Below are 230,686 nucleotides of genomic sequence, written 5' to 3' on the forward strand. Positions count from 1 at the left end.
GGGTCGGTTCGGGCTTGCTGTGGTGCATTGCGAGGTGTGGGCGGGTTTTATTTTCGTGAATTTGGCTGCTGAGCCGTCGCAGACGTTGCGGGAGTTCTTGGGTCCGATGGTGACGGCTTTGGAGGGCTACCCCTTCGACCGCATGACCGACCGGTACTACTACCGGGCCGAGGTCGGTGCCAACTGGAAGCTGTACATGGACGCCTTCCAGGAGTTCTATCACGCGCCCGTGCTGCACGCGAAGCAGACGCCGGACAATTACTCGACCGCCGCGCAGCAGGCCGGATTCGAAGCGCCGCACTATCAGTTGGACGGCCCGCACCGCTTGGTCAGCACCTCCGGCGTGGTCGCCTGGGAACTCGACCCCACCATGCGCAAGCCGATGGAGGACATCACCCGCAGCGGGTTGTTCGGGCCGTGGGAGAAGCCGGAACTGGGCCCGATGCCGCCTGGGCTGAACCCGGCGAAATGTGATCCGTGGGGGCTGGATTCCTTCCAGCTGTGGCCCAATTTCGTGATCCTCATCTGGTCCGGAGGCTGGTACCTGACCTATCACTACTGGCCGACCAGCCACAATCGCCACATCTTCGAGGGCAATCTGTATTTCGTGCCCGCCCGCACCCCGCGTGAACGAGTCGCCCACGAGATGGCGGCGGTCACCTTCAAGGAGTACGCCCTGCAGGACGGCAACACCCTCGAAGCCACGCAGACGATGCTCGAATCGCGCGCCGTCACCACATTCCCGCTCAACGACCAGGAGATCCTGCTGCGCCACCTGCACAAGGTGGCAGGCGAGTGGGTGCAGTCCTACCGGAACGAGCGCACCGAGGCGGGCACCCGATGAACGCCCTGCTGCCGTCGGAGTTCGCCGACCTCGAACCCTTCGCCGAAACCTGGTGCCTGGAAACCGAACCGGAGCGCTACGCCCGGCGCCTGGCCAGCTCGATGGACGACATGCAGCGCTTCTACGACGCGATCACCCCCCGCGCCGAAGCGGCGATGAAGTACCTGGACGAGTTCGCGCTCGACGAGCTGCCCGACGACACCCGGCGCCTGCTGTGGCTGCTGTACTCGATGGTCATGGTCTCCTTCCCGGTGGAGGTGTGGAGCCAGCCCCGCGTCCCCGACTCCGGTGCGGCGATGCTCGACTGCCTGATCGAGCCGCGGCCATGAGCACCGAGACCGTCGTGCTGCGGGCCGCCCGCCGGGTCGACGTGGTGACCGGCGAGGTGCACAGCCCCGCCGTGATCGTGGTGCGCGGCGAATACATCGAGGCGGTGGACCCCACCTTGGCACCCGCCGACGCCACGGTGCTCGATCTGGGCGACACCACCTTGCTGCCCGGGCTGATGGACATGGAGATCAACCTGCTCATCGGCGGCCCGGAGAATCCATCCGGGTTGCCCAGCCCGATGCACGGAGTGCAGGACGACCCGGTCTATCGCACGCTGCGCGCCACGATCAATGCCCGCACGACGCTGCTGGCCGGTTTCACCACCGTCCGCAACCTCGGGCTGATGGTGAAGACCGGCGGATACCTGCTCGACGTCGACCTGCACCGCGCCATCGAACAGGGCTGGTTCCCCGGTCCGCGGATCGTGTCGGCGGGCCACGCCATCACACCGACCGGGGGCCACCTGGATCCGACCATGTTCCAGCGTCTTGCCCCGCACATCATGCCGCTGTCGGTGGAGGAGGGCCTGGCCAACGGCGTCGACCAGGTGCGGCACGCGGTGCGGTATCAGATCAAGTACGGTGCGGGAGTCATCAAGATCTCGGCATCGGGCGGGGTCATGTCGCACAGCACCGCTCCGGGCACCCAGCAGTACTCCGATGAGGAACTGCGCGCCATCGTCGACGAAGCCCATCGCGCCGGGCTGAAGGTGGCCGCGCACGCGCACGGCGACGCCGGAATTCGCGCGTGCATCCGGGCCGGTGTCGATTGCATCGAACACGGGTCACTGGCCGGTGACGACACCATCGCCATGATGGTGGAGCACGGCACGTTCCTGGTTCCGACCAGCTACCTGTCCGAGGGTCTCGACGTGTCCAAAGCGCCGCCAGCCCTACAGGAGAAGGCCGCGGCCGTGTTCCCGCAGGCGCGGCGCATGCTCGGCAAGGCCATCGAGGCCGGCGTCAAGATCGCCTGCGGCACCGACGCTCCGGCCGTTCCGCACGGCGACAACGCCAAGGAGCTGTGGGCGATGGTCGACCGGGGAATGACCCCCGCCCAAGCGCTGCGCGCCGCCACCGTCACCAGCGCCGAACTCGTCGGCGCCGAGGATCGCGGCAGGCTCGCCCCCGGCCTGCTCGCCGACATCATCGCCGTTCCCGGCGATCCCACCCGCGACATCACCGTCACCGAACAGGTGCGGTTCGTGATGAAAGGCGGTGTCGTGCACAAGAATACGACCGCCGACCGCGCCGCCGCGGTGCCCGTCCGATAAACCCCGTCACGCCAGGAGAAGGCACATGCCCACCGGAATTCTCTTCGTCGAATCGCGCCCGAACTCGGCCGAGGAGGCCGCCGCCTACCACGACTGGTACGAGAACACCCACCTCGCCGAGATGTGCGAGCTCGACGGCGTCGTCTCCGCCCGCCGCCTCGCCACCGTCGACGGCGACCCCAGTTACATCGCGCTCTACGAGATCGAGGCGAGCGACCTCGAGGCCGTGCGCGCGGCGCTCGGACAGAAGTCCCGCTCCGGGGAGATGTCGGCGCCGGTGGGCTTGCAACTCGATCCGCCGCCGGTCGTGCGGCTGCTCCGCGACATCGCCGCCTACCGGCCCTGACCGGACTGTCCGATGCGTGAACACACCAGCCTGTTCATCGGCGGCGAATGGCGTGCCCCCAGCACCGACCGCACCCTCGAGGTGGTCGCACCGCACACCGAGACGGTGATCGCGCGGCTCGCGGCGCCCGACGCCCGCGATGTCGACCTTGCCGTGGCCGCGGCCAGGGAAGCCTTCGACCACGGCCCGTGGCGGGGCTTCGGTGCCGAGGAACGCATCGGCATCGTTCGCGACCTCGCCGACCGCTACACCGAGCGCGAGGACGAACTCGCCCGCCTGATCACCGCGGAAATGGGCGCACCCCTGCGGTTCTCGCGCTCCGCGCACGCTCGGCTGCCCGGGGTGATGATGCGCTCGCTCACCGACATCGCCGCGAACTTCCCGTGGGAGGAGACCCGGCCCGGCTACTTCGGCGCGGGCGTCCTGGTCTGTCACGAGCCCGTCGGTGTCGTCGCGGCGATCGTGCCGTGGAACATGCCGATGTTCCTCACCGTCGCCAAGCTGATCCCCGCGCTCCTGGCAGGATGCACCGTGGTGCTGAAACCCTCCCCGGAGACGCCGCTGGACGCCTACCTGATGGCCGATCTTCTGCGGCACAGCGGTATTCCGCCCGGAGTGGTCAGCATCCTGCCGGGGGACCGTGCCATCGGCGCCCATCTCGTCGCCCACCCCGGCGTGGACAAGGTGTCGTTCACCGGCTCCACCGCCGCGGGACGGCAGGTCGCCGCCGCCTGCGCGCCTGCGCTGCGCCGGGTGAGCCTCGAACTGGGCGGCAAATCGGCGGCGGTGGTGCTGGACGACGCCGATCCCGGGCAGGTCGCCGACGGGATCAGAGTGGCCGCGCTCATGAACGGCGGTCAGGCCTGCGTTGTGCAAGCGCGAATCCTGCTGCCCCGCAATCGGTATCGGGAGTACGTGGAAGCGCTCAGCGAGATGGTGTGGTCGCTGCGCGTGGGCGACCCCTTCGACGAGGCGACCGACATCGGCCCGATGGTGTCCGAACGCCAGCAGGCCCGGGTGCGCGGCTACATCGACACCGGAATCCGCGAGGGCGCGCGACCGGCCGTCGGCGGCACGGACATGCCGGTCGGCTGTGACCGGGGGTGGTACGTCCGCCCCACTCTCTTCACCGAGGTCGACCCACGGATGCGGATCGCCCGCGAGGAGATCTTCGGCCCCGTCCTGACCGTCATCCCCTACACCGGCGACGACGAGGCGATCGCGATCGCCGACGACACCGACTACGGATTGTCGGGCTCGGTCTGGTCGAGTGATCCGGACCGGGCGCTCGCGGTCGCGCGCCGTATCCGCAGCGGAAGCTTCGGCATCAACCAGGCCTACAGCATGGATCCCGTCGCGCCCTTCGGCGGAGTCAAGGCCAGCGGCATCGGCCGCGAGTTCGGCCGCGAGGGTCTGGCCGGATACCTGACGACGAAATCCGTGTCCGGTGTCGGATGAGAATTTCCACCGCCCGGGCCGGAAGCCGCTACCGCGTAACAGATCGTCGATGCCGAGGTGTTGTCTTTCTGCCTGAAGCAGATCGAGCGGGTATCGCGGCTTGTCGCGGGTAGCTTCGCCGTGTGGAAATCGTGCCTGTGTCGCCCCAGCTTTCGGCGCTGCGGTTCGCCGAAGTGAACGACCTCAACGTCTATGTGTGGAACGACGGCGCGGAGGTGACGCTGATCGACTGCGCGCTGCCCGGCGCGGCCGAAGAGATCGGAAGAGGACTCGATGCGCTGGGCATCACCGCTGACCGAGTACGGCGCGTGATTCTCACCCACGCCCACGACGATCACATCGGGTCGGCGGCCGAGCTCGCCGAGTGGGGAGCGGAGATCTGGGTCCATCACGCCGATGCCGATATCGTGCGGGGCGAACGTCCGCAACCGGCGCCCGTGCTGCGCGACTGGGAACGTCCGATCGCCGACGCCCTGGAACTGGGCCCGCCTCCGCGCCCGGCCCCCGTGCACCGCGAATTGCGCGATGGTGAGGTACTCGACTTCGGCGGCGGCGCGGAAGTATTGGCCGTCCCCGGCCACACGGAGGGCAGTGTGGCGTTGCATCTGCCGCGTCACCGTGTGCTGTTCACCGGCGACACACTCGCCAATGTCCGCGGTGTCACAATGCCGGGTGTGTTCAACCTGGACAGCGCCGCCGTCGAGGCGGCCGCCCACCGGCTGACCCAGTTGGACGTCGACGTCGTCTGTGTGGGCCACGGCGACGTGTTGACGGCAGCGGCCCTACAGGCCTGGCGGAGTCGGCGGTAGGCCTGTTGACGCGGTCCACGCGGCTCCTCGGTCGGCATATCGAACGGTGGGGGGCGGTTCTCGCTCCTCGGGTGACGCGGCCGCGTCTCAGCCGCGCCAGGTTTCGAGCACTTGGTCGACGGTGGGGCGGATGCAGGCCCTGGCCTCTCTGCGGGGGATGCCGGTCATGAGGAGGTGGTCGTAGTCGGTGTCGCGGTGGCGGATGGAGGCTATGACGGCGAGGGTGAGCGCTTCGGGGGAGAGGAGTTTGGCTGCGGCGGTGCGGCCTACCCGGCCGCTGCCGCGGGCGGCGGCGTGTTCGGCGATCTCGGCGGCACGATCGGTGGGACAGCCGGGGAACAGCCGTTGGATTTCGTCGGACATGCGGGCGCGGTATTCGACGTCCTGGGCTGCGCGGCGGACGCGGTCGCGCTCGCGGCGGCGGGCGCGGGCATCGTCGTCGGCCAGGCATTGCTGTTCGGCGCGGGTCAGGGCGGCCTCCTCGACGAGGATGCCGAGCCGTTCGTAGCGCTTACGCCGCTGGTTCAAGCGCACCACGACGGCCGCGAGTGGGCTCTCCTTCTTAGCGCGCCGGCTCAGCGCCGCGTTCCCGGCGGGCAGGAACTCCAGATGGTCGAGGTCCGAACACGTCAGGCACAGCGGTCCGGCGGCGGAGGTGATCAGATACGGGCCTGTCTCGGCGCACTCGGTGCAGGTCCACGGCTCAGCGGCCTCGACCACCGTCAGATCCGGGGCACGGTTCTGGCGTTGGACGACCTGTTCGCGCTGCGCCGGGGTGAGCTTTCCCGACAGCCAGTGCACCCGGAACACCTCGTCTTCGCCGGTGTCGACGAACCGCAGCGCTTCGCGATCGCGCCCGCCCGACAGATACGCCGCTGTACTCGCGGTGAGGTCGCGCTCACGGGCCCATTCGCCCAGCAGTTGCGCCGCATCGTGCATCCGCCGCCCGTCCACCGCCGTGACCTGCTCCAACGACGGCACCTGCCCCTGCCGCCAGCGATCGACATGGCTGGATCGCACCCACCCCAGAACGGCGAACACATCGACCGCCGACACGTATTTGCGCTGGGCCAGAGCCGCTTCCGCAGCCTCGGCCACGCGCCGCCGCAGCTTGGACACGGGTTCGAACCCTAGCGCACGCCGCGGGTGAGCTCGGCGCTCGCCCGGTGTGGAATCGCGATGGTGCGCGAGGGACAGGTTCCCCACCGCGTGGTCGGCGTTGCGCCACCGCGCTCCGACCGAACGACCTCGGATCTCGATGACCGAGTCACCGGAGGCGACGGGGGTCGGGTGTTTCAGAAGTGCTGCTTCGGGCACCACTCGTTCAGCGCGGAAGTGCTTGGACCTTCACGCGCGTGACCGAGAGATGCGTTCGAGCGAGGCGAACCGACATGGCTACAGATCGCGGCAGACTGAACCGGCACGAGGACGAGGCTGTCGACTCGTCGAGTACGCGCAACCGCGTCGAGGCACGAGGCCGCGCGACCGATACCGGAGCCAGGCCGGATCTGGACCCGAACGAGCCGAGCAGCCCGGTCGAACTGTCGAAACCATCGTTGCTCGCGGTGGTCAAACGCGCGGGCAGGGAGTTCCAGCGCGACAACTTGACCGACCTGGCGGCCGCGCTCACCTACTACGCGGTGTTGTCGATCGTGCCGGGCCTCATCGTCCTGGTTTCGCTGCTCGGGCTGCTGGGGCCGAATGCCGCCGAGGAACTCATGAACCAGACGCAGCAGATCGCGCCGGGATCGAGCGCCGAATTCGTACATACGCTCATCACCCAAGCCCAGGCCAACAAGCAAGGCGCGGGCCTCGGGGCCATATTCGGTCTCGCCATCGCGCTGTGGTCGGCGTCGGGCTACGTCGCGGCGTTCATGCGTGCCTCGAACGTCGTCTACGGCATCGGGGAGGGGCGCCCGATCTGGAAGACCGCGCCTATCCGGCTCGGCGTCACCCTCGTCGCGGTGATCCTCCTGGTGATCAGCACCGCCATCGTGGTGGCGAGCGGGCCGGTCGCCCATCAGATCGGCGATTTTCTCGGTCTCGGGAACACCGCGGTGACGCTCTGGAACATCGCCAAATGGCCGGTGCTGTTCGTGCTCCTGTCGGTGCTGCTCGCCATCCTGTTCTGGGCCAGCCCGAACGCCAGGCAAGGCGGGGTGAAATGGATCAGCCCCGGCGGTGTCATCGCGGTCCTCATCTGGCTGATCGTCTCGGTGTTGTTCGCGGTCTACATCGCCAACTTCTCCTCCTACGACAAGACCTACGGGTCGATGGCGGGTGTCGTGATCTTCCTCGTGTGGTTGTGGCTGACCAACATCGCGCTGTTGCTGGGAGCGGAGATCAACGCCGAACTCGATCACGGCAAAGCCATCGCCCAGGGATTGCCGGAGGACATCCAGCCCTTCGCCGAACCGCGCGACACCCGCAAACTCGACGAGGCGGAAAAGGACGCGGCGCAGGCCGCGAGGTCCGCTCGGGGCGAGTGATACGCGGTCGTCTCAGGTGACGCGGGCGGCCCGGCCTACTGTGGCAGAAAGGGTGCTCGACGTCAGGGCCGGCGCGCCGGGGTGGTGATCAGCGGGGCGATGACGCGGCGGGCGAGATCACGGGCCGCGAGGACGGCTGCCCGACGCCCCCTCGTCCCACGGGTGAGAAGTCCGGTGGGGCTCGTGCGCATGTCAGCCCGGAGCCGTTCTCGCCGAGGGGGTTCGGCAATCGCATCGCCGGAAGGGCTTTTCGAGAGGATGGGTTACTGTCCTGCGGGCCCGTGCGCCAGGCATCCAGTCGCCCGGGCGGTCGAGTCGTATTCCGGAATCGAGGCAAGCGAATGAACCACAAGCTCTGGCTGCTCGGACGGTCTGTCACGGTCGGTGCTCACATCATGGGCGAGAGGATTTTCCGGCCGAAGGCGCGGGACATCGACGACGTCCCGGTGTCCGGCGAAACGGTGACAGCGCAGTGGCTGACGGCAGTCCTGTGCCGCGATGTCCCCGGGGCCGAGGTGCTCTCGTTCGAAACCTCCGACGGCAGCCGCGGAACGTCGACTCGCGTAGCGATCCGCGTGGAGTACAACGACGCGGGCAAGCAGGCGAATTTGCCGACCGATCTCTTCGCGAAGACGACAACAGCCTTCTCGCAGCGGATTCTGCTCGGCGGCGGGAAGATGATCGACGGTGAAACCCGTTTCTTCAGGGACTTCCGGCCGCGGGTCGATATCGAGGCCCCGTTCGGCTACTGGGGCGCCGCCGACGCCGGGTCGTGGCGTTCGATCGCTCTGATGGAAGACATCGCCTCGACCCGCGGTGCGCGGTTCATCGAGCCGAACGCCCCCATCGCCCGCGACCAGATCGAAGATCTGGTGCGCAATCTCGCTCGGCTGCACCGCGCCTTCTGGATCCACCCATCGATCACGGACCTCAAAACCACGACCGAAGCCCTCCAGGCATATCTCGCCGCCATCGACATGAAGAAGCGTTGCGAGGTCGGACTGCGGCGGGCCGAGGAAGTGGTGCCCGAGGCGCTGCACGGGCAAGCGGATCGGCTGTGGGCCGGTGTCGAGCGAGCGATCGACAAGGCGACGAACGAGCTGCCCCCGACCCTGCTGCACGGTGACCCGCACATCGGCCAGACCTACCGAACCGATTCCGGGCGAATGGGATTCGTCGACTGGCAGGTGGTGATGCGGGGCGGTTGGGCGCACGACTTCGCCTACACCGTCAACTCGGGATGCGAGCCCGAAGATCGCCGGGCCTGGGACCGTGAACTGCTGGCGGCCTACCTCGACGAACTCGGCCCCCTCGACGGCCGTGCCCCGGCCTTCGACGACGCGTGGCTGGCCTACCGGCAACAATCCATGTTCGCCTACGCGGCGTGGGCGTTCACGATCGGCAGGGCGGTGTACCAGCCCGAGATGCAACCGGTGGAGACGTGCTTGACGCTGCTGAAGCGAATCACCACGGCCATCTACGATCACGATTCGCTGGATGCGCTCGGAGTCTGATAGAACTCTGTTCCGCTGCCCATCGCTGTGTAGTGGCCGGACGGAACTCCGGCTGCACGGGACCGAAAAACATTCTGGTCAGCACGTTCTCGTGCTCTGACGAGGCCGATGCGTGCGCGCTATACCATCGACCGGTTCCGGCGTAGCCCCCGGCGATCCGCTTCTCGCTCGAGCGGTGAGCCGGTATATCAGCAATCGTGCAGTGCATACCGACAGTTTGGGAGTTTGCTTCTTGAGTACGCCGCAGTCCGAGGTTCCAGCGCCGACCTGCCCGGTTGTGCACGGCTCGCCGATCGATTCGGACGACACACGGGTGCCCCTGTATTCGCCCGAGTTCGCGGCCGAGCCGCACCGTGCCTACCGCGAAATGCGCCGACAGTACGGGTCTTTGGCGCCGGTGGAGTTGGCGCCCGGCGTTCCCGCCACCTTGGTGATCGGCTACGGCACCGCGGTGCGAATCCTCAACGATCCCGAGCATTTCCCCGCCGACCCACGCGCTTGGCAGAAGAACATCCCGGCCGACTGCCCCATCCTCCCGCTCCTGGAGTGGCGGCCCATGGCCAGTCGCAGCACCGGGTCCGACTTCACCCGCTACCGGGGGGCGATCACCGCGAGCATCGATGAGGTGGATCTGTACGCCCTCCACGCCGTCGTCGAGGGACTGGCCGTTCCGCTGATCAACTCCTTCTGCCAGGACGGCAATGCCGACCTGATCCGCCAATATGTGTTCCCCCTCGTATTCGAGGTCGTGAACTATCTGCTGGGCTGCCCGCCTGAGATCGGAGGGCAGGTCGCCGCCGGTACCGCTGCCCTGCTCGAGGGTGTCGACGCCGAGAAGGGCAATCAGATGCTCGGGGAGGCGCTGATGAAACTGGTGGCGCTCAAGCGCGCCGAACCGCAACGCGACATCACCTCGGTCCTGCTCCAGCATTCCGCCCGGCTGGACGACGTGGAGGCGTCTCACCATGTGTCCCAGGTCTACGGAACCGGGATCGAATTCGAGCTGAATCTGATCACCAACACCCTGCTGCTGATCCTCACCGACGAGCGCTTCGGCGACAGCTTCCTCGGCGGCAACCTGTCGTCTCGCGATGCCCTCGACGAGGTCTTGTTCAACGACCCGCCCCTGGCGAACCTGCTGATCACCTATCCCCGCCACCCGATCCTCATCGACGGCGTCTGGCTGCCCGCACACCAGCCCGTCGTCATCAGCATGGCGGCGTGCAACAACGATCCCGCGATCCGTACCGGCGACCTGACCGGCAATCGCTCCCACCTGGCGTGGGGCCTCGGCCCGCACGCCTGCCCGGCGCGATCCTTGGCCTATCTGATCGCGCAAGAGGCGATCGACCAGCTCCTCGACGCGCTGCCGGAGATCGAACTGAATCTGCCGGACCGGACACCGAACTGGCGGCCGGGTCCCTTCCACCGGGCACTGACCGAATTGCCGGTCACCTTCCCGCCCACCGCTCCGCTGAACATCTGACAGCGCGACCACTACGGTTGTGCCGATCGAGTTCTCCCGGGGGCGGGGGGCGGTCGGTCGTCGGGTGTCGGTGACAGTCTGGCGCTGCACAGGCTGAGAGGCCTGTTCAAGCCGATCGCGGCACCCCGGAGCACTTACTCATGTATATACGTAGATATGCGCATCTAGCTATATTCACCGAGCGGGCCAACCTAGGCGCGGGGGATCTTCGCAGCGAACTCCCAGCCGGGCGAAGGTGATCATCCTGCGTCCGCCCTCCCGGGCGATGGCGGGGCGCATCGATGACGTCGATAACCGGCCGAACTCGCCGATTGCGACGGAGGTGTGTTCGCCACCCCGATCGACCCATGGCGACTACGTTCGATTCGATGAGCAGCACCGGGCTGCGATGACCGAGAGGGGCGAGTAATGCTTACCGACAGCAGCGCGTTCAGTGGATTCTCGGTGGACGACATCGAGGCGGCGAAGCGGTTCTACGCCGAGACGCTCGGGATACGAGTCACCGAGGAGAACGGGATGCTCCAGCTGCACCTCGGCGGCGGGGGCACGGTCCTGGTGTACCCGAAGCCGGACCATGCGCCCGCGACCTTCACCGTATTGAACTTCCCCGTCCCCGATGTCGAAGCGGCCGTCGATGAACTCACGCGCCGCGACGTGCGCTTCGAGCGGTACGAATTCGCCGAGCAGGACGAGAAAGGCATTCATCGCGGAGGCGGCCCGTTGATCGCCTGGTTCACCGACCCCGCGGGCAACGTCCTGTCAGTCCTCCAGCAGTAGCGTTCCGGACCGCAGGCGCATCCACCTCGCCTGGGACTCGACGCGCTTCGTCGGTACCAGGGCAACCCGGCGGCCCGGAGTCCTGTCCACCATCGGAGGCCTTGGCGAGATCACCCCGGGCGCGGCGGCAAGCCCGGCCGGTCAGGCGCCGCGGCCGGTGCGCTGCTGCAACTCGTCGATGAGCTGCGACGCCTCCGCCTTGGTCAGGCCCTCGGGCACCTCCTCACCCGCTTCCTGGGCCAGAGTGCGCAGGTAGGAGGCTTGCGGGCCGGTCATCGGTTCGTCGCCGGTGGTCCACTGGTCCGGATCCTTTTCCGGTTTCGGCTGTACCATCGTCGCTCCTCACGCTCGACAGAACATGTGTTCGACTCCTGTCTACCCGGGGTGTGGAGGTTCAATCACCGGACGGACCGCCGCCCGGGCGGCGGTCCGTCGGTTCCGCCGGCTGGGTCTCGTCGTGCGCGTGGTGGGGTTCGACCGTTCCGCGCCATCGCCCGATCAGCCGCATCGCGTGGTAGATCGCCAGCGCGGCGAGGGCGCCGAGGGCGATGCCGCCGAAGTCGAGATCGCCTACTTTCCATGTGAAGTCGGCGATGCCGATGACCAGCGGTATGGCCGCGGTGAACTGGTTGATCGGTGTGCCGAAGTCCACCCGGTTGCTCACCCAGATGTGCACGCCGAGGATCCCGACCAGGCCGTAGAGCGCGGTCGTGACACCACCGAGCACACCGGCCGGGATGGCTGCGATCACCGCTCCTACCTTCGGTGAGAGGCTGAGCGCGCTGGCGGCGGCGCCTGCCACCCAGTACGCGGCGGTCGAGTACACCTTCGTCGCCGCCATCACGCCGATGTTCTCCGCGTACGTGGTGGTCGCCGAGCCGCCGCCACTGCCGGCGAGGACTGTCGCCAGGCCGTCGGCCGCCAGCGCGCGGCCCATGCGCCGGTCGTAGTCGATACCGGTCATCGTGGTGATCGACTTGACGTGCCCGATGTTCTCCACCACGAGTACCAGCACCACCGGCAGGAACATCGGAATCACCGAGAGGTGGAAGCTCGGCGCGTGGAAGTCGGGCAGCCCCACCCACGCGGCGCTCCCGATTGGCGCCGTGTCGACCTCGCCGCGCGCGAGTGCCAGGAGATATCCGAGCACGACACTGGTGACGATGGCCAGCCTGCCGAGCAATCCGCGGAAGAGTACGAGACACGAGATCAGCAGGATGAGCACGACCGTGGCCGTGATCGGGTCCTTCTCGAAGTTCGTTTCGGCGGTCGGCGCCAGGTTCAGTCCGATGAGTGCGACGATGGTGCCGGTGACCACCGGCGGCATCAGGGCCTCGATCCAGTGGGTGCCTGCGAAGTGCACCACCACGCCGATGACGATCAGCAGGGCGCCCACCACGACGATCCCGCCGAGGGCCGCACCCATGCCGTCGGAGGCGGTGGCCGCGAGGACCGGCGCGATGATCGCGAAACTCGAACCGAGATAGCTCGGCAGCCGGTTGCGGGTGATCACCAGGAACAGCAGGGTGCCGATCCCGGAGAATAGCAGCGTCGCCGACGGCGGGAACCCGGTGAGTACCGGCACGAGGAAGGTGGCGCCGAACATCGCCACCACATGCTGCAACCCGATCCCGATCGTGCGCGGCCAGGTCAATCGCTCGCCGGGGGCGATCACACCGCCGGTGCCGACCTCGGTCCACCGGAACATCGGTCCTGTTCGCGTCTCGGGCGTCGTCATGGGAGCAGTGTGCGGCATTATCGGTTGTCGCGCCGTGTTCGCTCACTGGACCTGCGGGCGCGGTTCGCCGTCGGCCCGAGTTGGCGGGTGGCGCGGAGGGCCGGTCCGCTACGGTCGTCCCGGGTTCGGCTATGCGGATGGCGCCGGGGTGCTATGACGCAGTAGGTGCCGCAATAGCAGTGACGATGTCGTGGTCGGCGGGTTCGGTGGCCGGGACCGCTCGTGCTGGATGAGTCGGGGACGGCCCAACGCCGATCGTGTGGAGCGTCGTACTCAGGGCGTGGCAGCGCGCGGCAGACCTGGGCAGAGTTCGGTATACGGGATCGCCTTCGACACGAAGTCGCCCCATTCCTCGGGACTCGGATTCACCGTGAGCTTGGCGCATATCCCCGCCGGATCGGCGGAGTGCACCGGCGTGAGCTTGATCGTGCCGTCGACGCCGCTCGTGGCGATGGTCTTGCCGTCGGGCAGGAAGACGACGTCGGTGGTCGCGGCGCTGTGGCCGGTGAGCGGTGCCGCGAGGGGCTGCCCGCTCGGGATGTCCCAGAGCCGGATCGTCCGGTCGAGACCGACCGAGGCGAGGACGCGCCCGTCGGAGCTGAAGGCTACCTTCGACACCGCCTCGGTATGCCCTTGCAATATGGCTGATTGTTTCGCGGAGGCTGCGACCCACAGGATGATTCGACTGTCGGCGGCGGAGGCGATCGTCTTCCCGTCCGGACTGAACGCCGCGCTCTGCACGCTTCCGGCGGTACCCATATCCAGTGAGCTCGACACTTTACCGGTCGCGACATCGAACAGCAGCACCGAAGCGACTTGATCGCTGCCTGCGGCCAAGAGACGGCCGTCAGGACTCACCGTGACGGCGGTACCCAGCGGATGACCCACTGGTGGGGGAGTGTCGAGCGGTTGCCCGCTCTCGACATCCCACCAGCGCCACCTGCGTTCGCCGCTGGTCACGAGGCGCGCGCCGTCCGGGCTGAAGGACACACCCGACAACACCCCACGGTGGCCGACGAGTGGGCCACCGGAAAGCTCTCCCGTGTCGGCGTTCCACAACCGTGCGCTGCCATCGACACTCGCGGAGGCGATCCGCCGTCCGTCGGGGCTGAACGCCACCCGCGTGACCGCGCCGGTGTGCCCGGTCAGCGGCCTGCCGATCGGCTGTCCGGAACGGACATCCCACAACTGGACGACACCGTCTTCACCGCCGGACACGATCCGGCTACCATCCGGACTCACCGCCAGCGCGTCGAACGCCGAACTCTGGTACGCGAGCGCGATGCTCGCCACATCCCAGATCCGCACCGAACCATCGCGGCCGCCGGAGACGACCTCGGTGCCGTCCGCGCTGAACACCACGTCGGCGACCAGATCGGTATGACCGGTCAGCGCCGTTCCGATCGGTCGGCCGGTGGCGGTATCCCACAGCCGCACGGCGTGATTGGAGCCCGCGCTGACGACACGTTTGCCGTCGGGACTGAAGGACACCGCGACCACCGCGCTGTCACCATCGCCGTTCCAGGGCGCACCGATCTGCTCTCCGGTGGTCGTATCCCGCAGCCGTAGCGTGCCGTCCGCGTCGCCGAAGCCGCAACAGGCTTTCCAGCGCGACCTCGACGACGACCCGGCCGTCAGGGTGATCTTTGACGAGCAATCTCTTGTTCACGAAAGTATCGATGAGCGGTTGGCTTTCGGCCGGGAGTTCCGCCCAGCTCGCGATCCGGCGCATCGGCTGATCGTTGTCGGGGTTGATCGTCGCCAGCGCGGGCACGAACGCCGACCGCAGTAGCCGCAGCTGTGCTCGCCTGGCGTCGGGATCGGTGGCCAGCAGAGCGTCGATCTCCGTTTGCACCACGCGGTCGATGCCCCCCGATGGAGCTGTACTGCTCGAGGGTGAGAACTCCGCCGGAGGCATAGTCGTCGTAGAGCCGGGACAAGGTCAACGCCAGCAGGGGCAGGGTGTCCGCGCCATCCCACCTCCACCACGGAGAACCATTGGCCGTCAACATTATCCAGGCTGCGCGGCTACCCTACCGGCTCGGTTTGCGTACAGCAGGCACCGGTCGAGCGCGGGTCGGGCAGTTCCCGGGGGCCGTGGGCGGTCGTGCGATCACACCGCTGCCGTTGTGGCTCGTTCGTCGTTGTTTGGTCTCTTCTGACCAGGGAAAGTAATGGGAGATAACCGGTTCCGTAACCGGGGGTCGAGTCAGGGAGGTCGCTAATGCCCATCAAGTATCGTCAGCGTAGATCCTTCGGGCCGCTGAAACTCAATTTCACCCAATCGGGTCTGTCCTCGTGGGGTATCAAGATCGGCCCGTGGTCGTGGAACTCCCGCAGCAAGAAGAACAGTGTCGACCTGCCGGGTCCGCTGAGCTGGCGCCAGCGCTGAGGGGATCGGCGAAAGCCGTTGACGGCTCACCGGTTCGAACCGGCCGAAGCCGCACCGAGACGAGACGCCTCCACGCGAAAATGTTGGGCCGCCGGTCGCGCGGCCGTGCGCGGTCGGCGGCGTGGAACTCCGGCCTCGGTGCCGGCCCGATCGCCGTTGACGCAATCCGCCAGCGGCGAGGTTGTCTCTGGACGCGAGCCGCGAGCGCGCTGCCGAGCGGCGCGGCCTCGACCCCTGGCGGAGCGTAGTGCCCCTCCCGCGGCCGGGGTTCGCACCGGCTCGACCGGTTCCCGCCGAGCTGCTGATCGCCCCGCGCATCCGCGCTTGACCTTGACACTGTGACATGGCCTTCACTGGGTGCAGGAGGTGGTCCCCATCAACTCGGCACACAGGAATTCACACGACACGCGGCTGCTCGAAGCATTGTCCGCCGGAGATTCGTCGACGCGGCTCCAGGCGGCGCTGGCGGTCGGCACGCACCCCAACGACGGCTTCGTCGACGCGCTCGTGGCACGGTGCGCGATCGAGCCCGACTTCTTCGTGCGCGACATGCTCACCTGGGCGTTGACGCGCTTCCCGTCGGAGGTCACGGTGCCCAGACTCCGCGCGGAGCTGCGGTCCGAACGCTCCCAGGCCCGAAGCCAGGCGCTGCATACGCTGTCGAAGATCGGGGACCGGGATTCGTGGCCCGCGATCACCCGGTCGTTGCTGCACGACGCCGACGACGAGGTCGCGCGAAGTGCGTGGCGTGCCGCCGTCGTCCTCGTGCCCGCCGGGGAGGAGGAAGATCTGGTCGCGGAACTGGCCGCACAACTCGGTCGCGGTGACCGGAATGTGCAACGGAGCCTCAGCCGGGCACTCGTCGCGCTCGGAGACGTGATCGAGCCCGCCCTGCGGACCGCGTGGGCGAGTGCGGACCCGGCGGTGCGTGCGCATGCCCGCGCCACCCGGCAGCTCCTGCACGACCCGGATGCCGGTTTCGACCCGGCCGTCGACGAGGCGAAACGGATTGTCGCGCTCGGCCAGGAACGGGTCGAGGGAACAGCGTGCTGATCGGCGAGGTGGCGCGCCGTTCCGGAGTGAGTACCCGGATGCTCAGGCACTACGACTCCCTGGGGCTGGTGCGGCCGACCGGCCGCACCGTGGGGGGCTACCGCGAGTACTCCGCCGAGGACATCCGCCGGATCTTCCACGTGGAGAGTCTGCGTTCCTTGGGATTGTCGCTGCGGCAGATCGGATCCGCCCTGGAGGATCCCGCCTTCACACCGTCCGCGCTGGTCGGCGACCTCATCCGCCGGACCGAGGAACGATTGCGGCGCGAGCAGGAGTTGCTCGAGCGACTGCGTGCCGTCGATGCCTCGGCGCCCACCGGCTGGCAGGGCGTCCTGCGCATCGTCGAGCTGCTGCACGGCCTCCACTCGCCCAGCGCCGCGCGCCGCCAGCAAACCGTCCTGGCCCCGCCCGAGGACGTGCCGGTTCCCCTCGAGTTGCTGGCCGAGGCGGTGCTCGCCGAATCCGATCCGAACGTCGCCGGGGCTCTGCGGTGGGCCCTGGCGCGGGCGGGCGGTGACGGTGTGGCGAGCGTGGCATCCGGCGTGTACTCCGAGAACGTCGAGATCCGGCGGCGCGCGGTGCAGGCGATCGCCGAGATGCCCGGCGACGAAGCGACCTCGCTGCTCGCGGACGCCCTCGGGGACACCGACGCGACAGTGCGCAGGCACGCGGCTCTGGCATCGGGTAAACGTGGCGTGACCGCAGCCGTGCCCGCGCTGGTCGGCATGGTGGTCGAGGGTGCGAACGACGTCGAGGCGGCCGAGGTGCTCGGCACACTGGCACTGGATCCGGAGTGCGCGGACCGGATCATGAGCGCGCTGGCAGATGAGCTCGCCGCACCCACCGCGGACTCCGCCGTGCGGATACGCCTGACTCAGGCACTCGCCGAGATGCCGGGGACCATCGCGCTGGGCATCCTGCGGCGAACGGCCCGGGACGATGATCGGGCGGTCGCCATGATCGCCTCGGCCCTCGCCGGAGTGCTCGAGAAGCGGGCCACGACCGGACCTGAGGCGTAGCCGATCGCCGGCCGCTCCGTCGCCCGCCGCTTCCTGCCCGCCCTGATCGACCGAATCATGCGTGGTGAGATCGATCCCGGTGACGTCTTCGACCTCACGCTGCCTCTCGACGACGCTGCCGAGGGCTACCGCGCGATGGACCAGCGCCGCGCCACCAAGGTTCTGCTGATGCTGTGACATCCCGGAATCCTGACATCAGGCCAGGGTCAGGGTCGGAACGCTCGGTATATCGATCATCCCCGAGCGGCGGTATGTCCCCGGCGCCACGCCGTAAGCGCGCTTGAACGCCTTGGCGAAGGCGAATTCGGAGCTGTAGCCGACCTGCGCGGCCACATTCCTGAGCGGGGCGTCGGATTCGCGGAGCATGCGGCCTGCGGTGGTCATCCGCCACCAGGTCAGATACGACACCGGAGGTTCGCCCACCAGTGCGGTGAACCGCTGGGCGAACACCGACCGGGACAATCCGTTTCGCGCCGCCAGTTGTTCCACGGTCCAGGGGGCGGCCGGGTGGGTGTGCATATCGCGCAACGCCTGGCCGACCGCCCGGTCGGCGAGCGCCCGCGCCCATCCCGGCGCATCGGTGCGCTGGTCGGCCCAGGTGCGCAGAATGTAGAGCAGCATCGCGTCGACCAGCGGGGGAACGATGCCATCCCGGCCGGGCCGATCCTGGTCGAATTCGGTCGCCAGCAGGCCGACGAGATGACCGAGCTCCGCGTTCCCGGCGGGTAGGTGCAGGAACACGGGCAATTCCTTCATCAGCGGATGCGGCCGCGTTCGATCGAGCTGGTATGCGCCACAGAGCAGGATCGACTGCGCTCCCGTGCCGTCCACGCGGACATGACCGATCGGCGAATCCGGTTCCGAGCGCTCGGGAGCGAAGTCGATCAGCGGCGTGTGCGGGCTGTCCGCGAGAGCGTGCGAGCTGCCTGTGCGGAGGAAAACCACATCGCCCGGGCTCAGCGCTAGGGGCTGGGTTCCGTCGGCCAGCAACCAGCATGTGCCGCTGAGCACGACGTGGAAGGTCGTGCCGGTGACGGCCGAAAAGCGCAGTCCCCACGGCGCTCGTACGTCGGTGCGGGCCGCGCGGGTTCGGCCCGTGCGCATCGCGGCAAGCGCGTCGGAGAGAACGTCCACAGGTTCAGGACTATAGGACATGTATTCCGGATTTTCAGGCATTCATCATCCGGGCGATGATCCGTAGATTTCTTCCGGTACCACCGATCCGAGGAGAAATACGATGACTGTTCTGGTGCTCGGCGCGACCGGCAAGACCGGTAGGCCCGTGGTGGACGCGCTGGTAGCCCGCGGCGTCCACGTGCGCGCGGCAAGCCGCACTCCCGCCGCGGCCACCACCGGGGTCGAACCGGTGCGTTTCGACTGGGCCGACCGTTCCACCTGGGCTGCCGCGCTGCACGGCATCGACGTCGTGTACGTCGTCGGCCCGTACGCCGTGCCCGGCGAACCCCGCCTCGTCGGCGAGCTGCTGGCCGCCGCCGCGCACGTGCGCAAAGTAGTGCTGCTGTCGGTGCTGGGCGTCGGCGAGTTGCCCGACGCTGTTCCGATGGCCGCTTGGGAGGCGGACGTGCGCGCTTCGGGCAAGGAGTGGATCATTCTGCGGCCGAACTGGTTCCAGCAGAACTTCGGCGAGGGCTTCGCGGCGTCCCTGCGCGAGAACGGCGAACTCGCGCTTCCGGCCGCCGATGCCGTCGTCGGCTTCGTCGACACCCGGGACATCGCGGAAGTGGCCGCCGCCGCGCTCACCGAGGACGGACATGGGGGAGAGGTCCACATCCTCACCGGCCCGGAGGTCCTGACCCTCCGGCAGGTCACCGAGACCTTGGGTGAAGCCGCTGGCCGGGAACTGCGCTACCGGGCCATCACCGCCGACCGGTTCGCCGACGGCCTGCGTGAAGCCGGTCTGGACGAACGCTCGATCATCTGGCAGTCGGCCCTGTTCCGGTTGATCCGCGACGGCGGCAATGCCGTGGTGACCGATACGGTCGAACGGATCACCGGCCACCCCGCCCGGGATCTGAAGTCCTACGCCCGCGAGAACGCCGCCACATGGAGGTGATCACGCCCGGTATCGACCGACGGTGACCCTGTGGTCGGTCGCGAAATTCAATCCAGGCCGGCCCGGGTGGCGATCTGTGTCGCCCCCGCACCGGGCTCCCAGCCGGGAGGTCCGAAGGTGTAGCCGAGCCAGTCGCGTACGCGCCGCGTGGAGCGGAGGTCACGCCACAGCGCACCGAATTGGTAGTACTGAAGTGTGAGGATATCGGTGCTTTCGATGTTCTTGGTGGGACAGCCGCGGTGGACGCGATCATGGCTTGGGCCCGGGAACATCCGGAGGAGTCGGCCGAGGGGCTCACCCGCCGGTTCGGCCGGCTCATCGACACGGTGTTCTCTATCGGCTCCAGCCGGGGGTGACCGCAGGCTGACTACACTTCTGCTCGTGGTCATCTCGCCCTGCGGCGCAGATTCTCGGTGACCGCATGGTGTTCCGGTCGAGGATCACGTGTAGGGGTCTTCATCTCGGTCGCTGTGGGGGCCTGGGCCCGCCAGGTTGCCGGACGCCTCGGATCGGCCCTCGAGAATGCTCTTTTCTCGGGCATCCGAGGTTTCGTGCGAGTCTGCCTCGTCGGCGGTGTCGCGGGGTTGATTCATGAGTGGTTCTCCTGAGGGGTTGGATCGTCGCTGTCGCGACCATCGCCTACCCCTTGATATGCAGGGCAAACCGAGGAAGCAATCCAGCGGCGATCTCGGAGTGCCGGCGGCCGATCACTATCGCTCGCGCCGCCGGGCTGGTCCCGAGGCCTTTGGAGGCGGAGGCGGTCGATCACCTGTCCCCGGAGACCTCGCGCGTCAGAAACTCTGCCCGCCAACCCTGTTCATACGCTCGGCCACGCTTCTGAACGGGAGCCGGGTGCGGTTCACTGGGGCCCTGCGACGCACGGACTCGGAAGCGCGGACATCGTGGCCAGGTCGCAGATTCCGCTGGTCAATATCTGCAAAGGGGCGGCGACCATGAGCACGAGAATTCCGATGATGTCGCCGCGCTCGAGGTAGTACAAGCCCGTGCGCGCCGCCGCCGATCCGGAGTCCGCCGCCGACGAGCCGGTTCCGGCCGCGACGGTGGTCACCGGGGCGGCGCTGATCGGTTCGGCCGTCGCACCGGCTGCGGTGACGACGAGAGTCGCCGCGGCGGCCGAGGCGGCGGCGAGCCGAAGGGGGGTACGCATCATCGCGCTCCTATGTTCGTGAATCGGTGTTCACATACTAGCGTGCATCCGTGCCGTATCGTACGCGAAATCGCAAAGCTACCGGCTCCGGAGGCGTAGGGCGCGGGTCATGGCGACAGTAGCATACTGGCTCTAAACAGTGCATACGTCGGGTTCACCGCATGTCGAAGCTGTCATGCGCCAGGAGTGGAGGAACCTGAGGCGCCATCGCATCGTCGACGGTTCGAAGCCTCCTATATTGCGTGAATGGGCAGTCACATAGTGTCGGGTCGTACCAGAAAAATCGGTAGCCCGTCGAGTCGGTGCGGTCTCGGGGCGCCGGTCTGCGTCGGTGGCCCTCGACAAATTACGCCACCTGACTTGATCTCGCGGCGACGAAGAGCGGAGAGCAGGCAAGGTCGCGCTGATCACCGGCGCGGCGCGCGGTCAGGGCCGGGCACACGCGGTGCGGCTGGCCCAGGAGGGCGCCGACATCATCGCGATCGACCTGGCCGGGCCGCTGCCCGGCGTGCCCTACGACTCGCCCACCCCCGACGACCTGGACGAGACCGTGCGGCAGGTCGAGGAGGCCGGCGGACGGATCGTCGCCACCATCGCCGACGTGCGCGATATCGACGCCTTGCGCTCGGCCACCGACGCCGCCGTCGCCGAACTGGGCAGACTCGACATCGTGATCGCCAATGCGGGCAATCTGTATCCCGGCCGCATGGGACGAGATCACCCCCCAGGCGTTCCGGGACACCATCGACACCAACGTGATCGGAGTCTGGAACACGGTCATGGTCGCCGCCCCGCACGTGATCGCGGGCGGCTGCGGCGGCTCGATCGTGCTCACCAGCTCCTACGCCGGGGTGAAGATGCAGCCGTTCATGGTGCACTACACCGCCAGCAAGCACGCGGTGACCGGGATGGCGCGGGCTTTCGCCGCCGAACTCGGCAAGTACGAGATCCGGGTCAACAGCATCCATCCCGGCGGGGTGAACACGCCCATGGGTTCCGGTGACATGCAGTCCGCGCTCGCCGCGGCGGGGGAGACCAACCCGCTGCTCAACGGGATGGGCACCCCGTTCCTGCCGCGCTGGGCCGCGACCGCGGAGGAGATCGCCGACACGGTGCTCTTCCTGGTCGGCGACGAATCGAAGTACATCACCGCGGTGCCGCTGTCCATCGACGGCGGCGCCGCGCACTTCTGAGGCGGGCCCGCCGCGAGCGAGCAGCGCGCGGCGGGGCGGGCGGTCAGATGCCGCGGTTCTCCGACTTGATCATCCACGCCAGCTTCTCCAGCGAGACGATGACCTGATGCAGCAGATCGCTGGTGCTGGGGTCCTCGGCGTCCACGGCGTCGTGCGCGTCGCGGATGGTGTCGATCGCCGCGTAGGTCCGCGTCGTGATCAGATCGACGACGTCGGTGGTGTTCACCTCTTGGGCGGGAAAGGGCGGCAGGCTCGTCGTCGCGGCGACGGTGTCGGAACGCCCGTCGGGGACGGCGTCGAGGGCTCGCATCCGCTCGGCGATGGTGTCGCTGCTCTCGCGGGCCGCGTCGACCAGTTCGTCGAGCTGTAGGTGCAGGTCGCGGAAGTTGGTCCCGACGACGTTCCAGTGCGCCTGCTTGCCTTGCAGATGCAGTTCGATGAGATCGACGAGCACGCGCTGCAGGCCTGCGGCCAGCCGGGGGGAAGCGGTGAAATTCCGGACATCGTCGGCGAGGCGGCGATTGGTCCGCTGCTCGGTCCGAGGTGCGGCAGTCATGGTTGTACTCCTTTCGGAATCCTTCGGTAGGACCAACCGTCGCTTTATTGGAATCATTCCAGAATGTACTGTTGGGTAGGTCACTGCGCTGCGGATCGGCGTGGTGGTTTTCGCTGGTCAACCGCCGTCCAGCGAGCAGCGGCAACGGCCGGCCCGGTCGCGCCGGACTCGAGCAGGTGTAAGCCCGTTGGGAGACGGTGGGTTTCGTCCGAGCGCGGCCGACTTCCGTGGCCGGCTCACGGGCGGAGCGGAGTTGGGTAGGGGGCAGCGGCGTGTCCGGTCCGGCCCTACACTCGACGCACACACACGCTTTCGACGGAGGTGATCGGCGGTTGAATCCCATGGATCCGCGCGACCAGCACACCGCACGTTACGAAGCCGGTTATCAGCCGGGAAATTACCGTGATCCCGGGTACGGCCAAGATCACGGGTACAGCCAAAGCCCTGGGCAGGGCCGGGATCCCGGATACGGCCAGGGGGCCGGATACGGCCGGGAGCCCGACTACAACACGCATCAGCAGTCCGATCATCCGGACCAGCAGCGATCCCGGCCGCAGCAGGGACCGGAGGTCAACATCGGCATGTTCACCGGCGGTGTGATCGCGGCGGCGGTGGTGACCGCGCTGGCGGCCTGGCTGTGCGCCTGGATCATCGAAATCATCGCAACCAGGGTGAGCGAGAGCGGCAATTTCGGGGTGTGGAACCCGATGGCCCAGGACGCGTACTGGTTCGCGGTGGTGGCCTTCATCTGCGCGCTGCTCGGCGGGGTGCTCTGGTATCTGCTTCGCCTGGGCACTCCGTCACCGGAACTGTTCTTCAGCTGGATCGTGGGAATCCTCACCGCCGCGGCGGTGATCATTCCACTGGCCCTGTCCAGTGACCTGTGGGTGGGTATCTCGACGGGCATCGAGCATTTGGTGATCGGGCTGCCCATCTTCAGCCTGGTACGCATGGTGGGCGCGAAGAGCATCGTGTACCCGTGACGAACGAACCGGCAGCGTAGGCACAACCACGACGTTCCGCAGTTCCCAACAGGCATCGATGCGGTTGACAGGCCGATCAGTTCACGGCGCCGGGCAGGCGCACGGTGAATTCGGTGTGGCCGGGTTCGCTGGCCACCGAGATGTCACCGCCGTGCGCCTTGACGACGGCCGCGACGATCGCCAGACCGAGGCCGGTGCTGCCCGCCCGCCGCGAGCGCGAGGAGTCGCCGCGCGCGAAACGGTGAAAAACCGTGGGCTGCAATGCTTCCGGTATGCCCGGACCATCGTCGGTCACCTGTAGCACGGCTCCTCCGTCGCCGTGGAAGTTCAGCGAGGTGAGCACCGTTGTGCCGGGGCCGGTATGGACCCGGGCGTTGGTCAGCAGATTCGCCAGCACCTGATGCAGCCGGGCAGCGTCACCGGTGGTCACCACCGGCTCGTCGGGTAGCTCCAGATCCCATCGATGCTCGGGCCCCGCGATGTGCGCGTCGCTCACCGCGTCCACCGTGAGCTGGGTCAGATCCACCGGCTCGTGTTCGAGTCCGCGGCCGGAATCCAACCGCGCGAGCAGCAGCATGTCCTCGACCAAACCCGTCATCCGCCGGGATTCGGACTCCACCCGGGCCATCGCGTTGGCCACCTCGCCGGGCACCTCCGCGCGTTTGCGTTGCGCCAGTTCGGCATAACCGCGAATGGCGGCCAGCGGGGTACGCAGTTCGTGACTGGCATCGGCGAGGAATTGGCGGACCCGCGTCTCGCTGTCGTGGCGCGCGGACAGCGCGCTGGTGATGTGATCGAGCATCCGGTTGACCGCCGAGCCGAGCTGGCCGACCTCGGTGCGCGGATCGGCGTCGGCGGCGGGAACCCGCACGGGCAGGACCACTTCACCGCGATCGAGTTCGAGGCCGGCCACCCGCGCGGCCGTCGCCGCGACCCGGTCCAGCGGCGCGAGCGCGTGCCGGATGATCCAGATGCCGACCAGGATGGCGACGATCGACACGACCGCCGTGACGATTCCCAGAATCAGCAGGACGCGCAGCAACGTCGCATCGACGGTGGTCAACGGCAAACCGGTGACGACGACGTCGCCCGACCAGGTCTTGTCCGCGACCACTCGATACCGGCCCTGGCCGCCGAGAGCGACATCCACCGGTCTGCCGGTGGCCGCCACCGCGGCGAGTTGCTGTTGCGCGCTCCGTGACAGCGACCCCTGTGTGCCGTCGGCGCCTATGCGGCCCGCTTTGGTGACGCTTCCTTCGTGCACGATGGCGCCGATCATGTCGGGCTGGATGCCCCGCCGGTCGAGGAAGGCCGGTCCCGGACCGGTGCCAGGGGGTGGGAGAGGCGGTGGTGGCGGTGGCGGCTGCCCGCTGGGGGGTGGCCCGAGACTCGGACCGCCGCCGACATCACCGAGCGAGCGCTTCTGCACGTCGATCAGTTCGGTGTCCAGTTGGTGCACCAGGAACTGCCGCAGCGCGAATTCGGTGGCGGCGCCGATCCCGACGACGACGATCACCAGCAACAGCACCTGACCGACCAGCAGGCGGGCCCGCAACGACCAGCGCCGTGGCCGAAGCACCCGGCGCGCCGCCTCAGCCTGCGGGCTTGAGGACATACCCGGCGCCGCGCAGCGTGTGGATCATCGGTGCGCGGCCGTTGTCGATCTTCTTGCGCAGATAGGAGACATACAGCTCGACGATGTTGGACCGGCCGCCGAAGTCGTAACTCCACACTCGGTCCAAGATCTGCGCTTTGCTCAAGACCCGCTTCGGATTGCGCATGAAGTACCGCAGCAATTCGAATTCGGTGGAGGTCAGGACGATCACCTCACCGGCACGGGTGACCTCGTGGCTGTCTTCGTCGAGCACCAGATCACCGACCACCAGCTGCGCGTCGCTGTCCTCGGTGGCCACGCCGGTGCGGCGCAGGAGCGAACGCAGCCGCAGCACCACCTCTTCGATGCTGAAGGGCTTGGTGACGTAGTCGTCGCCACCGGCGGTCAGCCCGGCGATGCGATCCTCCACCGAATCCTTGGCGGTCAGCAGGAGCACCGGCAGGGACGGGAGCTGTGCGCGCAATTTTCCGAGTACCTCGAGGCCGGTCATGTCCGGCAGCATCACATCGAGCACCACCACGTCCGGGCGGCCCTCACGGGCCTTGGCGATGGCGGTCCGGCCGTCACCCGCGGTCGTGACCTCCCACCCCTCGTACCGCAGCGCCATCGACATCATCTCGGCCAGCACGGGCTCGTCGTCGACCACCAGGACGGTGATCGGACTGCCGTCGACGCGGCGCAGCACAACTCGTTCGGCCGGGCCGTTCCCGGTGGTCGTCGCGGACATCGTCCCACCATGGCCACGAACGCTTGGGGTTCGCTGTGCCGTACCTATGTGTCCGCTGTGAGCACGGGCTCAGCGCAACCGGGCCCGCACCGCGGTTCACAGCCGGCACATAGCTTCCGCCAACGAAGGACAAATGTCGACGCTCAACGATTCTCGGGTCGGCCTCGAGCAGGGGCCGACGGCTTCGGACCTGATCCGACAACAGGAGGAACGCAGATGAGTTTCACATCGAAGCTGGCAATGACCGCCGTGACGGGCGCCCTCGCGCTCGGTGCGCTCGGCATCGGGGCCGGTGTGGCCAGCGCCGATGCTCCTCAGGGACCGGTGCCGGGACAGCAGTGCCAGCCTCCTGGCGATCACCCGCAGGGCCCGCCTCCCGGTGACCACCCGCAGGGTCCGCCGCCCGGCGAGCGTCCGGACGGCCCGCCTCCGGGCGATCACCCCGATGGCCCGCCGCCCGGCGATCACCCGGACGGCCCGCCGCCGCAGTGCCCGCCCGGACAGTAATCTGCCCCATCCGTGACATATCCGGAGAACGACTGAGCAGATCGAGCGAGGCGGTGGCCCTGACTGTCCACCGCCTCGCTTCTGCCGGCCATCCGCTTGCCATGCCACCGCGATAATCCCGGCACAGCCGTCTCAGCGGTCGCCGTGCCGAGCAGTAGGCCGCCACGGCACCGCTTCCGAACTACCAGGGTCGATCGGCCAGGCCGAATCAGAGGGGGTCGGGCTCGTGCGATCCGTAGACCGGTGGTTCGAATGCCGTGGTCTGCGGATCGGCCGGGGGCGCGGTGCTGCGACGGCTCTGGCCATGGCCTTACATCTGCCGGATTCGGAGGAACGCGCCGGTGCGGTCGAACTCGGCGACCATGTCCGTCCGCGGGGAGGTGACGTTCGCGACGATCCGGATCTCCCGGCCGAAGCGGCTGACGATGATCACGGTGACCTGGCCATCGGCGAGTTCGCTGCGAACCAGAGCGGTATCGACGATGTCCTCGATCCGCCCGAGTCCCGGCACCTCGCCGATCGCGAAGTTCTCACCGTCGATGTTGTCGAAGGCCGAAACCCGCACGGGTTGCGGCGCACTGAGCGCACCGAGGGTGAACGAGTAGTCGTCGAGTCGGCGGGAACCGTCCGGATCGCGCACCCGCAGTCGAACGGCCGCTTGCCGTGCGGTGAGATCCGGCCGATCGGAAAGGAATCGAGTCACCTGGTTCGGCTGATCGACCGACACCAGGCGGAACCGGGTGGAATTCGGCGCGGTCAGCAGGATGACATTCGCCTGGAAATCAGCGATTCCCAGACGCTCTCGCACCGCGGTGATCGCCGAATCAGCCAGCCCGTTCACCAGTCCGCCGCCCCGCGCCCGCAAATCCTGTTCGAAGTCGCCGCGGTCGACCGCACCGATACATCCACCGGCGCTCAGCACGACCGAACACAGTGCGGCCCTCAGCCACCTCCGACGGTCCATACCGGAATGCTAAACGTCCACTGGTCATACGCGACGTCGATCCGGCCACCCGCTCCTCATCGGCGATCCGAGCGAAGCCGTCCCGCCTCGGCTCACAAGGTGAATCTGCGTCCCTTCGCGGCCCATTCGCCGCGGCCGCGCTGCGTGATGGTCCAGCGACCGCGGTGGCGGCAGTCCATGATCAAACCACGCGACTGCAGCCGCAGCAATGCGCTGCGTACCGACCATGCGGTCAGTCGCGCCTGCTGGGCCAGTTGCTCGACGGTGAGCAATCCGCCTGGCGCCAGCACACCCAGCACCGCGAAATCGGCGGCAGTCCTGGGTCGTCTGATCATGTCGGAGCCCTTTCCCTCGGGGGAGAAAGGCAGCCCGGGATCGACGTCGGCGCCGTGGCCCCGAGTTGCCGAATCGACGGTAGAAGCCAAGCGGTACCGCCGCCACGACTTTGCGCGACTTTGCGAAGTGCGTTGACCCGCAGAGCCTCCGGTAGGGACGATTGCACGACATCGTCCGCCAGCTCTCGCAAAGGATCAGCTATGAACCTGCGACTTCTCGGATCCGGATCCGATCATGGAGCTTGTCCCGCCGTGTACGCGAGCGACACGGGCGTGCTCGTGGTGCAGGGCGATGCCACCGACCGCACCGGGACGGTCCTGGTGCCGCACCAGCTGCTGGACTGGCTGGAGCCGGGGATGCGGCTACGGGTGGAGGCGAGCGGAACCTGTGGGTCGGTGCTGGTGGCCGGGGAACCGGTCACCGATCCCGAGTTACTCGCCCAGTTGACTCTCGAATGTCACGAAACCGCGGTGGTGGTGCGCTGATGCTGCACGTCGTCGGCGACCGCTGTTACGAGCCGCTGTTCCGGGCGGCTCGGTTCCGCGCGTTCCATCTGGAGGTTCGGGATCAGTACCTGATGGACGACGAGCAGGAGGCGTTGCGCCGCTTCGATGCCGGAGTAGCGTACGAGCGAGAGGAACAGCCCGAGTCGTGGAAAGCCTGGGATGCTCTGATGGTCGAGTCAGCCGGTCGCGGGGTCGCGCTCGAACGACTACGCGTCGTGACGGTGCCGCACACGGACTACACCCGGTGGCTGTTGTCGGCGACCGACGACAACATCGCCACCGGCGAGGCGGTGCGCTGGCTGCCGCGACATCTGGTCGATCCCGCCGATCTGCCCTACGACGATTACTGGCTGTTCGACACGAACACGGTCGCCTTCAACACCTTCGCCGAGGACGGGGCGTTCACGGGGTTGTCGATCACTACCGACCCGGCGCTGGTCGCCCGCTACTCACGGGTGCGGGAGCGGCTGTGGCCCAAGGGGATCGACCATCAACGATATTGCGAGAGTGAGCACGTAGGCGAGTGAACGGTGTGTCGGACGCACGCGAGGTGCTGGGCGCGCGCCTGCGTGAACTACGTCGCGCCGCCCACCTCACCGGCTTGGAACTGGCCGCGAGGTGCGGCTGGCATTCGAGCAAGGTCTCGCGGATCGAGGGCGGCAAGCAGACGCCTTCGGAGGCGGACCTCGCCGCGTGGTGCGAGGCGTGCGGCAATACGGCGGTGCTGGACGATCTGGTGGCCAACGCGCGCAATCTGCAGTCGATGTACCTGGAGTGGCAACGCACCGTCGCCTCCGGACACGCGCGCAGGCAACGGCAGTCGATCGACCTGGAGGCGCAGACCACGCAGATCCGCTGGTACGCGCCGGACACGTTGCCGGGGCTGCTGCAAACCGAGGGCTACGCGCGGGCGATCCTGACCGCCTGCATCGCCGTCACCGGCGGACGCGACGATCTGGAGGACGCGGTTGCCGCGCGCATGGCCCGCAAGCAAGTGCTCTTCCGGGCCAAACACCGGTTCCACTTCGTGGTCAACCAGGCCGCGCTGTGGCGCACGGTCGGCGACGCCGCCACCATGACCGAGCAACTCACCCACCTGCTCGCGGTGATGGCCAATCCGAGGGTCCGGCTGGGCATCATCCCGATCTGCGCCGACTACCGCGCCCCCGCGACGAACTTCGTCATCTACGACCGGGCGCAGGTGCTCACCGAGACGGTCTCGGCCGAACTGACCATCACCCGGCCGTCGGAGATCGCCCTGCACGAGAGAACCTTCGCGATCCTCGCCGACCAAGCCGAGTACGGCGATCGCGCCCGGGCCTTGATCGCGAAGGCCTTGGAACGCCGGCGCGGCTCCTGAGCGCACCGAAGCGCGAGAACGGTGATGCCGCCGCTGTCGCCCAGCGACGGCATCGCAGCGGCCGAGGCCCGTCAGCGGACGAATGTCGCCGCCTGATCGGCGAGGTCGAGCAACGGCTGCGGGAACACGCCGAGCGCGAACGTGACCGCCGCGGTGATCGCCACGATCGTCGTCGTCATCGGCGGGGTGACCAGCAGCGGAGCGTCGGCGGGCGGGTCGGTGAAGAACATCAGCACGATGACCCGCAGATAGAAGAACGCCGCGATGGCACTGCAGATCACGCCGATGACGACCAAGGCTGCCGCGCCGCCCGACGCGGCAGCCTCGAACACGGCGAACTTGCTGACGAATCCGCTGGTGAGCGGCAAACCGGCGAAGGAAAGCAGGAACAGCGCGAAAACGGTGGCCAGCCAGGGGGAGCGGCGGCCTAGCCCCGCCCACCTGGGCAGGCCGGTGGCTTCGTCGCCGTCCGGTTCGCGGACCAGGCTGACCACGGCGAACGCGCCGAGCGTGCCGATGCCGTAGGCCGCCAGGTAGAACAGCACCGCCGCGACACCGCGGTCGTTCGCCGCCACCGGGCCGGTGAGCAGGAAACCGGCATGTGCCACCGAGGAATACGCGAGCATCCGTTTGACGTCGGTCTGCGTGATCGCCATGACCGCGCCGACGGCCATGGTGGCTATCGCGACGGCGGCGAGGATCGGCCGCCAGTCATCGCGCAGGCCGGGCACCGCGACCTGCAGGACCCGCACCAGCGCGCCGACCGCCGCGATCTTGGTGGCCGCCGCCATGAAACCGGTGACCGCGGTGGGAGCGCCCTGGTACACGTCCGGCACCCAGGACTGGAACGGCACGGCGCCGATCTTGAACAGCAGACCGACGGAGAGCATCGCGACCCCGAGCACCGCCAGCGTCGCGTTGTCCGGATGCTGGGCGATGGCGTCCGCGATGCCGCCGAGCCGCACGGTGCCCGCCTGGCCGTACAACAGCGCGACACCGTAGAGGAAGAACGCCGAGGAGAACGCGCCGAGCAGGAAGTACTTGAGCGACGCTTCCTGCGACAGCAACCGCTTGCGCCGGGCCAGTCCGCACAGCAGATACAAGGGCAGCGAGAGCACTTCGAGCGCGACGAACATGGTCAGCAGATCGTTGGATGCCGGAAACAGCATCAGCCCGCCGATGGCGAGCAACGTCAAGGGGAACACCTCGGTGGTCGCCACACCCGCGCGCTGCGCCGCCGTTTCGGCCGCGCTGCCGGGCACCGCCGAAGCCTGTGGTGTGAACGCGTCCACACCGCGCTCGCGGGTGGCGGCGGCCCGGCTCCAGGTTCCCGGTCCGGACCGCGCCTGCGGACGAGGCTCGGCTCCGCGCTCGGCGATGAACAGGATGGCGAGGATCGACACGACCAGGATCGTGCCCTGCAGGAACAGCGTCACGCCGTCGATCGCGACCGCACCGGCGACGGCGGTGGATTCGGTGCCCGCCAACGCCACTACGGCGATCAGCGCGGCGGCCAGGCCCACCACGCCCAGCACCAGGTGAACGGTATAGCGGTAGTTGCGGGCGACGAACGCTTCGGCAAGTACGCCGAGCACGGCGGCGCCGAACACGATGAGCATGGGAGACAAGGCGCCGTATTCGATGCTCGGCGCGGGAACGCTCGCGGCGAGTGTCGCAGCGGAGGCGAGGTCGTTCACTTGTGGGCACCTCCGGGATGGTGGGCCGAGCCCGCCTCGGGCAGTGGGGGCGTCGAGGGCGCGGGATCGTTGCGGCCGATGGTGGTGAGGGTCTGGCTCACCGCGGGATTGATGAAGTCGGTGAGGACTTTCGGATAGATGCCGAGGAACAGCAGCGCGGCGATGAGCGGGACCACCACGACGACTTCGCGCGGCGCCAGATCATAGATCCGCTCGTTGCCCTCCTTCACCGGTCCGGTCATCATCCGCTGGTAGAGCCAGAGCACATAGAGGGCCGCGAGTACCAGCGCACTGGCGGCGATCACGGCGGCGAACCCGTAGCGGGTGAATGTCCCGATCAGCACCAGGAATTCGCTGACGAACGGGGCGAGTCCGGGAAGCGACAGCGTCGCCAGACCGGCGATGAAGAACGTCCCCGCCAGCACCGGGGCCACCTTCTGCACCCCGCCGTACTCGGCGATGAGCCGGGTCCCCCGCCGCGAGACCAGGAATCCGGCTACCAGGAACAGCGCGGCGGTGGAGATGCCGTGGTTGACCATGTACAGCGTGGCGCCGGTCTGGCCTTGGCTGGTCATGGCGAAGACACCCAGGATGATGAAGCCGAAGTGGGAAATCGAGGTGTAGGCGATCAGCCGCATCACGTCGGTCTGCCCGATGGCGAGCAGGGCGCCGTACACGATGCCGATCACCGCGAGCGTGATCACCAGCGGCGCATAGGTGTCCGACGCATCGGGGAACAGCAGCAGGCAGTAGCGCAACATCCCGAAGGTGCCGACCTTGTCCACCACCGCCATCATCAGCACCGCGCTGGACGGCGTGGCCGCGACGGCGGCGTCGGGCAGCCAGGTGTGCAGCGGCCACAGCGGCGCCTTGACCGCGAAGGCGAACATGAAGCCGAGGAACAGGGCATTGAGCACCGCGGGTCCGGCGCCGAGTTGCCCGGCGTTGGCGGCGGCGACCACCGTGCGGAAGTCGAACGTGCCCGACGAACCCTCACCCAGGCCTTCCCGGGCGGTGAGCACGTACAGCCCGATGACCGCGGCCAGCATGATCAGCCCGCCGAACAGGTTGTAGAGCAGGAATTTCACCGCCGCGCGGGAGCGCTGCCTGCGCAGCAGCGCGTCCCCGGTGCGCGGCCCGAACCCGCCGATGAGGAAGTACATCGGGATGAGCATCGCCTCGAAGAACACGTAGAACAGCAGGATGTCCAGCGCGACGAAGGAGATCAGCACCATCGCCTCGACGAGCAGGGTGAGCGCGACGTAGGTGTGGGCCACCCGTCTGCCGCTGCCGACTTCGCGATCGTCGTGCCAGCCCGCCAGGATCAGCAATGGCACCAGCGCCGCGGTCAGCAGCACCAATACCAGCGCGATGCCGTCCAGGCCGAGGGTGTACCCCGCGCCGAACGCAGGGATCCACCGATGGGATTCGACGAACTGGTACTGCGCGCCCGCGGTGTCGAAGCGTACGGCGAGCGCGATGCCGATTCCCAGCACCAGCACCGAGAAGCCCAGCGCCACCGCACGAGCGAGGGTGCGCTGCGCGGCGGGCAGCGCGAGCACGATCGCCGCACCGACGACCGGGGCCAGCCACAGCGTCGTCAACCAGGGAAACTCGTTCACCACAACCTCACCGCCAGCAGGGCGGCGGCCACCAGGGCCGCGCCGGTGAACATGGACAGGGCATAGGAGCGCACGAATCCGGACTGCACTCGCCGGGCCCGCGCGGACAACCCGCCGATCAGCGCCGCCGTGCCGTTGACGACGCCGTCGATGCCGCGGTTGTCGAGGAAGACCAGCGCCCGGGTCAGGTGCTGTCCGGGCCGCATGAACCCGGCTTCGTTGACCGTGTCGCCGTACAGATCGCGCCGCGCCGCGACGGTCAGTGCGGAGACGGATTCGGGCGCGGTCTCGGGAATCTCGCGCTGCGCGTACTGCGAGTAGGCGACCGCGACACCGACCGCGACCACGCCGAGCGCGAGAATCGTGACCAGCGCCGCCGGAACGGTTTCGGTGCCGTGGTGGGCGCCGACGACCGGTTCGAGCCAATTCTGCAGCGAGGAGCCGGAGACGAACACCGCACCGGCTCCGACCGAGCCGAGGGCGAGCAGGATCATCGGACCGGTCATCACCGCGGGGGATTCGTGCGGGTGGGTGTCCGGTTTCCAGCGGCGCTCGCCGAAGAACGTCATCAGCATGACCCGCGTCATGTAGAACGCGGTCAGCCCCGCGCCGAGCAGCGCCGCCAGTCCCAGCGCGATCCCGCCCGGACCGCCTTGGTTGAACGCCGCCTCGATGATCCGGTCCTTGGAGAAGAACCCGGCGAACGGCGGCACCCCGATGATGGCGAGGTAGCCGAGGCCGAAGGTGACATAGGTGATCGGCAGCAGAGTGCGCAGTCCGCCGTAGCGGCGCATGTCGGTTTCGTCGTCCATCGCGTGCATCACCGAACCGGCGCCGAGGAACAGCCCGGCTTTGAAGAACCCGTGGGTGAGCAGATGCATGATGGCGAAGGCGTATCCGGCGGGCCCGAGCCCGGCCGCCAGCACCATGTAGCCGATCTGGCTCATCGTGGAGGCGGCGAGCGCCTTCTTGATGTCGTCCTTGGCGCAGCCGATGATCGCGCCGAACAGCAGGGTGACCGCGCCGACCAGCACCACGCCGAGGCGCGCGTTCGGTGCGAGATCGAAGATCGCGTTGGAGCGCGTGATCAGGTAGACGCCCGCGGTGACCATGGTGGCCGCGTGGATGAGCGCCGACACCGGGGTGGGGCCCTCCATCGCGTCGCCGAGCCAGGACTGCAGCGGCACCTGGGCGGACTTGCCGCACGCGGCCAGCAGCAGCAACAGGCCGATCGCGGTGAGCGTGCCCTCGCTCGCTCCGGGCGCGGCGCCGAACACGACGCCGAAGTCGACCGAGCCGAAGGTCGCGAACATCACCATCATCGCGATCGCCAAGCCCATGTCACCGACCCGGTTGACGACGAACGCCTTCTTGGCGGCCGTTGCCGCCGAAGGCTTTTCGTGCCAGAACCCGATGAGCAGGTAGGAGGCCAGGCCGACGCCCTCCCAGCCGAGGTAGAGCACGAGGTAGTTGTTCGCCAGGACCAGCAGCAGCATGGCCGCGAGGAACAGGTTCAGGTAGGCGAAGAACCGCCGCCGCGCCGGATCGTGGCTCATGTAGCCGATCGAGTAGACGTGGATCAGCGAACCGACGCCGGTGATCAGCAGCGCGAAGCACATCGACAGCTGGTCCAGCTGCAGCGCGAAATCGACCTGGAGGCCGGTCACCGGGACCCAGCTGAACAGGTCCTCGCGCACCGCGCGGGCGGCGGTGTCGCGCCCGAGCATGTCGGCGAACGCGAACACCGCGACGCCGAACGAGGCCAGCGCCATGACGGTGCCGAGCAGATGACCCCACTTGTCGGCGTAGCGTCCGGTCAGCAGCAGGACGATCGCGCCCGCCAGGGGGAGGGCGGGCAGCAGCCACAGCGTTGCGGTGTCCACGTCAGAACTTCAGCAGGTTGGCGTCGTCGACCGAGGTCGAGCGGCGGGTGCGGAAGATGGTCATGATGATGGCCAGGCCGACGACGACCTCGGCTGCGGCGACCACCATCGTGAAGAACGCGAACACCTGACCGTCCAGGTCGGCGTGCATCCGGGCGAAGGTGACGAACGCGAGGTTCACCGCGTTGAGCATGAGTTCGATGCACATGAACACGACGATGGCGTTGCGCCGCAGCAGCACTCCGGCCGCGCCGATCGTGAACAGCAGGGCGGACAGGAACAGGTAGTTCTCGGGATTCACCGGTTGCCTTCCTCGTCGCTGGGGTTGTCGGTCCCGTCCGATGCGGGCGTGGTGCCGACCGAGATGACGGCCGCTTCGGTGAGCGCCCTGGTGCGGCGGTGCCGCAGGATGGTGCTGACCGACAGTTCCTCGAACGACCCGTCGGGCAGCCGCGCGGGGACGTCCACCGCGTTGTGCCTGGCGTAGACGCCGGGAGTGGGCAGCGGGGTCGCGCGGTGCCCTTTCTCGCGGAACCGGCGGCGCGACAACTCGCGCTGATCGGTACGGGGCCCGAACTGCTCGCGGTGGGCCAGCACCATGGCGCCGATGGTGGCGGTGATCAGCAGGGCGCCGGTGAGCTCGAAGGCCCACACGTAGCGCAGGAAGATCAGCTCGGCCAGTTCGGCGATCACGTTGCGGCCCGGAAATCCGTTGGCGGGAAAGGTGATTCCGGATTCGCGTACGCCGTGGGCGATTCCACCGCTGAGCAGCAGCCCGAAGCCGACGCCGACCGCGGCGGCGGCGAGCCGCTGCCCGCGGATCGTCTCTCGCAGCGATTCGGCGGAGTCGACGCCGACGAGCATCAGCACGAACAGGAACAGCATCATCACCGCGCCGGTGTAGACCACGATCTGCACGACGCCGAGGAACAGCGCGTCCTGGGCGATGTAGAACGCGGCCAGCGCGATCATCGTGGCGGCCAGGCACAGCGCGGAGTGCACCGCTCTGGGGGCGAACACCATACCGAGCGCGCCGAGCACCGCCACCGGGGCGAGGATCCAGAAGTGGACGGTCTCGCCGGTGGAGGCGCGGGTCAACGGCTCCGCCGCCAGGATCAAGTCGGTCACCGTGTCGCTCCTTCCGCGGCCGCGGCGGCGGGTTGCCGCGGCGCCTCGCCCGGGTGGGGGACCGCCGTGGCACCGTTGGTGGCCGGCGCGTCGCCGGGTACCCGGCCGAGGTAGTAGTCCGCTTCGTCGGCGCCGGGGTGCATGGCGTGCGGCGGCGCGGTCATCCCGGGCTGCAGCGGCGCCAGCAACCGATCCTTCTCGTAGATCAGGTCGGCTCGGTTGTCGTCGGTCATCTCGTAGTCGTTGGTCATCGTGAGCGCCCGGGTGGGGCAGGCCTCGATGCACAATCCGCAGCCGATGCAGCGCAGGTAGTTGATCTGATAGACCCGCCCGTACCGTTCACCGGGCGAGAACCGTTCGGTCTCGGTGTTGTCGGCGCCTTCGACGTAGATCGCGTCGGCGGGGCAGGCCCACGCGCACAGCTCGCAGCCGATGCACTTCTCCAAGCCGTCGGGATGCCGGTTGAGCTGATGCCTGCCGTGGTAGCGCGGCGCGGTCGGCGTCTTCTGCTCCGGATAGAACTCGGTGTTCGGCTTCTTGAACATGGTCGCGGCGGTGACCGCGAACCCGGCCAGCGGCTCGAGCAGGCCGGCCTTGGTGCGGGTGGCGTCGCGCGCGTGCGCGTCGGCGGGCAGCGGCGGCACCGGGAACCCGAGGAATACCGTGGAGTCGGTGGACTCCGCGGCCACGGGTTCCTCGACCTGCGGCGGTGTTCCCATGGCCCGGCCCGCCCGCAGGAACTGCAGCACCAGCAAGCCGGTGACCACCAAGCCGCCGATCACCAGGATCGGAGTCTGCACCGGGTAGCCCTCGGCCTGCAGCACCCGTGCGGTGGCCACCACCATGACCCAGGCCAGCGAGGTCGGGATCAGCAGTTTCCAGCCGAGATTCATGAACTGGTCGTAGCGCAGCCGGGGCAGTGTGCCGCGCAGCCAGATGAATACGAACAGGAATGTCCAGACCTTGGCGGTGAACCACAGCACCGGCCACCAGCCGGAGTTCGCGCCGTCCCACATGTTCAGCGGCCACGGTGCGTGCCACCCGCCCAGGAACAGGGTGGTGGCCAGCGCCGAAACCGTTCCCATGTTGACGTATTCGGCCAGCATGAACATGGCGAACTTGAGCGAGGAGTACTCGGTGTGGAAGCCGCCGACCAGCTCGCCCTCGGCCTCGGGCAGGTCGAACGGGGCCCGGTTGGTCTCGCCGACCATCGAGACGCAGTAGATCAGGAACGACGGCAGCAGCAGGAACACATACCAGGTGCCCTCCTGCGCGGACACGATGCCGGAGGTGGCCATGGTGCCGCCGAGCAGGAACACGGTCGCGAAGCACAGCGCCATCGCGATCTCGTAGGAGATCACCTGCGCGGTCGAGCGCAATCCGCCCAGCAGCGGATAGGTGGAGCCCGACGACCAGCCGGCCAGCACGATGCCGTAGACGCCGATGGAGGTGATCGCGAGGATGTACAGCACCGCCACCGGCAGATCGGTGAGCTGCAGCGGGGTGGTGACGCCGAAGACCGACACCTCGGGTCCGAGCGGGATCACCGCGAACGCCATGAACGCCGGCACCACCGAGATGACCGGCGCCAGGATGTAGATCGGCTTGTCCACGATCGCCGGGACGATGTCCTCCTTGAGGGCCATCTTCACGCCGTCGGCGATGCTCTGCAGCGACCCGAGGGGGCCGGTCCGGTTCGGGCCGATCCGCATCTGCATGCGTGCCACGATCTTGCGTTCCGCGAGCACCGCGATCAGCGGGATCAGCATCAGATAGACGAAGATGGCCACGGCCTTGGCGATCACCAGCCACAGCGGGTCGTGTCCGAAGCCCGCGGGGGTGTACGGATCGGAGGCAGCGGCGTGCGTGACCGCCGACGCGGTGACGAGCGTGGCGAGCTCACTCATGACGGTGCTCCTTCATCCTCTCGTCGGCGTGCCGCAGATGCACGATCGCGCCGGGCTGAACGGCGAGCTGCTCGGCGATGGAGCAGCCGGGCGAGTGCTGCGGCAGCCACACCACGCGGTCGGGCAGGTCGCTGATCATCAGAGGGAGCGTGACCTCCCCGCGGCTGGTGGCGACGGTGACCGGATCGGCGGGCTGCACGCCGAGTTCGGCGGCGGTGGCGGCCGACAGGCGCACCATCGGCGGCCGGGCGATGCCCGCCAGATTCGGTTCGCCGTCCTGCATGCGTCCCGCGTCCAGCAGCATGCGCCAACTGGCGAGCACCGCGGTGCCGGGCTCGGGCCGCGGCAGCGGATGCGGCTGGTGTGTGGGCGCGGTGACGGGCGCGCCGTCCCACGCGCCGAGTTCGTCGAGTTCGGCGCGGGCGGACTCGACGTCGGGCAGGCCCAGGCGCACCGACATCTCCTCGGCGATGGCGTGCAGCACCCGTTGATCCGACAGCGGCGCGGACCGGCGGCGCACCATGTCCTCGCCGAGCGCGGCGGCGAACGGGCGCGGCCTGCCCTCCCAGGTGCGGAAGGTGCCGGATTTCTCCATGGCCGCGGCCACCGGGAACACCACGTCGGCGCGTTCGGTGACCGCGCTGCGGCGCAGTTCCAGGCTCACCACGAACCTGGCCGCGTCGATCGCGGCCAGCGCGGCGGCCGGGTCGGGCAGGTCGGCGACGTCGACCCCGCCGATGACCAGTGCGCCGAGGCCGGAGGCGGCCTCCAGGATGGCCGTCGTGTCGCGGCCCGCGCCGACGGGCAGTTCCGGCACGTTCCAGACGGCTCGAACCTGTTGGCGGGCACGGGGATCGGCGACCGGCCTGCCGCCGGGGAGCAGGCCGGGCAGGGTGCCCGCTTCGACCGCACCGCGTTCGCCTGCCCGGCGCGGCACCCAGGCGAGGGCGGCTCCGGTTTCGTCGGCGAGGCGCACGGCGGCCGACAGCGCGCCCACGACGCCCGCCATCCGCTCACCGACCATGATCACCGCGCCGGGTTCGCGCAGCAGCCGGGCCAGATCGGCGAGCTGGGCGGGATCCGCGCCGGGCGTGGTGATCTCGCCTGCGCGGATGGCGTCGAGCAGATGCGGTTCGGCGCCGGGCACGGCGCGCATCAGCCGTCCGGACATGCGCTCGAGCCCGCGCGAGGAGTACGGCGCCAGCGAGTAGATCGGCAGGCGGCGCTTGCGCGCGGCCTTGCGCAATCGGAGGTAGACGATCGGCGACTCTTCTTCGGGTTCGAATCCGACGAGCAGGACGACCGGTGCGGCCTCCATGCTGTCGTAGGTCACCGCGGCGGACCGGCCCGCGACGCGGGCGGCGAGGAAGTCGGCCTCTTCCGCCGAATGCGCGCGGGAACGGAAGTCGATGTCATTGGTGCCGAGGGCGACTCGCGCGAACTTGCCGTAGGCGTAGGCGTCCTCTTCGGTGACCCGGCCGCCGACGAGCACGCCGGCGTTGCCGAACGACGCGGCCAGTCCCTCGGCGGCCGCGGCCAGCGCCTCCGACCAGGAGGCCGGTGCGAGTTCGCCGTCCCAGCCGCGCACCAGCGGGGTGGTGAGCCGATCGGGTTCGGTGGCGTAGGCGAACGCCCAGCGGCCTTTGTCGCAGTTCCACTCCTCGTTGACCTGCGGGTCGTCCCCGGCCAGTCGGCGCAGCACCTTGCCGCGCCGGTGGTCGGTGCGCTGCGCGCAACCGGAGGCGCAGTGCTCGCAGACGTTCGGGCTGGACACCAGGTCGAACGGACGCGCGCGGAATCGGTAGGCGGTGCCGGTGAGCGCGCCCACCGGGCAGATCTGCACGGTGTTGCCGGAGAAGTAGGAGTCCAGGGGTTCGGCCTGCGCGGTCCCGACTTGTTGCAGCGCACCACGGTCCATCAGCTCGATGAACGGATCCCCGGCGATCTGCTGGGAGAAACGGGTACAGCGGGCGCACAGCACGCAGCGTTCCCGGTCCAGCAGCACGGCTGTCGACAGCGGAATCGGTTTCGGATAGGTGCGTTTGCGTCCGTCGAACCGGGATTCGGCGCGGCCGGTGGACATCGCCTGGTTCTGCAGCGGGCACTCGCCGCCCTTGTCGCATACCGGGCAATCGAGCGGATGGTTGATCAGCAGCAGCTCCATCACGCCCTCCTGCGCCTTGTCGGCCGCGGGAGAGGTGAGCTGGGTGCGCACCACCATGCCGTCGGTGACGGCCATGGTGCAGGAGGCGACCGGTTTGCGCTGTCCCTCGACCTCGACCAGGCATTGACGGCAGGCGCCGACCGGGTCCAGCAGCGGATGGTCGCAGAAGCGGGGGATCTGGATGCCGATCAGTTCGGCGGCCCGGATCAGCAGCGTGCCGGGCGGCACGCTGACAGCGGTGTCGTCGATGGTCACGGTCACCAGATCGGCGGGCGCGGGCCCGCCGCTGTCCACCGTGGCAGGCCCACTCGTCGCCCGACCGCCACCCCTGATCGAATCGCTGCGCGATACCGGTTTCATCGGACCTCTTCTCCTGACTCGGCCCACGCGGTGCAGCGCGCCGGGTCGAATGGGCATCCGCCGAGCCGCAGGTGTTCGGCGTACTCCTCGCGGAAGTACTTCAGCGAGGAGATGATCGGGCTGGCCGCGCCGTCGCCGAGGGCGCAGAACGACTTGCCGTTGATGGTGTCGCTGATGTCGAGCAGCTTGTCCAGGTCGGCGGTGACGCCCGCGCCCGCTTCGATCCGTTGCAGCAGCTGCACCAGCCAGTAGGTGCCCTCCCGGCACGGGGTGCACTTGCCGCAGGATTCGTGGGCGTAGAACTCCGTCCAGCGCAGCACGGCGCGCACCACGCAGGTGGTGTCGTCGAAGATCTGCAGGGCCTTGGTGCCGAGCATGGATCCCGCGCCCGCGACGCCTTCGTAGTCCAGCGGCACGTCGAGGTGTTCCTCGGTGAACAGCGGCGTGGACGAACCGCCCGGGGTCCAGAATTTCACCCGGTGCCCGGAACGCACGCCGCCCGCGTAGCCGAGCAGTTCGCGCAGCGTGACGCCCAGCGGCGCCTCGTACTGCCCCGGCCGGGCCACGTGCCCGGACAGTGAGTAGAGGGTGAATCCGGGCGACCTCTCGCTGCCCATCGAGCGGAACCACGCGATGCCGTTGCGGATGATGGGTGGCACGCTGGCGATGGATTCGACGTTGTTGACCACGGTCGGGCAGGCGTAGAGACCGGCGACGGCGGGAAACGGCGGGCGCAGGCGAGGCTGGCCGCGGCGGCCTTCCAGCGAGTCCAGCAGCGCGGTCTCCTCGCCGCAGATGTAGGCGCCCGCGCCGGCGTGCACGATCAGCTCGAGGTCGTAGCCGGAGCCGAGGATGTCGTGCCCGAGGAAGCCCGCCTCGTAGGCCTGGGCCACCGCGGCCTGCAACCGTCGCAGGACCGGCACCACCTCGCCGCGCACGTAGATGAACGCGTGCGCCGCGCGGATGGCGTAGGCGGCGATGACGACGCCTTCGATCAGCGCGTGCGGCGAGGCGAGCATGAGCGGAATGTCTTTGCAGGTGCCGGGCTCCGACTCGTCGGCGTTCACCACCAGGTAGTGCGGTTTGGTGACGCCGTCGGGCCCGGGACCCTGCGGGATGAAGCTCCACTTCATGCCGGTGGGGAAGCCCGCGCCGCCGCGGCCACGCAGGCCCGCGTCCTTGACGGTCTGGATGATCTGGTCCGGTTCCATCCGCAGGGCGGTGCGCAGCGCCTGGTAGCCGTCGTGGCGCAGGTAGGCGTCCATCGTCCAGGACCGCGGATCGTCCCAGTGGGTGGTCAACACCGGGGTGAGCGTCATCGCGGGCCCTCCGGATCCTCTTGCGGCGCAGGGGCTTGCATGCCCTGTTCGCGGGCGATCCGCAGACCGGCGAGCGTGGCCGAGCCCGCGGCGCCGTCGAGCACGCCGGGGCGCTCGTCCGGGAACCCGGCCAGGATGCGCGCGGTCTGCTTGAACGTGCACAACGGGGCGCCCCTGGTGGGAGTGACCTGCTGTCCGGCGCGCAGCGCGTCCACCAGGGCGCGCGCGGATTCGGGCGTCTGGTTGTCGAAGAACTCCCAGTTGACCATCACCACGGGCGCGAAATCGCAGGCCGCGTTGCACTCGACGTGCTCGAGCGTGATCGATCCGTCCGCCGTGGTCTCGCCGTGCCCGATGCCGAGATGGTGCTCGAGCGTGGCGAGGATGGCATCGCCGCCCATCACCGCGCAGAGCGTGTTGGTGCACACTCCGACGTGGTAGTCGCCGGTGGGTGTGCGCCGGAACATCGAGTAGAAGGTGGCCACCGCGGTGACTTCGGCGCCGGTCAGGCCCAATTGCTCGGCACAGAACTCGATCCCGGTTCCGGTGACGTAGCCCTCCTCGGACTGCACCAGGTGCAGCAGGGGCAGCAGCGCCGAGCGCGGATGCGGATAGCGCGCGATGATCTCCTTGGCGTCGGTCTCGAGTCGCTCCCGCACGAAGGGCTGATAGGGCTCGGGCCGGGTGCCGAGCTTCAGCAGGACTCGCGTCCCGCCCGGCGCGCAGGCACCGCCGTCGGTGGATTCGCTGTGCGATGTCGGGTTCATCGGTCCACTCCGCCCATGACCGGGTCGATACTGGCGACCGAGGCGATGACGTCGGCGACCATGCCGCCCTCGCACATCGCCGCGACCGCTTGCAGATTGGTGAACGAGGGGTCGCGATAGTGCACCCGGTAGGGGCGGGTGCCGCCGTCGCTGACCATGTGCACGCCCAGCTCGCCGCGCGGCGACTCCACCGCCGTGTACACCTGGCCCGCGGGGACGCGGATGCCTTCGGTGACCAGCTTGAAGTGGTGGATCAGCCCCTCCATGGAGGTGCCCATGATCTTGCCGATGTGCCGGGGCGAGTTGCCGAGGCCGTCCGCCCCGACCTGGAGGTCGGCAGGCCAGGCGATCTTCTTGTCGTCGATCATGACCGGGCCTGGCCGCAGCCGGTCCAGGCACTGCTCGACGATCTTCAGCGACTCCTTCATCTCCTCCACCCGGATGACGTAGCGGCCGTAGCAGTCGCACCCGCTGGTGGTGGGGACGTCGAATTCGTAGTTCTCGTAGCCGCAGTAGGGCTGGGCTTTGCGGAGGTCGTGGGGCAGGCCGGTGGCGCGCAGCACCGGGCCGGTGATGCCGAGGGCCATGCACCCCTGCAGATCGAGATAGCCGATGTTCTGGGTGCGCGCCTTCCAGATCGGGTTGGCGGTGAGCAGGTGTTCCATGTCGCGCAGCCGTTTGGGCAGCAGTGCGAGCAGTTCGCGCACCTTGGTGACCCCGTTGTCGGGCAGGTCCTGGGCCAGGCCGCCGGGGCGGATGTACGCGTGGTTCATGCGCAGTCCGGTGATCGTCTCGAACACGTCGAGGATCAGCTCGCGTTCGCGGAAGCCGAACAGCATCGGCGTCAGCGCGCCGAGTTCCATGCCGCCGGTGGCCAGGGCGACCAGATGCGAGGAGATGCGGTTGAGTTCCATCAGCAGCACGCGGACGATCGTGGCGCGCTCCGGGATCTGCTCGGTGATGTCGAGCAGTTGCTCCACACCCAGGCAGTAGGCCGTCTCGTTGTAGAACGGCGACAGGTAGTCCATGCGGGTGACGAAGGTGACGCCCTGGGTCCAGTTGCGGAATTCGAGATTCTTCTCGATCCCGGTGTGCAGGTAGCCGATTCCGCAGCGGGCCTCGGTGACCGTTTCGCCTTCGATCTCCAGGATCAGGCGCAGTACACCGTGCGTGGACGGGTGTTGCGGGCCCATGTTGACGACGATGCGTTCCTCGCCCGCGCCGGCCAGCGTCTCGGCCACCTGGTCCCAGTCCTGCCCCGCCACGGTGACCGTGACGGGCTCGGGTGCGACGCCCTCGGCGACGCCGGGCGCGGTGTCGGTGTCGTTCATCAGCTGTAAGCCCTCCGCTCGTCGGGCGGCGGGATGCGCGCGCCCTTGTATTCGACCGGGATCCCGCCGAGCGGGTAGTCCTTGCGCTGGGGGTGGCCGCGCCAGTCGTCCGGCATGGTGATCCGGGTCAGCGAGGGGTGCCCGTCGAACAAGATGCCGAAGAAGTCGTAGGTCTCGCGCTCGTGCCAGTCGGTGGTCGGGTACACCTCGTAGAGCGAGGGAATGTGTGGGTCCGCGTCCGGTGCGGAGACCTCCACCCGCACGCGGCGGTTGTGCGTGATCGACATGAGGTGATAGACGGCGTGCAGCTCACGGCCGGAATCCTGCGGGTAGTGCACTCCGTTGACGCCGAGGCAGAGTTCGAAACGCAGTGCGGGATCGTCGCGCAGCGCGCGCGCCACCGGCAGCAGCTGCTCCCGGTGCACGTGCAGGGTGAGTTCGCCGCGGAAGACGATCACCTTCTCCAGCGCCGCGTCCGGGCGGGTGCCGGTGGCGGTGAGGGCGGCGCGCAGCGCGTCGACCACTTGGTCGAAGTACCCGCCGTAGGGGGCGGGCGTGCTGCCGGGCAGAGTGACCGGGCGGACCAGGCCGCCGTACCCGGAGGTGTCGCCGGTGCCGGTGACGCCGAACATGCCGCGGCGCACCCCGATCACGTCGGCTCCGCTCTGCGCGGAATCCTCCTCCGGCAAAGTGCCTTCGGGGCCCGCTGTGGCCGCGGCGTCGATCGCGTCGTGCGCGGGCGGGATGTCGGTGTCGTCGGGGGTGTCGAAGGTCATCGCAGCAGACCCTCCATCCGGATGGTCGGCGTCGAGGCGAGCGCGGCCTGTTCGGCGGCGCGGATGGCCTCTTCGCGGTTGACTCCGAGCGGCATCTGCTGAATCTTGGCGTGCAGTGCCAGGATCGCGTTCAGCAGCATCTCCGGCCGGGGCGGGCAGCCGGGCAGGTAGATGTCGACCGGCACCACATGATCGACGCCCTGCACGATGGCGTAGTTGTTGAACATCCCGCCCGACGAGGCGCAGACGCCCATCGCCAGCACCCATTTCGGTTCGGTCATCTGGTCGTAGACCTGGCGCAGGACCGGGGCCATCTTCTGGCTCACCCGGCCCGCGACGATCATCAGATCCGCCTGCCGCGGCGAGGCGCGGAACGCTTCCATGCCGAAGCGGGCGATGTCGAAGCGGCCCCCGCCGGTGGCCATCATTTCGATGGCGCAGCAGGCCAGCCCGAAGGTGGCCGGCCATAGGGAGCCCTTGCGCAGGTATCCGGCGAAATCCTCGACTGTGCTCAGCAGGAAGCCGCTGGGCAGTTTTTCCTCGAGACCCATGTTCTACTGACTCGCTTCCACTCGTCTGCTACGAATTCGGTTGCGCGGCAATCAGTCCCAACTGAGACCGCCGCGCTTCCACTCGTAGGCGTAGGCCACCGAGACGTTGACGATGAACAACGCCATCGCGGCGAGACCGAAGAGACCGAGCGCATCGAAGTGGACTGCCCACGGGTAGAGGAACACGATCTCGATGTCGAAGATGATGAACAACATCGCGGTGAGGTAGTACTTCACCGGAAAGCGTTGTCCCGTAACGTTTCCCGGACCCCCCGCCACGGCGTGCGGGGTGGGTTCGATCCCGCATTCGTACGGTTCCAGCTTCGCCCGATTGCGCCGCTTCGGCCCGACCAGGGCCGATAGGGCGATGGAGAACAGCGCGAACGCCGCCGCGATCGCGCCGAGTACGAGCGTCGGCACCTCGATATTCACGACTGCACTTCCCCTCTTGCGAGCTGCAGCTGATAACAGCGTCCGAGGCGGGCTGACGTCGGTGTCCGCCTCGGACGGACTCGCCCCTCGGCTCCACGCGGAACCGGTCATTCCTGGATCCGGTTCCATGTGAGGTAGGGCACAGCCTACAACCGAACGGTCGCTCCGCAGCGGGTTTGGGGCCGCCGTTTGATCGAATTCAGTACAAGCATTTATGACCGAAACGGTGGTAATCCACGCGGACGCGCGCGACGTTGGGTGAACGGTCAGTTGGCTGGTGGCCGACAGAGGATATCGCGACGTCGAATGTGGTCCCGAGCGGGATCAGAGTCGGCGACAGCGATGGATGTACGGCGCCCGGGGGGTTGGCGAGGGAAGGCTTGGAACGGCGTTTCTCCGCGCCGAAGTGTGGCCCGGAGCTGGCCGCGACTAATTCATGATCGCTATGAATGGCCGAGCGGAGGACCCGGTGATCAAGCCGCGGAACGGCTGCGCAGCAGGGCGACAACAGCCTCGGTGAGCCGGAGCGGATCGATCGGATGCGCCACCGCGGCCTCCGCGCGGGACCAGCTCGCCAGCCATGCGTCGTCCGGCCGGCCGGTCAGCACCAGAAGCGGCGGGCACGCGTCCACTTCGTCCTTCAACTGCTTGGCGATACCGAGTCCACCGGTCGGGCTCGCCTCACCGTCCAGAACGGCCAGGTCTATGCCACCGGCATCCATCTGCGCGATCACCACCGGACCGGTGGCGACCTCGAGGTACTCGAACTCCGGTAACTCCGGGCTGGGACGCTTGCCCAAGGCCTGGATCACCTGGCGCCTGGTATCGGCGTCGTTGCTGTACACGAGAACCCGCAGAGGGGTGGAACGAGGGGAATCGGCCACGAACGGCATGGTACGTCCGCGAGGGCGGACCGCGTGGCAGGTTCGGCGCAGATGGTCTCGCGCGCGTCGTGCACCGCGCGTCGGCAGCGGCATCATCGGCCGAAAGCCGATGGCAAGCAGTTGATAAGAATCTGCCGGTAGAGTCCGGCCAATGCGGGGAGATATCACCCAGGCCCTCGTCGACACCGACGTATGGACCGATGAAATGCTGGGCAGCGCCGGGATTCCGGTGATCGACGTGCCGTTCGTGACCATCGGCAGCGGAATCGGATCGTTCGTCACCTACGACACGCTCCGGATCTTCGGCGTGCCCGCCGAGGCGATGGCGGTGCTCGGCCCGCAGGAGCACCCCTGGGCCTCCTACGAGTACCTGACCCGGGTCTCGCAGATCCCGCGCGGCGAGCGCCTGCGCAGCGACTCGGCCTCGATGCCGGACAATATGTGGGGCTTCCCCTCGTACGCGGTGCGGGAGGCCGTCGCGGACAAGTCGATCAAACCGCTGTGGAACGTCTTCGTCGAGCCCATCTTCGCCAACTACTACACCCCGCGCGCGGGCCAGGCGTTCGCCGCCATGGAGCGGGAGTTCCACCGCATCGGCTATGCCCGGTCCCTGCATCGCGGCCAGGTACGCATGGTGCGCAAGCGCCAGGGCGGCGGATACTTCACCATCCTCACCCCGCCGGCGGGTACGGCGCCGACCAAGCGGGTCGCCTTCCGCAGCACGTATGTCCATGTGGCGGTGGGGTATCCGGGTCTGAAGCTGCTGCCGGACCTGCAGGAGTATCGCGAGACCCACCGTGACCCGACACGGGTGGTCAACGCCTACGAGCCGCACGAGCACGTCTACCAGGCGTTGCAGCGGCGGCCCGGTACCGTGCTGATCCGCGGCAGCGGGATCGTGGCCAGCCGCGTCCTGCAACGGCTCATCGACGACCGCGACAAGTACCGGCTCGACACCCGTATCCTGCATCTGTTCCGCACGTATGTCGCCGGCCCGCACGGCAAGAACATCTTCAGCAGGCGCAAGGGCGGCGACGGATGGGCCTATCAGGGGTTCAACTACCCGAAGTCGGTGTGGGGCGGTCAGTTGAAGCAGAAAGTGCGCAACCTGCAAGGTGAGGAACGGGCGCGGGCGTACAAGGAGATCTCCGGCACCAACACCCCGATCCGGGACAACTGGCAGGAACAGTTGCGCCGGGGCCGCAGGGAGGGGTGGTATCAGGTGATGGCGGGCACGATGCGGGCTCCGCGCCCCGCCGGGGGACGCCAAGGCGTGGTCGCGACGATTCTTCCGGACGCCACTGCGCCGCTGCCGTTTCCGCCGCCGACGCAACCGTTCGACACGACCGTCGACTACATCGTCGACTGCACCGGGCTGGAAGCCGACATCCGCGAGCACCGTCTGCTGGCCGACCTGCTCGACCACGCCGGTGCCGGGCGCAATCCGCTGGGCAGGCTCGACGTGGACACCTCGTTCGAGCTGATCGGCACCCGCAGCGGCACCGGGCGGATGTACGCCTCCGGCAGCGCCACGCTGGGCGGGCCGTTCGCCGGTGTGGACACTTTCCTGGGGCTGCAGATCGCCGCGCAGGAGATCGCCGACGATCTGGCCGCGGTCGGGTTCTGCCGCAGGATGGGTCCGCTGCGCTCGACGCGGCAATGGTGGCTGTGGGTTACGAACGAGAAGATCTGAGCACATGCTTCCTACCTTGAACGGGCGAATCCAGACCCGTCTTCTCGCGCTGAGCGTGATCGGCTTCGTCGTCGCGCTGATCATCACCCCGTTTCTGCCGACCGGCTCGTCGAGCATCGGTCAGGCGTACCGGGTGACGTTGTCGGTCCTGCTGGCTACCGTTCTGGTCGGTGTGCTCTGGGAATTGCTCTACCATTTCCTGCAGCAGTTCCGCTGGGAGAAGGACTGGCCGACTCTGTTCGGTCTGGTCACCCTCGTCAACGAGGGGGCGCTGATGTGGGTCCTCGTGCGCCACACCACGGTGGTGCTGCCCGAACATCTACGTCCCTCGCCCGCGGCGTTCGGCATTCAATTCGTTCTCACGTGGATCGTCTTCTGGCTCATCGTGAACGGGCCGATGCGGGTGGTGTTCCACCGGTGGCGGTTCCAGGGCGGCCGGTTCCTGTGAGCGCGCAGATCGAGGTGCTGCCCGGCGCCCATCTGGTGGCGAGTGCGAGCGGCGTGGTCGTGGTCGTCGCGCACCGGGGCGACAGCGCCGTGACGGCGGAGACGATGGCGGCCCGGACGATGACGGCGCTGCTGGACATCGTGCGTGAAGCTGTCGCGCGCGACCGGCGCCGCAGCGGGCGCGCGGTGGCGCGGCTGGCCACGACGTGGCTGATGAGCCTGTCCAACGGTGAGGAGGACGAGGTCGAATTCGGGGTGATCACGCCGGTGGACGACGGCCTCGCGGTGTTCCTGCACGGTGGGGTCACCGCGGTGCTCGCCGGTCCCGGCCACCCGGAGGTGCTGCGCGGCCGGGACGCCGGATTCACCGTCGACCGCATGGTGACTCCCGCCCCCGTCGGCGGCGCGGGATTGTTCGTGGACGAGGCGGGCTGGGTCGCGGAGGCCCTGCCGGGGCGCGGGATCTTCGCGCTCGGCGAGGGGACCGCCCCGGGGTCGGGTGCGGTGCGGTGGCCGGGTGCGCTGCCCGGCGCGATCGACGGCGAACCGGAGAACCGGGGCGTCACCGAGTCCATGCGGCCATCCCGATCGGCGCACGAGCCGCCAGCGGCTACATCGGCACGGGAGCCCGGCCCCGCACCCGGGCGAACGGCGGCTCCGCAGCAATTCGAAGGACGCGCAGCGGCCGAACCGCCTGTCGTCCCGGAGCCGCCCTCGGTCGCGGCGGCGCCGCGACCCCACCCTGCCACGGGGCCGCAGCTCGCGCAGCAACCGCATCGTCCCGCGACGCAGCCGGGTTCCGAGCAGGTGTCCGGAGCAGCGCCACGGCGGGCGCCGAGCCTGCGCAAAGGCGAGGAATCCAACGACACCGCAACGGAAGTCGATCTCCAGGCGGCGTCGCGGCGGGCCATGCCACGCGAAGGCAGGACACCTCCGGTCGCGCAGCCGGTACCGCCGGGTTCCGAGCAGGGTCCGGCGCGGCCCGCCCATCGCACCGATCGGGAATACGCGATCGCCAACGACGCGAATGTCGCGGAGACGATGGTGCCCTCCTCCGAGGTCGTCGCGGACGCGCTCGGCTCGACCGGCTCGAACCCGCTGGGACACCGGGTGATCGTGCACGGCTTCCAGTGCGCCCGGCATCATCACAACGATCCGCGAGTGTCGTTCTGCGCGGTGTGCGGCATCCGGATGGATCAGCTCACCTGCGTGCTCAGCGAAGGGGTGCGCCCGCCGCTGGGGGTGCTGCTACTCGACGACGGCACGTCGTTCGTGCTGGACAACGACTGCGTTCTCGGTCGCGAGCCGGAGTATTCGGAGGCGGTCGCGCGTGGCGCGCGTCCGATACGGCTGGAGGACAGCTCCGGCGGGATGTCGCGAGCACACGCGGAGATCCGCCTCGTCGACTGGGACGTCACGGTCGTGGACGGCGGTTCCACCAACGGCACCCACATTCGTCATCCCGGACGTCAGGATTGGGTCCGGGCGGCCCCTGGCCTGCCGATAACCCTCGCCCCGGGCGCCCAGATCCAACTGGGCGGACGCGTCCTGACCTTCGACTCCCAGCACGGCCAGCTGTAACCGCGGGCCGCAGCACCGATCGGCGCGGTCCGCGGCGGCGGCTGTGGTCAGGCGTGACGGAAGCGGATGATGCCCGACCAAGGGTTGCGCATGGGTTTGCGGGGGTCGGGCTGGGGGAGGTAGGTGAACGGGCGCAGGTACCAAGGTGCACGGCGGAACTTGCGGGCGTACACCAGCAGGTTCTCCAGCTCGACCGGCTGCCAGCCGAGATCTTCGAAGAAGCGGACGCCGTTGGGCGGCTCGAACTTCATCGGCGCGTTGGCGAAGGTGTCCCCGGAACGCATCTTCTTCATGCCCAGGCTCAGGTCGAGCAGCCACCAGGCGATTTCCGGACGGGTCAGGGCGTCCGCCAGCTCGGTGACCGTAGCCGGATCGAGGTACATCAGCAGCCCCTCGGTGAGCACCAGGGCCTTCGACGCGGGGGCGGTGACCGGGCCGATCGCGCCGAGTGCCTCGTCGAGGAACTTCCCGCGGGCCTCGGGGTCGGCCAGATCGACCGCTCGGCGCAGGAGCACGCAGTGCGGCGTCTCACCGGCGAGCGCGTCGTCTTTCTCGGCGACGATCCCGGGCAGGTCCGCCTCGATCCAGAGCAGCTCGGCCGGGAGCTCGAGCCGATAGGGCCGGGTGTCCAGGCCGGCGGCGAGGTTGAGCACGCGGTCGCAACCCTCGGCGATCGCTTTCGCGACGAGGTCGTCGATCAGCTTGGTCCTGGTGACGATCGGCCACCCGTCCCGCATCATGCGGGGTGCGCTGTCGGCGATGGCATGGCCGCGTTCTCCGGCCAGCCGGTCGGCGAGCGGATCGCGGAACAGCGCGTCCCGGCGCGTCGTCTCGCGCGCACGGTAGGCCGCGACCCAGCGCGCGGTGTCGGACACGTCGGACGGTACGTCCCCTCGGGTCATGACAGCCAGTCTGTCATATCGATCCGGCGATCCTCCGCACCCGGCGTCCCGCCCAGGAGAGCGCTCAACCGGGGTGGAAAGCGTCGGAGCCGACCTCGGCCGGGTCGAGCAGATGGGTGAGGAACAGCCGGGTGGTCGGCGTCGGGGTGCGAGTGGTGATGGCATGCCACGGACGGTCCAGCGGAGTGCCCTCGACCGGCAGCACGCGCAGTACACCGTTCTCCAGATCATGGGAGATGGCATCGCTGTGGATCAGCGTGACGCCCAGGCCTTCTCGCGCGGCGGCCAGGACGGCGCCGTGCGAACCGAGGGTCAGCGTGGCCGGTTCGATCCGGAGCTGGTCGAGCAGGCCGAGGGTGGCCTCGCGGGTGCCGGAGCCGCGCCCGCGCAGCAGCCAGGTGGCGTGCAGCGGATCGAATTCCGGCAGGCCGACCACGACCAGGCTGCTCGGCCGCCGGGCGCGCACCACCAGCCCGGTGTCGCGCGGTGGGCGGCCCGCGATGACGAGATCCGTTTCGTGATGCTGCAATTCGAGGAACAGCGCGTCGCGTGGATGCACCGACAGGCTCAGTTCGATGTCGGGGAACCGGCGTCGGAACGACGCGAGCGGCCGCAGCAGAACGTATTCACCCGCGGTGGCGACCACGCCGATCCGCAGGCGCCCGGTCTCGGCGCGGCGCACCGCGGCCTGCGCCTCCTTCATCAGGCCGAGGATGCCGCGGCAGTATTCGGCGTAGACGCGGCCTGCCTCGGTGAGCGTGATGCCGCGCCCGGACTTCGCGATCAGCTTGGCCCCCAGCTGTTTCTCGATATGCGCGACGGCCGCGGAGACGGCTGCTTCGGTGATGTGCAGTTGCGCGGCGGCGCGGCGAATGCCGCCGTGGCGGGCGACGGCCAGGAAGGTTTCCATCCGTGCCGCGCTCACCATACCCATCGAACGACGGTAACAAACTCGAAGAAAAGGTTGAGTATCGCGAGAAACAATCAAATTGTTTGTCGGTATCCGGCCCGTCATCCTGGAAATCCCAAGGCACGCCCGTTCGCCCGGGTGCGGGTGTCCCGCAGTGGCACAGCAGGAGGAACGATGGCCGAAGAAATCGAACGCGACCGCTGGGATCCGGGTGTCCAAACCTACGCGTCGATGGGGTATTACGCGCCCGACTACCAGCCGACGGAGACCGACGTGCTCGCCGTGTTCCGGGTGACCCCGCAGCCCGGGGTCGATCCGATCGAGGCGGCCGCCGCGGTGGCGGGTGAATCCTCCACGGCCACTTGGACGGTGGTGTGGACCGACCGGCTCACCGCGCACTCGCGCTATCAGGCGAAGTGCTACCGCATCGACGAGGTCCCCGGGCGGCCGGGCGAGTACTTCGCCTACATCGCCTACGATCTCGACCTGTTCGAGGAGGGATCGATCACCAATCTGACCTCGTCGATCATCGGCAACGTGTTCGGTTTCAAGCCGCTGCTGGCGCTGCGGCTGGAAGACATGCGCATTCCGGTGGCATACGTGAAGACGTTCCAGGGGCCGCCGCACGGCACGGTGATGGAACGCGAATATCTCAACAAATACGGTAGGCCCCTGCTCGGTGCGACGGTGAAACCGAAACTCGGGCTATCGGCGCGCAATTACGGCCGGGTGATCTACGAGGCGTGCAAAGGCGGCCTGGATTTCACCAAGGACGACGAGAACATCAACTCCCAGCCGTTCATGCGCTGGCGCGACCGATACCTGTTCGCGATGGAGGGCGTCAACCGCGCGATGGCCGAGACCGGCGAGATCAAAGGCCACTACCTCAATGTGACCGCGGCGTCGATGGAGCAGATGTACGAGCGCGCGGAGTTCGCCAAGGAACTCGGCAGCGTCGTCATCATGATGGACCTCACCGTCGGATTCACCGCGATGCAGTCGATGTCGCACTGGGCGCGCCGCAACGGGGTGCTGCTGCACCTGCATCGCGCCGGGCATTCCACCTACACCCGGCAGAAGACGCACGGTGTCAGCTTCCGGGTGCTGGCCAAGTGGTGCAGGCTGATCGGCGTCGATCATCTGCACGCGGGCACCGTGGTAGGCAAGCTGGAAGGCGATCCCGCGACGACCAAAGGGTTCTACGACACTCTGCGGGAGAACCACATTCGGACCGAACCGGCCAATGGGATCTTCTTCGACCAGTACTGGGCGAGCCTGCCCGGCGTGATGCCGGTGGCCTCCGGCGGTATCCATGCCGGGCAGATGCATCAGTTGCTCGACCTGTTCGGCGACGACGTGGTGTTGCAGTTCGGCGGTGGCACGATCGGGCATCCGCTCGGTATCGCCGCGGGCGCGGAGGCGAACCGGGTCGCGCTGGAGGCGGTCGTCCAAGCCCGCAACGAGGGCCGTGACCTGCTGAAGGAGGGGCCCGAGGTGTTGCGCAAGGCGGCCGAGATCTGCCGCCCGCTCGATGTCGCCCTCGCTACCTGGGGTGATGTCACCTTCGATTACACCTCCACCGACGCGCCGGACGCCGTGCCGACGGCCAGCCGCTGACCATCCCGGAAGGACAAACCGATGTATCTACGGCACGGAACGTTCTGCTACCTGCCGCCGCTGACCGATGAGCAGATCGCCGCCCAGGTGCGCTACGCGCTGCTCAACAGCTGGCCGGTATCCATCGAATACACCGACGATCCGCATCCACGCAACGCCTACTGGGAGATGTGGGGACTGCCGCTGTTCGACCTGGACGAGCCCGACGGTGTCTTGGCCGAGATCAACGCCTGCCGAGCCACTTTCCCGCGGCATTACGTGCGGGTGCTGGCCTACGACGCCCGCTACACCAGGCAGACGACAGCACTGAGTTTCCTGGTGCAGCGGCCGCCCGACGAGCCCGGCTTCGTGCTGACCCGCACCGAGGGACCGGACCGCAGGCAGACCTACGGCCTGCACTCGTATGCCACGACCGTCCGCCCGGGAGACCGGTATGGCGGCTGAGCCCAACGGCTCGGGATTCCGTCTGCACCGGCCGGGGACCGACCTCCCCGGCGCGGTGCGGACGGCGCCCGCCGAAACGGAGGCGCCGGAGATCCTGGGCGAGGACGCGGTGCTGGATCTGGCGGCCGACATCGCAGGCCACGACGTCGAGGAGACGCTGCGCAGACTGGACGCGGAACTGATCGGCCTGGCCCCGGTGAAGCGGCGGGTGCGCGAGATCGCGGCGCTGCTGCTGATCGACCGCGCGCGGCAGCGATTCGGGCTGACTTCGTCGCGGCCGACCATGCACATGAGCTTCACCGGCGGACCGGGCACGGGCAAGACGACGGTGGCATTGCGGATGGCGCAGATGCTGCACGCGCTCGGCTACATCCGCAAACCCAAGGTGCACACCGTCACTCGTGACGACCTGGTGGGCCAGTTCATCGGGCACACGGCCCCCAAGACGAAGGAGGCGCTGGCCAAGGCGGCGGGCGGCGTGCTGTTCATCGATGAGGCCTACTACCTGTTCCGGCCGGAGAACGAACGCGACTACGGGCAGGAGGTGATCGAGATCCTGTTGCAGGAGATGGAGAACGAGCGCGCCAGCCTGGTGGTGATCTTCGCGGGATACCCGGACCGGATGGACCGCTTCTTCTCCGCCAACCCCGGTCTGTCCTCGCGGGTGGCCCACCACTTGGAGTTCGCCGACTACACCCATGCCGAGCTGCTGGACATCGCCGGACTCATGGTGGCCGCCGAGAACTTCCATTTCGACGACGCGGCGCGCAGCGCGTTCGGGGAGTACCTGGAACGCCGGATGGCCCGTCCGCGCTTCTCCAACGCGCGCAGCGTCCGCAACGCGCTGGACCGCTGCCGGTTGCGGCAGGCCAAGCGGCTCGTCGAGCTGCGCAGACCACTGACCAAGACCGATTTGATCACGCTCACCGATCAGGATGTGTACGGCAGCAGCGTGTTCACCGACCCCGGGCCCGCCGCACGAGCCCCCCGGTGACGAGATCGAGGCGCTATGCCAGAAGGACTGAAGACCCTCACCCGCTACACCATCGAGCAGGAGCATCGGCATCCCGGCTCGTCCGGTGAGTTCTCCGCCCTGGTGAACGTGATCGCGACCGCGACGAAGATCGTCGCCAATCAGGTCACCCGCGGCGCGATCGTCGGATCACTCGGCCCCTCGGGGCCGGACAATCCCCCGCTGACGGTGCACCGCGAACCGGACGCGATCGCCAACGACATCATGGTCGCCGAAACCCAGTGGACCGGCCATCTTTCGGCGTTGCTCTCCGAACAGATCAGCGAGATCCATCCGGTGCCCGCCACGCATCGGCGCGGGAAATACCTGCTCGCGTTCGATCCCTTGGACGGTTCGTCGAACATCGACGTGAACCTTCCGGTGGGCACGATCTTCAGCGTGCTGCGCGCGCCCGTGCGGGACACGGGGTCGCAGGACGGTCCGGCCGCGGAGGACTTCCTGCAGTCCGGTGTCGAGCAGGTGTGCGCGGGGTTCACGCTGTACGGGCCCGCGACCATGCTGGTGCTGACCACCGGCAGCGGCGTGGACGGGTTCACCCTGGATCGGGAGATCGGCGCGTTCGTGCTGACCCACCCGCGGATGCGCATTCCCGAGGACACGTCCGGTTTCGCGATCAACGCGGCCAACGAGCGCTTCTGGGAGCGACCCGTGCGCCGCTACGTGCACGAGTGCCTGGACGGTGTGGACGGGCCACGCGAGCGGGATTTCAACATGCGCTGGGTGGCATCGCTGGTCGCCGACACCTTCCACATCCTCACGCGGGGCGGGGTGTACCTGTATCCGCGCGACACCCGCCCGCCCGCGCGTCCGGGGCGGGTGGCATTGCTCTACGGCGCGAACCCGATCGCGTTCATCGTCGAACAGGCCGGCGGCGCGGCGACCACCGGCAGCGAGCGGGTGCTGGAAGTGCTGCCCGGGGATGTCCACCAGCGGGTACCGCTGATCTTCGGCTCCCGCAACGAAGTGGAGCGCATCGAGCGGTATCACCGTGAACCCGACGAGGGGCCCAGCTTCGACAGTTCGCTGTTCGGCAGGCGGTCGCTGTTTCGTCCGGCCCAGCGCTGAAGAGGAGAACCATGTCGGTCAAGCACCCGGTCGTCGCGATCACCGGATCCTCCGGGGCGGGGACCTCCAGCGTGACCCGGACCTTCCAGGAGATCTTCCGCCGCGAGGGGATCACCGCGGCCGTTGTCGAGGGCGACGCGTTCCACCGCTACGACCGCAACGAGATGAAATTGGCCATGGCCGAGGCCGAGCAGACCCGCAATCTGCGGTTCTCGCATTTCGGTGAGGAAGCCAACCTGCTGAAAGAACTGGAGACGCTGTTTCGTGACTACGGCGAGACCGGCGTCGGGACCGTGCGCCGATACCTGCACGACGAGACCGAGGCCAAGCCCTACGGCCAGTCACCGGGAACCTTCACGCCGTGGGAGGAATTGACGCCGGGCAGCGATCTGCTGTTCTACGAGGGCCTGCACGGCGCGGCGGTCACCTCCACGGTCGATGTGGCCCGGTACACCGATCTGCTGGTCGGCGTCGTGCCGATCATCAATCTGGAGTGGATTCAGAAGGTGATCCGGGACAAGACCGAGCGCGGCTACTCCAGCGAGGCCGTGATCGACACGATCCTGCGGCGGATGCCGGACTACGTCACCTACATCTGCCCGCAATTCTCCCGCACCTACGTCAACTTCCAGCGCGTGCCGACGGTGGACACGTCGAATCCGTTCATCGCGCGCACCATTCCGACGGCGGACGAGAGTTTCGTGGTGATCCGGTTCGCCGACCCGAAGGTGATCGACTTCCCTTATCTGCTGTCGATGCTGCACGACTCGTTCATGTCGCGGTCGAACTGCATCGTTGTCCCCGGCGGCAAGATGGAGCTGGCCATGCAGCTGATCTTCACGCCGCTGATCCTGCGGTTGATGGACAAGCGGCCGAAACGGGCGTACTGAGGGATGGTGCGGCCGCGGCCCGCCGTCGGCGTCAGTCGGGGAGGAGCGGGACCGAGAGGCCCTCGCCCCGGTGCAGGAGGGTCGCGCGAGTGACGGCGGCGGAGCCGAAGCGCTTGCGCAAGTCGTCGAGGGTCGCGTCGAGGGTGCCGGTGGCGCGGGCCTCGAAGGGCAGCGAGAGCTGGACGGTGTCGGCGTCGTCGAGATTGGTCAGTGCCAGGCCGATCAGGGTGAGGCCGCGCTCCTGGATGAGCGGCATCGCGCCGGTGAGCAGAGCGCGGGCCGCGCACAGGATCGTCTCGGTGTGGTCGGTGGCCTGGGTGAGGGTGTGGGAGCGGGTGGCCCGGGCGAAATCGTCGAAACGCAGCCGCAGCACCACCGTTCGGCACACCCGGTCGGCGGCGCGCAGCCGCCTGCCCAGCCGGTCGGTGAGCCCGTGCAGGTAGGCCTCGATCTCGTCGGGTGGACGGCGCTTGCGCCCGAGGGCGCGCTGGGCGCCGATCGAACGCCGCCGCCTGCCGGTCTCGACGCGACGCGGATCCCGCGCCCAGGACAGGGCATAGAGGTGGCGGGCGGCGGCGGGACCGAGTATCGCCCGCAGCGGGCGCTCGCCGTGTTCGGCCAGCTGACCCACGCGGGTGATGCCGTGCTCGTGCAACGTGCGCGCGGTGACGTCGCCGACACCCCAGAGTCTCTCCACCGGCAGCGGATGCAGGAACTCCAGTTCGCCGTCCGGTGGGACCAGCCGCAATCCGTCGGGCTTGGCGACGGCGCTGGCCACCTTGGCGAGGAACTTGGTGCGGGCGATGCCCACCGAGATGGGCAAGCCGACCAGGTCGCGGACTTGCGCGCGCAGCCGCGTCGCGATGGCGACCGGCTCGCCCGCGATCCGGCGCAGGCCGCCGACGTCGAGAAAGGCCTCGTCGATGGAGATGCCCTCCACCACGGGCGTGGTGTCGCGAAAGATCTCGAAGACGGCCTTGCTCGCCTCGGCGTAGGCCGACATCCGCGGCGGCACCACGATCGCGTGCGGGCACAACCGGCGCGCCTGCCCGCCGTTCATCGGGGTGCGCACCCCGAACGCCTTCGCCTCATAGCTCGCCGCCAGGACCACGCCGCCGCCGACGATCACCGGCTTGCCGCGCAGCCGCGGGTCGTCCCGCTGCTCGACCGAGGCGTAGAACGAGTCGAGGTCGGCATGCAGGATCGATGCCTCCGGCCGCGCGAGTATCCGGGGTCTGCGGGGGACGGACGCATCGGACACGAACATATGTTCGCATAAGCGTCCGTCTGGCGTGTCGAACTCCCCGGGCTGTTCGGAATAGCCGCCGAGACGCCCGCGAGCCGGCGTCAGAGGTCGGGGCGAAGGCCTACCAGTACTGATGCCGCTTTCCGTCGGTGTCGGCGATGAAGATGACCGCATCGGCGCCGTCCAAGTCCGGCGGGGTCAGCGGAATATGGCCGGGCACGAAAGGTGCGCTCGTGCTGATCGACGGAGCGAGCGCGGCGCGCAGGGCCTGGGCCGGGAACAGGGCACGGCGGGAGGTCGCCTCGGCCAATACGCGCTGGAGGGTGCCCGGCTCACTGTCGGGACTGGCGTCGGTTGCCACGAACACGTAGCGCTCGCCGAGGGTGAGTTCGGCGAGCGCGCCGGCGCTGCCCCAGTTCGCCTCGTCCCGGCCGATCGGCGTGTGGGACTGCACGCGCTGCAAGTGCGCGTTGTGCGCGAATACCAGGCTCGGTCCGCGTCGCTGCTCCTGCGCGACGATCGCGAGCAGGTTCTCGGCCATCATCTCGGCGCGCACGCTGAGCAGGGTCGCGATGCGATCGGGTGCGGAACCGGCCATGGCCGCGTGATAGCGCAGCAGGCCTTGGGCGGTGCGCGCGTGCGCGACGGCGTGGTCGTAGCCGGTCGGGTCGGCGCGACGCAGGCCGGGTGCCGCGCGGTGCAGCGCGCAGGCGAGATCGTCCGCGACGACGCGCAGGGCACGAGCGCGGTCCGAGTCTCCGATGGACGCAGCCGGGTCGTACATGGCCGCCTGGTTCGTCCAGTCCGCGTCCTCGCCGAGCAGTGCGTCGAGGTCGCGGATCGACCCGGGCCGCAGCGCCGCGGGCAGATAGTCGGTGACCGAGAACAGTGCACGTCGCGGACTCGGCGCGCCGGAGTGCTCCACCGGAGCGTCGAAGCCGTGGAAGCGAACCCGGTCCGACGGCGCGCGGGTGGCGTTGTGTGTGCGGAGCCATTCGACGAGTTCGCAGTTGCCCGGCACCGCGCCGAACCCGTGGCTGAACCCGGTCGCGAGCACCGTGTCGATGTCCGCGGTTGCCCCCGCCACGTAGTCGTCGACAACCGACGCGGCGAAGACATCGGTCTCCAGCACGATCGACCGGTACCCCCGTTCGACCAGGTGACAGAGGATCTCGTTGCGTAACAACGGGAACGCCTCGACCCCGTGCGTCGGCTCACCGAGGGCCAGCAGGGCCGTCGGCTCGGTCCGCGCCTCGAGCAGTTCGTCGAGGGCACGGCCCAGGCTTGCCGGGTCGTCGAGTTGGCGGCCGACGGCATGCAGTGCTGCGGCAGTGGACATGAGCACCCCTTTCCAGAAGGAACTGCCCTCGACAGTATCGTTGAACATTCGGATGAAACTTTCGCGACTGATCCCTGGTATTCAGGAATCGAAGCCTCAATCGGAGGTGTGAGCTGCGGCCGATCGACCTCGCCCGGGAACACGGTTTGTCCGCACAGGCGATCCGCAACTACGACGACGCGGGCATCCTTCCGCCAGCGGAGCGCAGTGAGGCCGGGTATCGGCGCTATACGGCCCTGCACGCGCAGGCGCTGCGCGCCTTTCTCGCATTGCGCGCAGGCCACGGGCACCGGCAGGCGACGGACATCATGCGCGCGACCAACCGCGGTGACTTCGAGTCCGCCTACCGGCTCATCGACGCCGCGCACGTCGCGCTGCTCACCGAACGCGACACCCGCAGCGAGGTCGCGACGGCCTTGGGCGGCCTGGCCCGCACGATGCCTACCGCTGTCCACGGCCGACCGCTGACCGTCGGTGAACTCGCGCGCCGGCTCGGCGTGCACGCGGCGACACTGCGCATGTGGGAGTCCCATGGCATTCTGCGCCCCGACCGGGACCGGGCGACGGGTTACCGCCACTACGGACCGGACTGCGTACGCGACGCCGAGATCGCACGACAGCTGCGCCGGGGCGGCTACCGACTGTCCCAGGTCGCGCGGTTCGTCGAGTCGCTGCGCGCGGCGGGCGGGGCGGACGCGTTGAGCGCCTTCCTCGACTCCTGGCAAGACCGGTTGACCACGCGCAGCCGCAACCTTCTCACCGGCGCGGCCCAGCTCGATACGTACCTCGCCATGCTCGATCGGACGCCGCGCGACACGGCGTGAGGGCACGGCCCCAGGCGTGCGAGGCATCCCGCAGCCCTGGTCGGCGCGGAAGGATCTACTGGTTGCCTCCGTAGTAACCGGCCGTAACCGGTACCCTGTTCCCACGACGGGGTACAGCTCGGATGAGGGAGTCGGTACGGTGCGTGGATTCGGGGATCTGGAGGCGGTGATCATGGACCGCATCTGGGATCAGGACGCAGAGGACACAACGGTGCGCGAGATCTTCGACGACCTGTCGGCTCAGCGCGACATCGCCTATACGACGGTGATGTCGACCATGGACAACCTGCATCGCAAGGGCTGGCTGGCACGCGAACGCGCCGGTAAGGCCTACCGATATTGGCCGACGCTCACCCGGGAGGAGCACAGCGCCCGGCTCATGCTCGAAGCGCTGGGGTCCGGCGGACGCTCCGATCTGGTGCTCAGTCATTTCGTCGATCGGATCAGCGCCGAGGAGTCGGCCGGGCTGCGTGCCGCGCTGCGCAGACTCGCGGCGCGCAAGTCACCAGAAGTCCCGTGAACCTGGCCATCGCGCTGACGCTGTACGGCAGCGTCGTGGCGAGTTTCGGTCCGCCCGTGCTGCGCAGTCTGACCCATCGCGGCATCGCGCCGCGGCTGGGCGTGATCGCCTGGGTCGTCGCGATCGTCGGCGCCCTGAGCGCCTGGGGGATCGCCGCGACGGTGGTGACCATCGAGTTCGCCACCTACTGGGGACATCCGAAGGACGCGCTGCGCTCCTGCGTGTCGTTCCTGTGGACGCCCATGCATGTGCACGGCGCCGCGGCCACCCGGGCGGCGACATTCGCCGTGGCGGCGCTGGTGGCCACCGGCACGGTGGCGCTCATCGCGCGCGCGGTGGGTGTCGTGGTGGACATGCGCAGGCGCACCAGCGTCCACGCCAGGGCCGTCCGCCTGGTCGGCAGGCCGGTGCCGGGTATCGGTGCGGTCGTGCTCGATTCGCCGGAGCGGCAGGTGTATTGCGTGCCTGGACGGCCCGACACCATCGTGGTCACCACCGCCGCGCTGGACGTGCTGGACGACGACCAGCTGGCCGCGGTGCTCGCGCACGAGCGCGCGCACCTGTCCGGCAGGCACGCGGCGTTGTCGGCGGTGCTGCGCGCGGTGGCCACCACGCTGCCGGGACTGCGCTTGTTCACCGTCGGTGCGGCGGAGATCGCCCGGCTGCTGGAGATGTGCGCCGACGACAAGGCCGCCGACGAGCACGGTTCGCTGCCGCTGCTGGGGGGGCTGCTGGCGATCGTCGGCGTCGTCGAGCCCGCGCCCCCGGGTGCGCTGGCCGCGGCGGGCACGGCGGTACTGGCCCGCGCCGAGCGGCTGGCCGACCCGGTCGGCGCGATCCGGCGAGCGACCACCCGCACCGCCCTGCTCGGCGTGATCGCGATGACGGTGACCGGGTCGGCGCTGGCGGCCGCGACGGTGGCCGGTGTCGGCGCGCTGCTGACCTGAGTGGGAGAAGGAGCACGCGTGCGGGCCACCTGGGATCAGGTCTTCGCCTGGCGGCTGGATCGTCAGTATGTCCGGTCCCGTGCGGACGAGGGCGCGGTAGCCATCGCCGGGCGTTTGTGCGGTGTGCAGGCCCAGGTCGCCTCCGCGGCGGAACTGGCGGTCGGGCTGCGCAGCACGAAACCGGAACCGAGCGGGCTGGTTCGCGCGCTCGGGGACGGCGCGCTGATGAAGACCTGGGCGATGCGCGGCACCCTGCACGCGCTCACTCCTGATCTGGCCGCCGCCTGCCTTGCGCTCATCGGCTCGGCACGCACCTGGGAGAAGCCCGCCTGGCAGAAGAACTTCGGCGCCTCGCCCGCGGAGGTGGCGGCGCTGGCCGAGGCGGTCGCCGAGGTGCTCGACGGCGCGGTGCTGACCCGCGAGGAACTGGTCGAGGCGCTGGTGTCCGAGCCGGGCTTCCACCGGCTCGGCGAGGAATTGCGCTCCGGCTGGGGCGCGCTGCTCAAACCCCTGGCCTGGCAAGGGGTGCTCTGCCACGGTCCGTCGCGGGGCGCCAAGGTGACCTTCGCCCGTCCCGCCCAGCTGGTGCGCGACTGGCCCGGCCTGCCCGAGCCGGATGCCGCGGCGCCCGCGGCGATCCTGGGTTATCTCGGCGCCTACGGCCCGGCGACGCCGGAGACCTTCGACGCCTGGCTCAGCCGCAACAGTCTGCGCAAATCCACGGTGCGGCGCTGGTTCGCCGAGTTGGGTGACCTGCTCACCGAAGTCGACGTGGAGGGCCGCCGCGGCTTCCTCCCGACCGATCAGGTCGACGCGCTGGCCGCCGCCGCGCCGAGCGCGACGGTGCACCTGCTCGGCGCCTTCGACCAGTACGTGCTGGGACCGGGCACCGGTGACACCGTCGCGCTGCCCGCCGCCCATCGTGCGAAGGTGAGCCGGACCGCGGGCTGGATCTCACCGATCGTCGTGGTGGGCGGACGTATCGCGGGCACTTGGGAACTCACCGAGGACGCCGTCGAGATCACCATGTTCGACGATGCGCCGTTGCCGAAGCGGGGGCTGGACGCCGCTGTCGCGCACGTGGCGCTGACCGCAGGGCGCGAAAGCCTTACGGTGCGGGCCGGGTAGCGATGCAGCGGGGGCCACATAGATCTTCGTCGCGCCCCAGTTGATGCCGGACCGGCTGAGCGACGTGGACCGTGGCGGCGAACGCGTGAGCTGTCCGGTCCGCCGGTCCGCGGCGGGGATTCCTGGCTGGAGCAGCACTCGTCGCCGATGGCCGTGGTGCGGCCGCTGCTCATCACCGCGGAATTCCTGCCGCTCGCGGACCGCCGATTCCAGCGCCTCAGCCGCTGAGCCGTCGCCTCACGTAGACCCGGCGGATCAGGCGACGGCCGACTCGGTGGCCGATTCCGGCTGCACGGCGGCGGGTTTCGGCATGCGGGCGGCTACGCCGACCACACCGGCGAGGACCGCGACCGCGGCCGTCACGTACCACCCGCGCCGGAACGCCTCCAGTGTCGCTTCCGGATCGGCGGGTGAGCCGAGCACCGCGACCAGCACCGCGACCCCGACCGCGAGACCGATCTGGCGCGCCATGCTCAACACGGCCGACCCGGTGGCGAACCGCTGTGGCGGCAGTCCGCTGGTGCCGGCCGCGAAGGCGGTCGGCAGGGTCAGGCCGACACCGACGCCGCTGACCACCATGCCGCCGAGCAAGCCGCCGACGTAGTCCGGCGTCAAGGTGATCGCCCGCGCCCACCACAGCATGCCCGCGCCGAAGATGATCCCGCCCGCCGCGATGACCGGCCCGGCGCCGATCCGCCCGATCAGCCGCCCCGCCAGGATCGCGATCACCGGCACCATCAGCGGGCCGGGCGCGACGGCCAGACCGGTGCGTATCGCCGACCAGCCCCACACGTTCTGCGCCCACAGCACCACCGACAGCAGCATCGCGCCGAAGGCGACGTTGAAGAAGACGGCGTTGCCGGTCATCCAGGCGAAGTTGGGCGCGCGCAGCAGTGCCGGATCCACCACCGGGCTGTGGTGCCGGGCCGAGGAGACCACGAACGCCACCGTCAACAGCGCCGCCACGGCGAACGCGGCCAGCACGCCCGCCGACGACCACCCCCAGTCCGTACCCTTCACCAGTCCGAGCACCAGCCCGGCGATCGCGCCGACCAACAGCGCCGCGCCGAACAGGTCGGGCATCCGCCCGCCGTCGCCTTCGGGATCGGGCAGCATCCGCACGCCGAGGACCACCGCGATCAAGCCGAACGGCACGTTGACCAGAAACACCCAGCGCCAGCCGAATTCGACGAGCAGCCCGCCCAGTACCGGGCCGAGCGCCGCGCCGAGGCCGCCGAAGGCGACCCACAGCCGCACCGCCGCGGCGCGGCGCTGCGGCGGCGCGGCCGCGAGCACCAAGCCGAGCGAGGCGGGCGTCAGCAGCGCCCCGCCGACGGCCTGCAGGACGCGGAACCCCACCAGCGACCCGACGTCCCAGGCGGTCGCGCACAGTGCCGACCCGGCGACGAATATCACCAACCCCAGCAGGAAGGTGGTTCGAATGCTGCGGCGGTCGCCGAGTCGTCCTGCCGGGACCAGCAGTGCGGCGAACACGATCGCATAGGCGTTGAGCACCCAGGACAGCCCGGAGATCCGCGCTCCGCCGAGATCGGCGGACATGTCCGGAAGGGCGACGTTGACGATGAACAGATCCAGGCTCGACAGCAGTACGCCGATCGAGACGACGGCGAGCACGGCCCGGAAGTCGGCGGCGGCCCGGTTCGGCGTCGCGGCAGGGGACGGCATGATCTTCTCCGTTTCAGCCGAGCACGCGGCGGGTCTGGCGGGCAGAGGCGAGCAGCAGGCCGCTCCGGTCCCAGATCGAGGTGTCGTCTACCGACCAACCGCCGCCGGTAGAGGCGTTCACCGTGCGAACCAGCACCGGCAGGCCACCGGTGGGCGCGTCGTGCACGTGCATCGACAGCGCCACCGTGGGGATCGCGACGGGCGCGCGCAGCATGGGAAAAATGGCGGGCGGCAGAGCGTCGGCGAGGATCGCGAGGGCCGCCGCGTCCGCGGGCAGATCGGGGCGGAGTGCGATCCAGGCGCACATCATCGGTTCGTCCGCGCCGGTGAGCGGCAGCGGTCCCGCCGCGGGACGGATATCGAAGTGGGCGCCCGCGGGCACGAGTTCGGGCGGGAGGGCGAACCGCGCGCAGGAATCGACATCGGGCACCCGCGGTGCCGGTGCGCCCGTGTACTTCGCGATGCCCGATTCCACGGTGCGACCGAGCGTGACGGACGCCGCCGCGACCGGGTTGCCATCCTGCTCGGCGTGCACGTCCAGCACTACGGTGCTGCGACCGACCGTGTGCTCGGCCGCGCGAAAGGTCAGTACATCCTCGGTGGGGCGGCCCAGGAACCGCAGGTCCACGGCCCGCACCGGCAAAGGTTCGGCAGCCGCCGCGCGAGCCACCTCGATGAGCAGAGCCGCGATCACGCCGCCGTGCGGTCCGGTCCATCCCCGCCAGGACCGGTCGACCCGCGCCTGCCACCGGCCCGCGCCGGTGTCGGTGAGCGCGAACTCCCCGGCGAGCGTCCGCGTAGTGAGTTGCTTCATGCAACGCACATTAGGATAGTGAGTTCTGTCAAGCAACTGACTATGCTGACGGATATGCGCAGGACGAGCTTCGAGGACATGAACTGCTCGCTGGCCCAGTGCCTCGAGGTGGTGGGGGAATGGTGGACGCTGCTGATCGTGCGCGACGCCCTGTTCGGCGTGACGCGCTTCGACGACTTCCACGCCCGGCTCGGCATCGCCCGCAATGTCCTCACCCAGCGTCTCGAGCATCTGATGGAGCACGGCGTGCTGACCAGAGAGCCCTATCAGGACAATCCGGTTCGCTACGACTACCGGCTCACCACGAAAGGCCGCTCGCTGTGGCTGGTCGTCACCGCGATGCGGCAGTGGGGTGACGAATGGGCCGCGCCGGACGGCCCGCCGGTGCAGACGACGCACGTCCCGTGCGGGAACGTCGCGACTGTCGAGCCGGTGTGCTCGGAGTGCGGTGAGCGCATCGCGCCGCGCGACCTGCGTCCCGTTCTCGGCCCGGGCGCCAAGGACGCTTCTCTCATTCCCGGGTGAGGCGGGCGCTGCCCATTCCGCGTTCGCCGTCGCGCGGCGATAGGCTGCGGCGGTGGCGGACGGGCGAGTGCGGCAGTTGATCGACACGGTGGCATGGGTGCGCATCGAGGACGGACGGATCCTGTGTGCCAGACCGCGCGGCAAGGACGTCTTCTACATCCCGGGCGGCAAGCGCGAAGGCGCCGAGACCGATCTGCAGACGCTGCTGCGCGAGATCGAGGAAGAACTCACCGTCGCGCTGCTGCCGGAGACCGCCGCCCACGTCGGCATCTATGAGGCGCCGCACGGTCCGGCGGACGGGGCGGTGGTGCGGATGAGTTGCTACACCGCGGAGTACCGCGGAACGCTCGCAGCGAGCAGCGAGATCGAAGAGGTCGCGTGGTTCTCCTATGCCGACCGCGCCCTCGTCCCTCCGGTCGACCAGATGCTGTTCGACGATCTGGTGCACGCGGGCCTGCTACGGTGAATCGCGGGCCGAACAGCGCTACCGTCGGCGGTATGTCGTGGTTCCGGGCACTCCTGCGTTACGCCGCCTACGCGCTGTGGGCGCTCCCGCTGGCGGTGCGGCGAATTCCGACCCGGCTGCGCGTGCCGCGGCGACTGCTCGGTGAATCCGTTCTGCCGCACAAATTCTCCGTCACCCGGTCGGTCTCGCATTCCGTGCTCAGTGGCGCGGTCGGCCTGACGGCCTGGTTTCTGGCCTTCCTGGCGATCGTCGCCGCGTTCCGCGGGGTCCTGTTTCCGGTCGTCGCGAGCGACAATCTCGAAGGATCCTGGGGCGGTCCCAGTTCGGCGGGTGCGTGGGCGGTGCACGCGGCGCTCGGTGTCGGGCTGCTGCCGGTCTGGCTGCTGGTCCTCGCCGGGCTGGGGGCGTTCCAATTGCGGCTCACCCGCGGCCTGCTCGGCCGGAACGGGCCGTGGTGGCCTGCTCCGGCCGCGGTAGTGCTGGCCGCGGGTGGCGCGCGGCTTTTCGTGGCCTGGCTGCGGCAGGTGTGAGGGTTCACAGGCGCAGCCGCCGCGCCCTCAGGTGGTGGCGTGTGCGCGTTGTGCCCGCTGGATGAGGTGTTCGACGAGGGTGAGCAGGACGTCCTTGCACGACCCTCGGTCGCGCGCGTCGCAGAGCATGACGGGGGTGGCCGAGTCGAGGTCGAGGGCGTCGCGTACTTCGTCGTTGGTGTAGCGCGGTGCGCCGTCGAAGCAGTTGACGCCCACCATGAACGGCAGACCGCGGCGCTCGAAGAAGTCCACGGACGCGAAGGAGTTGCCGAGCCTGCGGGTATCGGCCAGGACGACGGCGCCGAGCGCGCCGCGCGCCAGTTCGTCCCACAGGAACCAGAACCGGTCCTGGCCCGGTGTGCCGAACAGGTAGAGCACCAGGTCGCGGTCGATGGTGAGCCTGCCGAAGTCCAGCGCGACCGTGGTCGTGGACTTCTGCTCGACGCCCGACAGATCGTCGATTCCGGTGCTCACCTCGGTGATCAGTTCCTCGGTGCGCAGTGGCGCGACTTCGCTGATCGCCGAGACCATGGTGGTCTTGCCGACGCCGAACCCGCCGGCGACGAGGATCTTGACCGACGCGGCCAATTGCGGTGTGCCGCTCGGGTCAAAGTTTTCGGATTCCATCCAGTACCGCTCGCAATATGTTGAGGTCATCGGGTCCGGCCTCCGTCGGAACGGGAGCGCGGAAGATCAGTTGCCCGTCGCCGATCAGATCACCGACGAGGATCTTCGTCACCGCCAGCGGCAAACGCAACTGTGCGGAGACTTCTGCGACGGTCTGCGAAACCCGGCACAGGCGAAGGATATCGGCGTACTCGGGTTCGCTGCGTCGCAGTGTGGCCGCGGAGGAGTCCGCGATCACGGTGGTGAGCATATCCAGTTCGGGCCCCGCGCCGCTGGTGCGCCCGCGAGTGACCGCGTAGGGACGCACCAGAGGGCCGGCCGCCTCGTCGAACCAGGGCTCACGCGGATGGGTCATGGCAGGTCTTACTCGACATGTCCGACGAGATCTTGGCGTGCGGTCGTGGACAGATAGCTGCCGACGCGCTGGACCGTCAGATTCATCTCGTAGGCCACCATGCCGAGATTGGCCGACTCGGCGGCTTGCAGTGCCAGACAGGCGTTGTCGCCCGCGGAGGTCACGAACAGCACCGCGCGGTCGAGTTCGATGACCGCCTGGCGGACGCCGCCGCCGTCGAACCGGTTGCCCGCGCTGCGCGCCAGCCCGTAGAGCGCCGAGGACATCGCGCCGAAGTGTTCGGCGTCCTCGCGGTTCATACCGCTGGAGCGGCCGAGTAGCAGCCCGTCGGTGGACAGCACCACCGCGTGGCGCACGCCGGCCAGCCGGTCGACGAGATCGTCGAGCAGCCAATTGAGATCACCTGCGGGAGAAGCGGACACCCCTAGCCTTCCTGTTCGTCGGGGATGGTGGCGCGGCGGCCCTGCCTGGTTCCGTTCTCGATGGCGGACATCAGATCACGGGCCTGCTCGGCGGAGCGGGGAGCCTGCGCGGAGGCGGCTTGCTGCTCCTGGGCCGACTGCGCCAATTGCGGTGCGAGATTGGTCTGTCGGTGGCGCCGCGGCAACGGCGGGCGACCGTCGGAGCCCGGTTGCGTCGGAGCCTCGGTGTACGGGCGAGGGGCGTAGCGCGGGGGCGCGGCGGATTCGGCCGGCAGGGTCGCGACCGACGACGACGGGGTCTGCGCGGAATTCGCCGTCTCCGTCGCGATCGCGGGCGTGGTGATGAGCTTGCGGCGACTGCCGGGATCGGTGAGTTCCGCCGGTGTCTGCGGCATGCCCGAATCGGCCGCGATGAGGGCGGACGGAATGAGCACGATGGCCCTGATGCCGCCGTAATCGGAGTCCGACAGCCGCACCGCGATACCGTGGCGCGCCGCCAGTTGCGCGACCACGAACAATCCCAACCGGGAGTCGGCCGACAGGGCCGCCACGCCGAAATCCGGTGGATTGCGCAGTGTCTCGTTCAACCTGGCCAGGTCGGCTTCGGACATGCCCATGCCCTGGTCACCGATTTCGACCACGACACCTTTGCCGACCACGTTGCCGGTCACCTCGACACGCGACTGCGGCGGCGAGAAGGAGGTGGCGTTGTCCACCAGTTCGGCGAGCAGGTGGATGAGGTCGGCGACCACCGCGCCGAGCACGTGGACTTCGGGCAGCCGGGTCACCCGCACCCGGGCGTAGTCGAGGGTCTCACCGACGGCGCTGCGCACCAGGTCCACCAGCGGGACCGGGTTGCGCCACTGCCTGCCCGGCTTGCCGCCGCCGAGGATGGTGAGGTTCTCGGCGTTGCGCCGCTCCCGGGTCGCGAGGTGGTCGAGACGGAACAGGGTGTCGAGCAGGACCGGGTCTTCCTGTCGCTGCTCGGCTTCGTCGAGTATCTCCAGCTGCCGATGCACCACGATCTGGCTGCGGTGCGCGATGTTCAGGAACACCGCCTTCACGCCCTCGCGGGTACGAGCCTCGGCCACCGCCGCGGAGACGGCAGCGGAATGGGCGTGCTGGAACGCCTTGGCCACTTGGCCGATCTCGTCGCTGCCGTAGTCCAGGTTCGGGGACTCCGCGGCGGGATCGACGGCTTCGCCGTCGCGCAACCTGCGCATCATGTCGGGCAGCCGCTCGTCGGCCAGCGCGAGCGTTTCTCCCCGCAACCGCTTCAGCCTGCGAATGACACGGTTGGCCAAGGCGACCGCGATGACGAGCACCAGAACACCGATCACGAGCATGCCGCCACCCGTCACGGCGGATCGGGTCGCCGCCGCGGCGGCCTTGTCTTCGGCGGCCGCCTGGACATCCCGGTTGTACACCGACCAGGCGTCCAGCAACCCGCGGTTGACCTCGGCTGCCGCGCGGTGCCATTCGTCGGCGCTCAGCGGAAGCGGAGGCAGGCTCGATTGCCGTATGCCGGTGCTCGCGCTCGCCGCAGGGGGCGATGTGGTGGCGGAAGCCGCCGCGGCGCTGACGCGCTGGATGATGGCATTCTCCATCGCGGTCAGCTGTTGCCACGCCGTGCCGGTGGACAGCGCCTGAAGGCGGGCTTTGATCGGGCCGTCCAATTCGGTGATGAGCATGGCGATCTCGGCGTGGTAGAAGCCGGTCTGGCGGGTGTACTCATCGAGCGGGATGGGCGGGGGAGTGGCGCCGTGGACGTAGACCGCGCCGAGGGCGTTGCTGCGCGACATCGCCTCGCTCACGTAGAACAAGCGGATGCCCGCCACGGTGCCCACAGCGATATCGCTCTCCGGCGCGGTCCGCACGGTGGACTGCGCGCCCGCGGAGATCGGATCGAGCAACCGGTTGTAGAACGTGTACGCGTCCGGAATCGGCAGTGCGCCCGCGTCGGCGGCGGAGCGCACCGTCGTCAGGCTCTGCGTCAGCATGACGAGGTCGGCGTCCTTCTCGGTGATCTTCGTGTCGTCGACGTCGCGCAGGTTCGCGGAGGTCGCGAGCAGGTTTCGCACCGACGCGTCCACGCGCATGCGCGCGGGGCCGAGCGCGGAGGTGAGAGTGTCGTCGCCGGACAGCTGGGCGAGGGTGAGGTAGCGTTCCTGCTCGATCGCGTCCATGACCTCGCTGGTCACCGCGATGGCCTTCTGGCTCGCCGCAGCCCAGTCCTTCGCCTTGGTTCCTTCGGCTACCAGGTAGCCGGCGGCGCCCATGCCTGCCAACAGCAGAGTCAGACTCGGAATGAGCGCGATAGCCAGAATCCGGGTGCGGACCCCGAGCCTCGCTCTGAACATCGGCATAACGTAAACCACGACCCGGCGATACGGACAGCCGGTCCCGGTGAGTGGGACTCGATTTGACTCGACCGGGAAAACTGTGAGCTAGCGGGGGATCGTCACCCGGCCACGCACCGACCAAGAGGTATTCGGCGCCGAGGCGGCCGCGGACGAGTGCCGCGCATTCCGTCCGCAGTGGGTTCATGACAGGCGATATCGGGCGTAGATTGTGTGTATCGCAAAGTTACTCACAAGTAGGAGGCACCGATGCCCGCGCCGGAAGCCGATGTATTCGACCGCCTCAGCGCGCTGGCCGCGATCGAGGCGCCCGCGGAACGTCCGCGCAGGACGATCGCCGAGACGTTCACCGGAAACTCCCTGGGCAGCGTGCCGGTCGGCACGCCGGCCGACGTCACCGCCGCCTTCGACAAAGCCAGGGTCGCGCAGCAGCGCTGGGCGGCCCGTCCGGTCGCCGAACGCGCCGCCGTGCTGGACCGTTACCGCGCTCTGGTGGTGGAGCACCGCGAGTTCCTGATGGACGTGGTGCAGGCCGAGACCGGCAAAGCCCGCTGGGCGGCCCAGGAGGAAATCATGGGCCTGATGTTCGCGGCCCGTTATTTCGCCAAGATCGCCCCGAGCGTGCTGGACACCCACCGGGTAGCGGGCGCCTTCCCCGTGCTCAACCGCGCCTCGGTCCGGTATCAGCCCAAAGGCGTGGTCGGTGTCATCGCGCCGTGGAACTATCCGCTGCTGCTGTCGATCGGCGATTCCATTCCGGCGCTCATCGCGGGCAACGCCGTGGTGGTCAAGCCCGACAGCCAGACCCCGTTCTCCACGCTGGCCGGTGCCGAGCTGCTCTACCGAGCAGGCCTGCCGCGCGAGCTGCTCGCGGTCGTCCCCGGGCCGGGCGGCGTGGTCGGGACCGCGATCGTCGAGAACTGCGACTACCTGATGTTCACCGGTTCCTCGGCGACCGGCCGCACCCTGGCCGAGCAGTGCGGCCGCAGGCTGATCGGTTTCTCCGCCGAACTCGGCGGCAAGAACCCGATGATCGTCGCCGCGGGCGCCGACCTGGACAAGGCCGCCAAGGCGGCCGTGCGCGCCTGCTTCTCCAATGCCGGGCAGCTGTGCATCTCCATCGAGCGGCTCTATGTCGAGCGGCAGGTCGCCGCGGCGTTCACCGAGAAATTCGTCGCCGCCGTACACGCCGCGAAACTCGGCGCCGCCTACGACTATTCGGCCGACATCGGCAGCCTCATCTCCGAAGCGCAACTGGAAACGGTGTCCAAGCACGTCGCGGACGCCACCTCGAAGGGAGCGAAGGTGCTCACCGGCGGCAAGGCCCGCCCGGACCTGGGTCCGCTGTTCTTCGAGCCGACCGTGCTCGGCGAGGTGACCGACGAGATGGAATGCGGTCGCAACGAGACCTTCGGCCCGCTGGTGTCGATCTATCCGGTCGACAGTGTCGAGGAGGCGGTGCGCCTGGCCAACGACACCGACTACGGCCTCAACGCTTCGGTGTGGGCGGCGAGCAAGTCCGAAGGCGAGCGGATCGCGGCGCGGCTGCACGCGGGCACGGTCTGTGTGGACGAGGGCTACGCGCCGGCGTGGGGCACCACCGGCGCCCCGATGGGCGGAATGGGCATCTCCGGTGTGGGGCGCCGCCACGGGCCCGACGGTCTGCTCAAGTTCGCCGAACCGCAGTCGATCGTGGTCACCCGCTTCATGAATCTCGATGCGCCGAAGCTGTTCCCGAAGGACAAGTGGCAGCCGTTCCTGATGACCGTAGCGCGCAGCCTGCGTTTCCTGCCCGGGCGCTGACACACGACGTCCGCCCGGGTGGTCGTGCCCACCCGGGCGGACGACCCGCCGGTTCGTGCAGGGGTCACGCCAACCGGTCGGCTCCGGTGCGCGGCGGCCCTCCGGCCGCCAGCGCCGCTGCTTCCTCGTCGGTGAGCAGTCGTGATCTGATGACGAAACGTGTGTCCTCGAGAGCGTCGGAAGCACGGCCGCCGGGTGCTTCGGCCACATCCACGGTGAGGTGGGTGTGCTTCCAGTGCTCGTACTGCTCGCCGCTGATCCACACTTCGGTGTGCCAGGGCAGATTTCCCAGCAGGACGTCGGCGCGGTCGATGCTGGACTCCCGGATGGGCAGGCACCGTGGCGAGTCGCTGTCGCGGTGTCCGGCGGACTGGTGCAGCAGCACGGCTCCGTGCTGATCGATCACGCTGCGCAAGACCGCCCTGGCGCGGTCGGTGATGTCCACCCGGTGCGTTCGATGCGTCCCCATGCCGTTCGACCGGCGTGGCGGACGTGGCCGGGCTGCGTCGGGTAGTCGGCGATGCCGCAGTCCCGTCCCCGGTCTGGTGTAGCTCATGATTCCTCGCAGATATCTCGGACAGATCCACTATGGTCCGCGGAGGTTGGTGCGAGGTTGGTGTGAAAGCGTCAGTCGCGCAACGCCGTATGCAGCCGAGCCGCGACCACCGCGCGGCGCACGTCGTCGGGCGGGAGCAATCGCAGCGCGTGCTCGTGTACCGCGACATCACGGGGCGCGCGTTCGCCGAAGGCCACGGCGTGCTCGGCTCGGTCACCGGCGAGCACGGCGGTCCGCACGCCGACATCGAGGTAGTCGCGCCACTGCAGCACGCCGGGCGCCTCCGATCCGGGCAGCAGCGGCCCCCGGTACAGCCACACCGCCGAGGTGGTGTCACCAGCGGTGATGGCGGCGAACAGGTCGACGGCGTCGCAGGACACCGGACCGGTCAACGCGTAACGGCGATTGCTGATCGCACCGCCGATCGCGCGGCGCAGATGCGAGACATCGGCTTTGAGCGTGCTGCTGGACACCGAACGGTCGCCGTACAGGGCGGCGTGCAATTGCTCCGGGGTGAAGCCGTCCGGCTGCAGCGCCAGCAGGGCGAGGATCTCCAGCTGCCGAGGCGGCAGCGGCAGCGGCACCCCGTCGCGTACCAGCCGTGCGGCGCCCAGGCACTCCAGCCGGATCCCCGGCTCGGGCGCGGGCTCCGCGGTGCGCAGCATCGTCTCCACGGCCGTCACCAGCGCGCGCACCGAGGTGAGCACCGCGGGATGCGAGCGGTCCCAGGAACTCGACAGATCCAGCGCGCCGACCTGCCTGCCGTCGGGTCCGTGGATCGGCGCGGAATAGCAGACCCAGCCGTGCAGCGCGGCGATCAGGTGCTCGGCGGAGAACACCGAGGCGGGGCGGTCGGTGTGCAGCGCGAGTGCCAAGCCGGTGGTGCCCATATGGCTTTCGTCCCAGCATCCACCCGGCGCGAGGTTGACCTGCTCGGCCTGCCTGCGCAGCGTGCGGTCACCGCAGGACCACAACACGGTGCCCGCGCTGTCGGTGACCACCGCCAGATACCCGGAATCCTCGGTGATGGCGCGCAGATCACCCGCCAGTGCCGTCACCGGTTCGCGCAGTGGCGACGCGGCCCAGCGATCACCGATGTCGTCGATCCCCGGCGCGATCGTGCGACCGGGATCGACGGTGTGCAGCGAGCGCCGCCAGGATTGTGCTACGTCGTTGCGCAGGACGGTGTTCCGGGGGCGTGGTACCGCCCGTGGAGTCGTCGCCCAACGCTCCCATTCTCTTTCCAGTTCGACCCGCTGCTGTGTGAGGGCGCGGAACCGTGCCACGTGCAAGACCCGTCGTCGTGTGAGCTCGAATTCTCCCTCTCATTCTGGCGTACGCCGACCGGCGTGGCGAGCGCCCGGAGCCCTACCGGCCGGTCGCCGGCGCTTTCGAGCGAAGTGGGCCACGACGCCCTAGGCTGCTGGCATGGCGACCGGTTTCGAGCGGGCACGCCCCATGTGACACGCGCCGACGGACCGCGCGGTAACCCGGTCTATCAGGTCGGGGGCAAGTCGTTCGTGTTCTTCCGCACTCCCCGTCCGGATGCCGTGGACGCGGTGACCGGCGAGCGCTACGCCGATGTGATCGTGATCTGGGTGCCGCGGCGGACTGGCTGGCCGCCCATCCGCCGCGCTGAGCGGTCACTTCCGGATGAAGATCCCGGCCACGTCGGCGTTCTTGATGGGGGTGTCGGTGTTGGCCTGTGCGCCGCACAGCAGGTCGACCGACACCATCGTCGCGTCCACGACGGTCCCCGCGGGCTCGCGGTCGTCCTGGCTCTGCTGCTTGACGAACTTGGTGATCGTCGTGCGCTTGGTGTCCTGATCCTGCTTGACGTACTCGCTGCACGGGGTGTCGCCACCGCGGTTGAGGGCGCGTTCGATGTCGGTGCAGCCGGTGAGGGCCATGGCGACCATCGCGAACCCGAGGCCGGTCCGACCGGTCCGTGACAGCGTGGCGTTCATGGGCTCCTCCTGAAGGGTCGGCGGCGACACCCGCCGCGATCGGACTCCAGACTAGAGCGCTGTTCACCGAAGACGGGCGCTAGGCACGGAAGACGCACAGCGGCACCTCGACTTCCGCCGGAGTGAGCGAACCGTGCTGCCCGACCAGCGACGACTGCAATGGTTCGACGCCGCTGCGGATGACACCGCGCCGCCCTCGCGCGAGCACGACCAGATCGCCGATGCGCTGGGCGATCGCGGGGTCGACGGTGGGGCCGAACCAGCCGCGGGCCACGATCTCCTCCTTGCCGAGGACCTCGAAGTCCGGGCCGAGCGTGGCCTGCCAGGCCGCCGCGACGTCGGATTCGGCGCCCGGCACGGTGTAGACGTGCCGGGCCCGCGCTTCCCCGCCGAGCGCCCGGACGCCTTCTCGCAGGACGGGGGTGGTGTCGAAATCGATGCTGTCGTCCATCTGCACCATGCCGTGGTCGGCGGTGACCAGCAGCGCCGCGCCCGGGGGCAGCTCGGCGGCGAGCGCGGCGGCGAGCCGGTCGGCGTTGGCCAGTTCCAACGCCCAGGCCCGCGACGACGGGCCGCGCACGTGTCCGGTCAGGTCGAGATCGCCGTGGTAGGTGTAGACCAGTGAGCGCGGCCCGGCCCGTAATGCCTCGCTCACACCGGCGACGAGATCGCCGAACGACAACTGGGGCAGGAACCGGCAACCGCGCAGCACCGCCTCGGTCAGTCCCGATCCGGCCTGATCGCGCGGCGACACCTGTGCGACGGCGATGCCATCGGCGACGGCGCGCTGGAAAACGGTTGGGCGGGGCTGGAACTCCGCCGGGATCAATTCTTTCCGCAGGTCGGACTTCGGCGCCCCGTGCAGCCGCCAGGACAGCGGGGTGAACAGCCGGTCGTAGCCGGGGACGTGGAACAGATAGCCCACGATCCCGTGCTCGCCCGGCGGAACGCCCACCCCGAGCGAGGCGAGGCTGGTGGCCGTCGTCGTGGGGAAACCGGCCGTGAGCCGGACCGGCTCGAGGCCGGACAGGAATGGCGCCGCTGTGGGATCGGCGACGAGATCCTGATAACCGAGCCCGTCCACCAGCAGAACGCAGACCCGGTCGGCGTTCAGGCCCAGCCCTAGGCGGTCTTCCTCGCCCGGCACGCCCAGACCGGCGAGGACGGAGGGGAACACATCGGCCAGGGAACCGGTACCATAACGCGGCGCGACGAACACGAAGGTCAGAATGTCAATGTCGGCGGCTGCCTGGCAAGGGTATTCACGCCTGTCCGGTCTCGAAACGGCTCACCTTGCCGTCGCGCAGGACGAATCGCCAGGTGGTCCGCATCGAGCCCCATCGCGAATTGGTGTAGTCGGCAACCAGTTCGGTGCCGTTGTCGCCGATGGACTCGATCCGCATGCGGGCGTTGCTGTCGAAGATCTCCGCTCCGGTCCACTGCGCGAGGTCGCGCTCCACACCGTCGTCGGACATGGTGGCATCGTCGGTGAGCACCGCGTAGAACCGGTCCTGATCGTTGGCGTTGAGCGCGTCGACGAACTCCTGCACCGTCGGATCCAGCTGCGCGGTCATCCGTGTCGTCCTCTCGGATCGGTGGGAAGCATCGGACAGCAAATGCCTGGCGTCTACTCTAGGTCAGCGGCGTCGTGCTCGGCTCGATCAGAGCTGCGAAGGTTCGCATGACATCGTCAACCGACGCCGCGGCGTTCGTGCCGAACTGTTCCGCGCGTTTCTCCAGTTGGCCGTCGAGCCACAGGGAGGCCAGCCCGTGGCCGAGCCCCCAGAACATGACCGCCAACGTGTCGGCCTTGTCGGCGGGCAGCGCTCCCGCGCGGACACACTCCGCGATCGCGTCGGTCAGGACGCCGAACGCCGCGTCGCCCGCCCCCATGGTGTCGGGATGCTTGTCGGGCTGGGAGAGTTCGGGCCGGAACATCAAGCGGAAGTACGCCGGGTGCTCGCGGGAGAACCGCACGTAGGCGTTCGCCAGCGCGGTCAGGGCGGCCATCGGCGTTTCCGCCTCGGCGCGGGCCGCCGCCAGTCGCGTTCCGAGTAACTGGAAGCCCTGGGTGGACAGCGTCGCGAGCAGGGCGGCCCGGTCGGGGAAGTGGTGGTACGGCGCCGCCGTGCTCACCCCTGCCTCGCGCGCCACGCGGCGCAGGCTGACCGCCGCGAGTCCTTCCGTCTCGATCAATCGCAGGCAAGCGGCCAGCAGCGCGTCGCGCAAGGCGCCGTGGTGGTAACTGGTCCGCGTCACCATCCGAGCGTATGCGACGCGTCCTGGACAACCTAACTATGCAGTGCTTAGATTATCTGAGCGGCGCTCAGATGGCGGCCGCGGTAGTCACTCGACGAGAGGGATGAGCACATGAGCACACGGGTAACGGTCACCGGCGCAACGGGATTCGTCGCAGGCCACGTCATCGCCGAGTTGCTGGAACACGATTACGCCGTGCGCGCGACGATCCGCGACCTCACAGGCGCCGGCAAGCGAGCACACCTGGTGGAACTGGCCCGCCGCACCGGCGGCGAACTGGAGTTCGCGCAAGCCGATCTGAACGGCGACGCGGGCTGGGCGGCCGCCGTGGCGGGCAGCGTCGGCGTCTTGCACGTCGCCTCTCCGTTCCCCGCCACGCCGCCCGACGACGAGCGCGAACTCGTCGACACCGCGGTCGAAGGAACTCTGCGGGTGCTGCGCGCCTGTGCCGCCGCGGGCACCGTCCGCCGCGTGGTGCTCACCTCCTCGATCGCCGCGATCGCTTACGGTCACACCGACGACGCCCTGCGCACCGAGGCCGACTGGACGGTGGTCGAGCGCAGCCCCGCCTATCAGAAGAGCAAGACGCTCGCCGAGCGGGCGGCCTGGGATTTCGTCGCGCAACTCCCGGCCGCCGAGCGATTCGAGCTGGTCGTCGTCAATCCGGGCATGGTGCTCGGACCGTTGCTGTCGGCGGCGACGAGCACCTCGCACGAGCCCGTGCGGCGGTTGCTGGCCGGAGATGTACCCGGCACGCCGCGGGTCGGCTGGGCGCCGGTGGACGTGCGTGATCTCGCCGCGGCGCACCGGCTCGCGCTGGAGACCCCGGCAGCCGCGGGCAACCGCTACATCTGCGCGGGCGAGCACCTGTGGATGGAGGATATGGCGCGCATCCTCGCCGAGGAATACGGGCCGCGTGGTCTCCGGGTGCCGACCAGACGGCTGCCGAACTGGGTGGTGCGTTGTGTCGCGCTGTTCGACAAGGGCGTCCGGCTGACACTGCCGAGCCTGGGACGCCCCGAGTCGCTCAGCGCCGACAAAGCCGTGCGCGAACTCGGCTGGACCATGCGTCCGGTGCGGGAATCCGTGGTGGACACCGCGGAAAGCCTGCTACAGCGCGGGATCGTCGCGGCGCCGCGGCGCAGGTCCGCCGCGCCGGCCGCCGCGCCGCGCGCCGCGCGCGTCTGAGGGGCGGGCATGCTGATCGCGACATTGATCATCACCACGGTCGCGATGACGCGGCGTTGGTTCGCCCGCCGGTCCCCGCGCGGGAACTCCGCCGGGCGCGGCATCCCCGGCTCGGTCCGGCGGGCGTGGCGTCGCCCGTTACCGCTGGCCGCCACCCTCCTCGCACTGCTCGGCGTCGCGGTGGTGGCGGGCACGCCGGCCCAGTGCTGAACCGGCCCCGGCGTCCGGCCTTCCGACGTGATTCGCTAGACAGAGCACGTGACTGCGCAGCGCCCCTTCCGGTTCGGTGTCAACATGGTGGTCCCCGAGGGCCGGTCGAATTGGATCGAAAAGTGCCGCCGGGCAGAAGAACTCGGCTTCGACGTGGTCGGCGTCGCCGATCATCTCGGCCTGCCCGCGCCGTTCCCCGCGATGATCCTGGCCGCCGAGGCGACCGAACGGGTGCGGTTGAACACCTTCGTGCTCAACACCGCGTTCTACAATCCGGTCCTGCTGGCCCGCGACGTGGCAGGCGCCGATCAGTTCACCGACGGGCGCGTCGAACTCGGGCTCGGCGCCGGCTACGTGCAGGCGGAATTCGAGGCCGCGGGCATCCCGTTCGAAAGCGGGAGCAAGCGCGTCGAGCACCTGGAGCAGACGGTGATCACGTTGCGCCGCCTGTTCTCCGACCCGGAGTATCAGCCGCAGCCCGCCCAGCCGTCGGGTCCGCCCGTGCTCATCGGCGGATGGGGTGATCGGTTGCTCGCCGTCGCCGCGCGGCACGCCGACATCATCGCCTTCACCGGGGCCGCTGCCGCGCGCAACGGCGGACCGTTGCAGATGGCCGGGCTCGCCGAGATCGAGGAGCGCGTCGCCTACGTACGGGAACTGCTCGGTCCGCGGCTGGACAAGGTCGAGTTCAACATCCTGGTGCAGCGGGTGGTCCCGCCGGAGGAACGCGCGAGCGTCCTGGAGGTCTTCGGTCCGGCGTTGCCGCCGGACGTCGCCGACTCCCCGGAGGAGCACCCGATCCTGCTCATGGGCACCCCCGAGGAGATGGCCGACCACCTGCGCGCCCGGCGCGACCGCTACGGCATCAGCTACGTCACCGTCCTCGAGGACAGCATGGAGAAGTTCGCCGCCGTCATCCCGTTGCTGCGCTGATCCGTCGCCCGCGGTTCACGGCAGCCGGTCGACGATGACGCGCGGGTCGATCTGCCGCAGTCTTCTCGGCCTGCTGGTCAGGCAGGGCCACGTGCGTGCGACCGCCTCGCGGGTGACATGACCGGCAGCGTCGGCGGCGGAGCAGGCACCGCCCGGCTCGCCGGCCGGGTGCACGGTTCGGTCGAACGCCGGGACCACGGTGTGTGGCAGGCCGACCAGCACGGCGAGGATGTCGAGCCGGTCGGCCGGGATGTGTGTGCGCGCCGCCGCGAGCACGGTGCTCGGAACGACGATGGTGTTCCCCGCGTCGACCGTCGCCCAGACGATCGCCTGGGCATAGTCGGCGCGGTTGGTGAACGCGACGACCGCCGCGGCGTCGAAGACCACGCCGCCGAAGGCTCGCAACCTCACGCCGCGCCGGCGTGCGGTGCGTCCACCTCCCGGCCGGATAACGGCGGTGGCCCTGGTGCGGCGACGGCTCTCGGCGCGAAAACCCTGCCGCCGTGCACGTCTCGCGGAACCGGGCCACACGGTTGCGGCCGCGCGACGATGTCGTCGGGCAGCGTGACGGTGGCCTGTCGCGGTCTGTGCTCCCGAAGCGGCGGCATGCCCCGACTCTAGCCGTGCGTTGCGCCTCTGGGGAGGACGCGCGAGCGGGCTTGCGCCCCGGCGGGTGTGCTGCCGCACTAGCCGTCGCCGCATTCGTGATCCCAGCGGGAGATCCGCTGCGGCCGAGCGGATCTCGGCGTGTCCATCGGTGCTGTCACGAATGCGCACGCTGCGGCCCGTCGGCCCCCGTTGCGGAAATTCGTCGCCGGGGCGCCAGGTGCCGCCGGTGGGTCGTGGAAGTCATTGCGCAACGCCACCTTCCAGAGGGCGGGCTCGACGACACCCGGCGATTATTGTGATTTAGGTCATATTTACCGCGGCTTTTCGTCGGTGCGGAGTGGCAAGGTGTGCGGTATGCCTTTCGCCGAATCCACCACAACGCTCGACGCCATCCGGGTTCTCGGAGCCAGTGAGCACAATCTGCGCGACGTGTCGCTCGAGATCCCGAAGAACAAGATCACCGTCTTCACCGGCGTCTCCGGCTCGGGCAAATCCTCGATCGTCTTCGACACCATCGCCGTCGAATCGCAGCGCCAGCTCTACGCCACGTTCCCGGCGTTCATCCTCAACTTCCTGCCCCGCTACGAACGCCCGCACGCCGAGGCCATCGAGAATCTCACCGCGCCGGTGATCATCGATCAGCAGCCGGTGGGCGGTGGCCCGCGATCCACGGTCGGCACCATGACCGACATCTTCTCGATGGTGCGGGCCATGTTCGCCCGATTCGGTTCGCCCTCGGCCGGATTCGTCTACAACTACTCCTTCAATGTGCCGCAGGGCATGTGCCCGGACTGCGACGGTCTCGGCGTCACCGTGCGGGCCGACCCCGATCGGCTGCTCGACCGGACGAAGTCGCTGAACGAAGGCGCGATACTGCTGCCGGGGTACGGCGTGGGCAGCGGAGATTGGCAACTCTATGGCAAGTCCGGCCGCTTCGACCCGGACAAGAAGCTGACCGACTACACCGGCGAAGAACTCCACGACCTGCTCTACGGCACCGGCGGCAAGGTCGAGCTGACCTTCAGCAAAGGCACCTGGAAGGCGAATTACGAGGGTCTGGCCACGAAATTCACGCGGACCCGGTTGCAGCGCGACACCTCCACGCTGAGCGAGAAGACCCGCGAGCAGATGCGGCAATTCCTCACCGAGGGCGTCTGTCCGACCTGCGCGGGCGCCCGGCTGAACCAGGCGGCCCTGGCCACGAAGATCCACGGGCGCACCATCGCGGACTGGGCGCGCTTGCAGGTCACCGATCTGATCGAGGTGCTCGACGAGATCACCGATCCGGCCGCCGTCGGCCTGGCCCGCGCCATCCGCACCGGGCTGCGGCGGGTGGCCGACATCGGGCTGGGCTATCTGAGTCTGGACCGGCCGACCTCGACCCTCTCCGGCGGCGAAGGGCAGCGGCTGAAGATGATCAAGCATCTGTCCAGCACGCTGATCGGACTGACCTACATCTTCGACGAACCCAGCGTCGGGCTGCACCCGCGGGATGTGGGCCGGTTGAACGACCTGCTGAAAGCGCTGCGGGACAAGGGGAACACGGTGATCGTGGTGGAACACGATCCGGATGTCATCCAGATCGCCGACCATATCGTCGATGTCGGGCCGCGCGCGGGCGTGCACGGCGGGCAAGTGGTGTTCCAGGGCAGTTTCGCCGACCTGCGGACCGCCGACACCCCGACCGGCGCCGGTCTGCGCAGGCCCTTCCGGGTGAAGGACTCCTTTCGTACGGGCACCGGTGAGCTGCTCATCGAGCATGCGGCGGTGCACAATCTCAAGAACGTGACGGTCGGGATCCCGACCGGCGTCTTGACCTGCGTCACCGGCGTCGCGGGCTCGGGCAAGAGCAGCCTCATCCGGGACGTGTTCGTCAAGGAGTACCCCGAGGCGATCTTCGTGGACCAGTCGCCCATCGCGGCGTCGTCCCGGTCCACGCCCGCGACCTACCTCGGGTTGATGGACCCCATTCGCAAGCTGTTCGCCAAGGCGACGGGGGAGTCCGCGGGCCTGTTCAGCTTCAATTCGGCGGGCGCGTGCGAGCAGTGCGAGGGCCGCGGCGTGATCATCACCGAGATCGCCTACATGGACCCGGTGACCACCCACTGCGACGCCTGTGACGGACGGCGCTTCTCCGATGAGGTGCTCGCCCTCACGCTGCGCGGCAAATCCATCGCCGACGTGCTGGAGATGTCGGCGGAGGAGGCGCTCGGATTCTTCGCCGAGAAGGCGCTGCACACCAAGCTGCGCACCATGAACGAGGTGGGCCTGGACTATCTCAGCCTGGGGCAGGCGATGAGCACGCTCTCCGGCGGAGAGCGGCAGCGGATCAAATTGGCGACCCAGTTGCAGAACACCGGCAGCGTCTACGTGCTCGACGAACCCACCACCGGGCTGCACATGTCCGATGTGGACACGCTGCTCGCGCTGATGGACGGTCTGGTCGACCGCGGCAATACCGTCGTGGTGATCGAGCACAATCTCGACGTGGTTGCCCACTCGGACTGGGTGATCGATCTCGGCCCGGATGGCGGCAAGAACGGCGGCGAGATCGTCTTCACCGGGACGCCCGCCGAGTTGCTCGCGCATCCGTCCTCGCTCACCGGCGAATACCTGCGCCGCTACAAGGCGGGTAGCTAGCCGGCGGGCTTCGGCACCGTGAACTGCTGAGTCCCGGTCACCCGCAACAGTTCCAGCGCCGAGGCCTCCCGGCTGCCGGCCGCCGCCGAGTAGACCACGACCGCCTGGTCGGTGTCCGGGACCAGCAAGGTGTCGCAGTCCAGCCGCAGCGCGCCGAGATCCGGGTGTTCGATCGTCTTGGTCGCGCTGCGCCACTGCCCGGATCGCCGTGCGGTCCACAGCTGCTCGAAGCGTGGACTGCGGGAACGCAGTTCGGAGACCAAGCGCAGCAGGCCGGGATCGTCGGGATAGCGGGCGCGGGCGCTGCGCAGGCCGGCGACGGAGAACGACGCCGCGTTCTCGGCCTCGGCGGGCGTCATCGCGACCCGTCCCGGCTCGGTGCCGAGAAAGCGCTGCCAGATGATGTTGCGCTGGGCGGTCGGCCATGCGGAGAAATCACCGAGCAGCGCGGTCGCCATCGGATTCCAGGCCAGCACGTCGGCTTTGGCCGACAGCACCAGTGCGGGCAGATCCGCCATCCGGTCCAGCAGGCGCAAGACGCTCGGCCGCACCACCATGTCGATGCGGCCCTCCTGTGGAGGCGCCGTGCCCGCGAACTGGAACAGCAGCGTGCGGTCCTCGTCGTTGAGCCGCAGGGCGCGGGCGAGCGCGGCCAGCACCGCGGTGGACGGACGGGGGCCGCGCCCTTGTTCCAGGCGCACCACATAGTCCACGCTGACGCCGGCGAGCTGGGCGACCTCCTCGCGGCGCAACCCCCGCACCTGCCTACGCGCGCCCGCGGGCAGCCCGACATCGCCCGGACGCACTTGGTCGCGCGCCTGCCTGAGCAACGCGGCCAGTTCGGTTCGATCCACATGTCGATCATGCCGCAGCCGGTGGTCGCCGGGGTAGGACCGCTGCTCCCGGGAGGTGGCCGCCCTGGTGGACCGGTGCCGCGGTTGCCTGCGGTGCCCCTTGCCGTAAGCGGGGCGCTACCGGATTTCCGCGCCGGAGGGGTTGACGCCCTGCTAGGCGGTGACCGCGCCGAACTCCGTCGCGAGCCAGGCGGGAAACTCGGTGAGGTCGGTGAGGACCACATCCGCGCCCGCCGCCCGCAGTTCGTCGGCCGAGCACGGTCCGGTGCTGACGCCGACCGCGAAGACATCCGCGGCCCGCGCGCCGTTCATGTCGCCGACGTGGTCGCCGACGAAGAGGTCCGCGCCCTGCTCGCGCAGTGTCGCCGCCTTGCCCGCCGACCAGAGGTCGCCCGCGAGATGGTCGATGCGCCAGCCGAGTTCGGCGATGTGCAGCTGTGCCAGCGGGGCATGCTTGCCGGTGACCACGAGTACCCGTCCGTCGCGGGCCTCGACGGCCGCCAGCGCGGACTGCGCGCCGGGCATCGGGGGGATGGTCGACACGAGCGTCGGATACAGCGCCCGGTAGCGGGTCACCAGCGCTGGGACGAGTTCCTCCGGCGCGCCCGCCTCGACTAGCAGGGTGGCCAGCGGTGGGCCGAGCCGATCGGCGAACGTCGTCCCGCACAGCGGCAGGCCGAACTCCGCGCCGAGCAGGTCGATGGCCCGCGCGACGCCGGGCCGCGAGTCGATCAGCGTCATGTCGAGGTCGAAGCCCACCGTCCAGGTCACTTGATCGACCCTAATCGCCCGCGTGGCGGCGTGCCGGTCGGGCCGTTGTGATTCACAACTCCGCCGCACGTTGGTGTGTGGGCGGTGCGGCAGTCCGAACGGTGTGGTGGTGCTGCCGTGCTTCACGTGGAACCACCGATGCACTCGATGTCACGTAACCGGATGTGCGACCGAGTTTTTCGGCATTCGACGCGAACCTGCGTCGGGTGCGGATCGGTGGCGCGGTGCGCTTGGCGTAGCCGCTGATCGGGCTGATCTCCATGCGATCTATCCCGCTCAGGGTCCCGATCCGCTCGGTTGTGTAGCGGAACAGCGCATCGGTGTCGCGGCAGACAATGCACACCAGCAGATTGTGCGGGCCGGTGTGACGGGCCGAGTCAGGCGCCGGCCTGTGGGCCGGCGGCGGGGCGTGGCTCGGCGAGCGTGGAGCGCTTGCGTCCGTATCCGAGGTAGACCGCGATGCCGACCAGGACCCACACGCCGAACCGCACCCAGGTCAGCGCCTCCAGGGTGGTCGCGAGCAGGACGCAGCCGAACAGCGCGAGCAACGGAACCACCGGCACCAGTGGGGTGCGGAAGGGGCGCTCGCGCTCGGGCTCCGCCCGGCGCAGCACCAGCACGCCCACGCACACCACCGCGAACGCCGACAGCGCGCCGATGTTCACCAGTTCGACCACGATGTCGATCGGCAGCAGTCCCGCGATGACCGCGCCCAGCGCGCCCAGCAGCAGCGTCAGCCGCACCGGAGTGGACCGTTTACCGGTGGCCGCGAGGCGGTAGGGCAGCAGCCGGTCGCGGCACATCGCGAACATCAATCGCACCTGCGCGTAGACGATCAGCAGCAGGCCCTTGGTGAGCGCGATGATCGAGGCGATCACGATGACGTCGCCGATCCATCCGATCCGCACCGCGCCGAACGCGGTGGCGATCGGCGCGCCGTTGTTCAGCGTGGCGAACGGCACCATGCCAGTGAGCACGGCGCTGACCAGCGCGTAGAGCACGGTGGCGATGAGTACCGTGCCGATGATGGCGAACGGTACGTCGCGGCGCGGGTTGCGGGCCTCCTCCGCCGACGCGGCGACCACGTCGAAGCCGAGGAAGGCGAAGAACGCGATCGCCGCGCCGCCGATGATGCCCCCGACGCCGAACGGCGCGAACGGGGTCCAGTTGTCCACGCCGGCGTGCGGGGCGCCGACGGCGACCACCAGCACGAGCACGCCGATGGTCACCCCGACCAGCGCCTTGGTGATGCGCGCGGTGAATGTCACCTCGCCGACCAGCACCGCGACGACGGCGGCGACGATCAGGACGGCCGGCAGGTTCACCACGCCGCCTTCGGCGGGCCCCGCGACGAGTGCGTGCGGAATGGTGATGCCGAACAGGGAGTCCAGCGCGGAGACCGTGGTCCCGGACCAGCCGATCGCCACCGCGGCGCCCGCGATGACGAACTCCAGCAGCAGGTTCCAGCCGACCAGGAACGCCGGTGCTTCGCCGAGAGTCGCGTAGGTGTAGGTGTACGCGCTGCCGGAGACCGGCACCATCGCCGCGAGTTCGCTGTAGCACAACGCCACCAGTGCGCACACCGCTCCGGCCAAGACGAACGACAGCACGATGGCGGGGCCGGCCTTCTCCGCGGCGGCGACGCCGGTGATGACGAAGATGCCCGCGCCGACGATGGTGCCGACGCCCATGGCGGTGAGATCGAGTCGGCCGAGCCTGCGCGCGAGCGTGGGAGCGCCTGCCTCGGTCGTGGTGTCGGGCAGTCGGCGGCGCCATCGCCGGGCGGATGCGGTGGTCATGACTCCCTTACGAGAACGGTCCGTCGGTCACGGCCGGTGTGCCGAACCGATAGCCCATTCTCGCCGCGCGGCCCCGCTTGGGAATAACTGGGGTGTTGCGCTCAGCTACCGGAGGACGCCGCGAAGGGCGTGGCGGCGGCGACGCGGGCGGTGCGGTGTGGATGCCGCCACAAGCCCTCGCGTTCCAGGATCGGGAGCACGCCTTCACCGAACCAGTACGCCTCCTCCAGGTGGGGGTAGCCGGAGAGGATGAAGTGGTTGATGCCGAGCCGCGCGTATTCGGCCAGCCGATCGGCCACCTCGGCGTGTGAACCGACCAGGGCGGTGCCCGCACCGCCGCGGACCAGGCCGACTCCCGCCCAGAGGTTGGGCGCGATCTCCAGCCGCTCGGTGCTGCCGCCGTGCAGTTGCGACATCCGCCGCTGGCCCTCGGATTCGCTGCGCGCCAGATTGGCCTGCACCCGCTCGATGTCGGCGGGGTCGATGCCTGCCAGCAGGCGGTCGGCCTCGGCCCACGCCTGCTCGGAGGTGTCGCGGCTGATCACGTGGACGCGCAGGCCGTAGTCGAGAACGCGTCCGTGATCCACCGCCAGACCGCGGATCCACTCCAGCTTCCTGCTCACCGCGGGCAGCGGCTCGCCCCAGGTCAGATAGGCGTCGCTGTAACGGGCCGCGATCGGGCCCGCCGGTTCGGAGGAACCGCCGAAGAACACCGGCGGCACCGGATCGGGCCGGTTGCTCAGCAACGCCTGGTGGACCCGGATGTGTGCACCGTCGAACGTCACGGGCTCGGTGGAGGTCCACAGTTCTCGCACCACGTGCAGGAATTCGCCGGTGCGGGCGTAGCGCTGGGTCTTGTCCAGGAAGTCGCCGTAGGCCCGCTGCTCGTGCGGCTCGCCGCCCGTCACCACGTTGAGCAGCAGCCTGCCCCGGGAGTGCCGCTGGAAGGTGGCCGCCATCTGCGCCGCGAGGGTCGGGCTGACCAGGCCGGGGCGGAAGGCCACCAGGAATTTCAATGTCTCGGTGGTGTCGACCATCATCGCGGTGGTCAGCCAGGCGTCCTCGCACCACGCGCCGGTGGGGGTGAGCACCGCCTCGAAGCCGTTGTCCTCGGCGGCGGCGCCGATCTGGTTCAGATATCGCAGGTCGGCGGGGCGGTCACCGGACATGAAAGTGCCGTGCCCGCCCGCGACCAGTCCACGGGAATCGCCGTAGGTGGGGAGGAACCAGTGGAACGACAGACTCATGTGAGCCAACTTCCTTCCGGAGACCGCGGCCGAGCCGGTAACGGGCAGATCGAGGTGGTGCGCCCGGGGGCGCCGCAGTGATCCATGCTGGGCGCTCGCCAGGCTCGGGTCACGGTTTGGAACCAGCCCGGTTTTAATCCCGGGGTCCGCGCGTGTCACGATTCGTGACTAGACGTAACCACGAATAACACGTAATCTGGCCTCAGCACGCACCCTCGGGTGTGCGAGGCGGAGCGGACGAAACGAGTACCTCAATGACGCGGCATGTCGACGTATTGATCATCGGCGCTGGGCTGTCCGGAATCGGCATGGCCTGCCATCTCACCAGAGAGCGGACCGGGCGCAGTTACACGATCCTGGAGCGCCGGACGGCCATCGGCGGCACGTGGGACCTGTTCCGTTATCCGGGCATTCGCTCCGATTCCGACATGTACACCTTCGGCTACGGCTTCCGTCCGTGGAACGGCACCAAGGTGCTGGCCGACGGTCCGCACATCCGGCAGTACATCGAGGAGACCGCCGCCGAGTACGGCGTCACCGAGCACATCCGGTTCGGGCGGAAGGTGACCACGGCGCGCTGGTCCGGTGAGACGTCCACCTGGACGGTCGAGGCGCTCGATGAGCAGACCGGCGAGACCGAGGTCTTCACCAGTAACTTCCTGGCCGGCTGCACCGGCTACTACGACTACGACAACGGCTACCGCCCGAGGTTCCCCGGCGAGGAGAACTTCGGCGGGCAGATCGTGCACCCGCAGCACTGGCCCGAAGATCTCGACTTCACCGGCAAGCGGGTCGTGGTGATCGGCTCCGGCGCCACGGCGATCACCCTGATCCCGGCCATGAGCGACGCGGCCGCGCACGTCACCATGTTGCAGCGCTCACCGACCTACATCACCGCGTTGCCCGCCGACGACCCGGTCGCGGTGGGGATGAAAGCCGCCAAGGTGCCCGAGAGGCTCGCCTACCGGATCGGGCGGGCGCGCAACATCGCCTTGCAGCGCGCGAGCTTCCAACTCTCCCGCACCAACCCGGAGGCGGCCAAGAAGCTGCTGCTGGCCGCCGTGCGGATGCAGGTCGGCTCGGGTATCGACATGCGGCATTTCACCCCGAGCTACAACCCGTGGGACCAGCGGCTGTGCGTGGTGCCCAACGGCGACCTGTTCAAGGTGCTGCGCAGCGGCAAGGCGTCCATCGTCACCGACCGCATCGAGACCTTCACCGAGACCGGCATCCGCCTGGTCTCCGGCGAGGAACTGCCCGCCGACCTGGTGATCAGCGCCACCGGCCTGAGCGTGCAGATGCTCGGCGGTATGAGCGTGGAGGTCGACGGCGAGCCGGTGGTCACCCGGGACCGGGTGGTCTACAAGGGCGCCATGCTCGACGGCGTGCCGAACGCGGTGATGGTGCTCGGCTACACCAACGCGTCCTGGACACTGAAGGCGGACTTGGCCGCCGAGTACTTCTGCCGCGTGCTCAACCACATGAAGGCCAACGGTTTCACCCGGGTCGAGGCCGTGGCCACCGATGGCGATCGGGGTGCCGATTCGGTGATGGGCGGCGCGCTGACCTCCGGCTACATCCAGCGCGGCGACGCGGTGATGCCGCGTCAGGGCACCAACGGTCCGTGGCAGGTGATCAACAACTACTTCCGCGACCGCAAGCTGTTGCGCAAGGGGGCGCTCGAGGACGGGGTGCTGACCTTCGGCCGGGCGGAGCAGACGCCGACCGCCGCGCGTCCGCTGGAAGGCACGCGCAGCGCCTGAGCGCCTACAGCCCGAGCAGGGTTTCGGCGACTTCACCCATGGCGGCGCAATACTCGGCGCGGCCGGACTCGTCGGCGGTCCGGCGGGCGAGGACGCCCGCGGTGAGGGTGTAGCCGATGGTCTCCGCGATCACGCGCGGGTCCGTCACCGGCGCGATGCGGCCCGCCTCGATCTGACGCTGGAGATACCGGGTGAAGCGGCGGATCGGGCGCTCGGTGATCTCCTCGGCCAGTGTGGCCACCTTCGGGTCCACCGCCCCGCGCTCGTCGATCATGCGCAGCAAGGGCCCGGCCGTGGCGACCGCCGTGGCGAAGGATTCTATGGTGGCGCGCAACACTATTCGCGGATCGTCGTCCTCGATGCCCGGCTCCTGGGCGGCGAGGAAGTCGTCGCGAACCCGTTCGGCCAGCGCGAGGAAGATCTCCTCTTTCGAGGCGAAGTAGACGTACATCGTCGCGCGGGAGACGCCCGCCGCCGCGGTGATCGCGGCGACCGTGGTGTTGTCGTAGCCGCGCTCGGCGAACACCCGGGCGGCGGCGTCGAGCAGGGCGTGGTGCCGGGGGGTGTGCGAACGCTCCCGCGCTGCGCGCACCGACCAGGTGGACTGGGTCACGCCGGTCATCGTGCCGCATATTGACGTTGACGTCAACGTCAACGAGACTGGGCGGCATGCAGGTCGTTGTGGTCAACAGGGGAGAAATAGCGGTTCGCGTGCTGCGCACCGCCAGGGAACAGGGCTGGCGGACCGTGGCGGTGCACACCGCCGAGGAACAAGACGCGCTGCATGTCCGGTTGGCCGACGACGCCGTGCCGTTGCCGGGCGCCGGGGCCGCCGCCTACCTCGACGTGACGGCGGTGATCGCCGCGGCCAGGAAGGCGGGGCCGGGAGCGTTCGTGCACCCGGGCTACGGATTTCTCAGCGAGAGTGCCGAATTCGCGCGCGCGTGCGCCGCGGCGGATCTCGTCTTCGTCGGTCCGTCGCCCGAAGCGCTCGAGGTCTTCGGTGACAAGACCGCGGCGCGCGCGGCGGCCGATCGCGCGGGCGTCCCGGTGATCCCGGCGACGGATCGCGGCGCCGACCTCGCCGCGGTCGAGTCGCTGCTCGCCGCACATCCCGACGGCGTGATGGTGAAGGCCGCCGCGGGCGGTGGAGGCCGTGGTATGCGCGCCGTGCGGGATGCGGCTCACCTTCCGCCGGTGATCGAACGCTGCCGCGCGGAGGCGCTGGCCGGATTCGGTGACTCCGGGATCTACGCGGAGGCGCTGGTCACCGGCGCCCGCCACATCGAAGTCCAGATCGTCGCCGACGGCCGCGGCGCGGCGGCCGTCGGCGATCGCGATTGCAGCGTGCAGCGCAGGCAGCAGAAACTCCTCGAGGTGGCGCCCGCGCCCGAACTCTCCCCCACGTTGCGCGAGCGATTGCACGGCTGGGCTGTCCGGATCGCCGAATCGGTCGGTTGCCGCGGGGTTCTCACCGTCGAGTTCCTCACGCGCGGCGACGAGGCGTGGTTTCTCGAGGTCAACCCGCGATTGCAGGTCGAGCACACCGTCACCGAAGCGGTCATGGGGATCGACCTGGTCGCGGTGCAATGCGATCTGGCCCGCGGCGCCACGCTGGCCGAACTGGCGCTGCCCGCTCCTGATGGCGCCCGCGGCTTCGCGGTGCAGGCGCGCCTGAACGCCGAGACCGTCACCTCGGGCGGCGACGTGCTGCCCGGCGCGGGCACGCTGACCCGGTTCGCGCCCCCGACCGGTGGCGCGGTGCGGGTCGACACCGCCGCGTTCACCGGGATGCGGCAGGACGCGCGTTTCGACTCTCTGCTGGCGAAGATCGTCGCGAGTGGTCCGTCCTATCCGGCCGCACTGCGCCGGTGCGCGGACGCCCTGGCCGAGACCGTCGTGACCGGGGTGGACACCAATCTCGCCGTGCTGCGCGCGGTCCTGGCGGAGTTGGCGCGGGGCCGCGTCGTCTCGACCACGTGGTTCGAGCAGAACGTCGGTGAATTGGTCCAGCGTGCCGAGGATTTCGCTCTCGCCTTGCCTGCCGCGCCGGTCGGAGAGCCGGTCGCGGCGGCCGAGGTGACACTGGCCGGTGACGAGCAAGCGGTGCGTTCGCCGATGGGCGGCACGGTGGTCGCGCTCCCGGAGCCCGGGACCGTCGTCGCGGCGGGTGGCGAGGTCGCGGTACTGGAAGCGATGAAGATGCAGCACGTGGTGCGCGCCGAACAGGACTTGCGCGTGTGCCGCCTCGTCGTGGCGCTCGGTGCCGTCGTCGATCCGCATGCGCCGCTGCTGACCTTCGTCGCCGCCGACTACGACGGCGCGGTCGTGGCGGACGGTGCGGTAGACCTGGATTCGGTGCGCGCCGATCTCGCCGAAGTCCACGCTCGCCACCGCGTCGGCCTCGACGAAGCCCGTCCGGAGGCGGTCGCGAAACGCCATCGACTCGGGCGGCGCACCGCCCGGGAGAACATCGCCGACCTGGTCGACGCGGACAGCTTCGTGGAATACGGCGCGCTCGCGGTCGCCGCGCAGCGCCTGCGTCGGAGCCAGGAGGACCTGATCGCGAACACACCCGCCGACGGTCTGGTCGCGGGCGTGGCCACCGTCGGCGCCGAGCGATTCGGCCCCGATCGCTCCCGCGTGGTGGTGCTGTCCTACGACTACACGGTGCTGGCGGGCACCCAGGGGATGCGCAACCACGTCAAGACCGACCGCATGCTGGAACTCGCTCGCGAGCAACGGCTTCCGGTGGTCTTCTTCACCGAGGGCGGTGGCGGCAGACCGGGCGATACCGACTACCCCGGCATCTCCGGCCTGGACGTCACCACCTTCCGCGCGATGGGTGCGCTCTCCGGCCGTGTGCCGCTGATCGGGATCGTGTCCGGACGCTGCTTCGCGGGCAACGCTGCCCTGCTCGGCATGTGCGACGTCGTGATCGCCACCCCCGACGCGAACATCGGCATGGGCGGTCCGGCCATGATCGAGGGCGGCGGACTGGGCGTGTACGCACCGGAGGAAATCGGGCCGGTCGAGGTGCAGCGCCGTAACGGCGTCGTGCACATCGTCGCCGCCGACGAGGCCGAGGCGGTCGCCACCGCGCGTCGCTATCTCGCCTACTTCCAAGGCGACACCGCGGACTGGACCGCGCCGGACCCGCGCCTGGCGCGGCACGTGGTCCCGGAGAATCGCCTGCGCGCGTTCGACATCCGAGCCGCCATCGAAGCCGTCGCGGACGTCGGGTCGGTGCTGGAATTGCGGCGCGACTGGGCGGTCGGGATCGTCACCGCGTTGATCCGGGTCGAGGGACGGCCCTTCGGCTTGATCGCCAACAACTGTCACCATCACGGCGGGGCGATCGACGCTCCCGCCGCGGACAAGCTGGGCATGTTCCTGCGCTTGTGCGACGCCCACGGCCTGCCGATCGTCTCCTTGTGCGACACACCGGGTTTCATGGTGGGCCCGGACGCGGAGAAGGACGCCACGGTGACGAAGTTCAGCCGCCTGTTCATCGATTCCGCCGCGCTCTCGGTGCCGCTGGGCACCGTCATCGTCCGCAAGGGTTACGGTCTGGGCGCTCAAGCCATGGCTGCCGGTTCGTTCCGTGCGCCCCGGTTCGTCGTCGCGTGGCCGACCGGGGAGATCGGCGGCATGGGCCTCGAGGGCGCGGTCCGCCTCGGGTTCGCCAAGGAACTGGCCGCGATCGATGATCCGGTCCAGCGTCAGGAGGCTTTCGACAATCTGGTCCAGCTCGCCTACGCCAACGGTAAGGCACTCACCGCCGCCGCCGTGCTCGAGGTCGACGACGTCATCGACCCCGCCGACACCCGCCGCTGGCTTCGCACACTGCGTTGATGTGCGGCGGCGTGAGGCTCGGCGGCCGATGCCGGACTCGGCTCGCACAGCCGAGCCGCCGGCTCCGCGCCGCGGCTCGACAGCCGGCCCGCAGGGCCGCTCCATGAGGGTGTGCGGCGTCAGCGCACCCCGCTCAGCGCGTCGACCAGGTTGCGGGCGCGCAGGTCCAGCGCGCCTTCGACGATGTGGTTGGTGACGTAGGCGAAGGCGAGGCGGCGATCGGGGTCGGCGAACGCGAGACTGCCGCCACGGCCCGGATGTCCGAACGAAGCGCCACCGCCGAGCGGCAGCTCCGGGGTGGGCAGCATGTACCCGGAGGCATACCGGCCGGGCAGCATCAGCACCCGATCGGTGCCCGCCACCTGTTCGCGAGTGGCCGCCGCGAGGGTGTCGTCGGTGAGCAGGCGCCGGCCGTCGACCTCGCCGACGAGCGCCGCGTACAGCCGGGCCAAGCCGCGGGCGGTGCCGATGCCGTTGCTGGCGGGCAGCTCCGCGGCCTGGACGGTCGGGGAATCGAAGTCGATATCCGCGGGGTCGGTGATCTGGAAGGCCCGATTGACCAGCGCCTGCGGGTCGCGCATCGCGGCGAGCAGTGGACGCAGCGACTCGGGAACGTTGTCCTCGGGCACCTCGGACAGATCGGGCGCCGGAGCGAAGACCAATCGGCTCACCCGATGCTGCTCCGCCGGTGGGAGCCCGATGAAGAAGTCGATATCGAGTGGACCCGCGATCTCCTCGGCCAGAAACCGGCCCGGCGTGCGACCGGACACGCGGCGAATCACTTCGCCGATCAGCCAGCCGTAGGTGCGCCCGTGATAGCCGAACGCGGTCCCGGGCTGCCAGTTCGGCGCCTGCGCGGCCAGCGCCTCGACCATCGGCGTCCAGGCCAGGGCGTCGTCCAGCGGAACGGGCTCGTCCAGCGCCGCCAGGCCCGCCTGGTGGGTGAGCAGCCACCGCACCGGGATGCGTGCTTTGCCCGCCGCCGCGAACTCCGGCCAGTATCGCGCGACGGGAGCGTCGAGGTCGAGTTCGCCCCGTTGCGCCAGCAGGTGCGCGATCGTGGCGACGACGCCTTTCGTCGCCGAGTAGACCAACTGCAGCGTGTCGCGCTGCCATGGCCGCCCGGTGCCGGGATCGGCCGATCCGCCCCACAGATCGACCACCGGCTGCCCGTCCCGGTACACGCAGACCGCGCCGCCGACCTCGCCGTGTTCGGTGAAGTTCGCCGCGAACGCCTCCCGCACGGCCTGGTAACCGGCGGCGACGGTTCCTTCGACTGTCATGCGGCACAGCATGTCACGACGCGGCCGGGCGGGCACCCGGCCCGATCTCGCGGCGGGCCGCCCCGTTATCCGGCCTACGGTGGTCGGCCGGTTATGCGGCGATGGTGCGGTCGGTGTGCCCAGGCGGCCGGCGACCTGCGGTCAGAGGCCGGCCGAACGCCGCGCGCAGTGCCGTCCCGGCCATGACGAGCAAGCCGCGCACTCCGGGCGCCATGGTCGCGACAGAACGTACCGTCCGGGTGCCCGCGGGCGGCAACTGTTTGCCTGCGAATCGGTCGGCGAGCCATTGCAGGCTGATCGGCGTCGAGAGTGGCAGGAGGGTGAAGTGGTCGCTGCACCGGTCGCGCAGGTAGGTGACGTGGACGCCCGCGCGGCGGTAACTGTCGACTTGTGCGTCGATTCCCTCGATGTGCACGATCTTGTCGCGCACGGGCTGGACGACCAGCAGCGGGCACCGTGGAGCGGATCCGCCCAGCCGCAGATCGTCCAGCATGCCCTGCATTTCCGGTTCGGCCATGATTTGTTCCAAGGACTTGTGCAGGTAGTCGTCGAATTTCTGGTTGGCCAGCCGCAGCAGCGCGGTGATGGGCGGCAGCCTCCGCGCGCGATCCAGTAGGCGGTGGCCTTCCGGAGTGAGGTTGGCCTCGATGACGCGATCGAGGATCGGGTACAGCGGCCGCAGCGCGGCGATGACGATGGCGGGGAAGCCGGCGTAGCGGCCGCCGTTGAGCCGGATGAACACCTGCCCGGGATCGCCGACGGGGGAGCCGAGGACGGCGCCCACGATGTCGAGTTCGGGGGCATAGGTCGGCGCCATCTCGACGAGCCAGGAGCTGGCCATGCCGCCACCGGAGTAGCCCCAGACGCCGACCATGGTGTCGGTGCGCAGATGTAGTGGCCCGAACTGCAGGGCGGCCCGGACGCCGTCCAAGGCGCGGTAGCCGGGTTCGCGTGGGGCGCCGAAATTGCCTGCGCGGCCACCGTGGTCGGCGATGCTCACCGCCCAGCCGCGCCGCAGGGCGCCGGCGACCAGCAACCATTCCGCCTGCGTGATGGACCCGCGGGCCCGCGCGCCGCGTTGCAGGACATAGGAGGGGTCGCAGCGCTCGGTGACGGCGTCGATCGCCGATTGGAACGCCAGCAACGGCCGATCGGGATCAGGTACGGCCCCCGCGGGCAGGAGCACGGTCGTGACCGCGGCCTCCGCCCGGCCGTGCAGATCGCTGCTGCGATACAGCAGTTGCCATGCCGAAACCTGCTGCGGCACAGCCGCGAACAGCGCCACCTCGACGGGACGGCTCCGCACGATCGCGCCCGGCCTGTGCGCGGCCAGGTCGGCCGGTGGTCGGTAGAAGGGATCCTGTGCGGGCAGGAGTGGGTTGTGCTCGGCCTTCCGCCGGCCACCGATATTCGAACGCCTTCTCATCACGGCCTCTTGTTTCTTCCGGCGGAGGATCGACGGTGTCAGGCGCTCGGCGACGGTGCGACCGGAGCGGCACACCGTATGCCGAGCTTCCCCGCACCGACCGCCGGAATCGGCGTGAACGAGGATCGCTCGCGTTCGGCATCAGTTGACTCGGTCCGCGTATCCGGACGGCAATTCGTCCGGTGCGCAGGCGATGACGGCGTCGTCGTTCTCGCCGACATGTTCATACCACGTGATGGTGGCGAGCTCGCTGACCACATGGATCGGGTAGGTCGGGCCCTGGTCGCGATAGGAGGTCATCCGGTCGAGGAACTCGTTCTGGAACAGCACTGTTCGTTCGGGGTGCTCGTGTACCCAGCGCGGGAAGAAGATGACCCCGTGCAGAAGTCGCCGCGCGGGCAGGATGTCCACGGCGACGCTGGTGCCGGTCGGTTCGGTCCAGGAGACCTTGAAGTGGTCGGTAGTGATCCGGACGGCGTCGACGTGCTGATCTTTGACCCAGCGTCCACCGACCATGCCCGAGTGGATCCGGTAGTCGATGGTGTGGTTGTTCTTCACGTACATCTCGTACCGCCACCCGTTGTCGTAGCGGTAGAGGAATCGATGCCCCACGAGGCCGGTCAACTCGGCCATCGGCGGCTCGCTGTCCTCGGTGCGACGTGGGACGCTCATCGGAAAGGCTCCTGTGCGGGGTGGCCGGGGCGGTACGCGCCCGTGCAACTAATACTTTTGTTGCAAAATTAATAGCGGGTGCCGTGCACCGCAAGTGCACAATGAGTTCGTGGATGTCATCACCGTCCGGGCTCGAGCGATAGCGGAGCCCGATGTCGAGGCTCGGCTCAGTGCTCTGCTGGGGCCGCTGCGGCGTGCGGTGCTCAACCGCACGCGCGCTGCCGAGGGGTTGCCGGACTTGCCGGAACCGCAGATCGAATTGCTCCGGTTGCTGGTGGCTACCGGTGGCCTGACGCCCACCCGTGCCGCGAGTGAACTCCGAATGGCGCCCTCGACGATCAGCAACCTCGTCAAGACGATGGCCGAGACGGGATTGGTCGATCGCAAGCCGCTGCCTTCCGACCGGCGCGGCGCGATGCTGGTGGCCTCCTTGCGGGCGCGGCATCTGCTCGATCGGTACGACCAGGCCAGCGCCGCGATGCTGCGCGAAGCCCTCGACGCCCTTCCCGCCTCCGACCGTACGGCGATCGACTCCGCGCTGCCCGCGCTGCAGCGCTTGCTGACCATCCTGGCGAGTGGCCCCGACGCCGAGTAGCCGTCCGCGATCCGATTCGTCCAATTCCTCCCGCTCGCGGCGCCACCCGGGTAAGTTGCTTTTGTCACAAAAGTAGATTCCAGGTCGGTGCGGCGATGCGTCAGGCGCCGACCTCAGGTGTGCAGGAGTGTTCTCATGCCGGTCGACGTCGGGATATCCCAGCGTGTGCGCCCGCTACGGTGGATGGTCGTTGTCGCGGTCCTGGTCGTCGGGGCGGTCGGCTTTCCCGCCGCCGGACCGGCAGGCGCCGACGAGGGGCCGGCTACGAGTGTTTCCGGTGGGATGATCCGGGGTGCGCGCGTCGATGGGGTGATCCAGTATCTGGGCGTCCCGTTCGCGGCCTCCACCGGGGGCGTCAACCGTTTCGCGCCGCCGCGGCCCGCGCCGTCTTGGACGGGCGTTCGCGCGGCCACCGCGCATGGCCCGCAATGTCCGCAATCCTCTCCGTTGCCGTGGACCCCGGCGGTGCAGCCCGCGAGCGAGGACTGCCTCTCCATCGACGTCTACGTGCCGGAACATCCTGCCGGAGCCGAACTTCCGATCATGGTGTGGTTCTACGGGGGTGCGTTCGTTCTCGGTTCCAACGCCCAGTACGACTCACCCGCCCGGCTCGTGCGGGATGGCCAGGTCATCGTCGCGATACCCAACTACCGACTCGGCCCGTTCGGTTTCCTGGCGCTGCCCGAACTCGCTGCGGCCGAAGGCGGGATGACCGGAACCTTCGGCACCCTCGACCAGCAAGCAGCACTGCGATGGATCCGCGACAACGCCGCGGCCTTCGGTGGAAACCCGGACAACCTCACCTTGTTCGGCGAATCTGCGGGTGGCATGAGCGTCTGCACGCAACTGGCCTCACCGACGGCCCGCGGTCTCTACGCGAAAGCCATCATCGAAAGCGGTTCCTGCGCACGCAGCCCCCTCGCACCCGCCTCGAAAGAACAGGCCTATCAGCGATCGGCCGACTACGCCGCCGGTCTCGGCTGCGCCGAGGCCGCAACTCGCCTGGCGTGCCTGCGCGCGCTACCGGCCGACCGGATGCTGGATTCGCCCACGACGACTCTGCACACGATGGCCGTCACCTGGACCCCGGTGCGCGACGACGTCGTCGTCACCACCTCGCCGGAGAACGCTTTGGCCGACGGGGCCGCGCGCGATATTCCGCTCGTCGTCGGCAGCAACGCCGACGAAGGGGCGACGTTTCTCGCGCTGCTCGACTTCGCGCACGCCACCGTGCCGGACTCGGCGGACTACGTGGATTGGGCGCGAGAGATCTTCACCGGCAACGCCGATCGCGTGCTGCAGCGATACCCCGTCGTGGCCTTCCCGACCCCGGCAGAGGCCAAGCAGCACGTGATCACCGACGGTTTCTTCGCCTGTCCGGCGTTGTTCACGACCCGAGCCGCCCGTCGCGGCGGTGCTCGGGTGTGGCAATACCAGTTCAACGATGCGCCCCTGGGGCACAACCCGATCCTGCCCGGAGCCTTTCACGGCGCCGAAGTGCCCTACGTCTTCTCCGGATTGTTGGGCGTGCCGATCCCGCTGCCACCCGCGGCGGACCGTCTCTCCCAGCGGATCCAGCAGAGCTGGGCACAGTTCGCGTACACCGGGAACCCCGAAACGCCGGCCTTCGCCCCGTGGCCGTCGGCCTCGGACACGACCGGAACCCTCGAACTCGGCAGCGACGGCATCACCGTCGCGGACTCCTTCGCCCGTCGACACCAGTGCGATCTCTGGTCGGATATCGGCCACATGGGCTAGCGGCACGTCCGGTCGCCCGATGAGCGCACCCTCCGGTCGGATCGGCGGCGAACCTGTCGTGGGTCGCCGGAATACTCGGCGCCGACCGATCATCGTGACGAACTGGAGGAGCGCATGGCGCGCGAACTCGACGACCTGCCCTACGCGCGGTACCTCACGGCCCCGGACGGCGACCTCGAGGCGGAAGGCGACTACGACTGCGTCCGGATGGACGGCGGTGAACTCGACGATCTCGATGTGCGGCAGGCGCGGTTCAACGAGTCGGCGTTCACCTCGATCACCTTCACCCGGGGAAGTCTGCGCTACAGCCGGTTCACCGATGTGTGGCTGCGTCACGTCCGCTGGGTGGGCACCGAACTGGCCGACACGGGATGGCTCGACGGGGAGGTGGTGTCGGGCGCGATGTCCGGCGTCGATTTCGCGGGAGCGAACCTGCGGCGGGTGCGGTTCGAAGGCTGCAAATTCGACTCGGTCAACTTCCGCGGCGCCCACTTGCGCGAGGTGTCCTTCATCGACTGTGTGCTGCGCGATTGCGACTTCGCCGAGGCCGCGCTCACCGACGTCACGGTGCCCGGCTCGGCGCTGGTCCGGCTGTCGTTGCGCAAGACGCGGCTGGCGAAAGTGGATCTGCGCGGCGCGACCGCCCTCGACTTCACCGAGGGGCTCGACAGCCTGCGCGGGGCGACGGTCACCAGTTTGCAGCTGATCGACCTGGCGCCCGCTTTCGCGCGTTCCATCGGCATCACCGTGCGGGATTGAGCGCGTGCGAGCCTCGGATTCCGCTGTTCGGGCGCCGAAAAATACTGTGCGCCATGGTGTGGCGCACCGGCATTTCGGCGAACCACCGATGCGCGCGACACCCGATTGATACATTGCGCCGATACCGCGTAGTACCGCTCATCGAGGATGCGAGCCATGGTCGATCCGGATTCTCTCCGCAGTGCCGCGGGCGTGCGCGCTCTCGTACACATCGCCGGTGAGCGGGGCATGGCGCCTGCCGAGTGCCTGGCCGGTACGGCGCTGGGGCCCGCCGAGCTGGACGATCCGGCCGCCGAGATCACCGCGCACGACGAACTGCGGGTAGTGCACGCGGTGCTCGGTCGCTTCGGTGACGAGCCCGGGCTCGGCCTCGCGGCGGCGGTCCGGCACCGGCTGCGCTCGCGGGGGCCGTGGGGGCTCGCCCTGCTGGGCAGCCGGACACTGCGCGAGCTGATCGAAGTCGGGTTGTGCTGCGTCGGTCGCACGGTGCCGTTCGGGCGGTTGACCGTCGAGGAAGCAGGCGGCGAAGCGCGGCTGGTGTTCGAGGACTCGAATATTCCGCCGGGGACGCGGGCATTCTTCGCCGAGGCGAGCCTGGCCGGGCTGCCCGCCTTCGATCGTGAGCTGTTCTCCGCGGGTGTGCCGGTACGGCAGGTCAGTTTCCGGCATGCTGTTCCGCGCGATATCAGGCGATATCGCGACATCTTCGGGGTCGCGCCGATATTCGGGGCGCCGGTGAGCGCGGTGGTCTTCGACCGCGGTGTGCTGGACCGGCCGTTGCCCCCGGCGAACGACGCCGCGCGGGACAACTGCGGGCAACTGTGCCGCGATCTGCTCGACCGGCACCGGACGCGCACCGGCGTCGCGGCTTCGGTACGCGACCGCCTGGTCCGCACTCCGGGTGAGATCCCCGATCAGTCGACGGTCGCCCTCGGTCTGTATATGAGCTCGCGCACGCTGTCTCGGCGGCTGCACGAGGAAGGCACGTCGTTCCGGGCACTGCTGGACGAGGTGCGCCGAACCATGTCGGAGGTGTTGCTCGCACACACCGATATGACCACCGAACAGGTCGCCGCCCGGCTCGGCTACGCGGAGGCGGCCTCCTTCATCCGTGCCTTCCGCCGCTGGCAGGGCTGTCCTCCGCAGACGTTTCGCTCGCGGGGCCGGCGCCCGCATCGCGCGCCCGAGTTGGTCTGAGCGTCAGCGGCTCCCCGCCGAGCCGGTCATCCGGTGCGGCATGCCTCAGCGCGCGGACGCGGGCAGACCGTCGGCTATCGTGCCGCCGGGCAGCGGCCGGTCGGTCCAGCACTGGGACGGAAGCCCGCGACGCTCCCGTACTATCGCGATCGGAGTCGGCCTGCCGGGGAGATGAAGGAGGACGGTGTGGAAGTTCGCACCAGCAACGAGCCACTGTGGTTACGGTTGGGCCAACGACTTCCGGAGCATGCCGGATCCGCGGCATCGTCGGCCGGGGGAGCGAACCGATGAGCGATGAAGGTGCCGACCTACGCTGCGCGGGATGCTCGGCTGTCGGACTGGACAGCCGGCGATGCCCGTCCTGCGGTTCGGAACTCGGTTACCGGTACGTCGCGCTGCCCGGTGACGATCCGACGCCGTGCGTCGAGTGCGGGGCAGACCGCTTCGACGCGGAGGGGCGCTGCGCGCAATGCGGCCGGGCCCGGACGGCGCCGGATCGCTTCGACGCCGACCTCGGCGCGGTCGCGGTGCTCACCGATCGTGGCATCGCCCATGCGCGCAACGAGGACGCCGTCGCTGCCGGGGTGCTCGAAGGTGCCGCGCCCGGAGCGGCCGCATCCGTCGTGATCGCGGTCAGCGATGGGGTGTCGACCTCGTCGCGCCCGCAGGTGGCTTCGGGTGCGGCGGTCCGCGCCGGCGTCGGCGCCACCGCCGCCGCGCTCGCCACCGGAGCGCCCGCGGCAGAGGCGATCATGACCGGACTGACGGCCGCGGTGCAGGCGGTCCGCGACGTCGACGTTCCCGACGGCCCAGCGCCCTCGTGCACCTACGTCTCCGCCGTCGTCGCCCACCACGGCGAGGAAACCGAGATCACCGTGGTCAATGTCGGTGACAGTCGCGCTTATTGGTTGCCGACCGGCAGGGACGGCCGACCGGCCGACGAGCAGGCCCAACGGTTGACCGTCGACGACTCGTGGGCCCAGGCGCTGGTCGACGCGGGCGCGATGGACGAGCGTGCGGCGATGGCCGACCCCCGGGCGCACACGTTGATCCGCTGGCTGGGCGCGGACAGCCCGCCGGAGCCGTGGGCGGACAACTGCGTACGGACGGTCCGTGTCTCGGGGCCCGGCCTGCTGCTGCTGTGCTCCGACGGACTGTGGAACTACGCTCCCTCCCCGTCGGGGCTGGCCGAGCAGATGGCGGGCGCGGCGCCCGCGGCGGCGGCCCGCGCGCTCGCGGAGTTCGCGTTGCGCTGCGGCGGCGGGGACAACATCACGGTCGCGCTGGCGCCTGTTCCGTGGGGAAGCCGTCCGTCCGTTCCATAGACAGCGATGTTCATGGTTGCGTATGGTCGTCCACTATGACGAAGTTCGCCGGCAAAATCTGCCTGATCACCGGGGCGGCCAGCGGTCTCGGTCGCAGCACGGCGCTCGCGGCGGCGGCCGAGGGCGCCGCGCTCGTGCTGACCGATATCGCCGCGGAGGGTCTGGCGCGGACCGCCGCGGACGCGCGTGCCGCGGGCGCGACCGTGCACCTGGCCGAGGCCGCCGATGTCAGTGACTACGACCAGGTCGTCGCACTGGCGGCGCGGGTGCACGACGCAGTGGGCAGCGTCGACATCGTCATGAACGTGGCGGGCATCGCCACCTGGGGCACTGTCGACCGGCTGACGCACAGCCAATGGCGGCGCACCATCGACATCGACCTGATGGGCCCGATCCACGTCATCGAAGCGTTCGTCCCGCCGATGATCGCGGCCGGGCGCGGCGGCCACCTGGTGAACGTGTCGTCGGCGGCGGGGCTGTTCGGCCTGCCCTGGCATGCGCCGTACAGCGCGAGCAAGTTCGGCCTGCGCGGGGTATCGGAGGTGCTGCGCTTCGACTTGGCGCGCCACCGCATCGGCGTGAGCCTGGTGTGCCCGGGTGCGATGGCGACACCCATGGTGGACAGCGTCGACATCGCGGGCGTCGATCGCACGGCCGAAGCGGTGCAGCGAGGAATGGCGCTGTTCATGCGGCACGCGGTGACGCCGGAAGCGGCGGCGCGGTCGATCGTGCGCGGCGTCGAGCGCAACCGCTACCTGGTCTTCACCTCACCCGACATCCGGGTGGGCTTCTGGGCGCAGCGCTACTTCCCGCCCGGATACAACGTCGCGATGCGCGGGTTGAACTGGGCGATGAACCGCTATGTCGAACAGAAGGCAGGCGCCGCCGCCAACTGAACACCGCACGGCGCCCGCCGACGGTCGAGCCGGGATTCGCCATGATCGTCGTCATGACATCGGCTGTCTATCTGATCACCGGGATCCAGGCGGCGGGCAAGTCCACCGTGGCCCAGGCATTGGCCGAACGGCTGCCGCGCTCGGCGCACGTGCGAGGGGACGTGTTCCGCCGTTTCGTCGTGCACGGGCGGGTGGAGATGAGCGCCGATCCATCACCCGAGGCGCTGGCCCAGCTGCGATTGCGCTACCGGCTGGCCGCCGCGACCGCCGACGCGTACGCCGAATGCGGGTTCACGACCGTTCTGCAAGACGTCGTGCTCGGCGACTTCCTGCCCTGGCTGGCGGATCTCATCGTCACGCGCCCGCTCTACGTCGTGGTGCTCGCACCGCGACCGGAGGTGGTCGCCGCGCGGGAGGCCCGGCGGGGCAAGGTCGCCTACGACGAATTCACCGTGGCGGAGCTGGACACGCTGCTGCGCGAGAGCACGCCCCGGATCGGACTCTGGCTGGACACCTCGGAGTCGACGGTCGAGCAGACGGTCGACCGAATCCTGACCGAGGCCAGGCCGCTGACGGACTGACGCGGGGTGTCGATCCGGATCCGGCGGACCGTCCGCTCAGGGGGTGTCCCGGGGCACGTGCAGGGGAGTGAGCGAACTGGTGGCCGGTCCTTCGATGAGCGTGCCGTCCGCGTCGAAACGTGAGCCGTGCAGCGGGCAGTCCCAGGTGCGTTCGGCGTCGTTCCAGTTGACGATGCCGTACAGGTGCGGGCACACCGCCGAGACCCGGTTGGTGACGCCGTCCACCGTGCACACGGCGGTCGGGTGCAGGCCCTCGCGCAGTACCGTGCCGCAGCCTTCGTCCGGAGCGGCGCCGTCGTGGTGCGTCGCGACCCGCAGCCAGCCCGCGGAGAGTTTCTGCGCCACAGCACTGTTGATCTTCGTGGCCGCCGGTAGTGCCTTGAGTTCGTCCGGGCGCCAGCTCGCCAGGGCGCCCGCCCACCGGGGCGGCGTGCCGGTGAGCCGTCCGGCCAGCGCGATGGCCGCGGCCACACCATTGGTCAGACCCCATTTGGCGTAGCCGGTGGCCAGCTGTATGTCGTTCTGACCGGGCAGCACCGGACCCACGTAGGGAAGTTCACCGATGGGGGAGTAGTCCTGAGCGGACCATCGGTGCGTCGGTTCGGCGCCGGGGAACCAGGTTCGCGCCCAGCTCACCAGATTCTCCACTTTCTCGCGGGTCGATCCGCCGCGGCCGACGACATGGCCGTTGCCGCCGACCAGCAGGAGCTCGCCGTCCGGTCCCTGCGCGCGACGCAGGGACCTGGTCGGGCTGCCCGCGCTGATGTACATGTCGCGCGGAGCGGGCCGGTCCAGGCGGAGGGCCGTCAGGTAGGAGCGCTGCGGAGTCAGACGGGCGAAGAACCCGCCGCGATCGAGGATCGGCGTCCCGGTGGCCAGCACCACCCGGCGTGCGCCGAGGTCACCGTGCTCGGTGGAGACAATCAGCTCGCCGCGGCCGCCGTGGTGCACACCGCGAACGGAGGTGGATTCGTAGATCGGCGCGCCGTGCGATTCCACGTCGGCCGCGAGGGCCGCCAGCAACGCCATCGGGTCCAGTTGTGCCTGATCGGCGAGGCGGACCGCGCCGTGCGCCGGGAAGGGGGTATCCAGCTCGAAGAGTAGTTCGGTGGGCAGACCGGCCTTCTGCGTCGCGGCGTATTCCGCTCGCACGGCGGAGATCTCGTCATCGGTCTGCGCGTAGGTCAACGCCGCGGCCCGCTCGACGGTGACGTCATGGGCGGCGCAGAAACTCAGCAGCCATTCCTGGCCTTCGCGATTGGCCGCCACGTAGCCGCGCAGGACGTCATCGGAGTGGTGCTTGGCGATCTGCTGGGCACGGGTCCCCTGTAGCAGGCTGACCTTCCCGGTGGTCGCGCCGGTCGTTCCCGCACCGACCCGCTTGCCTTCGACCACGGCCACCTCGACGCCGTTCTCGACCAGCAGCAGTGCGGTCACCAGTCCGGTGAGCCCGCCCCCGATCACCACCGTGTCGAAGTGCGATCCCGGCGTCAACCGCAACCGCGCCGGAACCTGCGCGCCGTGCAACCATAGGGACGTCATAAGCCCGAGATAGCCGGTCTCGGCGGCCTGAAACGCCCGCGTCGCTTCCTCGTCACACCCGGACCTGACTGCTGAGCTGCCGATCCGCCGCGGCGAGCACCTCGGCGGCGCTGATCATCGCCAACCCGGGCGCAGGCGCGTCCGACCGGGGATCGCCGACGTGTCCGGCCCACAAGGCGACATGGGCCATCCGTTCAGGGGGCGGTCCCCACACCGCGGGCGAATCGGGGCCGAAGACGAGCACCGACGGGGTGCCGAAGGCCGTGGCCAGATGACCGACACCGGTGTCGCCGCTGAGCACGAGGGCGGCGTCGGCCACCGTGACGGCCAACTGCCGCAGCGTGAGTTCGCCTGCCAGCACGCTGTTTTCGGGCAATCCGGCGGCTTCGGCCACGCCGCGCGCGAGCGGACGGTCGGCCGCGCTGCCGACGACCCGCACCGGATACCCCCATTCGCGCAGGCCCGCCGCCACCGTCGCGAACCGCTCGGCGGGCCAGCGCCGAGCAGGCGCCCCGCCCGGATAGACGACGATCCAGCGGCGCTCACCCGTGCTCTCCGGCGGCGGTGTGAGGTCCAGTCGCGCCGGATCGGCCGCGATACCCGCCCATTCCAGCAGACGGCACCACCGCACGGTCTCGTGCAGGCCCGGCTCGCACAGCGCGCCCGGCAACTGCGGAAAGTCCTTGTGGCGGAAGGTGATCGTCTGTTCGGGATCGGTCGCCAGCAGCGCGCGTATGCTGTCGGCCCCGGCGTCGTGCAGATTGACCGCGAAGGCCGGCGGCGGAGCGTTCCAGCGCAGTCCGCCCGCCATCGGGGTCGCATGGAGTTCGTCGACGCAATCGGCCAGTTCTACGACGGGACGCAGCCATCCCGGCGCGGCGAGTACGAGCCGGTGGCGCGGACGGACGTCGTGCAACGCGCGCAGCGCGGGAACCGCGGTCAGCAGCTCCCGCAGCCCGTGCGCGCGCAGCGCGAGCAACACAGTCACGGAAAAGCCTCCACTTCGGCGCTGAGGGCACGGCCCCGCCGCCCGGGCCGACATCGTCGGCGGCCCGGGGCGGGTGTGCCACATAACTTCGAGTCGCTCGCGAGAATGCCGCGAAACGGGGCTCGAAGCCCGCCGCCGCGGTGCGGTCCTCGACGCCGTTGTCGAGGGGAACGCACGGATGACGGCGGTGCTCCCGAGGGGGTTCGGCGCCTGGACACCCACGGCGGGAGCGGCATTCGGAAATCGGACGAGCGGTCCTTGCTACATCCGAAGATGCCCGTTCTGCCTGATTCGAAACCCGCGCTATTTCGGCACGAAGATGCCGGTGAGATCGGCCTTGCGGATCGGAGTATCCGGATTGGCCTGTGCCGCGCACATCAGCTTGATAGCCGCGATCGAGGCATCGACAGTCCTGGCGTCGGGCGTGCCGTCGCCCTCGCGTTCCTGCTCGAGGAACTTCTCGGTGGTGATGCGCTGCTTGTCGTCATCCTGGGCGACGAATTCGTTGCACGGCGTGTCACCGCCCTTGTTCACGATCTTCTTCGGCTCGTCGCCGCATCCGCCCGCGCAGAGTGCCAGCGCGGCGAGCGCGGCGATGCCCATGCGGCCCGCGGCGCTCATCGGCCGAACCCCGCCAGAGCCGAGGCCAGGTCCGGCACGTTCAGCGCCTGCACCGCCTGCTCGCGGACATCGGGGCAATTCTGCGTGGTGATGGTGTCGATCGTGCCCCGGTCGGTGACGACCACGTCGTTGAGACCGCCGTTGCGGGCGGCCCAGTTGTGCACGGTGCCGTTGAACGTCACTTTGGCGACCGTCGGGCCCTGGCCACGCCAGGTGTCGATGTCGGCGCGCATCATGTCGCACAGCTGCTCGGCCGCCGCGGGAGTGATCTCGTCGGTATTCGGTACCTGCGAGCTGGACGGTCCCGGCATGGTGATCGAGACGGTCGCGGGTGCGGGCGTGTCCGCGGCCGGATCGCCGTCGTCGGCCGAACACGCGGTGAGCACCGAGCCCGCCGCCAGCGCGCCCATGAGCAGCGCGAAGCGGCCCAAGGGCCGGTTGGGCTGGTTTGTCATTCTTTTCTCCTGGATGTCGAAAGCCGCGTTCTCCGGGCGGCGTCACGGGCGGCCGCACGGCCTCGGCCGAGCGGGCGGACTCGCGATCAGTGCCCGGCGGCGTCCCGCAGCCGCTTGCCTTCTCGCGCCTTGATCCTGCGATGCTCGGCGATGATCACCAGGACGCCCGCGACGATGCAGACGCCGCAGACCACACCCGCGATCACCGCCCAGCCCGCGAACCCGTACCCGGCGGCGGTGAGCGTGAGCGCCATGGCCACGATCCCTACCGCGACCAGGATGATCCCCGGCCAGTTACGGGCGTCCTCGATGGATTCTCCGGCGTGTGTGCGGTTGGTGCGGGTGTCGTCCGGGAACGTGTGGGTCCGGGGTGCGTGCTGCTCTCCGGCGCCGGATCCCGCGGTCGGCTCGTTCGGTGCTGGCAGCATCGGATGTCCTTTCTGCTGAGCGGCAACGTCTTCGGTGCATGGGCGGCCCGCGGCTCGAACATTCGAACCGGGCCCGTCCGGAGCGGCCGTACCGGTCGGATGCCCGCGTTAGCAGATCCGAAACGGGGGTACGACCTCAGCGAGCCGCCCGGTTCGGGCCGCTCTTACCGGTAAGAAAGTCCCAGGAGGGATCCCGATGACAACAGCACGGGACATCATGACCGCGAATGTGGAATGCGTCCGGTCCAGTGACACGGTGGTCGCCGCCGCGCAGCGCATGGCGGAGTTGAATGTCGGCGCCTTGCCCATCTGCGGCGAGGACGACAAGCTGAAGGGAATGCTCACCGACCGCGACATCGTGGTCGAAGTGATCGCTCAGCGCAAGGACCCGCTCGGTGTCGACGCGGGCGAACTCGGAGGTGGGGAGCTGGTCACCGTCGAAGCCGACGACGACGTGCGCAAGGTCATGTCGGTCATGTCGCAGCATCAGGTACGCCGCGTACCGGTGCTGGAGCAGGGCCGGCTGGTCGGCATCATCGCGCAGGCCGACGTGGCCACCGCCGTCGACAACACTCGATCGGGCAGCACGGTGGAGGCGATCTCGACCGACTTCTGAGTTCGGCGTTTCCTCAGACCGTGGCCGGGTGCATGTCGTAGACCGCGTACGCCGCTCGGATCACCGGCTGGGCGACATTGCGCACCCGGATGCCGCCCGGAGTGGTGCCGCGCTCGGTCCCGGCGTGCGCGTGACCGTGCAACGCCAGGTCGGCGCCGTGTTCATCGATCGCCTCGCCGAGCAGGTAGGAACCGAGGAAGGGATAGATCTCCCTCGGTTCGCCGTGCAGCGTGTCGCTGATCGGGGAGTAGTGCGTGAGCGCGACGGTGACGTCGGTGTGCAACGTGGCGAGGGCTTCGCCGAGCGCGGCGGCCACGTCTACGGTGTGCGCGGCGAACTCGCGCATCAAGGGTTCGCCGAAGACGCTCGCGCATTTGCCCGCGAACCCGCCGCCGAAGCCTTTGGTGCCCGCGACCCCGAGCGTGCTCCCGTCCACGTTCAAGGTCACCGAGGTTCCGTCCAGGACGGTGATGCCGTGGTCGGTCAGCACGGTCGCGATCTCGCGGTCGGCGTCGCCGTGATAGTCGTGGTTGCCCAGGACCGCCACGACCGGCACGCCCAGGTCGGCGAACTCCGCCGCGACCACCCGGCCTTCGTCGGCGGTGCCGTGGCGGGTCAGGTCGCCCGCCAGCAGCAGCACATCGGCTCGCTCGGAGAGGCCGTCCAGGGCGGGCCGCCACTGCCCGCGCGAATCCACGCCGAGATGTACATCACCGACGGCGGCTATCCGCATGCGGCTCAACTCCTTTCGGGTCCGTCCGGCTCCAGCGTCTCGGTCTCGACGGGTGCCGTGGGACGGTTGACATGGACGTCGTTGTGGATCCGCGCGTGCGGAAGCTGCTCGTGTACGACGGTTTCCATCTGTTGTTTGCAGTTCTCGCTGCTCACCTCGCCGCACAGCACCACGACGTCGCCGCGGATGGTCACCTGCACGCCGAGTTCGGCGGTGCGGGGATCCTCGGCCAGCGCCCGGCGCAACCGTGCGACCAGGTATTGCGGCTGCTCCATCTATTCCACCTTTCCGGTGCGAGTGATGCCGAGATCGTCGAGCAGGCCCATGAAGGCCCGCGCGTAGGGCGAGGCCTTGGTCTGTTCGCGCACCGCCTCCCAGTCCACCTGTTCCCGCAGGTCCCGCGCGATGTGCAGAATCGGGCTGAGATCCAGGCGGTGTGCGTCGAAGACGAGCATCTTGTCCACCATCAGGTCGGTGCCGCTGATCACCGGGGCCTTCGCGGGCCCGATCCGCATCTCGGTAGCCCGGTCGAGCAGTTCATCGGTCACGTCACGATCGTTCGGGCGGTGGATCACATCGACGAGGATGTCGTCGGCGTAGACTTTGCGCAGCCAGTTCTCCGGCGGATCGCACACCCGCAGACCCGCGCGGGCCAGCGTGTGGATCGCTCGCCCACTGTCCTCCGGTTTGACGAAGATGTCGACGTCGTGCTGGGAGGTGGGGCCGCCACGGGCATAGACCGCGCAGCCGCCCGCCACCGCGAATCGGATATCTGTCGCCGCCAACGCGTTCACCGTGCGGGTGAGCGCATGCAGCAGCTGATCGGTGCTAACGGCCATGCAGCGGTGGTACCCGGCAGACACCGGGTTAATCGGCGTTTCACCGGGTATGCGTCCGGATATCCGGAGGGCCCGCGCGGCGGCGCACCGGGCTTTCGCACTACTCCGGACCACCGGCCTCGGGACGGGAGAGGAGCGATTATGCCCAAGACGACAGCACGCGGCGACGTCGAGCAGTCGGAGTTGCCGAGCACGCTGCAGCGGTCGGAGGAAAAGGCTCAGCGCACCTTCGCCGAGGCGCACGACGCCGCGCTCGAACAGTACGACGGCGACGAGCAGCGCGCCTATCGCGTCGCCTACGCCGCGTTGAAGCACAGCTACGAGAAAGTCGGCGATCACTGGGAGCCCAAGGCTCGCCGCGGGCCCTCCGACGAGCGCGCCGAACACGGCGGCCCGGACGCGCGGGGCGAGACCGCCGAAGGCGTCGATGCCAACGCGTCCAAGGAGCACCTGCTCGGCATCGCCCGGCGACTGGACATCTCCGGTCGCTCGCGGATGACCAAGGACGAACTCGTCGAGGCGATCAAGAAGCGCAATCGCCGGGAGTCCGCGCGTGCCCGAGGATGAGGACGACGCCTGGGCGCGCCGCGCCCGTGGCGAGACCGAACTCGAACGACTGGACCGGAACTGGGGGAGCCTGATCCAGGAGTTGCGTGTCGTGCAGACCGGTGTGCAGTTCCTCTTCGGGGCGTTGCTGGTCCTGCCGTTCCAGGCGTCGTTCGGCACGCTGTCCCCGGGTATGCGAGCGCTCTATATGGCCACCTTGGCCGCCGTTCTGGGGGCCACGGTGTTCTTGATCGCCCCGGTGTCCTGGCACCGCATCCTGTTCCGCCGCCACCGCCTGGGCAATGTGGTCGCGGCGGCGCACCGCTGCGCGATGGCGGGCGTCGCACTGTTGGGTCTCGCGTTGATCGGCGCGGTGATCCTCGTGGTCGACTACGTGACGGGGACGGCAGCGGCAGTGGCGACCGGCATCGTCTCCGTCGCCTTGTTCGTGGTGACATGGCTCATCGCGCCGTGGCGCTGGCGCAGCGCCTCCGAGGATGTCCGCGCCGACCACTCCTGATACGAACACTCGCGAGTCAGCGGGCCCACGAGACGACTTCTCCCGCGTGGGCGGGGGCACCTCGGTGATAGGCGCTGAGCGTCTCGGTCGCGACCCGATCCCAGGAATTCCGGCTCGCGGCCCGCTGATACCCTGCGGCGCCCCAGGTTTCGCGGAGTGTCGAGTCCTCGAGCAGGGGGCGCACGGCCCGGACGATCGCGTCGGGTTCGGGCGGGGCGACGAATCGCCCGGTGACGCCGTCGACCACCGTGTCGAGCAGACCGCCGACGGGCGTGGCGATCACCGGCTTGCCACAGGCCATCGCTTCCAGGGCCACCCGGCCGAACGGCTCGTACCAGGGCGTGCAGAGCACCACGTCCGCGGAGCGGTACAGCCGCGGCAACGTCGGCCGCGTCACCGCTCCGGCCAACCGGAGACGCTCGCGCACACCGTGATCCGAGGCCAAGCGGCGCAACCGGCGACCTTCGGCGTCGTCTTCGGCGTCGGCGGCCGGGGCTCCCACGATCACCAGTTCGGTGTCCGGGAGGTCCGCCAGCGCTCGGATGACCGGGTCGAATCCGCTGCGCCGCATCAACTCTCCGGACGCGAGCAATCGGTGTGTGGCGTGCCGATCGGCGGCCGCGCCCTCCGGGGTGAACGCGGTGAGGTCGACGCCGTGCGGCACGATCGTGGTCCGGAACCGCGGCACGCCCATCCGGGCCAGCTCGGCGACCTCGTCGGAGCAGGTCGCCACCACGTGCGCGGCCCGCGTCGCGATGAGCCGCTCGAACCGGATGCGCGAGCGCGGACTCGGGTCGGCGAGCCCTTCGCAGCGCCGCTGCACGGTGCCGAGGCCGTGGAAGGTCAGCACCACCGGGATGCCGTGGGCGCGCGAGGCCAGCTCGGCGGCGAGCCCCGATTTCCAGTAGTGCGCGTGCACGATATCCGGTCGTTCGGTGGCCCAATGCCGCCGCAGGACCGTGCCGAAATCTCCGAGGTAGGGCAAGGTCCGATCGCTCGGCAGGGGGGTGGGCGGTCCGGCCGCGACGTGCACCACGCGATAGCCGCCCTCGGTGAGCAGCTCGGCGGGGGCGCGCGGACCGATGCGCCGGGTATAGACCGTCACCTCGTGCCCGCGGCGCACGTAGGCCGCCGACAATTCGGCGACGTACGCACCGCGGCCGCCCCCATCGGCGGGGCTCCCCTCGGCGAGCGGGCTGGCGTCTTCGGAAACCATGGCAATCTTCACCGGGTTGCTCCGTTCTCGTCGCGGGGCGCCGTGCGGACGCGCTCATCCGCGCGCTTGCCCTACGACCGGCATCGCGTGACGTTCGGGAATATATCGGGGATATGCCCGGACGCGGGCCGATGAAACCCCACGTCAGCGGGCAGATCGCGAGCCGAACGGTCGGTTTTCCGTGATCCCGGGCCCGCCGGCGACGGGTCACGTTCTCCTACCGAACGCTGTCGGGAACGTGTGGACCGTGCCACACTGTAGAAAGGTTGAGATCACAGCCGACCCCGGTTCGACGCATTCGGCGCAGCCGGTCGATGGGACGGCACGGCAACCGATTCGCGCTCGCGCCGCCCTCGTCCCGGCCGCCGCGGAGGACTGGAAACCCCCTACACGGGAGGTTCGACTTGTCTGCCATTTCTCTGCTACGAGAGCATGCCGAGGGCGTGCATCTCAATGGTTCGGGACCGGGACGTCGTCGGGACAACCGGTTGTGGGCACAGCGGGTGGATCGCCGCCGCGAGTGCGTGGTGGTCCGTGTCGAAGGCGAGTTGGACGCCGCCGTGTCGGCCGAGTTCTTCGAGACGGTCGACCGGGCCCTGCAGTCGCCGTGCGATGCGGTGGTGATCGATCTGCGCGCGGCGAGGTTTTTGAGCCTGCGCGCGGCCGTGCGGCTCGGCGCGCTGCGCAGGGACGCGGTGGGTGGTCGTCCGGATCTGCGGATCGTCGCGGGCGGACCGGGGGTGGAGCGAGCACTCGAGGTGACCGGCGTGCGATCGTTGTTCCCCCGCTACTCGTCCATGCGGACCGCACTGGACGCCTGAGCGGACGGCCCTCTCGAAGCCCGTGCTCGCGGTGTGACCCCCCGATCCGGTCACACCGGGCGCACCGGCATCGGATACTTCTGCGGTGAGTGATAGCAGGTCGGTCCAGCCCGAGGAAGCGCTCGCGCTGGACCGGGTGATCGGTACGGGAACGCCGCAGAGCGTAGGCGGTTTCCGTTTCTGGTTCGCCGACCAGCGATGGGAGTGGTCGGACGAGGTCGCGTCGATGCACGGCTACCGACCGGGATCGGTGACGCCGACGACGGAGTTGTTGCTGACGCACAAACACCCCGACGACCGCGAGGCGGTGGCCAGCGCCTTGGCACGATCCATCGCCGACGCGGAACCGTTCTCCAGCAGGCATCGCATCATCGATACCGCGGGCGCCGTGCACCACGTGATCCTGGTCGCCGATCGGATGATCGACGAGGGGAGCCGGGTGGTCGGCACGTCGGGGTATTACATCGACGTCACCGACACCCTCGCCGAACACCGGCAGGAGACGCTGGACGACGCCCTGCCCGAGCTGTACGCCGCGCGATCGGTGATCGAACAGGCGAAGGGCGCCCTCATGCTGATCTACGGCATAGGTCCCGAGCAGGCGTTCCGGGTGCTGAGCTGGCGATCGCAGGAAACCAACGTCAAGCTGCGGACGCTGGCCGCCCGGCTGGTCGCCGATCTGCCCGGTCTGACCGGTGTCCCGCCCGGGCTGCGCACCGGATTCGACCATCTGCTGCTCACCGCCCACGAGCGCATCGACGCCGACTGACCCGCGTTTCGATCCGGTCGCGGCGGGTACGTCCTCGACGAGGAACGCGGCGGTATTTCTGCTCCACAGTCCGCGGTGCCTGCGGTGTTCCGGTGGCCGAGGAGAACCCGCAGCGGTATGCAGGCCACGGTGGAGTGGCTGTGAGGACAAGGTGGTGATGGGCAAATGGGGGAGTGGACTTCCCGATCCTTTACCGACACAACGACTATCGGTGTACGGGTGCCCGCCCGGCTGGAGCAGCTGACCATGCTGCGCGCGCTCGCCGAGACCGTTGCCCTCATCGCCGACTTCGCCCTGGACGAGGTGACCGACATCCGCCTCGCGCTCGATGAGGTGGCGACTTCCCTCATTCTCGACGCCGCGGCGGGCTCGACGATCGACTGCGAATTCACCTACGACACCGACAAGATGTTCGTGCACGTCTCGTCGGTCGCGGTGACCGAGTCGGTGATGGGCCATGCCGGGCTGGGCTGGCACATCGTGCGCACGCTGACCGACTCGATCGCCGCCGCGCAGGGGTCCCACGACAACGTGCTCGGGGGATATCCGACAGTGATCGATTTCAGCTGGGTGCGGGGTGCCCGCAATGGCGGGTGAATCGAGGTCGCGTGGGGACACCTACGACAACATCGAGCCGCTGTTCGAGAAGATCGCCGCGTTGGATCCCGGCGACGCGCGGCGCGAGGCCATGCGCTTGGAGCTGATCGAACGATGCCTGCCCCTGGCCGAGCACATCGCACGGAAGTTCTCCGGGCGCGGCGAGAACTTCGATGATCTGCTGCAAGTGGCGCGCCTGGGCCTGGTGCAGGCAGCCGACCGTTTCGATGTGTCGCGCGGATCGTCGTTCCTGTCCTTCGCGGTCCCCACCATCATGGGCGAGGTCCGCCGGCATTTCCGGGACAACACCTGGGCCGTTAGGGTGCCGCGCCGGACCAAGGAGATCCAGCTGAGCATCGGGCCCACGGTCGAGGCGCTGTCGCAGCGCCTGGGCCGGATGCCGCGGGCCAGGGAGATCGCGGCGGAGCTGGAGGTCGATCTGGTCGAGGTGACCCAGGCGCTGATCGCGGGCAACGCCTACCAGTCGGCGTCCATCGACGCGGTCGCCGGAGAGGACGCCGAGAGCGCCCCGCAGCCGCTGCTGGACAGCCTCGGCATCGAAGAGCCCTCCTATCACCTCGTCGAGGACGTCATGGCCGTCGAGCCGCTGCTCGGCGAACTCCCCGAACGCGAGCGTCAGGTGCTGATCATGCGATTCTTCGAATCGTTGACGCAGAACCAGATCGCCGAGCGGCTCGGGGTCTCCCAGATGCACGTCTCGCGCATCCTGTCCAGGACCTTGAATTCGCTGCGCGAACAGGCGATGCGGGACTGAGCACAGGCCGGGCTACACCGGATTCGGTGGAGCCGGATCCGGCGACGGTCCGGGCAGGCCGGGGTCCGGCGAGGGGCGCCCGGGGTCCGGTATCGGAGGCGCCGGCGCGGGGCCGGGTGCGGGTGGCCGTGGCGCGGGGCCGGGCACCGGCGGCAGCGGATCCGGATCAGGGTGCGGCGGAACGGGGTTCGGATCAGGAATGGGGTCCGGCTCGGGAATGGGCGGTACCGGGTCAGGCTCCGGGATGGGCGGCACCGGGTCCGGCTCGGGCGTGGGCGGGACCGGCTGTGTCGCGCTGTGACTGGACATGCCAACTCCTTCTCGTACGGGCGAACATCGGCCGGTTACCCATCGCCCGCCGGACGAACCGGTCCGTGCACGCGCCGCCCGCGGTTCGGCCGACCAGTTTGCGGAAGATCGCGGACGGGTACCAAGACAGGAACCGGACAACAGATGCCGATGGCTCGAGGAGCTCGTCATGACCGACCAGCGCCGCCCAGGCACCCGGAATCCGCGGTTCGGACCGGGTGGGCCAGGGCCGTCGCCCCATGCTCGCGGCATTTTCGTCACGAGGAACCACGACGTCATCCGCCGCTGGGCCGAGCAGCGCGGCGCACGGCCCGCGACTGTGCCGGGCAGCGAGTACGACGGACGGCTCGGGGTGCTGCGTTTCGACTTCCCCGGGTATGGCGGAGCGGTGCTGCGCCGGGTGGACTGGGACGAGTGGTTCGCCACGTTCGATGCCCGCAAATTGCGCTTCTGGTATCAAGAGCCCGGTGCCGACCGTCCGCCGAGCAACTTCAACCGGTTGGAGCCGCCGCGATAGCCGGTGGGCCGCTGGCCTCTGCCGTGAGACCGATCACCGACGACCCTCCCCCATAGAGGCATCCGAAATATGTGACACACGGCATGCTGCCCTGGTGAGCTTCACGTTCGGTCCTGCCCGCCGCGCAGGTTACGGCTTGTTCGATAGTTCGATCGAAACTACTTGATATCAAGGACTTTTCGGAGGCGGAGTCGTCCTTCGCGCCCTGGGCGCGGCGCGCGAGAGCCGAGCTGCGTCAGTGCCCCGCTGCCCGGCGACCCGGGCGGGCGTATAGCGTCGACGGAAGGACGAGGAGGCCCCGCGTCGGTCTGCCGGAGGTTTACCGGCTGGGCACCCGGGGTACTCGGAGCCGAGCAAAGGTTGCTCGAAAAGCGGAAGGTCGCGTCGGTATGGGGATGCGGTTGTCCGCATCGTGACGCGCTTCCGCATGTCTGCAAGGGATAGGGTCTTGAGCGCAAACCTGATGATCGTGGAAGACGACGACCGGGTCCGTGGTGCGTTGCGGCTCGCTATGGAAGATGAAGGGTACGACGTCGACGAGGCGGAGGAAGCCGAGGACGCGCTCACTCATCTGCGCAGCAATGGTGTTCCCGATGTGATGATCGTCGATCTGATGCTCGGCGGCATGGACGGCTTCGAATGTATCCGCGAGATCCGCCGCGACCATGACGTCCCGATCATCGTGGTCAGCGCTCGCGACGACACCCACGACGTGGTGGCCGCGCTGGAGGCGGGCGCCGACGATTTCGTCACCAAGCCGTTCGAGATCAAGGAGATCACCGCCCGCATGCGCGCGGTGCGCCGCCGTTCCCGGCTTTCCGCCGAACGGGAGACCCCCCAGGAGATGGTGCTCGAGGCCGACGACACGGCTCCGCTCGTCCTCGCTCAGGACAGCGGTGTGGTGCGCCGCGGCGACGAGGAGATCCGGCTCACGCTCACCGAGTTCCGTCTGCTGTGTGAGCTGGCCGAATCACCGGGCCGGGTGCTCAGCCGCACGGTGCTGCTCGAGCGTGTGTGGGACCGCGGATTCTTCGGTGACGAGCGCATCGTCGACGTGCACATGCGCCGGTTGCGCACAAAGATCGAACGGGATCCGTCCGATCCACGCATCGTGGTGACGGTGCGCGGGCTCGGCTACCGCCTCGATGTGCGGCGCTGAGCGCTGTCTCGACGCCGAACGCTGGAATCCGAACGCTTGGAGCCTGCGCGCCCGGGTGACCGCCGTCTTCGCGACGATCGCCGCGCTGATGTCGCTGGTACTGGTCGTCTCGGTGTTCGTGATCAGTCGCGGCTATCTGGAAGCGCAGCGACCGCACGCGGGCAGCGAATCGCCGGGAGACCTCAACGCCGATCTCGATCTGCTGCGCAATGTGCTGATCGGCTGCGCCGTGGTGGTGACCCTGATCGGCGCGGCGGTCGGCTGGTGCGCGAGCAGGCGAGTGCTGACCCCGCTGCACCAGCTCGCGGGCACCGCCGCGCGGATCGCCTCCGGCGACCTCGACCAGCGGCTGCCCGCCACCGATGACCAGGACCTGGCGATCACCGTCGAGGCGTTCAACACCATGGTGGACTCGCTGCAACGGCGCATCGAGCGGGAGCACCGGCTCTTCGGTGATGTCAGCCACGAGCTGCGTACGCCGCTGACCACCTTGATGGCCGGCGTCGACGTGCTCAACCGGCATCGCGGCGATCTGCCGGAGCGCTCGCAGCGGGCGCTCGGCCTGGTCACCGCCGAAGTCGAGCATCTGCGCAAGCTGCTGGACGATCTGCTCGCCCTGGCGCGGGTGGAAGCGCGGATGCACCACGGCGACGCCGAGCCTCTGTCGGTGCGCGACCTGCTGGTCCACACGCTGGCCGATCGCCGCTACCCGGGCGAGCTGCTCACGGTGCGCCAAGACGTCACCGTGCGCGGCCGCAAAGTGGAGCTGGAGCGGGCGGTGGCCAACCTGCTGCACAACGCCGACCGGCACGGCGGCGGTGTGGTCGCGGTCACCGTCGACCGCGACGGCACCGAAGCCGTGCTCACCGTCGACGACGCGGGCCCCGGAGTACCGCCCGTGGATCGCGATCGGATATTCGAACGCTTCGCGACCGCCCGCAGTGGCCGCCGCTCGCCCGACGGGACGGGCATCGGCCTGGCGCTGGTCGCCGAGACGGTCGCCACGCACGGCGGCCGGGTGCATTGCACCGATCGCCCTGGCGGGGGCGCGCGATTCGTCGTGCGGTTGCCCCGGCTCGGCGACATCCAACCGTAATACGACCGTAAAGAAGTCGACTGGTTCACCTCAAAGTCACTTCGTAAGCCTGGATAAGTACGGCTGATCGACGAGGGAGTTGTATGTCAGTGCCAACCCTGTCCCCAGCGCAGATCGAACGATCGCGCGTCGGCAACGCCGCTGTCGCTCTCGGGGCCACCCCGTCTCGGAAGGACACCGGACCCGCCGTGGTCCTGCGCACGCCCCGCCTGAGCGACGGCGCTCCGATGTGGCGCATCGCGAAGGATTCCGCGGTGCTGGACCTCAATTCGAGCTACGCGTACCTGATGTGGTGCCGCGATTTCGCCGGAACCTCGGTGGTCGCCGAACTGGACGGCCGTGTCGTCGGCTACGTGATCGGATTCGTCCGCCCGCAGGCACCCGACACCGTCTTCGTCTGGCAGATCGCGGTGGACCGCTCGCAGCGCGGACGCGGGATCGGCGCCGAGCTGCTCCACACGTTGCTCAACAGTGTTGCTGCGCAAGGCGTCTCGGTGCTCGAGACGACCATCTCACCGGACAACGCGGGTTCCATCGCCCTGTTCACGTCGGTGGCGGCGGCCCGGGGCGCGGATCTGACCAAGCGCCCCCTGTTCGACGCGGGCGTCTTCCCCGACAGCCACGCACCCGAAGACCTCTATCACATCGCCCCGACCGCCCGCACCACCGAGGAGGATCACCGATGATCAACGCCGACACCACCGTTTTCGAAAGCCTGGAGTCGAACGTGCGCGGTTATTGCCGTGCCTGGCCCACCGTGTTCACCACGGCGAAGGGCAGCTGGCTGCGCGACGAGGAAGGCAAGGAGTACCTGGACTTCTTCGCGGGCGCGGGCGCACTGAACTACGGCCACAACAACGACGTGCTCAAGCGCTCGCTGCTGGACTACATCGCGAGCGACGGCATCACCCACGGCCTGGACATGTCGACCGCGGCCAAGCGTGAGCTTCTGGAGACGTTGCGCGACACTCTGTTCACCCCGCGCGGCCTCGACTACAAGGTCCAGTTCCCCGGCCCCACCGGCGCCAACGCGGTCGAGGCCGCGCTCAAGCTGGCGCGCAAGGTGACCGGTCGCGAGACCATCGTCAGCTTCACCAACGCATTCCACGGCATGACCCTCGGCGCGCTGTCGGTGACCGGCAACGCCGCCAAGCGCGCCGGCGCCGGTGTGCCGTTGGTGCACGCCGCGCACATGCCCTACGACGGCTACTTCGACGGCACGACTGCCGACTTCCAGTGGATGGAGAAGGTGCTCGACGACACGTCGTCCGGCTTCGACCGCCCGGCCGCGGTGATCGTGGAGACGGTGCAGGGCGAGGGTGGCGTCAACGTCGCCCGCGCGGAGTGGCTGCGGCACCTCGCCGGCCTGTGCGGGGAGCGGGAGATCCTGCTGATCGTCGACGACGTGCAGATGGGCTGCGGCCGCACCGGGCCGTTCTTCTCCTTCGAGATCGCGGGCATCACGCCCGACATCGTCACGCTGTCGAAGTCGATCGGCGGCTACGGCCTGCCGATGGCGCTGGTGCTGTTCAAGCCGGAACTCGACGAGTGGTCGCCGGGTGAGCACAACGGAACGTTCCGCGGCAACAACCCCGCGTTCGTCACCGCGACGACCGCCCTGCGCCACTACTGGTCCGACGACGCCCTCGAGAAGGCGACCGAGGTCAAGGGCGAGAAGATCGCGCGCACCCTCGGTGAACTCGCCGGATACTTCCCCGGTGTCTCGACCCGTGGCCGCGGATTGGTGCAAGGCGTGGTGTTCGACGATCCCTCGCAGGCGGGCAAGGTGTGCCAGATCGCCTTCGAGCGCGGGCTGCTGGTGGAGACCTCCGGTTCCACCGACGAGGTGGTGAAGCTGCTGCCGCCGCTGACGGTCACCGACCAGGAACTCGACCAGGGTTTGCAGATCCTCACCGGCGCCGTCGAGTCGGTGTGCGGCGGAATGGGGGCGATGGCATGATCGTGCGCAGCACCGCGGAGATCACCGGCACAGAGCGTGACGTGGCGGGCGAGGGCTGGCGCAGCAAACGCATCGTCCTCGGCGGCGACGGCGTCGGCTTCTCCTTCCACGAGACCACCATTGACGCGGGGACGGTGCACGAGTTCCACTATGTGCATCACGTGGAAGCCGTGTGGCTCGTCGAGGGCGAGGGCACGCTGACCGATCTGGACAACGGCGTCACCTACGAGCTCGCACCCGGCTCGATGTACCTGCTCGACGGACACGAGCGGCACCGCTTGGAAGTGCGCACCACGATGCGGATGATGTGCGTGTTCAATCCGCCGGTCACCGGGCAGGAGGTTCACGACAGCAACGGCGTCTACCCGCTGGTCGCCGCGAACATCGGAGGTTGAGAACACCAATGGTTCTGCAGCACACCGAAACCCTGCCCGAGACGGCTCGCTACGACCGCTACCCGACCCGTCTCGGCACGCCCGCTCCGCACTTGGAGCGCGCCGACCCCGCGGTGTGGGGAGAGATCGAGAGCCCGGAACTCGCCTCGTTCGACGCCGACGGGTTCGCCATCATGGACCAGCTGCTCACGCCCGACGAAGTGGCCCACTTCAGCGGCGAGATCAGCAGGCTCGCGAACGACCCGGCCCTGCGCGACGACGACCGGGTCATCGTGGAGAAGTCCTCGAACCGGGTGCGCTCGGTCTTCGAGGTGCACGAACTGAGCGAGGCGATCGCCGAACTGGTGCGTCAGCCGCGGGTGCTCCGGCTCGCCGAGCAGGTGCTGGGGTCCCCGGTGTACGTGCACCAGAGCCGGGTGAACTACATGCCCGGCTTCCGTGGCACCGGGTTCTACTGGCATTCCGATTTCGAGACCTGGCACGCCGAGGACGGCATGCCCGCGCCGCGTGCGGTGAGCCTGTCGATCGCGCTGACCGACAACTACCCGATCAACGGCAGTCTCATGGTGATGCCGGGCTCGCACCACACCTTCGTGCCGTGCCTGGGCAGCACCCCGGCCGAGCACTATCGGGAGTCGTTGCAGGAGCAGGAGATCGGCGTGCCGACGACCGACGACATCACCGCGCTGGCGAACCGCTACGGGATCAGTCAGTTCACCGGCCGGGCGGGCTCGGCGCTGCTGTTCGACTCCAATCTCATGCACGGGTCGTCGAACAACATCACGCCGTTCCCGCGCTCGAACATCTTCGTGGTGTTCAACAGCGTGCACAACACGCTGGTCGAACCGTTCGCCGCGCCCGCCCCGCGACCGGGCTACATCGGCAGCCGCGACTTCACGCCGCTGTCGGCCTGAGCCGGAGCAGCCCCGCGCGTGCGGCCCGCCCAACCCGCTGGGCGAGCCGCACGCGCGGGGCGTTTCGCACGGCGGCCGCCGACCTCGCGCACCCACGGGTCAGGCAAGCCGCCGGATCGCTTCCGGACCCAGGTCCGCGATCGTCGGGTACCCGTCCACCGCCATCAGCAGGTCCGCCTCGGCGAGCAGTGAACGCAGCACGTGCACGAGGCCGTCGACGCCGCCGAGGGCGAGTCCGTACGGGTAGGGACGGCCGATCCCGACGGCCGTCGCACCGAGCGCGAGCGCTTTGACGATGTCGGCGCCGGTGCGGACGCCGGAGTCGAACAGCACCGGCAGACCGTCGGCCGCCGCGACCACCTCGGGCAGATGCTCGATCGCCGGGATACCGCCGTTGGCTTGCCTGCCGCCGTGATTCGAGCAGTAGATGCCGTCGACGCCCGCGTCCTTGGCACGCCGCGCGTCGTCGGGATGACAGATGCCCTTCAGCACCAGCGGCAGCGTCGTCAGCGACCGAAGCCATGCCAGGTCGTCCCACGTCAACGCGTTGCCGAAGAGCGAGATCCAGGTCAGAATGGCGGTCTTCGGGTCTTGCTCGGGTGGATCGGGCAGCAAGCCGCGGAACACCGGATCGCTGAAGTAGTTGGCCAGGCAGTGTCCACGTAACTGTGGGAAGTTGGATATCGCCAGATCGCGCGGGCGCCAGCCGGGCACCCAGGTATCCAAGGTGACCACGATGGCCTTGAAGCCCGCGGCCTCGGCCCGCTGGACCAGGCTCTGCGCGAGGTCTCGGTTGGTGGGGGTATAGAGCTGGAACATTCCGGGGGTGTCACCGAACTCCGCCGCCACCTGTTCCAGTGGATCCACGGTGAGGGTGGAGGCGACCATCGGGACGCCGGTGCGCGCCGCGGCCTTCGCGGTGGCGATGTCACCGTGCCCGTCCTGGGCGCACAATCCGATCACCCCGACCGGGGCCAGGAAGACCGGCGTCGGCAGCATCATCCCGAACAGTTCGATCGAGAGGTCTCGCGTCTTGCTCGCGCGCAGCATGCGGGGGACCAGGCCCAGTTTCTCGAAAGCCGCCACGTTGGCACGCTGGGTCCGTTCATCGCCGGCCCCGCCCGCCACATACGACCAGACGCCAGGAGGTAGCGCCGCCTGGGCCTTCGCTTCCAACTCGGCGTACGTCATCGGGAAATCGGGCAGCACACCCCCGAGGCCTTGGAAATAGATCTCGTTCTGATAGTCGCCGAAGTTGGTCACGCCGCTCCTGTCCTCGTCTCGATGCATGAATGTATCCGATACGTTCCTGTAGCGAGCCCGGTTCACGCACGCAGCACCCTGTACAGGATCAGCCAGCGATCGGGGGAGACCAGCCCCACCGGCTGATCGAGCGAGATCCCGGCTGCCCGGCAGGCGCCGCGCACCGCGCGAGCGGGGAACTCCCGCCGCAGCGACGCCGCCACACTGCCGCCGACCCCCGAGAAACCCAGCTCGACCAGTCCGCGGTACTCACCGATCCGCTCGCGCGGCAGCAGCGGAGCCGGCCGGGTGCGCAACCGCAAGATGGCGGCATCCACCCGCGGAACCGGATGGAAACTGTGCCTGCCGACGCGCGCGCCCAGCTCGATCGCCGTCGTCGGCCAGTGGCCGACGGTGAGCTTGGTCCAGCGCCCGTAGTCACCGGAGTGCTTGCGGGCGAATTCGAGCTGGGTGAGCAGGGTGGCGGAGGTGAGTCCTCGCGCGGCCAGACACCAGCGCACGATGTCGGTCGTGCTGCCGAACGGCACGTTGGCCACCACCGCGAACGGCTCACGCGGCGGGCGCACCGTGCGGAAATCTCGGCGATACAACCGAATTCGCGGATCGTCGGCGTAGCGGCGGCGCAGCAGTGCCGCGTAGCGCGGATCCTTCTCGTATGCCTGCACCCGGCCGCACGCCTTCAGCAAGTGCCTGGTCAGCATGCCGTCGCCGGGTCCGATTTCGAGGACGAGATCCTCGGCGGTGATGCCGGAGGCGCGCACGATCAGCCGGGCGGCGCCGACATCGGTCAGGAAATTCTGCGACAGCAGTTTTCGCGTGTTCGAGGCGACGGCCGCGCTGCGGGCACGCGAAAGGGAACGATGGTGGGACATGGGTGTCCTCCGAACGGAGTGGTCGAATCGGGAAGGTCGATTCGCCCGGACCCATGCCGGGGCACGAAGAACCCGGCGGCCGCTATCGGCCGCCGATGCGGATTCCGCTCGAACGGATCAGGAGAGCGGAGCGATACGGTGCGCCGGCAGAACCCGGGCCTCCGTACGCAGCCGGATGTGATACGCGCCGACCGCGTACGCTCCGTTCACGCCAGGACTGCCACACATGTCCCGCAACGTACGACATCCGCGCTTCCAGGTGCCACTTCTTTTCCCGCGAGATCGCGAGGTCGGCGGGGTGGGATTCAGAGGGATGTCGGCTGACTCACCACGTCGGGGTCTTGCAGCTCGGCGGCGAATGTCCGCCAGGACTTGGCCTCCGCGTGTTTGCCGAGCTGGTCGAGCAGATCGGCGAGTTCGGCGATGGCGCGCGGCTCGCGGCGGTCGGCGGCGGTGCGCCACCAGGATTCGGCTCCGACCGGATCGCCGCGCCGTAGTCGAACCAAGCCGAGTTCGTATGCGGCGCCGGCGTGCCCGGCCTCCGAGGCCTGCGCCCACAATCCGCACGCCTGGTCTTCCTCGCCCCGGCGGTACATCGCTACGCCCAGGTCGTAGAGCGCACCACGATATCCGGGATCGCCGGACTGCGTCGGCTCGCTAGACCGCCGCGGCGCATCGACCGGCGCAGAGTGCTCGGCGAGCCGCGCCAGTCCGTCCGAAGCCGGCGCGGCGTCGGGAAGGATGCCGGGCGCGGCGATCGGCGTACTCGCCGCGGGAGGGGTGCTCGTCACCGGCGGGCCGATCTCCGGGGCCGGTGTATTCGCGGCGGGCGGCGTCGTCCGCGACACCGGTTCGCCGGAAGATTTCGACACGCCCGGTGCGGGATCCGGCTTCGCAGCGCCGGAACCGGCGAGCGCAGTGTCCACCGCGGGTTTCGGTTGCGTGCCGACTGGCTCGAATGCGCGAAATGGGGCCGTTGCGGTCCCAGGATCCGCGACCGGCGAGCTGGAATCGCCGTGCGGCCCTTCCGTCGCCGGTCGAGTGGTGGCGGAGCCGGGGGAGGCCTCGGTGGGAGGCGGATCTTCCTGCGCAGGCACCGAAGCGGGAGGTGAAATCTCCGCCTGGGACCGAGTGTGCCTGCCGTTGCGGGCGAATGCGTGAAAGGGGTCCGGTGCGCTCCATGGGTTCGCGACCAGCGGGCTGGATCCGGTGCGCGTCCCGTCGGCCGCGGGGCGAGGGATGGGCGGGAAGTCCGGGGCGGGTGGCGTATTGCCGGTTACCGGGCGTGTGGGGTCTGCGGGCGGATGTGTATGCGCGACCGGGGGGCCGAAGGCGCCATACGAGTCCGCCGTGGATCTCTCGGTGCGGTGACGGATGTAAAGACCTTGCGCGGGTACTTCTACATGCGCCTGCGGATTCTGCGGGACGTCGTTCGCTTCGGACCGGCTGTCGGCGGCGTGTGGAACGGGACCACCGTGGGCGGCGTCCGTCACGGATTGTCCGGCGAGCGGGCTCGGCGCCGGGTGCGGGTTGTCCGGGCTGCGGGGGCCGGAAGCGGAGTGCGGAGTTTCCGGAGTGGATCGTGCGGCGCGGGACGACTGCAGATTCAGGAAAAGGCTGCCCGATCGCTGGGGCGGCGTGCTCTGGGGCGCTTGTCCGTTCCCGCCACCCCCGGCCGCGGACGGATCGGCGGCAAGCCATTCGGCCGCAGCCGCGGGTTCGAACGCGGCCGCAGTGGCGTCGATCCGTGGAACCGGCATGGTCGGCGCGGTGGGCGGACCCGCCGAGGAAGCGGGAAACGAGGCGGGCGGGCTCATATCGATCGAAGTCGTCGCCGGTGTGGCGGTCGCCGGCGGCTCCGGCGCGACAAGTGTGGGAGCGGTGGAGACTTCCACCACCAGGTTCGCGAAGTTCGGCGGTCCCTCGCCGATGCTGCACCACAAAACGACGCGACCGTTGGCCTGGTGCTCGACAACGATGCCATAGTTGCCCGCCCAGGACTTCTGCGTGCCGAATTCGTCCACCCAGACCGGTGTCAGGGTCACCAGGGTCACCGGCGCGCCGGGCGTGACGTCGAAGCTCACACCCGCGGCCAGGGCGTCGCTCCACGCGTCGACGCCGGCGAGCGAACGTCCGTGCAGGTCAAGGTAGCCGTCCACGACCGAGAGCCCCATTCCGAGCCCGCGCAGTCCGGCGGGTGGCGCCGCCGAGATCATCGTCAAGGTGACGGTGGTGGGAGCGGGACCGACCTGCTCGGTGTACATCGGGTAGACCATGCTGCCGTGCCAGCGAATCGGGTCCGCGCTCTGGTAGCGCGCGGCCAGCGGCAGCTCTTCGGGCGTATTCCGGGCAGCCCACGACGAATACCGCTCGTTCACTGTCGCGCGCCTGCCTTTCCACCCGATCCCGACCGCCGCCCCCGCGCCGGGCGGCGGGGTATACCGTACTCGCCGCGAACCACGACTGCGTTGCAATCCCTCGGCCGTAGGTAATGCCCCGAGGCTCAACGCTACCGGGGGGTTCGTCTCATTTCCCAATGGTGCGCAACGCGCCGTGGTGATCAGGTGATCGCGTGGTGAGCTGGGTCGCACAGTGCCTGTGCTCGGCCACCCGGCAGGTGGGCGGCCGGCTCCGGAGGACCCGCCACTGCGCGTCACGCGTCGGTGAAGCGCTCGATCACATCGGCCGCCCCGCTTTCCCGGGCTATCGGTCCGCAGCGACCGTCGTCTCCGGAACCGGCGGGCGGGGTACGCCATGAAGTCGTCGGCTTGCCGGAAGCGCTTCCACGGAACGCCGAACAGTCGACCAAGCGCTTGCTACGCTCGATCGATGATCTCCACGGTGGTCTGGGGGACCGGCAATGTCGGCCGGGCAGCCATCCGGGCCGTCGATGCCAACCCGGCGCTGCGTTTGACCGGGGTGCTCGTGCACGATCCGGCGAAGATCGGCCGCGACGCGGGCAGACTCGGCGGCCTCGGCCATGACCTCGGCGTTCCGGCCACCGACGACGTCGGCGGCGTTCTCGACGCGCACCCGGACGCGGTGGTCTACGCGGCCTCCGGCGACATCCGTCCCGACGACGCGCTCACCGATATCCTGCGCGCACTCCGCGCGGGCGCGGTGGTCGTCACCCCGGCGCTCTACGCCCTCTACGATCCGCGCAACGCACCGCCGGAGGTCCGCGACCCGGTGCTGGCCGCGATCGCCGAGGGCGGTGGCTCGCTGTTCGTCTCCGGTATCGACCCCGGTTGGGGCAACGATGTACTGCCCCTGCTGATCAGCGGGCTCGGCAGCACCGTGGAGACGATCCGCTGCCAGGAGATCTTCGACTACTCCACCTACGACCAGCCGGACTCGGTGCGCTACCTGGTCGGCATGGGCCAGCCGATGGACTATCAGCCGCCGATGCTCGCGCCGTCGGTGCCGACGATGGTGTGGGGCGGGCAGATCCGGCTCATGGCACGGGCGCTCGGTGCCGAACTCGACGAGATCCGCGAGACGCTGGACCGGCGTGCCCTGGATGCCACCGTCACCACGACATCCATGGGCGAGTTCGCGGCGGGCACGCAGGGCGCCGTGCGATTCGAAGTCCAGGGCATCGTCGATGGGCAGCCGCGTCTGATCATCGAGCACATCACCCGTATCCATCCCTCCTGTGCGCCCGATTGGCCGACACCGGCCGACGGCGGCGCGGGTGCGCACCGGGTGGTCATCGAGGGTCACCCGCGCATCGAGGTGACCGTCGAGGCCACCGACGAAGACGGCAACCGCTCCGCGGGCGGGAACGCCACGGCCGTCGGCCGCCTGGTCGGCGCCATCGACTGGCTGATCGGCGCGCGGCCCGGACTCTACGACGCACTGGACGTCCCGCTGCGGCCCGCGGTCGGCAAACTCGGAAGGAAGCACCCATGATCATCGATGTCCCCGAGGGGAAGGATCCGATCGGCTACGTCTGGGGCGAAATGGTTCCCGGCATCGGCGTCGCGGCCTCGAATTTCTCGCTGTCGGTGTACTCGCACAGCACGCTCGGCCTGCGCGAATTCGAGGCCGCGCGGCTGCGCATCGCCCAGCTCAACGGGTGCCTGTTCTGCATGGACTGGCGCACCGAACGGGACGGCGCCGAAGTCGAGCCGGAATTCGCCGACGCGGTCACGCAGTGGCGAACCACCGACGCCTTCGACGAACGCACCAGGCTCGCCGCCGAATACGCCGAACGCTACGCCACCGACCACCACAATCTCGACGAAGAGTTCTGGAACCGGATGTTCGCCCACTACACCCAGGTGGAAGTGGTGGAACTGAGCATGAGCATCGGCTCATGGCTCGCTTTCGGCCGGTTGAATCGTGTGCTCGGCCTCGATTCGGTCTGCGTGCTGCCCGATCATTCCGCCGGCCGATGAATCGACGCCGGAGAAGCTAAGTCGGTATCTTCGACACCCACGCCGGCTGCCCGTCGACCAAACCCAATTCGAACTCCTCGGGAGCGTCCAGCACGGCGCCGAGTTGACGGAGCGCTCGATCCGCCGAGATCTCCGCCGGAAAACGGATGTATTCGAGGGTCGCGCCGGATATCCGGGCCCGGAATCGGTACCGGAATTCGACGTGACCCGCGTAGGTCAGCGCGATGCGGCCCTGCCAGTCGATGTCGTGCCTGCCGTCGGGACGCCGGGTGAAGAACACCTCCTGGTCGGCGACCGAGTCGTGCCCGAGCAGATAGATGTTGAACGCCAGGCATTCGACGTCGTCGGCGTGCGCGAGGGGCAGTGGATCGACCGTGAGACGTTGCGGCTGTTCGGATCTCAGCAGGAAAGGACGGCCGGGGGCCGCGGCGCGCAGCCCGGTGGCGTCGTCTTCGCCCCAGTACGTGGACGACAGCGTGCAGCTGTGATAGTTCTGCCAGGTGATCGGCGACATCCAGCTCTCGCCGTTGTCCTCGTCGTCGGTGGCGTCGCGTTCGGCGTTGTACGCCGCGGAGCGCAGGTGCAGATCGAACCACAGGCTACCGGCCTGGTCCATGCGGCCGGTCCACGCGAACTCTTCGATCGCGTGCCCTTCCGGCCACGGATTTCCCGGGAACACAATTCTCCCGGCGGGCGAGAAACGCACCAGGTCGGTCCTTTCCATGCCGACACACCCTAGCGACCGAGACCGACAAACTCGACACGCCAGAACCGGGAAGCCGCGCCGTGCCGGGTTCCGCCTCAGGCCTTGGCCGGTGTCTCCTCCTCCGGTCGAGCGGCGGGAGGCTCGTCCACCGTGCGCTTCGGCCCGGTGAACCAGGTACGGGCCGACGCCAGCCACCAGATGCCGATCGCACCCACCACGCCCACCAGGGTGATCGGCGCGTAATTCACAGTGCTCCAGGTGAAGTCACTGTGCCACGGATACCCGCGGGCGTCGGTGGGCAGGATGAACAGCACGCTGATCAGCGCGATCCAGATCAGCGCGACCGATCCGACCGGGCGGTACCACCGCCCCAGTTGCCATGGACCGGTGCGGAATCGAGCCCCGTGGCGCTGCCGCAGCAGGATCGGGATGCCGTAGGCGATATAGAGCCCGATGGTCGCGATCGAGGTGGCCGCGGCATACGCGGTCGGTGCGTTCGCCGGGGGCACCAGCATCGAGGGAACCAGCAACACGAACGCGAAGAACGAGATGAACAGCACGGCGTGCACCGGCACCTTCCGCGGGGAAAGCCTCGACCAGAACTTCGACCCGGGCACCGCGCCGTCGCGGGCGAACGCGAACAGCATCCGGGAGGCGGAGGTCACCGAGGCGTATCCGCAGAACAATTGCGCGACCGCCGCGATGATCAGCAGCAGCCCCGACCAGAACCCGCTCAGCGAGTTCTCCAGGATGTAGATGACGGGATAACCGCTGTTCTTCTCCGGGTCCAGCGCGTCGTCCAGATCCGGAACGGCGAACGTCACCGCCATGATGAGCAGATATCCGGCGATCGCCGATACGACGATCGTGTTGATGATCCCTTTGGCCGCCATTCGGGACGCGTCGTGCGTTTCCTCCGACATATGCGCCGAAGCGTCGTAGCCGGTGAACGTGTACTGCGCGTGCAGCAGGCCGAGCAGGAAGCTGAACGCGATCCCGCCGAATCCGATCGCGCTGTTGTCGACGGTCTCGGTGAAGACCCATCCAGCGCTCTGGTGGTGTTGCGCCCCGAATCCGAGGACGACGACGAAAATCGCCACGCCACCGACGTGCCACCACGCGGACACATTGTTGATCACCGCCGACAGATGCGGGCCGAGCGCGTTCAAGGCCGCGTGCAAGACCAGAATGACGGCGAACACCAGGAAGATCGCGGTGCGGTCGGTGCCGATCTCGATCCCGACGACGTTCAGCACGACCGTGGTGAAGATGGCCGCGCCGTAATCGATCGCCGCGGTGACCGCGATCTGTCCGATCAGGTTGAACCACCCGGTGAACCAACCCCACACCGGTCCGCCCAGTTCGGCGGCCCACCAGTACAGCCCGCCGGAGGTGGGGTAGGCGGAGGCCAATTCCGCCATGGCGAGCCCCACGAACAGCACCATGATCGAGACCAGTGGCCATCCCCACGACATGGTGATCGGGCCGCCGTTCGCCAAACCGATGCCGTAGCTGGCCAATCCGCCGGTCAGGATGGACACGATGGTGAAGCTGATGGCGAAATTGGAGAAGCCCGACCAGGACCTGGCGAGTTCTTGCTTGTAGCCCAGTTCGGCGAGCCGACGTTCGTCGTCGGAAGGGGGTCGGGTATCGGTCATATCGTGCTCCCGGGTGAAAACGCTGCCCTCATACCGCGTTTGTCAGAAGATCAGTGTGCGGTACCGACCGGTCGACCGCAGGGCAACCTGCGAATCCGCGAAACCGGCCCCGGCGCCCGCCCGGGGGATGCCGAACGTAGCGTGAGGGCCATGAGCGAGCGACTGGTGGTCATCGGCGGTGACGCGACGGGCATGTCGGCGGCCTCGCAGGCACGCCGGATGAAGGACGCGAGCGCGCTGGAGATCGTCGTGTTCGAACGCGGCGGGTTCACCTCGTACTCGGCCTGCGGCATTCCGTACTGGGTCGGCGGACACGTCGCCGAGCGGGACGCCCTGATCGCCCGCACACCCGAGGAACACCGCTCCCGCGAGATCGACCTGCGGCTGTACACCGAGGTGACCGAGATCGACGTCGACGCGGGCCGGGTGCGCTACCGCGAGCGGGAGACCGGCGCCTCGACGTGGATGCCCTACGACCACCTGGTGATCGCCACCGGTGCGCGCCCGGTCCGGCCACCGCTGCCCGGTATCGACGCACAGGGTGTGCACGGAGTGCAGACCCTCGACGACGGGCAGGCGCTGCTCGGGACGCTGGAGCAAGCGCGCGGTAACCGCGCCGTCGTGGTGGGCGCGGGCTACATCGGCGTGGAGATGGCGGAGGCGCTCATCCAGCGTGGTTACGACGTCACCATGGTCAACCGCGGTCCGGAACCGATGTCCACGCTCGATCCCGACATGGGCGCGCTGGTGCGCGAGGCGATGTGCGGGATGGGCATCAAGGTCGTCGGCGACGCGGAAGTGGCCGAGCTGCGGACCGCCGAGGACGGCCGGGTCGCCGCGGTCGTCACCGATGCCGCGGAATATCCGGCGGACGTCGTGGTGCTGGGCATCGGCGTGCACCCGGAGACCGAACTGGCCCGCGCCGCCGGACTTCCGCTGGGGCAGCACGGCGGGCTGCGGACCGATCTCGCCATGCGGGTGCGCGGGCACGAGAACATCTGGGCCGGTGGCGACTGCGTCGAGGTGCTGGATCTGGTCTCGGGCCGGGAACGCCACATTCCGCTCGGTACCCACGCCAACAAACACGGTCAGATCATCGGCGCGAACATCGGCGGGGGCTACGCGATCTTTCCCGGCGTCGTGGGCACCGCGGTCAGTAAGGTCTGCGAACTCGAGGTGGCCCGAACGGGTTTGCGCGAGAAGGACGCCCAGGCGGCCGGTCTGCAATACGTGACCGTCACGGTGGAGGCCACCAACCGGGCGGGCTATTACCCGGACGCGGCGCCGATGACGGTGAAGATGCTCGCCGAGCGTCTCACCGGCCGCCTGCTCGGCGCGCAGATCGTGGGTCGCGAGGGCGCGGGCAAACGCGTCGACATCGCGGCGGTCGCGCTGACCGCCCGGATGACCGTCGAGCAGATGACGATGCTCGACCTCGGCTACGCGCCGCCGTTCTCGCCGGTGTGGGACCCGGTTCTGGTGGCCGCGCGCAAAGCCGTCACCGCCGTGCGCGAGCGCCGGTAGCGGGCTCAGGCGCCGAAGAGTTCGAGCAGTTCGTTCTTGCCGAACATGACCGCGGCGTCGCGGGCGGACGGAGTGCCGGCGTCCGGGTCGGCTCCGGCCGCCGTGAGGTGCCGGACGATCTCGGTCTCGCCCTTGAAAACCGCCCCCGCCAGCGGGGTTTGGCCTTTGTCGTTCGCGCGGTTCGGATCGGCCGACCGCTCCAGCAGCGCCGCCACGGCCTCGGTGTGCCCGTGGTAGGCGGCGAGCATGAGCAGCGTGTCGCCCGCCTCGTTGGTGAGGTCGACCGGCACGCCCGCGTCCACATAGGCGGCCAGCCGCGCGGAGTCACCTCGGCGAGCGAAGTCGAACACCTTGCCGGCCAGTTCGAGCAGTTCCGGATCGATCTCCTCGGCGCTCATCCGCTCGCTCCTCTCCCGGCCCGCGCCCCGGTCAGCGCGTTGCCGCGGGCTTTCCCAGTTGTTCGCGCACTATGCGCAGATCGGCGACGAACGCATCGTAGGCCGCGGTGCGGTCGGGCGCGCGCAGCACCGACGACGGGTGCACCGTGGCGACCGCGCGGAACTCCGCTGTCTCGACGACTTCGCCGCGGCGTTCGCTGACCTTGAACGACGGGCCCAGCAGCGCCTGCGCGGCGATCGCCCCGAGACACACCACCAACCGCGGCCGCAGCAGACCGAGTTCGGCGTCGAGCCATGCCGAACAGGCGACCACCTCGGTGCGGCCGGGTTGTTTGTGAATTCGTCGTTTGCCGCGCTCGACGAACTTGAAGTGTTTCACCGCGTTGGTCACGTAGACCGCGTCGCGATCGATGCCGACGTCCGCCAGCGCCCGGTCGAGCAGCCGTCCCGCCGGGCCGACGAACGGCTGCCCCGCCACGTCCTCCTGATCGCCGGGTTGCTCACCGATCAGCACGACATCCGCGTCCGGCGGACCGGCACCGAAGACCGTCTGCGTGGCGTGGCGGTAGAGATCGCAGCCACGGCAGTCGCACGCCGCCTCGCGCAGCCGCGCCAAGTCCGCGTCCGCGGGGACGAACATCGCGGCACCGGGCGCTCTCATCGCTGTTCTCCTCCTGCCCTTCGCGGGGCTGCGACCGCCATTCGCCGACCTCCTCCGCCCACCGATGCTGGTGGCGGCTTACCCGTTTCCACGGCCCTCACGCGCCGGTCGCGAATCTCCCTCCCACGTGCTGAACGGCCGGGCATGGGTCGGTATAGTCGCCGCGGATGAGTAGTGTCACCGCCACCGCCGCAACGCCGATGTCCCAGAACCGTCGACTCGGGCGTGTGCTTCGGCTGGCGCCGATCCTCTCGATCGCGTTCTCCGCGTTCTGTCTGCTGACACCGGTCCGGCCGTTCCACAAGATCACCGGCGGGTTCATCGATCTGCAGGTGTATCGGCTGGGCGTGGACGCCATGCGGCACGGCGCCGACATGTACGGGCAACTGCCGCAGACCACCATCGGGGCGGGCCTGCCGTTCATCTACCCGCCGTTCGCCGCGCTCGCGCTCGGCCCGTTCGCGATGCTGCCCTGGGACGTGGCCGCACCGAGCTTCTTCGTCTCCTCGGTGGCCGCGCTCGCTCTCACGCTCTATCTGGTGGCGCGGCGGGTATGGCCGCACGAGTCGCAGCGCGGGCTCGCGGTCTGGGCCACCGCGTGTGCCACTCCGTTGGGACTGCTGCTCGAGCCGATCCACTCCACGCTGGACTTCGGTCAGGTCAACCTGCTGCTGATGGCCTTGGTCGCGGCGGATTGCCTCACCCACAAGCCGCGCTGGCCCCGGGGCATGCTGATCGGCGTCGCCGCCGCGATCAAGCTGACACCCGCGGCGTTCGTGCTCTACTTCCTGGTCCGCCGGGACTACCGTGCGGCCGCGACCGCCGCGGTCACCGGTGCGGCCGCGACGGCGCTGGGCTTCGCGATTCTGCCGAAGGAATCCGTCAAGTATTGGTTCGGCGGTCTCGGCAACGTGTCCGGGCTGAGTGGCTCGGCATTCCACACCAATCAGTCGATTCAAGCGGTGTTCGCTCGGTTCGAAGTGCCGGAGCCCGCCTTCACCGCGATCTGGTTGGTGCTCGGTGCCTTGGTGCTCGCGCTGGTCGTCACCGCGATGCGCCGGGCCGCCGACTTGCCCGCGCTCGCTCTGGCCCTCAACGCCGTCTTCACGCTGCTGGTCTCGCCGATCTCTTGGTCGCACCACTGGGTGTGGATCGCGCCCGCGTTGTTCGCGGTCGTCGGGTACGCGACCCGCGTGCCCGTCCGGCGTGCGATCGGTTGGTGGGTGACGTTCGTGGTCACCGCGGCGGTGTTCGTCATCGGCCCGCACAACTGGCTGCCCGACGGCGAGCACCGCGAAACCGCGTGGACGCCCTGGCAGCACTTCATCGGCAACACCTACGTCTGGTTCAGCGTGGTGCTCGTCGTGCTGTTCCTGATCAGCAGCAGGCGCAGCGTCGCTCGGGTCGCGAACCCGTTACCGGACGAACCGGTGCACGCCTCCGATGCCACGCCTTCGGCGTTGACCGCACGCTGAGGGCGAGCGGCGGCTACCTCTGCCGCGTCAGCCCATGCCCGGCGCGGACGGCGCGACGAAGAGGAAGCTCTTCTCCTCGACGCGCTTCTTGATACGCCACTGTCCGTCCGCGCGGACGAACGTGTCCAGGTACCACAGTCCGCACAGCATCATCGTCGGCGGCCCGTCGCCGCCGGATACCAGCATCGGGTTGTGGCACATCGTTCGCCCGGTGGCCGTGTCGCCGTCGACCGTGATGGACGAGTTGCTGATCAGATGTTGGAAGGCCGGGAAGTTCGGGAGGACGGAGGCGAGGAATTCCTTCGTTGCCGCCAGATCGCCCACCGAGCCGCCCATGGCCGAGTAGTCGATGTGCGCGTCGGAGGTGAACACCTCGTCCAGCAGGTCCCACTGCCGAGTGTCGACCGCGTGCGAATACCGCACCATCAGGTCTTCGATCTCGAGTCGATCCGAAATCTCCTGCAACGACAGCATGCCTGCCTCCGATTGACGTCGATACCCGGTAGATGCCACCAGGATTCGGCGTGCGAGGCAAGGGGCCGTGTGGTTACGCCCGGTGCGGCAGGATGTTCAGTACCAGCGTGAGCCCCGCCACAATGCTCACGCACGCCACCAGGGTGGTGAAGGCGGATTGGGTGATCGTCGCGATGCCGATGGAAAAGGCAAGGCACGTGGCTAAAGCGAGCGCGCCGGTTCCCGGTTCCACACCGGCGATCCGGGTTGGTCGGTGATCCGTCATAGCTATGTAATACCCAGAGCGTGCTGTTACGAAACCGTGATAGATGGTCGGTTTCCGGCCCGGGCGTGTTCGCAGGTCAGGCGTCTCGGGCGCGGCTCCGACCCCCGGGCGTACAGTACGTACGTACGGTTTGGTAGCGCGTCTCGGAGTGGCCGATGTGGGATCCCCAGCAGTACCTCGCGTTCGACGACCACCGGTCCCGTCCCTTCTTCGACCTGCTCTCCCGGGTCACGGCGGCCCAGCCGCGGGAAGTCGTGGATCTGGGCTGCGGTCCCGGGCATCTCACGGCCGTTCTCGCGCGGCGCTGGCCCGAGGCGCTCGTGCGAGCGCTCGACTCCTCGCCGGAGATGGTCGCGGCCGCGCGTGAGCGCGGCATCGATGCGACGCTCGGCGCGGTGCAAGAGTGGCAGCCGGGCCCGGAGACCGATGTCGTCGTGTGCAACGCCGTCCTGCACTGGGTGCCCGGCCACCCCGACCTGCTGGTGCGGTGGATGCGCGCGCTGTCCTCGGGCGCGTTCCTGGCCGTTCAGGTGCCCGGCAACTTCGACGCGCCCTCCCACCGGGCGATCCGTCGAGTGGCCGCCCGCGAGGAGTGGCGCGACCGTCTCGGCCGAGCGGGCATCCTCGAACCGCGTGCGGTGCTCGATCCCGCCGGATACGCCGACCTGCTCGGCGCCGCGGGTGCGGCGGTCGACGCCTGGGAAACGACCTACTTGCAGCGCCTGACCGGTGACGATCCGGTGCTCGAGTGGGTCTGCGGCACGGCGCTGCGGCCCGTGCGCGACGCGCTCGACGACCCGCGGTGGCGGGAGTTCACCGAGGCTGCGGACGAGACCGGACAATCAGGTATCCGCGTCCGTCGTCGGAGCTGCTCGCCGCGCCGGCCCGGCTGTCCATGCTCTCGGCGGTGCGCCGGGGCGTCACTGGGCTTGCTCATGCGCTGTGGACAGCAGCCGGTCGACGCGGTCGCGTAGTGCGCCGGACACGGCGGGAACGCCGATCGACGGGAGCTCTGCGGCTACGTTGGCGGCGAGAACCCGCAGCTTGGTGTTGGTTTCCTGGGATCGAACGCGCAGAATGGCGAACGCTTCGTCGGCGTCGAGGCCATAGACGAGCATCACCGCGCCCTTGGCTTGTTCGATCACCGCCCGGGTGGCTACCGGATCGAGATCCCCGGCTGCTGTGCCGTCACCGTCGTCGCTCACAGTGACGCACTACCCGCCCGCGGTGGTCTGACACGGCCTCGCGGCGGGCGAAACGACGGCACCGCTGATGTCCTCGGCACTGCGGGAGGGTTGACGCGGGCCGCGCGGATCGCGATACTTCGAACGTCATATCGATTGCGTATAACTCGTCCTGCGGAAACGCGATGGAGACAGATCAATGATGATCCATACGGCAGTCGAAGCATTTCTTCTGGCTCAGGTGGACGACCCGGTCCCCGAAGCTCCGCCGAACTCGGAAAAAATTCTCCAGCTGTTCCGGTATTTCACCTGGTTCGTGATTCTTTCGGGTGTCACCGGAATCGCCTACGCAGGCGGAAGATTCGCCTGGGAGAAGTGGAACGGCGGCCCGCTCGCGTCGGCGAAAATGGTCGCAGGCGGCATGCTCGGCGGCGTCATCGCCACCAGTGCGGGAACGATCATGAACGCGTTGATCGGGTGACCCCGCCTGCGTGGTGCGGCGGGAGTGATGATCCGTCCGTAGCCGCGTTTATTCGGTGACCTCCAGTTCCACCAATTGACCTGGCGTGAAAGACTTCTCGCGCCGGTTGGTCTCCACGCCAAAAACCGCGACCACGAGGTCGCCGCCCGGCTGGACCACTCCCGCTTGGGTGAGGGTGCCGTAGCCGACGACGGATTCGCCGACATGATCGGCGAGTTCCGCCGCGGGAATTCGAATTGTCCTGCTCACGGGGCACCTCTATCGAGTCGAAGTGTCACTGGCTGCTGTGTGACGGTTCGCAGGAATCGATCCTAATCCGAGAAAGCCGACGCAGAACCCTTCGATCGCCACCCGAGCGCGGCGCGCCGACCCCGCGGCCGCAAACTCCGTCGTCGAAGCGGAATTCGGTGCGCCATAACGATTTACCCCAGCGGCCTTGACCGGTTCGTGACCAGCGCGAGCGCATCGGCGACCTCGGCCTGGAAGTGCGGGCATTCGCGAAAGTCCTCGGAGGCGCAATCGAGAGCGTGCGAGACGGTCTCCAGCGCCGCGGTGGCCGCGGCGATGCGACGGACGAGCCGAGCGCGGTGCGCACGCAACAGCTCGCGGCGAGCGGCCCGGTCGGACGCCCCGGCGAACAGCGCGGCGAGTTCCTCCAGCGACAAACCCACTTGCTTGCCGAGCAGGATCATCGCCACGGTCTCCGCGTCGTCGTCGTGATATCGACGCCGGCCCGCGCCGTCCCGCCGCGGCGCGAGCAATCCCACCTCCTCCCAGTGCCGCAGCACGTGGGGAGCCAGACCGAAGCGCGCCGCGAGTTCACCGATGGACATGTCACCGCCCGCCATACCCGCACTCTAGGCGGCGCGGGCGGTGAGCCGCATGTACAGCCCGATCGGATGCCACCGCGGACGTACCGGCTCTCGCCGTACCGTCGCGGCCTCGAACGTCCGCCGCAACGCGCTCTGCGCGGCCGCCGAGCGCACGAACCGGAAATCGTAGATCGCCGCGGTGCCGCCGGGGCGCAGCACGCGTGCCAGCTCGGTGCTCGCGCGGTCGACCTCCGGCCACTCGTGCATGCTGAGGCTCGAGACGACCACGTCGAAGCTGTCGTCGGGGTAGGGCAGCGCGGCGACGTCACCCACCGAGAGCTCCGCCGCGCCACCGGGGAGCGCCGCATCGGCGAGTTCGATCATGTGCGGTGACAGGTCCACGCCGTGCAGCCGCAGGTCCGGCCGTCGAGAATGGAGCTGTGCCAGCAGTTTTCCCGGCCCGGTGCCGACGTCGAGTATGCCAGCGCCCGGTGGCGCCGCGGCGTCGATGTCGGCGGCGATCCGCCGGTACAGACCCCCGAGCAGGCGAGAAGCCCGTTGGTCGTAGTCTCGGCTCTGCTTTTCTCCGAACGTTGTCACGTTTTCCTCTCTCGCAGTGCGTTCAGCTTGCGAGTTGAGGTCGACCTGAAGTCAAGGGGAAGCGAGCCCGCGGTCTGTGCGCGCAGGTTACGGCTGTGCCGGGTACTTCTGCTCGAGCCACTGCTCGAAAGTAGGGCCGGCGATGATCGCGCCCGGTCCGGCCAAGAGCGCACCACCGGCCGGCAATTCGTGGTCCGGGTCGCCGGTGTCGACGATCTCCTCCACCCGAGCCGGTTCGCCCCGCCGGGCGGCCACCTCGGCAACGGCCGCGGCAAGGTCGAACTCCTCCGGCCCGGCGATCTCGACGCGCTCGGGCGCGGTCTCCGCGACCGCCAGCTGCGCCAAATGCTCGGCGACAGTTCGTGCGGCGACGAGCTGAGCCCGGTACTTCGGGACGTAAGCGGCGTCGCCGCGAGTGGTCCAGTCGAGCATCATCTCGGTGAATTCGTGGAACTGGGCCGCGCGGAGGATGCGCACGGGCACCGGACCTTCGCGGTAGGCGTTCTCCTGGGCGAGTTTTCCGGCGTAGTGCCCGGCGGTGAAAGAATCGATGCCGATGATGGAGACCATCGCGATCCGGCGCACCCCGGCGGCGGCCGCCGCATGTTGCACGTTGCGCGCGATGGTGCGGAAGAAATCGGTCACCGCATGGGTCTCGGTGGTCGTGGCGTTCACCGCGTCGATCACGACATCCACCCCGGTCAGCGCCCCCGCCAAACCGTCTGCGGTGTAGACGTCCACGCCGGTCGCTCGGCTGATCCGCACGACCTCGTGACCCTCGTTCGCCAAGACGTCGATCACGTCCCGGCCGATCCGCCCGCTTGCACCGATGACCGCTATCCGCATCGCCTACTCCTTCGTCTCATTGGTTCACCGAGTGGACGAAGCGGCGAGGCGGGGTGTGACACAAGGGGCGTGCGTCACAGTGCCGCCGCGACGGTCGATCCACGTGCGGCGGCAACGATTGTGCTGTGCCTCCCTACTTCGATTCGTGCTGGAGCCGGCGGGACATCGCCGGTTGTCGAGATGGCAAGAGGCTTCGGGCCGGGGAGTGCGACCCGCCTCGACTCGGCGCGGCCGCACACCAGGTGCTGTCAGATGCAGAAGACGACGCTGCCGAGCGGGAAGCAGAGCACGACGGAGCCCCAAGCCGGCGTCGCCAGATCCGATGGCGTTTCGGCGGAAGCGGCGGGAGCCGCGAGGACACCCACGGAAACGGCCATTGCGGTCGCGGCGAGAACTTTCGTGATTCTGGTGGTCATTACGCATCCTTTGACTCGAGTGAAACTTATCTCTGACTCACGGATTTCATGCTTCACCTTAAGGCCGGTGAACGCCAGGCAAAGAAATGTCAAGGTCCCCGGCGTTGCGTAACAGGAAGATCACCATTGGTGCGGTTTTCGGGGTAGTGGACACGAATATCGGTCCGAAACATACCGAAAGATTTCTAGGTCCCCGTCTCGCGCCCTAATTGTGCAGCCGATGAACTTACGCGGATGTTTGCACAATGGAGACCGGCGTTGCCAGGTGGTGGCGTGTGCGCGATGGTCTCCGATCGGTGCGGCTGCTGCCGTCGGCGTCGGTCGACAGCTGATCGGCGAAGGGTCGACGCTCGATAACGGGGATCGTTACGTGACCGATGCGGCCCATGCCCCTGCCGTACCGTTTCAGCCCCCGGGTCCGCCCCGGTTCGATGCCGTCGCCGCCAGAAGCCGGAACTCTCGGTCGGTGGGTCGGCGGCCCGCATTGCGACACTTCCCACTGGCGGTGAGCCGTGCCTGAAATCGTACGGTTGCGCGACCCTAAACTGAGACAATGGTGCAGCCAACGCCCTGGCAGTCGAAGGAAACTCCAGACGGCCAGCCCGCCAAGCAGAACTGGGCGGAGAGGGGCGCCGTACCGGCAAAGGCGATTTCGGTCGCGCTGCGCGGGTATTGGGGCTATGTCTGGGCCGCGATCGGAAGCCTCGTTACGCTGATTTTGCTGTTCCAGCCCTGGATGACCGCGCGCGGCGCGGATGGCAGCGTGAGCACCAACGCGTTCGGCCGGATGCAGATCACCACACGATTCATGAACGTCTGGTCCCGCTCGGGCCCGCGTCCTGCCCAGATCACCGGCTTCTGGGCCCTGCTGGCCTGTGCCGCCATCGTCATCACGATTCTGGTGGTCGTGATCAACCTGCGTCTGCGCCTCGCCGCCCTCAGTCGGCTCGCGACGCTGTCCTCGCTGGTCTCCGCGCTGCTCGTGTTGTTCACCGTGCTCTACATCAACAGCAAGGGCGGCGACATGAAGGCCATGGTCGGACGCCGTACGGATCTCGGCGGCCAGATCGGATCGCTGATGAGCTGGGCCTTCGGCAACGGCAGGCTCGTCGTACCGGGAATCGGGCAGGTCGCGTATTCGTCCGCGGGTCTGACGCCGTGGGCGTTGATCGCCGGCGCGACGTCGCTCGGCTCGGCGGTAGCCGCGCTCGCCCAATGGATCCGCAACAGATCCGGCGGTCTTTTCTCTGTCCCGTGGCGTGTCCAGGTCATTTCATCGAAGCCATCGGCCGAACCCGAAGACACGGAGTAACTGTCGGCGGTAGCCGAGCCGTCCCGCGATTCCTCCTCTTGCGCACGACGGGCCCGGGGAGTACCCCGGATACCAGGAGGTGTTCGATGTCGTCCGCACCCCGGTTCCCGACGCGGACAGAAGAAGTGATCGTGCCGGCGGAATACGCCCGACCGGCCGGGATACTGGCCGTGCCACCGGACAGCACCGCCCTGATCGCCTTCGCGCACGGCAGCGGCAGCGGCAGGCGAAGTCCGCGAAACCGGTTCGTCGCCGAGGAACTGAACCAGGCGGGGTTCGCGACGATGCTGGTCGATCTGCTGACCGCCGAGGAGGAGGGCGACCGCGCGCGCGTCTTCGACATCCCGCTGCTGGCACATCGCCTTGTCGAGGTGACCCACTGGTTACGGACGCGGCCGGATGTCGGCGGCTTGCCGACCGGATATTTCGGCGCGAGCACCGGCGCGGGCGCTGCACTGTGGGCGGCGACGGAACCCGGGACCGAGATCGCGGCGGTCGTCTCCCGGGGCGGTCGACCGGACCTGGCGGGACCCCGCCTGGGGTCGGTCCGCGCACCGACGCTGCTCATCGTGGGCGGTGACGACAAGTGGGTGCTGCAGGTCAACCGGGAGTCCCAGCTACGGATGCCGTGTCCGAGCGAACTGGACATCGTCCCTGGCGCGACACATCTGTTCGAGGAACCCGGCGCACTCGAACAAGTCGCCGACCTGGCGGTCCAGTGGTTCCACCGCCATCTCACCGTCGTGCTGCACTGACCACCACCGGCAGACCGTCGGATCGGGGCGCTACGCGGGTGCCGAAGCGACGGCTGATGTCCTCGATCTTCTCGCACAACCAGCGGGATTCGCTGCGCGGAGCCCATTCCAGGCGCATGTGCCGCACGCGCAGCGGAATCAGCCGGACCTCCGCCGAGCCGGTATCGAGTGAAACCAGATACAACGGATGCAGGTCGGCGTGGTAGCGCTCGTGGCCGCGGATGCCTTCGTAGTCGTCGATGACGTCGCCGCATCCGTACAGGATCGGTTTGCCGCGGTAGATCTCGATCGGACGCGGATGATGGGCGGAGTGCCCGTGCACCACGTCGACTCCGGCGTCGATCAATCGATGCGCGAACTGTATTTCGGTTCGCGTGACTTCGTAACCCCAGTTCGGTCCCCAATGCACGGAGACGATGCCGATATCGTTGTCGCGCTTGTGTGCCGCCACCTCGGCTGCCACATCCTCGGCGGCCGCGGCGCCGGGAGAGTAGCCCACTCGCCAGAGCCCCGGCCGGTTGTCGCGCGCCGACCAGGATTCCGGCACCCCGCTCGAACCGGCGGCGACCGAGACGATCACCACGCGGCGACCATCGGTGAGTTCCACCGTGGCGGGCGCACGGGCGCCCGACAGGTCCGCCCCGGCCCCGGCGCGGCCGATATTCGCGGCGTCGAGCGCCGCGAGGGTGTCGGCCATCCCGGGGATCCCGAAATCGAGGACGTGATTGTTGGCCAGCGCGCAGACCACCGGTGCGATCGCGGTCAACGCGGGCATGTTGTCCGGATGCATCCGGTAGTGGATGCCTTTCGCGGGCGCGAACGCGCCGTCCGCGGTGATCGAGGTCTCCAGATTCAGCAACCGCACCTCGGGGGCGATCCGGGCGAGGATGGGCAGGACATCACCCCACAGCTGCCGGTAGTCGACCGGATGGGTGAACTCGCCGTACGCGCGTTCGGCCAACTCGACGTAGGTTCGCGCGTCGTTGACATATCGTTCGCGCAGCCTCGGGTTGCCGGGGTGCGGCAAGATCTGGTCCACACCCCGCCCCAGCATGACGTCACCGCCCAGCAGTACGGTCGCCATAGAGACCATTCTCGATCATCGCGATGGCGATGTGAACGCGTGCGCGTCGACTTTCACGAGCCGGTTGCGGCCGCCGAAGGGTGCGGTGACTTCTTGTAGACGAACTCTTGCCGCTTGCGGCGGAATTCGTTCCGGTCGAGAAAGATGTCCTGCGCCATTCGCCGCAGCTCGGCGGCCTCGACGGAATTCAGGTCGATCGAGCGAGTCCGCTTCGCGGCCATGATCGCCGCCCACCGGGCCGGATGGGCGCATTCGCCGGCGAGTTCCGCCACCCATTCGCCGAATCGCCCACTCGGCGCCACCGCGTCGATCATGCCGATCTCGACGGCGCCTGCCGCGTCGAGGGGCTGACACTCGTTCAGCAGCCGACGAGCGGATGCGCTGCCGACCCGCCGCGGCAGGGTGTAGGTGTGGAACTCCGAGCCCGACAATCCGATGGTCCGGTAGTGCGGGTTGAACACCACTGCTTCGGTGGCGACAACCAGATCAGCGCTCGAGGCGAGCACGACACCGCCCGCGCCGGCATTGCCGGACATCGCGGCCACGGTGACCTGGGTCGAACACGTCAGGATCGCCCGGCAGACGTTGTTGATGGCCAGCAGGTTGCGCCATGTCTCGCCCTCGGGATCGCCGGACCATTCCACCGCGTTCAGATCGATGCCGTTGCTGAAGTACGGGCCGGTGTTCGCGAGCACGAGCACCTTCGTGTCCTGCACCGCCGCGTGGGTGAACGCCGCGAGCAACCGGTCGCATCGGGCGGTGTCCATAGCACCGTTGTAGAAGTCGAACTCGAGGTATCCGATGTCGCCCTCGCGCCGGTACCGGATCTCCCGGCATGGGCCGGTCCGCTCGCACGGTATGGACTGCACCGGGAATCCGGCCGCGGCCAGGACCCGAACCGCTGGTCCTTTACACGACGGCCGGTCAACGGTGCTGGGTTGCAGGCGGCCGATCCAAAGGCTCGCGTCGCCGCAGGCGACTTCGATGGCTTGGTCACTGCGGCCGATCACAGCTCCCGGGGGCGCCTGGGGATCGACCTGTCCCAGGAAGGCGTCGTAGACGAGCACCGGTGCGCCGCCGATGATCGCTCCCGCCCCGGGTGAGCCGTCGCCCGCGTGCACGAGGCTCAGTATCTCCTCGGCGTCGTCGCTCCAGCAGATCGCGCGGTCGTTTCGACGCATCGCGGGCCGGGTCCGGGCGTGGGCCACGGCCCGCGGTGCCTCGGCCTGCGGAATGGGGGAGCGGGCCGGGCCCGCGGCCTTGTCGAGCGCTTCGAGCAGGCACTCGATCGCGGCGTCCGCGACCACGGTGTTGTAGACGGCGGACTTGCGTTCGGCCGGTAAGGGGAAAACCCGCGTGGACCAGATCGGCCCGGCGTCCATTTCCTCGACCGCGGTCAGTGCCGTGACGCCCCACAAGGGTTGGCGTTCGCGGATCGCCCAGTCCAGGGAATGGGGGCCGCGGTCGCCCACCGGACCGGGGTGAACGACGATGCACGTCCATTTCGAATGGACGTCGGCGGGTATTCTCCTCGTCAGATAGGGGCAGACGACGATATCGAAGCCGTTCGATTCGACCGCCGCGCGGATATCTGTTGCGCAATGCACGATTTCGGTCCGGGTGGGGCGTCCGGACCGGCGAATCGCGAGTGCGGCCCGTTGGGTCAGTCCATTGTTCGCACTGGCGAGAATCAGTACTCGCTGTTTCATCGGCGGGTCTTCCGGGCCCGCCTTGCCGGGTCGATCACCTGCTGGACATCGAGAGCAGCTGTTGCGGGTCCTCGGCGTAGACGGTGGCGATGACGTTCGCTCGCGCGGCGAGATCCCGGGCGACGTCACGGATCTCGTCCGATGCGTCCGGGGCGGTGTCGATCCGGGCCAGTAGATCGCGGGTGTGGATCGCCGTTGTCTGCGCGCAGCGCCGCAGGCGGGCTTTCGCGACGGTATCCAGCGCGACGGGACTGAGGTAACGCTGAATGTGCTCACCACGGTCGGTGATCTGGTTGACGATCGGTTCGGTCGCCGCGTCGGTGAGCCATCGTTCCGCGTCGGCGGTGATCTCGAAGACGAGATCGTGGTCTCGGATGTCGGTGGGATTCGCGGATGTGGTCAGCAGGGCCATGCTCGCCCGCCCGATCGCCAGGAACCCGCTCATCGCGTGCGCGAGCAGGACATGCGGGTTTGCGGTGGGCAACTGATGTAGACGTTGCCCGACGACGGTGACCCAGCAGGCGAGGTGTTCGGCTCCGGTGTCGATCGACGTCGCAGTCGGCATAGCGCGACAATACGCCGTTACCCGGGTGAGACATACGAAGAAACGCTGGAAGTTCGCCAGATGTCGTCGATCGCAGGAAGGAAAGGGCGCCGCCGACCCCTGAGTCCGCTTGTCGCGCGGCGGAACCAGCGTCTCGCCCGCCCCCGCGTTCGTGTCTCCGCCGGGCGGCGGCCCTGCGCGTTCCGTGGTATGGCAGGGAGTGCCGGAGCGGTCGCGGGCTATCGCGGCGGGGTGCTGGCAGTGCTCCGCCGATGGGGTTAACTGCGATTGTGCCCGTCGCCCTCTGTCGAAAGAGTCGGCCGCTGTGCGCGAATCGACATGTGCACGTGCATCCGGAAAACGAGTTCGTCTGCCGTTCGCGGCACTTCGCCGCATGACCTGAGGCCGGGCCGGGCTGTGCCGAGGTCGGATGCGGCGAGAAACCGCGACAGCGATCCGATGGTGCTCAGGAGTCCAGTCGGGCCTGATAGACGCTCGCGAGGTCGCGCAGGGCGGTGGCCCCGTCGCCGGCGAAACTCGAGCCGTGCATGATCGCCAACGTGGTCGGCGCCAACCCGGCGAGCCGATTCAGGGCGGCGGGCACGGCGGGCCCCAGCGACGTGGGATGAAAGACGTCCTCCGCGACGCCCGCCCGCTCCACCAGATCCGATGAGGTCAGCGCTGGTCCGTTGCCGAGTTGAGTCATCAGATCGCCGCAGAACAGCACGCCGGTGGTCTCCTCGTAGAGCACCCGTGCCTCCCAGTTGTGCGGCGCGTGCGGGGTGTCCAGATGCCGAATGCGACGGCCGCCGAGATCGATCACCTCGCCGTCGGACAACCGGCGTGGCAGCCGGTCGGCCAGATCGTCGAGCGAGACGAGGCATCCGACCAAACCGTGGGCCACCTGGGCGTGCGGCGCGGCAGCGAGGAAGAGGTTCATCGCGCCGCACTCGTCGGCTTCCACGTGTCCGAAGGTGATCCAGCGCAACCGCTCCACCGGCATGATCCGCGTGATCTCCATGGACACCACCGGGAACAGCGCGCGCATGCCGCAGTGGAACAGCAACGGCTCCTCGGCGTCGAGAAGGAATTGGTTGAACGTGAAGCCGGTGGGCCCCACCTCCGGAATGAAGGTGGAGATGCGGTAGATCTTCTCGGCTATCTCGTCGGTGTGGGTTTCCATGGGAAGTCCCTGGTCGAAGTGGTCCCCCCATTGTCGTGGATCGCCGGCCGCCATGCGGCAAATTCCTGGTTCTCCCGGGGCAACCGGATCGACAGCTGTGATGTCATCGCAGATGTGGTCGTCAGGCGAAAACCGGCGGCCGCGCGGTGGCGGAACCCTCCACCGTGTGACATGCGCGCCGTCGATGGCTCGGAAGCCAGCTGCTAGCTGATTGGAGCTTCCACGGTCGGGTGGTGCAGAGTGGATCGGCAGGCGAACGTTTGGGTCGAGCTTCAGCGCATTTCCCGCTATCCGAGCCTCATCCTATGTTTTTAAACAGGGTAGTAGTACTCTAAATTATCTACCTGCAGTTTCACTATGTGAGATTCGGGCGTCGTCCAAGTGATGCTCGAATCTATCCAGCGAGGAGTGTCGCGTGCTGGAAATCGACCACTTCAGCCACGGGTGGCTCACACCCATCGTCGCCTATGTCATGTCGTTCACCGGTTCATTGCTGGGATTGCGATGCATGGCCAGGTCTCGCAGCGGTTCCGCCCGGGACGGCTGGTTGCTCGCCGCGGCGGTCGCGATCGGCGGCACCGGGATCTGGGTCATGCACTTCATCGCGATGCTGGGTTTCGCCATCGACGGCGCATCGATCCGGTACGACGTCCCGATCACCCTGATCAGCGCGCTGATCGCGATCGCGGTGGTCTGGATCGGGCTGCGCATCGCCCATCAGCGGACGCTGGGGCCGCTGGCGCTGTTCTCCGGCGGCGCGATCACCGGGCTCGGCGTCGGCGCGATGCACTACGCGGGCATGTACGCGATGAAATCCGACGCGATGATCGGCTACGACGGACGGATCGTCGCTTTGTCCATGGTGATCGCTGTCGTCGCGGCGACCGCCGCGTTGTGGTTCACGTTGCACGTGCGAGGCACGGTCGCCACCGTCGGCGCGGCGCTGGTGATGGGTGTCGCGGTGTCGGGCATGCACTACACGGGCATGTTCGCGATGCATGTCCACGAAACCCAGCACATGCATCCGCCGTCCGGGGCGGGCGCGACGCAGTTGCTCACCCCGCTGATCGTGAGCATCAGCCTGGTTACCGTGCTGCTACTGCTCCATCTCGGCGTTACCGAGGTCGACGACGAGAACACTTATGTGCCGCAGGGCAGGCATGCCGCCAGTTACTGGCCGACTCGCGACTGAACGAACCGTTCGGTCTCCTGTCGTCGGTCCTGTCGGGTGACGCGGTAGCCACCGCCGGGAGCGGACCTGCCGCGTACGGGTGCGGGGAAGTTTTCGCATGCCGGATGCGGGGTAAGCGCGCCGAGAGCCGGTTGCCGAGATGACCGGCCGCTCCCAGCCGAAGCAGGAGGTGGCGATGCGCATCGGGTACAAACTGGCGGCCGAGGCTTTCGGCCCGAACGAGCTTGTCCGCCAAGCTGTCAGAGCGGAGGAGGCCGGGTTCGACTTCGTGGAGATCAGCGACCACTTCCATCCCTGGCTGGACAACCAGGGGCATTCACCGTTCGCCTGGACCGTGCTCGGAGCGATCGCGGCGAAGACCGAGCGGATCGAGCTCGCGACCGGCGTGACCTGCCCCATCCTGCGATACCACCCCGCGATCATCGCGCAGGCCGCGGCCACTCTGGCCATCATGTCCGACGACCGTTTCACCCTCGGCGTCGGTTCGGGCGAACGTCTCAACGAACATGTCGTCGGCCGTGAGTTCCCGCCCGCGCGTATCCGGCAGCGGATGCTTCGCGAGGCCCTCGAGATCATCCGTTTGCTCTGGAGCGGCGGCTACCAGTCCTACGACGGTGATTTCCTGACCGTCTCCGAGGCTCGCGTGTTCGACCTGCCCGAGACGCTCCCGCCGATCGCCGTCGCCGGTGGCGGGCCGGACGCGGCCCGGATCGCCGCCGAACTCGGTGACGGCCTGTTCGCCACCGAACCGAAGCCCGAGCTCGTCGACAGCTATCGCGCGGCGGGCGGCGCGGGGCCCCGATACGCGGAGGTCGGCATGGCGTGGGCTCCCGACGAGGAGACGGCCGCGAAGGCGGTGCTCGATACGACGCGCTGGGCGGTGACGGGATGGAAGGTGATGAGCGAGTTGCCCAACCCGGTCAATTTCGCCGCCGCGACGACCACCGTCCGCTTGGAGGACATTCTCGACAACTTCGCCTGCGGTCCCGACCCGGCCCGCTACCTCGAGGCCGCGAAACAGTACACCGACGCGGGCTTCGATCACCTCGTGATGCAGAACGCGGGCCCCGACCCGGACGGCTTCCTGGATTTCTACCGCCGTGAACTCGACAAGCCGCTCCGGGCTCTGACGCCGCGCGCCTGAGCCCGAGAGGCCGGGCCGCGTCGGTCGCGGCGCCGACGCTCCGGCCGGGGATGCGGCCCGGTGTACCCGGAGGTCGCTCGGGCGGCGCTCCTTCGGTGCCCGGCCTGCTCATCGGGCCTCCGGTGCGGGCAGGCGAGGGGCCGGGTCGATCAGGACGCCGGGATTGAGTATTCCGGCGGGATCGAGCGCCGATTTCGCCGCCCGCAGTGCCGCGGCGAAAGGTTCGGGCCGCTGGCGGTCGTACCAGGGGGCGGTGGTCGCGGCCGACGGCATGGTGGTGGGTGATGGTCGCGCCGCCGACGTGCAGTGCCTCCGAGACGGCGGTCTTGATCTCGTCCCATTGCTCGACGGTCCGGCCCCAGCGGCCTGCGGCGTAGATGCCGAAGTAGGGCGTGGGCCCGTCCGGGTAGACATGGGTGAACCGGCAGGTCAGCACGCCGGTCACCCCGGCGGATCGGAACGCGGCCGCGGTCGCTTCCCGCACTGCCGCGCGCAGGGCCTCGAAGCGATCCCAGGTGCACGCGGTTTCGAAGGTCTCCACGATCATCGACTGGGCCGCGAGCGCGTCGCGCTGGTACGGCATGCGGAGGAACGACGAGCGCCACGTGTCGGCCGCGCCCGCGGGCGCCGGGTCTCGCGCCGAGTCGGTGGTGCGGCTCCCGTCCGGGACGGCGCCGCCGTGCTCGCGGCAGATCTGGGCCGCCCGGCGCATCGGTTCGTCCACGGGGTGGTCCGCGGACTCGAATCCGAGGACCAGCACTCCACCGGCCGCCTCGACGCCCGCGTTGATGAACGCCTCCACCGGATCGAGCAACCGGCAGTTCGCCGGATACAGCGCGGACTGGGCGATGGCGCGGGTCGCGGCCACAGCCGCGCCGTAGTCGTCGAACACCACCGAGGCTCCGGATCGCCAGCGCGGACGATGCTGCACGCGCATCCACGCCTCGGTGATGACCCCGAGGATGCCCTCCGATCCGAGGAACATCCGGTCCGGCGAGGGTCCCGCGCCCGACGCGGGAAGCCTGCGCGATTCACTGATCCCGCCCGGGGTCACCACCCGCATCGATTCGACCATGTCGTCGATGTGGGTATAGACGGTCGCGTAGTGGCCGCCCGCCCGGGTGGCCAGCCAGCCGCCGAGCGTCGAGAACTCGAACGACTGCGGGAAGTGCCGGAGGGTCAGGCCCTCCGGCCGTAAGCCCGCTTCCAGCGCCGGACCGCGAATGCCCGCTTGGATCCGCGCCGCCCGGCTGGTGCGGTCGAGTTCGATGATCCGGTCCATGCGGCCGGTGTCGAGGGCCACGGCCCCGGCGTAGGCGTCGGCGCATCGGGGTTCGACACCACCCACCACCGACGTCCCGCCGCCGAACGGCACCACGGCGACGCCGGCGCTCGCACACCAGTCCAGGATGTCGACCACGTCCTGCTCGGCGCGTGGCCGCAACACCTGATCGGGTACGTGATCGACTCGGCCGAGCAGATTTCGGACCACGTCGCGAAACGCCTGCCCGTTGCCGTGCGCGACACGATCGCCGAGGTCTTCCGAGGCCAGCGCGGCCAGGGAATCCGGCACCCGGACGCGGGGCGCGGGCACATCCAGCGACGTCGGGTCCGGCGCGTCGTGCACTGTGAGATCGGCCGTCGGGAGCAGGGCCGCCACGCGCTCGGTCAGGACCTCTCGTTCGCGGCCGGTCACCGCGTCTTCCCGGTTGCCCCATCCCCACCATGACCTCGTGGCCATCTCGGCTCCATTCGCAGAACGCGCGGTCTCGGCTACGGGGCGAGCGCGTTGTTCCGGGTGACGATCAACGGGTCGGTGGGAGTGAAGGGCAAGTCGGGGAGTGCGTCGAGGGCGACGCCGAAGGTCGCGGCGAGCACCTTGCGGGAGTAGGCGCTCATCGAGGCACGGTAGCCGATGTCGGCGGGTGTGGGTTGGTCGAAGAAGATCAGCAGGTGGATCTCCGGTGCGTCCACGACCTCGATGTGATGTGGATAGGCCCGGGGGACGAAGTACACCTCGCCTTCGTGCACGGTGTAGGTGTCCAAGGCGCCGTCCGGATCCATGATCGTCATCCGCGCCGAGCCTCGGTGGACGTAACCCAGCTCCGCGGTCACCGGGTGCCAGTGCGGTTCGCGCATACCGTCTTCCCGGACCCGTAACGAGTACATCGATATGTCGTGCAGTGCCGGCCAGAACTGTGCGCGGGCGGTGCGCGCGGAGCCGACCGGCGAGTTCACCGGCGCGGGCATCGCCTCGAGTGCGAAATGGTGCGGATCGCCGAAGTGGGCGGTGGATGGGATGTCGGGGTCGCCGTCGCGTTTCACCACGTACTTCGCGGTGGTGTCACGCCGGATCGCGGCGAAGGCTTCGGCGGGCAGGTCGTAGGTATTGCCGAGAACCGAATCGGTCATCGCGCCGAGGGCGGCGCTGAAGCCGAAGTCCTCCGGTCGTTCGTGGCGGAAGGCCAGGATGAATTCCGCGTCGGTGTCGCCGACGTTCTCCACGTGGTGCAGCGCGCCCGAATCGATGTGGAACATCTCGCCCGCGCGCACCAGGAAGGAGGAGAATCGGCCGCCGTCGTCCAGGACCGAGACCAGTGCCCGTCCCGCGGTGCAATAGGTGAGTTCGGTGGCGTTGGCGTGCCAGTGCGGTTCGCGGATCGCGCCCGGTGCGAGCGTCAGGCGTTTGATCGACAGCCCGCTGAGGATCGGGAAGCTGTCGGCGGTGAGTCGCGTGAGTGAGCCGAGTTCGCTGCGGTAGATCTCTTCGCCCTTGCGTAGAGAGGCGACATGAGGGGATGGACTTCGCACGGTTCCTCCTCGCTCGCGGTCAAAGGATCGTTCCGGTTCGATCATGCCGGTCTCGGCGCGTGAACCCCGGGAAACCCGGAGTCGGAAGGCGGAAAACCTCGATCATCCGCAGTGATTTCCCTCACATTTATTACGTGCAGAAATGGATGTACTTCACATCACACCATGTCGTAGGCCAAGGTGTGCCGGGGTACCCCTGTTACCTTTCCCAACCTGAGCGCGCCGATCCGCGCCGAGTTCGCTAAGGTCCGATCCGCACGCTCGGGTCATGGTTCACGCATTTGAGGCACTGCTTCTGGCTCCATAGCCAGAGCGGACAGTGATCGACCAGAGAGTGAACTCGCCGCCGTATGACCACGACACGCCGTTCCGCACGTCGCGCCCAACATTCACGAGCACGCAATCTCCTGTTCCCCCAACTGCTTACCGCCGCGGTCGATACGGCGTTCGATTCCGCAGCTGTCCGGTATAATCCCACGGGCGATCCGGCGGATCAGCGTGAGCTCAGCTACCGGGAGCTGGACGAGATGTCCTCGCGGTGGGCCCGCTACCTGATCGGGTTCGGTGTGGGGCCGGGAGACTGCGTCGCGGTGGCCATCACCCGCTCGGTGGAGTCGGTGCTGGCGGTCTGGGCGGTCGCGAAGACAGGCGCCGCCTACGTGCCCATCGATCCGTCGTATCCGGCGGAGCGAATCGCGCACATGCTCGCGGATTCCGGCGCGGTCGTTGGCCTCACCATCTCGGCGCACCGGGCCGCACTCACCGCGCCCGGGATGGAGTGGATCGAACTCGACTCCGCGGTCCACCGGCGGCGAGCCGCCGCGGAGCCCGGTCATTCGGTCTGCTATCTGGATCGGTCGCGTGCGCTGACCGAACAGCACCTCGCCTACGTGATCTACACCTCCGGCTCGACGGGCAAGCCGAAAGGCGTCGCGGTCACCCACGCCGGCCTTGCGAGCCTGGTCGAGCACGAGATCGCCGCGCGGGCGGTGACCAGCCGCTCGCGTGTCTCGCACCTGTGCACACCGAGCTTCGACTTCTCGGTGATCGAGATGCTGCTCGCCTTCTCGGCGGGCGCGACTCTGGTCGTGGCGCCGCCCACGGTGTTCGGCGGGGTCGAGCTGGCCGATCTGCTGCGGCGCGAGCGCGTCACGCATCTGTGCATCACCCCGGGAGCGCTCGAATCCATCGAGCCGGCCGGACTCGACGATCTACAGGCCATCTTGTGCGGTGGCGAGCGGGTGAGCCCCGAACTGGCCGCCCGGTGGGCGACCGGCGACCGGTCGTTCTACATCGTCTACGGCCCCACCGAGACCACCATCTTCGCCACCGGCACCGAGGCGCTGCGCGCGGGCGGCGCGACCCATATCGGCACTCCGGTACCGGCGCTGGGTGTCCATGTTCTCGACGCGCGGTTGCGCATGGTGCCCACGGGCGTGATCGGGGAGCTGTATCTGTCCGGTCTCGCGCTGGCGGAGGGGTATCTCGGCCGACCAGCGCCGACCGCCGACAGGTTCGTCGCGAATCCGTTCGCGGCGGTACCCGGCGCGCGCATGTATCGCACCGGTGATCTGGTACGGCGCACCTCGGCGGGACTTCTCGAACATCACGGCCGGGTGGACTTCCAGGTCAAGATCCGGGGGCTGCGGATCGAGCTCGGTGAGATCGACAACGCGCTGACCGCCCACCCCGATGTCGACTACGCCGCGACCCTGGGCGCGACGCTGCCCTCCGGTGGCGCGGCGCTGGTGTCCTACGTGCTGCCACGGGTGGAGTCCACTCCGTGCGGCAGCGGCCGGGTGGCGCTGGACACCGGCGAACTCATCGAGCTGCTCGCGAAAACCCTTCCCGCCTATATGGTTCCGGCCGCGATCACGGTACTCGACGAACTACCGCTGACGCCGGTCGGCAAGCTGGATCGCGCCGCGCTGCCGGAGCCCGTGCTCACCGCCGAGCAGTTCCGGGCGCCCGGCACGCCGACCGAGCGGGTGGTGGCCGAAGTCTTCGCCGCGCTGCTCCTGCCGCCGGGCGCCGCCGAGCCCGGCCGCGTCGGCGCGAACGACGACTTCTTCGAGCTCGGTGGCAATTCGCTGATCGCGACGCAGGCGGCAGCGCGGCTGGGCGCCGCACTGGGCGTCCGCGTTCCGGTCGCGCTGCTGTTCGAGGCGGCGGTGGTGGCGAAACTCGCTGTACGCCTGGACGAACTGGGCCCGGAGTCGCATTCGGTGCCCCGACCGATGGCTCGACCGGAGCGGGTGCCGCTGTCGTTCGCGCAGCGGCGGATGTGGTTCCTCAACCGGTTCGACCCGGCCGGAGCGAGCAACAGCATCCCGCTGGCGGTGCGGTTGAGCGGGCAACTGGACGTGGACGCGCTGCGGGCCGCGATCCGGGACCTGGTGCAGCGGCACGAGGTGCTGCGGACCAGTTACCCCGAGCACGAGGGGATGGGCAGCCAATGGGTGCACCCGATGACGGATCCGGTCGCGGTACCCGAGTTGCCGGTGCTCGACGTCGCCGAAGCCGAGATCCCCGAGCGTACGGTCGCCGCGGTGGTCGAGGGCTTCGATGTCACGGCGGCGCCGCCGATCCGGTTGCGCCTGCTGCGCTCCAACGAGACCGAGCACGTACTGGTCGGCGTCGTCCACCACATCGCCGCGGACGGCTCCTCCATGGGCCCACTGACCGCCGACCTGATGACCGCGTACTCGGCCAGGGCCGCAGGCCGCGCTCCCGCCTGGACGCCGCTGCCCGTGCAATACGCGGATTACACGCTGTGGCAACGCGAAATGCTCGGTGCGGAGAGCGATCCGGACTCGCTGTTCGCCCGTCAGCTCGGGTTCTGGCGGGAGCGGCTTGCCGAGCTGCCGCCACGGCTGGACCTGCCCGCCGACCGGCCGCGCCCCGCGGTGTTCTCGGGCCGGGGCGCCACGCACGAATTCAAGATCGACGCGACGGTGCACGCGGCGCTGAACCGGCTGGCGCACCGAAACGACGCGACGTTGTTCATGGTCGTGCACGCCGCGTACTCCGTCCTGCTCGCCCGGCTGTCGAACACCCGCGACATCACCGTGGGCACGCCGGTGGCCGGCCGCGGCGAGGCCGCGGTGGACGGCCTGATCGGCATGTTCGTCAACACCCTCGCGTTGCGTACCGAGATCGATCCGGGCCACACCTTCGCCGAGCTGCTCGAGCGGGTGCGTACCCGCGACCTGGAGGCGTTCGGGCAGGCCGACGTGCCGTTCGAACGCCTGGTGGAGGTGCTGGACCCGGTGCGGTCGAGCGCCCATCACCCGCTGTACCAGACGATGCTGACCTTCCAGAACTTCGCGCAGGCGACGCTGGAACTGCCCGCGCTCTTGGTCTACGCGCTGGACTTCACGCTGCCGCTGACGAAATTCGACCTCGAACTGACCATGGTGCCGCACGAGGACGAGCGGACGCCGCTGGGAATCTCGGCGGCGTTCACCTATTCCACCGAACTGTTCGACGAGGCGACGGTGGCGGGGTTCGCCCGGCGGCTGTGCGGGATCCTCACAACCGTCGCCGATTCGGCGGATCAGGTGGTCGGTGAGATCGAACTGCTCGATGCCGCGGAGCGCACCGCGATCCTGGGCAAGTGGAACGAGACCCGTCACCAGCTCCCCTCGGGCCTGGTGCTCGACGGGTACCGGCGCGCGGTGCAACGGCATCCGGACGAGGTGGCGGTCGTCCACCTGGACCGGCAACTGACCTATCGCGAGTTCGACGAGCGGGTCAACCGGCTCGCCCGGGTGCTCGTCGACCACGGTGTCGGCGCGGAAACGCTGGTGGGACTGGCGGTTCGGCGTTCGCTGGATCTCGTGGTCGGCATGTACGCGATTCTCACCGCCGGTGGCGCGTACGTTCCGCTGGACCCCGATCATCCCGCCGAGCGGACAGCGCACGTGCTCGACGCCGCCCGCCCCGTCTGTGTGCTCACCACATCCGCCGACGCCGTGCCGCTGCCCGGCCACGTCGCCGTCCTGCGGCTGGACGCCCTCGGAGCCGATCAGCGCTCGGGCGCTCCGCTGCGTTCCGAGGAGCTGACGCGCACGGTGCTGCCGGAGCACCCGGCGTATGTGATCTTCACGTCGGGCTCGACCGGACGCCCGAAAGGTGTGGCGGTCTCGCACAAGGCGATCGGCAACCAGATCGAGTGGATGCTCGCCCAGTACCCCATGGGACCGGGGGAGGCGTACCTGCAGAAGACCGCTGCCACCTTCGACGTCTCGTTGTGGGGCTACCTGATGCCGCTGCGGTCGGGCGCGAAGCTCGTCGTCGCCGAACACGACGGGCACCGCGACCCGGCCTATCTCGCCGCGACCATCGCCGAGCACGGCATCACCGTCACCGATTTCGTGCCGTCGATGGCGACGGAGTTCGCCGCGCACGCGCCGGCGGAAAGCCTTGTGACGCTGCGGCATCTGTTCCTCATCGGCGAAGCTCTGCCGCCGGAGACCGTGCGCGCGATCCGGTCGGTCACCGGCGCGCAGGTGCACAACCTGTACGGCCCCACCGAGGCCGCGGTGTCGGTGACGTACCAGCCCGCCGGGACCGGCGACGCGACGACGGTGCCGATCGGCAGGCCACAGTGGAATACCCAGGTCTACGTGCTCGATTCGCGCCTGCGGCCGGTGCCGCCCGGGGTTCCCGGCGAGCTGTACCTCGCCGGGGACCAGCTCGCCCGTGGATATGTGCGCCGGGCGGCACACACCTCGGGCCGCTTCGTCGCGAACCCGTTCGGCCGCGGCACCAGGATGTACCGAACGGGCGACCTTGCCCTCTGGCGCGCACCCGCCCCGGACGAGCCCCAGCGACTGGAATACCTCGGGCGCATCGATTTCCAGGTGAAGTTCCGCGGACAGCGGATCGAGCTCGGTGAGATCGAGACCGCGCTGCTCGCACAACCGTCGGTGAGCCAAGCGGTCGCGGCGGTGATGCCTTCGGCGTCGGGGGAGCGGCTGGCGGCGTATGTGGTCGCGTGCCCCGGGCAGGTCGTCGACCGCGACGAACTCACGGCCGCGATCTCGGCGGTCCTGCCCGCGTACATGATGCCGTCCGCGCTGGTGGAACTCTCCGCCCTGCCGCTGAACGCGAGCGGCAAACTCGATCGCAAGGCGCTGCCCGCACCGGCGGTCGAGCTCAGGGAGTTCCGGGCCGCTCGCAACCCCGTGGAACGGGCCGTGGCGCAGGTGTTGGCCGATCTGCTCGGCGTCGAGCGAGTGGGCATCGATGACGACTTCTTCGCGCTCGGCGGCAATTCGCTGCTCGCGACCCGAGCCGTCGCGCGGGTCAACGAGGCGCTGCGATCGAAGGTCACCGTGCGCGACCTGTTCGAGGCGCCGCTGGTCGCGGCGCTTGCCGCGAGGGTGGAGGCCGGCGCGGGCACTGCTCGTCCGCCGTTGGCGCGGTCGCGACGGCCGGATCGCATCCCACTCTCGCTCGCCCAGCGGCGGATGTGGTTGCTCAACCGCATCGACCCGGACTCGCCCGCCTACCACCTGCCCTTCGCCGTCCGGTTGACCGGCGTCCTCGACCCGACCGCACTGAGCCACGCGGTCGCCGACGTGATCGAACGGCACGAAGTGCTGCGCACCCGCTACCCGGTCGACGCCGACGGACAGCCGTATCAGGAGATCCTTCCGTCGCGGGCGGTCCTTCCCGGCGGCCTCGCGGTCGAGCGCGGCGTCACCGATGTCGCGGACATGGTGAACGAACTGATGTCCGCGGGCTTCGACGTGACCTCGGCCGCACCCGTTCGGCTCCGGCTGTTCAGCTCGGGCCACGATCATCTGCTCGTCATCGTGACCCATCACATCGCGGCGGACGGATCGTCGCTCGCGCCGCTGGCCCGTGACCTGGTGACCGCCTACTCGTCCCGTCTCACGGGCGCCGCGCCGGACTGGCCATCCCTGCCGGTACAGTACGCCGATTTCGCGATCTGGCAGCGCACCGCCGTGGGATCAGAGGACGACGGTCGATCCATTGCGGCACAACAACTGTCGTATTGGCGCGATCAACTGGCCGGTTTCGCGGGGCCGCTGGAGCTGCCGACCGATCACCCGCGCCCCTCGACCGCATCGACCCGCGGCGCCTCGATCGGCCGCACCATCCCGGCGCGGATCCACGAGCGGCTGACCCGGATCGCGCGCGACCACGACGCGACGCTGTTCATGGTGGTGCACGCGGCGCTCGCCACGCTGGTCGGGCGCCTCTGCGGCGCCACGGACGTCGTGATCGGTACCCCGATCGCCGGGCGCGGTGACCGCGCACTCGACGACCTGGTCGGGATGTTCGTCAACACGTTGGCGCTGCGTGTCGAGGTCGATCCCACCGCGAGCTTCCACGATCTCGTCGACCGGACCCGGGACACGGCTCTCTCGGCGTTCGCCAACGGCGACGTGCCGTTCGAGCGTGTGATCGAGGAAGCCGCCCCCGCGCGCACCGGAGCACACCACTCGCTGTTCCCGGTGATGCTGTCGTTCCAGAACATCGAGCGGCCCACCCTGGAGCTGCCGGACCTGACGATCACCGCCGTCGGCAACGGCGAGGTCACCGCGAAATTCGATCTGCAGGTCGTCGTCGAGCCACGGCTTCGCGACGACGGCCGGTCGGAGCTGGCCGTGACCTTCACCTACGCCACCGAACTGTTCGACGAGCAGACCGTCCGCGCCTTCGCCCGCCGGTTCGAGCGCATCGTGTCCGCGGTCGCGGAAGCTCCCTCGGCGCGAGTGTGGGACATCGACATTCTCGACGAGGACGAAGGCTTTCCGGCGATAGCGCGATCGTCCGAGGCAGCGAATGCCCCGGCAGCGACGCTGCCCGAGCTGATCGGTGCGCAGGTCAGGCGCAGGCCCGAGGCGGCGGCCGTCCGATTCGGTGCCGCCACGCTCGGCTTCGGGGCGCTACAGCGGCGCGCGAATCGCATCGCCCGCGCGCTGATCGCGGCCGGAGCGGGCCCCGAAACCGTTGTGGCCGTCGCGGTGCCGCGCACCGAAGACCTGCCGGTCGCGCTGCTCGGAGTGCTCACGGCAGGCGCCGCCTACCTGCCCATCGACCTGACCTATCCGGCGCAGCGCCTGGCCTTCGTCCTCGCCGACGCGGCGCCGGTGTGCGTGCTGACCACCGCTGCCGAGCGCCCGGCGCTCCCGGACGCCGAACTGCGCACCGTCTTGCTGGAGCAGACGGCGGAGTTCGCCGACGATCCGATCACCGACGCCGACCGGATGGCGTCGCTGCTCGCGGACAACCTGGCCTACGTCATCTACACCTCGGGCTCGACCGGCGTGCCGAAGGGCGTCGGCGTGACGCACCGCAATGCGGTGCGGCTGTTCACCGAGGCCCAGCCGCTGTTCGGCTTCGGCGAGGCTGACGTCTGGACGCTGTTCCACTCCTTCGCCTTCGACTTCTCGGTGTGGGAGCTGTGGTGCGCGCTCGTGACCGGCGGCACCGTCGTCGTGGTCGACTACGCGACATCGCGCTCACCGGAGCTGTTGCGCGAACTGCTCATTCGCGAGCGGGTGACGGTGTTGAACCAGACGCCGTCGGCCTTCGGCCAACTCGTCGAAGCCGACCGCGACGCCTCGACCGCCTCCGGGGAATTCTCCCTGCGGTACGTGATATTCGGCGGTGAGGCGCTGGATCTGCGGCACCTGCGACGCTGGTCCGAGCGCCATCTGGGGGACATGCCGCGATTGGTCAATATGTACGGCATCACCGAAACCACCGTGCACGTCTCCTTCCTCGAGGTCGGTGCGCACCTGATGGACAGTCCGGCCAGCCTGATCGGCCGGGCACTGCCCGGGCTGGACACCCACGTGCTGGACCTCCGCCTGCGCCCGGCGCCGTTCGGTACTCCCGGTGAGATCTATGTCGCGGGCGCTCAGCTGTCCCGCGGCTACTCGGGGCGGCCCGGCCTCACCGCGACGAGGTTCGTCGCGAACCCGTTCGGCCCGCCCGGATCCCGGATGTACCGCTCGGGCGACCTCGCGCGCTGGGGCCGATTCGGCGACGAGGCCGGGCTCGCCTACGCCGGTCGCGGCGACCAGCAGGTGCAGTTGCGCGGCTTCCGGATCGAGCTGGGCGAGATCGAAGCGGCGCTGCTGCGTTGTCCCGGCGTGTGCCAGGCCGTCGCGCTGGTCCGGACCGATCCCGCCCTCGGTGATCAGCTCGTGGGCTACGTGCTACCCGAGCCGGGCGCGCGGCCGGACCCGGCCGAATTGCGCGGTCGGGTGGCCGAACACCTGACCGGTTACATGGTGCCCGCCGCGATCGTCGTGCTCGATGCCATCCCGCTGACCCCGAACGGCAAGCTCGATCGGCGGGCCCTTCCGGCGCCCGCATTCCGTACACGTGAATTCCGCGCGGCCGCCACCCCTGTGGAGGCGACCGTCGCCGACGCCTTCGCCGCAGTGCTCGGCGCCGAGCGGTTCGGCATGGACGACAACTTCTTCGAACACGGCGGAAACTCCCTGCTCGCCGCGAAGCTGACACTGCGGCTGTCGACCGCGCTCGGCACCAGGATTCCGGTGATGCGGGTGTTCACCGCACCCACGCCCGCGCAACTGGTCGCCGACCTGGCCCGCCGTGCGAGCGGCGCGGTGGAGACCGAAGCGGCCTTCGACATGCTGCTGCCGCTGCGCCCCGCGGGTTCGGCCGCGCCGCTGTTCTGCGTGCACCCCGTCTCGGGAATCTCCTGGTCGTATGCCGGCCTCGCCGCCTACCTCGACCCCGAACGACCCCTCTACGGCCTGCAGACGCCCGTGCTCGCGTCCGACGAGATGATGCCGGCTTCGATCGAGGAATGGGCCCACCGCTATATCCGGCTGATCCGCTCGAAACAACCGGCCGGTCCCTACCATCTGCTCGGCTGGTCCTTCGGCGGCGTCATCGCCCACGAGATGGCCGTGCAATTGCAACGCGAGGGCGAGCAGGTCGCGTTGCTCGCGGTGATGGACAGCTACATGGCGGACCCACCGGGCACCCCGCCCGGCGACGCGGGCAAGGTGCCGGTGGCCGAGTTGATCGGCGGTTTGCTCGGTGAGCAGGCCGGCGACCTCGGCAATGTCGCGGATGTGGACTGGGCCGCGCTTCCCCAGAAGATGACCGAACTCCCCGAGCCGTTCGCGTCGTTCGGCTCCGACCGCGTCACCCGGATCCTCGACGCCGCGGTGCACTCGGTGGCGCTGCGCAGCGCCTATGACCCGCCCGTGTACCGGGGCGACGTCGTCTACTTCACCGCCGCGCTCGACGATCCGACCGGAACTGTCGGCGCGTCGATCTGGAGCGAGGTCATCGACGGGCAGGTGCACAACCACCCCGTGCCGACGACGCATTGGCGGATGACCACGGCATCGGGTCTGGCCCGGATCGCCGAAGTGCTGACACCGGCCTGGCATGCGGGCGAACCGGAGGGGGAACACCCGGTCCGCCGGTGAATCAGCGCCGCGGCCGGGCTTCGGCGGCGGCCTTCGGCCGGATCCACCGACGGTGAGACCGGAGCGGAAGCCGGAGTGCTCTGCTTTCGGTGACCTTCGGCCATCATCTCGCCCGGCGCTTCGCGCCATGCTGAGAGGACGAACCGGAATGAGCATGCCCATGACAGAACTACGGCCCCTCGATTCGGGCTTCATGGAACTAGAGGACTCCGACCGGCATATCAGTCTCGGAATCGGCGCGGTGGCGATCATCTCCGGCGCTCCGCCGGCCAGGGGTGAGTTCGGCCGCATCCTCGCCAGGGGAGTGCAGCAGAACGCGCGCCTGCGCCAGAAGGTGCGGCGGGCGCCGCTCGACCTGGCCACGCCGGTGTGGGAGGACGACCCGAATTTCGACCTCGCACACCACATCCGATGGACCGCGCTGCCCACGCCGGGTGACGAGCGCGCGCTGTGTGAACTGGTGGCCACGGAGCTGGAGGAGCGGCTCGATCGCGACCATCCGCTGTGGCAGTGCGTCGTCGTCGAACACCTCGCGGGAGACCGCTGGGCGCTGCTGGTCAAAGCGCATCACAGCCTGGTGGACGGCGTGTCCGGTCTGTCGGTGTTCCGGAGTCTGTGCGACGCCGTACCGGGAGAGGCCGAGAACGCCGCGCCCGAGCCGCGAAGTCGTGCCGAGATGCGGTGGCTCGACGTGGTGCGAGGTGTGACGCGGCTGCCCGTCGTCGTGCCGCGCTCCGTGGCCGCCATGACGCGCGGTCTGACACCAGTGGTGTCCGCCGTCGTGTCGCCCGCCGCGGAATGCTCGCTCAACGGACCCATCGGACGTCAGCGCCGGTACGTCGTGGCACGGGCCGCCCTGTCGGACGTCCACGAGATCCGCGCGGCGTTCGACGTCACGGTCAACGATGTCGTCCTGGCCGCGGTCGCCGCCGCTTATCGCGACCTGCTGGTCGGCCGCGCCGAGCGGCCCGCTCCGGACAAACTGCGCGTTCTCATCCCGGTGTCGATGCGATCCGAGCAGGCGAGATCCACGCTGGACAATCGTGTTTCGGCGATGCTGCCATTCCTGCCGATCGATGTCGCCGACCCGGTGGAGCGGCTGGACGTGATTCGGCGGCGGATGACCGGACACAAGTCGCGAGGCGAAGCGCAAGCGGAGAACTCGGTGCTCGCGCTGGCGGGCCGGCTCCCGTTCGCGCCCATCGCGTGGAGTCTGCGTCTGCTGGCGCGGTTTCCGCAGCGAACCGTCGCCGCGCTGGTGACGAACGTGCCCGGCCCACGCGAGCGGTTGACCGTGCGGGGGCACGCGGTAACCGAACTGCTGCCTGCCACGCCCATCGCCATGCGGTTGCGCACCGGGATCGCGGTGCTCAGCTATGCGGGGCAACTGACGTTCGGGATCACCGGGGATTACGACACCGCGCCCGATATCGCGGTGCTCGCCGAGGGTATCGAGCGGGAGATCAAGCGGCTCCGGGAGCGTGCGGGGATCCGGCGACCGTCGCGGCCGGAGGTGACCGGGCCGTGAGAAGTATCGGTCGGCGGGTGGCTGGGGCCGCCGCAGCGCCTGCCGGGAGAGGACCGATCGGGGACTTTCTGCCCTGTCCGGCAGTAGGACCCGGTGATGGTATGGGAGGCCGTGGTGTCGAGTGAAGACCGGAGAGCGAGGTCGTTGCCGGGTGGAAGCACGCGCGATGTGCCTGGGCACGAGATCATGATCGCCTCCGGCGGCCGCGTCGCGGACAACGGCATCCCCGGCCGCACGATGGTCGAGATCGACCGTGACGAGGCGCTGCGGCTGCTGGCCGGTGTGGCCTACGGGCGCGTGGTGTTCACCCGCGATGCGCTCCCGGCGATCCGCCCGGTCAACCATTTCGTCGACGGTGGTGCGGTCATCGTGCGTACCCGGGTCACGTCGCGGCTCACCGACACCGTCCGTACCGATCCGTCCGTCGTCGTGGCCTATGAGGCCGACGACATCGACGCGGTGACCCATGTGGGCTGGTCGGTCGTCGTGACCGGCCTGGCCAGGACGGTCACCGACCCCGCCCGGGTCGCGCGCTATACGCGGCTGCTGCGACCGTGGGCCGAGGGGATGATGGATACGGTCATCGCGATCGAACCCACCATCGTCACCGGCTTCCGGCTCGTCGAGGAACAGCGGTAGGCCGCAGCGGGCGAAGGTGGTTCGGATTTACCGAACCATCATGCCGAGAATTATTTGCGGGCGCATCCGGTGAGGCCCTGCGCGGGTTCTGCCCCGCCTCGCGAGTTCGTTGCGGGAATAACGCACTCCATGGCGGGGTGGGCGCGCTCGGCGTAGGCGCGGTGCGCGTTTGTGGCTGCCGGACGCCGGTCGCGCACATGCGAACTCGCGTCGATCGGCAGAGCCGAATCGCGGTCTGACCGGCCGGATACCCCTCGGCGGCCTGCCGCCGACCGGCACCCGCCCTCGATCCGCGCGCCGAATCGTGCGAAACCCGAGCGCTGAAATGCCCGTGTTCGGCGACATCTCCCGGAAAGCACGCAGGCGCCCGACATGAAATTAGAATCACCATTTACCTGGTTCCAGTCGGAACTATGTGCTGACAATTCGCATTCCGAGATGTCCTTCGAGTCGAGTTGCATTGATGAGTATTCGGAAATGTGCACACGTGATCGGAATGTAGTAAAGGCGCGGAGGTAGCACCCTGGTGGGTGATTGCCAATATATTGCTATTGGGATGTACATTTCCTTGTGGTGCAATCGATCGAGCTGGCGGATCGGCTGTCGGCATACGCTGTCCACCCGGTGGATCACGAGGGCCCTCCCGACTTGATTCCGGCCCCTGCCCGGCATGTACGATGCCCGATCGCGGGTGGTTCTGTCTGGATCCACCCTCTTGTACCAGGCACTTCTACGAGCGATACGGGCGCGCGGCGGCTCCATCGCGCGGGCGGTGTCACGGCCGTATTGCTCGAAACGAGATTCGAAACGCCCGGCCTCCGTGCGGAGCTGGGAGGTTTGATACCACTAGACTGACCCGAGCTGCTGTCAGATAGCTTGTCTCGCCAGAGTGTCGATGCTTCACGGTAGATTCAAAAGTTCTGTTTTCAGATTTTGAGACGACTGAAATGCCGACAAACGGGAGGTGTGGAAGTCGCCGTAGATGTCCGATTCAGTGCCGGACACCGGCGGATCGAGCTACCCGCGAAACCTGAACGGCGCGGCGCAGAGCAGGGGTGGCGCCGCTTCGAAGTAGACGAAGTGCATACAAAGCCAGATTTCGGATGCGGTGGGCCGACGTCCTTCCGTCGTGCTTTCGCGCGTCCGGGTATGAATAAGGGGTCATGCGATGAATCTGAAGTCAGACGGAACCGCCGACGGCGATCAGGGGCTGATTCCGCTCTCGAGTGCGCAGTACGGTATGTGGCTCGCGGACCATATGCCCGGTGGACCGGCTGTCAACATCGCACACTGCGTCGAGATCAAGGGCCCGGTGGACCACGACGTGTTCACGCGGGCGGTGAACGACGGCGGGCACGAGACCGAGTCCCTCGTGGTGCGCGTGGTCGAATCCGACGGTCGGCCGTATCAATTCGTCGACCGCGGCATCATCTACGACGCGCCGGTGCTGGACTTCAGCGATGCGGAGGATCCGGTCGCGGCGGCGATGGAATGGATGCGCCGCGACTACAACACCAAGGCAGTCGACCTCGGCCGCGACCGGCTCACCGAGACGAGGCTCATCCGGGTCGGTGCGGACCACTACTTCTGGTATGGCCGCGCGCACCATCTGGTGATCGACGGGTACGGCGCCTTCAACAGCCTGACCCGGATGGCCGAGCACTACAACGCGCTGCTGGAGGGCAGGCCTCCGACACGACTGGACGCGGCGAGCCTGCGCGACATCGTCGAAGCGGAGCGTGCCTATCGCGCCAGTTCGCGCTACGAGGCGGACAAGACATTCTGGCTGAACAAGGTATCCGACCTGCCCACGCCGGTCAGCCTGTCCGGCCGCACGGCCCGTTTCGGCAAGGTCGACCGCGTGGCCGGCTTGCAGCTGCCCGCGCACCTGTCCGACCGGCTCGACCGTTTCGCCGACGAGGTGAACGCCTCGGCCGCGCAGGTGGTGATCGCCGCGTTCGCCGCCTTCCTCGCCCGGATGACCGGCACCGAGGATGTCGCGTTGTCGCTGCCGGTGACCGCGCGTGTGACCAAGCGCCTGCGCAACGCCGCCGCGATGCTGGCGAACATGGTGCCGATCCGTTTCGCCGTGCACCACTCGACCACCGTGGAGGAACTGGTCCGCGCCTCGGTGTCGGAGATCGTCTCGGCGATGCGCCACCAGCTGTACCGGTTCGAGGATCTGCGCCGCGACTCGGCCGCGATCGACTCCTCCGCGAATTCGTTCGGCCCGATCGTGAACATCCTGTTCTTCGACTCCGAGATTCGTCTCGGCTCGGCCGTCGGCCGCTACCGCGCGCTGACCTCCGGCGCGCTCGACGATCTGCAACTCAACCTGTACCGCTCGGGCGCGGACGCCCCGTTGCTGATCGAGCTGCACGGCAATCCGAACCTCTACGGGCAGGACGAACTCGAGTCGCACGCCGACCGGTTCCTCGATTTCCTGCACCGGATGATGGACTCGCCCCTGGACACCCGCATCGGTGACCTCCAGCTCGTCGGACCCGCCGAGGAACTGCGCATCGTCGAGGAACTCGCCGGCCACGACGGCGAATCTCCCTCCGCCACACTGGTGGAACTGCTGACCGAACAGGCGGCGGCCACGCCCTCCGCGGTGGCGGTGACCTCGGACGCCACCACGCTCACCTACCGCGAACTCGACGAACGATCCAATCGGTTCGCCCGCGGGCTCATCGCGCTCGGCGCGGGGCCGGAATCGTTGGTGGCCATCGCGATGCCACGGGACGCGGATCTGATCGTCGCCGTGCTCGGGGTGCTCAAATCGGGCGCAGGGTACCTCCCGCTGGACACGGCCCATCCGGCCGAACGGCTCGAATACGTACTGGGCGACGCGAACCCGATCGCGGTGGTGACGAAGCGAAGCATGCGCGAACAGGTACCGGGCGATCCCGGCCGCGTCGTGCTGTTCGACGACCTTCTCGCCGCGGAGCAGGCCGCGGACCCGATCACCGACGCGGATCGGACCGGCTTGCTGCGCCCCGACCACCTCGCGTACGTCATCTACACGTCCGGATCGACCGGCCGGCCGAAGGGCGTTTCCATCACCCACCGCGCCGTGTCCACCTATCTGGTGAACTCGTGCGCCGAGATCGGCATCCGGTCCGACGATGTCTGGACGTTGTTCCACTCCTTCGCCTTCGACTACTCGGTCTGGGAGATCTTCGGTGCGCTGATCACCGGCGGCCGGATCGTCGTCGTGGACAGTCTCACCTCCCGATCGCCGGACGACGTGGTGCGTCTGGCGGCGCGCGAACGGGTCACGGTCTTCAGCCAGACGCCGTCGGCGTTCTACCAGTTCGCGGCCGCCCGACAGCGCTACGCGCACGCCGGGGAGCCCGAAGGCGAGCTGTCGCTGCGGCTGGTCGTCCTCTCGGGTGAAGCTCTCGATCCGGCCGCGCTGGCCGACTGGTACGAGCACAACCCGAATCTGCCGGTCCTGGCCAACAGCTATGGAATCACCGAGACCACCGTCTTCGTCACCTACACCGACCTCACACCGGACATCGCCGTTCCTGGCGCACCGAGCACGGTCGGACCGGCGTTGCCGGGCTTGCGGACATATGTCCTGGACGAGCGTTTGCGTCCGTGCCCGCTCGGCGCCTGGGGCGAGATCTACGTCGCGGGCGCACAACTCGCTCGCGGCTACCTCCGGCGACCGGCGCTGAGCGCGGGACGTTTCGTCGCGAATCCGTTCGGGCTGCCGGGAGAGCGCCTCTACCGCAGCGGGGACGTGGCGCGCTGGAATCACAAGGGCGAGCTGGAATATCGCGGCCGCGCCGACCAGCAGGTGCAGTTGCGCGGGTTCCGGATCGAGCTGGACGAGATCCGCAACGCGCTGCTGAGCCATGACAGCGTCGCCACGGCGGTCGTCGTCGTGCATCTGGCGGGTACGGAGGCCGCCCGGCTGGTCGGCTACGTCGTACCCGCCGTCGGCGCGAGCTGCGAGCCGGACGCCCTGCGCACGCACGTCGCCGGGATGCTGCCGGAATACATGGTGCCGTCGAGTGTCGTCGTGCTCGAGGCGGTGCCACTGACCGTGAACGGCAAGGTGGACTACCGGGCGCTGCCCGAGCCGGTCTTCGATTCGGCCGCCGCGTACGTGGCGCCACGCACGGTGGTGGAGGAGTCGATCGCGGACGTCTTCGCGGAGGTTCTCGGCACCGACCGGGTGGGCGTGTTCGACAGCTTCTTCGAACTCGGCGGAAACTCGATCACCGCGACCAGCGCGGCCGTGCGCATCGCGGAGGTGACCCGGTGCGACGTGTCGGTCCGCGACCTGTTCGTCAAGCAGACCGTCGCCGAACTCGCCGCGCACCTCGAGGACGGTGGCCGCTCCGGCAGGCCCGTGCTGCGCGCGGTAGCCAGGCCCGAGCCCATCCCGCTGGCGCCGGCGCAGAACAGGATGTGGCTGGTCAATCAGACCGACCCGGCCTCGGCCGCCTACAACATCCCGCTGATCGTGCAACTGACCGGACGTCTCGACACCGCGGCGCTGCGAGCCGCGCTGACCGACGTGATCGATCGGCACGAATCGCTGCGCACCGTCTACCCCGCCGTGAACGGCGAGGGGATCCAGGTCGTGCTGCCCGCCGAAGAGGTTGTCGCCGGTCTCGACCTGACCCCGCGGCCGACCGATCCGGACGACATCGAGCAGCGGATCCGCGAGCTGGCCTCGGTCGGGACCGATCTGCGCGAACGCGCCCCGATCCGGGTGGCGCTGCTGGCCACGACCGACCGCTCGCGACATGTCCTGGCCGTGGTCCTGCACCACATCTGCTGTGACGGATCCTCGCTGCCGCCGCTCGCGGTCGATGTCGCCGTCGCCTACGAGGCGAGGGTGCAGGGGAAGAAGCCGGACTGGGAACCCTTGAGCGTCCAATACGCCGACTACAGCGTCTGGCATCACAGCCTGCTCGGCGACCCGGACGATCCGGAGTCGCGTGCCGCCCACCAGCTGCGGTATTGGTCGCAGCGATTGGCGGGCATGCCGCCGGTCCTGGAGCTGCCCGCCGATCGTCCGCGCCCGGCCCGCCAATCCATGCGCGGCGACGTCGCGGACACCGTGATCCCCGCCGAGACCTTCGCCGGAATCGAGCGGCTGGCCCGCGCGGCCAACGTCACGACGTTCATGGTGGTCCACGCCGCGCTGGCCGTGCTGCTGGCGCGGATGTCGGGTTCGGCGGACATCACCATCGGCACTCCGGTCGCCGGCCGCGGCGAGCGTGCGCTCGAGCCGCTCATCGGCATGTTCGTCAATACCGTGCCGCTGCGCACCGAGGTGTCCTTCGAGGAGTCGTTCACCGAGTTCCTGGCGCGGGTCAAGGACATCGACGTCGATGCCTTCGCCAACAGCGACCTGCCTTACGAGCGTGTCGTGGACGAACTGCATCCGAAGCGGTCGATGGCGTACGCGCCGCTGTGCCAGGTGTATCTGGCGTTCGAGAACATGGACCGGGCGAGCCTGGAGCTGTCCGAGCTCACCGTCGAGCTGCTGGATCCCGGCGCCGAACCGGCGAAAGTCGACATCATCGTCACCGTCGCCGAGAACACCGCGGCGGGTGGGGATGTCGCGCTGCGCATCAACTACGCCACGGACCTCTTCGACCGGGAGACCGTCGAAGAACTCGCCGAGCGGCTGAACCGGATGCTCGACGCGTTCGTGTCCAATCCCCGGGCCCGGGTCGGCGAAGTGGATCTGTTGTCCGGTGTCGAGCGGCTGGGGTTGGTCCCGGCCTCCGGCGGTCGCGCCGAGAAGCCCCGGGTGCTGGCGGATGTGCTGCTGGTCGGTGATCGCACCGCGCCGGCCGTGGTGGCGGGCGCTCGGGTGCTCTCCTACGGGGAGCTGGACGAGTGGTCGAATCGTCTCGCGCGAGTACTGATCGACTGGGGTGTCGGGCCGGGGGACCAGGTCGCGCTGGCGATGGGGCGTTCGGTGGAGTTCGTGGTCGGTGTGTGGGCGGTGGCGCGTGCCGGTGCCGCGTTCGTCCCGGTGGATCCGCGTTACCCCGGCGAGCGGGTGGCGCACATGGTCGCGGACTCGAATGTGGAGGTCGCGCTCACCGTCGAGGCCTCGAGCACCCTTCTTCCCGGTCATGTGCGGCAACTGATCCTCGACCATCCGGGCACCGAGGCGTTCGTCGCGACGCAGTCCCCGGCCCCGGTGACCGACGCCGATCGCGTGCGCGCCTGCCGGATCGCCGACGCGGCCTACGTGGTGTACACCTCGGGCTCGACCGGCAAGCCGAAGGGCGTGGCGGTCACGCACGAGGGCTTGGCGAATTTCGCGATCGAGCAGCGTGAGCGCTACCGCGTCGATCGCAGGTCGCGCGTGTTGCAGGTGGCCGCGCCCGGCTTCGACGCGGTGATGCTGGAGCTGCTGATGGCGCACGCGAACGGCGCCCTGCTCGTCGTGTCGCCGCCGGAGGTGTTCGCCGGGGCGCAGCTGGCGGAATTGATTCGCGCCCAGGAGGTCTCGCACGCGTTCGTGACGCCCAGCGTGCTGGCGACGATGTCGCCCGCCGGTCTCGATTCGCTGCAGGTGCTGGTGGCCGGCGGGGAAGCGGTGTCGGCCGAGACGGTCGCGGTATGGGCGCCGGGGCGGCGGCTGCACAACGGGTACGGTCCCACCGAGACCACCATCATGGTCGCGATCAGCGATCCGCTGTGCGTCGGCGACCCGGTCACCATCGGTGGCCCGATCCGCGGCGTCGACGCGGTGGTGCTGGACGAACGGCTGCGGCCGGTCCCAGTGGGGGTGACCGGTCAGCTGTACGTCTCGGGTGTGCAGTTGTCGCGCGGGTATCTCAACCGGCCCGCGTCCACGGCCGCCACGTTCGTGGCCAACCCGTACGGCCCCGCGGGCACCCGTATGTACGGCACCGGCGACCTGGCGCGCTGGACGGCCGATCACACTCTGGAATACCTGGGGCGCACCGACTTCCAGGTGAAGATCCGCGGCCAGCGCATCGAACTCGGCGAGATCGAAGCCGTCCTCGCCGGACATCCGAGCGTCGCGGCAGCGGTCGTGGTGGGCGTGCAGGCCGAGAGCGGATCACGGCTGGCGGCGTACGTCGTGCCCGCGTGCGGCGCCGTCGAGACCGCGGAGCTGACGAAGTACGCGGCACAACGCCTGCCGTCGCACATGGTCCCGGACACGGTCATGGTGCTCGAGACCCTGCCGCTGTCGTCGGTGGGCAAGGTCGATCGCGCCGCGCTGCCGGAACCGGAATTCGCGCCCGCCGTGGAGTTCGTCGCGCCGCGCAACGCGACCGAGCAGATCGTCGCCGACATCTGCGCGGGCGTGCTGGGCATCGACCGCGTCGGCGTGCTCGACAGCTTCTTCGATCTCGGCGGCAACTCGCTGTCGGCCACCCGCGCGGCGGCGCAGCTCAGCGGCGCGTTCGGTGTCGAGGTACCCCTGCGCGCCATCTTCGAGACGCCGACCATCGGTGCGCTGGCCGAACGCCTGCGCAGTGCCGACACGGCGACCCGGGTGCCGCTGGCGCCGCAGGAACGCCCGGACCGGATCCCGCTGTCGCCCGCTCAGGCCCGCATGTGGTTCCTCAACCAGTTCGACACGAGCTCGCCGGTCTACAACATTCCGCTGGTCGTACGGATGTCGGGTGACCTCGACGTGGCCGCGATGCACGCGGCCGTCGCGGACGTGCTGGAACGGCACGAGGCGCTGCGAACCGTCTACCCGGACAGCGACAGCGGGCCGCACCAGGTGATCGTACCGGTGGAAACGGCGCTGCCCCCGTTGACACCGGTGCCGGTCGCGCCCGGCGAGGTCGAGGCGCGCGTCGCCGCCGAGGTCACGGTGGGCTTCGACGTCACCACCGAGGTTCCGTTCCGGGTCGCGTTGCTGCGCAGCGCACCCGGCGACCATGCCTTGGTGCTCGTCGTCCATCACATCAGCTTCGACGGGTCCTCGCTCGCGCCGCTGGCCGCGGACCTGATGACCGCCTACCGGGCCCGGGTCGGGCGCCAGGCGCCGCAGTGGGCGCCGTTGCCGGTGCAGTACGCCGATTACGCGCTGTGGCAACGGAAGATGCTGGGCAGCGAGGACGATCCGCACAGCCCGACCGTCGCCCAGACGCGGTACTGGCTCGCGGCCCTCGCCGACCTGCCCGAGGTGCTGGATCTGCCGACCGACCGTCCGCGGCCCGCGAAGCAGTCGTTCCGCGGCGCGACGGTCTCGGCCGTCCTGCCCGCGGATCTGCATCGTGCGGTGGTCGCCTTGGCCCGCCGGCACGACGCGACGGTCTTCATGGTGATGCACGCGGCCTACGCGGCGTTGCTGGCGCGGCTGTCCGGCACCGGGGACATCGCGGTCGGCACACCGATCGCCGGTCGTGGCGAGCCGGGGTTGGACGGCTTGGTCGGCATGTTCGTCAACACGCTGGTGTTGCGGACGTACATCGCGCCCGGCGCGTCCTTCGTCCGGATCCTGGATCAGGTCAGGGCCACCGACCTCGCCGCGTTCGAGAACGCCGACATCCCGTTCGAGCGTCTGGTCGAGGTGCTCAATCCGCCGCGCTCGACGGCACACGCGCCGCTGACCCAGGTCGGCTTCTCGTTCCAGAACATCGAGATCCCCACGGTGCGGTTCGAGGGTCTGACGGTCTCGGCGCAGATGGCCGATCCGAGCGTGGCGAAGTACGACCTGCACCTGAATCTGGTCGACGCCTTGGAGCCGGTTGGCGAACCGGGCGACATGGCAGTCGAATTCGGCTATGCGACAGATCTTTTCGACGAGGCGACGGTCGCGGCGATGTTCGACCGCTATCTGCTGTTGCTGCGCGCGATCGTCCTCGATCCCACCCGCGCCATCGGCGACATCGATCTGCTGACCGAGCAGGAGGCGCTGCGGATCGCGCAGCGGTCGAGCGGTGCGGCCACGCGGGCTCCGGCGGTGACGGTCGCGGACTTGTTCGCCGTGCAGGTCGCACTGACTCCGGAATACCCGGCGGTGATCGACGCCGTGAGCGGGGCGCGGCTGGATTACCGGCAATTCGGTGCGCGGGTGAATTCCCTGGCCCGTGCGCTGATCCGGCGCGGGGCAGGCCCGGAAACCGTGGTGGCGGTGGCGATGCGCCGCTCGGTGGATCTGCTGGCCACGCTGTACGCCATCCATGCGGCGGGGGCGGCCTACTTGCCGCTGGATCCGGACCACCCGGCCGACCGGGTGCGTGCCGTCCTCTCCGCCGCGCGGCCGGTCGCGGTGCTCACCCGTCCGGACGACCGGGCGAATCTGCCCACCGGCGTGTCGGTCTGGGCGCTCGGCGACCTCGAGGCCGAGGTTTCGGACGGATCGGCGCTGACCGATGCCGACCGGACGCGGCCGCTGCGCCCGGAGGATCTGGCCTACGTCATCTACACCTCCGGTTCGACGGGTGTGCCCAAGGGCGTGGCCGTCCCGCACGCGGCGGTGGTGAACCAGTTGCGCTGGATGCGCGAGCACTACCGCCTCGGCGGCGACGACGTCATGCTGCTGCGCACGCCCGTGACGTTCGACCTGTCGGTGTGGGAGCTGTTCTGCGCGCCGACCTGTGGCGCGGCGCTGGTCGTCGCCGGTCCCGACGCGCAGAGCGATCCGCGTGAGGTTGCCCGGCTGCTGGCCGAGTACGGGGTGACCACGGTGGATTTCGTGCCGTCGTTGCTCTCGGCGTTCCTCGAGGTGGCCGCCCCGCGGCAGTTCCCGGCCCTGCGGCGTGTGTTGTGCATCGGGGAGGCGCTCCCGGCCGAAACGGTTCGCCGTTTCCGGGAATTCAGCGATGCCCGCATCGACAACCTGTACGGCCCGACGGAGGCGGCGGTCAGCGTCACCGCGCATCGGATCGACACGGTCGAGGGCGTGGCCGTACCGATCGGCGTGCCCGAGGCGAATGTGACCGTGCACGTGCTGGATTCGCGGTTGCATCCGGTGCCGGTGGGCGTCACCGGTGAGCTGTACCTCGGCGGTGTCCAGCTGGCGCGCGGATACCACGACCGTCCGGGCCTGACCGCGGCGACGTTCGTCGCCGATCCCTTCGGCGGCGCGGACGGCGCGCGCCTCTACCGCACCGGCGACCTCGTTGGCTGGGACGAGGCCGGCGACCTGCGCTACCTCGGCCGCGCCGACACCCAGGTGAAGGTGCGCGGCCTGCGCATCGAACTCGGCGACATCGAAGCCGCGCTGATCGCGCACGAGCAGGTGCACGCGGCGGTCGCACAGGTACGCGCCGACGGCGGCGAGCAGCGGCTGGTCGTCTACGTGGTCGCGGACGCGGCGCTCGACGTACGGCAGGTCCGGGGCTTCCTGCTGGATCGGCTGCCTGCCTACATGGTGCCGTCGTCGGTGACCCGGATCGACTCGATTCCGCTCAACGCCAACGGCAAGGTGGACTACCGGGCGTTGCCCGAGCCGGACCCTGGTGTCCAGGAGTCCGAGTTCCGTGCGCCCCGGGGCCTGGTGGAACAGGCGATCGCCGGGGTCTTCGCGGAACTGTTCGACCGGCCCGAGATCGGCGCGGACGACAATTTCTTCGAGCTGGGCGGCAACTCGCTGGTCGCGACACGCGCGCTGAGCCGGATCGGCGACGTCGTGGACGTGACCATTCCGGTGCGCGCGATCTTCGAGGCCCCGACCGTGGCCGGTCTGGCCGAGCGGATCGCCCGGTTGCGCGCGGTGCCGAGTCTTCCGGCGCCGACCGCGGCCCCGCGGCCGGACCGTATCCCGCTGTCGCACGCGCAGACCCGGATGTGGTTCCTCAACCAGTTCGATCCGGCGGCCCCCGGATACATTGTGCCGCTGGCGATTCGATTGGAGGGCGAGCTCGATCCGGCGGCCTTGACGGCCGCTGTCGGCGATGTCGTCGAGCGGCACGAGAGCCTGCGCACCATGTACCCGGCGGTCGACGGTACGCCCACCCAGGTCGTGCTGAACGCCGAGGACGTGCTGGTGACGTGCGACCTCACCCCGCAGGCGGTGGGCGAGCGGGAACTGCCGCACCGGCTGGCCGAGTTCTGCGGCACCGGATTCGACGTGGCCGTGGGCGTGCCACTGCGCGTGGCGCTGTACCAGTTGTCCGACCAGGCGTGGACGCTGGCGCTGGCCGCCCACCACATCGCCTGCGACGGCTTCTCGGTGGCTCCGCTGGCCGCCGACCTGGTGACGGCGTATCGAGCGCGCTCCGGTGGTGCCGCGCCGGACTGGGCGCCGCTGCCCGTGCAATTCGCCGACTACGCCCTGTGGCAGCGTGCGGTCCTCGGCTCCGCGGACGACCCGGACTCGTACGTGGCCCGCGACATCGCCTACTGGCGAACACAACTCGCGGGCGTGCCCGATCTGCTCGAGTTGCCGACCGACCGGCCGAGGCCGCTCGAACAGTCCCAGCGCGGCGCGGTGCTCCAGGTGCCCATCCCCGGGGAACTGCAAGGCCGGGTGGAAGCGCTGGCGCGGCGGTCCGGGGCCACCACGTTCATGGTGGTGCACGCGGCCCTGGCGGTGCTGCTGTCGCGGCTGTCCGGCAGCGACGACGTCACCGTCGGCGTGCCGCACGCGGGCCGCGGCGACCGGTCGCTGGACGGCATGGTCGGAATGTTCGTCAACACCTTGGTGATGCGGACGCCGATCACGCTCGACCAGACCTTCGCGAGCCTGCTGGACCAGGTGCGGCGCACCGACATCGAGGCGTTCGACCATGCCACCGTGCCGTTCGAGCAACTGGTGGACGCGCTGAACCCGGTGCGCTCGACCGCGCACACGCCGCTGTTCCAGGTGCTGCTGGCCTACCAGAACATGGCGCGGGCTCGCGTCGAGCTGCCGGGGCTGATCGTGGAGAACGTGGACCCGGGCGACAGCGCGGCGATCTACGACCTGCTGCTGATGGTGAGCGAAAGCCACGGCACGCACAACGAGCCGACCGGCATGACGCTGCGCCTGACCTACGCCACTGACCTCTTCGATGAGGACACGGTGCGGCGCTTCGCCGACCGATTCGTCGGAGTGCTCGACGCCGCGGCTCGAAACGCCGAGGCCACCGTCGGCGAGATCGGGTTGCTCGACGAGGCGGAGCGGTCGCGGGTGCTGGAACGGTGGAACGACACCGGAGGTTCCGCCGCACCCGGCCGTACGCTCGTGGATGTCTTCGACGAACAGGTCGCGCGCACCCCGGACAACACGGCGCTGCGACTTCCGGACGGCAGTACCTCGACCTACCGGGAGTTCGACGCACGGGTCAACCAGCTGGCCCGCTGGCTCATCGCACGCGGCGCCGGGCCGGAAACGATCGTGGCGGTGGCCGTCCGCCGGTCGGCCGAACTCGTCACGGCTGTCTACGCGGTGGTGAAGGCCGGCGCGGCGTTCCTGCCGATCGACCCGGACCACCCGAGCGCACGGATCGCGCACGTACTGGGCGCGGCCGGTCCGCTGCTGGTGCTGACGACCGCGGCCGATGGCGGCGACCTGCCGGAGGGTTTCGAGTACGCGCCGATCGACCGGCTCGACGTGACCGATCTGTCCGGCGACCGCATCACCGACGCGCAGCGGCGCACACCGCTTCGGCCGAACCATCTGGCCTACGTGCTGTTCACCTCCGGGTCCACCGGCGTCCCCAAGGGCGTGGCCCTGACCCATGCCGCCACCGTGAGCCAGTTGGCGTGGGCGCAGCGGCAGTGGCCGCACGGAACGTCCGACGCCGTGCTGTACAAGACGCCGATCACGTTCGACATCGCCGTGTGGGAGCTGTTCTGGCCGTTGCAGACCGGTGCGCACATCGTCGTCGCCGAACCGGACGGACATCGCGACCCGGCGTACCTGGCGGACGTCATCGCGCGGCACGAGATCACCACCGTTCACTTCGTGCCGTCGATGCTCGATGTCCTGCTCGAATCCGCGGGTGTCGCCGAACTCCCCTCGGTCCGGCAGGTGTTCGTCGCGGGTGAGGCGCTGGCGCAACGCACGGTCGACGCCGCGGCGCACGTCTTCACGCGGGCGGAGGTGGTGAACTGGTACGGGCCCGCGGAGGCGGAGGTGGTCACCGCCCAGCGGTGCGCGCCGCGGGCGACGACCGCCGCGACGGTGCCGATCGGAGCGCCTGCCGCGGGCATGAGGGTCTATGTCCTGGATGCGCGATTGCGGCCGGTGCCCGTCGGGGTGGTCGGTGAGCTGTACGTCGCGGGCGTCCAGTTGGCGCGCGGCTACCACGCGCGCGCCGGACTCACCTGCGCCGCGTTCCTCGCGAACCCGTTCGGTGCGGCGGGGGAGCGGCTGTACCGAACGGGTGACCTGGTTCGCTGGCGCAAGACCGGGGAGTTGGAGTACCTGGGCCGCAGCGACTTCCAGGTGAAGGTGCGCGGTCAGCGGGTGGAGCCCGGTGACATCGAAGCCGCGCTGCGCGCGATTCCGCAGGTGGCGCGTGCGGTGGCCATCGTGACCACCGAACGCATCGTCGGATACGTGACCTCGGTTCCCGGCGCGGTGATCGACGGCCGCGCGATCCGCGAACAGCTGACCCGCACACTGCCGTCCTACTTGGTGCCGGACGGTGTGCAGGTGCTGGAGGCGATGCCGCTCACCGCCAATGGCAAGCTCGACCGGTCGGCGCTGCCCCGGCCGGTGTTCGACGACGGCGAAACCTTCGTCTCGCCGCGCACCGACGCCGAGGCGGTGCTGGCGCGCCTGGTCGCCGAACTCACCGGCGCGGACCGGGTGAGCGTGACGGCGAACCTCTTCGAGATCGGCGTGAACTCGCTCTCGGCCGCCCAGCTCGCGGCGCGGGCCCAGGCAGCCGTCGGTGTCGACGTCGGCATCCGGGACGTGTTCGACGCGCCGACGATCGCCGCTCTGGCCGAACGGATTTCGACGCGGTCCCGGTCCACGGTGGTTCCGCTGACCGCGCGGCAACGTCTCGGTGCGGTTCCGTTGGCGGCGGCGCAACGGCGGATCTGGTTCCTCAACCAGTTCGACACCGCCTCGGCGGCCTACAACATCTGCTTCGCGGCCCGGCTGACCGGCTCGCTCGACACCGATGCGCTGCGGGCGGCATTCCTCGACGTGGTGACCAGGCACGAGCCGTTGCGGACGGTGTATCCGCTCGTGGACGGCGAACCCTGCCAGGTCGTGCGGGATGTCGCGGCGATCGGCGCGGACGTGACGTTCGCACCGGAGCCGGTCGACGGCGAGGCGGAACTGGCCGACCGCATCCGGGAAGACGTCGAAGCGGGATTCGACATCACGGAGTCGGCGCCCGTGCGGGCGCGGCTGTATCGCAGCGCGCGCGACGCGCACGTGCTGGTGGTCGTGGTCCATCACATCGCGGCCGATGGCGCGTCGATGGCTCCGCTGGCCCGCGATGTGTTCGCCGCCTACCGGGCGCGGGTGAGCGGCCACGCGCCGCGGTGGGAACCGCTGGAGGTGCAGTACGCCGACTACGCGATGTGGCAGCAGGAGTCGCTCGGTTCGGAGGACGACCCGTCGTCGCTGATCGCGCGGCAGATCGGTTACTGGACCGACGCTCTCGACGGATCCCCGGAGCTGCTGGCCCTGCCGACGGACCGGCCGCGCCCGGCCACCGTCTCCACCGCGGGCGGCAACATCCGGTTCGAGATGCCGGCGCGGCTGCACGACGAGATCGTGCGGCTGGCCCACCGCGAGGGCGTCACCGTGTTCGTGGTCCTGCACGCGGCGCTGGCGATCCTGCTGGCGCGCACCGCGCACAGCGACGACATCTCGGTCGGCACCCCGGTCGCCGGTCGCGGCAGGCCCGAACTCGACGATCTGGTCGGCATGTTCGTGAACACCGTCGTGCTGCGCACGCGGATCGATGACGACCGGTCGTTCCGGGAACTCCTCGCCGAGGTGCGCGACGTGGACCTGGAAGCACTCGCCCACGCCGATCTGCCCTACGAACGGCTGGTCGACGTCATCGGCCGTCCGCGTTCCACGGCGTATTCGCCGCTGTTCCAGGTGATGTTCGGGTTGCAGAACACCCGGGCGGCCCGGTTCGAGCTGCCCGGCATCGGTGTCGAGGTTCTCGACCCCGGTATCGCGCAGGCCAAGGCCGACCTCACCGTGCTGGTGACCGAACGCCGCGAGGGCGATCGGCCCGCCGGGATCGACGGTGAGATCATCTACGCCACCGATCTTTTCGTCGAGTCGACAGCGCATTCGCTGGCCGAGCGGTTCGTCCGGGTCCTCGAGGCGGTCACTTCCGAGCCGGCGCGGCCGATCGGGCGCATAGGTCTGCTGGGCGCCGCCGACACCGAACGCCTGGTGCCCGCGCGGGGCGGCGACGGCACCCGGCCTTGCCTGCTGCCGGACCTGCTGGCCACGGCCGTTGCCACGGCCCCGTCGGCGGTGGCCGTGATCGGGGACACCGGAACCCTCACCTACGCCGAACTCGATCGCAGGGCCAACCGGCTCGCCCGCCATCTGATCGGCCGAGGCGCGGGACCGGGCGTGTTCGTGGCGCTGGCGGTGCCACGGTCGATCGACTATCACGTCGCCATGTGGGCGATCGCGAAGACCGGCGCCACTTTCGTTCCGGTGGATCTGCGCTACCCCGTCGAGCGGATCGCGCACATGGTCGATGATTCCGGCGTCGCCATCGGCATCACGCTCGCGTCCGCGCGCGCGTCGCTGCCGGACGGCGTGCGCTGGTCGACGCTCGACGATCCCCGCACGGCCGACGAGATCGCGGAACAGTCCGACCGGTCGGTGACCGACGTGGACCGCGGACGTGCTCTGCGGATCGAGGATGCCGCCTACCTGATCTACACGTCCGGTTCGACGGGAACTCCCAAGGGTGTGGTGGTCACGCACGCGGGGTTGGCGAACTTCGCGGCCGAGCAGCGTGATCGCTATCGGGTCGACGGGTCCTCCCGCGTCCTGCAAGTAGCGGCGCCGGCCTTCGACGCGGTGCTGCTGGAAGCGTTGATGGCGCACGCCGCGTGCGCGACGTTGGTCGTCTCGCCGCCGGAGGTGTTCGGCGGCCCGGACCTGGCCGAGTTGATCCGCACGCATCGGGTGACGCACGCCTTCCTGACGCCCAGTGTGCTGGCGACCATGTCACCCGCCGGTCTCGAGTCGGTGCGGATGCTCGCGGTCGGTGGGGAGATGGTGCCCGCGGAGCTGATCGCCACCTGGGCGCCCGGACGGCGGTTGCACAACATCTACGGCCCCACCGAGACCACGATCGTGATCACGATGAGCGATCCGGTGCGGCCCGGCGATCCGATCGCGATCGGCGGCCCGATCCGGGGCGCGGAGGCACTGGTGCTGGACGCGCGCTTGCGTCCGGTGCCGGTCGGGGTCGCGGGGGAGCTGTACCTTTCGGGGGCGCAGCTGGCGCGGGGCTACCTCGGCCGGCGCGCGGTGACGGCCGGCGCGTTCGTCGCGAACCCCTACGGCGGGCCGGGTGCGCGGATGTACCGCACCGGCGACATCGTCCGCTGGACCGCGCAGTGCACCCTGGAGTACGTCGGCCGCAGCGATTTCCAGATCAAGATCCGTGGCCAGCGCATCGAACTCGGCGAGATCGACGCCGCGCTGCTCACCCATCCCGAGGTGGCCGCGGCGGTCACGGTCAGCCGTACCGGACCGAGCGGGCAGCCGCTGCTGGCCGCCTACATCGTGACCGAGGCCGCGACGGCCGTCGACCCGGACGCCGTGCTCGACCACGTCGCGTCGGTATTGCCCGCGCACATGGTGCCGTCGGTGGTCACCGTGCTCGACCGCATGCCGATCACCTCGACCGGCAAGGTGGATCGGAAAGCTCTGCCGGAACCGGTTTTCCGATCCGCCGGGGACGACGCGGGGGAGGCGTCGACGGAGGTGGAGCGCATCGTCGCGGCCGCGTTCGCGGACGTTCTCGGGATCGAGTCGGTCGGCGTCACCACCTCGTTCTTCACCCTCGGCGGCGATTCCATCCTGTCGATCCAGCTGGCTTCGCGGTTGAAGTCGGCGGGTGTCATCGTGACGGCGCGCGACATCTTCGAGCACAAGACCGTCCGGGGGCTGGCGCGGGTCGCCGCGGCCGCCGAACGGGTCTCGCTCGCGGAGTTGCCGGGCGGCGGCGTGGGCGAGGTCCCGTTCACCCCGGTGGTCTCCTGGTTCACCGAGCGTCTCGGCGCCGCCCCGCGGTTCGCTCAGTCGATGCTGGTGCGCTTGCCGCGCGACGCGCGAGTCGACGACGTGACCGCGACGGTGCGGGCAGTGCTCGAACAGCACGACATGCTGCGCGCGCGGCTGCGCGAACAATGCCTGGAGGTGCCGCCGCGCAGCGCCGCGGACGCCGCGAGCGCGGTGTTCACGCGCACCTTCCGCGCCGAGGAGACGCCGGGCAGCGAAGGTTTCACCGCGTTGGTGGAAGCGGCGCTGGGCGAGGCGTCCGACCGTCTCGATCCGGCCGCGGGCCGGATGGTGCAGGTGGTGTGCCTGCTGCCCGAACCCGGTGTGGACGCCGAAGCGCGCGCCCTCGTCGTCGTCCATCACCTGGCGGTCGACGGTGTGTCGTGGCGGATCCTGATTCCCGACTTCGCGACCGCCTGGCAGCAGGTCACGCAGGGACGCGCGGTGGAATTGCCCGCACAGGGCACCTCCATGCGCCGATGGGCGCACGCGCTGGCCGACGCCGCAGCGGCCCGCGCCGAGGAGCTCGAGCTGTGGCACCGGATGGGCGCGGCCCCCGATCCGCTGCTCGGCAGCGCGGTGCTGGATCCCGCCCTCGACACCCACTCGACCGTGCGGCATCTGACGGTGTCCCTCCCGGCCGAGGTCACCGCGGCATTGCTCGACTCTGTGCCCAGGGCCGCGCACGGCAGCGTCGACGACGCGTTGCTGGCCGGTCTGGCGATGGCCACGACACGCTGGCGGCACCGGCGCGGTATCGCGCACGCGGGTGTGAAGGTCCTGCTGGAAGGGCACGGCCGCGCGGAGCAGATCGCCGAGGGCGCGGACGTCTCCCGCACGGTGGGGTGGTTCACCAACACCTACCCGGTGGCGCTCGACCTGAGCGGTATCGAAACGGACGATCCGCGCGCCGCGGTGAAGTCCGTGAAAGACCAGTTGCGCCGAATCCCGGACAAGGGAATCGGTTACGGTCTGCTGCGCTACCTGCACGCGGGCACGTCCGATCGGCTCGCGGCCCTGCCGGAGCCGCAGATCAGCTACAACAACCTCGGCCGGGTGGGCGTCGATCTCACGACGCTGTCGGACCTCGCGTGGATTCCCACCGACGAACCGTTCGACCGGCGGGGCGCCTTCGATCCGGACATGCCAGCGGCCGCGGCGGTCACGATCGACGTGAACATCGTGGACACCGAGGCGGGACCGCGACTGTCGGCGCATGTCGGCTACGCCTCCCGGTTGCTCGAGCACGCCGACGTGGCCGAACTCGTCGACGCGTGGGTCGACGCGGTGACCGGGATCGCCATGGCGGCCCGCGGCGACGAGGACTGGGGCTTCTCACCCGCCGACGTTCCGCTCGTCGCGGTCACGCAGTCGGATCTGGACACGTTCGCCGGGCGCTACGGATCCCTCGGCGATGTCTGGTCGCTGGCTCCGCTGCAGGCGGGCCTGCTGTTCCACGCCGAACTCGCCGCCGGCGATCTCGACGTCTACACGGCGCAATCGACGCTCGCCCTCGCCGGCGTGATCGACGAGGCTCGGCTCGAGCGGTCCGCGGCGGCCTTGCTGGAGCGTCATCCCAACCTGCGCGCCGCCTTCGTCCGAACGGCCGACGGCATTCCGGCACAGGTGATTCCGGCGGCCGCGGTGGTGCGCTGGCGACGGGTCGATCTGCGCGACGGCACGACGACACCGGAGGAACTGATCGAGGCCGAGCGGGCGGTCCCGTTCGATCCCGCCGATCCGCCGCTGCTGCGGTTCCTGCTCATCGCCGTGGCGCCGCAGGACTTCCGGCTCGTGCTGACGGCACACCACCTGCTGCTGGACGGCTGGTCGTTGCCGTTGCTGTGGCGCGAGCTGATCGGGCTGTACGCGGTGAGTGCGCGCGCCGAACTGCTGCCCGCCGCGGCGTCGTACCGCGGCTACCTGGAATGGCTGGATCGGCGCGAACCGTCCGCCGGTGTCGAGGCGTGGCGCGAAGCCCTCGGTGAATTCACCGAACCCACGGTGGTCGCCGATGCGCGCACGCACACGACGGTCGGCATCCCGGTCGACCTGGCGGTGGTCCTGGATCACGCCGCCACCACCGAACTGGTGGAATTCGCCCGGACACGGGCGGTGACCATGGCGACGATCGTGCAGTTCGCCTGGGCGGTGGTCCTGGGCAACCTGCTCGGCGTCGAGCGCGTGGTATTCGGCAGCACGGTCTCCGGACGTCCCGCCGACCTGCCCGGCGTGGAATCGATGATCGGCTTGTTCATCAACACGATTCCGGTGCCCGTGCACGTCCAGCGGACTTCGACCATCGAGGACGCGTTGCGGCGGTTGCAGGCCGACAACACCCGCCTGCTCGATCATCACGACGTCGAGCTGTCCCGGATCCTGTCGGCCGCAGGCGCTGCCCAGCTGTTCGACACCCTGGTCGTCTTCGAGTCGTACCCGGTCGACAGCAGCGGCCTGGGCGACGCGGACATCGACGGCATGCGGGTGGTCGCGGCGGACGGCAGCGATGCCGCGCACTACCCGATCACCGTGCAGGCCCACCAGACCGACCGGCTGCACGTCATGATCCGCTACCAGCGGGCACGCGTGGACGACCGGACGGCCGCGGGTCTGGCCGCCCGCCTCGAGACCGTGCTGCGCGCCATCACGAGCGATCCGCGGGCGCGGCTGGACAGGCTCGACCTGTTGTCCGCGGCCGAGCGCCGTGATCTGGTGCCCGCCGGCGGTGGCCGCACCGAATCGCCCCGGTTGCTGGCGGAGTTGCTGTCCGCCGGTGCCGCGGCGGATCCGGCAGCGGCGGCGGTGGTCTCGAACGAATGCACGATGTCCTACGCCGAGCTGGACGCCTGGTCGAACCGTGTCGCGCGCGAGCTGATCGACTGGGGTGTCGGCCCGGGCGACCAGGTGGCGTTGGCGATGGCGCGGTCGGTGGATTTCGTGGCAGGCATGTGGGCGGTCGCCAAGACCGGGGCCGCGTTCCTGCCCGTGGATCCACGGAATCCGGCAGAACGCGTCGGGCACATGGTCGCCGACTCGCAGGTGCGGGTCGCGATCACGGTGGGCGCGTCGCGAGAGCTGGTACCCGACCCCGTCCGGCGGCTGGTGCTCGACGATCCCGAAACCCGGAAGGCGATCGCGGCGCGGTCCTCGGCCGCGGTGACGGACCGGGACAGGGTGCGCAAGCCGCATCTTCGCGACACGGCCTACGTGCTGTACACCTCGGGCTCGACCGGCACGCCGAAGGGCGTCGCCGTCACCCACGAGGGACTGGCCAATTTCGCCGCCGTGCAACGTGATCGCTTCGGCGTGGACACCCGGTCGCGGGTACTGAACGCGTCCGCTCCCGGTTTCGACGTGGTGGTCCTCGAGCTGCTGCTGGCCCATACCAACGGCGCGGTGCTCGTGGTGCCGCCGCCGGACGTCTTCGGTGGCTCGGAACTGGCGGAATTCATTCGCGCGCAACGTGTCTCGCACTCGTTCATGACGCCGAGCGTGCTGTCGACGATGGACCCGAAGGGGTTGGATTCCCTCCGCGTGCTGATGGCGGGCGGTGAGGCGGTGACACCGGAGATCGTCACGCAGTGGTCGCCGGGACGGCGACTGCTGAACGGATACGGTCCGACCGAGACGACGATTCTGGCCGGTATCAGTGCTCCGCTGTATCCCGGCGAAACCGTCACGATCGGTGGTCCGATCCGCGGGGTCGAGGCCGTGGTGCTGGACGCGTGGCTGCGACCGGTGCCGGTCGGCGTGGTCGGCGAGCTGTATCTCGCCGGAGTGCAACTGGCCCGCGGATACGTGAACCGGCCGGCGGCGACATCGGGCGCGTTCGTGGCGAATCCGTTCGGCGCGCCGGGGTCACGCATGTACCGCACCGGAGACCTGGCTCGCTGGACCCCGGAACACACCGTGGAATACCTCGGCCGCGGCGACTTCCAGGTCAAGATCCGCGGTCAACGCATCGAGCTCGGTGAGATCGAGGCCGTTCTCGCCGGACAGCCCGGTGTGGAACACGCGGTGGTCGTGCTGCGCAAAGACGAGCGCGGCGTCGGCAGGCTCGTCGGCTACCTGGTCGGCTCCGAGGACCTGGATCCGGAAGATGTCCGGGCCGCGGCGCGGCTGCGGCTGCCCGCGCACATGGTGCCCGACCTGTGCATGGTGCTCGCCGAATTCCCGCTCACCCGAACCGGGAAGCTCGATCGCATGGCGCTTCCCGCACCGGAGTTCTCGGCGGCGCGGGCCTGGACCGCTCCGCGGACCGAAACCGAACGGCACGTCGCGGAGGTCTTCGGCAACGTCCTCGGCATCGACCGGGTCGGAGCCACCGACAGCTTCTTCGACCTCGGCGGCAACTCGCTGTCGGCGACGCGGGTGACCGCCCAGTTGGGCACCGCGCTCGGAGTGAGCGTCGGCGTTCGCGACCTGTTCGAAGCGCCCACGGTCGCCGAACTCGCCGCCCGTCTGGACAACTCCGAACGCACGGTCCGGGTGCCGCTGGTGGCGCGCACCCGTCCGGCACTGGTGCCGTTGTCGCTGGCACAGCAGCGGATGTGGTTCCTCAACCAGCTCGACACCTCCGTCGGCGCGTACAACATCCCGCTGGTGATCCGGCTGACGGGCGACCTCGACATCGACGCGCTGCGCCGTGCGTGCGAGCTGGTCATCGAGCGGCACGAGTCCCTGCGGACCAAGTTCCCGATCACCGACGGGACGCCACACCAGGTCGCGGTCCCCGCCCGGGAGGTTCCGGCCGGGCTGACCGCCGTACCGGTCGAGGCGGAGCGGCTGATGGAGCGCGTGCTCGCCACCGTTTCGGCGAGCTTCGACGTGACGCAGGCGCCGCCGCTGCGCATGGAATTGCTCCGGCTCGGCGACCACGAGCACGTCTTGGTGATCGCCGTGCACCACATCTGCGCCGACGGGCAGTCCATGCTGCCGCTCGCGCGGGACGTGGCGGTGGCCTACCAGGCGAGCAAGCAGGGAACGGAACCGATCTGGCCTGCCCTCGCGGTCCAGTACGCGGACTACGCGCTGTGGCAGCGCGACGTACTCGGTGACGAGCAGGATCCCGGCTCGATCATGTCCCAGCAGCTGCGCTTCTGGAAGGACACGCTCGGCGGGCTGCCCGAGCTGCTCGAGTTGCCCACCGACCTGCCGCGCCCGCCGGTGGCGTCCATGCGCGGCCGGACAGTCGATTTCGAGATCTCCGCTTCGCTGCGGGAGCGCATCGGCGCGGTCGCGCGCACGGCGAACGCGACGGTCTTCATGGTGATGCACGCCGCGCTGACCGTCCTGCTGTCGCGGCTGGCCGGGGTCGGCGACGTCGCGGTGGGCACCCCGGTGGCCGGACGCGGGGAGCGCGAACTCGATGATCTGATCGGCATGTTCGTCAACACCCTCGTGCTCCGGTCGCGGGTGTCGTCGCACCAGTCGTTCGCCGATCTGCTCGCGGCGACCCGCGACACCGATCTGGCGGCGTTCGCGCATGCCGACGTGCCCTTCGAGCAAGTGGTGGAGGCGCTCAATCCACCCAGGTCCACCGCCCACCTGCCGCTGTATCAGGTGACCCTCGATGTCCAGAACCTGAGCGAGGCCGCGTTGAAGCTGCCCGGGCTCACCGTCGAACCGGTCGAGAACGGATTCGAACCGGCGCAGGCCGACCTGAATCTGAACCTGGCCGAACGCGCCGGCGGCGATGGGCAGCCGGACGGCATGCGGGCACGCCTGACCTACGCGACCGATCTGTTCGTCGAGGAGACGATGACCCGGTTCGCGCAGGCCTACGTGCGGATCCTGGAGGAGGTGACCGCTGATCCCGCGATCGCGGTCGGGGACATCGACCTCGCGGGCCCGGCGCAGCGCCGCGAACTGCTCGACGCCGCCGGTAGCGCAGGCGCCGCGGTGGCGGACACGACGCTCGCCGAGCTGTTCACCGTCCAGGCCGCCGCGCGACCGGACGCTATCGCGGTGACCGACGGGGCGTCGCAGCTGACCTACGCGGAGCTGGATCGCCGCGCCGCCGCGGTGGCCGCCCGTCTGGCCGAGCACGGAGTGCGTCCGGAATCGCTGGTGGCCGTGGCCTTGCCACGCACGGTCGACCTGGTGGTGGGCCTGCTCGGAGTCCTGCGCGCCGGCGCGGGATATCTGCCGCTGGATGTGGCGTATCCGACGGAGCGCCTGCGATTCATGCTCGACGACGCTCGTCCGGCCGCGGTGCTCACTTCGGCGGGCATGTCCGCGGCGGTGCCGGAGTGCGCCGCACCGGTACTGCTCGTCGAGGACTGTGCGGACGCTTCCGATCCGGCGGTGGTATCGGGTGCGCGGCCCGGCAACGTCGCCTACGTGATCTACACGTCGGGATCGACGGGCCGCCCGAAGGGCGTGACGGTCAGCCATCGGGAAGCGGTCACCCTGTTCACCAACGCGGCCGAGCGATTCGACCTCGGGCCCGACGACGTGTGGACGATGTTCCATTCCTACGCTTTCGATTTCGCGGTGTGGGAGATCTGGGGCGCGCTGCTGTCCGGTGGCAAGGTGGTCGTGGTGGATTACGACACCTCCAGGTCGCCGGAGACATTCGTGGAGGTCGTGGCCCGGGAGGGCGTGACAGTGCTGAGCCAGACCCCCTCGGCGTTCTACGGATTCGCCGAGGCCGAGCGCCGCTATCGCGAAGTCGGTTGTCCCGCAGGTGATCTCGCTCTGCGGTATGTCGTCTTCGGTGGCGAGGCGCTGGACGCGGCCCGGCTGGACGACTGGTTCGCCGCGCATGCGCCGGGATCGCCGCGGCTGGTCAACATGTACGGCATCACCGAGACGACCGTGCATGTGACGTTCTGCGAGGTCACGCGGACGAGCGCGGCCGGAATCGGCGCTGCGCTCCCGGGGCTGCGGGTGTACGTCCTCGACGACCGGCTGCGTCCGGCGCCGATCGGCGTCGCCGGTGAGATCTACGTGGCCGGTGGCCAGCTCTCGCGAGGCTATCTGGGAGCAGCGGCGCTGACCTCGGGCCGATTCGTGGCCAACCCGTTCGATCGGGACGGCACCCGGCTCTACCGTTCCGGGGACGTGGGGAGGTGGCGGAAGTCAGCGAGCGGCCTGGAACTGGTGTACGCGGGCCGGGCCGACGCGCAGGTGCAGTTGCGCGGCTTCCGCATCGAGCTCGGCGAGGTGGAATCGGCGCTGCTGCGCCACCCGCTCGTCACCCAGGCCGCGGTCACGGTGCACCGGCACGATCGCGGCGTGGACCAGCTGATCGGCTACGTCGTGGGCGTGGACGGCGAGCGGATCGATCCGGCCGAGGTCCGCGAGACCGCCGCTCGGGTGCTGACCGGCTACATGGTGCCCGCGGCGATCATGGTGTTGCCCGCGCTGCCCTTGACGGTCAACGGCAAGCTCGACCGAAAGGCGTTGCCAGCTCCCGAGTTCGAGGAATCGACGTCCGCGTTCGTGGCGCCCCGGACGCACACCGAGAAAGTGATCGGCGAGGTCTACGCGCAGGTCCTCGGCGTCCAGCGTGTCGGGATCACCGACGGTTTCTTCGATCTCGGCGGCAACTCGCTGCTGGCGACGATGGTGGTGACCGAATTGCGCACCCGCGGCGTGACGATCCAGCTGCCGTGGATGTTCGACGACGCGACGCCACGAGCGCTGGCGGCCAGGGCCGACGGCACGGCAGGCGGCTCGGGGCTGCAAGTGTTGCTGCCGCTGCGCGCGCACGGCCGGAAACCCGCGGTGTTCGCGGTACACCCCGCCGGCGGGCTGGCCTGGTTCTACGGCGGCGTGGTCGAACATCTGCACAAGGACCGGCCGGTCTACGGCTTGCAGGATCCGCACGTCGTAGCGGGCGAACCAGGTGCGCATTCCGTCGACGAACTGGCGGAACGCTATGTGGCCGAGATACGCCGAGTGCAACCGAGCGGACCGTATCACCTGCTCGGGTGGTCGCTGGGCGGCGCGATCGCGCACGCCGTCGCGGTCCGGCTCCAGCGCGCGGGTCAGCAGGTCGGCATGCTGGCCATGATGGACAGCGCCGTGGGCGACTCCGAGGCGCTGGCCGCGTCGATGAGTGCCACCGCGAACGAGCCCGCGCCGGGTGAGTTGATGGCCGATCTGCTCGGCGGCTGGCGTGAGCTGTTCGATCTCGGTGCCGAGGTGGCGGCGGACACCCATGAGCAGGCGTGGGCGGTGATCCGCGCCCAGGTGACCGCCACCGGGATGTTCACCGCAGAACAGGTCGACCGGGTGATGGAGAGTTTCGAGACCGCCACCGCCATCGCCCAGCAGTACCGGCCGGACGTCTTCGACGGCGACCTGGTCTTCTTCACCGCAGGTAAGGACCGCGCCGACCACGACGCCGCCGTGCGGACGTGGCGGCCGTTCGTCACCGGCGACCTGCGCAACACGGTCGTCGACGCACGACATCTCGAATTGACCCACCCGCACGCATTGGCCGTCATCGGCCCGATCCTCGAAAGGTTCTTGAACGAATGCTGACGACTTTCGACTGACTGGCCTGCTCGAGATCTACGCCATCCGGCCGGAGACCGTTTGACGCGTTCCACGACCGGTGGGCCGCGGCAGTGCCACCGATACAGGATGTTGGATCCGGCATGGGAACAGTCCGAACTTTCCGGACTGTTCCCATGCCGGTCTGCTCTCCGGGATAGCACGTCCCCGGCGCGGTTTCCCGTGACCGCACTCCGCTGCTGAGTCGTCGTTCCGGCGACGCCCCGGCCGTCGCGGGGCCCGGCCCGGGTCAGAACGCGGCTTCGTCGAGATCCATGACGCTGATGTCGACGTCGGAGATAACCGACCATTCCGCGCTGAGGTGCGGCAGGACCGTCTTGGCGAAGAACGACGCGACGGCGACTTTGCCTTCGTAGAAGGCGCGGTCCTGCTCGCCGGGGCCGGCGTCGAGTGCGGCCGAGGCGATCTCGGCGGCGACGATCAGCCGCCAGGCGACGAGGAGGTCACCGACGGAGAGCAGGAAGCGAACGGAGTTCAGCCCGATCTTGTACAACTCGGTGGGCTGTTGCTGGGCGGCGAGCAGGTGCTGGGTGAAGCGGCCCGCCATGTCCTGGACGTCTTCGAGCGCGGTGGCGAGCAGGATCTTCTCCGCCTTGAGCCGGCCGTTGCCGTCGGTGGATTGCGCCGTGTCGCGGATCTTGTCCGCGAGGTGGGCCAGTGCGACGCCACGGTCGCGGGCGATCTTGCGGAAGAAGAAGTCCTGCGCCTGGATGGCGGTGGTGCCTTCGTAGAGCGAGTCGATCTTCGCGTCGCGGATGTACTGCTCGATCGGGTAGTCCTGCAGGAAGCCGGAACCACCGAGGGTCTGCAGCGACTCGGTCAGGTACTGGTAGGCCCGCTCCGAGCCGACGCCCTTGACGATCGGCAGCAGCAGGTCGTTGACCCGAGCGGCCAGATCCGCGTCGGCACCCGAGATGTGGTGCGCGACAACATCGTTCTGATGGCCTGCGGTGTAGAGATAGATCGCGCGCAGCCCCTCGGCGTACGCCTTCTGCATCATCAGCGACCGGCGCACGTCGGGGTGCCGGGTGATGGTCACCTTCGGCGCGGCCTTGTCGGCCATCCGGGTGAGATCACTGCCCTGCACGCGTGTCTTCGCGTATTCGAGGGCGTTGAGGTAGCCGGTGGACAAGGTGGCGATGGCCTTGGTGCCCACCATCATCCGAGCTTCCTCGATGACTTGGAACATCTGCGCGATGCCGTTGTGCACCTCGCCGACCAGCCAGCCCTTGGCCGGGATGCCGTGGCCGCCGAAGGTGACCTCACAGGCGGCCGAGGCCTTCAGGCCCATCTTGTGTTCGACATTGGTGACGAAGACGCCGTTGCGCTCGCCCAGCTCGCCGGTCTCGTGATCGAAGTGGAACTTCGGCACGAAGAACAGCGACAGGCCCTTGGTGCCCGGCCCGGCGCCCTCGGGGCGGGCCAGCACCAGGTGCATGATGTTCGGGAACAGGTCGTCGGAGTCGGCGGAGGTGATGAACCGCTTGACGCCCTCGATGTGCCAGGTGCCGTCTTCCTGCTCGATCGCCTTGGTGCGGCCCGCGCCGACGTCGGAACCGGCGTCCGGTTCGGTCAGCACCATCGTGGCGCCCCAGTTGCGTTCGGTCATGAACTGGGCCCAGCGCCGCTGCTGCTCGGTACCGATGCCATAAGTGATGTGGGCCATCATCGGTCCGGTCAGGTACATGTAGGCCGCTGGCTGCGCCCCGAGGACGAATTCGGTGATCGCCCAGCTGACCATCGAAGGGGCGGGCACGCCCCCGACGCCCTCGGCCTTGCCGACGCGCCACCATTCCGCGTCGTACCAGGCGCGCACCGCCTTCTTGAAAGGCTCCGGCAGGCTGACCGAGTGGGTGGCCGGATCGAAAACCGGCGGGTTGCGGTCGGTGTCGGCGTACGGTTCGGCGACCGGTCCTTCGGCCAAGCGCGCGGCCTCCGCCAGCATCGACCGCACGGTGTCGCCGTCCAGGTCGCCGAATGCTCCGGTCCGGAGGATGTCATCGAGTCCGTACACCTCGAACAGATTGAACTCGAGGTCGCGCACGTTGCTCTTGTAATGGCTCACGGGCCAATGCCTTTCGAGAAACGGCCGGTGTACCGGCAAGGGATTCGGCGGGCGCGCGCAGCGGCGATCACCCACGGCACACTGTGCGGCACCGATGACCCGAAAGCAATCTCATGTTAATGACCACTAAGTAAATGGTCGTATGTCCGACAGTGTTCTATCCGCTGCTAGCGCGCAATTGAGGAAGCTAAGTTAATAGCGACTAAGTGGCACAAATCACGGTGCGGAAACACGGCCAGGGATTCCGGCCGTTTCGATCCGCTCTCCGATGGCCACGAGAACATCGACGAGATCGCCCCTGCGCCGGAAGCGCGGGTTGCGGACGGCATCGATGACGACGGTGGTGACGGCTCGGCTCAGCACCCGCGCGGCCGGAGCGGGCAAATCCGGCCGCACGGCCTGCAGCATGCGGGCCCACTGGGCGATGCCGTCCAAGCGCACCCTCCGGTAGCGCTGCACCGCGTCTCCGGGAAGATGCCGGGTCTCGCTGACGGTGATCGCCAGCAGATCGGGCTCGTCCACACCCAGTTGCGCGAAGCTTCGCATGAGTGAGCGCATGGATTCCTCGGCGCTGCGGCCCTCGGCGATCGCCCGGGCGAGCAGCAGCCGAAGCCACTCGTCCTGGCGCCGGACGATTTGGTCCAGCAACTCCGCCTTGCTCGAAAAGTGGTGATACAAAGCGGGTCCGGTGACCCCGACGGCCGCGCCGATGTCTTCGATTCCCACCGCGGCATACCCGCGGGTGCTGAACAATCGCGCCGCCTCGGCAAGCATCCGCTCCGACCGCAGCGCTCGATCCAGCGCGGTGTTGCCGGTCTCGGCACGCGGTGGCCGGTTCGGGGCGGGGCCTGCCGGGTGCTCGGGCATCTCGGTGGTGATCACCGCCGCGACGGCGGCGTCGAGCACCTGTGCGGCAACCGGCGCGGGTAGCTCGGCGCGGTGATAGGACGGACTGACCGCGATCGAGAGCACGCACCAGCTCAGCAGTTCGACATCCGCGCCGCTCAGTTCCGGTCGGCGCATGCCGATGGTGTGCCGCAGATAGCGGGTGATCCGCGCGGCGCGGACCAGCACGGCGGTCTTGTCGGCGGCGGTCAGGTTGCGGAACTCCAATTGCCACAGCCGCGGCAGGCCGCGCAGTTCCAGGGCCACCCGGACCAGTTCGGCGAGCACGGTGTCACCGGAATCGTCGGTGCGATACGCGGCGTCCAGCCGGTTCAAGGTGTCGTCGAGCCCGACCAGCAGGCACTGGCCCAAAAGCTGCTGCTTGTTGCGGAAGTGCCGATACAGCGCCGTCGCCGAGATGCCGACCGCCGTGGCGATGTCGGCCATCGTGGTGCCGTAATAGCCGCCGTGCGTGAAGGCGTCGACCGCGGCGTGCAGGATCATCTCGCGCCGATGAGGTGGTCTCCGCTGCGGCTGTGCGTCGTTCGCCTGTGTGCCCATCGCGGTCAGTGTCGCGTATCGGAGGGTCTGCCGCGGTGCCGGGCCGCCTCCGCGCGCGATCCGTTCGCTGGTATGCCAGGAGAGATCCGGCGCGGCCACCCATATGTATGACGATTTCGTCATAGTCGACGTACGGCTTCTACTGTCGAGTAGGCTTCCCGCAGCTATCACCAGCCCGTGGATCGTTATAGATCAGGTAAGCAGAGGGAGCCCGCCCGTGAGCGCTGACACCGCGGACGCCACAGCACTGTCGAGCATGGCGGCCCGCCTGCGCATCGCGTCGACCGTGATTCTGCGGCGCGCCCGGAGGGATCCCGATGAACGGCGGCTGTCGGCGACGCAGTGGGCGGTGCTGGGACGTCTGCACCGATACGGCGCCTTGGCCGCGGTCGACCTGGCGCGGCTGGAGATGCTGAGGCCGCAAACGATGCGCAATGTGGTCGACGGGCTGCGCGATCAGGGTCTGATCGTCGGTGTGCGCGATCCGGACGACGGGCGCCGGGTGAATCTGACCCTCACCGACGAAGGCCGGGCGTGGGTGTGCGGACATCAGGCGTCCGCGAACGACGCTCTGGCGCAGGCGTTGTCCGAGAGTCTGCGGTCCGGCGAGCTGCACAAGGTCGGCGAGGTCCTGGATCTGCTCGAGCGCATCGCCTACGGTGATCGCGGCCCCGAGGCGTTGATCGGCGGCGGCCTCGACGACGAATCGTCTCGCGTGGACTGCCCGCTATGACCCGGCCGCCGGGCGCGCGGGGCGGCCGGCGGAGTGAGCGCTCGGGTCCACAGGTCGACGATGGCTCGGCCGCACTCGTCCGCGGTGCGGCCGGCCGTTGCCCCGACGAGCGGCTCGCGCTGCCCTCCGTGCCCGCTGCGGCGGGGCGGGTAAGTAAGGTCTGAAGCGTCGTGGAACGGACGCCACGATGCAGCCGCCGAACAGTTTCGCGCGGACGCGCCGCCCTGTCGAACGAAGAGAGCTGATTGATGCCGACCTCCACAGCGCGTGCACAGATCGGGGTCACCGGTCTGGCGGTCATGGGTAGCAACATCGCACGGAACTTCGCCAGGAACGGCTACACCGTCGCGCTGCACAACCGCACCGTCGCCAAGACCGACGCACTGCTGGAGGCGCACGGCGACGACGGCGACTTCGTGCGCACCGAGACGATCGAGGAGTTCGTCGCCGCGCTGGAGAAGCCGCGCCGGGTGCTGATCATGGTCAAGGCGGGCGCCCCGACCGACGCGGTCATCGAGGAACTGGCGGCCGCGATGGAGCCGGGCGACATCATCATCGACGGCGGGAACGCCCTCTACACCGACACCATTCGGCGGGAAGCCGCGATGCGCGAGCGCGGGCTGAACTTCGTCGGCGCCGGTATCTCCGGTGGCGAGGAGGGCGCGCTCAACGGCCCCGCGATCATGCCGGGCGGGCCCAAGGAGTCCTACGACTCGCTGGGGCCGCTGCTGGAATCCATCGCGGCGAAGGTCGACGGTACGCCCTGCTGCACCCATATCGGTCCCGACGGCTCAGGGCATTTCGTCAAGATGGTGCACAACGGCATCGAGTACGCCGACATGCAGCTGATCGGCGAGGCCTACCACCTGTTCCGCGACGCGCTCGGCTTCGACGCGAAGCAGATCGCCGATGTGTTCACCCAATGGAACTCCGGTGACCTGGAGAGCTACCTCGTCGAGATCACCGCCGAGGTCCTGAATCAGGTCGACGCGAAGACCGGCAAGCCGCTGGTCGACGTGATCGTCGACGCGGCGGAGCAGAAGGGCACCGGACGCTGGACGGTGAAGTCCGCGCTCGACCTCGGTGTGCCGGTGACCGGCATCGCCGAAGCGGTATTCGCCCGCGCACTGTCGGGCTCGCGTGCCCAGCGCAAGGCCGCGCAGGGTCTCGCCTCCGGCCGGTTGGCCGAAAAGCCCGCCGACGTCGAGCAATTCACCGAGGACATCCGGCAGGCGCTCTACGCCTCGAAGGTGGTCGCCTACGCCCAGGGCTTCGACCAGATCGCTGCGGGCAGTGCGGAATACGACTGGAGTCTGCGCCCCGGCGACCTCGCGACGATCTGGCGCGGCGGCTGCATCATCCGCGCCCGTTTCCTGAACCGGATCAAGGAAGCCTACGACGAGAACCCGGCGCTGCCGAGCTTGATCCTCGCGCCGTACTTCCGCGCGGCGATCGAGACCGCCATCGACAGCTGGCGCCGCGTCGTGGCCACCGCGACCCTGCTCGGCATTCCGGTGCCCGCGTTCGCGTCGTCGCTGTCCTACTACGACGCCCTGCGCGCGGAGCGCCTCCCGGCCGCCCTCACCCAGGGGCAGCGGGACTTCTTCGGCGCGCACACCTACGAACGCGTCGACGCCGAAGGCAAATTCCATACGCTCTGGAGCGAGGACCGCAGCGAGGTTCGCGCCGACTAGCCGGTCGCACTGTCGCATGCCGGGGCCGGTGTCAATCCGGTGTCCCGGCAGCTCGTTCCCACGCCCTCCGGCGGAGCAGGCGTAATCCGTTGAGCCCGACGATGACGGTGGAGCCCTCGTGCCCGGCGACGCCGAGCGGGAGCGGCAGGGTGCCGGCGAGGTCCCAGACGACCAGCACGCCGATGAAGGTGGCGGCGACGGCCAGGTTGGCGATCACCACCCGCCGCGCCTGCCGGGACAACGCGATCACCGCCGGGATCGTCGTCAGATCGTCGCGCACGACCACGGCGTCCGCGGTCTGCAAGGTCAGATCGGATCCGGCCCCGCCCATGGCGATGCCGACCTCGGCCGCGGCGAGGGCCGGGGCATCGTTGATGCCGTCGCCGACCACCGTCACCTTCCGCCCGTCGGCCTGTAGCCCGCGCACCGCGGTCACCTTGTCGTCGGGCAGGAGTTCGGCTCGTACGTCGGTGATGCCGACGCGGGCGGCGAGCCGGTCGGCGATGGCGGCGTTGTCGCCGGTCAGCAATATCGGTGCGGCGCCGGTGATCTCGGTGGTCGCCCGCACCGCCGCCGCCGCTTCCGGCCGCGGCCGGTCGGTCAGGGCGAGTACCCCGATCGGCCGGTGCTCGCGGGTCACGACAACGGCGGTGCAGCCGCTCGCCTGGAGCGCTTCGACGGTCGTTCGCAGGTCGGGGGCGAGTTCCGACGCGGTGGGGGAGCCGACGCCGATGAGCTGGTCGCCGACGCGGGCGGTGACGCCGCGACCGGGGTTCGCGACGAACTCGGTGACCTCGGGCAGTCGCAGACCCCGGGCGCGGGCCGCGCGCACGATCGCCGCCGCCAAGGGGTGCTCGCTCGGGTGCTCTGCCGCGGCGGCCTGTCGGAGCAACTCGTCGTCGGTGAATCGTTCGTCCAGGCAGCGGATTTCGGCTAGTTCGGCAATGCCGCGGGTCAGCGTGCCGGTCTTGTCGAAGGCGACCTGCGTGGTGGCGCCGAGCCTTTCCATGACCACCGCGGATTTGACCAGGACGCCGTGGCGCCCGGCGTTGGCGATGGCCGCCAGCAGGGGCGGCATGGTGGCCAGCACCACCGCGCAGGGGGAGGCGACGATCATGAACGTCATCGCCCGCAGCAGCGCCCGCCGCAGGGTGTCGCCGAACAGCAGCGGAACGACGAACACGGCGAGGGTGACCAGAACCATGCCGATCGAGTAGCGCTGCTCCACCTTCTCGATGAAAAGCTGTGCGCGCGCCTTGGTTCGGGCCGCTTGCTCGACCAGGGCCGCGATCCGCGCGACCACGGAGTCCTCCGCGCGGCGATCCACCCGGATCCGCAGCACTCCGGTGCCGTTGAGAGTGCCCGCGAACACCTCGTCGCCCGCGGCTTTGTCCACCGGCAGCGGTTCGCCGGTGATGGTGGCCTGATCGACCTCGCTGCCGCCGGAGAGCACCGTCGCGTCGGCGGCGATCCGTTCACCAGGGCGCACCACGAGAAGATCACCGACGCGCAGGTCGGCGGCGTGCACCGTCTGCTCCTCTCCGCCATCGGCGAGCCGGGTCGCGGTCTGCGGTGTGAGGTCGAGTAGTCCGCGCACCGAGTCCTCGGTCCGGGCGGTGGCCAGCGCTTCCAGGGCGCCCGAGGTGGCGAAGATGACGATCAGCAAGGCGCCGTCGGTGATCTGGCCGATGGCCGCCGCGCCGATCGCCGCGGCGACCATGAGCAGATCGACGTCGAGCGTCTTGTCGCGTAATGCCCGCAGCCCGGCCCATCCCGGTTCCCATCCGCCCGCGGCGTAACAGGCCAGGTACAAAGCCCACCACACCCCTCGCGGTCCATCGGCCAGTTGCGTCGCCAGACCGGCGAGGAAGAACGCGACAGCCACTGCGGCCCACCGCACTTCCGGCAGGGCGAACAGCCGGGTCCGGTGCGTAGGCACACGGCCGGTCGGCGAAGTCGGACGGGTCGGCGCGAGGGTCGGCGCGGCCACGGGTCACCTCCAGGACAGCGAACGAACAGACCGCCCGACCATATCAGAAAGTATGAACATGTCTTCATTTGTTCCTAGAGTATGCTGTTCACTCATGGGACACGGTGTCGAAGGCAGGGATCGCCCTGCCGCGCGCCTGGATCCGGAATCGGCCAACCATGTGGCGACCACATTGCAGGCGCTGGCCACCCCGAGCCGCTTGATGATCCTCACGCAGCTGCGCCAAGGGCCACTGTCGGTGAGCGCGCTGGCCGACGCGATCGGCATGGAACAGTCCGCCGTTTCCCACCAGCTTCGCCTGCTGCGCAATCTGGGGCTGGTCACGGGTGCGCGCACCGGCCGCAGCATCGTCTACAGCCTCTACGACAACCACGTCGCCCAGCTGCTGGACGAGGCGATCTACCACAGCGAACATCTGCGCCTCGGATTGTCCGACCGCCCCGAAACCGCCGGCTGACCGCTCTGCCCTGATCCGCTCCCTTGACCTGGAGCGCACTCCAGCACTTAGTGTGCGCTCGTACACGGTTGACCAGCAGAAGGGACCGCTTCATGGAGCTCGGTTTTCACGTACCCGTCTTCGATATCGACGGTGGTACGACCGCTATCGCCGGTGAGCTGGCGCGGGTCGGCGCGGCAGCGGAGGCGTCCGGGGCGACCTGGTTGTCGTTCATGGACCACTACTTCCAGATCGAGCCGACGGGCCTGCCCGCGGAGGCGAACATGCTGGAGGGCTACACCACTCTCGGCTATCTGGCCGCGCACACGTCGCGCGTCGACCTCGGCCTCCTCGTCACCGGCGTGACCTATCGCCACCCCGGGCTGCTCGCCAAGATCGTCACCACGCTCGACGTCCTGTCGGGTGGCCGGGCGGTGCTGGGCATCGGCGCCGCCTGGTTCGAGCGCGAACACCGTGGGCTCGGCGTGGCGTTTCCCTCGACCGCCGAACGCTTCGAGCGGCTGGAGGAGACGTTGCGCATCTGCCGCCAGATGTGGGACCCCCAGGACAACGGGGCGTTCGACGGGAAGTACTACCAGCTGGCCGAGACGCTGTGCTCGCCGCAGCCGATCAACCGGCCGAAGGTGCTCATCGGCGGCGGGGGAGAGCGCAAGACGCTGCGCTTGGTCGCGCAATACGGCGACGCGTGCAACCTGTTCGGCTCCTCGCCCGCGGACGTCGAGCACAAGCTCGATGTGCTGCGACGGCATTGCGACGACGTCGGCCGCGACTATGACGAGATCCGCAAGACGATCATCGCCAACAATCCGCGGCCGAGCCCGGAGAACCGTGACGATTTCGTCCGGCAGATGGCCGACTACGCGAAACTCGGCATCGACACCGCGATCGTCACTCCGACCACCGGCTCGCCGGCGGCTTGGATCGATGGCATGGCGCCCGCCGTGGCGCAACTGGCGGAACTCGGCTGAGGCGCGGCGGCGGAACGCGCTGTGAAGGCGCTGCGGATGAGGTGTCCGCGGTAGGGGATTGCGGACCCGGGGATGAACGTGTCGCGGTCGGCGGCCTGGAAGGTCGCCGACCGCGGGACTACAGTTTGTAGCCGATCTGGCGCAACAGCTGCCTTCGGGCTGCCTGGTCGTCGGCATTCTCCACGCCGAGCGGCGCCGAACCGTCGATCACGCCGACGATTCCTCTGCCGAGTTCCGTCTCGGCGATCAGAACCTCGACGGGATTGGCTGTGGCGCAGAAGATCCCGCAGACCTCGGGGACCTGCCGCACGGCATTGAGCACGTTGACGGGATAACCCTCGCGCAGAAAGACGATGAACGAGTGCCCGGCCCCGAGGTCGACCGCGTTCTTGGTGGCGAGTTCGACGAGCGAGTCGTCGTTGCCGGAGTGGCGGACCAGGCGCGGGCCGGAGGCCTCGCAGAACGCCAGCCCGAAGCGCAGGTGCTGACTTACCCCGACCAGCGCTTCGTGCAGGTCTTCCACGGTTTTGATGAAGTGGGACTGTCCGATGATGACGTTGAGTTCGTCCGGCTTGTCGATGCGTACGGCTGTCAACTCCACAGCGACATACTGCGCCCCAGTGATGTCGATTCATAGCATTTCGACATTTCTTTCGCGCGCGTCGCGGGTGCCCCACGGTGACACCCGAGTCGGTAACGGGACCTAGCCCTCGGCGGTGCGGGCAGGAAGGTCCACGACCAGCGCGGTGGCGTTGTCCCTTCCTCCGGCCAAGAGGGCGGCGTCCACCAGGGAGTTGGCGATCGCGTGGGCCGCGTCGCCGTCGGCGAGAATGGCCTTGACGGCGGCGATGCCGAGTGGCTTGTGCACTCCGTCGGTGCTCAGCAGCAGTCTGCCCGTGCTCGATCCGGTGGCGGCATACCCGATCTCGTCCGGTCGGACGGTGCGGGCCGAGGTGGTGACCAGATGGCTCATTCGCGGGGTGACCGCCAGCCCGCGGGCTCGGTAGGACTCGGCCACGGTGTGGTCGGTGGTGATCTGGTGCAGCACCCGCCCGTTCCAGCGATACGCCCGGCAGTCGCCGACCCATGCCACCTCGCAGGGACCATCGGGTCGACCGGCGGTCGGCAATACCGCCACCACGAGCACGCTGTCGGCGGAGGGTTCCGGGACTTCCCGCAGCAATTCTTCTTGCGCCGCGAGGATTCCCGCTCGCGCCCCGTCCCGGGCGCCCGCATGTGCCGCCGCCGCGGCAACCGTGCGTGCCGCCCGCGCGCCGAGGAGATGGTCTCCCACACCGTCGGCGACCACGAACGCTGTCGCTCCGCTCATCGCATCGGTCTCGATCGCGACCGCGTCGGCGTTGATCGACCGTGACGCACGCCGACTGGCCGAGGCGCCCATCGCCGCGCCCAGCCACGGCATCTCGATCCGCGGCAGGCTTGCAGTAGTGCCGGTGTACATGAACTGGTCTCCTCCGGGCTGGGCTCGAGTGCTGCCGACGAGCACCCTTCAAGGAGACCGCACCGGTATTTGGGCTTGTCGAGAGTTCGTTGTGGGGACACTGAGAATTCGCTCTCGATTCGGTCACGGCCGCCATCCCCGCGTCCGCTCCGGCAAGCATCGGTGTGCTTTGCGTCTCGTATTCGATCGATGCCGATCGCGGGTGGACGCGGCAGCGCAATATCGATCATTGTTTCCGTGCCGAACTTCCCATTTCGCAACATTGCTTCCGGATTCCGGCAATCAATCGGCTTACTGCCGGCTGCTCGGCATATTCATCTTCTCGTCAGTGCGGTAGGGACGCACGCAGCGTGTAACTCACCGAGGCCGATTCCTCTCGTCCGGGCAAGCAGGCCGAGGGCGAACAGTGCGCCCGATGCCGCGACGGCCGCAAACTCGGAGCCGTCGGCTCGCTACGGTCCAGCGCAGCTTCCGGGACAGGACATGGTCGCCGCTGCCCGGCGCTGCGGCGGCGCTCGCCTCGCCTGTCGCGGTCGCGTGCGCACGGATTGTGTCGGCGGGTGGCGGACCGCTCCTGCTCGGCGAGGCGATCTGGGCGGCGCGGTCGTCGGGTGTCGGCTCGGCGGTCCTGGTGTGCGCCGGGTCAGCGCGCGCTCCGCGCGGTGAGGCCGACTCGGCCGCAATGTTCGGTGTGCCGAATTGGCGGTGTCCAGCACCGTAGACATGGGCGCCGAAATTTCCGATGTCGGCATCGGCCACGTCTTTCCGTCGCTGGCGGCGACAGACATCTTGACTAGGCAAAACGCTTTCGGTGCGCGAGATTTCGATAGATCGTGGAGTTGTCGGTGACGTAGACAACAGACGAAACTCCGTTGAATTCCCCGCCCTACCGGTGAGTACGTGATCGAATGCTCTGCAACTGACGTCTCGAACCCGCCGTGTTGCGCCGTGGGTCCAGAAATCCAGGAGGTTGTGGCTGTGGTCGACGCAAGCGTGCCCACGCTGCGTCCGTCCGAGCTGGAAAGATTGGCCCAGCTCGACGAACACAACGAACTTTCTGCCGAACGGATGCGATCGACCTCGCAGCGGCTGGGCGTGCCGGAGGAGGACCTGCGGCGGTGGCTGGCGGACCGCCGCGCCGCCAGCGCGCCCACCAGGCGCATCGATGTCCCCGGGGCCGCGTCCCCACGCGTCGATGTTCCCGACGCACCGACTACGCGGATCGATCCCCCCGAGGCAGCGCCTACGCAGACCGATGCCGCTGAGGCAGCGCCTACGCAGACCGATGTCCCCGAGGCAGCGACCACGCAGACCGATGCCCCTGAAGCGGCGACGACGCGCATCGGTGTCCCCGACCCGCCCACCACGCGCATCGATGGCTTCGAGCCGCCGACCCGGCAGGTGGGGTATGGGCAGGTCAGCCACCGGCCGTCGCGCATCATCACGCTGTCGGAAGCGGCCGGAGGCGCACTGCTGCCGCAGATCTCCGACGGCGATGTCACCACCTTCCTGGCCGATGCCTACCGCAGCCTGCCGGCGCAGGAGTTCGCGCGCATCGACGCCGTCTACACCGATGGGATCCAGACGACCTGTCGGTGGCTCGCCGAACACACCGGCAGGCAGTGCCGTCACGACCTGAACCAGAACGGCGTCGGGAGCTGGCTGGGGCCCCGCGGGGCCGGTCTGGCCGAATACATGCTCTCGGTGCTGCAACCTCGACTCAGCTCGCCGAATCGCTTCCAGCCGGGTCCCGGCGCCGGTGTGGTGGACGAGTGGAACGACATCCTCAGCCTGTACCGGTTCCTCGGCAGCCTGGTGGCCGACAGCCCCAGTCGCGGGCACACCATCACGCGCCTGCGCGGCGCCCAAGCCGCGTTCCTGCTGCACGGTTTGCGGCTGGATCTGCCGTCGGATCTGGCCTACTCGGTCGGGCCCGGGCTGACCACGGTCCCGATCGACCACGACGTCATCGCCCGTGTCCGGGCCAGGACCGCCGATCCGGTGGACGCGGCGGCGCTGGTCACCGCACTCTTCACCGGTGCCACCGCGATGGAACTCAACGCCATTCCCTGTGTCGCGCTGACCGCCGACGCGCTGATCTTCAACGGCCCGATCGGCTACACCCACGCGCCCGACCTGTACGTGTGGGTGATACCGCCGCCTGCGCGCACCTTGCTCTACGACGCCCGCGTCTCGCAGGAATCGCGACCCACCCCGAACAGCAAACTGTTCACCGGGGCCATCGGCGGCGCGGGCTTCCGCCTTCGCAGGCTCGCCGCGGCATGCGAGGTGAGCCTTCCGGACCTGTACCACTGGCACCACAGCTGGATCCGCCGTGCCGGACTGCTCCGGATGTCCGAGCAACCGGCGCCGGTCCGCAACACCGATCTGCTGTTCGGCCTGAAACTCGCGCCCCGGCCACGCCGCCGCCGCGCACGCTGAGGCGGGGGCGCGAGCAGGTCACCCGGCGTCGAGGAGATGCCGGGGTGCGGCCTGCCGCCACGAGTCGAGCACGATGGCTTCCAGTTCGGCCAGGTCGTCGAGGGCGGTCAGACGCACGCGGACCCAGGCGTTGTTCGCTTCGTGCGCGGCGATCCAGAACTTGCCCGGTTCGGCGACGACGAGTTCGTCGCGATCGGCGACGGGGCAGCGGACCGCCATCGAGGTCTCCGCCTCCGGAAGGGTGAGAAACAACTTGCCCGCGACCCGGAAGGTCGGCATCCCCCAGGTGAACTGTTCGGATGTCTCCGGTAGCGACAGCGCGAAGGACCGGACATCGTCCCCGGTGAAACTCATGCACCGAATCCTTCCAGGCCGGAACGGAACTCCCCGTGCGTGGTCCGACTCCTGACGAGATCGGCGGTGCGGGGCCTGTCGGAACGATAGGGCGTGGTGCCAACGCGACGGCCGGCGCGTTGTGAAGTGCCCAGTAATCGTCTCGTGACCTGAGCGCTCGTCGTCCAGCCCCCTATCGTTCGGCGCAGTTGTCGGTGAGGTCGAGAGGGCAGTATCCGGATGGTCGGCACGCGCGAGAAGTTGGAGCGATTGCGGGACACCCTCGCGACCGCCGAGGAACCGGCGGGTGCGTCGGGTATCGCCAAACGGCAGAGCAAAGGCATCCCGAGTGCCCGTGAGCGCGTGCGATCGTTACTGGATCCCGGAACGTTCGTCGAGATCGGCGCACTCGCGCGCACACCGGGAGCCCCGGATGCGAAGTACGGCGACGGAGTGGTCACCGGCCACGGCCGCATCGACGGCAGACCGGTCGTGGTCATCGCGCACGACCAGACGGTCTACGGCGGCTCGGTCGGCGAGATGTTCGGCCGGAAGGTCGCGCACATCCTGAAGTTCGCGTACGAGAAGGCCTGCCCGGTGGTGGCGATCAACGATTCCGGCGGCGCCCGGATCCAGGACGCGGTCACCTCCCTGGCCTGGTTCGCCCACATGAGCCGACGCCAAGAGCGGTTGTCCGGATTCGTCCCGCAGGTCTCCATCATGCTCGGCAAGTGCGCCGCGGGTTCGGTATACGGCCCGGTGAACACCGACGTTCTCGTCGCGACCGAGAACTCCTACATGTTCGTCACCGGTCCCGAGGTCATCAAGACGGTGACCGGCGAAGACGTGACCGCGGAGGAACTGGGCGGCGCTCACGTGCAGGCCCGCAACGGCACGATCCACCACGTGACCGCGACCGAACAGGAGGCATTCGACTGGGCCCGTAAATACCTGAGCTATCTGCCGTCGAGCTGCCTGGAGCAGGCGCCGCTGGTGAACCCCGGTCTCGAGCCGGAGATCACCGCGACCGACCTCGAGCTCGAGTCGATCATCCCGGACTCCGATCGCGAGGGATACGACATGCACGAGATCCTGCTGCGCATCTTCGACGACGGTGATTTCCACGAGATCCGCTCCGCCACCGCGGCCAATCTGATCACCGGCTTCACGCGCGTGGACGGACGCAGCGTCGGGGTCGTCGCCAATCAGCCGTTGGTGCTCGGGGGAGCGGTCGACGCGAAATGCTCCGACAAGGCAACACATTTCATCCGGCTGTGCAACGCCTTCGGCATTCCCTTGGTGTTCGTCGTGGACACTCCCGGCGTGCTTCCCGGCGTCGAAGAGGAACGCAACGGTGTCATCGTCCGCGGCGGACGTGTGTTCCGCGCGATCATCGAGGCGACCGTGCCCATCATCAACGTCGTGGTGCGCAAGTCCTACGGCGGCGCCTACGGCTTCATGGCATGCAAGCAGCTCGGCGCCGACATCAGCCTGGCCTGGCCGACCGCCCGCATCGCGGTGATCGGCGCGGAGAGCGCGGTCGACATCGCGGGGCGGCGCCAGCTGCTCCAGGTGCCGGAAGAACAGCGCGCGGCGGTGCGGGATTTCATGATCGACCAGTACAACGCCACCGTCGCCACTCCGTGGATCGCGGCCGAACGCGGCTACATCGATGCGGTGATCGAACCATCCCGTACCCGGCTGGAGATACGGCACGCGCTCCAGCTGCTGCGGGACAAGGAAGCAGCCGCCGAGCACAACCCGCGCAAGCACAGCCTGTACCCGATGTAGTGCTGGGTTTTCCCGCCGCCGGGCTGGGTATGCGGCGGTGTGGGGATGAAGGTCCGCGGTCGGAGGAGTTGCGGGCATGGACTGGTTCACCGCATCCGAATACTGGTTGAGCAGGCAGATGCTGACGCGCGGCGTCGCGGCCGTCTATCTGATCGCCTTCCTGGTCGCCGCACGGCAGTTCCGGGCGCTGATCGGTGAGCACGGCATGCTTCCGGTGCCGCGCTTGCTGGCCCGGCGGTCCTTCCGGCGGGTGCCGAGCATCTTCCACGTCCACTATTCCGATCGTTTCTTCGCCGCCGTCTCCTGGTTCGGTGCGGCGCTGTCCGCAGCGCTGGTCGCCGGTGCGGCCGACCTGGTGCCGCTGTGGGCGGCGATGCTGCTGTGGGCGACGTTGTGGGTGCTCTACCTGTCGATCGTCAACGTGGGGCAGGAATGGTATGCGTTCGGCTGGGAGTCACTGCTGCTGGAATGCGGGTTCCTGGTGATCTTCCTCGGCAACGACCGCACCGAGCCGCCGGTGCTGGTGCTCCTGCTCGCCCGCTGGCTGCTGTTCCGGGTGGAGTTCGGCGCCGGACTGATCAAACTGCGCGGTGACCGGTGCTGGCGCGATCTGACCTGCCTGTACTACCACCACGAGACCCAGCCGATGCCCGGACCGCTGAGCTGGTTCTTCCACCATCTGCCCAAGCCGCTGCACCGGGCCGAGGTGGTGGGCAATCACGTGGCGCAGCTCGTGGTGCCCTTCGGCCTGTTCGCACCGCAGCCGGTGGCGAGCATCGCCGCGGCCGTCATCGTGATCACCCAGCTGTGGTTGGTGGTGTCGGGCAATTTCGCCTGGCTGAACTGGCTGACGATCGTCCTCGCGTGCGGCGCTCTCAGCGGGTCCGCGGTGGCGGCGGTGCTACCGGTGCCCGCCCCGCCGCCCTTGCCCCCCCCGCCGCCGTGGTTCGTGGGCCTCGTCATCGCGTTCACCGCCCTGGTGGTCTTCCTGAGCTACCGTCCGGCGCGCAACCTGATCTCCAGTCACCAGGCCATGAACCGATCGTTCGACCCCTACCACTTGGTCAACACCTACGGAGCGTTCGGCAGCATCGGTCGCACCCGCTACGAGGTGGTCGTCGAAGGCACCGAGGAGTCGACCGTCACCGATCGGACGCAGTGGAAGGAATACGAGTTCAAGGGCAAGCCCGGAGATCCGCGGCGGCTGCCACGCCAATGGGCCCCTTACCACCTGCGCCTGGATTGGCTCATGTGGTTCGCCGCGACCTCGCCGCGGTACGCGCAGTCGTGGCTGGCCGCCTTCCTGGCGCGGCTGCTGGAGAACGACCCGGCCACGCTGCGCCTGCTGCGGCACAATCCATTCCCGGACGCCGCGCCGCGTTTCGTGCGGGCGCAACTGTATCTGTATCGCTTCACCACACCGCGCGAATTGGCTCGCACCCGAGCGTGGTGGCACCGCACCCTGGTCAGCCGCTACGTTCCGCCCCTTGCCTTGGACGACCTGCACCACCACAGCCACTCCGGCCGTCACTGAACTCGAGAACCTCTGGCCGGCAACGGCTTGCGCCGGAGGTCGGAGAATCGGGTGGTATTCGCCACAGTGCGTCGGCGACGATCGGCGGCGAAAGCGGGTATGCGCCGGAATGACGCAACCGACCGAAGGAGGATGTCATGTCCATTTCGGCCTCGCGCTCGCAGTATCGCGCCGCCCGACGCAGCGACGGCGGTTATCCCGGCTCCGAGGGCCCCATCGAATGGACCGTCGCGGCATGGGTTCTGGTATTGACAGTGCTGAGTATCGCGCTGGCGCTGCTGTAAGAACACCACCCTTGGCCGGCGAAGGCCTGGCGAGAAACGACAACGGTTCGAACGCCGTTGCGCCAGAGCCGGAACGAGAGCATTCCACTCACGTACTGGAGCTGAGCAGCACCAGGTGCTCGACGTTCCTCGCATCCCGTTGCCCCTGCCGCGAAGACCCTGCGGAGCAACGGTGCCGAGTGGAACGAGGAGAAGGAGTTCGTTCTGTTGGAGGAAGTACTACGGCCGCTCGTCGTCGTGTTCGGCACGGTGGCGATCACTGTGACGGCCGGGCTGCTGATCGACCGATTATTGCGCTACATCGCCGGGAAGCGTCCGGACACCCAACTCCCCACACTGTTGCGCCGGGTGCAACTGCCCGTGCAGGTGTTGCTCGGCGCGCTGGCGTTGCACGCCACCTATCCGCTGGCGCACCTCGATCTGCGCCAGGACACGATGATCCGGACCATCCTGGCCTCCGCGGCGATCATGGCGGCGGCCTGGGTGGTCATCCGTGCCGCCGACGCGGTCGCGGAGAACATGCTGCGTTCTTATGCCCGTCGTACCCAGGACATCACACGGGTACGGCAATTGCGCACCCAGCTCGGCCTGGTGCGCCGGATCGTCACCTCGGTCCTGGTGGTCACGACCGCCGCCGTGGCGATCCTGCTGCTGGTGCCGAGTCTGCGGACCCTGGGCACCTCACTGCTGGCCTCGGCGGGGGTGATCGGCATCATCGCCGGTGTCGCGGCGCAGTCGACCTTGAGCAACCTGATCGCCGGTCTGCAGATCGCCTTCGGTGATTCGGTCAAGATCGGCGACACCGTCGTCGTGGAGGGGGAGTGGGGGATCGTCGAGGAGATCACCCTCGCGTTCCTCACCGTGCGGATCTGGGACGACCGGAGGCTGACCATGCCGGTCTCCTACTTCAACAACAAGCCGTACGAGAATTGGTCGCGTGGCGGCCCGCAGATCACCGGCACCGTCTACCTGTATCTCGATCACAGCACACCGGTGCCGCTGCTGCGTGAGCATCTGCAGGAGTATCTGCGCACGCGACCGGACTGGGACGGTCGGGACTGGGGTTTGCAGGTCACCGACAGCACGCCGACGAATATCGTGGTGCGCGCGACGATGTCGGCGGCCAATGCCGACGACGTGTGGAACCTGCGCTGCGCGGTGCGCGAGGAAATGCTCGACTGGCTGGGCCGCAACTACCCCCACGCGCTGCCGAAGATCTCCACCGCCATCACCGACTCCTCCACCGACGACCGCCATCTGGCGCCGGTCGGCGACCGCGGCGACGGTTACGGTGACTGACCCGGACCGCTGCCATCGAGTCTTCGGGTGACCGCCGGACGAGGTGCGAGTTCGCAATGGAGGACGATCGAGCAGGCGATCGGTTACCTCTACTCGACCTCGTTGCCGTTGCGGCGTCTTCTCGGTGACCGGCGGTCCGCCTTCGAACAAGCGATCACCGAGACGCTGCGCGCGATCGACTCGGACGGATGTTTCGCAGAGCCGGTGACCCTGGAAGTGCTGACCGCTACCAAGCGCGAGCGGTGTCCAGTGGTTCGGGACGCACCGGCAAGGCTGGAGCGATGGGTTCGGCCCGCGTGCCGCTGGGTCAGTGTTTTGGGAGGGTGTGGAGGGTCACCCGGCTCAGTCGGCCGGACTGTATCCGCGCCGTGAGATAGGTGTGCTCCGGTTGGCGGCGACGATCAGTCGGCGAACCGGGATTGAGCAAGCGCAACCCGGTGGCGGTGACGCTGTCCCAGGGGATGTGGCTGTGCCCGAAGACGAGCACGTCGGTGTCCGGGAAATTCCGGGCGCAGCGTTCCTCCCGGCCTTTCGCGGGTCCGGTCTCGTGCACCACCGCCAGCCTGAGTCCTCCGACTTCGGCATGCGCGATCTCGGGCAGCCGTGCGCGCAAGTCCGGCCCGTCGTTGTTGCCGTAGACGCCGATGAGGCGTGCGCTGCGCGCTTCGAGCCGGTCCAGCAGCGCCACCTCCACCCAGTCGCCCGCGTGCACGATCACATCGGCCGCCTCGACCTCGCGCCAGAGCGGCTCCGGCAGATCACGCGCACGCTTGGGCACGTGCGTATCGGACATGATGAGCAACCGCATGGTGACCGGTGTACCACGCCGGGATATGGACCGGCCGACTCGCGGACGAGCGGTTTCGGCGGCGCCGGATTATCCCGGTCGACTCGGAGGCCGCGTGGTGCATTTCTCGAGTGATATCTATCACATCCACTCGGTGGTCTCGACGAGATTGGACCTCCGAGCGTGGGTATGTCCGGGCGTGACGGTGACGCAGCGCGGCGCACCGGTGCGACAGTTTCCATCGCGTTGTTGTCCGGGAGGGCTTGTGTCTTCGATGCTTTCATTTCTCATGCTGATGCTGATGCTGCCGGGGATGGCGACCGTCGCTGCGTATGCGACGGTGGCGGTCAGCGTGTGGCTCGAGGAGCGTCGCGACGCCGCCGACTCCGCGGTGCGTGTCGAAGCGCACCAGCCGTAGGCGCCGAGCGTTCAGCCGTGGAGCCGGTGCCACCAGCGCGTCTTCTCCCGGCGTCGGGGCCCGGGGTTCCAGTCGATGCCCGCGGCAGCCGCGAAGGCCGCCGCATCGGCGGACGTCGTCGTCTTCGGGTGCGTGCGAGCCCACGCCGTGAAGCATGCGGTGAAGTCGCCCTCACACGCGTGCGCCAGCAGCGGGAAACGACGCGCCACCTCACCGGCGCGCTTGTAGAGCAAGGCGTCCGCCGCCGCACCGACGGCGTCCACATCGAATCCCGCGGGTACCGCCGTCCCCGCCACGAGTGCCCGCACCAGCGCCGCTTGTCGCTCGGCGAGAGTCGGGTGCTCCGGCAGGGAAGTCACGCCGGTTCCGCTCTGGCACCGGCTGTGATCGGCGACCGGGCGGCGGCTGCGGCGATGGCGTCCAGTTCGTCGAGCAACTCGGCGGCGGGTGGATAGTTGCCATCGCGCTCCAACATCATCGGCGCCGGATGCCGGGCGGTGAATTCCGCTACCAGCGCGAGAACTTCGGCGGGCAGCGGATCGGTGTGCGTGTCGTGGTAGCGGCCGCCGGATTCGTGACCGCCCGCCACGTGGCAGTAGGCCACGTGTTCGGCGGGCAGGCGCAGGAGCTCGGTGAGGGGTTCGCGACTCCGGTTGCGGGCGTTCGCGTAGACATTGGCGAGATCCAGCAGCAGCAACACGCCGGTACGGTCGACGAGTTCAGCCAGGAATTCCGCTTCGGAGTACTCGTCGTCGGGCCAGTCGAACAGTGTGGCGATGTTCTCCAAGGCGAGGGGGACCTCCAGCGCCGCCCGGGTGCGGGCGATATTGCCGGTGAGTGCGTCGAGCGCTTCCCTGGTACGCGGTACCGGCAGGAGATGGCCTGCCTCCAGTCCGCCCGCCCGGACGAACGCGACGTGCTCGCTCACCAGCGGAGCCGCGACGGCCGCCGCGCAGGCCGCCAAGTGCTCGATGCGATGGCCTGCCACGGGTTCGGCGCCACCGAGCGACAGCGAAATGCCGTGCGGCACCACGGCGACGCCTCGCGCGCGCAGAGCGGCCAGCTCCTCGGGCACGGCCGGCTGCCCGCCGCGGTGGCGGTCCCGGGGCAACGATTCGGCGATGACCTCGCAGAACCCGAGCCCCGTCAAGGTGGCTATGACCCCGCAGATCTCCGGCCGCCAGCCGATACCGAGCGCCCCCGGTGGCAGCGGTCCGGACTCATCCACCGCAACCGCCGCAGCCCCCGCCACACCCACTTCCGCATCCGCCCCCGTCTCCGCCGCCGCTGTCGCCGCCCCCGTCGCCGCCGCCCGACGCACTCGGCGGCACGACCGCCTGGGCAAGGCCGGGATCCAGCGCGATGAGCGCGCCGATACCGAAAACGGCGGCCGCGAGCGCCGCGCTCTCGGCGCCATAGGTCGCGTAGGACGGTGAATAGCTCGGCCCCAGATGCCGGTTGCGCTCGGCCGCGGCGTCCCTGGCACGGACACCGAGCGCGGTCAGCCGAGGCTTTCGAACCACCAGCCAGTAACCGAATGCCTGCGCGATCACCAGCACCACCAGCACACCGACCGGGTTTCCGTGCGAAGCGCCCGCGATGATCCGCACCACGCCGAGCGCGCCGGTGACCAGGATCGGCATCCCCGCGTCGCGCAGCCCGTGACGCACGGCGGGCCCGGGGAAGTACCCGAGGTCCACCATCCTGGCGCGCAGCGTTTCGAGGGCGGCGGGTGATCCGCCCACCAAAGCCGTCACGTTCTTGCGCTCACCCGTCGCCAGCCGGTCGTACACCGAGACGGTGAACGGATCCAGTTGCGCTCGCTCCTGCGCCGTGAGGGCGCGAACCGTCGCGGCCCCCGAATCGATCGCGTCGAGAGCACGCAGCCGCGCCATCGCCGCCAATGCGGCGTTCTGGTCGCCGAACAGCAGCCCCACCTCGGGTGAGGTCAACTCCGCGCCCGGCACGGTGACCGCGTCGGCGTCCGGATCCGCGCCCGTGACCCGTGACCGCAGCCAGATCCCGGCGATCACCGCGACCAGCACCACCGGCAAGTAGATGGCCAGGAACTGCGGCCCGGAGATCCCCCAGGTATCACCGGCCGCGACAAGCCCGTCCGAGCCCACCCCGATTACATTCATCTTCCACCTCGGAATCGGTCCAACCTGCACTCAGTATCGGGCCGCGGGTGTCCCCGCGCCATGGCGAATCGCCGTGGCACGCATATGTCGCCGAGTATTGCCTCGGCGCTCACATGGATGATTCGCCAAGGGGCGGGGCGGGACCCGGCTCACCTCCTTCGGCCGAGGCCGAGTTGCTCGGAGACCATCAGGGCGACTTCGGTCTCCAGCCGGTTCACCGTCAAAGGATGGCCGAGTACTTCTTCGGCCCTGCGTATCCGGTAGTGCACGGTGTTCTTGTGGACGTGCATGCGCGCGGCGGCGTCGGTGAGGCTGCCGCGGGCTTCCAGATAGGTCTGCACCGTCTCCCGAAGACGCGCGGTGGTCTCGTCGTCGCCCATGAGGTCACCCAGCACGCGGTGCACCCAGGCTCGGGTATCGGGCAGCCGGTCGATCAGCAGACTCGCCAGCGCCACTCGGGAATGCAAGGTCAGCGGGCGAGCGGGATCGGCGATCAACGCGAGGTTGCGCGCACGCTGGGCATCGCGGAAAGTCTGCCGGAAGCCGGTCAGTCCGGCGCCGGAGTCGCCGATCGCGACGCGAAGACCCGGCCGCCGGCGCAGGTCTCGCTCCAGCCGTTCGGCGTCGAGCGACGGTTTGCCGACGGAGGATATCCAGGCCCAGCAGTTCTGCTCGTCGACCAGGACCGTCAGCGGGTGCTTCCCGGTCGCGGGGGTGAGCATCTCGGCTCCCGCGCGCAGCAGGTCGATCGATGACCCGACGGGTTCGCGCACCCAGACGATGGCGGCCATATGCCACCCCCGCAACGATGTGGCGAGCATCTGCTCGGCGGAGGCCAAGTCGAGGTCCTCGGTGTCGAGCACAGCGCGGATCTGCGCCGCGCGTGTGTTGTCCGTGCGTGCGTCCCAGCGCCGGCGTTCGCTCTCGTAGATGTCGATGACGCCTTCGATGACGTGGTCGATATAACTGTTGACCAGCATGCCGATCCGGCTGGTGGTCTCCAGGGCCAGATCGGCCGAGGCCTCGGAGCGCCGGAGTGCGGCGATGATGCGCTGCATGAACATGTGTTCGCCGAGGCGGTACGCCCGCAGCAGGGCCTCCAGGGACATCCCGTGCTGGGCGAAGCGCCGGGCGTACTCGGCGGCGGCGGGCGGCACGGTGATGTCGTCGCGGGAGATGCTCAGCGTGAGCATGTCGAGGATCGCGGTGAGGTTGGACGCGGTGCTGGCGATCATGAGGCGCCGCACCTCGTCGTCGTGGCGGAACTCCGGGATCACCTCGCTGAACATCGCGGTCATCTCGGCGGTCAGGCGGTCGATCTCGGCTTTGACGCGTCCGGCGACATCGCGGATGGTTCTGTCCACGTCAACGCTCATGCCGGGACCGTACCCGAACCCGTGCGGCGGCTCCGACGCATTCCGCATCCTTTTGTGCCGCCGGTACAAAGCCGGACGAAAACACTGGGATACGGGCCCGTAGCCGGGTTCCGGCACCGCACCTACCTTGGAAATGTAATTCCCGTCACACCCGATCATCTGAGGAAATCGTGCAGCACGTCGTAGAAATTCCGGAGGTCCGGGCGACATGGAATCCGTCCGGTCCCTGCATCGCGGACGACCGCGAAAAACTCGACAACCAGACTTTCGCGAAACGGGTATGCGCGGCAGCCGCTGTGCTGTCCGCGAACGGAGTCGGCGAAGGCGATGTGGTCGCCCTCGTCTTGCCGAATCGACTCGAATTCGTCGTCATTCTGTTCGCGGCGTGGCGGCTCGGCGCCGCGGTCACCCCGGTGAAGCCGGATTCCACTTTCGAGGAGGCGCGCTATCAGATCGAGGACTGCCGGGCGAAGGTGGTCGTCACCGAAGGCGGACGCGGAGCGGGAACGCTCGATATGACCGAAGTGGCGGGCGCGGGCCGCGAGGCCGCCGCGGCCGAACCGGCGCCCGTCGACCCCGGCGCTCCCGCGCTGATCATCTACACCAGCGGCACCACCGGGCAGCCGAAGGGGGTGGTTCTCGACCACGCCAACATCGCCGCGATGTGCGAGATGCTCGTCGAGGCACTGGCGTTGGACGACACCGACCACAGCCTGCTCACCTTGCCGCTGTTCCACGTCAACGGAATCGTGGTCGGCATCCTGTCGCCGCTGCTCGCGGGCGGACGCGCCACGATCGCGGGCCGCTTCTCCGCCTCGGCGTTCTTCGGCATCGTGGAACGCGTTCGGCCCACCTACTTCTCGGCCGTACCGGCCATCTACGCGATGCTGGTCGCGCAGCAGGCGAGTTCGAGGCCGGACACCTCGTCGTTGCGCCGCGTGATCTGCGGGGCCGCGCCCATGCCCGCGGAACTGATCGCGCGATTCGAAACCCGTTTCGGTGTACCGATCGTCGAAGGCTACGGACTGTCGGAAGGCACCTGCGCCTCGACGCTGAATCCGCCGGGCGGGCCGCGCAAACCGGGAACGGTGGGGCTGCCGCTGCCGGGGCAGACCGTCGCGATCATGGACGCCGAAGGAGCGATCGTGGCCGCCGGGACGAGCGGGGAAGTGGTGATCCGGGGCGCCAACGTGATGCGCGGCTATCTCGGCAGGCCGGAGGCGACCGCGCGGACGGTGGTCGACGGCTGGCTGCACACCGGGGATGTCGGCTACTTCGACGAGGACGGATACCTGGTCCTGGTCGACCGGATCAAGGACATGATCATCCGGGGCGGCGAGAACATCTACCCCAAAGAGATCGAAAACGTCCTGCACGCCCATCCCGCGGTCTTGGAGGCCGCCGTGGTCGGCGCTCCCGATCCGGTCCTCGGCGAAGTCCCGGTCGCCCATGTGGTGACGATGCCCGGTGAGCGGGTCGGTGCCGAAGATCTTCTCGAGCACTGCCGCATGTCCCTGGCCCGGGCGAAGATACCGGTGTCGATCGGACTCACCGAGGAACTACCCCGGAATCCGGTCGGAAAAATCGACAAACGCAAACTCCGCGCGCTCGTCGCCGACACGATCGCCACCCCGTAGACATTCTCCGCTCGGTGCCGAGCGGAAATCCATGATCCGAAACGAAATCGTCCGGGTCCTCGTATGCGCTCGATTCATCGGATGAGAAAGGCCGAACAATGGGATTCAAAACAGCGGATTTCCCGCCCGTCGATGTGACGACATTCCTCGACCAACCGTTGCGGGAGCGGATGCGAACGCTCGCCCTGCATTGGGCCGAATACGGCTTCGGAACGCCGAAGATGATCCATACGATCTATCTGCTCAAGGTGCTGCTGGTCTCGGTGCTGGGCGGGGTCGCCGTGGCCACCTGGAGTTCCGGCCTCGGGCCGTTCTGGGATGTCTCGGCGTGGTGGAACGAGCCGGTGGTCTACCAGAAGCTCGTGTTGTGGACCGTCCTGATCGAAGCGATCGGCATCGCCGGGTCGTGGGGGCCGCTCGCGGGCAAGTTCAAGCCCATGACCGGAGGCATCCTGTTCTACGCGCGCCCCGGCACGATCCGCCTGCGGCCGTGGCGGCGGGTGCCGTTCACCAGCGGTGATACCCGCACGGTGCTCGACGTGCTGCTGTACCTGGCGTTCCTGGCGACATTGCTGGCAGCGATCGTGCTGCCCGGCGTACCGAGCGCTTCGCTCAGCGCGGTGCTGCCCGAGAACACCTCCGGCTTGGTGAATCCGGCGCTGCTGATCGCTCCGATCGCGCTGTACGTGCTGTGCGGCCTGCGAGACAAGACGATCTTCCTCACCGCCCGCGGCGAGCAGTACCTGCCCGCCCTGGTGTTCTTCGCGGTGTTGCCGTTCGTCGACATGATCATCGCCGCCAAGCTGCTGATCTGCGCGGTGTGGATCGGCGCGGGTGTGTCGAAATTCGGGCGGCACTTCAGCAACGTGGTACCGCCGATGGTCTCCAACAGCCCCGGCGTGCCCGCCAAGTGGATCAAGCGGCTGCACTACCGTGACTTCCCCCGGGATATCCGCCCCTCCAAAGTCGCCTCGTTCCTGGCTCATGTCGGCGGCACGACCGTCGAGATCGTCACACCGCTGGTGCTGCTGTTCTCCACCGACCACCGGCTGACGCTGGCCGGTGTGGTGCTGATGGTGGTCTTCCACGCGTTCATCACCTCGACGTTCCCGCTGGCGGTGCCGTTGGAGTGGAACGTCTTGTTCGCCTACCTGACCGTGTTCCTGTTCCTGGGCTTCCCCAACGGCGGCGGGTACGGCCTCGGTGACATCTCCTCCCCGTGGCTGGCCCTGGTGATCGTCACGGCGCTGGTGTTCTTCCCGATCCTCGGGAATCTGCGCCCGGATCTGGTGTCGTTCCTGCCGTCGATGCGCCAGTACGCCGGCAACTGGGCGTCCGCATTGTGGGCCTTCGCGCCCGGCGCGGAGGAGAAACTCAACACCATCGGGCACCGGCCCACGCTGAATCAGATCGACCAGTTGAAGGCCATGGGCTACCCTCCCGAGGTCGCGGAGATCACCATGCAGCAGACGATCGCGTGGCGCTCGATGCACAGTCAAGGGCGCGGACTGTTCTCGCTGCTGTACAAGCACATTCCGGCGATCGACCGGTGGACCGTGCGGGAAGCGGAGTTCGGCTGCAATTCGCTGATCGGCTTCAACTTCGGCGACGGCCACCTGCACAACCTGGATCTGATCAAGGCCGTACAGTCCCGGGTCGGATTCGCGCCGGGCGAGTGGATCGTGGTGTGGGTGGAGTCGCAGCCCATCCACCGGGGTATCCAGCGGTATCAGGTCATCGACGCGGCGCTCGGCGTCGTCGAACGCGGCACCTGGCGAGTGCGCGACGCGGCGCAGACGCAGCCGTGGCTGCCCGACGGCCCGATCCCGCACGAGGTGACCTGGCGGCGCGCGGATTACACGGTGCCGATGCCGCCGGACGACCCGGCTAGGGTCCTCGCGCCGCAGCCGGTCGGCTGAGGCCCTCGCATGGACAGGAGAGCGAATTGAGCACCGCAGTCGTGGTCGGCGGCGGCCCCAACGGCTTGGCCGCGGCCATCACGTTGGCCAGGGCCGGACTGGACGTCACCGTGCTGGAGGGCGCCGACGAGATCGGGGGCGGCACCCGCACCAGCGAGGCGATCGTGCCCGGTCTGCTGCACGACCACTGCTCGGCCATCCACCCGATGGCGGTCGGCTCTCCCTTCCTGCGCGGCCTGGACCCGGAACGTTACGGATTGTCCTGGGCATGGCCGGAGATCGACTGCGTCCATCCGCTCGACGACGGCAGCGCGGGCGTGCTGCTGCGCTCGGTCGCCGAGACCGCCGCCGGTCTCGGCGGCGACGGCCGGGCGTGGCGGCTGCTGTTCGAACGGACGGCGGCGGGCTACGACCGGATGAGCGCCGACATCATGCGGCCGCTGCTGCGCCTGCCGCGCCATCCGGTCCGGCTGGCCCGTTTCGGGATTCCCGCCCTGGCCCCGGCCACGCTGCTGGCCGGCCTGTTCCGTACCGAGCAGGCGAGGGGACTGTTCGGCGGCGTCGCCGCGCATGCCTTCCGCCCGCTGCATCGGCCGCTCAGCGCCAGCGTCGGCCTGGGCATCCTCACCGCGGGCCACACCTATGGCTGGGCCGTCGCCGCCGGTGGATCGCAACGGATCACCGAAGCCATGGCCGCGGTGCTGAGTGACCTCGGCGGGAAGATCGAAACGGGTGTCCACGTGCGATCGGCGTCCGATCTGCCGCGGGCGGAACTGACGATGTGGGACCTTGCGCCCACCGCGGTCGCGGACATCCTCGGTGAGCGCCTGCCCCCTCGGGTCAGGAGGTCCTACCGCGCCTTCCGGTACGGACCGGGCGCGTTCAAGGTCGACTTCGCCGTGCACGGCGGCGTGCCGTGGACGGCGGAGGCGGCTCGACGGGCGGGAACGGTGCATCTCGGCGGCACGTTCGCCGAGATCGCCGCCACCGAACGCGAGATCCACGCGGGACGCATGCCCGAACGCCCCTTCGTCCTGGTGGGCCAGCAGTACCTCGCCGATCCGCAACGGTCGGCCGGCGACATCCATCCGATCTGGGCATATGCCCACGTTCCGCACGGCTATCCCGGCGACGCGACAGCGGCCGTCACCGCCCAGATCGAACGCTTCGCTCCCGGTTTCCGCGACCGCATAGCCGGGACCAGCGTGCGCAGCGCCGCGGGATTCGCCGAGTACAACCCCAACTACGTGGGCGGCAACATCATGACGGGGGCGAAGGACATTCCGCAGTTGCTGTTCGGTCCTCGAAAGACTCTGCAACCCTATGACATCGGTGTGCCGGGTCACTATCTCTGCTCCGCGGCCACACCGCCGGGTCCCGGTGCGCACGGCATGTGCGGGGCGAACGCCGCGCAGCGGGCTCTCCGGCAAGCGGGCATCGCGGAGTCGTCCTAGCGTCGCGCACGCCGCTGTCATCCGGGCGGCGGGCGGTCTCCTCGACACCGGCCGCGAGCCGCGCTCATTCCGGGCGGGGGGCGGACGGCCTGCAGTTCACCGCCCTGGCCGCGCTGGGTGCCGCGCTCGCTCTCGCCTGATCGGGCGAGACGAAGCGGGCGGTAGCGCCGGCCGGTCACTTCGTGGCCTGCCGGTTTCCTGTGGGATCGCCAGGGCACTCGATCACCATGGATGCTGACGACACGACGCCGAGCAACGCACCTCATTCCGGTCGAGTCACGCAAGATGACCTGCGCCGCCTGCTGGCCGCAGGCGAGCCGGACGCGCGGATGGTCCTGGAAGAGGGGCAGCTCAGGATCGAACCCGGTGCCGGACCCGAAACGCGCGGAATGCTCATCCTGACGCGAGCCGAATTGGCCGACCGGATCGGAGCCGATCCGGACGCCTCGGCACTGGCCACGGCTGCCGCCGAGTTGGACACCGAGGTCCGCCTCCGCGGTGCCTGAGGCGCATCGCGGCCCGGGCGGATAGCCGATGGGCTGCCGCGCGAATCTGCCGCACTCGCAATATCGGTTTGCCCGCCCGTGCGCCGGACGAGCACCATATACGGGCATGGACATCGAACCGCGCTACGCACTCGCACCGGGTGTGGGGCCGCCGCAACGAATCGAAGTCGGAGAACTGCTGTTGCGGCGTTGGCTGCCGGAGGATCTGCTGCCGCGGCTCGAGGCGATCAACGCGTCGTTCGACGAGATTCACCCCTGGATGGACTGGCTGCCCGAACCGGCGACGCTGGAGGGCCAACGCGCCTTCGGCCGGGAAACGGACGAGAGCTGGCCCAGCGCCGCCGGAAACTTCAACTTCGGCATCTTCGACGCCGAGGGCAACGTGCTCGGCGCGATCGGTCTGCACGACCGGCTCGGTGCGGGAGCCGTGGAGATCGGCTACTGGTGTCACACCGCGCACTCCGGCCGGGGAGTGATCACCCGGAGCGCGGCCGCCTTGACCCGTATCGCGTTGGCATTACCCGGTGTCGACCGTGTCGAGATCCATTGTGACGAGGCCAATACCCGCAGTGCCGCGGTCGCGCGGCGGCTCGGCTACCGGCTGGATCGGATCGAGCCACGGGAAAGGACCGCGCCCGCGGAGTCCGGCCGCGGAATGTACTGGGTCATGCGGCGGTGATCACCCGCCCGGCCTCAACCCGCTGTCAGCGCCGAATCCACCGCCGCGGCGACAGGTGCGCCGGGTTCGCGGACTGCGGGACCGGGGTCGGCGTCGTAGAGTTCGGCGATCTCGGTGGCGTACTTCTCGGCGATCACTCGCCGCTTGAGTTTCATGGTGAGGGTGACTTCGTCGCCGCCCGCCTCCCAGAAGGCGGGCAAGAGGCGGAACCGTTTGACTTGCTCCACCCGCGAGAGTCGCGCGTTGCCCGCGGCGATGCCGGCGGCGATCCGCTCGATGACACCGGCATCGGCCGACAAGGCCGCCGCCGACGAGTCCGGCAGATGGTGGCGCGCGGCGTACGGTCCGGCGGATTCGGCGTCGAGGACGACCAGCGCGGTGTTGTAGGGGCGGCCGTCGCCGATCACGGCGATGGCCCCGATCAGCGGGGTCGCCGCCTTGATCGCGTTCTCGATGTTGGTGGGGGACATGTTCTTCCCGGCGGAGTTGATGATCAACTCCTTCTTGCGGTCCACGACCCGGAGGTATCCGTCGTCGTCGATGGTGATCACATCGCCGGTGCTCAGCCAGCCCTCGGAATCGACGGCCTCGGCGGTCTTGCCGGGTTCTCCGCGATAGCCCTTCATCACGAGCGGTCCACGCACCTGTAGTTCGCCGTCCTCGGCGATCCTGGCCTGCATGCCGGGCAGCAGCTTGCCCACGGTGCCGAGTCCGGCCTCGCCGGGATGACTGACGCTGCAGATGCAGGTGAGTTCGGACATGCCCCAGATCTCCGCGATCGGGATCCCGAGGCCGGCGAAGAAGCCGAGCGTTTCGGCCGGGATGGGCGCCGCGCCGGAGATCGCCCAGCGGACCCGGTCGAGTCCGAGTTTCGCACGCAACCCCGACAGCACGAGCCGGTCGGCGCGCGCCCACTCGGCGGCGACCGTTTCCGGGACCGGTTCCCCGTTCAATTGGTGCGCGCTGCGCTGGGCGGCGACCGCCAACGCCCAGTGCAGCGCGGCCCGGCGGTCTTCGTCCGGTTCGATGGCGACGGCGAATTCGATTGCCGCCTTCAGCTTCTCCCATACGCGAGGCACTGCGCCCCAGATCGTGGGATGCAGGTCGGCCAGCGCGGCGCCGATCCCGGTGGGGTCGGCGACGCAGGTCACCTGGGTGCCGAAGACCTCCTGGAAGTAGAGCGCGGTGAGCCGGTCCGCGATGTGCGCGGTCGGCATATAGGACGTGATCGTGTCGCCGAAGCGAACTCCGAGCACTCGATCGACGGCATAGCACTCGAACATCAGGTTCGCGTGCGTCGTCTCCACGCCCTTGGGGTTGCCGGTGGTTCCCGACGTATAGATCAGCGTGGCGACGTCATCCGGCCGGACCGCACGCCACGCGGCGTCGAAGTCGAAGTTCTCCTGGCCCGCGGCGATCACGTCGGCGACCGACAAAGTGCCCTCGGGTGCGTCGTCGAGGCAGACGATGTGGTCGAGTTCGACTCCGCTCGCACGCATCGGCTCGACATACCGAGGCTCGCACATCACCAGTCGCACACCGGCATTGCCGAGGACGTACGCGATCTGCTCCGGCGCCGCGGTGTTGTACACCGAGAAACTGGTGGCGCCCAGGTGCTGAGCCCCGACTTCCAAGGGATAGAAATCGATGCGGTTGGACATCATCGAGGCGACGGTGTCGCCGCGCCGCACCCCGAGCGCCGACAGTCCGGCGGCGATTCGCTGGACCTGCGCCGCGTACTCGCGCCAAGTGAGGGTGGCGGCGTCCCCGGGGGATCGGAGGGCGATCGCGTCCGGATCGACGGTGGCGTTGTACTGGAAGGCGGCGGGGAGTGTGTCGAAGGTCGGGGTGCTCACAAGAGGAATTCCTTCGGATCGGGTGACGCGGGTTGCGGCCGGACTGTGCTGCGTGGAGCTGCGATGGACGGCCGCGAGCCGCCGTGACCGGAGTACGGCGACCGCATGCGGAATGAGACGGGCTCGGAGGTTACGACGGGGTCGCGCGGGCTTCGACCCGGCGCAGCAGGTCGTGCACGCGGGGGTCGCGAGCGAGTGCGCTGTCGAGCACGACGTTGATCGCCCCGCGCAGCAGTGCGTAGGGCTCCCAGCCCGCCGGTGCGATGGTGCGCGCCGCGCGCCGCTCGATGCCGTCGGCGATGGTCGCGGCCGCCTGCGCGGCCGAGATCCGCACGTTCAACGGCCAGGGCAGCAGGTCGTCCAGTTCTCGGCCGAGTTCGTCGTGATCGAGGGTGTCGTGTGTCATGCGGGTGTCCACGATGCCGAAATAGGCGATGCCCGCCGAAGCGCCGAAGGGGGCCAGTTCCACGCGCAGCGCCCGGCCGAGCTGTTCGACCGCCGCTTTGCTGATCATGTACGGGGCTCCCGCCATGCCGGGCGCGAACGCGGCGCACGACGACACCACGACCACGTGACCGCCCGCGGTGACGACGTGGTCGAGCGCGGGGCGCACCGTGTTGAACACACCGGTGAGGTTGATGTCCATGACCCGATCGAAGTCCCGCCCGTCGAGCGTGCGCACCGTCGCCGGGCGGGGCACCACGCCCGCATTCGCCACCACCACGTCCAAGCGGCCGAAATGCCCGGCGGCCCGGTCGATCGCCGCGCGCATCGCCGCGCGGTCGGTGACGTCGGCGGCGATGGCGAGGGCGCGTTCGCCCAGCGTCGCGGCGGCGGCGCCGACCGCGTCCTGGTCGACGTCGACCAGGGCGACCGAGGCCCGCCGGTCGTGCAGGACCTCCGCCAGTTCGCGCCCGATGCCGTGGCCCGCGCCCGTGATCAGCGCGACCCGGCCCTCGACCGAATAGTTCCGGCGCCTGCGGCCGATCGAGAAGATGTCGTCGATCATCGGCTCACCTCGTAGGCTTCGGTGTCGAATCGGCTGGTGCGCTGCCGGTATTCGAAACTCCAGTTCGGATACAGACCAGCGTTGAGCCCGTCGGGCGTCTGGTAGTAGCTGCGGCAACCGCCGGTCAGCCATACCGTCGACGAGCTCCGGCGCGCCATCTCCTCGACGAAGGCCGCCTGCGCCTCCGGGCGCACCTCGACGCGGCGCGCGCCGGAGGACCGTGCGTGGCGCAGGGCGTCGACGATGTACGCGATCTGGGATTCGATCATGTAGATCGCGGACTGGTTACCGGCGGCGCCGAAGGGACCGAGTGTGCAGAAGAAGTTCGGGAACCCGGCCACCGCCACACCGAGGTAGCTCTGCGGCCGTCGACGGTAGAGCTGGGCGAGCGTTTGCCCGTCGCGTCCGGCGTAGCGTTCGTAGGCGGTCGGGATCGAGGTGAAGCCGGTGCCGAAGATGATGGTGTCCACCGGGTGCTCGCTGCCGCCGCGCAGCAGGATCGAGTGCGGCCGGATCTCGGCGATGGATTGGGTGATCACGTCGACGTTCGGCTGGTCGAGCGCCGGGAGGTAGGTGTCGGAGAAGATGGCGCGTTTGCACCCGATGACGTAGTCGGGTGTGAGCTTCTTGCGCAGATCCCGATCGCGCACCTGGCGCAGCAGCTGCCAGCGGCCCAGTGCTTCGTAGGGGTGCCGGAAGCGCTGGTCGACCAGCGAGATGAGCCCGAACGTCTCGATCGCCGCGTAGAACCCACCGCGGATCGCGCGTTGCGCCAGCGGTATACGCCGGAGCAGCCGCCGCTCCAGGTCGCGTGTGCGGCGATCCATGCGCGGGACGATCCACGGGGCCGATCGCTGGAACAGCAGCAGCTGGGCCACCTTCGGTTGGATCTCCGGGACGAACTGCACCGCCGAGGCGCCGGTGCCGATCACCGCGACCCGCTCGCCGGTGAGATCGTGGTCGTGATCCCAGTGCAGGGAGTGGAATGACGTGCCCGCGAACGAGTCCATGCCGGGTAGCTGCGGATACTTCGCCTCGGCGAAGAGCCCGGCGGCGGAGAGCAGGAAGTCCGCGGTGAGCGTTCCTCGCGAGGTCTCGATGCGCCAGAGCGAACGCTGCTCGTCCCACCGGGCGTCGAGCAGTTCGGCGCCGAATCTGATGTGCCGCACGACATCGTGTTCGACGGCCACCGTGCGCAGGTAGTCGAGGATTTCGCGCTGCTTGCCGTAGGTGCGCGACCAGTCGGGATTGGGCGCGAAGGAGTAGCTGTAGAGGTGCGAGGGCACATCGCATGCGCAACCGGGGTAGGTGTTGGCGCTCCAGGTGCCGCCGAGGTCGTCGGCTCGTTCGAGGATGACCAGGTCGTCGAATCCGGCCTCGCGCAGCTTGATCGCCAGGCCGATGCCGCCCAGTCCCGCGCCGACGATCGCTACGGGTGTGTGCTCGATCGGGTCGGATGTCACTGGTGCTTCCTTCCGTGCAGAATCGCCACGAGCAGGTCGGCGATCGCGTCCGCGCGATGGTCTCGCCGGAACGAGGTGAGCGGCAGCGGGGACGGGAAGCGCTGGCGCGTGGTGGCTTTGGCGTAGGTGAATTCCCGGAGGCCGTCCGGGCCGTGCACGCGGCCGAAGCCCGAGGCGCCCACACCGCCGAGCGGCAGAGCGGGGATGGTGGCGTGTGCGACGAAGGCGTTGATCGAGGTGCCGCCCGCGCGGATGCGGTCGGCGATCTCGCGCCCGTGGCGGCGGGCGAAGACGGTGCCGCCCAGCCCGTACGCGCCGCGGTTGACCAACTCGACGGCCTCGTCCATGTCCCGGACCCTGGTCACCGTCAGGGTGGGACCGAAGGTCTCCTCCGTCACCGCGGCCGCGTCCTCGGGGACGTCGACCAGGATGGTCGGCTGGACGAACTGGCGATCGATCGTGTCCGGGCCGCCGAGCACGGCTCGCGCGCCGCGCGCGACGGCGTCCTCGATGTGGCGGCGGATGATCGAAAGCTGTTTCGGCATGGTGATGGGTCCGATTCGCGAGCCCTCGCCACCCGCCTCGATCTCGGCCGCCGCCGCCACCAGCTTCGTGAGGAACTCGTCGTAGACATCGGCATGGACGTACACGCGCTCGACGGCCAGACAGGTCTGCCCCGCGTTGGACAACCCGCCCCAGACCGCCGCGTCGGCGGCGGCGGCGAGATCGGCGTCGGCGTCCACGATGAGCGCGTCCTTGCCGCCGCACTCCATCAGCACCGGCGTGAGATTCTCCGCGCAGGCGGCCATGACGAGCTTGCCGGTGGCGGTGGAACCGGTGAACCCGATCTTGCCGACTTCGCTGCGGCACAACGCGTTCCCGGTATCGCCGAGCCCGGTGATCACCTGGAGTACCGGCTCGGCGGGCGCGGTGCGGGCGAAGGCCTGCGCGAGCCACAGCCCGACGCCGGGGGTGTACTCGCTGGGTTTGAATACCACGGCGTTTCCGGCGGCCAGCGCGAACGAGATGGAACCGAGCGGAGTGAAGACCGGGTAGTTCCACGGGCCGATGACGCCGACCACCCCGAGGGGACGGTATTCGACCGTGGCCGCGTGGTTGAACGTCAGCAGGCTCGACGGCACGCTACGGCGCCCGAGTACCTTCTCGGCGTTGCGCGCCGCCCACCGCAGGTGTTCGAGTGCCATGGCGATCTCGAGCTTGGCGTCGGAGATCGGCTTGCCCATCTCGCGGTGGATCACCTCGGCCAATTCCGCACGGCCCGAGGCGATCTCGCCGCGCCAGGCGTCCAGGTGCCGCGCGCGCCCGGCGAAGCCGAGGTCGCGCCACCAGGCCGCGGCCCGGTGAGCCGTGGCCACGGCGGCATCGACGGCATGGCGGTCGTGGACCGGGTAGGTGCCGACCACCGCGCCGGTGGCCGGGTCGTGCACATCGAAGGTCGACACCGCGGACGGTGCGGGGTGGCCGGTCGAGACGCTCATAGACAACGCTGTCCCTTTCGTGTGGTGGTCTCAGAGGTCGACCACGAGGTGGTCGCCCGCAGCGCGGGAGACGCAGACCAGCATCTGGTTCTCGCGCTCGGCGGCGGTGAGCACGCGGTCACGGTGGTCGACGGCGCCGGAGACGACCGCGACCTTGCAGGTGCCGCAGAAACCCTGGCGGCAGGAGTAGGGGGTATCAGGCAGCGCGCGGTGGATCGCGGTGAGCGCCGTTTCGTCGGCCGCGACCCGGACGGTGGTGCCGGTGCGGGCCAAGGTGAGGTCGAATTCCGCGCCGTCGGCGACCGGGAGCGCGGAGAACCGTTCGGTGTGCAGCGAGCCGGTCGGGTTGAGTTCGAACATGCACCGCTGCGCCGCCTCCAGCATCGGTGGCGGCCCGCACACGTACACTGCCGCGCCGGGTTCGGCGCGCGACAACAGGGCGGCGACATCAGGTGGTCCGAATTCGTCGTCCGGCCTGACCTCGGCATCGGGGAGGTCGGCGAGGAACGGCATGGTGGCGCGCGAGCGGCCGACGTACACCAGGCGCCCACGGGCACCCGCGGCCTGGACCATGGGTTTGATCGGCGTGATGCCGATGCCACCGGCCAGGAACAGATACGACGGCGCCTCGACGAAGGTGAAGGCGTTGCGCGGCCCGCGAATCCGCAGACTGTCGCCGACTCGCAGCGATCGGTGTATCTCGCGGGACCCGCCGCCGCCCTCCGGGATGAGCCGCACCGCGATGCGATACCGGAACCGGTCGCTCGGGTCGCCGCACAGGGAGTACTGACGCTGGCGTCCCGAGGGCAGGAAGACGTCCACGTGAGCGCCCGGCCGCCACGCGGGCAGTGGACCGCCCCCGGCGGCGCGCAACGTCAGGCCGACCACGTCGGCGGCAGGCCGATCGATCGCGGCGATGGTGGTGTCGAAATCGAATCCCGTGCCGCGCACCATGTTCGGGCGCGACAGCAGCGGCGCGGCGCGTCCGGCGACGAACACCTTCCGGTAGATGTCCATGACATCGCCGATCAGCCGCAGTCCCGCCGGCGCCGGGCGGTCGGTCACGGTAGGCGCTCCGCTCATCGGTTCGCCGCCCGCGCGGCAGGCGAGTGCGCCAGATAGCGCAGGGCGTTGTCCATCGGCCCCAACTGGGACGGATGGAAGCCCGGCCGCAGGTACCGCGGCATCTCGGTGAAGAAGACCGTCCATTTCGGGATGACGCCGCGCCGGGTCGCGCTCCAGAACTGCAGACCCCAGAACCGGCCTTTCCGCGGCGACGGGTCCTTGCGGTACAGATAGGCGGTCGAGACGATGAACAGCGGCAGCAATGTCGCGCTGGCCAGAAGCGCCGTGCGGGCCTTGCGCGCGTAGCTGCCGTCGAGATGCATGAACGCGTCGTAGACGACGCTGCGATGCTCCACCTCTTCGGCGCCGTGCCACCGCACCAGGTCCAGCATCGCCGGGTGCATGCCCTTGGCTTCGAGGATGTCGGCGTTGAGCAGCCATTCCCCGAGGACCGCGGTGTAGTGCTCCATGCCCGCGAACAGGCCGAGCCGTTCCTTGAGCCACTCCTCCCGGGCGCGCCCGGTCAGGCCGTGGTCACCCAGGATGCGATCGACCAGCCAGCCGACCTTGGTGACATACGACTCGACGTCCAAGCCGATGGATTGCAGATGCCTGCGCGCGGCCTCGTGGCTGCTCGCGTGCATGGTCTCCTGCCCGATGAACCCCGTCACCTCCTCCCGTAACCGCTCGTCGTCGATGTGCGGGAGGGCCTCGGCCAGCGCCTGCGCCATGGCTCGTTCCCCTTCGGGCAGCACCAGGTGCATGACATTGACGATGTGGGTGGCCAAGGCCTCGCCCGGCACGTAGTGCATGGGCACCGAATCGAAATCGAAATGGACGTCGCGCGCATGGATGGCATGCGCTTCGTCGCGATACCGGCGCTCCGACGCGCCTGCCTGCTCAGCCATGCCCCGACCCTACATAGCTACAAATCGTATTGCAATGTTGCAGCAACAACTCGGTTCGAATGTTGCAGGAGGGGGCGGTTTTGCTAGCGTTGGCCTATGCCCACCGCCTCGAAGGCCGCCGCGAGCAGCGACAACGTCGCCGGAACCCTGGTCACCCGGATCTTGGACGCGGCTCTGGTGCAGTTCGAGCAGGTCGGCGTCAAGAAGACGACGATCGAGGAAGTGGCCCGGAAGGCGGGTGTGGACCGGGTGACGGTCTACCGCCACGTCGGAGGCCGCGACGACCTGGTGCAAGCCGTGATCAGTCGGGAGGTGGCCGCGGTGCTCGCCGAGATCACCGAGATCGCCGACCGTCACGACGACCTCGGCGATCTGGTCGCCGACATCTTCGTCACCGTCATCACCCGCTGGCGCACGAACCCGCTGGTCGAACGCATGCTGGCGCTGGAACCGGCGCGCGTGGTCCTCAAACTCACCGTCGACGGCGCGGGTCCGTTCGCGATGTCCGTGCACACGACCGATGTCGCGCTCCAGCGTGCCGTCGAGCGGGGGATCCTCCCGCCCGCTACGGATCTGACCACTCGCGCCGAGATCGTGTGCCGGATCGTCCACTCGCTGATCCTCGCGCCGCACGGTCTCACCGAACTCCGAACCGACGAGCAACTCGGCGATTTCGCGCGAACGTACCTCGTACCGGTAGTGGCCGGACCCGACGCCGTGTCCGGCTGACACCCGGGCGCATCCGGTCGGTGAAGCCGGCACGCAGATGTGCCGCGGGCGAATCCTCCGTTCCGGCGCGGCTTCCCGGTCGTGCACCTTCGACCGGCGGTCGATCGTGAGCCGGTGAATCCGTTGCATCTACCCCGATCCGGGCGACGGATACGCAGGAATTCACCCGAGCGATGCTCGGGCCGCTGAAGGGCGGAGTCGGTTTCTCCGCGCGCCTGTGGCGTCGCCGCTCCGAGCCGGAGTCGGCGGCCGGTCGCGTGTTCCTCTTTCTCGGTGTGTTTCAGTCGATTTCGGAGGTCCGCCGACGACATCGATCGCTCGGATCGTGTCTTGTGATGTGCCGTTGCCGAGCGCCCCGACGAACCTGTACTCGCGGTCACGCGCTCAGCCGACGGAGCGCTCAGGGTGTGGTGTGAACAGCCGGGCCCGGGACCTCGCGCGGGGTTCGGCGGGACGCCGACATGTCCTCCAGCCTGGAACGATGCGGATCTACGCCGGTTCCGCTGGATAGCGAAAGGTGTGCTGTTCGGCTCGGTAATCGAGGTTCGAACCCTGCGCCGCAGGTTGTCGAGCAGCCGTGGACGGGTCGCCGGGCATCGTCCCGCTGGTCGTGTCACGAAGCCTTTTGTGGTGGGGCGGCAAGCTTCTGGCCTGCCTCGGGGGACCGAATACCCAGCTCGATGATCTTGCCATCCGCAGCGCTTCAGCCAACGAAGAGTTCAGGTAGCTCAATGTTGACTATGCGCTGTGAAGGAGGCGGGGTGGCAAACGCGATGACCTGCGAGGTGGCTGTCGTCGGTGCGGGGTTCGGCGGCATCGGGATGGGAGTCGGGTTGCGGCGGGCCGGGATCACCGATTTCGTGATCTTCGAGCGGGGTGGCGACGTGGGCGGGGTCTGGCGGGACAACACCTATCCGGGGTGCTCCTGTGATGTGCCGTCCCACTTGTATTCGTTTTCGTTCGCCCCTTACCGCAGCCGGCGCACCCGGTTTCCGCGCCAGTCGGAGATCCTGGAGTACCTGCGCCAGGTCGCCGCCGACCACGGCTTGGCGCCGCACCTGAGATTGAGCACCGGGATCAGCGAGGCCACCTATCTGGAAGACCAGGGCAGCTGGGAACTGACCACCTCCGATGGCCAGCGCGTGTTCGCCCGCGTGGTGATCTTCGCCGTCGGACAGTTGCACCGGCCGAACGTTCCCGACATCGCCGGACGGGCGGATTTCGCGGGACCGTCCTTCCATTCCGCGCGGTGGGACCACGGCCAGAACCTACGTGGGGTGGACGTGGCCGTGATCGGCACGGGCTCGAGCGCGGCACAGATGCTGCCGACCTTGGCCGCGACCGCCCGCCACGTCCGCGTCTTCCAGCGCACACCGCACTGGGTACTGCCCAAACCGTCGGCCGATTTCGGACCGCTCGCCCGAACGGCGCTGCGGCTGCCCGGCGCCCACCGTCTCTACCGCCGAGCCCTGTACTACGGTGCCGACGTCGTGCTCGCGCCGATCATGCGCCGGGGTTGGTCGGCGCGTCCCGCCCAATGGGCTGCCCGACGGTATCTGCACAGCCGGATCGAGGACCCACGGCTGCGCGCGAAACTCACACCCGACTATCCGCTCGGGGGCAAGCGCATCATCTTCGACAGCGACTACTACTCGACGCTGACCCGGGACAACGTCGAGCTGGTGACCGCCCCGATCGCCCGGATCACCCGCGACGGACTGCTCACCACCGACGGCGCGCACCATCGGGCCGACGTCATCATCTACGCCACCGGCTTCCGCGCCCCGGAATTCCTGGTTCCGATCACCGTGCGCGGACGCGGGGGAGTCCTCCTGCACGACCAATGGCGCTCGGGCGCGACAGCGCTGCTGGGGGTGGCGGTCCCCGGGTTTCCGAACGCCTTCCTGATCGCCGGCCCGAACAGCTTCAATCCCGCGGGAAGTAATCCGGGGATGAAAGAATGCCAGATCGACTACATCATTCGTTGCCTGCGCTGGCGTGACCGGATCGGCGCCGCCACGATCGAAGTCCGCGCGTCCGCGATGCGGACACACCAGGAGTGGATCGAGCGAGCTATCGCGAAGACGGTCTGGCCCGCCGTGGGACCGAGTTGGTACAAGCACGACAGTGGGCGCGTCACCAATCCGTGGCCTGCCTCGGCCCGCACGTTCTACCGCGCTATGCGGCGGCCGCCGTCCGAATCGTTCGGCACCGTTGCGTCCGATCCGGCCACGCCGGATCGGAAGCGCCCGAAACGAGTGAAGTGGACGAGGAATTCCGCGCCGTCGGTGCAATCCGAAGAACCGACGGTGATCCGCGCCGAATGAGCGGGCTCGGCCGAGCCGCGCTCGCACCACTACGTCGGTGTCCGTGTCGGCTCGGTCGCGTCACGGCTGGGCAGTGATCGGTTCGTAGAGCGCGATGTGCCAGACGGAACCGGGTGTCGGCCGTATGACGGCGCGGCGCTCGTGCGGTCCGGTGACCGGTTGCGCTACCTCGAAACCCCCGGTGCGCAACCGGTTGAGCGCGAGATCCAGATCGTCCACCTTGATCGCGAGGAACGGGGTGTCGTCGTCGCGGTCGGTGCCCGCGAGCATGACCCGGACGCCATTGCTGTCGAACTGGGCCCAGCGGTCGCCGTCCACCACGGTGGGCCCGGCGCCGAAGACGGCGGTCAGCAGTGCCACGGTGGTGGGCAGGTCGTCGGTGGGGTAGGCGGGGCCGATTCGCTGGATCGTCATCTGTGCTCCGTAACAGTGTGTGCGGGCTCGGTCAGGGACGGTAGGCGGCACGAATGGCCGAGTATGCGGCGGTGTTCGCCAGTACCGCCTCGGGCAGGGCGTCGGCCATGCTCATGAAGCCGTGGAACATCCCGTCGTATCGGTGGATCTCGGCCGCGACACCGGCTCGCCTCAGCCGCTGCCCGTAGTCTTCGCCCTCATCGCGCAGTGGATCGAATTCGGCGGTGACGATGTGCGCGGGCGGGAGTCCGGACAGGTCGGCGCCGAGCGGGTCGGCGTACGGGTCGGCGCCGTCGTTAGAGCCCAGGTATTGGCGCCAGTACCAGCGCAGGTGCGCGGCGGTGGTGAAATAGCCCTCGGCGTTCTCCCGGTAGGACGCGCTGTCGCAGGCCGGGTCGAGCATGGGATACAGCAGCAGCTGCCGGGCGATCTGGGGGCCGCGGCGATCTCGTGCCATCAACGCCGTCACGGCGGCGAGGTTGCCGCCGGCGCTGTCCCCCGCCACCACGAGGCGGGCTGGATCGCCGCCCAGCGAGCCGATGTGGTCGGCGACCCAGCACAGCGCCGCGTACGCGTCCTCGGCCGCCGCGGGAAACCGGTGTTCGGGCGCCTGCCGGTAGTCCACCGACACCACGACCGCGTCCGCTCCGACGGCCATGGCCCGGCAGAACCGGTCATGGCTGTCGAGGCCGCAGATCACGAACCCACCACCGTGGCAGAAGACCACCGTCGGAGCCGGCACCACGGCGGCGGCGGGCCGATAGATCCGGACCCGGACCTCGGGTGCGCCCGGTGGACCCGGGATGCGCCGCTCCCACACCTGGGCGACCGGGATCGGCTCCGCGGGCGGTGCGGCACGCGCGGCGAGCAGCCGCCGTGCCTCGGTGGCGTCGAGCACTTCGGTGCCCAACGCGGGAAACGCCGCGCTTGCGGCATCGACGACCACCTGCGCTTCGGGTGTCAGCGGCATCCGGCTCGCTCCTCCGCTAGTGCCGGGCGTCCGGTGGCAGGAACTTGCCCGCCGCCAAGCCGCCGTCGATCGTCACTTCGGCGCCGGTGATGTAGGCCGAGGCGTCGGAGGCCAGGAACGCGACCAGTTCGGCGACCTCTTCCGGTACGCCGGTGCGTTGCAGCGGCAAGGACGGGAAGCTGCCCGGCCCGGTGGTCAGGTACGGGACCATCGGCGTCGCGATCGGGCCGGGGTGCACCGAGTTGACCCGGATCGCGGCCGGGCCCAGCTCGAGCGCGGCGGTCTTGGTCAGGCCGCGCAGACCCCATTTCGAGGAGCCGTAGGCGGCGTGACCCATCAGCCCTTCCAGGCCCGCTTGCGAGGAGATGTTGACGATCGAGCCGCCGCCCGCCCGCGTCATCGGACCGACCGCTGCCCGGATGCCGCGGAACGCCCCGATCAGGTTGACGCGCAGAATGCGCTCGAATTCCTCCGGCGTGGTCTCGGCCAGCGGCTTCGCGGTGTAGATG

The 230,686-nt window shown here is 69.0% G+C and carries 192 protein-coding genes and 4 pseudogenes (1 of these 196 cut by a window edge); 95 read left to right on the forward strand and 101 right to left on the reverse strand.

The window, feature by feature from the left end; genetic code table 11:
* The 6 genes from NG1_RS06330 to NG1_RS06355 form a co-directional block, all read left to right on the forward strand.
* Positions 1–844, forward strand: an 844-nt coding sequence (locus NG1_RS06330; protein ID WP_281218108.1) for an aromatic ring-hydroxylating dioxygenase subunit alpha, incomplete at its 5' end; no start/stop codon positions are given.
* Positions 841–1,173: a hypothetical protein gene (locus tag NG1_RS06335; protein ID WP_062968931.1), complete on the forward strand. Its 333-nt coding sequence runs from the start codon at positions 841–843 to the stop codon at positions 1,171–1,173. The genes NG1_RS06330 and NG1_RS06335, both read left to right, overlap by 4 nt.
* Positions 1,170–2,447 (forward strand): metal-dependent hydrolase family protein, encoded by a 1,278-nt coding sequence (locus NG1_RS06340; protein ID WP_062968933.1) that lies wholly within the window; start codon positions 1,170–1,172, stop codon positions 2,445–2,447. The genes NG1_RS06335 and NG1_RS06340 overlap by 4 nt, the downstream gene beginning before the upstream one ends.
* A gap of 25 nt (positions 2,448–2,472) precedes the next feature.
* Positions 2,473–2,793, forward strand: coding sequence for a DUF4286 family protein (locus NG1_RS06345; protein WP_062968935.1), 321 nt, complete (start codon positions 2,473–2,475; stop codon positions 2,791–2,793).
* A gap of 12 nt (positions 2,794–2,805) precedes the next feature.
* The gene (locus NG1_RS06350) at positions 2,806–4,251 is read left to right on the forward strand and encodes an aldehyde dehydrogenase (protein WP_062968937.1); all 1,446 of its coding nucleotides are present in this window, start codon (positions 2,806–2,808) and stop codon (positions 4,249–4,251) included.
* Positions 4,252–4,373: 122 nt separating this feature from the next.
* Entirely contained in the window at positions 4,374–5,060 is a 687-nt protein-coding gene (locus NG1_RS06355) for an MBL fold metallo-hydrolase (RefSeq protein ID WP_062968939.1), read from the forward strand.
* Positions 5,061–5,147: 87 nt separating this feature from the next.
* Here the strand turns inward: NG1_RS06355 and NG1_RS06360 are convergent, their stop codons facing one another.
* Positions 5,148–6,179 carry a DUF2293 domain-containing protein gene (locus NG1_RS06360; RefSeq protein WP_062969319.1) on the reverse strand — a complete coding sequence of 344 codons (1,032 nt, stop codon included), beginning with the start codon at positions 6,177–6,179 and terminating at the stop codon, positions 5,148–5,150.
* Between the two features lie 272 nt (positions 6,180–6,451).
* Between NG1_RS06360 and NG1_RS06365 the strand changes: the two genes are divergently transcribed.
* The 4 genes from NG1_RS06365 (at position 6,452) to NG1_RS06380 (ending at position 11,326) form a co-directional block, all read left to right on the forward strand.
* Positions 6,452–7,549 (forward strand): YihY/virulence factor BrkB family protein, encoded by a 1,098-nt coding sequence (locus NG1_RS06365; RefSeq protein ID WP_062968941.1) that lies wholly within the window; start codon positions 6,452–6,454, stop codon positions 7,547–7,549.
* 395 nt (positions 7,550–7,944) lie between these two features.
* A complete protein-coding gene (locus NG1_RS06370; RefSeq protein WP_245659804.1) occupies positions 7,945–9,063 on the forward strand; it encodes a phosphotransferase in 1,119 nt (372 codons plus the stop codon).
* A 232-nt stretch (positions 9,064–9,295) separates the two neighbouring features.
* A complete protein-coding gene (locus tag NG1_RS06375; RefSeq protein WP_062968946.1) occupies positions 9,296–10,549 on the forward strand; it encodes a cytochrome P450 family protein in 1,254 nt (417 codons plus the stop codon).
* A 408-nt stretch (positions 10,550–10,957) separates the two neighbouring features.
* Positions 10,958–11,326, forward strand: coding sequence for a VOC family protein (locus tag NG1_RS06380; RefSeq protein ID WP_062968948.1), 369 nt, complete (start codon positions 10,958–10,960; stop codon positions 11,324–11,326).
* Between the two features lie 141 nt (positions 11,327–11,467).
* Here NG1_RS06380 and NG1_RS06385 read toward each other — a convergent pair whose 3' ends face one another.
* The 4 genes from NG1_RS06385 to NG1_RS06400 all read right to left on the reverse strand — a co-directional run bounded on the left by NG1_RS06385 (position 11,468) and on the right by NG1_RS06400 (position 14,922).
* Positions 11,468–11,659 carry a DUF3072 domain-containing protein gene (locus tag NG1_RS06385; protein WP_062968950.1) on the reverse strand — a complete coding sequence of 64 codons (192 nt, stop codon included), beginning with the start codon at positions 11,657–11,659 and terminating at the stop codon, positions 11,468–11,470.
* A gap of 61 nt (positions 11,660–11,720) precedes the next feature.
* Positions 11,721–13,034 (reverse strand): uracil-xanthine permease family protein, encoded by a 1,314-nt coding sequence (locus tag NG1_RS06390; RefSeq protein WP_062969320.1) that lies wholly within the window; start codon positions 13,032–13,034, stop codon positions 11,721–11,723.
* 303 nt (positions 13,035–13,337) lie between these two features.
* The gene (locus NG1_RS06395; RefSeq protein WP_062968952.1) at positions 13,338–14,564 is read right to left on the reverse strand and encodes a WD40 repeat domain-containing protein; all 1,227 of its coding nucleotides are present in this window, start codon (positions 14,562–14,564) and stop codon (positions 13,338–13,340) included.
* A 7-nt stretch (positions 14,565–14,571) separates the two neighbouring features.
* On the reverse strand, positions 14,572–14,922 hold the full coding sequence (locus NG1_RS06400; RefSeq protein WP_062968954.1) for a hypothetical protein: 351 nt from the start codon (positions 14,920–14,922) through the stop codon (positions 14,572–14,574).
* A 366-nt stretch (positions 14,923–15,288) separates the two neighbouring features.
* On the opposite strand from NG1_RS06400, the gene NG1_RS35230 reads away from it, so the two are divergent.
* The 3 genes from NG1_RS35230 (at position 15,289) to NG1_RS06410 (ending at position 17,528) form a co-directional block, all read left to right on the forward strand.
* Complete coding sequence (locus NG1_RS35230; protein ID WP_084498734.1) at positions 15,289–15,456, forward strand: DUF4236 domain-containing protein; 168 nt, start codon at positions 15,289–15,291, stop codon at positions 15,454–15,456.
* A gap of 366 nt (positions 15,457–15,822) precedes the next feature.
* Positions 15,823–16,509, forward strand: a complete 687-nt coding sequence (locus tag NG1_RS06405; RefSeq protein WP_245659805.1) for a HEAT repeat domain-containing protein — start codon at positions 15,823–15,825, stop codon at positions 16,507–16,509.
* Entirely contained in the window at positions 16,503–17,528 is a 1,026-nt protein-coding gene (locus NG1_RS06410; protein ID WP_062968958.1) for a MerR family transcriptional regulator, read from the forward strand. Before NG1_RS06405 ends, NG1_RS06410 begins: the two co-directional genes overlap by 7 nt.
* Positions 17,529–17,723: 195 nt before the next feature.
* Here NG1_RS06410 and NG1_RS06420 read toward each other — a convergent pair whose 3' ends face one another.
* Positions 17,724–18,704 carry an AraC family transcriptional regulator gene (locus NG1_RS06420; protein ID WP_245659806.1) on the reverse strand — a complete coding sequence of 327 codons (981 nt, stop codon included), beginning with the start codon at positions 18,702–18,704 and terminating at the stop codon, positions 17,724–17,726.
* Between the two features lie 61 nt (positions 18,705–18,765).
* On the opposite strand from NG1_RS06420, the gene NG1_RS06425 reads away from it, so the two are divergent.
* A complete protein-coding gene (locus tag NG1_RS06425; protein WP_062968963.1) occupies positions 18,766–19,602 on the forward strand; it encodes an NAD(P)H-binding protein in 837 nt (278 codons plus the stop codon).
* An 859-nt stretch (positions 19,603–20,461) separates the two neighbouring features.
* On the opposite strand, the gene NG1_RS06435 is transcribed toward NG1_RS06425, so the two are convergent.
* Complete coding sequence (locus NG1_RS06435; protein ID WP_062968967.1) at positions 20,462–20,773, reverse strand: hypothetical protein; 312 nt, start codon at positions 20,771–20,773, stop codon at positions 20,462–20,464.
* Positions 20,774–21,173: 400 nt separating this feature from the next.
* Between NG1_RS06435 and NG1_RS06440 the strand changes: the two are divergent.
* A pseudogene (locus NG1_RS06440) lies at positions 21,174–21,963 on the forward strand (mycofactocin-coupled SDR family oxidoreductase).
* 43 nt (positions 21,964–22,006) lie between these two features.
* Here NG1_RS06440 and NG1_RS06445 read toward each other — a convergent pair.
* Positions 22,007–22,519, reverse strand: coding sequence for a Dps family protein (locus NG1_RS06445; protein WP_062968969.1), 513 nt, complete (start codon positions 22,517–22,519; stop codon positions 22,007–22,009).
* A 341-nt stretch (positions 22,520–22,860) separates the two neighbouring features.
* On the opposite strand from NG1_RS06445, the gene NG1_RS06450 reads away from it, so the two are divergent.
* On the forward strand, positions 22,861–23,502 hold the full coding sequence (locus NG1_RS06450; RefSeq protein ID WP_062968972.1) for a DUF6069 family protein: 642 nt from the start codon (positions 22,861–22,863) through the stop codon (positions 23,500–23,502).
* A 76-nt stretch (positions 23,503–23,578) separates the two neighbouring features.
* On the opposite strand, the gene NG1_RS06455 is transcribed toward NG1_RS06450, so the two are convergent.
* Positions 23,579–25,117: a sensor histidine kinase gene (locus NG1_RS06455; protein WP_062968974.1), complete on the reverse strand. Its 1,539-nt coding sequence runs from the start codon at positions 25,115–25,117 to the stop codon at positions 23,579–23,581.
* Positions 25,095–25,799 carry a response regulator transcription factor gene (locus NG1_RS06460; protein WP_062969321.1) on the reverse strand — a complete coding sequence of 235 codons (705 nt, stop codon included), beginning with the start codon at positions 25,797–25,799 and terminating at the stop codon, positions 25,095–25,097. Before NG1_RS06460 ends, NG1_RS06455 begins: the two co-directional genes overlap by 23 nt.
* A gap of 261 nt (positions 25,800–26,060) precedes the next feature.
* Here NG1_RS06460 and NG1_RS06465 point away from each other — a divergent pair, with 261 nt between their 5' ends.
* A complete protein-coding gene (locus NG1_RS06465) occupies positions 26,061–26,351 on the forward strand; it encodes a hypothetical protein (protein ID WP_157113884.1) in 291 nt (96 codons plus the stop codon).
* Positions 26,352–26,661: 310 nt separating this feature from the next.
* Here the strand turns inward: NG1_RS06465 and NG1_RS06470 are convergent, their stop codons facing one another.
* Both NG1_RS06470 and NG1_RS06475 read right to left on the reverse strand, forming a co-directional pair.
* A complete protein-coding gene (locus NG1_RS06470) occupies positions 26,662–27,315 on the reverse strand; it encodes a hypothetical protein (RefSeq protein ID WP_157113885.1) in 654 nt (217 codons plus the stop codon).
* A gap of 92 nt (positions 27,316–27,407) precedes the next feature.
* Positions 27,408–27,650: a GntR family transcriptional regulator gene (locus NG1_RS06475; protein WP_062968982.1), complete on the reverse strand. Its 243-nt coding sequence runs from the start codon at positions 27,648–27,650 to the stop codon at positions 27,408–27,410.
* Positions 27,651–27,851: 201 nt separating this feature from the next.
* On the opposite strand from NG1_RS06475, the gene NG1_RS06480 reads away from it, so the two are divergent.
* The 3 genes from NG1_RS06480 to NG1_RS06490 are packed head-to-tail and all read left to right on the forward strand — an operon-like array spanning position 27,852 to position 29,517.
* On the forward strand, positions 27,852–28,136 hold the full coding sequence (locus NG1_RS06480; protein WP_157113886.1) for a hypothetical protein: 285 nt from the start codon (positions 27,852–27,854) through the stop codon (positions 28,134–28,136).
* Positions 28,136–28,684, forward strand: coding sequence for a DUF6879 family protein (locus tag NG1_RS06485; RefSeq protein ID WP_062968986.1), 549 nt, complete (start codon positions 28,136–28,138; stop codon positions 28,682–28,684). The genes NG1_RS06480 and NG1_RS06485 overlap by 1 nt, the downstream gene beginning before the upstream one ends.
* A 5-nt stretch (positions 28,685–28,689) precedes the next feature.
* Complete coding sequence (locus tag NG1_RS06490; protein ID WP_245659807.1) at positions 28,690–29,517, forward strand: helix-turn-helix domain-containing protein; 828 nt, start codon at positions 28,690–28,692, stop codon at positions 29,515–29,517.
* A 71-nt stretch (positions 29,518–29,588) separates the two neighbouring features.
* On the opposite strand, the gene nuoN is transcribed toward NG1_RS06490, so the two are convergent.
* From nuoN to NG1_RS06560, 14 genes are all read right to left on the reverse strand, one after another.
* Entirely contained in the window at positions 29,589–31,136 is a 1,548-nt protein-coding gene (gene nuoN, locus NG1_RS06495) for an NADH-quinone oxidoreductase subunit NuoN (RefSeq protein ID WP_245659819.1), read from the reverse strand.
* Positions 31,137–31,210: 74 nt separating this feature from the next.
* Positions 31,211–32,836, reverse strand: a complete 1,626-nt coding sequence (locus tag NG1_RS06500) for an NADH-quinone oxidoreductase subunit M (protein WP_084498755.1) — start codon at positions 32,834–32,836, stop codon at positions 31,211–31,213.
* A complete protein-coding gene (nuoL, locus tag NG1_RS06505) occupies positions 32,833–34,719 on the reverse strand; it encodes an NADH-quinone oxidoreductase subunit L (RefSeq protein ID WP_062968993.1) in 1,887 nt (628 codons plus the stop codon). Before nuoL ends, NG1_RS06500 begins: the two co-directional genes overlap by 4 nt.
* A gap of 1 nt (position 34,720) precedes the next feature.
* Positions 34,721–35,020: an NADH-quinone oxidoreductase subunit NuoK gene (nuoK, locus tag NG1_RS06510; protein ID WP_040866745.1), complete on the reverse strand. Its 300-nt coding sequence runs from the start codon at positions 35,018–35,020 to the stop codon at positions 34,721–34,723.
* Positions 35,017–35,847 (reverse strand): NADH-quinone oxidoreductase subunit J, encoded by an 831-nt coding sequence (locus tag NG1_RS06515; protein WP_040866746.1) that lies wholly within the window; start codon positions 35,845–35,847, stop codon positions 35,017–35,019. The genes nuoK and NG1_RS06515 overlap by 4 nt, the downstream gene beginning before the upstream one ends.
* On the reverse strand, positions 35,844–37,754 hold the full coding sequence (gene nuoH / locus NG1_RS06520; RefSeq protein WP_084498736.1) for an NADH-quinone oxidoreductase subunit NuoH: 1,911 nt from the start codon (positions 37,752–37,754) through the stop codon (positions 35,844–35,846). Before nuoH ends, NG1_RS06515 begins: the two co-directional genes overlap by 4 nt.
* Positions 37,747–40,278, reverse strand: a complete 2,532-nt coding sequence (locus tag NG1_RS06525; protein WP_084498737.1) for an NADH-quinone oxidoreductase subunit G — start codon at positions 40,276–40,278, stop codon at positions 37,747–37,749. Before NG1_RS06525 ends, nuoH begins: the two co-directional genes overlap by 8 nt.
* A complete protein-coding gene (gene nuoF, locus NG1_RS06530; RefSeq protein ID WP_062968995.1) occupies positions 40,275–41,597 on the reverse strand; it encodes an NADH-quinone oxidoreductase subunit NuoF in 1,323 nt (440 codons plus the stop codon). Before nuoF ends, NG1_RS06525 begins: the two co-directional genes overlap by 4 nt.
* A complete protein-coding gene (gene nuoE, locus NG1_RS06535; RefSeq protein ID WP_062968997.1) occupies positions 41,594–42,364 on the reverse strand; it encodes an NADH-quinone oxidoreductase subunit NuoE in 771 nt (256 codons plus the stop codon). The genes nuoF and nuoE overlap by 4 nt, the downstream gene beginning before the upstream one ends.
* A complete protein-coding gene (nuoD, locus tag NG1_RS06540; protein ID WP_062968999.1) occupies positions 42,361–43,695 on the reverse strand; it encodes an NADH dehydrogenase (quinone) subunit D in 1,335 nt (444 codons plus the stop codon). Before nuoD ends, nuoE begins: the two co-directional genes overlap by 4 nt.
* Positions 43,695–44,471, reverse strand: a complete 777-nt coding sequence (locus tag NG1_RS06545; RefSeq protein ID WP_174315414.1) for an NADH-quinone oxidoreductase subunit C — start codon at positions 44,469–44,471, stop codon at positions 43,695–43,697. The genes nuoD and NG1_RS06545 overlap by 1 nt, the downstream gene beginning before the upstream one ends.
* The gene (locus tag NG1_RS06550; protein WP_040866749.1) at positions 44,468–45,022 is read right to left on the reverse strand and encodes a NuoB/complex I 20 kDa subunit family protein; all 555 of its coding nucleotides are present in this window, start codon (positions 45,020–45,022) and stop codon (positions 44,468–44,470) included. Before NG1_RS06550 ends, NG1_RS06545 begins: the two co-directional genes overlap by 4 nt.
* Before the next feature lie 51 nt (positions 45,023–45,073).
* On the reverse strand, positions 45,074–45,454 hold the full coding sequence (locus tag NG1_RS06555; RefSeq protein WP_062969000.1) for an NADH-quinone oxidoreductase subunit A: 381 nt from the start codon (positions 45,452–45,454) through the stop codon (positions 45,074–45,076).
* Positions 45,455–45,927: 473 nt separating this feature from the next.
* A complete protein-coding gene (locus NG1_RS06560) occupies positions 45,928–46,347 on the reverse strand; it encodes an Rv3143 family two-component system response regulator (RefSeq protein ID WP_062969001.1) in 420 nt (139 codons plus the stop codon).
* Between the two features lie 142 nt (positions 46,348–46,489).
* On the opposite strand from NG1_RS06560, the gene NG1_RS06565 reads away from it, so the two are divergent.
* From NG1_RS06565 to NG1_RS06575, 3 genes are read left to right on the forward strand one after another with little or no spacing between them, the layout of a single operon-like run.
* A complete protein-coding gene (locus NG1_RS06565; protein ID WP_062969003.1) occupies positions 46,490–48,031 on the forward strand; it encodes a hypothetical protein in 1,542 nt (513 codons plus the stop codon).
* Between the two features lie 4 nt (positions 48,032–48,035).
* Positions 48,036–48,479 (forward strand): hypothetical protein, encoded by a 444-nt coding sequence (locus NG1_RS06570; protein ID WP_062969005.1) that lies wholly within the window; start codon positions 48,036–48,038, stop codon positions 48,477–48,479.
* Positions 48,476–50,059: an FHA domain-containing protein gene (locus tag NG1_RS06575; RefSeq protein WP_062969007.1), complete on the forward strand. Its 1,584-nt coding sequence runs from the start codon at positions 48,476–48,478 to the stop codon at positions 50,057–50,059. Before NG1_RS06570 ends, NG1_RS06575 begins: the two co-directional genes overlap by 4 nt.
* 47 nt (positions 50,060–50,106) lie before the next feature.
* Here the strand turns inward: NG1_RS06575 and NG1_RS06580 are convergent, their stop codons facing one another.
* Together NG1_RS06580 and NG1_RS06585 are read right to left on the reverse strand one after the other, a co-directional pair.
* Entirely contained in the window at positions 50,107–50,961 is an 855-nt protein-coding gene (locus NG1_RS06580) for a class I SAM-dependent methyltransferase (RefSeq protein ID WP_062969009.1), read from the reverse strand.
* A 64-nt stretch (positions 50,962–51,025) separates the two neighbouring features.
* A complete protein-coding gene (locus tag NG1_RS06585; protein ID WP_245659809.1) occupies positions 51,026–51,895 on the reverse strand; it encodes a LysR family transcriptional regulator in 870 nt (289 codons plus the stop codon).
* A 150-nt stretch (positions 51,896–52,045) separates the two neighbouring features.
* On the opposite strand from NG1_RS06585, the gene NG1_RS06590 reads away from it, so the two are divergent.
* From NG1_RS06590 to NG1_RS06610, 5 genes are read left to right on the forward strand one after another with little or no spacing between them, the layout of a single operon-like run.
* On the forward strand, positions 52,046–53,488 hold the full coding sequence (locus tag NG1_RS06590; RefSeq protein ID WP_062969014.1) for a form I ribulose bisphosphate carboxylase large subunit: 1,443 nt from the start codon (positions 52,046–52,048) through the stop codon (positions 53,486–53,488).
* 21 nt (positions 53,489–53,509) lie between these two features.
* Positions 53,510–53,932 (forward strand): ribulose bisphosphate carboxylase small subunit, encoded by a 423-nt coding sequence (locus NG1_RS06595; protein WP_043691098.1) that lies wholly within the window; start codon positions 53,510–53,512, stop codon positions 53,930–53,932.
* The gene (locus NG1_RS06600) at positions 53,922–54,926 is read left to right on the forward strand and encodes an AAA family ATPase (RefSeq protein ID WP_062969016.1); all 1,005 of its coding nucleotides are present in this window, start codon (positions 53,922–53,924) and stop codon (positions 54,924–54,926) included. Before NG1_RS06595 ends, NG1_RS06600 begins: the two co-directional genes overlap by 11 nt.
* Before the next feature lie 15 nt (positions 54,927–54,941).
* Entirely contained in the window at positions 54,942–56,030 is a 1,089-nt protein-coding gene (locus NG1_RS06605) for a class 1 fructose-bisphosphatase (protein WP_062969018.1), read from the forward strand.
* Positions 56,031–56,041: 11 nt separating this feature from the next.
* Positions 56,042–56,920 (forward strand): phosphoribulokinase, encoded by an 879-nt coding sequence (locus NG1_RS06610; protein WP_062969020.1) that lies wholly within the window; start codon positions 56,042–56,044, stop codon positions 56,918–56,920.
* Positions 56,921–56,951: 31 nt separating this feature from the next.
* Here NG1_RS06610 and dinB read toward each other — a convergent pair whose 3' ends face one another.
* The gene (gene dinB, locus NG1_RS06615; RefSeq protein ID WP_062969022.1) at positions 56,952–58,187 is read right to left on the reverse strand and encodes a DNA polymerase IV; all 1,236 of its coding nucleotides are present in this window, start codon (positions 58,185–58,187) and stop codon (positions 56,952–56,954) included.
* A 100-nt stretch (positions 58,188–58,287) separates the two neighbouring features.
* Positions 58,288–59,505: an erythromycin esterase family protein gene (locus NG1_RS06620; protein ID WP_062969325.1), complete on the reverse strand. Its 1,218-nt coding sequence runs from the start codon at positions 59,503–59,505 to the stop codon at positions 58,288–58,290.
* Between the two features lie 113 nt (positions 59,506–59,618).
* Here NG1_RS06620 and NG1_RS06625 point away from each other — a divergent pair, with 113 nt between their 5' ends.
* From NG1_RS06625 to NG1_RS06640, 4 genes are all read left to right on the forward strand, one after another.
* Entirely contained in the window at positions 59,619–60,329 is a 711-nt protein-coding gene (locus NG1_RS06625; protein ID WP_062969024.1) for a MerR family transcriptional regulator, read from the forward strand.
* Between the two features lie 139 nt (positions 60,330–60,468).
* Positions 60,469–60,849, forward strand: coding sequence for a BlaI/MecI/CopY family transcriptional regulator (locus tag NG1_RS06630; RefSeq protein WP_040866763.1), 381 nt, complete (start codon positions 60,469–60,471; stop codon positions 60,847–60,849).
* Positions 60,846–61,796 (forward strand): M56 family metallopeptidase, encoded by a 951-nt coding sequence (locus tag NG1_RS06635; RefSeq protein WP_062969026.1) that lies wholly within the window; start codon positions 60,846–60,848, stop codon positions 61,794–61,796. The genes NG1_RS06630 and NG1_RS06635 overlap by 4 nt, the downstream gene beginning before the upstream one ends.
* A gap of 18 nt (positions 61,797–61,814) precedes the next feature.
* Positions 61,815–62,924 (forward strand): DNA glycosylase AlkZ-like family protein, encoded by a 1,110-nt coding sequence (locus NG1_RS06640; protein ID WP_062969028.1) that lies wholly within the window; start codon positions 61,815–61,817, stop codon positions 62,922–62,924.
* A 255-nt stretch (positions 62,925–63,179) separates the two neighbouring features.
* Here the strand turns inward: NG1_RS06640 and NG1_RS06645 are convergent, their stop codons facing one another.
* Both NG1_RS06645 and NG1_RS06650 read right to left on the reverse strand, forming a co-directional pair.
* On the reverse strand, positions 63,180–64,610 hold the full coding sequence (locus tag NG1_RS06645) for an MFS transporter (protein ID WP_062969030.1): 1,431 nt from the start codon (positions 64,608–64,610) through the stop codon (positions 63,180–63,182).
* A gap of 13 nt (positions 64,611–64,623) precedes the next feature.
* Complete coding sequence (locus NG1_RS06650) at positions 64,624–65,424, reverse strand: acyl-CoA thioesterase (RefSeq protein ID WP_062969033.1); 801 nt, start codon at positions 65,422–65,424, stop codon at positions 64,624–64,626.
* Between the two features lie 54 nt (positions 65,425–65,478).
* Here NG1_RS06650 and NG1_RS06655 point away from each other — a divergent pair, with 54 nt between their 5' ends.
* From NG1_RS06655 to NG1_RS06665, 3 genes are read left to right on the forward strand one after another with little or no spacing between them, the layout of a single operon-like run.
* Complete coding sequence (locus tag NG1_RS06655) at positions 65,479–65,949, forward strand: winged helix-turn-helix transcriptional regulator (RefSeq protein ID WP_062969326.1); 471 nt, start codon at positions 65,479–65,481, stop codon at positions 65,947–65,949.
* A gap of 52 nt (positions 65,950–66,001) precedes the next feature.
* Entirely contained in the window at positions 66,002–66,415 is a 414-nt protein-coding gene (locus NG1_RS06660; RefSeq protein ID WP_062969035.1) for an NUDIX hydrolase, read from the forward strand.
* Between the two features lie 32 nt (positions 66,416–66,447).
* Complete coding sequence (locus NG1_RS06665) at positions 66,448–66,945, forward strand: hypothetical protein (RefSeq protein ID WP_062969327.1); 498 nt, start codon at positions 66,448–66,450, stop codon at positions 66,943–66,945.
* A 27-nt stretch (positions 66,946–66,972) separates the two neighbouring features.
* On the opposite strand, the gene NG1_RS06670 is transcribed toward NG1_RS06665, so the two are convergent.
* From NG1_RS06670 to NG1_RS06685, 4 genes are read right to left on the reverse strand one after another with little or no spacing between them, the layout of a single operon-like run.
* The gene (locus tag NG1_RS06670) at positions 66,973–67,572 is read right to left on the reverse strand and encodes a GTP-binding protein (protein ID WP_040866767.1); all 600 of its coding nucleotides are present in this window, start codon (positions 67,570–67,572) and stop codon (positions 66,973–66,975) included.
* Positions 67,553–67,927, reverse strand: coding sequence for a DUF742 domain-containing protein (locus tag NG1_RS06675; RefSeq protein ID WP_040866768.1), 375 nt, complete (start codon positions 67,925–67,927; stop codon positions 67,553–67,555). The genes NG1_RS06670 and NG1_RS06675 overlap by 20 nt, the downstream gene beginning before the upstream one ends.
* Before the next feature lie 8 nt (positions 67,928–67,935).
* On the reverse strand, positions 67,936–68,349 hold the full coding sequence (locus tag NG1_RS06680; RefSeq protein WP_040866769.1) for a roadblock/LC7 domain-containing protein: 414 nt from the start codon (positions 68,347–68,349) through the stop codon (positions 67,936–67,938).
* 2 nt (positions 68,350–68,351) lie between these two features.
* A complete protein-coding gene (locus NG1_RS06685; RefSeq protein ID WP_063910278.1) occupies positions 68,352–70,709 on the reverse strand; it encodes a sensor histidine kinase in 2,358 nt (785 codons plus the stop codon).
* A 249-nt stretch (positions 70,710–70,958) separates the two neighbouring features.
* On the opposite strand from NG1_RS06685, the gene NG1_RS06690 reads away from it, so the two are divergent.
* The gene (locus NG1_RS06690; RefSeq protein ID WP_062969039.1) at positions 70,959–72,512 is read left to right on the forward strand and encodes a succinic semialdehyde dehydrogenase; all 1,554 of its coding nucleotides are present in this window, start codon (positions 70,959–70,961) and stop codon (positions 72,510–72,512) included.
* A 64-nt stretch (positions 72,513–72,576) separates the two neighbouring features.
* Here the strand turns inward: NG1_RS06690 and NG1_RS06695 are convergent, their stop codons facing one another.
* Entirely contained in the window at positions 72,577–73,068 is a 492-nt protein-coding gene (locus tag NG1_RS06695; RefSeq protein ID WP_245659810.1) for a DUF779 domain-containing protein, read from the reverse strand.
* A 71-nt stretch (positions 73,069–73,139) separates the two neighbouring features.
* Entirely contained in the window at positions 73,140–74,354 is a 1,215-nt protein-coding gene (locus NG1_RS06700) for a sigma-54-dependent transcriptional regulator family protein (RefSeq protein WP_062969043.1), read from the reverse strand.
* 114 nt (positions 74,355–74,468) lie between these two features.
* Between NG1_RS06700 and NG1_RS38100 the strand changes: the two are divergent.
* Positions 74,469–74,669 (forward strand): annotated as a pseudogene (locus NG1_RS38100) (hypothetical protein); the annotation flags it as partial.
* Between the two features lie 42 nt (positions 74,670–74,711).
* Here the strand turns inward: NG1_RS38100 and NG1_RS06705 are convergent.
* The 4 genes from NG1_RS06705 to NG1_RS06720 all read right to left on the reverse strand — a co-directional run bounded on the left by NG1_RS06705 (position 74,712) and on the right by NG1_RS06720 (position 77,297).
* Entirely contained in the window at positions 74,712–75,035 is a 324-nt protein-coding gene (locus NG1_RS06705) for a hypothetical protein (RefSeq protein ID WP_062969045.1), read from the reverse strand.
* Between the two features lie 79 nt (positions 75,036–75,114).
* On the reverse strand, positions 75,115–76,254 hold the full coding sequence (locus NG1_RS06710) for an alkaline phosphatase family protein (RefSeq protein WP_062969047.1): 1,140 nt from the start codon (positions 76,252–76,254) through the stop codon (positions 75,115–75,117).
* Positions 76,255–76,297: 43 nt separating this feature from the next.
* On the reverse strand, positions 76,298–76,609 hold the full coding sequence (locus NG1_RS06715) for a nuclear transport factor 2 family protein (RefSeq protein WP_062969049.1): 312 nt from the start codon (positions 76,607–76,609) through the stop codon (positions 76,298–76,300).
* Between the two features lie 58 nt (positions 76,610–76,667).
* Positions 76,668–77,297: a TetR/AcrR family transcriptional regulator gene (locus tag NG1_RS06720; RefSeq protein WP_062969051.1), complete on the reverse strand. Its 630-nt coding sequence runs from the start codon at positions 77,295–77,297 to the stop codon at positions 76,668–76,670.
* 108 nt (positions 77,298–77,405) lie between these two features.
* Between NG1_RS06720 and NG1_RS06725 the strand changes: the two genes are divergently transcribed.
* From NG1_RS06725 to NG1_RS06735, 3 genes are read left to right on the forward strand one after another with little or no spacing between them, the layout of a single operon-like run.
* Positions 77,406–78,482, forward strand: coding sequence for an SDR family oxidoreductase (locus NG1_RS06725; protein ID WP_062969053.1), 1,077 nt, complete (start codon positions 77,406–77,408; stop codon positions 78,480–78,482).
* A gap of 9 nt (positions 78,483–78,491) precedes the next feature.
* On the forward strand, positions 78,492–78,692 hold the full coding sequence (locus tag NG1_RS06730) for a hypothetical protein (protein WP_062969055.1): 201 nt from the start codon (positions 78,492–78,494) through the stop codon (positions 78,690–78,692).
* 48 nt (positions 78,693–78,740) lie between these two features.
* Positions 78,741–79,625, forward strand: a complete 885-nt coding sequence (locus NG1_RS06735) for an LLM class F420-dependent oxidoreductase (protein WP_062969057.1) — start codon at positions 78,741–78,743, stop codon at positions 79,623–79,625.
* A gap of 15 nt (positions 79,626–79,640) precedes the next feature.
* On the opposite strand, the gene NG1_RS06740 is transcribed toward NG1_RS06735, so the two are convergent.
* The gene (locus NG1_RS06740) at positions 79,641–80,036 is read right to left on the reverse strand and encodes a hypothetical protein (RefSeq protein ID WP_062969059.1); all 396 of its coding nucleotides are present in this window, start codon (positions 80,034–80,036) and stop codon (positions 79,641–79,643) included.
* Positions 80,037–80,588: 552 nt separating this feature from the next.
* Here NG1_RS06740 and NG1_RS06745 point away from each other — a divergent pair.
* A complete protein-coding gene (locus NG1_RS06745; protein WP_062969061.1) occupies positions 80,589–82,874 on the forward strand; it encodes an ATP-binding cassette domain-containing protein in 2,286 nt (761 codons plus the stop codon).
* Here the strand turns inward: NG1_RS06745 and NG1_RS06750 are convergent.
* The 4 genes from NG1_RS06750 to NG1_RS06770 form a co-directional block, all read right to left on the reverse strand.
* Positions 82,871–83,728 carry a helix-turn-helix transcriptional regulator gene (locus NG1_RS06750; RefSeq protein ID WP_062969064.1) on the reverse strand — a complete coding sequence of 286 codons (858 nt, stop codon included), beginning with the start codon at positions 83,726–83,728 and terminating at the stop codon, positions 82,871–82,873. The genes NG1_RS06745 and NG1_RS06750 overlap by 4 nt on opposite strands.
* 153 nt (positions 83,729–83,881) lie before the next feature.
* Entirely contained in the window at positions 83,882–84,499 is a 618-nt protein-coding gene (locus NG1_RS06755; protein ID WP_168434165.1) for an HAD family hydrolase, read from the reverse strand.
* Between the two features lie 377 nt (positions 84,500–84,876).
* Positions 84,877–86,298 carry an amino acid permease gene (locus tag NG1_RS06765; protein ID WP_062969068.1) on the reverse strand — a complete coding sequence of 474 codons (1,422 nt, stop codon included), beginning with the start codon at positions 86,296–86,298 and terminating at the stop codon, positions 84,877–84,879.
* Between the two features lie 101 nt (positions 86,299–86,399).
* Positions 86,400–87,545, reverse strand: coding sequence for an LLM class flavin-dependent oxidoreductase (locus tag NG1_RS06770; protein WP_062969070.1), 1,146 nt, complete (start codon positions 87,543–87,545; stop codon positions 86,400–86,402).
* A 254-nt stretch (positions 87,546–87,799) separates the two neighbouring features.
* Here NG1_RS06770 and NG1_RS06775 point away from each other — a divergent pair, with 254 nt between their 5' ends.
* Positions 87,800–89,308: a flavin-containing monooxygenase gene (locus NG1_RS06775; RefSeq protein WP_062969072.1), complete on the forward strand. Its 1,509-nt coding sequence runs from the start codon at positions 87,800–87,802 to the stop codon at positions 89,306–89,308.
* Positions 89,309–89,312: 4 nt separating this feature from the next.
* Here the strand turns inward: NG1_RS06775 and NG1_RS06780 are convergent, their stop codons facing one another.
* Positions 89,313–89,930 (reverse strand): TetR/AcrR family transcriptional regulator, encoded by a 618-nt coding sequence (locus NG1_RS06780; protein ID WP_062969074.1) that lies wholly within the window; start codon positions 89,928–89,930, stop codon positions 89,313–89,315.
* 47 nt (positions 89,931–89,977) lie between these two features.
* On the opposite strand from NG1_RS06780, the gene NG1_RS06785 reads away from it, so the two are divergent.
* Entirely contained in the window at positions 89,978–93,163 is a 3,186-nt protein-coding gene (locus NG1_RS06785; protein WP_062969076.1) for an acetyl-CoA carboxylase family protein, read from the forward strand.
* Positions 93,164–93,282: 119 nt separating this feature from the next.
* Here NG1_RS06785 and NG1_RS06790 read toward each other — a convergent pair whose 3' ends face one another.
* The 3 genes from NG1_RS06790 to NG1_RS06800 form a co-directional block, all read right to left on the reverse strand.
* On the reverse strand, positions 93,283–94,446 hold the full coding sequence (locus tag NG1_RS06790) for a serine hydrolase domain-containing protein (protein ID WP_062969329.1): 1,164 nt from the start codon (positions 94,444–94,446) through the stop codon (positions 93,283–93,285).
* Positions 94,447–94,537: 91 nt separating this feature from the next.
* Positions 94,538–95,872 carry a lipase family protein gene (locus tag NG1_RS06795; protein ID WP_062969330.1) on the reverse strand — a complete coding sequence of 445 codons (1,335 nt, stop codon included), beginning with the start codon at positions 95,870–95,872 and terminating at the stop codon, positions 94,538–94,540.
* A gap of 141 nt (positions 95,873–96,013) precedes the next feature.
* Positions 96,014–96,544 (reverse strand): phenolic acid decarboxylase, encoded by a 531-nt coding sequence (locus NG1_RS06800; RefSeq protein WP_062969078.1) that lies wholly within the window; start codon positions 96,542–96,544, stop codon positions 96,014–96,016.
* Between the two features lie 109 nt (positions 96,545–96,653).
* On the opposite strand from NG1_RS06800, the gene NG1_RS06805 reads away from it, so the two are divergent.
* The 7 genes from NG1_RS06805 (at position 96,654) to NG1_RS06835 (ending at position 103,655) form a co-directional block, all read left to right on the forward strand.
* Entirely contained in the window at positions 96,654–97,139 is a 486-nt protein-coding gene (locus tag NG1_RS06805) for a MarR family winged helix-turn-helix transcriptional regulator (protein WP_210750552.1), read from the forward strand.
* A 135-nt stretch (positions 97,140–97,274) separates the two neighbouring features.
* A complete protein-coding gene (locus tag NG1_RS06810; protein ID WP_062969084.1) occupies positions 97,275–98,897 on the forward strand; it encodes a carboxylesterase/lipase family protein in 1,623 nt (540 codons plus the stop codon).
* A gap of 114 nt (positions 98,898–99,011) precedes the next feature.
* Entirely contained in the window at positions 99,012–99,656 is a 645-nt protein-coding gene (locus tag NG1_RS06815) for a pentapeptide repeat-containing protein (protein ID WP_062969086.1), read from the forward strand.
* 156 nt (positions 99,657–99,812) lie between these two features.
* Positions 99,813–100,853, forward strand: coding sequence for an AraC family transcriptional regulator (locus tag NG1_RS06820; protein ID WP_062969088.1), 1,041 nt, complete (start codon positions 99,813–99,815; stop codon positions 100,851–100,853).
* Positions 100,854–101,140: 287 nt separating this feature from the next.
* Positions 101,141–102,178 carry a protein phosphatase 2C domain-containing protein gene (locus tag NG1_RS06825; RefSeq protein ID WP_062969090.1) on the forward strand — a complete coding sequence of 346 codons (1,038 nt, stop codon included), beginning with the start codon at positions 101,141–101,143 and terminating at the stop codon, positions 102,176–102,178.
* A 35-nt stretch (positions 102,179–102,213) separates the two neighbouring features.
* Positions 102,214–103,074: an SDR family oxidoreductase gene (locus tag NG1_RS06830; protein ID WP_062969093.1), complete on the forward strand. Its 861-nt coding sequence runs from the start codon at positions 102,214–102,216 to the stop codon at positions 103,072–103,074.
* Between the two features lie 53 nt (positions 103,075–103,127).
* Positions 103,128–103,655 (forward strand): AAA family ATPase, encoded by a 528-nt coding sequence (locus tag NG1_RS06835; RefSeq protein WP_062969332.1) that lies wholly within the window; start codon positions 103,128–103,130, stop codon positions 103,653–103,655.
* Between the two features lie 36 nt (positions 103,656–103,691).
* Here the strand turns inward: NG1_RS06835 and NG1_RS06840 are convergent, their stop codons facing one another.
* From NG1_RS06840 to NG1_RS06860, 5 genes are all read right to left on the reverse strand, one after another.
* Positions 103,692–105,197: an FAD-dependent oxidoreductase gene (locus NG1_RS06840; RefSeq protein WP_062969095.1), complete on the reverse strand. Its 1,506-nt coding sequence runs from the start codon at positions 105,195–105,197 to the stop codon at positions 103,692–103,694.
* Positions 105,198–105,249: 52 nt separating this feature from the next.
* Complete coding sequence (locus tag NG1_RS06845) at positions 105,250–106,185, reverse strand: glycosyltransferase family 9 protein (RefSeq protein WP_218018942.1); 936 nt, start codon at positions 106,183–106,185, stop codon at positions 105,250–105,252.
* A gap of 303 nt (positions 106,186–106,488) precedes the next feature.
* A complete protein-coding gene (locus NG1_RS06850; RefSeq protein WP_062969099.1) occupies positions 106,489–106,806 on the reverse strand; it encodes a hypothetical protein in 318 nt (105 codons plus the stop codon).
* Positions 106,803–107,261, reverse strand: a complete 459-nt coding sequence (locus NG1_RS06855; RefSeq protein WP_062969101.1) for a hypothetical protein — start codon at positions 107,259–107,261, stop codon at positions 106,803–106,805. Before NG1_RS06855 ends, NG1_RS06850 begins: the two co-directional genes overlap by 4 nt.
* 86 nt (positions 107,262–107,347) lie before the next feature.
* Positions 107,348–107,689, reverse strand: coding sequence for a hypothetical protein (locus NG1_RS06860; protein ID WP_062969103.1), 342 nt, complete (start codon positions 107,687–107,689; stop codon positions 107,348–107,350).
* 196 nt (positions 107,690–107,885) lie between these two features.
* Between NG1_RS06860 and NG1_RS06865 the strand changes: the two genes are divergently transcribed.
* A complete protein-coding gene (locus NG1_RS06865; RefSeq protein ID WP_062969105.1) occupies positions 107,886–108,305 on the forward strand; it encodes a CBS domain-containing protein in 420 nt (139 codons plus the stop codon).
* A 13-nt stretch (positions 108,306–108,318) separates the two neighbouring features.
* On the opposite strand, the gene NG1_RS06870 is transcribed toward NG1_RS06865, so the two are convergent.
* Genes NG1_RS06870 through NG1_RS06880 form a run of 3 tightly spaced genes read right to left on the reverse strand, consistent with a single transcriptional unit; the run spans position 108,319 to position 109,877 of the window.
* Entirely contained in the window at positions 108,319–109,038 is a 720-nt protein-coding gene (locus NG1_RS06870) for a metallophosphoesterase family protein (protein ID WP_062969107.1), read from the reverse strand.
* 5 nt (positions 109,039–109,043) lie between these two features.
* Positions 109,044–109,313 carry a BON domain-containing protein gene (locus NG1_RS37355; RefSeq protein WP_062969109.1) on the reverse strand — a complete coding sequence of 90 codons (270 nt, stop codon included), beginning with the start codon at positions 109,311–109,313 and terminating at the stop codon, positions 109,044–109,046.
* Positions 109,314–109,877 carry a nucleotidyltransferase gene (locus NG1_RS06880; RefSeq protein WP_062969111.1) on the reverse strand — a complete coding sequence of 188 codons (564 nt, stop codon included), beginning with the start codon at positions 109,875–109,877 and terminating at the stop codon, positions 109,314–109,316.
* A 141-nt stretch (positions 109,878–110,018) separates the two neighbouring features.
* On the opposite strand from NG1_RS06880, the gene NG1_RS06885 reads away from it, so the two are divergent.
* Positions 110,019–110,444 carry a ChaB family protein gene (locus NG1_RS06885; RefSeq protein ID WP_062969113.1) on the forward strand — a complete coding sequence of 142 codons (426 nt, stop codon included), beginning with the start codon at positions 110,019–110,021 and terminating at the stop codon, positions 110,442–110,444.
* Positions 110,431–110,943, forward strand: a complete 513-nt coding sequence (locus tag NG1_RS06890; RefSeq protein WP_062969115.1) for a DUF6328 family protein — start codon at positions 110,431–110,433, stop codon at positions 110,941–110,943. The genes NG1_RS06885 and NG1_RS06890 overlap by 14 nt, the downstream gene beginning before the upstream one ends.
* Positions 110,944–110,959: 16 nt before the next feature.
* Here the strand turns inward: NG1_RS06890 and NG1_RS06895 are convergent, their stop codons facing one another.
* Positions 110,960–112,171, reverse strand: coding sequence for a glycosyltransferase (locus tag NG1_RS06895; RefSeq protein WP_062969117.1), 1,212 nt, complete (start codon positions 112,169–112,171; stop codon positions 110,960–110,962).
* Between the two features lie 392 nt (positions 112,172–112,563).
* Here NG1_RS06895 and NG1_RS06900 point away from each other — a divergent pair, with 392 nt between their 5' ends.
* The 11 genes from NG1_RS06900 (at position 112,564) to thpD (ending at position 121,471) form a co-directional block, all read left to right on the forward strand.
* The gene (locus NG1_RS06900; protein ID WP_062969118.1) at positions 112,564–112,980 is read left to right on the forward strand and encodes an STAS domain-containing protein; all 417 of its coding nucleotides are present in this window, start codon (positions 112,564–112,566) and stop codon (positions 112,978–112,980) included.
* A gap of 85 nt (positions 112,981–113,065) precedes the next feature.
* Positions 113,066–113,749: a PAS and ANTAR domain-containing protein gene (locus NG1_RS06905; RefSeq protein ID WP_062969119.1), complete on the forward strand. Its 684-nt coding sequence runs from the start codon at positions 113,066–113,068 to the stop codon at positions 113,747–113,749.
* Positions 113,750–113,968: 219 nt separating this feature from the next.
* Positions 113,969–114,346, forward strand: coding sequence for an ATP-binding protein (locus NG1_RS06910; RefSeq protein WP_245659811.1), 378 nt, complete (start codon positions 113,969–113,971; stop codon positions 114,344–114,346).
* Positions 114,336–115,121: an RNA polymerase sigma factor SigF gene (locus NG1_RS06915; RefSeq protein WP_062969124.1), complete on the forward strand. Its 786-nt coding sequence runs from the start codon at positions 114,336–114,338 to the stop codon at positions 115,119–115,121. The genes NG1_RS06910 and NG1_RS06915 overlap by 11 nt, the downstream gene beginning before the upstream one ends.
* 478 nt (positions 115,122–115,599) lie before the next feature.
* Positions 115,600–115,947 carry a hypothetical protein gene (locus NG1_RS06920; RefSeq protein ID WP_062969126.1) on the forward strand — a complete coding sequence of 116 codons (348 nt, stop codon included), beginning with the start codon at positions 115,600–115,602 and terminating at the stop codon, positions 115,945–115,947.
* 448 nt (positions 115,948–116,395) lie between these two features.
* A complete protein-coding gene (locus tag NG1_RS06925) occupies positions 116,396–117,106 on the forward strand; it encodes a response regulator transcription factor (protein ID WP_040866806.1) in 711 nt (236 codons plus the stop codon).
* Positions 117,093–118,202: a sensor histidine kinase gene (locus NG1_RS06930; RefSeq protein WP_062969133.1), complete on the forward strand. Its 1,110-nt coding sequence runs from the start codon at positions 117,093–117,095 to the stop codon at positions 118,200–118,202. Before NG1_RS06925 ends, NG1_RS06930 begins: the two co-directional genes overlap by 14 nt.
* A gap of 83 nt (positions 118,203–118,285) precedes the next feature.
* Positions 118,286–118,888, forward strand: coding sequence for a diaminobutyrate acetyltransferase (gene ectA, locus NG1_RS06935; protein ID WP_084498742.1), 603 nt, complete (start codon positions 118,286–118,288; stop codon positions 118,886–118,888).
* Positions 118,885–120,162 carry a diaminobutyrate--2-oxoglutarate transaminase gene (gene ectB, locus NG1_RS06940; RefSeq protein WP_062969135.1) on the forward strand — a complete coding sequence of 426 codons (1,278 nt, stop codon included), beginning with the start codon at positions 118,885–118,887 and terminating at the stop codon, positions 120,160–120,162. Before ectA ends, ectB begins: the two co-directional genes overlap by 4 nt.
* Positions 120,159–120,557, forward strand: a complete 399-nt coding sequence (locus NG1_RS06945; protein WP_040866808.1) for an ectoine synthase — start codon at positions 120,159–120,161, stop codon at positions 120,555–120,557. Before ectB ends, NG1_RS06945 begins: the two co-directional genes overlap by 4 nt.
* An 8-nt stretch (positions 120,558–120,565) precedes the next feature.
* Positions 120,566–121,471, forward strand: a complete 906-nt coding sequence (thpD, locus tag NG1_RS06950; protein WP_062969137.1) for an ectoine hydroxylase — start codon at positions 120,566–120,568, stop codon at positions 121,469–121,471.
* A gap of 99 nt (positions 121,472–121,570) precedes the next feature.
* Here thpD and NG1_RS06955 read toward each other — a convergent pair whose 3' ends face one another.
* The 3 genes from NG1_RS06955 to NG1_RS06965 all read right to left on the reverse strand — a co-directional run bounded on the left by NG1_RS06955 (position 121,571) and on the right by NG1_RS06965 (position 125,984).
* Positions 121,571–122,734, reverse strand: a complete 1,164-nt coding sequence (locus NG1_RS06955) for a lactate 2-monooxygenase (protein WP_245659812.1) — start codon at positions 122,732–122,734, stop codon at positions 121,571–121,573.
* Positions 122,735–122,796: 62 nt separating this feature from the next.
* Positions 122,797–123,606, reverse strand: a complete 810-nt coding sequence (gene erm, locus NG1_RS06960) for a 23S ribosomal RNA methyltransferase Erm (RefSeq protein WP_062969141.1) — start codon at positions 123,604–123,606, stop codon at positions 122,797–122,799.
* Between the two features lie 305 nt (positions 123,607–123,911).
* Positions 123,912–125,984 carry a hypothetical protein gene (locus NG1_RS06965; protein ID WP_062969143.1) on the reverse strand — a complete coding sequence of 691 codons (2,073 nt, stop codon included), beginning with the start codon at positions 125,982–125,984 and terminating at the stop codon, positions 123,912–123,914.
* A 451-nt stretch (positions 125,985–126,435) separates the two neighbouring features.
* Between NG1_RS06965 and NG1_RS06970 the strand changes: the two genes are divergently transcribed.
* Positions 126,436–127,518, forward strand: coding sequence for an NAD(P)H-dependent amine dehydrogenase family protein (locus NG1_RS06970; RefSeq protein WP_062969145.1), 1,083 nt, complete (start codon positions 126,436–126,438; stop codon positions 127,516–127,518).
* Positions 127,515–128,006, forward strand: a complete 492-nt coding sequence (locus tag NG1_RS06975; protein ID WP_062969147.1) for a carboxymuconolactone decarboxylase family protein — start codon at positions 127,515–127,517, stop codon at positions 128,004–128,006. Before NG1_RS06970 ends, NG1_RS06975 begins: the two co-directional genes overlap by 4 nt.
* Before the next feature lie 16 nt (positions 128,007–128,022).
* Here NG1_RS06975 and NG1_RS06980 read toward each other — a convergent pair whose 3' ends face one another.
* Together NG1_RS06980 and NG1_RS06985 are read right to left on the reverse strand one after the other, a co-directional pair.
* Positions 128,023–128,730, reverse strand: coding sequence for a hypothetical protein (locus tag NG1_RS06980; RefSeq protein ID WP_062969150.1), 708 nt, complete (start codon positions 128,728–128,730; stop codon positions 128,023–128,025).
* A gap of 77 nt (positions 128,731–128,807) precedes the next feature.
* Complete coding sequence (locus tag NG1_RS06985) at positions 128,808–130,370, reverse strand: amino acid permease (protein ID WP_062969152.1); 1,563 nt, start codon at positions 130,368–130,370, stop codon at positions 128,808–128,810.
* 150 nt (positions 130,371–130,520) lie between these two features.
* Here NG1_RS06985 and NG1_RS06990 point away from each other — a divergent pair, with 150 nt between their 5' ends.
* Entirely contained in the window at positions 130,521–131,894 is a 1,374-nt protein-coding gene (locus tag NG1_RS06990) for an FAD-dependent oxidoreductase (RefSeq protein WP_062969154.1), read from the forward strand.
* Positions 131,895–131,899: 5 nt separating this feature from the next.
* On the opposite strand, the gene NG1_RS06995 is transcribed toward NG1_RS06990, so the two are convergent.
* Complete coding sequence (locus tag NG1_RS06995) at positions 131,900–132,292, reverse strand: ankyrin repeat domain-containing protein (protein ID WP_062969156.1); 393 nt, start codon at positions 132,290–132,292, stop codon at positions 131,900–131,902.
* Positions 132,293–132,323: 31 nt separating this feature from the next.
* A complete protein-coding gene (locus NG1_RS07000; RefSeq protein WP_062969158.1) occupies positions 132,324–132,953 on the reverse strand; it encodes a UdgX family uracil-DNA binding protein in 630 nt (209 codons plus the stop codon).
* A 167-nt stretch (positions 132,954–133,120) separates the two neighbouring features.
* On the opposite strand from NG1_RS07000, the gene NG1_RS07005 reads away from it, so the two are divergent.
* On the forward strand, positions 133,121–134,428 hold the full coding sequence (locus tag NG1_RS07005; protein ID WP_084498743.1) for a glycosyltransferase 87 family protein: 1,308 nt from the start codon (positions 133,121–133,123) through the stop codon (positions 134,426–134,428).
* A 27-nt stretch (positions 134,429–134,455) separates the two neighbouring features.
* On the opposite strand, the gene NG1_RS07010 is transcribed toward NG1_RS07005, so the two are convergent.
* Entirely contained in the window at positions 134,456–134,902 is a 447-nt protein-coding gene (locus NG1_RS07010; protein ID WP_062969160.1) for a nuclear transport factor 2 family protein, read from the reverse strand.
* Positions 134,903–134,975: 73 nt separating this feature from the next.
* A complete protein-coding gene (locus NG1_RS07015; RefSeq protein ID WP_040866818.1) occupies positions 134,976–135,167 on the reverse strand; it encodes a hypothetical protein in 192 nt (63 codons plus the stop codon).
* A gap of 155 nt (positions 135,168–135,322) precedes the next feature.
* Here NG1_RS07015 and NG1_RS07020 point away from each other — a divergent pair, with 155 nt between their 5' ends.
* Positions 135,323–136,141 carry a trans-aconitate 2-methyltransferase gene (locus NG1_RS07020; protein ID WP_084498744.1) on the forward strand — a complete coding sequence of 273 codons (819 nt, stop codon included), beginning with the start codon at positions 135,323–135,325 and terminating at the stop codon, positions 136,139–136,141.
* On the opposite strand, the gene NG1_RS07025 is transcribed toward NG1_RS07020, so the two are convergent.
* Positions 136,088–136,372, reverse strand: a complete 285-nt coding sequence (locus NG1_RS07025) for an ANTAR domain-containing protein (RefSeq protein ID WP_062969162.1) — start codon at positions 136,370–136,372, stop codon at positions 136,088–136,090. The genes NG1_RS07020 and NG1_RS07025 overlap by 54 nt on opposite strands.
* A gap of 181 nt (positions 136,373–136,553) precedes the next feature.
* Between NG1_RS07025 and NG1_RS07030 the strand changes: the two genes are divergently transcribed.
* Complete coding sequence (locus NG1_RS07030) at positions 136,554–136,832, forward strand: hypothetical protein (protein ID WP_040866913.1); 279 nt, start codon at positions 136,554–136,556, stop codon at positions 136,830–136,832.
* 48 nt (positions 136,833–136,880) lie between these two features.
* On the opposite strand, the gene NG1_RS07035 is transcribed toward NG1_RS07030, so the two are convergent.
* The 5 genes from NG1_RS07035 to NG1_RS37360 form a co-directional block, all read right to left on the reverse strand.
* Positions 136,881–137,081 carry a hypothetical protein gene (locus NG1_RS07035; protein WP_040866820.1) on the reverse strand — a complete coding sequence of 67 codons (201 nt, stop codon included), beginning with the start codon at positions 137,079–137,081 and terminating at the stop codon, positions 136,881–136,883.
* Between the two features lie 173 nt (positions 137,082–137,254).
* Positions 137,255–137,680 carry a MerR family transcriptional regulator gene (locus NG1_RS07040; protein ID WP_062969164.1) on the reverse strand — a complete coding sequence of 142 codons (426 nt, stop codon included), beginning with the start codon at positions 137,678–137,680 and terminating at the stop codon, positions 137,255–137,257.
* Positions 137,681–137,689: 9 nt separating this feature from the next.
* A complete protein-coding gene (locus tag NG1_RS07045; protein ID WP_062969166.1) occupies positions 137,690–138,244 on the reverse strand; it encodes a class I SAM-dependent methyltransferase in 555 nt (184 codons plus the stop codon).
* 87 nt (positions 138,245–138,331) lie between these two features.
* Entirely contained in the window at positions 138,332–139,090 is a 759-nt protein-coding gene (locus NG1_RS07050) for an SDR family oxidoreductase (protein WP_062969168.1), read from the reverse strand.
* Positions 139,091–139,338: 248 nt separating this feature from the next.
* On the reverse strand, positions 139,339–139,506 hold the full coding sequence (locus tag NG1_RS37360) for a hypothetical protein (RefSeq protein WP_168434164.1): 168 nt from the start codon (positions 139,504–139,506) through the stop codon (positions 139,339–139,341).
* Positions 139,507–140,059: 553 nt separating this feature from the next.
* Here NG1_RS37360 and NG1_RS07055 point away from each other — a divergent pair.
* Entirely contained in the window at positions 140,060–140,818 is a 759-nt protein-coding gene (locus NG1_RS07055; protein ID WP_062969170.1) for a hypothetical protein, read from the forward strand.
* Between the two features lie 107 nt (positions 140,819–140,925).
* Positions 140,926–141,573 (forward strand): annotated as a pseudogene (locus NG1_RS07060) (dienelactone hydrolase family protein); the annotation flags it as partial.
* Here NG1_RS07060 and NG1_RS07065 read toward each other — a convergent pair.
* From NG1_RS07065 to NG1_RS07080, 4 genes are all read right to left on the reverse strand, one after another.
* Positions 141,554–142,657: a CapA family protein gene (locus tag NG1_RS07065; RefSeq protein WP_157113888.1), complete on the reverse strand. Its 1,104-nt coding sequence runs from the start codon at positions 142,655–142,657 to the stop codon at positions 141,554–141,556. The pseudogene NG1_RS07060 and the gene NG1_RS07065 overlap by 20 nt on opposite strands.
* 53 nt (positions 142,658–142,710) lie before the next feature.
* Complete coding sequence (locus NG1_RS07070) at positions 142,711–144,366, reverse strand: enoyl-CoA hydratase-related protein (RefSeq protein ID WP_062969175.1); 1,656 nt, start codon at positions 144,364–144,366, stop codon at positions 142,711–142,713.
* A gap of 34 nt (positions 144,367–144,400) precedes the next feature.
* Positions 144,401–144,931, reverse strand: coding sequence for a hypothetical protein (locus NG1_RS07075; protein WP_062969177.1), 531 nt, complete (start codon positions 144,929–144,931; stop codon positions 144,401–144,403).
* A gap of 445 nt (positions 144,932–145,376) precedes the next feature.
* A complete protein-coding gene (locus NG1_RS07080) occupies positions 145,377–146,093 on the reverse strand; it encodes an oxygen-binding di-iron domain-containing protein (RefSeq protein WP_062969180.1) in 717 nt (238 codons plus the stop codon).
* A gap of 415 nt (positions 146,094–146,508) precedes the next feature.
* On the opposite strand from NG1_RS07080, the gene NG1_RS07085 reads away from it, so the two are divergent.
* Positions 146,509–147,285: an MHYT domain-containing protein gene (locus NG1_RS07085; RefSeq protein ID WP_157113889.1), complete on the forward strand. Its 777-nt coding sequence runs from the start codon at positions 146,509–146,511 to the stop codon at positions 147,283–147,285.
* A 175-nt stretch (positions 147,286–147,460) separates the two neighbouring features.
* A complete protein-coding gene (locus tag NG1_RS07090) occupies positions 147,461–148,429 on the forward strand; it encodes a TIGR03557 family F420-dependent LLM class oxidoreductase (RefSeq protein ID WP_062969336.1) in 969 nt (322 codons plus the stop codon).
* A gap of 108 nt (positions 148,430–148,537) precedes the next feature.
* On the opposite strand, the pseudogene NG1_RS07095 reads toward NG1_RS07090, so the two are convergent.
* Together NG1_RS07095 and NG1_RS07100 are read right to left on the reverse strand one after the other, a co-directional pair.
* Positions 148,538–150,170, reverse strand: a pseudogene (locus NG1_RS07095) (FAD-binding oxidoreductase).
* A gap of 32 nt (positions 150,171–150,202) precedes the next feature.
* Complete coding sequence (locus NG1_RS07100) at positions 150,203–151,285, reverse strand: cupin domain-containing protein (RefSeq protein ID WP_062969182.1); 1,083 nt, start codon at positions 151,283–151,285, stop codon at positions 150,203–150,205.
* A gap of 305 nt (positions 151,286–151,590) precedes the next feature.
* Between NG1_RS07100 and NG1_RS07105 the strand changes: the two genes are divergently transcribed.
* From NG1_RS07105 to NG1_RS07120, 4 genes are all read left to right on the forward strand, one after another.
* Positions 151,591–160,695 carry a non-ribosomal peptide synthetase gene (locus NG1_RS07105; protein WP_062969185.1) on the forward strand — a complete coding sequence of 3,035 codons (9,105 nt, stop codon included), beginning with the start codon at positions 151,591–151,593 and terminating at the stop codon, positions 160,693–160,695.
* A 160-nt stretch (positions 160,696–160,855) separates the two neighbouring features.
* Entirely contained in the window at positions 160,856–162,223 is a 1,368-nt protein-coding gene (locus NG1_RS07110; protein ID WP_062969187.1) for a wax ester/triacylglycerol synthase family O-acyltransferase, read from the forward strand.
* 186 nt (positions 162,224–162,409) lie between these two features.
* On the forward strand, positions 162,410–162,862 hold the full coding sequence (locus tag NG1_RS07115) for a pyridoxamine 5'-phosphate oxidase family protein (RefSeq protein ID WP_157113901.1): 453 nt from the start codon (positions 162,410–162,412) through the stop codon (positions 162,860–162,862).
* Between the two features lie 1,168 nt (positions 162,863–164,030).
* Entirely contained in the window at positions 164,031–188,489 is a 24,459-nt protein-coding gene (locus NG1_RS07120; protein WP_062969189.1) for a non-ribosomal peptide synthetase, read from the forward strand.
* A 262-nt stretch (positions 188,490–188,751) separates the two neighbouring features.
* On the opposite strand, the gene NG1_RS07125 is transcribed toward NG1_RS07120, so the two are convergent.
* Together NG1_RS07125 and NG1_RS07130 are read right to left on the reverse strand one after the other, a co-directional pair.
* Entirely contained in the window at positions 188,752–190,587 is a 1,836-nt protein-coding gene (locus tag NG1_RS07125) for an acyl-CoA dehydrogenase (protein WP_062969192.1), read from the reverse strand.
* A 216-nt stretch (positions 190,588–190,803) separates the two neighbouring features.
* On the reverse strand, positions 190,804–192,033 hold the full coding sequence (locus NG1_RS07130) for a TetR/AcrR family transcriptional regulator (protein WP_168434163.1): 1,230 nt from the start codon (positions 192,031–192,033) through the stop codon (positions 190,804–190,806).
* Positions 192,034–192,250: 217 nt separating this feature from the next.
* On the opposite strand from NG1_RS07130, the gene NG1_RS07135 reads away from it, so the two are divergent.
* Together NG1_RS07135 and gnd are read left to right on the forward strand one after the other, a co-directional pair.
* Entirely contained in the window at positions 192,251–192,766 is a 516-nt protein-coding gene (locus tag NG1_RS07135; protein ID WP_062969196.1) for a MarR family winged helix-turn-helix transcriptional regulator, read from the forward strand.
* 248 nt (positions 192,767–193,014) lie between these two features.
* A complete protein-coding gene (gene gnd / locus NG1_RS07140) occupies positions 193,015–194,460 on the forward strand; it encodes an NADP-dependent phosphogluconate dehydrogenase (protein WP_062969198.1) in 1,446 nt (481 codons plus the stop codon).
* Between the two features lie 31 nt (positions 194,461–194,491).
* Here gnd and NG1_RS07145 read toward each other — a convergent pair whose 3' ends face one another.
* Positions 194,492–196,450, reverse strand: a complete 1,959-nt coding sequence (locus NG1_RS07145; RefSeq protein WP_062969200.1) for a heavy metal translocating P-type ATPase — start codon at positions 196,448–196,450, stop codon at positions 194,492–194,494.
* A 94-nt stretch (positions 196,451–196,544) separates the two neighbouring features.
* Here NG1_RS07145 and NG1_RS07150 point away from each other — a divergent pair, with 94 nt between their 5' ends.
* A complete protein-coding gene (locus tag NG1_RS07150; protein WP_040866835.1) occupies positions 196,545–196,907 on the forward strand; it encodes an ArsR/SmtB family transcription factor in 363 nt (120 codons plus the stop codon).
* A 92-nt stretch (positions 196,908–196,999) separates the two neighbouring features.
* Positions 197,000–197,875: an LLM class F420-dependent oxidoreductase gene (locus NG1_RS07155; protein WP_040866836.1), complete on the forward strand. Its 876-nt coding sequence runs from the start codon at positions 197,000–197,002 to the stop codon at positions 197,873–197,875.
* A 118-nt stretch (positions 197,876–197,993) separates the two neighbouring features.
* On the opposite strand, the gene NG1_RS07160 is transcribed toward NG1_RS07155, so the two are convergent.
* Together NG1_RS07160 and NG1_RS07165 are read right to left on the reverse strand one after the other, a co-directional pair.
* A complete protein-coding gene (locus tag NG1_RS07160) occupies positions 197,994–198,476 on the reverse strand; it encodes an adenosine-specific kinase (RefSeq protein ID WP_062969202.1) in 483 nt (160 codons plus the stop codon).
* A 102-nt stretch (positions 198,477–198,578) separates the two neighbouring features.
* Positions 198,579–199,337, reverse strand: a complete 759-nt coding sequence (locus NG1_RS07165) for a PP2C family protein-serine/threonine phosphatase (RefSeq protein ID WP_062969204.1) — start codon at positions 199,335–199,337, stop codon at positions 198,579–198,581.
* A gap of 978 nt (positions 199,338–200,315) precedes the next feature.
* Between NG1_RS07165 and NG1_RS07170 the strand changes: the two genes are divergently transcribed.
* On the forward strand, positions 200,316–201,779 hold the full coding sequence (locus NG1_RS07170; RefSeq protein ID WP_157113890.1) for a hypothetical protein: 1,464 nt from the start codon (positions 200,316–200,318) through the stop codon (positions 201,777–201,779).
* Positions 201,780–201,797: 18 nt separating this feature from the next.
* Here the strand turns inward: NG1_RS07170 and NG1_RS07175 are convergent, their stop codons facing one another.
* Positions 201,798–202,133 carry an MmcQ/YjbR family DNA-binding protein gene (locus NG1_RS07175; protein ID WP_062969208.1) on the reverse strand — a complete coding sequence of 112 codons (336 nt, stop codon included), beginning with the start codon at positions 202,131–202,133 and terminating at the stop codon, positions 201,798–201,800.
* Between the two features lie 219 nt (positions 202,134–202,352).
* On the opposite strand from NG1_RS07175, the gene NG1_RS07180 reads away from it, so the two are divergent.
* The 4 genes from NG1_RS07180 to NG1_RS07190 all read left to right on the forward strand — a co-directional run bounded on the left by NG1_RS07180 (position 202,353) and on the right by NG1_RS07190 (position 207,020).
* Positions 202,353–203,903, forward strand: a complete 1,551-nt coding sequence (locus NG1_RS07180; protein WP_062969210.1) for an acyl-CoA carboxylase subunit beta — start codon at positions 202,353–202,355, stop codon at positions 203,901–203,903.
* A gap of 76 nt (positions 203,904–203,979) precedes the next feature.
* Positions 203,980–205,437 carry a lipase maturation factor family protein gene (locus tag NG1_RS07185; protein ID WP_062969212.1) on the forward strand — a complete coding sequence of 486 codons (1,458 nt, stop codon included), beginning with the start codon at positions 203,980–203,982 and terminating at the stop codon, positions 205,435–205,437.
* 137 nt (positions 205,438–205,574) lie between these two features.
* Positions 205,575–205,721: a hypothetical protein gene (locus NG1_RS36420; RefSeq protein ID WP_157113891.1), complete on the forward strand. Its 147-nt coding sequence runs from the start codon at positions 205,575–205,577 to the stop codon at positions 205,719–205,721.
* A 207-nt stretch (positions 205,722–205,928) separates the two neighbouring features.
* Positions 205,929–207,020, forward strand: coding sequence for a mechanosensitive ion channel family protein (locus NG1_RS07190; protein WP_062969214.1), 1,092 nt, complete (start codon positions 205,929–205,931; stop codon positions 207,018–207,020).
* A gap of 307 nt (positions 207,021–207,327) precedes the next feature.
* Here the strand turns inward: NG1_RS07190 and NG1_RS07195 are convergent, their stop codons facing one another.
* Positions 207,328–207,828: a metallophosphoesterase family protein gene (locus tag NG1_RS07195; RefSeq protein WP_062969216.1), complete on the reverse strand. Its 501-nt coding sequence runs from the start codon at positions 207,826–207,828 to the stop codon at positions 207,328–207,330.
* A gap of 268 nt (positions 207,829–208,096) precedes the next feature.
* Between NG1_RS07195 and NG1_RS38750 the strand changes: the two genes are divergently transcribed.
* The gene (locus NG1_RS38750; protein ID WP_281218113.1) at positions 208,097–208,225 is read left to right on the forward strand and encodes a hypothetical protein; all 129 of its coding nucleotides are present in this window, start codon (positions 208,097–208,099) and stop codon (positions 208,223–208,225) included.
* Positions 208,226–208,236: 11 nt separating this feature from the next.
* Here the strand turns inward: NG1_RS38750 and NG1_RS07200 are convergent, their stop codons facing one another.
* From NG1_RS07200 to NG1_RS07215, 4 genes are all read right to left on the reverse strand, one after another.
* The gene (locus NG1_RS07200; RefSeq protein WP_174554906.1) at positions 208,237–208,584 is read right to left on the reverse strand and encodes an SCO6045 C-terminal-like domain-containing protein; all 348 of its coding nucleotides are present in this window, start codon (positions 208,582–208,584) and stop codon (positions 208,237–208,239) included.
* Positions 208,581–209,453: an MbnB/TglH/ChrH family RiPP precursor modification enzyme gene (locus NG1_RS07205; RefSeq protein ID WP_245659814.1), complete on the reverse strand. Its 873-nt coding sequence runs from the start codon at positions 209,451–209,453 to the stop codon at positions 208,581–208,583. Before NG1_RS07205 ends, NG1_RS07200 begins: the two co-directional genes overlap by 4 nt.
* Entirely contained in the window at positions 209,446–210,366 is a 921-nt protein-coding gene (locus NG1_RS38105) for a TIGR04222 domain-containing membrane protein (protein ID WP_063910270.1), read from the reverse strand. The genes NG1_RS07205 and NG1_RS38105 overlap by 8 nt, the downstream gene beginning before the upstream one ends.
* Before the next feature lie 149 nt (positions 210,367–210,515).
* Positions 210,516–211,742: an RsbRD N-terminal domain-containing protein gene (locus tag NG1_RS07215; RefSeq protein WP_062969340.1), complete on the reverse strand. Its 1,227-nt coding sequence runs from the start codon at positions 211,740–211,742 to the stop codon at positions 210,516–210,518.
* Between the two features lie 170 nt (positions 211,743–211,912).
* On the opposite strand from NG1_RS07215, the gene NG1_RS07220 reads away from it, so the two are divergent.
* The 5 genes from NG1_RS07220 to NG1_RS07240 all read left to right on the forward strand — a co-directional run bounded on the left by NG1_RS07220 (position 211,913) and on the right by NG1_RS07240 (position 217,937).
* Positions 211,913–213,379 (forward strand): class I adenylate-forming enzyme family protein, encoded by a 1,467-nt coding sequence (locus tag NG1_RS07220; protein WP_062969220.1) that lies wholly within the window; start codon positions 211,913–211,915, stop codon positions 213,377–213,379.
* Positions 213,380–213,477: 98 nt separating this feature from the next.
* Entirely contained in the window at positions 213,478–215,298 is a 1,821-nt protein-coding gene (locus NG1_RS07225; RefSeq protein ID WP_062969222.1) for a DUF3556 domain-containing protein, read from the forward strand.
* Positions 215,299–215,324: 26 nt separating this feature from the next.
* Entirely contained in the window at positions 215,325–216,752 is a 1,428-nt protein-coding gene (locus tag NG1_RS07230; protein WP_062969224.1) for a phytoene desaturase family protein, read from the forward strand.
* A 227-nt stretch (positions 216,753–216,979) separates the two neighbouring features.
* Entirely contained in the window at positions 216,980–217,258 is a 279-nt protein-coding gene (locus NG1_RS07235; protein WP_062969226.1) for a hypothetical protein, read from the forward strand.
* A gap of 106 nt (positions 217,259–217,364) precedes the next feature.
* Positions 217,365–217,937 (forward strand): GNAT family N-acetyltransferase, encoded by a 573-nt coding sequence (locus tag NG1_RS07240; RefSeq protein WP_084498748.1) that lies wholly within the window; start codon positions 217,365–217,367, stop codon positions 217,935–217,937.
* A 14-nt stretch (positions 217,938–217,951) separates the two neighbouring features.
* Here the strand turns inward: NG1_RS07240 and fadD11 are convergent, their stop codons facing one another.
* From fadD11 to NG1_RS07270, 6 genes are all read right to left on the reverse strand, one after another.
* Positions 217,952–219,793 carry a fatty acid--CoA ligase FadD11 gene (fadD11, locus tag NG1_RS07245; protein ID WP_062969228.1) on the reverse strand — a complete coding sequence of 614 codons (1,842 nt, stop codon included), beginning with the start codon at positions 219,791–219,793 and terminating at the stop codon, positions 217,952–217,954.
* A 130-nt stretch (positions 219,794–219,923) separates the two neighbouring features.
* A complete protein-coding gene (locus tag NG1_RS07250) occupies positions 219,924–220,802 on the reverse strand; it encodes a short-chain dehydrogenase/reductase (RefSeq protein WP_062969230.1) in 879 nt (292 codons plus the stop codon).
* The gene (locus tag NG1_RS07255) at positions 220,799–222,265 is read right to left on the reverse strand and encodes a flavin-containing monooxygenase (RefSeq protein WP_062969232.1); all 1,467 of its coding nucleotides are present in this window, start codon (positions 222,263–222,265) and stop codon (positions 220,799–220,801) included. Before NG1_RS07255 ends, NG1_RS07250 begins: the two co-directional genes overlap by 4 nt.
* The gene (locus tag NG1_RS07260) at positions 222,262–223,764 is read right to left on the reverse strand and encodes an aldehyde dehydrogenase family protein (RefSeq protein WP_062969234.1); all 1,503 of its coding nucleotides are present in this window, start codon (positions 223,762–223,764) and stop codon (positions 222,262–222,264) included. The genes NG1_RS07255 and NG1_RS07260 overlap by 4 nt, the downstream gene beginning before the upstream one ends.
* Positions 223,765–223,794: 30 nt before the next feature.
* Positions 223,795–224,847, reverse strand: a complete 1,053-nt coding sequence (locus NG1_RS07265) for a PDR/VanB family oxidoreductase (protein ID WP_062969236.1) — start codon at positions 224,845–224,847, stop codon at positions 223,795–223,797.
* Positions 224,844–225,737: a metal-dependent hydrolase gene (locus NG1_RS07270; RefSeq protein ID WP_062969238.1), complete on the reverse strand. Its 894-nt coding sequence runs from the start codon at positions 225,735–225,737 to the stop codon at positions 224,844–224,846. The genes NG1_RS07265 and NG1_RS07270 overlap by 4 nt, the downstream gene beginning before the upstream one ends.
* Positions 225,738–225,833: 96 nt before the next feature.
* Between NG1_RS07270 and NG1_RS07275 the strand changes: the two genes are divergently transcribed.
* Together NG1_RS07275 and NG1_RS07280 are read left to right on the forward strand one after the other, a co-directional pair.
* The gene (locus tag NG1_RS07275; RefSeq protein WP_062969240.1) at positions 225,834–226,466 is read left to right on the forward strand and encodes a TetR/AcrR family transcriptional regulator; all 633 of its coding nucleotides are present in this window, start codon (positions 225,834–225,836) and stop codon (positions 226,464–226,466) included.
* A gap of 761 nt (positions 226,467–227,227) precedes the next feature.
* Positions 227,228–228,793: a flavin-containing monooxygenase gene (locus tag NG1_RS07280; RefSeq protein WP_245659815.1), complete on the forward strand. Its 1,566-nt coding sequence runs from the start codon at positions 227,228–227,230 to the stop codon at positions 228,791–228,793.
* A gap of 60 nt (positions 228,794–228,853) precedes the next feature.
* Here NG1_RS07280 and NG1_RS07285 read toward each other — a convergent pair whose 3' ends face one another.
* The 3 genes in view from NG1_RS07285 to NG1_RS07295 are tightly spaced (at most 31 nt apart) and all read right to left on the reverse strand, a layout consistent with a single transcriptional unit that may run on beyond the window.
* Positions 228,854–229,207, reverse strand: a complete 354-nt coding sequence (locus NG1_RS07285; protein WP_063910271.1) for a VOC family protein — start codon at positions 229,205–229,207, stop codon at positions 228,854–228,856.
* A 31-nt stretch (positions 229,208–229,238) separates the two neighbouring features.
* Positions 229,239–230,177 carry a LipP1 family hormone-sensitive lipase gene (gene lipP1 / locus NG1_RS07290; RefSeq protein WP_062969242.1) on the reverse strand — a complete coding sequence of 313 codons (939 nt, stop codon included), beginning with the start codon at positions 230,175–230,177 and terminating at the stop codon, positions 229,239–229,241.
* 16 nt (positions 230,178–230,193) lie between these two features.
* Positions 230,194–230,686: the 3' portion of a glucose 1-dehydrogenase gene (locus tag NG1_RS07295; protein WP_062969245.1), read on the reverse strand. 266 nt of this gene lie beyond the right edge of the window; the window shows 493 of its 759 coding nt (coding positions 267–759); the start codon falls outside the window, past its right edge; it ends in the stop codon at positions 230,194–230,196.

It is taken from the genome of Nocardia gamkensis NBRC 108242, from assembly GCF_001612985.1.
Classification (GTDB): Bacteria; Actinomycetota; Actinomycetes; order Mycobacteriales; family Mycobacteriaceae; genus Nocardia; species Nocardia gamkensis.

Bases quoted from the DNA above. Each gene is read 5' to 3' on its own strand.
- NG1_RS06930 (WP_062969133.1), top strand. From the start codon at position 117,093: ATGTGCGGCGCTGAGCGCTGTCTCGACGCCGAACGCTGGAATCCGAAC.
- NG1_RS06545 (WP_174315414.1), bottom strand. From the start codon at position 44,471: ATGACCTTCGACACCCCCGACGACACCGACATCCCGCCCGCGCACGAC.
- NG1_RS06600 (WP_062969016.1), top strand. From the start codon at position 53,922: ATGGCGGCTGAGCCCAACGGCTCGGGATTCCGTCTGCACCGGCCGGGG.
- NG1_RS07285 (WP_063910271.1), bottom strand. From the start codon at position 229,207: ATGACGATCCAGCGAATCGGCCCCGCCTACCCCACCGACGACCTGCCC.
- NG1_RS06885 (WP_062969113.1), top strand. From the start codon at position 110,019: ATGCCCAAGACGACAGCACGCGGCGACGTCGAGCAGTCGGAGTTGCCG.
- NG1_RS06420 (WP_245659806.1), bottom strand. From the start codon at position 18,704: ATGCCTGAAAATCCGGAATACATGTCCTATAGTCCTGAACCTGTGGAC.
- NG1_RS07110 (WP_062969187.1), top strand. From the start codon at position 160,856: ATGACAGAACTACGGCCCCTCGATTCGGGCTTCATGGAACTAGAGGAC.
- NG1_RS06570 (WP_062969005.1), top strand. From the start codon at position 48,036: ATGCTTCCTACCTTGAACGGGCGAATCCAGACCCGTCTTCTCGCGCTG.
- NG1_RS06345 (WP_062968935.1), top strand. From the start codon at position 2,473: ATGCCCACCGGAATTCTCTTCGTCGAATCGCGCCCGAACTCGGCCGAG.
- NG1_RS35230 (WP_084498734.1), top strand. From the start codon at position 15,289: ATGCCCATCAAGTATCGTCAGCGTAGATCCTTCGGGCCGCTGAAACTC.
- NG1_RS06830 (WP_062969093.1), top strand. From the start codon at position 102,214: ATGACGAAGTTCGCCGGCAAAATCTGCCTGATCACCGGGGCGGCCAGC.
- lipP1 (WP_062969242.1), bottom strand. From the start codon at position 230,177: ATGCCGCTGACACCCGAAGCGCAGGTGGTCGTCGATGCCGCAAGCGCG.
- gnd (WP_062969198.1), top strand. From the start codon at position 193,015: ATGCCGACCTCCACAGCGCGTGCACAGATCGGGGTCACCGGTCTGGCG.
- NG1_RS07215 (WP_062969340.1), bottom strand. From the start codon at position 211,742: ATGAGCGTTGACGTGGACAGAACCATCCGCGATGTCGCCGGACGCGTC.
- NG1_RS06565 (WP_062969003.1), top strand. From the start codon at position 46,490: ATGCGGGGAGATATCACCCAGGCCCTCGTCGACACCGACGTATGGACC.
- thpD (WP_062969137.1), top strand. From the start codon at position 120,566: ATGGTTCTGCAGCACACCGAAACCCTGCCCGAGACGGCTCGCTACGAC.
- NG1_RS37360 (WP_168434164.1), bottom strand. From the start codon at position 139,506: ATGACCACCAGAATCACGAAAGTTCTCGCCGCGACCGCAATGGCCGTT.
- NG1_RS36420 (WP_157113891.1), top strand. From the start codon at position 205,575: ATGTCCATTTCGGCCTCGCGCTCGCAGTATCGCGCCGCCCGACGCAGC.
- NG1_RS07100 (WP_062969182.1), bottom strand. From the start codon at position 151,285: ATGATCGAACCGGAACGATCCTTTGACCGCGAGCGAGGAGGAACCGTG.
- NG1_RS07155 (WP_040866836.1), top strand. From the start codon at position 197,000: ATGGAGCTCGGTTTTCACGTACCCGTCTTCGATATCGACGGTGGTACG.
- NG1_RS06835 (WP_062969332.1), top strand. From the start codon at position 103,128: ATGACATCGGCTGTCTATCTGATCACCGGGATCCAGGCGGCGGGCAAG.
- NG1_RS06480 (WP_157113886.1), top strand. From the start codon at position 27,852: ATGAACCTGCGACTTCTCGGATCCGGATCCGATCATGGAGCTTGTCCC.
- NG1_RS07275 (WP_062969240.1), top strand. From the start codon at position 225,834: ATGCCCACCGCCTCGAAGGCCGCCGCGAGCAGCGACAACGTCGCCGGA.
- NG1_RS06580 (WP_062969009.1), bottom strand. From the start codon at position 50,961: ATGACCCGAGGGGACGTACCGTCCGACGTGTCCGACACCGCGCGCTGG.
- NG1_RS06695 (WP_245659810.1), bottom strand. From the start codon at position 73,068: ATGAGCTACACCAGACCGGGGACGGGACTGCGGCATCGCCGACTACCC.
- erm (WP_062969141.1), bottom strand. From the start codon at position 123,606: ATGTCCCACCATCGTTCCCTTTCGCGTGCCCGCAGCGCGGCCGTCGCC.
- NG1_RS06770 (WP_062969070.1), bottom strand. From the start codon at position 87,545: ATGAGTCTGTCGTTCCACTGGTTCCTCCCCACCTACGGCGATTCCCGT.
- NG1_RS06610 (WP_062969020.1), top strand. From the start codon at position 56,042: ATGTCGGTCAAGCACCCGGTCGTCGCGATCACCGGATCCTCCGGGGCG.
- nuoH (WP_084498736.1), bottom strand. From the start codon at position 37,754: ATGAGTGAGCTCGCCACGCTCGTCACCGCGTCGGCGGTCACGCACGCC.
- NG1_RS07070 (WP_062969175.1), bottom strand. From the start codon at position 144,366: ATGAAACAGCGAGTACTGATTCTCGCCAGTGCGAACAATGGACTGACC.
- nuoN (WP_245659819.1), bottom strand. From the start codon at position 31,136: ATGCTCATCGTGTTCGGCGCCGCCGTGCTCGGCGTACTTGCCGAAGCG.
- NG1_RS07265 (WP_062969236.1), bottom strand. From the start codon at position 224,847: ATGAGCGGAGCGCCTACCGTGACCGACCGCCCGGCGCCGGCGGGACTG.
- nuoF (WP_062968995.1), bottom strand. From the start codon at position 41,597: ATGACGCTCACCCCGGTGTTGACCACCCACTGGGACGATCCGCGGTCC.
- NG1_RS06645 (WP_062969030.1), bottom strand. From the start codon at position 64,610: ATGCCGTCCCCTGCCGCGACGCCGAACCGGGCCGCCGCCGACTTCCGG.
- NG1_RS06485 (WP_062968986.1), top strand. From the start codon at position 28,136: ATGCTGCACGTCGTCGGCGACCGCTGTTACGAGCCGCTGTTCCGGGCG.
- ectA (WP_084498742.1), top strand. From the start codon at position 118,286: ATGTCAGTGCCAACCCTGTCCCCAGCGCAGATCGAACGATCGCGCGTC.
- ectB (WP_062969135.1), top strand. From the start codon at position 118,885: ATGATCAACGCCGACACCACCGTTTTCGAAAGCCTGGAGTCGAACGTG.
- NG1_RS07225 (WP_062969222.1), top strand. From the start codon at position 213,478: ATGGGATTCAAAACAGCGGATTTCCCGCCCGTCGATGTGACGACATTC.
- NG1_RS07010 (WP_062969160.1), bottom strand. From the start codon at position 134,902: ATGCTGTCGTTGCAGGAGATTTCGGATCGACTCGAGATCGAAGACCTG.
- NG1_RS07260 (WP_062969234.1), bottom strand. From the start codon at position 223,764: ATGAGCGTCTCGACCGGCCACCCCGCACCGTCCGCGGTGTCGACCTTC.
- NG1_RS06785 (WP_062969076.1), top strand. From the start codon at position 89,978: ATGCAGGTCGTTGTGGTCAACAGGGGAGAAATAGCGGTTCGCGTGCTG.
- NG1_RS06990 (WP_062969154.1), top strand. From the start codon at position 130,521: ATGAGCGAGCGACTGGTGGTCATCGGCGGTGACGCGACGGGCATGTCG.
- NG1_RS06815 (WP_062969086.1), top strand. From the start codon at position 99,012: ATGGCGCGCGAACTCGACGACCTGCCCTACGCGCGGTACCTCACGGCC.
- NG1_RS06665 (WP_062969327.1), top strand. From the start codon at position 66,448: ATGTCGTGGTTCCGGGCACTCCTGCGTTACGCCGCCTACGCGCTGTGG.
- NG1_RS06690 (WP_062969039.1), top strand. From the start codon at position 70,959: ATGCCCGCGCCGGAAGCCGATGTATTCGACCGCCTCAGCGCGCTGGCC.
- NG1_RS06445 (WP_062968969.1), bottom strand. From the start codon at position 22,519: ATGACTGCCGCACCTCGGACCGAGCAGCGGACCAATCGCCGCCTCGCC.
- NG1_RS06590 (WP_062969014.1), top strand. From the start codon at position 52,046: ATGGCCGAAGAAATCGAACGCGACCGCTGGGATCCGGGTGTCCAAACC.
- NG1_RS07000 (WP_062969158.1), bottom strand. From the start codon at position 132,953: ATGAGAGCGCCCGGTGCCGCGATGTTCGTCCCCGCGGACGCGGACTTG.
- NG1_RS06790 (WP_062969329.1), bottom strand. From the start codon at position 94,446: ATGACAGTCGAAGGAACCGTCGCCGCCGGTTACCAGGCCGTGCGGGAG.
- NG1_RS07180 (WP_062969210.1), top strand. From the start codon at position 202,353: ATGGTCGGCACGCGCGAGAAGTTGGAGCGATTGCGGGACACCCTCGCG.
- NG1_RS07030 (WP_040866913.1), top strand. From the start codon at position 136,554: ATGATCCATACGGCAGTCGAAGCATTTCTTCTGGCTCAGGTGGACGAC.
- NG1_RS07250 (WP_062969230.1), bottom strand. From the start codon at position 220,802: ATGATCGACGACATCTTCTCGATCGGCCGCAGGCGCCGGAACTATTCG.
- NG1_RS07080 (WP_062969180.1), bottom strand. From the start codon at position 146,093: ATGGAAACCCACACCGACGAGATAGCCGAGAAGATCTACCGCATCTCC.
- NG1_RS06470 (WP_157113885.1), bottom strand. From the start codon at position 27,315: ATGGACCGTCGGAGGTGGCTGAGGGCCGCACTGTGTTCGGTCGTGCTG.
- NG1_RS06985 (WP_062969152.1), bottom strand. From the start codon at position 130,370: ATGACCGATACCCGACCCCCTTCCGACGACGAACGTCGGCTCGCCGAA.
- NG1_RS06800 (WP_062969078.1), bottom strand. From the start codon at position 96,544: ATGAGCGTCCCACGTCGCACCGAGGACAGCGAGCCGCCGATGGCCGAG.
- NG1_RS06670 (WP_040866767.1), bottom strand. From the start codon at position 67,572: ATGGAATCCGAAAACTTTGACCCGAGCGGCACACCGCAATTGGCCGCG.
- NG1_RS07195 (WP_062969216.1), bottom strand. From the start codon at position 207,828: ATGCGGTTGCTCATCATGTCCGATACGCACGTGCCCAAGCGTGCGCGT.
- NG1_RS06340 (WP_062968933.1), top strand. From the start codon at position 1,170: ATGAGCACCGAGACCGTCGTGCTGCGGGCCGCCCGCCGGGTCGACGTG.
- NG1_RS06385 (WP_062968950.1), bottom strand. From the start codon at position 11,659: ATGGTACAGCCGAAACCGGAAAAGGATCCGGACCAGTGGACCACCGGC.
- NG1_RS07090 (WP_062969336.1), top strand. From the start codon at position 147,461: ATGCGCATCGGGTACAAACTGGCGGCCGAGGCTTTCGGCCCGAACGAG.
- NG1_RS07185 (WP_062969212.1), top strand. From the start codon at position 203,980: ATGGACTGGTTCACCGCATCCGAATACTGGTTGAGCAGGCAGATGCTG.
- NG1_RS06825 (WP_062969090.1), top strand. From the start codon at position 101,141: ATGAGCGATGAAGGTGCCGACCTACGCTGCGCGGGATGCTCGGCTGTC.
- NG1_RS07120 (WP_062969189.1), top strand. From the start codon at position 164,031: ATGAATCTGAAGTCAGACGGAACCGCCGACGGCGATCAGGGGCTGATT.
- NG1_RS06595 (WP_043691098.1), top strand. From the start codon at position 53,510: ATGTATCTACGGCACGGAACGTTCTGCTACCTGCCGCCGCTGACCGAT.
- NG1_RS06585 (WP_245659809.1), bottom strand. From the start codon at position 51,895: ATGGGTATGGTGAGCGCGGCACGGATGGAAACCTTCCTGGCCGTCGCC.
- NG1_RS06915 (WP_062969124.1), top strand. From the start codon at position 114,336: ATGGCGGGTGAATCGAGGTCGCGTGGGGACACCTACGACAACATCGAG.
- NG1_RS06860 (WP_062969103.1), bottom strand. From the start codon at position 107,689: ATGCTGCCAGCACCGAACGAGCCGACCGCGGGATCCGGCGCCGGAGAG.
- NG1_RS06335 (WP_062968931.1), top strand. From the start codon at position 841: ATGAACGCCCTGCTGCCGTCGGAGTTCGCCGACCTCGAACCCTTCGCC.
- NG1_RS06810 (WP_062969084.1), top strand. From the start codon at position 97,275: ATGCCGGTCGACGTCGGGATATCCCAGCGTGTGCGCCCGCTACGGTGG.
- NG1_RS06475 (WP_062968982.1), bottom strand. From the start codon at position 27,650: ATGATCAGACGACCCAGGACTGCCGCCGATTTCGCGGTGCTGGGTGTG.
- NG1_RS06765 (WP_062969068.1), bottom strand. From the start codon at position 86,298: ATGACCACCGCATCCGCCCGGCGATGGCGCCGCCGACTGCCCGACACC.
- NG1_RS07020 (WP_084498744.1), top strand. From the start codon at position 135,323: ATGTGGGATCCCCAGCAGTACCTCGCGTTCGACGACCACCGGTCCCGT.
- NG1_RS06880 (WP_062969111.1), bottom strand. From the start codon at position 109,877: ATGGCCGTTAGCACCGATCAGCTGCTGCATGCGCTCACCCGCACGGTG.
- NG1_RS06730 (WP_062969055.1), top strand. From the start codon at position 78,492: ATGCTGATCGCGACATTGATCATCACCACGGTCGCGATGACGCGGCGT.
- NG1_RS06850 (WP_062969099.1), bottom strand. From the start codon at position 106,806: ATGAGCGCCGCGGGCCGCATGGGCATCGCCGCGCTCGCCGCGCTGGCA.
- NG1_RS06705 (WP_062969045.1), bottom strand. From the start codon at position 75,035: ATGAACGCCACGCTGTCACGGACCGGTCGGACCGGCCTCGGGTTCGCG.
- NG1_RS07040 (WP_062969164.1), bottom strand. From the start codon at position 137,680: ATGGCGGGCGGTGACATGTCCATCGGTGAACTCGCGGCGCGCTTCGGT.
- NG1_RS38750 (WP_281218113.1), top strand. From the start codon at position 208,097: ATGCTGATGCTGATGCTGCCGGGGATGGCGACCGTCGCTGCGTATGCG.
- NG1_RS07075 (WP_062969177.1), bottom strand. From the start codon at position 144,931: ATGCCGACTGCGACGTCGATCGACACCGGAGCCGAACACCTCGCCTGC.
- NG1_RS06780 (WP_062969074.1), bottom strand. From the start codon at position 89,930: ATGACCGGCGTGACCCAGTCCACCTGGTCGGTGCGCGCAGCGCGGGAG.
- NG1_RS07065 (WP_157113888.1), bottom strand. From the start codon at position 142,657: ATGGCGACCGTACTGCTGGGCGGTGACGTCATGCTGGGGCGGGGTGTG.
- NG1_RS06975 (WP_062969147.1), top strand. From the start codon at position 127,515: ATGATCATCGATGTCCCCGAGGGGAAGGATCCGATCGGCTACGTCTGG.
- NG1_RS06865 (WP_062969105.1), top strand. From the start codon at position 107,886: ATGACAACAGCACGGGACATCATGACCGCGAATGTGGAATGCGTCCGG.
- NG1_RS06840 (WP_062969095.1), bottom strand. From the start codon at position 105,197: ATGACGTCCCTATGGTTGCACGGCGCGCAGGTTCCGGCGCGGTTGCGG.
- NG1_RS07055 (WP_062969170.1), top strand. From the start codon at position 140,060: ATGGTGCAGCCAACGCCCTGGCAGTCGAAGGAAACTCCAGACGGCCAG.
- NG1_RS06425 (WP_062968963.1), top strand. From the start codon at position 18,766: ATGACTGTTCTGGTGCTCGGCGCGACCGGCAAGACCGGTAGGCCCGTG.
- NG1_RS06605 (WP_062969018.1), top strand. From the start codon at position 54,942: ATGCCAGAAGGACTGAAGACCCTCACCCGCTACACCATCGAGCAGGAG.
- NG1_RS07015 (WP_040866818.1), bottom strand. From the start codon at position 135,167: ATGACGGATCACCGACCAACCCGGATCGCCGGTGTGGAACCGGGAACC.
- NG1_RS06720 (WP_062969051.1), bottom strand. From the start codon at position 77,297: ATGGTGACGCGGACCAGTTACCACCACGGCGCCTTGCGCGACGCGCTG.
- NG1_RS07240 (WP_084498748.1), top strand. From the start codon at position 217,365: ATGGACATCGAACCGCGCTACGCACTCGCACCGGGTGTGGGGCCGCCG.
- NG1_RS06685 (WP_063910278.1), bottom strand. From the start codon at position 70,709: ATGTTCAGAGCGAGGCTCGGGGTCCGCACCCGGATTCTGGCTATCGCG.
- NG1_RS06775 (WP_062969072.1), top strand. From the start codon at position 87,800: ATGACGCGGCATGTCGACGTATTGATCATCGGCGCTGGGCTGTCCGGA.
- NG1_RS06550 (WP_040866749.1), bottom strand. From the start codon at position 45,022: ATGGGTCTCGAGGAAAAACTGCCCAGCGGCTTCCTGCTGAGCACAGTC.
- NG1_RS06745 (WP_062969061.1), top strand. From the start codon at position 80,589: ATGCCTTTCGCCGAATCCACCACAACGCTCGACGCCATCCGGGTTCTC.
- NG1_RS06350 (WP_062968937.1), top strand. From the start codon at position 2,806: ATGCGTGAACACACCAGCCTGTTCATCGGCGGCGAATGGCGTGCCCCC.
- NG1_RS07270 (WP_062969238.1), bottom strand. From the start codon at position 225,737: ATGGCTGAGCAGGCAGGCGCGTCGGAGCGCCGGTATCGCGACGAAGCG.
- NG1_RS06435 (WP_062968967.1), bottom strand. From the start codon at position 20,773: ATGATGCGTACCCCCCTTCGGCTCGCCGCCGCCTCGGCCGCCGCGGCG.
- NG1_RS37355 (WP_062969109.1), bottom strand. From the start codon at position 109,313: ATGGAGCAGCCGCAATACCTGGTCGCACGGTTGCGCCGGGCGCTGGCC.
- NG1_RS07130 (WP_168434163.1), bottom strand. From the start codon at position 192,033: ATGGGCACACAGGCGAACGACGCACAGCCGCAGCGGAGACCACCTCAT.
- NG1_RS06650 (WP_062969033.1), bottom strand. From the start codon at position 65,424: ATGAAGCAACTCACTACGCGGACGCTCGCCGGGGAGTTCGCGCTCACC.
- NG1_RS06380 (WP_062968948.1), top strand. From the start codon at position 10,958: ATGCTTACCGACAGCAGCGCGTTCAGTGGATTCTCGGTGGACGACATC.
- NG1_RS07115 (WP_157113901.1), top strand. From the start codon at position 162,410: ATGATCGCCTCCGGCGGCCGCGTCGCGGACAACGGCATCCCCGGCCGC.
- NG1_RS06920 (WP_062969126.1), top strand. From the start codon at position 115,600: ATGACCGACCAGCGCCGCCCAGGCACCCGGAATCCGCGGTTCGGACCG.
- NG1_RS06820 (WP_062969088.1), top strand. From the start codon at position 99,813: ATGGTCGATCCGGATTCTCTCCGCAGTGCCGCGGGCGTGCGCGCTCTC.
- NG1_RS06980 (WP_062969150.1), bottom strand. From the start codon at position 128,730: ATGGAAAGGACCGACCTGGTGCGTTTCTCGCCCGCCGGGAGAATTGTG.
- NG1_RS38105 (WP_063910270.1), bottom strand. From the start codon at position 210,366: ATGAATGTAATCGGGGTGGGCTCGGACGGGCTTGTCGCGGCCGGTGAT.
- NG1_RS06855 (WP_062969101.1), bottom strand. From the start codon at position 107,261: ATGACAAACCAGCCCAACCGGCCCTTGGGCCGCTTCGCGCTGCTCATG.
- dinB (WP_062969022.1), bottom strand. From the start codon at position 58,187: ATGTTCGTGTCCGATGCGTCCGTCCCCCGCAGACCCCGGATACTCGCG.
- NG1_RS06370 (WP_245659804.1), top strand. From the start codon at position 7,945: ATGGGCGAGAGGATTTTCCGGCCGAAGGCGCGGGACATCGACGACGTC.
- NG1_RS06525 (WP_084498737.1), bottom strand. From the start codon at position 40,278: ATGAAACCGGTATCGCGCAGCGATTCGATCAGGGGTGGCGGTCGGGCG.
- NG1_RS06655 (WP_062969326.1), top strand. From the start codon at position 65,479: ATGCGCAGGACGAGCTTCGAGGACATGAACTGCTCGCTGGCCCAGTGC.
- NG1_RS06870 (WP_062969107.1), bottom strand. From the start codon at position 109,038: ATGCGGATAGCCGCCGTCGGTGATGTACATCTCGGCGTGGATTCGCGC.
- NG1_RS07005 (WP_084498743.1), top strand. From the start codon at position 133,121: ATGAGTAGTGTCACCGCCACCGCCGCAACGCCGATGTCCCAGAACCGT.
- NG1_RS07150 (WP_040866835.1), top strand. From the start codon at position 196,545: ATGGGACACGGTGTCGAAGGCAGGGATCGCCCTGCCGCGCGCCTGGAT.
- NG1_RS06715 (WP_062969049.1), bottom strand. From the start codon at position 76,609: ATGACCGCGCAGCTGGATCCGACGGTGCAGGAGTTCGTCGACGCGCTC.
- NG1_RS06725 (WP_062969053.1), top strand. From the start codon at position 77,406: ATGAGCACACGGGTAACGGTCACCGGCGCAACGGGATTCGTCGCAGGC.
- NG1_RS06995 (WP_062969156.1), bottom strand. From the start codon at position 132,292: ATGAGCGCCGAGGAGATCGATCCGGAACTGCTCGAACTGGCCGGCAAG.
- NG1_RS06450 (WP_062968972.1), top strand. From the start codon at position 22,861: ATGGATCCGCGCGACCAGCACACCGCACGTTACGAAGCCGGTTATCAG.
- NG1_RS06390 (WP_062969320.1), bottom strand. From the start codon at position 13,034: ATGTTCCGGTGGACCGAGGTCGGCACCGGCGGTGTGATCGCCCCCGGC.
- NG1_RS06560 (WP_062969001.1), bottom strand. From the start codon at position 46,347: ATGCCGTTCGTGGCCGATTCCCCTCGTTCCACCCCTCTGCGGGTTCTC.
- NG1_RS06465 (WP_157113884.1), top strand. From the start codon at position 26,061: ATGAGTTTCACATCGAAGCTGGCAATGACCGCCGTGACGGGCGCCCTC.
- NG1_RS06620 (WP_062969325.1), bottom strand. From the start codon at position 59,505: ATGTCCACTGCCGCAGCACTGCATGCCGTCGGCCGCCAACTCGACGAC.
- NG1_RS07235 (WP_062969226.1), top strand. From the start codon at position 216,980: ATGGATGCTGACGACACGACGCCGAGCAACGCACCTCATTCCGGTCGA.
- nuoE (WP_062968997.1), bottom strand. From the start codon at position 42,364: ATGAACCCGACATCGCACAGCGAATCCACCGACGGCGGTGCCTGCGCG.
- NG1_RS06945 (WP_040866808.1), top strand. From the start codon at position 120,159: ATGATCGTGCGCAGCACCGCGGAGATCACCGGCACAGAGCGTGACGTG.
- NG1_RS07175 (WP_062969208.1), bottom strand. From the start codon at position 202,133: ATGAGTTTCACCGGGGACGATGTCCGGTCCTTCGCGCTGTCGCTACCG.
- nuoD (WP_062968999.1), bottom strand. From the start codon at position 43,695: ATGAACGACACCGACACCGCGCCCGGCGTCGCCGAGGGCGTCGCACCC.
- NG1_RS07105 (WP_062969185.1), top strand. From the start codon at position 151,591: ATGACCACGACACGCCGTTCCGCACGTCGCGCCCAACATTCACGAGCA.
- NG1_RS07050 (WP_062969168.1), bottom strand. From the start codon at position 139,090: ATGCGGATAGCGGTCATCGGTGCAAGCGGGCGGATCGGCCGGGACGTG.
- NG1_RS07165 (WP_062969204.1), bottom strand. From the start codon at position 199,337: ATGTACACCGGCACTACTGCAAGCCTGCCGCGGATCGAGATGCCGTGG.
- NG1_RS06795 (WP_062969330.1), bottom strand. From the start codon at position 95,872: ATGAGAAGGCGTTCGAATATCGGTGGCCGGCGGAAGGCCGAGCACAAC.
- NG1_RS06675 (WP_040866768.1), bottom strand. From the start codon at position 67,927: ATGACCCATCCGCGTGAGCCCTGGTTCGACGAGGCGGCCGGCCCTCTG.
- NG1_RS06970 (WP_062969145.1), top strand. From the start codon at position 126,436: ATGATCTCCACGGTGGTCTGGGGGACCGGCAATGTCGGCCGGGCAGCC.
- NG1_RS06455 (WP_062968974.1), bottom strand. From the start codon at position 25,117: ATGTCCTCAAGCCCGCAGGCTGAGGCGGCGCGCCGGGTGCTTCGGCCA.
- NG1_RS06365 (WP_062968941.1), top strand. From the start codon at position 6,452: ATGGCTACAGATCGCGGCAGACTGAACCGGCACGAGGACGAGGCTGTC.